Genomic DNA, 222,006 nt, shown 5'->3' with positions numbered 1-222,006 from the left:
GGTAGATGCGCGCCGAACGCATCGGGTGCATGGCCTTGAAGCCGAGGTCTTCGAACTCGATACGAATGGCGTGCATGCCCAGCCGGTTGGCGATGGGCGCGTAGATTTCCAGGGTTTCCTTGGCGATGCGCCGGCGTTTTTCGCCGGACAGCACTTCCAGCGTGCGCATGTTGTGCAGCCGGTCGGCCAGCTTGACCAGGATCACCCGGATGTCCCGGGCCATGGCCATGGCCATTTTCTGGAAGTTTTCCGCCTGGGCTTCGGCCTTGGTCTCGAAGTTCATCTGGGTCAGTTTGCTGACCCCGTCGACCAGTTCGGCCACGGTTTCGCCAAATTGCGCACTGAGCGCTTCCTTGGCAATGCCGGTGTCTTCGATCACGTCATGCAGCATCGCGGCCATCAGGCTCTGATGGTCCATGTGCATGTCGGCCAGGATATTTGCCACCGCAAGGGGGTGGGTGACATACGCCTCACCGCTTCGGCGGCGTTGGCCGTCGTGGGCCTGTTCGGCGTAGAAATACGCTCGGCGGACCAGGTTGACCTGGTCGGGGCCGAGGTAGGCCGATAAGCGATCGGCGAGGGCGTCTATGCTCGGCAAAGTGTGAACTCCTGCCGAAGGCTGTGACCCCGCGCCGTGCTACGTCGACCAGGCATAGGCTTAGACGGCCTCGTTGGACTCGTCCTCGAACGCTGCAAACAGCGGTTCGTCTTCAACGATTTCAGCGTTGGCGATGAACTCGTAGCTCATCAGGCCTTCAGCGATTTCACGCAGGGCTACAACGGTAGGCTTGTCGTTTTCCCACTGGACCAGAGGCTCTTTGCCGCCAGTGGCCAGTTGACGGGCACGCTTGGTAGAGAGCATGACCAGCTCAAAGCGGTTATCCACGTGTTCTAGGCAGTCTTCAACGGTTACGCGGGCCATGGTATTCCTCGGAGCGAATGCAAGATGCGCGCTGCCCGGTTGGGCGAGCGGACTGAGCAGTTTAAAAAATCACCAGCGTTTAGGGAAGCGCTGATTTTTCGCAGGTCCTCGCAAAACCGCTGCAAGCGCCAATGTAAAGCCCTTGCAGCGGTTTTGGGAAGAGCCAATCAGCCGAGCAGTTCGGCGAGTAATTTACCGAAACGCTGCTGTTGACGCTTTTGCTGGAGCTGATTGGTGCGGAAAATCGCCTTCAGGTCATCCAGTGCGTGGGAAAAATCGTCGTTGATGATCAGGTAGTCGTAGTCGACGTAGTGGCTCATTTCGCTGACGGCTTCACGCATGCGGCCTTCGATGATTTCGTCGCTGTCCTGGCCGCGGTTCGTCAGGCGCTGGTGCAAGGCTTCGAGCGACGGCGGCAGGATGAAGATCGAACGTGCCTGAGGCATCAGCTTGCGTACTTGCTCGGCACCCTGCCAGTCGATTTCCAGGATCAGGTCGTGGCCTTCGTCCAGGGTCTGCTGCAGGTGGCTCTGCGAGGTGCCGTAGAGGTTGCCGAACACCTCGGCGCGCTCCAGGAAGTCGCCATGCTCGATCATCTTGACGAACTCGGTGCGCTCGACGAAGTGATAGTGCACGCCGTTCACCTCGCCCGGGCGCATGGCACGGGTGGTGTGGGAGACCGAGATGCGAATCTGCTCGTCAGCGTCGGTCAGGGCCTTGACCAGGCTGCTCTTGCCTGCGCCCGAGGGCGCGGAAATGATGTAAAGGGTGCCGGTGCTATGGGTCATGGAGGGTGCCTTACTCAATATTCTGTACTTGTTCGCGCATCTGCTCGATCAACACCTTGAGGTTGACCGCCGCCGTGGTGCTGCGCGGATCGAAAGCCTTGGAGCCCAGTGTATTGGCTTCGCGGTTGAGTTCCTGCATCAGGAAGTCCAGGCGCCGACCAGCGGCGCCGCCGGACTTGAGCACGCGGCGCACTTCGAGGATGTGGGTGCTCAGGCGATCCAGTTCTTCGGCGACGTCGCTCTTCTGCGCGAGCAGCACCATTTCCTGCTCCAGGCGCACGGGGTCGAGGTCGGCCTTCATGTCGGTGAAGCGGTCGAGGACCTTCTGGCGTTGGGTGGCGAGCATCTGCGGTACCAGCTCGCGCAAGGTGACCACGTCTGCTTCGATCGACGTCAGGCGCTCGTTGATCAGTCGGGCCAGTTCGGCGCCTTCACGCTCGCGGCCAGCCTTGAGTTCCTTCAATCCCTGGGTGAACAGGGCGAGGGCTTCGGCATTGAGGGCTTGCGGATCGGAGGCGTCGGCCACCAGCACACCGGGCCAGGCCAGTACTTCCAGAGGGTTCAGTGCGGCGGGCTGCTTGATCAGGCCGGCGACGGTTTCGGCCGCGGCGACCAGTTGCGCAGCGCGCTCGCGGTCTACCTGCAGCGGCTTGCCGGTGGTTTCTTCGGTAAAACGCAGGGTGCATTCCAGCTTGCCGCGGGAGATGCCCTGGCGCAGTGCCTCACGCACGGCGCCTTCGAGGTCGCGGAAGGATTCCGGCAGGCGCAGGTGCGGTTCCAGGTAACGGCTGTTGACCGAGCGCAGTTCCCAGCTCAGGGTGCCTTGTACGCCGGCTTTTTCGACGCGGGCGAAGGCGGTCATGCTGTGCACCATGGAGGTACCTCGCGATGCAGTCCCGCGAAAGCGGGCTGATGGGTAAATTGAAGCCGACAGGCTGCGAAGGCGCGGGATTGTAGCGCAGTGGGACGAGCGCGCCCAAACCCTGAGCATTCGTAACCAGATTTTTAGCAGTGCCCCGAATCGGCTCGCGGCTCTATAATGCTCGGCAGTTTTTCGTCCTCAGTACAGGTATCCCCTATGAAACGTCCAAGTGGTCGCGTTGCCGATCAGCTCCGCTCGATCCGCATCACCCGCAACTACACCAAACACGCCGAGGGATCCGTACTGGTCGAGTTTGGCGATACCAAGGTTATCTGCACCGTCAGCGTTGAAAATGGCGTGCCGCGCTTCCTCAAGGGCCAGGGTCAGGGTTGGTTGACCGCCGAATACGGCATGCTGCCACGCGCCACCGGCGAGCGTAACCAGCGTGAAGCGAGCCGTGGCAAGCAAGGCGGCCGTACCCTGGAAATCCAGCGCCTGATCGGGCGCTCCCTGCGCGCGGCCCTGGATATGACCAAGCTGGGCGACGTGACCCTCTACGTCGACTGCGACGTGATCCAGGCCGATGGCGGTACGCGCACCGCGTCCATCACCGGCGCCATGGTGGCGCTGGTCGACGCGCTTAAAGTCATCAAGAAGCGCGGCGGCCTGAAAGGCGGCGACCCACTGAAGCAGATGATCGCCGCCGTATCGGTGGGTATGTACCAGGGCGAGCCGGTGCTGGACCTGGATTACCTGGAAGACTCGGCTGCCGAGACCGATCTGAACGTAGTGATGACCAGCACCGGTGGTTTCATCGAAGTGCAGGGCACCGCCGAAGGTGCGCCATTCCAGCCGGCCGAGCTGAACGCCATGCTGGCCCTGGCCCAGAAAGGCATGACTGAGATCTTCGAACTGCAGAACGCCGCACTGGCTGACTGAGTACGCCTCAAGGAGAAGCGCCATGAATGACAGCCAAATGCCGGTGCCTACGCCTTCCTACGAGGTGCGTCAGGGGGCAATGTTGTGCCATCTTGCGGCGTTCCTGGGGTTTGTATTCCCCTTCGGCAGCGTCGTGGGGCCGCTGATCCTGTGGCAGATGAAAAAAGAAGTGGATCCGTTCATTGATGACCAGGGCAAGGAGGCGCTGAATTTCCAGATCACCGTAGCCATCGCCTGGATCATTTGCATCGTGCTGGCCTTCGCGGTCATTGGGTTTTTCCTGATGACGGCCTTGGTCATCGCAAGCGTGGTGCTGACGATCATCGGCGCAATCAAAGCCAACAAAGGGATCGTCTATCGCTATCCCTTGACCTGGCGCCTGGTCAAATAATCGACACCCACAAAAAAACCGACAGCGATGTCGGTTTTTTTGTGCCTGGATAAAGACCCTAGATGGTCAGTGTCCAGTCGTAGTCCACGATCAGCGGCGCGTGCTGCGAGAAGCGCGGCTGGCGCGGCAGGCGTGCACTGCGCACGAACCGGCGCAGACCCGGGGTCAGCAACTGGTAGTCGAAGCGCCAGCCCAGGTTGAGCATCTCAGCCTGTTCATTGTCTGGCCACCAGCTGTACTGGTCGCCTTCGCGGCTGACTTCGCGCAGGGCATCCACATAGCCCATGTTGCCGACAATCTCGTCCATCCAGGCCCGTTCCGGCGCCAGGAAGCCCGGGGATTGCTGGCTGTCGCGCCAGTTCTTGATATCCAGCTTCTGTTGCGCCACGTACAGCGAGCCACAGTAAATGTACTCGCGACGTTTGCGTCGCTGTTTATCCAGGTAACGGGCGAAATCGTCCATTAGCTTGAACTTCTGGTTCAAGTCTTCATCGCCGTTCTGCCCCGAAGGAAGCAGCAAGGTCGCGATGCTGACCTTGTCGAAATCGGCTTGCAGGTAGCGCCCGTAGCGGTCGGCTGTCTCGAAGCCGAGGCCGCTGATGACCGCCTTGGGTTGCAACCGCGAGTACAAAGCCACGCCACCTTGGGTGGGCACTTCGGCATCGCAGGCATAAAGGAAGTAGCCATCCAGTTGGAAGGCTGGGTCGTCCAGTTCAAAGGCGGAGGCGCGGGTGTCCTGCAGGCAGATGACGTCGGCATTCTGAGCTTGCAGCCAACTGAGCAAACCACGCTCGACTGCAGCCTGAATACCATTAACGTTCACACTGATGATCCGCATAAATGGCCCCAAAAATCGCGTGCGTGTATGATACACGCCGTCTACCTAATTAGCTAAATCCGTGGTATCTGAGGCTTTTTTCATGCAGGCGTATCAACGCGATTTCATTCGTTTTGCCATCGATCGCGGGGTTTTGCGCTTCGGTGAGTTCACCCTCAAGTCCGGGCGCACCAGCCCGTATTTCTTCAATGCCGGCTTGTTCAACTCGGGTTCGGCCCTGGCTCAACTGGGGCGTTTCTACGCGGCAGCCATCGTTGAAAGCGGTATTTCCTTCGACGTGCTGTTTGGCCCGGCCTACAAGGGCATCCCCCTGGCGGCTGCAACGGCCGTGGCCCTGGCGGAACACCATGGGCGCGACCTGCCATGGTGCTTCAACCGCAAGGAAGCCAAGGCCCATGGCGAAGGCGGTAGCCTGGTGGGCGCGCCGCTTACCGGCGATGTATTGATCATCGATGACGTGATCACGGCCGGTACGGCTATCCGTGAAGTGATGCAGATCATCGCTTCCCAGGACGGCGCCAAGGCCGCCGGTGTGCTGATCGCGCTGAACCGCCAGGAGCGTGGCAACGGTGAGTTGTCGGCCATCCAGGAAGTGGAGCGTGATTTCGGTATTCCAGTGGTCAGCATCGTGTCGTTGAACCAGGTGTTGCAGTTCCTGGAAGACGACCCGCAGCTCAAGCAGCACTTGCCGGCAGTCAAGGCGTATCGCGAGCAGTTCGGCGTTCAGTAAACAGCCACAATAAAAAGGCCCCGTTCCATTCAATTGATCGGGGCCTTTTTTCGGTTCGGGCTTTTCGGGGTGTGGCTACTCCCGCAGTCGCAAGGCGCGCAATAAAGCGTCAACCTGCCCGAAAGCGTCTTGTTGCCATTGGTCCGGTGTGCGATCTCCGAGTATCTGGCTGTCTTCGACGAATCGCCTTACGGCCGTTGGGCCATAGCCTTCGGCAATATCAAACTTTTCGCCGATGAACTGAAATCCCTGTTCTCCACTCCCGGTTTCCAGTACTGATCGACATTCTCCTGCAAGCGCTTGGATGCCGCCGGGGAAATTACGGACGCAGTAGTAGATGTCATATGCGTCCTTCTGTTTGTGCCTTCCGTTCAGGGCGTATCCCTTCATCGCCAGCAGGGCGGGGATCGAGCACACCGCGACCTCGACACGATTTTTGCCACCCGTAGGCATGGAGCCTTCAATGGCAACCATTTGATAGAAGCGCATCGCCAAGTCGGCACCGTCAGCGCGTTGAACTGCAAAGTCGTTGAGAATGGGAGGTTTGTTCTGGATGATTTCGGCGTCACGCGGCATCAAGAAGTCCACGATCACATCTATCGCTGATCCACCGTCTTGCACGGGAACCTGGCGAACGAGCTGGAATCGCCGCAGTTCTCCTCTTTGTTCGTACCCATTACCCATCAGTGCTTCAATCAACGTCGCGTATTCGCCATCACCGAGAGCCTCTGCGTCCAAGCTCAAATCGACATCGAGGGTTCCAACGTGCTGCATATCGTCGTTCGCCAGCAGGAGCCAAGGCACCGCTCCACCGATCACTGCAAACTTGCCTTTGAAGGAACCAAGGATCTGACCGATCTCGACTAATACCGCCTTCACGGCAGCGGTCGTTCTGTCGTCATAATCTGAGGCGGATTGAGGTTCTTGAGGGATTAACGAGACCATGTCAGTTTTTCCTGTCGTAGATATTCGGCGGCTTCCTTTCCGCGCTCTCCTGCAACAGATAGATCCAAATATGTCTGAACTGGGCTGGTGCACAGGGCGCCCGGTGCGGGTTCAACGGTGTCCAGTAGGAGTCCTTCGTCGTTGGGTAAAGTGATGACAACGTTCTCTCCCTTTGATGCAGGAACCAACTGCAGTGCTTTAACCAGTCTTTCTAGCCCTTCAATGTCGGCATAAAAGTAATTCGTGCTGATGCGGGCATAGGGTGCGAGCCATTGAGCGGCAGAAAAGGAGGAAAAAAGTGCGTGTCCGCCGTTCCTTTCTCCAATAGCGATGCGTGCGGCATTTTCCAATGCGCTGCCATGTAAGGTGGTATAGAAGCCCTTACGCTCTCCTGATGGAGGCTCGTATGCTTCGGTCCATGCATCCAGGAGCGCTTTAGGATCGGATAGACATACGCCGTCGTTTGTCGCTCTTGCCCATTCTCGATTCAGTAGTGCTGTGCGGACATTGCTGACCTGTCCCAGGCTCACCCCGGCGGCTTCGCACAGTTCTACCACCCGCCAGGCTCGGCCCGGATCCCGAAGCATCGTGCGTATGATCTGCGCTGATTTCGGTTTGAAGAAAGACTTAAGCTCCCTGTGCTCCGAGAGCGGCTTGTCAGCTACTTGGTGATCAATGAATACACCATCGAACGAGATCCAGGCATTACCTTCCAGGTCCAGATATCCCACACCCTTTTCCCGACACAGTTGTCTTGCTGCGGGTGAAAGATAGGGTGCTACCACAATAGGCGTAGCCTCTGGCCTTTGCTCGCTCACATAGTCGCGAAGCTGAAGTATGGCCGCGTTTATGAATCGGGGCTGGCCGTTTGCTTTTACCTCGCACACCAGGGGGCGTGATTTGCCTGATGCGTTAATCTCGATAATGAAGTCGGGAGTCCAGCCTTTGGAAGGAGGCATAGTTTTGAGGCTTTTAATCTCGAGAATCGGTACCTTGCTCAGGAGGCTTCGCAGCGCATCTCTGGAGTGAATTTCGAGTTCTTTCATTAATTGAGCCCTTTTCAGCGAATGTTGAAAATAGCTATTACGGTGAAAAAAGTCGAGGCATTTCACCCTTTTTGATGTTTTCAGTGAGTGTTGAAATACCCATTAATACTGAAAAGACTTCAGCGGCGTTTTCGTAATCATCGTTGTAGGCTGCGTTTCCATTGTGCATAAAAAACCGCAGATTCTACTTTGCCTGACGAATATTCCGTACATGGGTACGTATTGTCGTAGGCGCCGTAGGAAACTGCGGTTTTTTGGTGCTTTGTAAATCAGGGACGCTTGCGGTTACTGATCAGCGTGCCCACACCCGTATCGGTGAAGATTTCCAACAAGATTGCATTCGGCACACGGCCATCCAGGATCAGCGAGCTGCCGACGCCGCCTTGCACCGCTTCCAGCGCGCAACGGATCTTCGGCAGCATACCGCCGTAGATGGTGCCGTCGGCAATCAGCTCGTCCACCTGCTGGGTGGTCAGGCCGGTCAGCACCTTGCCTTCCTTGTCCATCAGGCCGGCAATGTTGGTCAGCAGCATCAGCTTTTCAGCCTTCAATGCTTCGGCCACCTTGCCCGCCACCAGGTCGGCGTTGATGTTGTAGGACTCACCGTTGGCACCCACGCCGATCGGCGCGATCACCGGGATGAAGTCGCCCTTGACCAGCAGGTTCAGCAGGTCGGTGTTGATGCCGATCACTTCGCCCACCTGGCCGATGTCGATGATTTCCGGCTGGGTCATTTCCGGCGTCTGACGGGTAACGGTCAGTTTTTTCGCACGGATCAGCTCGGCGTCCTTGCCGGTCAGGCCAATGGCGCTGCCGCCGTGGCGGTTGATCAGGTTGACGATGTCTTTGTTCACCTGGCCGCCGAGGACCATCTCCACCACGTCCATGGTCTGCGCGTCAGTGACGCGCATGCCATCGATGAAGTGACTCTCGATCGACAAGCGCTTGAGCAGGTCGCCGATCTGCGGGCCGCCGCCGTGGACCACCACGGGGTTGATCCCCACGGCTTTCATCAGCACGATGTCGCGGGCAAAGCCGGTTTTCAGCTCGTCGCTTTCCATGGCATTGCCGCCGTACTTGATCACCAGCGTCTTGCCGACGTAGCGTCGAATATAAGGCAACGCTTCGGACAGGACCTTGGCGGTGTTGGCAGCGGCTTCGCGTTCGAGGGTCATTCAGGGCTCCGGTAAAAATCAGAACGGTAATTGGAGATCAGGGGCAACACGTTTCAACTGGGCGTGGAACACGTCCTTGATGCGCTGCAACTCAGCCTCGGTATCCGCCTCGAAACGCAGCACCAGCACCGGTGTGGTGTTGGACGCGCGAACCAGGCCCCAGCCCTTGGCGTAATCGACTCGCACACCATCAATGGTGGTCAGGTGGGCGCCTTCACCCCATTGCGCATCGTGCAGTGCGTCAATGATGCTGAATTTGCTCTCCTCGGTCACATGGATATTGATCTCTGGCGTAGAAATATCATTCGGGAAGGTCTGAAACAGCTCTTCGGCGGTGGATTTTTCCTTGCTGAGGATCTCCAGCAGACGGGCGGCGCTGTAAATGCCGTCGTCAAACCCGAACCAGCGCTCCTTGAAGAACACGTGGCCGCTCATTTCACCGGCCAACAGCGCGCCGGTTTCCTTCATTTTCTTTTTGATCAACGAGTGACCGGTCTTCCACATTAGCGGGCGACCGCCATATTCCTTGATCAACGGGGTGAGGCGGCGGGTGCACTTCACATCGAAAATGATCTCGGCACCCGGGTTGCGTGCCACCACATCGCGGGCGAACAGCATCAGCAGGCGGTCCGGGAATACGATCTCGCCGGTTTCGGTCACCACGCCTACACGGTCGCCGTCGCCGTCAAAGGCCAGGCCGACGTCAGCACCGGTTTCCTTGACCTTGGCGATCAGGTCCACCAGGTTTTCCGGCTTGCCTGGGTCCGGGTGGTGGTTGGGGAAGTTGCCGTCGACCTCGCAGAACAGCGGGATCACTTCGCAGTTCAGGGCTTCGAGCAGCTGCGGGGCGATCACGCCGGCCGCGCCGTTGCCGCAGTCCACCACCACTTTCAGGCGGCGTGCGAGTTTGACGTCGCCGGTGATTTCGTCAGAGTAGCGCTGCAGGATGTCAACTTTGGTGATGCTGCCTTTGCCGCTGGTCAGGTCGTTGGTCTTCAGGCGGGTGTGCAGGGCCTGGATCTGTTCGTTGGCCAGGGTGTCGCCGGCGATGACGATCTTGAAACCGTTGTAGTCCGACGGGTTATGGCTGCCGGTCAGCATTACCCCGGATTTGCCGGCCAGTACATTGGCGGCGTAGTACAGCGCGGGAGTGGGCACCAGGCCCACATCGCTGACATGGCAGCCACTGTCGGCCAGGCCCTGGATCAATTGTTCCACCAGTTCCGGGCCGGACAGGCGACCGTCACGACCGACCGATACGTTGGGCTCGTCCTGGGCCAGGCTCTGGGAACCAATGGCGCGGCCAATCCAGTAGGCGGTTTCGGCGGTCAGGGTCTTGGGGACTACGCCACGAATGTCATAGGCGCGAAAGATGCTGTCGGGGAATGTCGGGGCTACTCGGGCTGCGGTACTCATCGCGGGGGGAAACTCCATCTCAAGGGGGCAAGGCTGGCCTTAATGTGGCTGACCGGCAGGCTCAAACTGAAGGGTATGACGGTGTTTTCGGCAGAGAGTTCGTGGTGCAAAAGTGCCATCGGAGCTTGGCCCCTGTCTTTATTTCTGCGTAATGCATTGATTTCAAATGGGAAATCTCGCTGATAAAGTCCGCGCATTCTTCATCCTGAAAAGCCTTGCGGGGGCATCGAGCCGGGCAAAGGCGCCCGGCCAGGTTCAGCGTAGTCAGTGACTGCCGGAATGCCCAAAACCGCCTGCGCCGCGTTGGGTTTCGTCAAAATCCTGCACCAGTTCGAAGTGCGCCTGCACCACCGGCACCAGTACAAGCTGGGCAATGCGCTCGCCGACAGCGATGTTGAACGCCGTCTGGCCACGATTCCAGCACGACACCATCAACTCGCCTTGGTAGTCCGAGTCGATCAGGCCTACCAGGTTACCCAGCACGATGCCGTGTTTGTGGCCCAGGCCGGAGCGCGGCAGGATCAGCGCGGCGAGGCCCGGGTCGCCGACGTAGATCGACAGGCCGGTGGGAATCAGGACGGTCTGGCCCGGCTCAAGGACGGTGTCTTGCTTGAGCATGGCACGCAGGTCCAGGCCGGCGGAACCTGGGGTGGCGTAGGCCGGCAGCGGGAATTCGGTGCCGATGCGGGGGTCGAGGATCTTGGCTTGCAAAGCGTGCATGGAAATTAAACCTGGTTCAGCCGTTGGGCGATAAAAGAGATCAGTTGGCGGGCAATCTTGCCTTTGCTGGTCTGGGCGAAAAGAGTGGCGTGCAGCTCGCGGTCGATCACGCTGCAGGCGTTTTCCTCGCTGTTGAAGCCGATGCTCGGGTTGGCGACATCATTGGCAACGATCAGGTCGAGGTTTTTGTCTTTCAGTTTGCGTGCGGCGTAGTCGAGCAGGTGCTCGGTCTCGGCGGCAAAACCGACACTGAACGGGCGGTCCGGACGCGTGGCAATGGTGGCCAGGATGTCCGGGTTGCGCACCATTTGCAGGAGCAGGCCGTCGCCGCTCGTAGGGTCTTTCTTGAGCTTTTGCGGGGCGACGACTTCCGGGCGGTAGTCTGCAACCGCTGCCGAAGCGATAAACAGGTCACAGGGAATGGCGGCCTCACAGGCGGCCAGCATGTCCCGGGCGCTGACTACGTCGATTCGCGTGACGCGATCGGGAGTCGGCAAGTGCACCGGACCGGTGATCAGGGTAACGCGTGCGCCTGCCTCGACCGCGGCTTCCGCCAAGGCAAAGCCCATTTTTCCTGAGCTATGGTTGGTGATGTAGCGTACCGGGTCGATGTTTTCCTGGGTCGGGCCTGCCGTAATCAGCACGTGCCGGCCGGTCAGGGCCAGGTGCTGGAAGCATTCGGCGGCGCACAATGCCAGGTCGGTGGCTTCGAGCATGCGGCCCATGCCGACATCGCCGCAGGCCTGGCTGCCGGAGGCCGGGCCGAACACCTTGAGGCCACGACTTTGCAGGAGCTGGGTGTTGGCCTGGGTCGCCGGGTCGCGCCACATGGCTTGGTTCATGGCCGGGGCGATGGCGACGGTGGCGTCGGTGGCCAGTACCAGGGTGGTCAGCAGGTCATCGGCAATGCCCTGCGCCAGGCGCGCGATCAGGTCGGCGGTGGCAGGGGCGATCAGTACCAGGTCGGCCCACTTGGCCAGTTCGATATGACCCATGGCGGCTTCGGCTGCCGGGTCCAGCAGGTCCAGGTGAACCGGGTGTCCGGACAAGGCCTGCATGGTCAGCGGAGTAATGAACTCACTGCCGCCGCGGGTCATGACCACGCGCACTTCAGCGCCCTGGTCGAGAAGCCTGCGGACCAGCTCTGCGCTCTTGTAGGCGGCAATGCCGCCGCCGACGCCGAGAACGATGCGTTTCCGATACAGACGCTGCATTGGTTTGCCTTTCCAGTTCAGTGAAGCCAGTTCAGTGACGCCTGCGATGCCCCCTCCCCAGGTGAAATCGCACGCAAAAAAGAGGGCCTACGATAACACAGCGCCCGCCCCGCAACAGCGGCGCACATGCACAGGGAGGTGGAATGAGTATTCGTGATTGGCCGGCGGCAGAGCGGCCGCGAGAGAAGCTTTTGGAGTGGGGGGCGTCGAGTCTGTCCGATGCTGAATTGCTGGCGATCTTCCTGCGCACCGGCGTAACCGGCAGGAGCGCGGTGGACCTGGCGCGCCATCTGCTAACGCAATTTGGCGGTTTGCGCCCGCTGCTGGAAGCCAGCCAGGCGGTGTTCAGCCAGCAGTTGGGCTTGGGGCCGGCGAAGTTTGCGCAGTTGCAGGCAGTACTGGAAATGTCCCGGCGCCATATGGCCGAGCGCCTGCGCAGCGATTCGGTGCTGGAAAGCCCGGTGGCCGTGCGCAATTACCTCAAGTCGCTGTTGCGCCATGAGCCCCATGAAGTTTTCGGCTGCCTGTTTCTCGATTCAAAGCATCGGGTGCTGGGGTTTGAAGTGTTGTCCGAGGGGACCATCGACGCTGCCGTGGTCTACCCGCGGCAAGTGGTCAAGCGCGCCCTGGCCTATAACGCGGCGGCGTTGATTTTGTGTCACAACCATCCTTCCGGGATCGCGGAGCCCAGCGCAGCTGATCGAAAATTGACCAAGCTGCTGCAAAAGGCCCTGGAAGTGGTGGATGTGCGGGTACTGGATCACATCATCGTGGGGGACGGTGATCCGTTGTCGATGGCGGAATATGGGTGGATGTAGGAGGTAAACAGCTGCAAGCCTCAAACGGGCTTGCAGCTTGCAGCTTAGGGCTTAACGCTGACCTTCGAGAAATCCTGGCGCCCGAACGGGCTCACCTGATAGCCCTCGACGTTCTTGCGCGCCAGGGCGAACGCCGTCGGGTGCGCCAGCGGCAACCACAGCGCCTGTTGTTGGATCTGCGCCTGGGCCTGCTGGTACAGCTTGCTGCGTACACCTTGTTCGCTGGTGGTCTTGCCGGCGCTGATCAGCTTGTCCAGCGCCGGATCGCAATAGCGGGCGAAGTTGGTGCCGGATTTAACCGCCGCACAGGAAAACTGCGGGGTCAGGAAGTTATCCGGGTCGCCGTTGTCGCCGGCCCAGCCCATGAACAGCAGGTCGTGTTCACCCGCTTTGGCGCGGCGAATCAGCTCGCCCCATTCGATCACGCGGATCTCGGCCTGGATGCCCACCTTGGCCAGGTCCGCCTGCAGCAGTTGCGCGCCGAGGTTCGGGTTAGGGTTCAGCAGGCTGCCGGTGGGGCGCGTCCAGAGGGTGGTCTTGAAGCCGTCCTTGAGGCCGGCACGGTCCAGCAAGGCCTTGGCCTTGGCGAGGTCCTGTGGATAACCGGGCAAGTCTTTGGCGTAGCTCCAGGTATTGGGCGGGTAGGGGCCGTTGGCGGCTTCGGCGGTGCCTTCAAACACCGCCTTGAGGTAGCTGCCCTTGTCGAAGGCCAGGTTGATGGCCTGGCGCACCTCGGGCTTGTCCAGCGGCGGGTGCTGGCTGTTGATGGCCACGAATGCGGTCATGAACGCTGCGGTTTTTTCTACCTTGAGTGCGGGGTCCTTTTCGGCCTCGCCCACATCCAGGGGCTTGGGCGACAGGGCGATCTGGCATTCGTTGCGGTGCAGTTTCTGCAGGCGCACGTTGGCGTCCGGGGTAATGGCGAAGATCAAGTTATCCACAGCCGGTTTGCCGGCGAAATAGTCCGGGTTGGCCTTGTAGCGCACCACGGCATCTTTCTGGAAACGGCTGAAGATGAACGGCCCGGTGCCGATCGGCTGGCTGTTGAGCTTCTCCGGCGTGCCGGCCTTGAGCAGTTTGTCGGCGTATTCCGCCGGGTAGATCGAGGCAAAGCCCATGCTCAGGGCCGCGAGGAAGGTGGAGTCGGCGTGATCCAGGGTAAAGCGCACGGTCAGCGGGTCGAGGGCATCGATCTTCTTGACCAGCGTTGGCAATTGCAGGGACTGGGCGTGGGGGAAGCCGCTCTGGGCGATCTTGTGCCACGGGTTGGCCGGGTCGAGCATGCGTTCGAAGCTGAAGCGCACGTCTTCGGCGGTCAGGGTGCGGCTTGGGGTGAAATACTCGGTGCGATGGAATTTCACGTCCGGGTGCAGCTTGAAGGTATAGGTCAGGCCATCCGGCGAGACGTCCCAGCTGTCCGCCAGGCTGGGCACCAGTTTGCCGCTGGCCGCGTCGTAGTCCACCAGGCGGTTCATCAGCACATCGGCCGAGGCGTTGGTGGTGGTCAGCGAGTTGTATTGCACCACATCGAACCCTTCGGGGCTGGCCTCGGTGCAGACGCTCAAGTTGCTGGCGGCAGAGGCCAGCGGCGCGATAAATAGAGGGGCTAGCAATAGCGGTAGGGCAGCGAGGCGCATGTTCGGTTTCCTTTGCAGATCGAAGGCCCATCTGCGAGTGCAGTCTGGAAAAGCCCTACCGTAGTGGTCTGGTTGATAAATGACTAGCCCATTTTTGCCTGTGCTTTTGCTTCAAATACTGTTTTGATGGCACCCCAGCGCGTTTCGCTGTGCGCTTTACTGCGCGTGCGAGCGCTGTAAATCATTCTGTGCGACGAGCGGTCGGCTGTTACAGCGGCCCCTCCTGGCAACGGTTCGGGCGTCTGTCGCCGAGATTTACGCCGGTAAAAATACACGGGCTGTTGTTGCACATGGGTCTTTCTGGTATAAAGCAGCGCTCTTTTCTAGGGGCCCGGTTCCTTCGCTTGTAGGTGTAGCCGGTAAGACCCTAAAGAAACGCGGCGCCTGGCGCCAAATGACTGAGAGATTAAGCGGCCAACCCATGCCGGGTTGGGCATGTGGTTTTAGAGGGCTGAGGCATGTCGAGAGTCTGTCAAGTTACCGGTAAGGGTCCGGTGACTGGGAATAACATTTCCCACGCAAATAACAAAACCCGTCGTCGTTTCCTGCCGAACCTGCAGCATCACCGCTTCTGGGTTGAAGAAGAGAAACGTTTTGTTCGCCTGCGTGTATCTGCCAAAGGCATGCGTATTATCGACAAGCGTGGCATCACTGTCGTGCTGGCCGAAATCCGCGCCGCTGGCAAGATCTAAGGAGCTCTATCATGCGTGAATTGATTCGAATGATCTCTAGCGCCGGTACTGGTCACTTCTACACTACCGACAAGAACAAGCGTACTACCCCGGACAAGCTCGAAAAGAAAATGTTCGACCCGCGCGTTCGCAAGCACGTGATCTACAAAGAAGGCAAAATCAAGTAATTGATTTTCCTCCTTGTGAAAAAGCCCGTATCTCACGATACGGGCTTTTTTTTGCCTGGCGTTTGTTGATCAGGCCTTCTGCTCGAACACCACATAGATCTTGCGGCACGGCTCCAGCACTTCCCAGGTGCCGCTGAAGCCGGCGGGGATCACGAAGCGGTCGCCGGCACGCAAGGTCTTCGCATTGCCCTCAGCGTCGCGCAATACAGAGACGCCCTGCACGATCTCGCAATACTCATGCTCGCTGTAGTTGACCTGCCACTGCCCGACCTCACCTTCCCAGACACCGGCGTTCATCTGGCCGCACGGGCTGTTGTAATGGTTGTACACCGTTTGTTCGGGATCGCCCTTGAGGATTTTTTCCGCGGCAGGGCGGTAGCGGTCTGGGGCGGTGTTGGCCTGGCTGAAGTCGACGATGTCCTGGATGCTCATGTGCGTGTCCCGTCTGGCCTGCGGTTGGAGAGCCCAAAGTCTATGTTTATTAAAATGAACATCGCAAGGGCGTTTACCGCGGTTATGTCAAATATATTGAAACATCCCCGGCCGCTGGTTTAGGGTGGCAGCTGCCTTTGAGCCGAACAGCTGGCTGGCGGGCAAGAATTCTTTGAGGCTGCCGGGGGACATCGCCTGGCCCTTGTATTCAATAAGAGGAGGACACTCGCATGACCACCCTGACCCGTGCCGACTGGGAACAACGCGCCAAGGATCTGAAGATCGAAGGCCGTGCCTACATCAATGGCGAATACACCGCTGCTGTTTCCGGCGACACCTTCGAATGCATCAGCCCGGTCGATGGCCGCCTGCTCACCAGCGTAGCCAGTTGTGACGCCGCCGACGCCCAGCGCGCCGTAGAAAATGCCCGCGCCACCTTCAATTCCGGTGTCTGGTCGCGCCTGGCGCCGGCTAAACGCAAAGCCACCATGATCCGTTTCGCCGCGCTGCTCAAGACCAATGCCGAAGAACTGGCGCTGCTCGAAACCCTGGACATGGGCAAGCCGATCAGTGACTCCCTGAACATTGACGTACCCGGCGCGGCAAATGCCCTGAGCTGGAGCGGCGAGGCAATCGACAAGATCTACGACGAAGTCGCAGCCACCCCGCACGATCAGTTGGGTCTGGTGACCCGCGAGCCGGTCGGCGTGGTGGGTGCCATCGTGCCGTGGAACTTCCCGCTGATGATGGCCTGCTGGAAACTCGGCCCGGCGCTGTCCACCGGTAACTCGGTGATCCTCAAGCCGTCCGAAAAATCCCCACTCACCGCCATCCGCATCGCGGCCCTGGCCGTTGAAGCCGGTATTCCGAAAGGCGTGTTCAACGTGCTGCCGGGCTACGGCCACACCGTCGGCAATGCGCTGGCGCTGCACATGGACGTCGACACACTGGTGTTCACCGGTTCGACCAAGATCGCCAAGCAACTGTTGATCCGCTCCGGCGAATCGAACATGAAGCGCGTCTGGCTGGAGGCCGGCGGCAAGAGCCCGAACATCGTTTTTGCCGATGCTCCGAACCTGCAAGCCGCCGCCGAATCCGCTGCCAGCGCCATCGCCTTCAACCAGGGTGAAGTCTGCACTGCCGGTTCGCGCCTGCTGGTGGAACGTTCGATCAAGGACACCTTCCTGCCGCTGGTGATCGAGGCCCTCAAGGGCTGGAAGCCCGGCAACCCGCTGGACCCGGCGACCAACGTCGGTGCCCTGGTGGACACCCAGCAGATGAACACCGTGCTGTCGTATATCGAAGCCGGCCACACTGACGGCGCCAAGTTGGTGGCGGGTGGCAAGCGCATCCTGGAAGAGACGGGCGGCACCTACGTCGAACCGACGATTTTCGACGGTGTAACCAACGCCATGAGAATCGCCCAGGAAGAGATCTTCGGCCCAGTGCTGTCGGTGATCACCTTTGACGGCGCCGAAGAAGCGATCAAGATCGCCAACGACACCCAATATGGCCTCGCTGCTGCGGTGTGGACATCGGATATTTCCAAGGCGCACCTCACCGCCAAGGCCCTGCGTGCCGGTAGCGTGTGGGTCAACCAATACGATGGCGGCGACATGACCGCACCGTTTGGCGGCTTCAAGCAGTCGGGTAATGGTCGCGACAAGTCGCTGCATGCGTTCGACAAGTACACCGAGCTGAAGGCGACCTGGATCAAGCTCTAAGCAACACCGCAGGCAAATGTGGGAGGGGGCTTGCCCCGATAGCAGTGTGTCAGGCACTAACAGTGCTCAATGATCCACCGCAATCGGGAGCAAGCCCCCTCCCACACTGTTTTGTGTGAACCCATGATTATCCACAGGAGCGTGGCAATGCGTTGGGCGACCTATTTCGCCGTCCTGGCCTCGGTGCTCAGTGTCGGCCTGGCCCTGGGCGTCAGCATGCCGCTGGTCTCCCTGCGCCTGGAGGGCTGGGGCTACGGCAGTTTCGCGATTGGCGTAATGGCCGCCATGCCGGCCTTCGGCGTATTGCTCGGTGCCAAGGTCTCCAGCCGCCTGGCCGCCTGGCTCGGCACCGCGAATCTCATGCGTCTGTGCCTGTGGGCGGGTGCGGTATCCATCGGTTTGCTGGCCATTCTGCCCAGCTACCCGATATGGCTGGTGTTGCGCCTGATGATCGGGGTGATCCTGACCATCGTGTTTATCCTCGGTGAAAGCTGGATCAACCAGTTGGTGGTGGAGCAGTGGCGTGGCCGGCTGGTGGCGCTGTATGGCTGCAGTTATGCCTTGAGCCAGCTCTCGGGCCCGTTGCTGCTGGGCCTGATCGGTACCGGCCATGACTATGGTTTCTGGGTCGGCGTTGGCCTGCTGGTGGTGGCTCCGCTGGCATTGCTGGGTCGCTCTGGTGCGCCCAGTGCCGAATCGTTCAGCGTGACCTTCGCGGACCTGTGGCGCTTCTGCCTGAGCCTGCCGGCGATTGCGTGGGCGGTGGCGCTGTTCGCCGCGTTTGAGGCGATGATCCTGACGCTGCTGCCGGTGTATTGCCTGCAACAGGGCTTCACTGCCGAAATTGCCCTGGCGATGGTCAGCACGGTGGTGGTCGGTGACGCGCTGCTGCAACTGCCCATCGGTGCGCTGGCGGATTATCTGCCACGACGCACGCTGTTTTTGAGTTGCGCACTGCTGTTGCTGGCATCGAGCCTGGCGGTTCCGTTGCTGATGCACACCCTGCTGATCTGGCCAATATGGGTGCTGTTCGGCGCCAGTGCCGGCGGGTTGTTCACGTTGTCGCTGATCCTGATCGGCGAGCGTTATCGTGACGATGCGCTGGTGCGTGCCAATGCCCACATCGCGCAGTTATGGGGCATCGGTTGCCTGATCGGCCCACTGGTGGCCGGCGCCGGCAGCCAATGGATCAGCGGGCACGCGCTGCCGTGGCTGATGGCGGCCGGGGCCTTGGGCTTGGTGGTGCTGTTGCTGCGCCAAGGCGCATTTGGTGCTGCTCAGCCCGCTTGATCCTCGCTGTTCCTAGAGCATGCGTTCCAGGCCGACCGAGGTGGCGAACCAGGCATTGAACCGTCGCCACCAACTGCCCGGCTCACGGGTCAGGGTGTGCAGTTGGCCGTTGTCCTCGGTCACCCATACCACGTTGCCGTCCTGCAGTTTCGCCTCGTAGCTCAGGGCCGGCGCCATGCCTTGCAGGGCGAGATTGCGCACGTGTTCCGCCAGTTCGGGGCTGTCCACCAGCACGCCGACCTCGGTGTTCCACAGCACGGAGCGCGGGTCGAAATTGAAAGAGCCGACAAACGATTTTTGCCGATCAAAGATCATCGCCTTACTGTGCAGGCTCGAGTCCGAGCCGCGGAACGTGCCTCGACGAAACAGGTGCGGGCCGCTGCCGCCGCCGTCACCCGGTTGGCGGCGCAGCTCGTAGAGTTTTACCCCGTGCTCCAGCAACGCCTTGCGGTACGGTGCGTAGCCGCCATGTACGGCAGGCACGTCGGTGGCTTCAAGGGAGTTGGTCAACAAGCTCACCGATACGCCCGCGTCGGCGCGCCCCGTCAGGTACACCAGCCCGGGCTGTCCCGGCACGAAGTACGCCGAGATCATCATCAGTTCATGGTTGACGCCTTCCAGTTCCGGGGCCAGTTGCGTGGTCAGCAGCAGGTGCGGGTCCGGGTCGGCCTTGGACAGCACCTTGCTGGGTGCGTCCCACAGCGCCTGGTTCCAGGCCCAGATCAGTTCGCGGCGCCAGATGTCCATGCGCGGCTGGGTCTGATAGGTGCGCAGGCGCGCGTACAGCGCGTGCTTCTGCTGGCGCGACTCGGCCAGCGACGCCTCCAGGCTCAGGCGCGCGGCGGCCAGGTCACCTTTGGAGGGCGTATTGGAGACAAAATCATCAATGGGTTTGCTCAGGGCGCTGTTCCAGTACTGATCGAAACTGTGCCCGAGTTGCTCGGCCACCGGCCCGACGCTGAGCATGTCGATATCGGTGAAGTTCAGGTTGGGCTCGGCGTCGAAATACTCATCCCCCAGGTTGCGCCCACCGACGATGGCCACGCTGTTGTCCGCCAGCCACAGCTTGTTGTGCATGCGCCGGTGTTGCAGCGACAGGTTGAACAGGCGGCCCATGGCGCGCGTCACACCGGTGCTGCGTCCCAGGTGCAGGGGGTTGAACAGGCGAATCTCGATCTTGGGGTGGGCGGCGAGGGTGGCGATGATCTGGTCGAGGCCGTCGCTGGTAGTGTCATCCAGCAGGATGCGCACGCGCACGCCACGGTCGGCGGCCTTGAGCAGTTCATCCACCAGCATCCGCGTGCTGATGCCGTCGTGGACGATGTAGTACTGCAGGTCAAGGCTGGTCTGGGCATTGCGGATCAGCTCGGCGCGGGCCATGAAGGCTTCGCTGCTGTTGGGCAGCAGGCGAAAACCTGAACGGCCCTGGTAGGGCGCGGCCTGGGCCTGGATCGAGCGGCCGAACGACGACTGGGCGGCCGGCAGGGCGTCGCTGGGTATGCGCGGGGTACTCACCGTGGCGCAGCCGCTCAGGGCCAGGGCTCCCAGCAGGAAAAACGGTAAAAGCCGTCGAATCATCAAGGGAGTCGTGTCCAGGTCAGGGCGGTTGTCGACATATGACGGCGATTTCTCGCGAAAGGTCAGTCCACCGTTTCGGCCAGCATCTTGATCGCGGCAGCGCCGACTTTGCGCACGGCCTCTTCAATCTGTGGGGTGGGCTTGGCAGCGTAGTTCATGCGCAGGCAGTTACGGTACTTGCCCGACGCGGAAAAGATGCTCCCCACAGCCACCTGCACGCCTTGTTCCACCAGCACGCGGTTGAGCTTGAGGGTGTCGAAGCCTTCCGGCAGTTCTACCCACAGCATGAAACTGCCCTGTGGGCGGCTGGCGCGGGTGCCGGCCGGGAAGTAGCGGCTGACCCAGTCGAGCATCAGGTCGCGATTACGCTGATATTGTGTACGCATCCGTCGCAAATGCGGTTCGAAATGACCCCCTTTGAGAAACTCGGCAATTGCGATCTGCGGCTGCGTGGCGGTGGAGCCGGTGCTGATGTACTTCATGTGCAATACCCGCTCCAGGTACCGGCCCGGAGCCACCCAGCCAATGCGCAGGCCTGGCGCCAGGGTCTTGGAGAACGAACTGCACAGCAGAACACGACCGTCTTCGTCGAAGGATTTGATGGTACGCGGGCGTGGGTAGCTGTAGGCCAGTTCGCCATACACATCGTCTTCGATGATCGCGACGTCAAAGCGCTGGGCCAGGGTCAGCAATGCGCGTTTGCGCGCTTCCGGCATGATGTAGCCCAGCGGGTTATTGCAGTTGGGGGTCAGCTGGATGACCTTGATCGGCCACTGTTCCAGTGCCAGTTCCAGGGCTTCGAGGCTGATGCCGGTGATCGGGTCGGTGGGGATTTCCAGGGCTTTCATGCCCAGGCCCTTGAGGGTCTGCATGGCCCCGTGGAAGCTGGGCGAGTCCACCGCAACGATATCGCCCGGTTCGCAGATAGCGTGGATGCTGGCGGACAGCGCCTCGTGGCAGCCGGTGGTAATCACGATGTCCTCGGCCGTCAGTTGGCAGCCGGAATCCAATGACAGCCGGGCGATTTGCTCGCGTAGTTCCATACAGCCGAGAATATTGTCGTAATACAGCCCCGGCAGATCCTGGCGCCGGCTGACGCGGGCCAGGCTGCGCAGCAGGGGTTTGAGGGTGGGTGACAATACATCCGGCATGCCGCGACCCATCTGTATGACGTCTTTGCGCGGGACTGCGCGAATCAATTCCAGCACCTGGTCCCACTGCGATATTTCCACCGGACGCTGGGCCGGGCGGCCGACCTCCGGCAGCGCCGGCAACTCCCGACCTACCGGTACAAAGTAGCCGGACTTGGGCTTGGGCATCGCCAGGCCATTGTCTTCCAGCAATCGATACGCCTGCTGCACGGTGCTCAGGCTGACCCCGTGCTCCACGCTCAAGGCGCGTACGGACGGCAGTCGATCTCCAGGGCGATAGAACCCCTGTTCGATGCGTGTGCCCAGCAATTCGGCGAGGTTGACGTAAAGCGTCATGGCGGTCGCTCCAGGTGACCAGTACAGATAGGGGGAAAATACAGGATTCAGCCGCCCATAGGCAGTGTCTGTATGGATTTAATAAAGGTGGGTTGAATCTGTAATGGTTTTGCCTGCTCGCTCATTCTAGCCACTCATGGCAACAGGCAAATGAGGGGCAGCAAAATGAACGGCATGAGTGATGTGCGGCTGACGTTACACAGTCAGGAATTGCAGGCTGGGCAAGAGCGGGCGACGTCGCCGCGCGAGATCAGCCGCTGGAGCCTGTTCTGGCACCGCCGCCATACACGCAAGGCCTTGCTGCACTTGACCGGCGAGCAATTGCGCGACGTGGGGTTGAGCGCAGAGCAGGCCCGCCAGGAAGGCTTGAAACCCTTTTGGCGCGATTGATCAGACCAACTCTTTGAGGCGGTGCCAGAGCATTCCCAAGGCCAGCAGCGGCGAGCGCAGGTGCTTGCCGCCGGGGAAGGTGATATGCGGCACCTGGGCGAACAGGTCGAAACGTCCCTGCTGCTGGCCACTGATGGCTTCGGCCAGCAGCTTGCCCGCCAGGTGCGTGGCGTTGAGGCCGTGGCCTGCGTAGGCCTGGGCGTAATACACATTGGGCTGGTCCGCCAGGCGGCCGATCTGCGGCAGGCGGTTGGCGCCGATGCCGATCATGCCGCCCCATTGGTAGTCGATCTTCACGTCGGCCAGCTGTGGGAACACCTGCAGCATCTTTGGCCGCATGTAGGCACCGATGTCCTTGGGGTCGCGTCCGGAGTAGTGACAGGCGCCGCCGAATAACAGGCGACGGTCGGCGGACAGCCGGAAGTAATCCACCGTCACGCGCTGGTCACACACGGCCATGTTCTGCGGTAGTAGGTTGGCGGCTTGCGCCTGGCTCAAGGGCTCGGTGGCGATGATGTAGCTGCCGGCGGGCAGCACCTTGCCGCTCAACTGCGGATTCAGTCCATTGAGGTAGGCATTGCAAGCGAGTACCAGGGTCTTGGCGCGCACAGTGCCTTGGGCGGTGTGCACCTTGACCTCGGGGCCGTAGTCGATGCGCGTAACTTGCGACTGTTCGAACAACTGCACACCCCATTGCTGCGCGGCGGCGGCTTCACCGAGAGCCAGGTTCAATGGATGCAGGTGGCCGGAACCCATGTCGATCATGCCGCCCACATAGCGGTCGGAGCCGATGACGCTGCCCATGTCGCTCGCTTGCAGCAGGCGCACTTCGTGGCGATAGCCCAGGCTGCGCAGTTCTTCGGCATCTTCGGCAAGGCCTTGCAGGTCGCGAGGCTTGTTGGCCAGGTCGCAGTAGCCCCAGGTCAGGTCGCATGGGATCTGGTAGCGTTCGACACGTTCACGCACGATCTCCACGGCTTCCAGGCCCATCAGCTTCATCTGGCGCACGCCATCGGTGCCGATCACGTTGGTGAACTGCTCCAGGCCGTGACCGACGCCGCGAATCAACTGGCCGCCATTGCGCCCGCTGGCACCCCAGGCGATCTTGCGCGCCTCCAGCAGCACCACGCTGAAGCCGCGCTCAGCCAGCTCCAGGGCCGTGTTGAGGCCGGAGAAACCGCCGCCGATCACGCACACGTCCGCGCCTACTTCGCCCGTCAACGCCGGGTAATCGGGTTGCGGCACGCTGCTGGCGGCGTAGTAGGAAGCGGTGTGCCGGGCGCTGGCGGTCATGGGGAGCATCCCTGTTTGGAAAATTTGACGCAGGATACAGCGGTCGGACGAAGCTGTCTGCGCAGGGCGTTTTGCTTCAGAATCCACCTCTATTCGCCGTTCGGTACCTGTTTCGATGAGTTGCAACAGTCAGAAAATCAGCGCGCTGCGCCGTCAGATTCCTTCGTTCGAGTGCGTCCCCGGCTGCCACGACTGCTGTGGGCCGGTCACCACTTCGCCCGAGGAGATGTCGCGCCTGCCACGCAAGACCGCTGCCGAGCAGGACGCCGCGATGGACGAGCTGAACTGTGTGCACCTGGGCCCCCACGGCTGCACCGTATATGACGAGCGGCCGCTGATCTGTCGGCTGTTCGGCACCACGAAGACCTTGCCATGCCCCAATGGGCGGGGGCCGGTGGAGCTGATTCATCCACGGGTGGAAAAGCAGATCCATGAATACATGGCGAGCACTCGGCAGGTGCTGGTTTAATCGGGAATAGGCAAGTTGAGGCTCTCCTTGACCTCTTCCATCACGATATAGCTCTTCGATTCCCGCACATGGGGCAACTTGAGCAGGATGTCGCCGAGCAATTTGCGGTACGAGGCCATCTCGGAAATCCGCGCTTTCACCAGGTAGTCGAAGTCCCCCGAGACCAGGTGGCATTCCAGCACATGGGGCAGTTTCAGCACGGCGCGGCGGAACTCCTCAAAGGTGTCGCCGGATTTGTAATCGAGGCTGATCTCGACAAATACCAGCAAACTTCCCTTCAGATGCTGGGGATTGAGCCGTGCGTTGTAACCCATGATGATCCCCTCGCGCTCCAGCCGCCGTACCCGCTCGGTACACGGCGTGGTAGAGAGCCCGACCTTTTCCCCCAGCTCGGTGAACGAAATTCGCCCATCGGTTTGCAGGATGCGCAGGATGTTGCGGTCGATCTTGTCCAGCTCCCGCTTGGTCTGGGTGTTGGTACGCATAGGGGATACGCCTCTGTAAAAAGGGTTTTTGCCGAGAATTGTCGCCAAATATAGGCATTTATATAGTGAAATGCACTGGCGATTGCTTTTTATACTGCGCCCATCATTGCTCGAATAACACACGTCAGCGGCCAAGCCCGCGATGAGGGTATAAAAATGCGCGTTCTGGTCTTGGGTAGCGGCGTCATTGGTGTGACCAGTGCCTACTATTTGGCGCGGGCCGGCTTTGAAGTCGTCGTGGTCGACCGTCAGCCAGCTGCTGCCATGGAAACCAGTTTCGCCAACGCCGGCCAGGTGTCCCCAGGCTACGCTTCGCCATGGGCCGCGCCGGGCGTGCCGCTCAAGGCCATCAAGTGGTTGCTGCAACGCCACGCGCCGTTGGCGATCAAGGCCACGGCGGATATTGACCAATACCTGTGGATGGCGCAGATGCTGCGTAACTGCACCGCCAGCCGTTATGCGGTGAACAAGGAGCGCATGGTGCGCCTGTCCGAGTACAGCCGTGACTGCCTCGACGAATTACGTGCGGAAACTGGTATCGCCTACGAAGGCCGCAGCCTCGGGACTACCCAGTTGTTCCGTACCCAGGCTCAGTTGGATGGCGCCGCCAAGGACATCGCCGTGTTGAAAGAGTCCGGTGTGCCGTTCGAGCTGCTCGACCGCGCCGGTATCGCCCGTGTTGAGCCGGCCCTGGCCAGCGTCACCGATATCCTCGCCGGTGCCCTGCGCCTGCCTAACGACCAGACCGGCGACTGCCAGATGTTCACCACCCGCCTGGCCGACATGTGCAAGCAGTTGGGTGTGGAGTTTCGCTTCGAACAGGACATCCAGCGCCTCGACTACGCCGGCGACCGCATCAACGGCGTGTGGATCGACGGCAAGCTGGAAACCGCCGACCGCTACGTGCTGGCCCTCGGCAGCTACTCGCCGAAGCTGCTCAAGCCGCTGGGGATCAAGGCGCCGGTGTACCCGCTCAAGGGCTACTCGCTGACCGTGCCGATTACCAACCCGGCGATGGCGCCGACGTCGACCATTCTCGACGAGACCTACAAGGTCGCCATCACCCGCTTCGACAACCGCATCCGCGTCGGCGGCATGGCTGAAATAGCCGGTTTTGACCTGTCGCTCAACCCGCGTCGGCGTGAAACCCTGGAGATGATCGTCAACGACCTTTATCCTCAGGGCGGCGATCTGGCCGAAGCCACGTTCTGGACCGGCCTGCGCCCGACCACACCCGACGGCACGCCGATTGTCGGTGCCACGCCGTTCAAGAACCTGTTCCTCAACACCGGCCATGGCACCCTCGGTTGGACCATGGCGTGCGGCTCCGGTCGCCTGTTGGCCGACTTGATGGCGAAGAAAACGCCGCAGATCAGCGCCGAAGGTCTCGATATTTCCCGTTATGGCAACCACCAGGAGTCCGCAAAACATGTCAATCCAGCGCCAGCTCACCAATGAGCGCATGAGCCAGATCGTCGTTCACAGCGGTACCGTGTATCTGGCCGGGCAAGTCGGTGACGACATGAACGCCGGGATCGAACAGCAGACCCGTGAAACCCTGGCCAATATCGAGCGTTTGCTGGACCTGGCCGGCACCGACAAAACCAAGCTGTTGTCGGTGACGATCTACCTGAAAGACATCGACGCCGATTTCGCCGGCATGAACGCGGTGTGGGACAAGTGGCTGCCCAAAGGCGTCGCCCCGGCCCGCGCCACGGTTGAGGCCAAGCTGTGCGAACCGGAAATCCTGGTAGAGCTGTCCGTCGTGGCCGCGCTGCCTTAAACAACGATCCCTCTCCCGGTGCTGACGCTGTTGGTCGGCGCCGGTTTTTTCTCCACTTTGCCGCCTAGAAGCCTGCCGCCATGCGTCCTGCCCGTGCCCTGATCGACCTCCAAGCCCTGCGCCACAACTACCAACTGGCCCGTGAAGTCACGGGGGCCAAGGCCCTCGCCGTGGTCAAGGCCGACGCCTACGGCCATGGTGCCGTACGCGTTGCCCAGGCGCTGGAAGCCGAGGCCGACGGGTTTGCCGTGGCGTGCATCGAGGAGGCGCTGGAGTTGCGCGCCGCTGGTATTCGCGCGCCAGTGCTGCTGCTGGAAGGTTTTTTCGAAGCTGACGAGCTGCCGCTGATCGTCGAGCATGATTTCTGGTGCGTGGTGCATTCGCTGTGGCAACTGGAGGCCATCGAACAGGCCCGGTTGAGCGCTCCGCTGACCATCTGGCTCAAGCTCGATTCGGGGATGCACCGCGTTGGCCTGCATCCCAAGGATTACCACGAGGCTTACCAGCGCCTGCTGGCCAGCGGCAAAGTCGCAAAGATTGTGTTGATGAGCCATTTTGCCCGCGCCGACGAACTGGATTGCGTCAGCAGCAACGAGCAAGTGGCGGTGTTCGATGCGGCGCGCCAGGGACTGGTGGCGGAGGTCAGCCTGCGCAACTCGCCGTCGGTGCTGGGCTGGCCGAGCGTATCCAGCGACTGGGTACGCCCGGGCATCATGCTGTATGGCGCCACACCGTTTGGTGAGGACCAGGCCTTGGCCGCGCGTTTGCAGCCGGTGATGACCCTGGAATCGAAAGTGATCTGTGTGCGTGAACTGCCAGCCGGCGAGCCGGTAGGCTACGGCGCCCGGTTCATCACGCCCAAACCGATGCGTATCGGCGTGGTTGCCATGGGCTATGCCGACGGCTACCCGCGCCATGCGCCCACCGGCACGCCGGTGCTGGTGGCGGGGCAGCGCAGCCAATTGCTGGGTCGCGTGTCCATGGACATGCTGTGCATCGACCTGACGGACGTCCCCGAAGCGGGTCTTGGTTCCACGGTGGAGCTGTGGGGCAAAAATATCCTCGCCAGTGACGTCGCCGCCGCCGCCGAGACCATCCCGTACCAGATCTTCTGCAACCTGCGTCGTGTGCCAAGGCTCTATTCCGGCGCTTGAGCGACAGAGACGAACACAGCTCCCTGGGATTTAGGCCCAAGTGTTGTAAATACTGAACGCTGTCGCCATGATAACGCTCAATTACAACAACGCCTGAATCCTAGGAGGCTCCCGCATTGGACGTCGGCGAACGACTGCAATCCATCCGTAAGCTGAAGGGTCTTTCCCAGCGTGAGCTCGCCAAGCGCGCGGGTGTCACCAACAGCACCATTTCGATGATCGAAAAAAACAGCGTCAGCCCCTCGATCAGTTCCTTGCGCAAGGTGCTGGGCGGCATCCCCATGTCCATGGTCGAGTTCTTTTCCGAGGAGATCCTCCAGGAAATACCGACGCAGATCGTCTATAAAGCCAATGAGCTGATCGACATCTCTGACGGCGCCGTCACCATGAAGCTGGTGGGCCGTGCGCACCCGAGCCGGGCAATTGCGTTTCTCAATGAAATCTACCCGCCTGGCGCCGATACAGGCGAAGAAATGCTCACCCACGAGGGCGAGGAAACCGGGATTCTGGTGGAAGGCCGTTTGGAGTTGGTGGTCGGTCTTGAAACTTTTGTGCTCGAAGCCGGCGATAGCTACTACTTTGAAAGCACCAAGCCCCATCGTTTCCGTAATCCGTTCGATGTGCCGGCGCGACTAATCAGCGCAGCCACACCCGCGAACTTTTAACAAAAGAGGCGTCCTGCCAGCGTTGCAGAGGCTCCCGCAGCTGTATTCCGCGAGGTCTAATCTCCCTTTATTTAATAGGGTTGTTTCGGCCGGACGGGCTAACCGTTATACTTTCGCCGCCTGCGAAACCGTGGCCGCAGGCGTGAATAGCCACCATTGAGGGTGAACGCGTGAATCTAATTATGAAAATGCTGGCTGCACCAGCAACCGTACTGGCCCTATGGGCTGTCAGCGCTCAAGCTGCGACCAATGATGACATTGCCAAGCGCCTGGAGCCTGTGGGCCAAGTCTGCGTCCAGGGCCAGGAGTGCAAGGGCATGGAAGTGGCGGTAGTTGCGGGCGGGGGCGCTGCGAAGACGCCCGACGACATCATCGCCAAGCACTGCAACACATGCCACGGCACCGGGCTGCTGGGCGCGCCGAAAATCGGCGACACCGCCGCCTGGAAAGAACGCGCCGACCACCAGGGCGGCCTTGATGGCATCCTGGCCAAGGCAATCACCGGTATCAACGCCATGCCGCCAAAAGGCACCTGTGCGGATTGCTCGGATGATGACCTGAAGGGCGCGATCAAGAAGATGTCCGGCCTGTAACCGTCGATCTTCGTCAAAAATGCCGCTTACGAGCGGCTTTTTTGTGGATGTAATTTGTGTTTCGAGGCTGTTCTTTGCAGCAAAGACCCGCCACTCTCTGTCCAACCCCTAATCATGGAATGTTCAGGAGGGTCGGATGGTGCAGTTGTGTTCAATCGAGCAAGCAGTTGACGATGTACTCGCGCGGCTACCGGCGCATATCCACATGGGCATGCCCCTGGGGCTGGGCAAGCCCAACCTGTTTGCCAATGCACTGTACCGGCGTATCGCCAAGCTGCCGGAGCGGGCGCTGACGATCTACACCGCGTTGAGCCTGGGCCGCCCCACCTTGGGCGATGGCTTGCAGAAGCGCTTTCTCGAACCCTTTATCGAGCGGGTGTTTGGTGATTACCCAGAGTTGGAGTTTCTCGCCGCGCTGCACTCAGACAGCCTGCCGAAGAATATCCATGTGCAGCAGTTCTTCATGCAGCCCGGCAGCCTGCTCCACAGCACGTCGGCCCAGCAGGACTACGTCAGCAGCAACTACAGCCACGCCGCCCGCGACATCAACGCCGCCGGCCTGAACCTGGTGGCGCAGTTGGTCGCGAGCAGCGCCGAACACCCGGACCGCCTGAGCCTGAGCTGCAACCCCGATATCACCCTCGACCTGCTGCCGATGATCGCCAAGCGTCGTGAAGCGGGCGAAACCGTTTTGATCGTTGGCCAGGTTCACACCGAGTTGCCGTACATGCCGGGCGATTCCGAGTTGGGCATGGACGCGTTCGACTACCTGATCGATGCAAAGGACAGCACCACACTGTTCTCCACACCGAACATGCCGGTGGGGTTCCAGGACCATTTCATCGGCTTGCATGCCAGCACCCTGGTACGCGACGGGGGCACCTTGCAGATCGGCATCGGCTCCATGGGCGATGCGCTGACCGCCGCGTTGCTGGCGCGCCAGGCGGACAACGAAGCCTATCGACTGCTGCTGACGGACATCGATGTATACCAGTGGGCCCCGCTGATCAGCCGTGAAGGCGGTGTCGATCCTTTCGCCCGTGGCCTTTACGGTTGCAGCGAAATGTTCGTCAACGGCCTGCTGGTGCTGGCGGATGCGGGGATTATCCGGCGCAAGGTCTACCCGGATGTGGCCACCCAGGAACAAGCCAACGCCGGTTTGCTGGAAGATGCGGCACAACCCGATGGCGTTTCGATCCACGGCGGGTTCTTCCTCGGGCCGCGCAGTTTTTACCAGCGTTTGCAGGAGATGACCCACGCCAAGCGCCTGGAATTCAACATGACCCGCATCAGCTACATTAACGAGCTGTACGGCCAGGAAGAACTCAAGCGCCTGCAGCGCCAGGAGGCACGGTTTATCAACAGTGCGATCACGGTAACGTTGCTGGGCGCAGGCGTGGCCGACCAGTTGGAGGACGGTCGCGTGCTCAGCGGCGTAGGCGGGCAATACAACTTTGTGGCTCAGGGTCATGCGCTGGAGGGCGCGCGCTCGATCCTGATCCTGCGCAGTTGGCGTGAGTCGGCGGGGGAGGTCAGTTCCAATATCGTCTGGGAGTATGGGCATTGCACCATTCCCCGGCACCTGAGGGACATCGTCATCACGGAGTACGGTATTGCCGACCTGCGTGGGCAGACGGATGCCAAGGTGATCGAGGCGTTGCTCAACATCACCGACTCACGCTTTCAAGCCGACTTGATCGAACAGGCGCAAAAGGCCGGCAAGTTGCCCAAGGATTTCCAGCTGGATCCGCGCTTTGGCGACAACACGCCGGAGCGGCTCCAAGGTATCCAGGCGCGGCATCGGCGTTTGTTCCCGGAATATCCGCTGGGCAGCGACTTCACTGACGAAGAACGGGACCTGTTGCGCGCCTTGAACTGGCTCAAGAGCAAATTCAAGCTGACGGAGATTCTGGAGTTGGGCAAGGCAGCGCTGGATGCACCGGAGCCGCAGGCGTTTCCCGAGCATCTGAAGCGGATGGGGTTGGATTCGCCGGAGGGGTTGAAGGAGGATCTCTATCAGCGCCTATTGCTCGCTGGCTTACAAGCAACCGCACACTAAAAACCAACACAGATCAAAATGTGGGAGGGGACTTGCCCCCGATAGCGGTGTATCAGTCCCAAATGTGTTGGCTGAACCACTGTTATCGGGGGCAAGTCCCCTCCCACATTTTGATCCGTGTTCACCTCGTAGCAAATTACTCGATGAAGGTGACGACGCCACCGGACAGCGACTTCACCCGCGCCAGCGACTCAACCCGATAACCCTGCGCATCCAACTCCGCACGACCACCCTGGAACGACTTCTCGATCACAATCCCCAAGCCCGCAACGGTCGCACCGGCCTGCTTGATGATCGAAATCAGCGCCTGGGATGCCTTGCCGTTGGCCAGGAAGTCATCGATCACCAGTACGCGGTCGCTGCTGGTCAGGTGACGCGGCGAGATCGCGACAGTGCTTTCGACTTTCTTGGTGAAGGAATACACCGTCGCCGACAGCAGGTTTTCGGTCAGGGTCAGGGACTGCTGCTTGCGGGCGAAAATTACCGGCACGCCCAGGTTCAGGCCGGTCATGATCGCCGGTGCGATGCCCGACGCTTCAATGGTGACGATCTTGGTGATGCCCGAATCCTTGAACAGCGCGGCGAATTCGTCGCCGATCAGCTTCATCAGCGCCGGGTCGATCTGGTGATTCAGAAAGGCGTCGACCTTGAGTACCTGATCGGAAAGCACGATGCCTTCTTCGCGAATTTTCTTGTGCAGTGCTTCCACGGAAAGCTTCCTCTAATGGCGGGTTATGCGCCGAAAGTAGATTAAAAAGTAGTCGATTCTAGCGCTTTAACATCGCGCGTATATCCGCCAGGGCGGTGTTGCCGCGAACGGCCTTCACCTCGGTCGGGGTGTCGTCATTGCCTTCCCAGGCCAGGTCATCCGGCGGCAGCTCGTCCAGGAAACGGCTGGGGGCACAATCGATGATTTCGCCGTATTGCTTGCGCTTGGCGGCAAAGGTGAAGGCCAGTGTCTGACGTGCGCGGGTAATGCCCACGTAGGCCAGGCGCCGTTCTTCCTCAATGGTGTCGGCTTCGATGCTGGAGCGGTGCGGGAGGATTTCCTCTTCCATGCCCATGATGAACACGTAGGGAAATTCCAGGCCCTTGGACGCATGCAAGGTCATCATCTGTACACCTTCGGCGCCGTCTTCCTCTTCCTGCTGGCGCTCGAGCATGTCGCGCAGCACCAGCTTGCCGATGGCGTCCTCGACGGTCATTTCGCCGTCTTCGTCTTTTTCCAGGGTGTTCTTCAACGCTTCGATCAGGAACCAGACGTTGCCCATGCGGTAATCCGCGGCCTTGTCGCTGGAACTGTTGGTGCGCAGCCAGTTTTCATAGTCGATGTCCATGACCATGCTGCGCAGGGCGCTGATCGGGTCTTCCCCGGCGCACTGCTCGCGCACCTTGTCCATGAAGCGCTTGAAGCGCGACAGGCGATCGGTGAAGCGCGTGTCCAGGTGTTCGCCCAGGCCGATTTCATCGGTGGCGGCGTACATCGAGATCTTGCGTTCGGTGGCGTAGTTGCCGAGCTTTTCCAGGGTGGTGGAACCAATCTCGCGGCGCGGCACGTTGATCACGCGCAGGAAGGCGTTGTCGTCGTCCGGGTTCACGATCAGGCGGAAGTAGGCCATCAGGTCCTTCACTTCCTGGCGTCCGAAAAAGCTGTTGCCACCTGACAGGCGATACGGGACCTGGTGGTGCTGCAATTTCAGCTCGATCAGCTTGGCCTGGTAGTTGCCGCGATACAGGATCGCGAAGTCGCTGTACGGCCGGTCGGTGCGCAGGTGCAGGCTGAGGATTTCCACCGCCACGCGCTCGGCTTCGGCGTCTTCGTTGCGGCAGCGGATCACGCGGATCTCATCGCCGTGGCCCATCTCACTCCACAGTTGTTTTTCAAACTCGTGGGGGTTGTTTGAGATCAGCACGTTGGCGCAACGCAGGATGCGGCTGGTGGAGCGGTAGTTCTGCTCCAGCATCACCACTTTCAGGGACGGGTAGTCGTCCTTGAGCAGCATCAGGTTTTCCGGGCGGGCGCCCCGCCAGGCGTAGATCGACTGGTCGTCGTCGCCTACCACGGTGAACTGGTTGCGCGTACCGATCAGCAACTTCACCAGCAGGTATTGGCTGGCGTTGGTGTCCTGGTATTCGTCCACCAGCAGGTAGCGCACCTTGTTCTGCCACTTTTCGAGGATGTCGGCGTGTTCCTGGAACAGCTTCACCGGCAGCAGGATCAGGTCGTCGAAGTCCACCGCGTTGAACGCCTTGAGCGTGCGCTGGTAGTGGGTGTAGACGATGGCCGCGGTCTGTTCCTTGGGGTTGCGCGCGTTTTCCAGGGCTTCGGGCGGCAGGATCAGGTCGTTTTTCCAGGCGCCGATCATGTTCTTGATCTCGTCGACGCCGTCGTCGCCTGCGTATTCCTTCTGCATGATGTCGGTCATCAGGGCCTTGACGTCGGTCTCGTCGAAGATCGAGAAGCCCGGCTTGTAGCCCAGCCGCACATGCTCCTTGCGGATGATGTTCAGGCCCAGGTTGTGGAAGGTACACACCGTGAGGCCACGGCCTTCGCCACCCTTGAGCAGGGTGCCGACACGCTCTTTCATTTCCCGCGCGGCCTTGTTGGTAAAGGTCATGGCGACGATGTACTGGGCGCGGATGCCACAGTTCTGGATCAGGTGCGCGATCTTGCGGGTGATCACGCTGGTCTTGCCGGAACCTGCACCGGCGAGCACCAATAGAGGGCCGCCGACGTAGTTCACGGCTTCTTGCTGCCGGGGATTGAGTCGGGACATACGGAATTCAGAGAGTCGTTATTCAAAAGGGCGGGCATTTTAACAGGCTGGCAAGATTCTGCTGCCCTGGATCGACGGTGTGACGTACCACTCGATCTAAATTTGCCGCTTTTGCTACTTTGCCGCAGGATGTCGGGGCTTCTTGTGGTTAAAGCAGCGACAATTGCTTACACCTGCGTATTTGATAACCCCTATCATTGGTGATTATCAGGCCGCGCGTCATAATGCCCGCCGCCAACGAATTTTTGCAGAGTCTAGGGAGCTAGCTTGTCTACGCCTGTCGAACCCTTGCGTTTGCTGCTGCTGGCCGATACGCCTGAGTGGGCAGCGTTGTTGCGTGAGTGCCTGGCGCCGATGGGCGATGGGGCTGTGCTGATCAGCGCGCCAAACTGGGACTCGGTGAGTCGTCTGTTCGATGACGACGACAGCGCCGTGCTGTTGACCATGCCCAGCCTGCAACCCGGTCCTGGCCGTTGCAGCTTGCCGTGCGTGTTGTTGTTGGAGCAGGAACCGTTGGTTTCGCCACTGGGCGTCAGTGACTGGCTGATCCGCAATGCTCTGGACGCCGACACGCTGCGTCGTTGCCTGCGCCATGTGCGTGAGCGGGGTGTGCTGGAAAACACCCTGCAACGCCTGGCCGAGCAGGACCCGCTCACCGGCATCGCCAACCGCCAGGGCTTCCAGACCCTGCTGGCGGCACGGTTGGCCGAGAACGAAGGTCGCGGCCTGGCCCTCGGTCACCTGGACCTCGATAATTTCCGCCATGCCAACGATGCCCTCGGCCACCAGGCCGGCGACCGCCTGATCCTGCAAGTGGTCTCGCGGCTCAAGAGCCAGCTGGAAGCCGGCGATCAACTGGCGCGCCTGGGCAGCGACGAATTCGCCCTGCTGATCGATACGCGCCGCGCGCCCCAGCGTGCGGAGTGGATGGCCGAGCGCATCACCGAAGCCATGGCCGAGCCGTATTGGGTGGATGGCGAAAGCCTGCTGATCGGCTGCAGCCTGGGCGTGGCCCATGCCCGCGCCCGTGCCGGCGCCGACCCGCTGATGTGGCACGCTCATATCGCCATGCAGCAAGCCAAGAGCACCCAGGGCTGCACCTTTCATATCTTCAACGAACGCATCAACCGCAACGCGCGCAGCCTGGCCGACCTGGAAAGCGAGCTGCGCCGTGCCTTGCGCCGTGATGAGCTGGAGCTGCATTACCAGCCGCGCCTCGACCTCGACGACGGGCATATCGTTGGCCTGGAAGCCCTGGTGCGCTGGCGCCACGGCGAGCGCGGCCTGTTGCCGCCGAGTGAGTTCGTGCCCCTGGCCGAACAGAGTGGCCTGATTGTACCGCTGGGTTACTGGGTGATTTCCCGGGCCCTGCGTGACATGCAAGACCTGCGCGAACGCGGCCTACCGCCGCTGCACATGGCGGTCAACCTGTCATTTCGCCAGTTCCAGGACAGCCAGCTGCTTTCTACGCTGAGCCGGCTGATCAGCGAGCGCGGCGTGGAAGCGCAATGGTTGGAATTCGAACTGACCGAAACCGCCGTGATGCGCCGCAGTGACCTGGTCAAGCAGACCATGGACGCCCTTGGTCGCCTGGGTGTGCGGTTTTCCCTGGATGACTTCGGCACCGGTTTCTCTTCGTTCGTGCACCTCAACAGCTTGCCGATTGCGTTGCTGAAAATCGACAAAAGCTTTGTCGGCGGGATGGAAGAGCGCGAGGAAAACCGCAAGCTGGTGCACGCCATGATCAACCTGGCGCACAACCTCAATCTGGAAGTGGTGGCCGAAGGTGTGGAAACCCCCGAGCAACTGGCGCTGTTGCGGCTGTTCGGCTGCGACCAGGCCCAGGGTTACCTGATCAGCAAGCCGCTGCCGTTGCCGGAGCTGGTGGAATACCTGACCTTCGGCGACGGCAAGCACACCCGCGTAAGCGAGGGGCTCTAGTCGGCCTGTGCGGCCTGAAAGCCGGTGTCGGCTTCAGGCTCCGGGCCTTCCCGGCGAATCATCCGCTTCATCTTCGCTTCAAACGCCCAGGTCAGGCTTATCGCGGCGCAGGCCAGTCCCAGTGCCAGGCCCCACCACACGCCGGTTGGCCCCCAGCCCAAGGTGAAAGCCATCAGCCAGGCCGAGGGTGCGCCAATCAACCAGTAGCAGCCTGCACCGATCAGGAACGTGGTCTTGGCGTCCTTGAGCCCGCGAATGCAACCCATGGCGATGGTTTGCACGCCGTCGAACAACTCAAACCACGCGGCGACGGCCAGCAGGCTCACGGCCAGGACGATCACGTCGTGGAACGCCGGGTTGTCGTGGTCGATCAGCAGTCCTATGAGCGGTTCGGAAAACAACCACAGCACCGCCGCGAATCCCAGCATTATCGCCGCGCCAAAGCCTATGCCGACACGCCCGGCCATGCGTGCGTGCAGCAACTGTCCGGCGCCATAATGCTGGCCGATGCGCATGGTCACCGCGTAGGACATCCCCGCCGGCACCATAAAGGCCACCGACACGATTTGCAGGGCGATCTGATGCGCCGCCAACTGCGTGCTGCCCATGGTGCCCATGCACAGGGCTGCAAAGGCAAACAGCCCGACCTCCACCGCATAGGTGCCGCCAATCGGCAGGCCCAGGCGCCACAACTCGCGCAGATACTGGGTGTTGAGGCGCAGCAGCCCGGTACTCAGCGGGTAGGCGGCATAGGCCCGGTTGCTGCGGATGTACCACATCAACGCCAGCGCCATGCTGTTGGCGACAATCGCCGTGACCAGACCGATGCCCATCAAGCCGAGCTTGGGCAGGCCGAACATGCCTTCGATCAGCGCGTGGTTGAGCAGGTAGTTGACCACCGTGCCACCGACGCTGATCACCATCACCGGAGTGGCTTTGCCGATGGCGCTGGTAAAACCGCGCAGGGCCATGAAGCTCAGGTAGCCGGGCAGTGCAAACGGCAGCATGGTCAGAAACTGCCCGGCCGAATGTACGTTGGTCTCGGTCTGGCCGAACATCAGCAGCACCGGCTTGAGGTTCCACAGCAGCAGGGCCGCCGCCAGGGCCATCAGCCAGGCCAGCCACAGCCCGGCCTGGGTCAGGCGGGTGGCGCCTTCGATATCGCCCGCGCCGTGGCGGATCGCAACCAAGGTGCCCACGGCGGCAATCACGCCGATGCAGAAAATCGCGACGAACGAATAGCTCGCCGCACCCAGGCCGCCACCGGCCAGGGCTTCGGGGCTCAGGCGCGCCATCATCAGGGTGTCAGTCAACACCATCAGCATGTGCGCCAACTGTGAGGCAATCAACGGCCCTGACAGCCGCAGAATGGCCCAGAGTTCGGTACGTGCCGGATGCTGCATGATCATCACGCTCAAAAAGTCAGAGGGTTGGGGAAGGGTTGATTCTCGGCGCTCTCAGCCCATTGCACAAAGGGATAAATGCGATCGTTTGCATGATTAAAACTCATGCCTGGTTGATTCTGGTAGGGTTTCAGTATTGCGCTGTCGGAGCTTTCCTCATGTCTCGTCGTCTTCCTCCTCTTTATGCCTTGCGCGCGTTTGAAGCGGCCTCCCGACACAGCTCTTTCACCCGTGCCGCCGAGGAATTGTCCATCACCCAAAGTGCGGTGAGCCGACATATCCGCACGCTTGAAGAGCATTTCGCCTGCCGCCTGTTCCAGCGCAACGGCCGCACCTTGCAGCTCACTGAGGCGGCGCGTCTGTTGTTGCCCGGTGTGCGCGAAGGGTTCGCGGCGCTGGAACGCGCCTGCCATACCTTGAATGCCGAAGATGACATCCTGCGCATGAAGGCCCCTCCACATTGACCATGCGCTGGCTGCTGGCGCGACTCAGCCGCTTCCGGGCGCTGCAGCCTGGCAATGAGGTGCAACTGACCAGCGCCTGGATGAGCGTGGACGAGGTGGACTTCAATCAGGAGCCTTTCGACTGTGCGGTGCTGCTGAGCGATGGGCGTTTTCCAGTGGATTGGGAGGCCAGTTACCTGTTTCCGGAGCTGTTGATTCCTGTCGGTGCGCCGAACCTGCTGGAGGATGGGCCTTGGGACGCCGCGCGCCTGGCCACCGCCGAATTGCTGCACCCCACGCCCGACCGGCGCGACTGGCGCAATTGGCTGGCGCGCATGCAGCTGTCGTCCCAGGTCTCGCTCAAGGGAGGGCAGGTGTTCGACACCCTGGAGCTGGGCATGATCGCCGCTGCGAGGGGTTACGGCGTGTCCATGGGCGATTTGCTGATGGTGGCTGAGGACGTCGCCCAAGGACGATTGAGCTTGCCGTGGCCGACGGCGGTGGCCAGTGGGGAAAATTACTACCTGGTCTGGCCAAAAACCCGCCCTGGCGGCGAGCGCTTGCGACGGCTGGCGGAGTTTCTGCAAGGCGAGGTGCAGGCGATGGTGTTGCCTGCGGTGGAACGTCTCGACTGAATGCTTGGCGACGTTGGTTCGCAACCGTTTGCGTGATACCCCTGTGAAGCGCTCAAGTATTGCTGCGGCCAGCCGAAGTAGGTGTGTTGGAACTATCGTGCACCAACGTTTCCCATCAGATAATTTGCCGAGCAGCGCTATGAGATCAGGATGATCCTGGCCTCGGCCAGGAGCTGTCATGTCTCAACCTCGCGCCCGGATTGCCTCCCAGTTAGGCCTCGCGTTAGCCGTGATTCTGGCTGTCGTTATCAGCGGCAGTACGGTGTTTGCCTTGCGTTCCCTTGACTCCGCCAACCTCGACACCCGCGAGGAGCACCTGGCCAGCGAGGCGCGCCTGCTCGCCGACCAACTCAATACCTTCCACAGCACCTTGCGCGAGAGCACCCAGCGTTTGAGCGGACTGTTTGAAAAACGCTTCGGCGCCGGGTTGAGCGTGCATGTGGACCAACCCGTGAGCGTGGCCGGTGTTCAGACGCCCAGCCTGTACCTGGGCAACGAGGTGTTGAACAACAACTTTGATGAGGTGGACGAGTTCAAGCAAATGTCCGGCGGCGTGGCCACCGTATTTGTGCGCAGTGGCGACGACTTCATCCGTATCAGCACGTCCCTGACCAAGCAGGATGGCAACCGCGCTATCGGCACCGTCCTCGACCGTCAGGGCCCGGCCTATCAACGTGTTGTGGGTGGGCAGACCTACATCGGCAGGGCGGTGTTGTTCGATCGTTCCTACATGACCCAATACAGCCCGGTGCGTGACAGCGGCGGTAAGGTTATCGCCGTGCTGTTCATCGGTTTTGACTACACCGATGCGCAGAATGCCCAATTCGAAAACCTCAAGCGCTTCCGAATTGGCCAGACCGGCTCCCTTGCACTGCTGGATGAGCAAAAGCACTGGCTGGTGGCACCTGCCGGTGTGCAGGCGTTGGATCAATCGGTGCCGGTGATGCTGGACCTGGCCAAGACCCCGGGCAAAGGTCGCTTCTGGAGCGACAAGAACGAAGATTTCTATAGCGTTTCGGTACCGTTCGAAGGCGGCCCGTGGGCCGTGGTTGCAAGTATGCCGAAAGCCGAAATCCGCGCGGTGACCTGGGCCGTGGGTATTCGCCTGGTGATCGGCAGCGTGCTGGCGATGTTGCTGGCAGTAGGCGCCACGGTCTGGCTGCTGCGCAGCAAGTTGCAGCCCCTGAGTGACCTGGTGCGTCAGGCCGAAGCCCTGGGTGCGGGCGATCTGAGCGCACGCTTGAACGTGTCCAGCCATGACGAAATCGGCCAACTGGCACGCAGCTTCAACCAGATGGGCGAAGCGTTGTCGACCATGGTCTCCCATATCCGTAACGCTGCCGAAGAGGTCAACAGCCGCGCCCAGGTCTTGTCCGGTTTGTCCGGCGGTGCCTATGAGGGCATGGAGCAGCAGTCCGGCGAGATCACCAGCATGGCCGGCGCGGTAGAGGAGTTCAGCGCGACGTCGTTGAATATCGCCGACAACATGGGCAATACCGAACGCCTGGCCCAGGAAAACGCCCAGCAGACCCGCATTGGCCGCACTTCGATGCAGGAAGCGTCGTCATCCCTGGAACACATTGCCACCGCCCTGAACAGCACGGCTACGGTGATCAACACCCTCGGCCAGCGCTCCCAGGAAATCGGCGGGATCGTCGGCGTGATCACCTCGATTGCCGAACAGACCAACTTGCTGGCGCTCAACGCCGCCATTGAAGCCGCCCGTGCAGGGGAGCAAGGCCGTGGGTTTGCCGTGGTGGCCGACGAAGTACGTAACCTGGCGTCGCGTACCCGTGAAGCCACCGATGAAATTTCCGGCATGATCCAGAGCATCCAGAAGGAAACCGGCAACGCCATCAGCACCATGGAGCAAGGCAACGCGCTGATGCAGGAAGGCCTGTCGCGCAACGCCGACGTGGCCTCGGCCCTGGCGCGTATCGACGAGCAAAGCCGCTCGGCCGGTCAGCAGTTCGCGGCAATCACCACGGCCACCCAGGAGCAGAGCAGCACCGCGACCCTGCTCAGCAGCAACCTGCAGAGCATTGCACTGGCCAACAGCGAGCAGCGTGAAGTGGTGTCCAACCTGGCGATTACCGCCAGGGAACTGGAGACGTTGGCGGCGAGCCTGCGCCATGAGGTGGATCGCTTTCGCTGAGCCACCGTTTTCCAAGATGTGGGAGGCCTGCCCCCTCCCACATTTGGTGCTGCGCCAAGCTTAAGTGATCGCCGCCGGGCGGTATTGCAGGGCCTCTTTCAGGTGGTCGCGGGTGATGGTCTCTACCTGGTCCAGATCCGCCAGGGTGCGTGCCACCTTGAGCAGTCGATGGGCCGCGCGCAGCGATAGGGTCAGTCGTTCACAGGCCGTTTCCAGCCAGCTTTCATCCACCTTCGCGAGCTTGCAGTGCTCGCGCAGCCCCGGCAGATCAAGAAAGGCATTCGCACAGCCCTGGCGCTTTTGCTGATGCTCGCGAGCCTGGGCGACCCGCGCTGAGGCATGGGCGGTATCCTCGCCCGCCTGTTGGATCGGGTTCAGTGCCGTCGTTTCCCTCGCAACGGTCAGGTGCAAGTCAATCCGGTCCAGCAGCGGCCCCGAGAGCTTGTTGCGATACCGCTGAATCTGCTCCGGCGTACAGCGACAGCGCCCGCTGGGTTCGCCCATATAACCGCAAGGGCAGGGGTTCATCGCCGCGACCAGTTGGAAGCGCGCCGGGAAGCTCACTCGGTCGCGAGCGCGGGAAATCACGATATGCCCCGACTCCAGCGGTTCACGCAGCACTTCCAACACCTTGCGATCAAATTCCGGCAGCTCATCCAGGAACAGCACCCCATGATGAGCCAGGGTGATTTCTCCCGGCTGTGGTTTCGAGCCGCCGCCCACCAGTGCCGGGCCGGATGCCGAGTGATGCGGTTGACGAAACGGTCGATGGGGCCAATGGCTCAGCGGCGCCAGACTTACAACCGATTGAATCGCGGCAACCTCCAGCGCCTCCTGTTCGCTCAACGGCGGTAATAAACCGGGCAGGCGGCTGGCGAGCAAGGTCTTGCCGGTGCCGGGCGGCCCGCTGAACAAAAGGTTATGCGCGCCCGCTGCCGCGATCAGCAACGCTCGTTTGGCCGCGAGCTGGCCCTGGACTTCACTCAGGTCTGGATAGGGCTTGTTCAAGTACAGCAGGCCATCGGACGTGTAAGGCTCGATCGGCACATGTCCATTCAGGTGCGCCACCACTTGCAGCAGGTGGTCCACCGCGATCACCTTCAACCCCGACGCCAGGCACGCCTCTTCGGCATTCGCTCGCGGTACTATCACGGTGCGCCCGGCCTTGCGCGCCGCCAGCGCGGCCGGCAACACGCCTTTTACCGCCCGCACCTCGCCGGACAGCGCCAACTCCCCCAGGCATTCCACATCATCGAGCGTCAACGCCGGCACCTGCACACTGGCCGCCAGGATCCCGAGGGCAATCGCCAGGTCAAAACGCCCGCCGTCCTTGGGCAGGTCGGCGGGCGCGAGATTGAGGGTGATCCGGCGAGCGGGGTATTGCAGCGCAGAGTTGAGAATGGCACTGCGCACCCGGTCCTTGCTTTCCTTGACCGCGGTTTCGGGCAGGCCAACCAGCGTCAGGGACGGCAGACCATTGGCCATATGCACTTCAACGGTGACGGCAGGGGCTTCGACGCCGATCTGGGCGCGGCTGTGGACGATGGCGAGGGACATGCTCGTTCCTTGAAAGGGGAGGCCGCTTCCTGCGGTTTTTCAAGGGTAGACGAGGTAGGGAAGAGCGAGGCGGGGAGGTTTTACAGAACGTATCCAGAGCAAAAGGTAGAGCGAATGTGGGAGGGGGCTTGCTCCCGATAGCGGGGGGCAGTCAGCATTGATACCGGCTGATACACCGCCATCGGGAGCAAGCCCCCTACCACACTGAGCGCATTTATTCGGCAGGAGGGGTCAACCGCGCTTCCAGTTCTGCCACTTTCGCTTCCAGGCTCTCCAGCCGCGCACGGGTGCGGGCGAGAACCACCATCTGGCTATCAAACTCTTCCCGGCTCACCAGGTCGAGCTTGCTGAAACCACTTTGCAGCAAGGCCTTGAACTGGCTTTCGATTTCATTGCGGGGCAGCGGGGTGTCGCCGCTGAACAGGCGAGAGGCGTGGCCGCTCAGGGCGTCGAGGAGGTCTTTGGGCGCGAGCATGGGAAATATTCCGGAAAACTGTTGGCGGGCAGTGTATCACGCAGCGTCTATAGTCTTTTTCACGGCCTGGGTCGCACGCTTTTCGCGCATCGGGCCGGGCGGTGATGCACCGTTTTCGTGCGCATTGCAGGCGCCGGATGGCCCCGATGGTGGGCCTAGGTGAGCAAAGGACTGATTTCAGTGATTTTTACGGAGCTGGCAAGGTTTCTGCTTAGACGATCATGACCCATGCACTGATGCAGTCGCTGTGACGAATGCAGTGCGCCGACGGATCAGGGGTACAGGTTTCGTCACCAGTGGTTCGCTGGCGTCGCAATGGCAACTGCCCTTGCGACGATGCGTTACAAAGCCAGGCACTGCGCTTAGACTTGAGACGGGTTTGTTTTCCTGGGGCAAGTCCACCAATTCGGGAGAGAGTTTTCATGAAGCTAGTCACTGCCATCATCAAGCCGTTCAAGTTGGACGATGTACGCGAGTCGTTGTCCGAGATCGGCGTGCAGGGCATTACCGTTACTGAGGTCAAGGGCTTCGGACGGCAGAAGGGTCACACCGAGCTGTATCGCGGCGCGGAATATGTAGTGGATTTCCTGCCGAAGGTGAAGATTGATGTCGCCATTGACGACAAGGATCTTGACCGGGTTATCGAGGCGATAACCAAGGCCGCCAACACCGGCAAGATCGGTGACGGCAAGATCTTCGTGGTCAATCTGGAACAGGCTATTCGCATCCGTACCGGCGAAACCGATACCGACGCAATCTAAGCCGCCAAACCCCAACGCCCCAGGAGAAAACAATATGACTCTGCGTAAATTCGCAGGGCTCGGAGCCCTGTTGTCCATCGTAATGCCAAGCCTGGCCATGGCGGCAGACGAAGTGGCTGCTCCAGTCCTCAACTCCGGTGACACCGCCTGGATGCTCACATCCACCGCGCTGGTGCTGTTCATGACCATTCCAGGCCTGGCGCTGTTCTACGGCGGCATGGTGCGCTCCAAAAATATTCTGTCGGTGATGATGCAGTGCTTCGCCATCACCGGCCTGATCAGCATCCTGTGGGTTGTCTACGGCTATAGCATCGCGTTCGATACCACCGGTATGGAACAGGGGGTGGTCAACTTCAACTCCTTCTTCGGCGGCATGGGCAAGGCGTTCCTGGCGGGTGTGACCCCGGCCAGCATCACCGGGCCGGCTGCGCTGTTCCCGGAAGCCGTGTTCATCACCTTCCAGATGACCTTCGCCATCATCACCCCGGCGCTGATCGTCGGTGCGTTCGCCGAACGCATGAAGTTCTCCGCCATGCTGATCTTCATGGCTATCTGGTTCACTCTGGTCTATGCGCCAATCGCCCACATGGTGTGGAGCGGCAACGGTGGCCTGCTGTGGGACTGGGGCGTGCTGGACTTCGCCGGCGGCACCGTGGTGCACATCAATGCCGGTGTCGCTGGCCTGGTGGCGTGCATCGTGCTCGGCAAGCGTAAAGGCTTCCCGACCACTCCAATGGCGCCTCACAACCTGGGTTACACCCTGGTGGGTGCGGCCATGCTGTGGGTCGGCTGGTTCGGCTTCAACGCCGGCTCTGCGGCTGCGGCCAACGGCACCGCCGGCATGGCGATGCTGGTGACTCAGATTGCTACCGCTGCTGCAGCCCTGGGCTGGATGTTCGCCGAGTGGATCACTCACGGTAAGCCAAGCGCACTGGGCATCGCCTCGGGTGTAGTGGCTGGCCTGGTCGCCGTTACACCGGCTGCCGGCACTGTTGGCCCGATGGGCGCCCTGGTGATTGGCCTGGTGGCCGGTGTGATCTGCTTCTTCTGCGCCACCAGCCTCAAGCGCAAGCTGGGCTACGACGATTCCCTGGACGCATTCGGCGTGCACGGTATCGGCGGTATCGTCGGTGCGATCCTCACCGGTGTGTTTGCAGCCCCTGCATTGGGCGGCTTCGGCACCGTGACTGACATCGCAGCTCAAGTCTGGATCCAGTGCAAAGGTGTCGGCTTCACCGTGATCTATACCGCCATCGTCACCTTCATCATCCTCAAGGTGCTGGACGCGGTCATGGGCCTGCGGGTTACCGAAGAGGAAGAGGCTGTCGGCCTCGACCTGGCGCAACACAACGAACGCGGCTACAACCTGTAAGTACGCTAAAAAAAGATGCCCGGCTTGCCGGGCATTTTTTTGCCTGGCGTTTGTCAGTCATAACAAGCTGTGTCGGTTTTTGCGCAGAGTTTGTCATGCACTTTCCAGCGTGCGAATGTCTTACAGGCATGTAGGCGTATTCGGCACTTTGTTTTTTCCCAGAGCGCGCTAGAATGCGCGCCGATGGGCGGAGAACTGTATGTGGCAACAGACCCTGATTACCCTGCGGGCCAAGCCCCGGGGCTTTCACCTGGTGACTGACGAGTTGCTTGCCGGCTTGCCTGAGCTGAAGGCCTGCCGCGTGGGCCTGTTGCACCTGTGGCTGCAGCACACCTCGGCCTCGTTGACCGTCAACGAGAATGCCGATCCGGCGGTTCGTCGTGACTTCGAGCGTTTTTTCAACTCGCTGGTGCCACAAGGCCGCGCCGGGTTCGAACACAACGACGAAGGTCCGGATGATCTGCCGGCGCACTTCAAGGCCAGTCTCCTGGGCTGCCAGCTGAGTTTGCCGGTCAAGGCCGGCCGCTTGGCGATAGGGACCTGGCAAGGTGTTTATCTGGGCGAGCACCGTGATCATGGCGGTGCTCGTAAAGTCCTCGCCACCCTGCACGGTGATGGGGCATAAGCCACTGGTTATCCGGTGGATGTTGATTTTTTCCCGGTGACCTCGACAGAGGATGAAGCTGGGCTATAACTAATCTGCTTTTCGCAAGTCATGAGGTAGAACATGAGCGACGATGATCTGGAAAACGACGAACTCGAAGTAGGTGACGAAGACGACACCGAAGAAGGTCTTGAAGCGGCGGCGGAAGACGTTGCTGAGGACGACGGTGGTGATGACGCTCCTGTTCCAGCTGCCAAAGGCAAAGCCAAGGCTGCTGTTTCGGTAGACGAATTGCCGAGCGTTGAGGCCAAGAACAAAGAGCGCGATGCCCTGGCCCGTGCGATGGAAGAGTTTCTTGCCAAAGGCGGCAAAGTGGTCGAAGTCGAGCCCAATGTGGTTGCAGACCCGCCCAAGAAGCCGGATAACAAGTACGGCAGCCGACCTATCTAAGGTCAGCCTCCTGCTTGTAAGAAAAAGCCCGCCGTCGCTGCGGGTTTTTTCATGCCTGTAATAACCGGCTACAAGTCACCCCCAATCAAGTGTGGGAGGGGGCTTGCTCCCGATTACAGTAGGTCAGGCAATACATCTGGAGACTGATACACCGCTATCGGGAGCAAGCTCCCTCCCACATTTTTCTCACCTGTATTACTGCCAGCTACGAAGTAGCGCCGGCAACTCCGTCAGGCTGCGAATCTGTGCATCCGGGAGTTTATCTCCTTCCCACACCTTGCCCGACGGGTTGAACCACACCGCCCGCAGCCCCGCCTGCTGGGCTCCGGCAATGTCGTCCCCGGGGTGGTCGCCAACATGCACCGCCGCACTGGCATCCACACCGCCGCGCTGCAGCGCTTCGTGGAACAGCCTCGCATCCGGCTTGGCGATGCCGATATCTTCAGCGCGTAGCGCAAAGTGAAAGTAGTCCGCCAGGCCAACACGCTGCACATCGGCATTACCATTGGTGATCACACCCAGCAGAAAGTGCTGGCGCAGCGCTTGCAGCATCGGCTCGGCCTCAGGGAAAGGCGTGAGCTGATGGCGGGCGTGAATGAACGCTTCGAAACACACATCGGCCATTTCCGTGGCCTCAGGCTGTGGATAACCGGCCTCTTCAAACGCATGTATCAACACCCGATGGCGCAGGATACTGATGCGGTGTTTGAGTTCGGGATGCCGTTGCAGCACCTGTTGGCGCAGGCTGGCGAAATGCTCCAGGGGCAGGTCGCCCACCTTGGCGGCATGGGTGGCCAGCCATTCGCGCATCGACGCTTCGGCGCTGATGATGACGGGTACGTTGTCCCAGAGCGTGTCGTCCAGGTCGAAGGTGATCAGCTTGATGCTCATGAGTCGCCGTCCTTGATGCGTTTGGCCCGTGGATGGGCGCTGTCGTAGACCGTTGCCAGGTGCTGGAAGTCCAGATGGGTATAGATCTGTGTGGTCTTGATGTCGGAATGGCCAAGCAGTTCCTGCACGGCGCGCAGGTCCTGGGACGATTCCAGCATATGGCTGGCAAAGGAGTGCCGCAGCATATGTGGATGCAGGTTCTGCCCCAGCTCGCGTGCGCCGGCAGCCTTGACCCGTACCTGGATGGCGCGCGGCCCCAGGCGCCGCCCTTGCTGGCTGATAAACACCGCGTCGTCCACCGGGTTGGCCAGGGCGCGCAGCGGCAGCCACAGTTGCAGGGCTTCGCGGGCTTTCCTGCCTACCGGCAGCACCCGGGTCTTGCTGCCTTTGCCGAGTACTTGCACCAGGCCGTCGGCCAGGTCCAGTTGATCGAGGTTCAGGCCTGTCAGCTCCGACAGGCGCAGGCCTGAAGAGTAGAACAGTTCGAGGATCGCCTGGTCGCGATGGGCGAGGAAATCGTCCTCCACGGCGCCATCGAGTAATTGCAGGGCACGGTCGGTGTCCAGGGTCTTGGGCAGGCGTCGTTCGCCTTTCGGCGGGGCCAGGCCATTGGCCGGGTCGTGGTCGCAGAGGCCTTCGCGATTGAGGTAGTGATACAGGCCACGCACCGCCGATAGCAGGCGCGACAGGCTGCGCGAGGACTGGCCCGCCTGGTGCAGCCGTGCGATCAGGCTGCGCAGGCCCTGGATATCCAAGGCCTTCCAGCTGGTGACCTGCTGCTTTTCGCAATACGCCAGGACCTTGTTCAAGTCCCGTCGGTAAGCCTCCAGGGTATGGGGTGACACCTGGCGCTCGTTACGCAGGTGAGCGCAGTAAGCGTCCAGTTGCCGTTCCATGGCTAGCGCACCGCGCGCAGGGCGGTGGTGTGGCGCGGAAGGACGCGGCCCAGTACTTCGGCGATATAGGTGAGGAACAAAGTGCCCACCGAGCTCTTGTAGTGCGCGGGATCGCGGCTGGCGATGGCCAGTACGCCGTGCAGGCCTTGATGGCTGAGGGCGACGACGGCGGTAGAGCCGATCTGCTTGCGCTGTTCGGCGCCGAACAGGAAGTCCAGCTCGTGCTCGCGCAGGGTGCCGCTGATGGTCTTGCCTTCGGAAAGCAGGCCGCCGATCGCGGTTTGCGCGTCGCCGCCACTGACCCAGCGACCCACCGGCATCGGGTTGTCGCTGAACAGGATCAGGCTGACAAACGGCACCTGGAAGTCCTGGCGCAGGCTGTCTTCCACGGCGATGACCGTTTCTTCCAGGCTGGTGGCGTCCATCAGGGTAAGAATCAGGCGGCGGGTTTTCTCGAACAGACGGTCGTTGTCGCGGGCGACATCCATCAGGTGCGAGAGCTTGTGGCGCATTTCGATATTGCGCTCGCGCAGGATCTTCATCTGTCGCTCCACCAACGACACGGTGTCGCCGCGCTGGTGGGGGATGCGCAGGGCCGGGAGCAGTTCTTCGTGTTCGACGAAAAAGTCCGGATTAGCCTCAAGGTACGCCGCGACGGCAGCGGCCTCCAGACTTTCGCTCGGGGTTGCTTGTGCGGGTACTTGAGGCTTATCGGTCATTGGCTTGGCTCACTCATAGACGGACCTGTCCTTCGTATACGCGCGAGGCCGGCCCGGTCATCATCACCGGGTGGCCAGGGCCTGCCCACTCGATGGACAGGCGTCCACCGGGCAGGTCGATCAACAGGGGCGAATCCATCCACCCCTGGCTGATCGCGGCCACGGCAGCGGCGCAAGCACCGGTACCGCAGGCCTGGGTTTCGCCGGCGCCACGTTCCCACACGCGCAATTGCGCACGGGAACGGTCGATCACCTGCAAAAAGCCCACATTGACCCGCGCCGGAAAACGCGGGTGGTGTTCGATTTTCGGCCCCAGTTCATGCACGGGGGCAGTGTTGATGTCGTTGACCCGTAGCACCGCATGGGGGTTGCCCATGGACACGGCAGCGATGTCGACGGTCTGGCCGTCAACGTCCAGCGGGTAGCTGGCGGCCTGCTCGGTCGCCTGGAACGGGATATCCGCCGGCACCAGGCGTGGCGCGCCCATGTTGACGCTGATCTGGCCGTCGCTGCGGATATCCAGCTCGATCACGCCGCTCTTGGTCTCGACGCGAATCTGCCGCTTGGCGGTCAGGCGCTTGTCGAGCACAAAGCGTGCAAAGCAGCGCGCACCGTTGCCGCACTGTTCCACTTCGGAACCGTCGGAGTTGAAGATCCGGTAACGGAAATCCACCTCCGGGTTGCTTGGCGCCTCGACGATCAGCAATTGGTCGAAGCCAATCCCGGTATGCCGGTCGCCCCACTGTTTAGCGTGCTTGGGCAGGATGTGTGCGTGCTGGCTGACCAGGTCGAGGACCATGAAATCATTGCCCAGCCCGTGCATCTTGGTAAAACGCAGCAGCATGGCTTACTCCGGCAGCAGGCTTTCGCCAGCATACAACTCGGCTACCGTCTCGCGGCGACGCACTTCAAACGCTTGATCACCGTCCACCAACACCTCGGCGGTACGTCCGCGGGTGTTGTAGTTGGAACTCATGACAAACCCGTAGGCACCGGCCGAATGCACGGCCAGCAGGTCGCCTTCTTCCAGGGCCAGTTGACGATCCTTGGCCAGGAAGTCGCCGGTCTCACAGATAGGGCCGACAATGTCGTACGCGCGGGCTTGGGTGTCACGAGGCGTCACGGCGGTGACATTCATCCAGGCCTGATACAGCGCCGGGCGGATCAGGTCGTTCATCGCCGCATCGACGATGGCGAAATCCTTGTGCTCGGTGTGCTTGAGGTACTCGACCTGGGTCAGCAGCACGCCGGCGTTGGCGACGATATAGCGCCCCGGCTCGAACATCAGCGTCAGGTCGCGGCCTTCGATACGCTCGCGCACGGCCTGGATATAGTCGGCGATCGCCGGTGGCTCTTCATCGCGATAACGCACGCCCACGCCACCACCGAGATCGATGTGGTGCAGGTAGATGCCGCATTCGCCCAGGCGGTCGATCAATGCCAGCAGGCGGTCGAGGGCATCCAGGAACGGCGGCAGTGTGGTCAGTTGCGAGCCGATATGGCAGTCGACACCCAGCACTTCCAGGTTCGGCAACTGGGCGGCGCGGATGTACACGTCTTCGGCGTCGGCAATGGCGATGCCGAACTTGTTCTCTTTGAGACCGGTGGAAATGTACGGGTGGGTGCCGGCATCGACGTCCGGGTTGACGCGCAGTGAGATCGGCGCACGAACACCCATCTCGGCCGCGACGACTTGCAGGCGTTCCAGCTCGTCGGTGGATTCGACGTTGAAGCAATGTACGCCGACTTCCAGGGCCCGGCGCATGTCCTCGCGGCTCTTGCCGACGCCGGAGAACACGATCTTGTCGGCCTGGCCGCCGGCGGCCAGGACCCGTTCCAGCTCGCCACGGGAGACAATGTCGAAACCGGCGCCCAGACGCGCCAGGACATTCAGTACACCCAGGTTGGAGTTGGCCTTGACTGCGTAGCACACCAGGTGCGGTACGCCCTCGAGAGGGTCGGTGAACGAGCGGTATTGGGCTTCGATATGCGCACGGGAGTACACGTAGGTCGGGGTACCAAAGCGCTGGGCAATCGCGGACAACGCCACGCCTTCCGCGAACAGCTCGCCGTCCCGGTAGTTAAAAGCGTCCATGGAGCTCCCTTATTCGTAGGTGTCGTGCTTATGCGCTTTGGAGGGCTTTTGCGACGATTGCGCCTGTTCATTCGGGTCTTTGCTGTCATCGGGCAGGTACAGCGGGCCTTTTTGACCACAGGCACTAACGAGGCAAGCGACCGCGACGAGCGCAGCAAGGGAAGAGATCAGGCGCTTCATGGCGAAATCCTTGAATATGCATTAATTGCGCCCGAGTATACCGACCACCCGCCAGCTTGCCTATGCGCTGAAATACCCGTCCGGCGGGGGTTTGCCGAGATGGCAGGGAAGCGGACTACGCTGGTTGAGGATATTTCACGCCGTCAATCGCGTTGAAATCGGTATCCTTTGCAATCGGCGGGGCTCGCCCGTATCGTGCGGCGCTTGAGCAAAACCAGACACTTTTGAGGTTGCCACAATGAGTTTGACCGAAGCCCGTTTTCACGACCTGGTGGATGCGACCCAGCAGGCGCTGGAAGATATTTTCGACGACAGCGGCTTGGACGTGGATCTGGAAAACTCGGCCGGGGTGTTGACCGTCAAGTTCGAGAGCGGCCAGCAACTGATCTTCAGCCGTCAGGAACCGCTGCGTCAGCTGTGGCTGGCGGCGCGCTCCGGTGGCGTCCACTTCGACTACGACGAAGAAAGCGGCAAATGGCAGTGCGACAAGAGTGAAGAGTTGCTGGGCGAGATGCTCGCGCGCCTGGTCCACGAATATACCGGCGCCGAGCTGGATTTCGACGAGATTTGACCGTGACCCAGCCTGCACCCGCACGCCCACCCAAGCCGCTGTTCAGTAATGTCAGCCCGGCGGTGCCGTCACCTTGTATCAGTTTGTGTCGCCTGGACGAGCAAAAAGTCTGCCTCGGCTGCTTCCGTCATGTGGAAGACATCCGTGAATGGCGCTCCGCCGATGATCAGCGGCGCCGAGTGATCGTGGCCCAGGCCGAGCAACGCAAGGCCACGCTTTGAGCCGTCTTGTTTATTTACGGTGCTGTGGTAGTGTCCGGATACGCCTCAACTCATCGAGGCCTGTGAGAACCCCGCCTTTTCCTGGCGGGGTTTTGCTTTTTTGTGCAGAAAAAAGGAGTCTGCCTGAATCATGACCGCACCTTCCATCATCCTCACCCGTCTTGATGTGCAGCGTCTTGAGCAATTGATCGACCGTATGGACGAGACGCAGCCGGGCGTTATTGCACTGCAAGCCGAACTCGACCGCGCCGAAGAAGTGGTTGGCCACGATGAAGTGCCTGCAACGGTCGTGACCATGAACTCCAGCGTGCATTGCCGTGAGCAAGGCAGCGGCAAGGACTACCACCTGACCCTGGTCTATCCGAAGGATGCAAATGCCGATGCGGGCAAGATCTCGATCCTGGCCCCGGTGGGCAGTGCCTTGCTCGGCTTGCAGGTGGGTCAACACATTGATTGGCCAGCACCCGGCGGCAAGACCCTCAAGCTTGAACTGCTCAGCGTTGAAGGTCAGCCCAAAGACGGCGGTGCCTTCCCGCTCTAAACCTGATTCAACGCCGCATTGAGTGCCTGTTCCAGCTCGGCCTTGTAGCGCAGGTACAGGTTGCTCGGGCTTTGCACATCACCGAGCAGGCCCGACAGGTCGAGGTCGGTGATGTAGCAGCGATAGCGTTCGGTTTCCCGGCGTTGACCGACGATCTCCTGGGCGACCACGGCAAATAACTGGTCGCCGAATTCCAATTCGGAAAACTCCCGCTGATTGCAGTACAAGGTAATGCCCACCTGGCCCGGTGCCGCCTTGCCGATAATCGCCTGCACGTCATAAAACGGTTTGTCGGCAGGGTTCTGCGGGGCCGGCCGCGACTCCACCCCGCGCGCCCGCGTGTTGCCTGACGGTAACAGTTGGTAGTACAAGATTTGCACCTCACCCAACGGTTGTTGCGTGTCCAGGGGCGACAGCGCTTCCCGGCGGTAGATGATCGACTGCAAAAAACGCTGCAACGGCGCCAACAGGCTCTGCTCATCATGAAACGGCAGGCGTTGCTGCCAGAGCGCGTTGAATTCATCCAGCACATACAGCTCGGCGAAGCCTTCGTTGACCCGGTAGAACACCTGCACGCAATCGGCCATGCCCATGGGCAGCAGCAGCGCCAGGTCGTGGTCTTCCAGGGCCATGGCGTCCAGATGCAGCGGGCTGTAGCTGGCCAGTTCTTCGCTGAGGTAGGCAACCAACGCATCCTGGGTCGCCAGTGATACGTGGGTGGCCTGGCCCGGCATCAACTCCAACACGTGATAGTGCTGCTGCACCTGGAGCACGTAGCGGTGATTGCCTTGTCCCAACAACAGGTGCTGCGCGGTGTTGAAGATTTCTTCCACGCGCTGGGCAATGAACTGCGCACGGTTGTGGCAGAAGCAGCGCACCCGCAGCCGAGGCAGATGATCCGGCGGCAATTGGTTGAGGTAGTCGCGCAGGCAGTCGAGCAGCGCATGGGTGCCGTCGTAGCGGCTCACCATCACCTCGTTCCAACTGTTGAGCGTGACCTGGTCCAGGGTCAGTACCAGGTTGTCGCGCACACCGGCATAACTCAGGGAGTCGGTGCGCTCGGTGGTCATCAGGATATTCAGGTCGCGATGATGCTTGAGTGGGTCGACGCCGACGTTGATCAGCAACAACACTTCCTCGGGCACCGCCGAGCGCAGCAGGCGCGCTTCATCAACGCTGGCCAGGGGCAGGGCGATCGTCTGTTGCAGGCTGCCCAGCAGGTTGAACAGCTCGAATTCGGTCATGTCGCTGGTGCCGGGGTGCAGCGCCAGGCGTGTGCTGCTGTCGATGACGCCGTTGCGGTGGCACCAGGTGAGCATTTCCAACAGGTCGCGGCTGCGCTTGATCGGCGCGAAGTGCTCCCATTCCAGGGCCGTGAGGTTACCGTTGTACAGGCCCCAGTGGTGCTGGCCGGGCTCCTTGCGGTTGGGCGATTGCACCAGGGTCAGGGTGTCTTCGGCCAGGTCCGGGGCGATGCCGGGGTTGATGAATTCAACCTTGCCGGCCTTGCGTTCAAAGGCGGCATACAGGCGCCGTCCCAGCACATTGAGGTCGCGCTTGTTGATCAGGCTGACCGTCTGTTCGGTGCGGGCGAACTGGGTCAGGAAGCGATAGCTGTAGTTCAGCTCGCTGACCAGGGCGCGGCGCTCGGAGGCCACCTGCCGCACTTTCCACTGGCTGCGGCTGTCCAGCAGCGCCAGTTGGCGTTGGTCCCAGCCCCACTCGTGGGCCAGGCGCTCCAGCAGCAGGCGTTGCCAGCCGGTGGCGCGCTGGCCGGTGCTGAGCTTGCAGTTGACCTTCAGGTACAGGGCACGACGCACCAGCTCCAGGCGCTCCGGTTCGTTGCGGGCCTTGAGGTATTCCTCGATACGGCGGTACACCACGATGTACGGGTCCAGCTCATCCAGGTCCATGTGGTTGGCGAACACCGCGCGCTTGAAGCGCAGGCTCAGGCAGTGCACGTTCGGGTGTTCGCTGGCGTAGACCTCGGTCAATAGCAGCTTGAGCACCGACTTGTAGGGCGACTCGATGCCCTTGAACAGTTGCCACAGCCCGGCACCGATGAATTCACCGGGAGGGATACGCGCCAGGTGGCCGAGGTCGAGGGTTTCATCGGCGCGGATAAAACGCTTGGAGATCAGTGTGTGGGTGAATTCCGCATAGCGGGTCTCTTCATACACCGGCACCAGCCACCAGATCGGCGTACGCCCGGCCAGCCAGATCGCTGTGCGGTAGAACTCGTCCAACAACAGGTAGTGCTGGGTCGTGCCGCAGTCGTCGGAGCTGAGTTGGGTATCGCGCTCGCCAAGCACAAAGCGCGTCGGCTCGATCAGGAAGAAGTGCGCTTCTGCGCCCATACCCAGGGCCCAGGCTTCCAGCAGTTGGCATTTTTTGCGCAGCTCGGCGAGCTCGTTTTCGCCCAGGTCGGGAGCGTGGCACACCCACACATCCATGTCGCTCTGGTCGGCTTGGGCGAGGGTGCCGAGGCTGCCCATCAGGAACAGGCCGTGGATCGGTTTGGGTTGATTGACCGGGCGCGGCTTGTAGGAGAACGAGCGGGTCAGGCGCTGGGCTTCGGTGAGTGCCTGGGCGTCGGGCTCGAAGTTCGACAGCCCGGCCGGCGTGCTGCCCGATACATAACCCGGCAACAGCGGATGATTGACGTGAAAAAACAGCGGCAGCAGGGTCAGTACGCTTTGCTGGCGCGGCGTCAGCCCTTCGATGGCACGAGCCATGCGACCTTCATTCAGGGCCATGAAGCGCGCGCGCAATTGGGCCAGCACCTTGCGGTCGATGCCTTCGTCCAGGTCAGGGCGGATTTCATGGGTGCGGGTCATGTCGAACTCGGTGGCTCGCAGGGCCCGACGCGGGCGGCCATGTGGGAGTTTACAGCCAGTCGCGTAGGAGGTTTAGAGGGAAATGGTTTTTGACGTCAAAAACCGGGCCATTCCACAGCAGCGCCCTCGGAATCCGCGAGAGGCGGACTCCATGGGCGGTATACGGTATCAGGCGGCTTCTTTGGTGTTGGCGGTGCTCAGGATGGTCAGCAGGGTTTGGGCCTGCTCTGCAGCGTCCCGGCCAAGGCTGGTCAGGTAGCCTCCGTCCGGTTGGTCGATAAGCCCTTTCGCATGGAGACGCTTGGCAGCGGCGATGGCAGAGGGAGCAGCGGTCTGATGGACTTTCAGACCTTCCTTGGTGCTGTCCAAGGGGAAGAGTACAAGGATTTCCAGTTCGGCAACCAACTCAGGGGTATACGACATAAGGACTCCAGACTTTCTAAAATTTATTAGAGGCTAGCAGGCCATAAGGTGAACGCACTTTGCCGAACTGTCCAGCGTGTTGCGGTGTGCCGGGATTATTCCTTTTCGGGCGGCAGCTCAGGCAGTGCCCGCAGTGCTGTTTCATACCATTCGGTATTGAAGGCGCGGTCCTCATCCAGCATCGCGTCGATTTCGAAAGCCAACACGTGAGCCATGAGATTCAGGATCTCTTCACGCTCATAGCCCACCAGGGTCAGCTTATTGAACGTGGCCTTGGCGGCAGGCGGATTGTCGCTTTCGATCTGGTTTTCGATCGCTTCGATCAAGGTGTTTTCGGTGAACGCTTCTTCGTCGCTGTCGATATCGGTCGGCTCGCTCATGGCAGGCTCCTCAAGGAAAGGGCGCCAGTCTACCCCCATTCAGGCAGGTGATGCTGCTGGTCAGGCTGGCCCCGGGGATCTATAACTCCTGCAGCCAACCCCGCACACGGCCTGGAGGCTTTGCGATGCTCAAGCTTTACGGATTCTCGGTCAGCAACTACTACAACATGGTGAAACTGGCACTGCTGGAGAAGGGCCTGGCTTTTGAGGAGGTGCCCTTTTATGCCGGACAAACCCCTGAGGCCCTGGCGGTCAGCCCCCGTGGCAAGGTGCCGGTGCTGGGCGTGAAGCAGGGGTTTATCAACGAAACCAGCGTGATCCTCGAATACATCGAGCAGACCCAGGAAGGTTCGTCGCTGTTGCCGGCCGACCCATTCCAGCGTGCCCAAGTGCTGGCATTGTGCAGGGAAATCGAGCTGTACATCGAATTGCCCGCCCGCGCGTGTTTTGCGGAGGCGTTTTTCGGTATGCCGGTGCCGGAGGCGATCAAGGAGAAATCCAGGGCTGAGTTGCTGCTGGGGATCGGCTCTTTAGGCCGTCACGGCAAGTTCGCGCCTTATGTGGCGGGGGAGGGCTTTACGATTGCGGATCTGTATTTCATGTACAGCGTGAACCTCGCCTGTGCGGTGGGCGAGAAGCTGTTTGGCCTGGACCTGTTGGCTGAATTGCCGGCGGCCAGAGTGTTGCTGGAGCGACTGCATGCCATGCCTAATGCGCAGAAGGTGGCGGCGGACAGGGAGGCCGCGATGCCGGCGTTCATGGCGATGGTTGCGGCCAAAAAGTGATCAAATGTGGGAGAGGGTTGCCCCCCTCCCACCTTTTTCAGCGGCTGGCGAGCAGGGCCTGGCCGCGAGCGACCGCAGCCTTCACCTGTGCCGGCGCGGTACCGCCCACGTGGTTACGGGCATTCACCGAACCTTCCAGGGTCAACACGGCAAACACGTCCTGTTCGATCTGGTCACTGAACTGGCGCAGCTCTTCCAGGCTCATTTCCGCCAGGTCCTTGCCGGTGTCGACGCCGTATTTCACCGCATGGCCAACGATCTCGTGGCAGTCGCGGAACGGCAGGCCACGGCGTACCAGGTAGTCCGCCAGGTCAGTCGCCGTGGAGAAACCGCGCAGAGCCGCTTCACGCATGATCGCGTGCTTGGGCTTGATCGCCGGGATCATGTCGGCAAACGCGCGCAGCGAGTCGCGCAGGGTGTCGGCGGCGTCGAACAGCGGTTCCTTGTCTTCCTGGTTGTCCTTGTTGTAGGCCAAAGGCTGGCCTTTCATCAGGGTCAGCAGGCCCATCAGTGCGCCGAATACACGGCCGCTCTTGCCACGCACCAGTTCGGGCACGTCGGGGTTTTTCTTTTGCGGCATGATCGAGCTGCCGGTGCAGAAGCGGTCCGGCAGGTCGATGAACTGGAATTGCGCACTGGTCCACAGCACCAGCTCTTCGGAGAAACGCGACAGGTGCATCATCGCGATGCTGGCGGCGGCGCAGAATTCGATGGCGAAGTCGCGGTCCGATACGCCGTCCAGGGAGTTGCCGCCGACGGCGTCGAAACCCAGCAGTTGTGCGGTGTACTCGCGGTCGATCGGGTAGGTGGTGCCGGCCAGGGCTGCGCTGCCGAGCGGCATGCGGTTGGCGCGCTTGCGGCAATCTACCAGGCGCTCGTAGTCGCGGCTGAGCATCTCGAACCAGGCCAGCAGGTGGTGGCCGAAGGTCACGGGTTGTGCGGTTTGCAGGTGGGTGAAGCCGGGCATGATGGTGTCCGCCTCACGCTCGGCCTGCTCCAGCAAGCCTTTCTGCAAGCGGGTGATTTCGGCCAGGATCAGGTCGATTTCATCGCGCAGCCACAGGCGGATGTCGGTGGCCACCTGGTCGTTACGGCTACGACCGGTGTGCAGTTTCTTGCCGGTCACACCGATACGGTCGGTGAGACGGGCCTCGATGTTCATGTGCACGTCTTCCAGATCGACACGCCAGTCGAACGTACCGGCTTCGATCTCACCGCGGATGGTGGTCAGGCCATCGATGATGCTGTCGCGCTCGGCGTCGGTCAGGACGCCGACCTTGGCCAGCATCGTCGCGTGGGCAATGGAGCCCATGATGTCGTGGCGGTACAGGCGCTGGTCAAAGGTGACGGAGGCGGTGAAGCGGGCGACGAAGGCGTCGACGGGTTCACTGAAGCGGCCGCCCCAGGACTGGTTGGTCTTGTCGGTGCTCATGGGTTCGCTCGTGGTCTGCTTATTAAGAGGCATGAAAGTGTGGCGGCGATAATAACAGGGTTGCTCTTGGAGGCGGTGCTGCGGGTCGTCGGCATTTTTATTTGTGCAAAGGATGGCTAAGTGCCTTGCCGCCGACCGCGTCCGGGACGAGACTGGAGGCAGCTGCTTATTGATACGATATTTGACGATTGAGCAATATCGTCTCGGCGAGCGTCTACAGTTGGACTGATAGTGTGTGAATGCACCAAAGTCGGGTAATGCGGTCAGAGCCTGACTATCCATTAAAAAGGGGGGTATTCGGATTGTGTATCAGCAAACCCTACGACGATGCCCGAAGGCAGCAGGTCTTGGGCGCTATTGAACAGGTCCGGGTAAATATGGGTGCCGCTGTCAGGGCACTTTTTGCCGCTCGCGCTAGTCTTAGCGTGGATCGCTGTGACGCAAGTCACCGCACCTGTCTACGCTATCCTTGTGCGAGACTCACGCAGGAATCCAGCGCTATATGAATGTCCTGATCGTTGATGACGAACCCCAAGCCCGCGAGCGACTGAGCCGTTTGGTCAGTGAACTCGAGGGTTATACAGTCCTTGAACCGAGTGCCACCAGCGGCGAGGAGGCGTTGACGTTGATCGACAGCCTCAAGCCGGACGTGGTGTTGCTCGATATCCGCATGCCGGGCCTCGATGGCCTGCAAGTTGCTGCCCGCCTGAGTGAGCGCGAATCGCCACCTGCCGTGGTGCTGTGCGCCGCTCAAGAAGAGTTTGCCGCGCAGGCACTGGAAGCCAGTGGTGTCAGCTTCGTAGTCAAGCCAGTGACTGCCGAGGCCTTGCTCAGGGCCCTGAAGAAAGCCGAACGTCCCAATCGCGCCCAACTCGCTGCCCTGACCCAGCCGGCCGCCCAAAGCGGCAACGGGCCGCGCAGCCATATCAGCGCCCGCACACGCAAAGGCATCGAGCTGATCCCCTTGGACCAGGTGGTCTACTTCATTGCCGATCACAAGTACGTGACTCTGCGGCATGAGGCTGGCGAAGTGTTGCTCGATGAGCCGCTCAAGGCCCTTGAGGATGAATTCGGTGACCGCTTCGTGCGAATCCACCGGAACGCGCTGGTGGCCCGTGAGCGAATCGAGCGCCTGCAGCGCACGCCCCTCGGGCACTTTCAGTTATTCCTCAAAGGGCTTAACGGGGATGCGTTGATCGTCAGCCGTCGCCATGTCGCCGGCGTGCGCAAGATGATGCAGCAGCTTTAGCCCGAGGGTTTTGGCAAGCCTGTAGTCATTATCCCGGTGCGACGTGGCCAGGGAGGCCCCGCACTTGCTGATTCAAATCAAGGCGTATTTGCCTGAGCTGTTATTATCTGCCGTATCTATTCAGTACGGATTGATCCATGTCCTCTCGCGAAATCCGCATCGCCACCCGTAAAAGCGCCCTGGCCTTGTGGCAGGCCGAATACGTCAAAACACGCCTTGAGCAGGCCCATCCCGGCCTCAAGGTGACCCTGGTGCCCATGGTCAGTCGCGGCGACAAGCTGCTCGACTCGCCGCTGTCGAAGATCGGCGGCAAGGGCCTGTTCGTCAAGGAACTGGAAACCGCGCTGCTGGAAAACGAAGCCGACATCGCCGTGCATTCCATGAAAGACGTGCCCATGGATTTCCCCGAAGGCCTGGGCCTGTTTTGCATCTGTGAGCGTGAAGACCCGCGTGACGCCTTCGTTTCCAATACCTTTGCGTCTTTGGATGATTTGCCTCTGGGCAGCATTGTCGGCACCTCCAGCCTGCGTCGCCAGGCACAACTGTTGACCCGTCGTCCGGACCTGCAGATTCGCTTCCTGCGCGGCAACGTCAACACCCGCCTGGCCAAGCTGGATGCCGGTGAGTATGACGCGATCATCCTCGCCGCCGCAGGCCTGATCCGTTTGGGCTTCGAAGACCGTATCACCTCGGCCATCAGCGTCGAAGACAGCCTGCCTGCTGGCGGGCAAGGTGCCGTGGGCATTGAATGCCGCACCGCCGATATTGAAATCCACGCGCTGCTCAAACCCCTGGATCACCATGAGACCGAAGTGCGTGTCACGGCCGAACGCGCCCTGAACAAGCACCTCAACGGTGGCTGCCAGGTGCCGATCGCCTGCTACGCCGTGCTCGAAGGTGAAAACCTGTGGCTGCGTGGCCTGGTTGGGGATCCGGATGGGGGCACTCTGCTGACTGCCGAAGTGCGTGGTCCGCAGCGTGATGCCATCGCCCTGGGTGTCCAGGTGGCTGAAGAGCTGCTGGACAAGGGCGCTGGCGCCATTCTGCAAAAAGTCTACGGCGAGGCCGGCCCGCAGTGACCGATTGGCGCGTGCTGCTGACACGGCCTGCCGAGGAATCGGCGGCCCTGGCGGCGGCGTTGTCCGAAGCCGGTATCTTCAGCAGCAGCTTGCCTTTGCTGGACACTGAACCGTTACCCGTTACCCCTGAACAACAGTCCGTCTTCGGCGATCTTGGTCGCTACTGTGCGGTGATCGTGGTGAGTAAATCGGCCGCGCGGCTTGCCGTGCAGCAGCTGGATCAAGCCTGGCCGCAACTGCCGTGGTTCAGCGTCGGTGCGGCCACCGCGCAGGTCCTGGCTGATCACGGCCTTCCCGTTCACTATCCCCAAACCGGCGACGACAGCGAGGCCTTGCTTCAATTGCCTGCGTTGCGCGAGGCTATCGCACGGCCCGGTGCGCGGGTGTTGATCCTGCGCGGCGAGGGGGGCGGGAGCTGCTGGCTGAGCGTTTGCGCGAGCAAGGTGCTAGTGTCGACTACCTGGAGTTGTATCGCCGTTTCCTACCGGATTACGACACGGGCGTACTGACCCAGCGCATCCAGTTGGAACGCTTGAACGGCCTGGTGGTCAGCAGTGGGCAGGGTTTTTTGCACCTGCAGGCCCTGGCCGGATCCGATTGGCCACAGGTGGCGCAGCTGCCGTTGTTCGTGCCCAGCCCGCGAGTCGCCGAGATGGCGCGGGCCGCTGGCGCAGAAAAAGTTGTGGATTGTCGCGGCGCGAGTGCCGCGGCTTTGTTAGTGGCGTTACGGAGTCATGCCGTTCCCACTCTCTGATACGCAAAGGACGGATACGTGAGCGAAACAGCCTTGCCTAAAGATGAAACCCAACCCGCACTTGATGCGCCGGTTGAGTCACCGGTCACCGCGCCGCGCCGCGGCAATGGCCTGGCAGTTGTCGCCCTGCTGCTTGGCGCTGCGGGTGTTGCGGCCGGCGGTTGGGGTCTCTGGCAGGTTCGTGCCCTGCAAGCCAGCAGCCAGCACCAGCTGGGCCAAGTGCAGACCCTGGATGACCAATCCCAGGCCCTCAAGCAAAGCCAGCAACAACTGGCTGCACGCCTGGCGCAACTGCCGGGTGCGGATGAGCTCGAGGAGCGCCGTCGCCTGGTGGCCCAGTTGCAGGGTGACCAGCAGCGCTTGAGCCAGCGCCTGGAAACCGTGCTGGGTGCCAGCCGCAAGGATTGGCGCCTGGCTGAGGCCGAGCACCTGATTCGCCTGGCGAGTTTGCGCTTGTCTGCCTTGCAGGACATCAACAGCGCCCAGGCGTTGGTCCAGGGCGCCGATGAGATTCTTCGCGAGCAAAGCGATCCGGGCTCCTACGCCGCGCGCGAGCAGTTGGCCAAGAGCCTTGCTGCGTTGCGCAGTACTGAGCAGCCGGATCGCACCGGGCTGTATCTGCAATTGGCAGCCTTGCGTGATCAGGTCGTGCAACTGGCGGCCATCGCCCCTGAGTACCAACTGACTGAACCCGCATCCCAGGGGCGTCCAAGCACAGATACAGACAACCGCTGGAGCCAGTGGTGGGAGCAGATTTCCCGGTACTTCCGCATCGACTTCAACCCCGACGACAACATTCGTCCACTGCTCGCCGGTCAAGGCCTGAACCAGGTACGCCTGGCCCTCAGCCTGGCCCTGGAGCAAGCACAATGGGCGGCACTCAATGGTGAATCGGCGGTGTACAGCCGCTCCCTGGGTGAGGCACGCAGCGTGTTGCAGGACAACTTCAACCAGGACAACCCGCAGAGCAAGGCGATGCTGGCGCGTATCGCCGAGCTTGAGCCCAAGGCTGTCTCGGTGGTGACACCGGACCTGGCGGCGAGCCTGGCTGCGGTGCAGGCGTACCTCGAACGTCGTCATCTGTCTGCCGACGAAGCCAAGGCGGCTGCCACGCCGGCGGCCCCGTCGGCGAAGCAGGAGTAGAGCCGATGAAGCGTTTCTATGTGATCCTGGTGCTGGCGATTGCAATCGCCCTGGCACTGGCTGTGGGCATTTCGAAACACACCGGCTATGTGTTGATTACCTATCCTCATGTGCTGCACTACGAGTCGAGCCTATGGGCTACCGTGGTGGCGGTGTTTGTCTTCGGCCTGGCCATCTACTTGATCCGCGTATTGCTGAGCCTGGTCACCACCTCGGGTGGCGTGGTCAACCCGTGGTCGCGACGTAACCGCAGTCGCCGCGTGCAGATCGCCATCGAACAGGGCCAGATGGACCTCGCCGAAGGCCGTTGGGCCAGTGCCGAACGTCACCTGCATCGTGCCGCCGAAGCCGAGCGCCAGCCATTGCTGTACTACCTGGGCGCGGCCCGGGCGGCGAATGAGCAGGGCCGTTATGAAGAATCGGACGGCTTGCTCGAGCGCGCCCTGGAGCGTCAGCCCCAGGCCGAGCTGGCGGTTGCCTTGAGCCATGCGCAGTTGCAATTGGACCGTGGCGACACTGATGGCGCCCTTACCACCTTGCAGGCCATGCACGAGCGCCATCCCCACAACGGCCAGGTGCTGCGCCAATTACAGCGTCTGCACCAGCAGCGTGGCGACTGGTCGTCGGTGATCCGCCTGTTGCCGGAGCTGCGCAAGGACAAGGTGCTGCCCGCCAGCGAATTGGCCGAACTGGAGCGACGTGCCTGGGGTGAGAACCTGAGCCTGGCGGCCCAACGCGAAGAGCAGGGCGAAGCCGGCTTGCAGTCTCTTGAGCGGGCCTGGCAACAACTGACTTCCGCCCAGCGCCAGGAGCCGCAGCTGGTCCTGGCCTATGCCGAGCAACTGCGTCAACTGGGCGCCGATGCCAAGGCGGAGGAAGCATTGCGCGGTGCCATCAAGCGCGGCTACGACAGCCACCTGATTCGTCTCTACGGCCTGCTGCGCGGCAGTGACCCTGCCCGGCAATTGAAGTTTGCCGAAGGCTGGCTCAAGGATCACCCGGGCGATGCCAGCCTGTTGTTGACATTGGGTCGTCTGTGCCTGCAAAACAGCCTGTGGGGCAAGGCGCGGGATTACCTGGAAAGCAGCCTGCAGGTGCAGCGTAATCCCGAGGCCTGTGCCGAACTGGCGCGGCTGTTGGCCCAGTTGGGTGACACTGAACGCAGCAACCAGCTGTTCCAGGAAGGCCTGGGCTTATTGGATAACCGCTTGCTGGCGTCTCCGCTGCCAGCTCCTGCCCGAGTTTGATGTAAGAAGAAGTCTAGGGTTGGCTCAGATATTTCTGATGGCCAGCCCTTCAATGCTGAGCGTATGCCGGCCCTGAGGGGCTTTGAAGCAAACTCCTACGTTCATGCGCTTCAAGTCTTCCATTCTCTGACGGGATGTCCCTACGTTCTCACGGAATCGTCTGCTCTGGCGCGTATTGAAAGGGGTCAGGCCTTTCCTCTAACGTAACGACCTATCTCTCGCGATGCGGATAAAGCATGTCTTTGGCCCCTTCACGCTCCTTGTTTTTCCTTGCGTTCATGGCGGGTGCGCTGACGTTGGGTGCGTCCTTCTATCTTGAGTTCGGTGCCTCGTTACGCCCTTGTTTTCTGTGCCAGATGCAAAGGGCCTTTCTGGCTGCCTTCACGCTGATCAATCTGGTCGCCGCCATCCACAACCCCAGGCGTTTCACTTTTTACCTATATGGGGTTACGAGCATGGTCTGTGCGTTGCTGGGTGCCATCACCGCAGTACGCCAGGTGCTGCTGCAAAATGCCGCAGCGGATCAGGCCGCAGAATGCTGGCCCAGTCTCAGTCACATGCTCGAGAACCTGTCGCTGTGGCAGGCGTTGCAATTGACGGTCAAAGGCACGGTCGATTGTATGGAAATAAGCTGGACGCTATTTGACCTGAGCCTTCCCGAGTGGAGCCTGTTGTTCTTCCTGAGCATGTTGATCCTCGGTGTCATGCAATTTTCCCGACTGTTTTTGAGCCGTCCATTGCGCTCAGCGAGGCGCTGATCGGAGGCCGCAGTTTGTAGGACGGGATTAAACACTTGTATGAACTTTCTCTCCTGCGTACCTTGAAGCCATAGTCATGGGGGCATAATCTGGCCCGCACGCGTTATTGAAACCGTTTGTCAGACGCGGCCTTGTCCCGCTGCTGTTTTATCCTTGAAGTGTTGCGCGGGCATCAGGCGGCAGCGCCCCTATAGGGAAGAGAGATCATCATGCTGGAAAGTTGTCAGAATGCTCAGGAACGCTGGGGTGGGGTGCACAAGCTGATCGACAGCTGGTTGAAAGCACGTCACGAACTGGTTCGGGCCTTTGATGCTCTTGGCGCCAAGCCCGAGGCCCTGGCTGAGAATCGCAAGCCGTTGCAGGAATTCTGTGAAGTGTTGGTGGACTATGTGTCTGCTGGCCATTTCGGTGTCTACGAGCAGCTGACCAAAGAGGCGGAAGCCTTCGATGATAAGCGTGGTCTGGAACTGGCCGAGACCCTTTACCCGCGTATCGATGTCATCACTGAGAAACTGCTGGCATTCACCGATCTGTGTGACGCCGGCCAGTGCGTTGCTGAGAAATTCAAGGAGTTGGGTGGCCTGCTCCATGAGCGTTTTGAACTGGAAGATTGCCTGATCGAAGTGCTCCACAACGCCCATAAGGAAGAAACGGCCCCCCAGGCCTGACCTTTGCGGGCGAGATAAAAACGGTGCGCATGGCGCACCGTTTTTTATTGGCTCAATGACGGGTACCGAGTAATTCGATCTCGAATACCAGTGGCGTATATGGCGGGATCAGCTCGCCGGCACCGTCGCCTCCATAAGCTTGGGTCGATGGGATCACCAGGCGCCATTTGGCCCCGACCGGCATCTGCTGTAACGCGCTGCTCCAACCGCTGATCACACTGTCCAGGCGAAACCACTGGGGTTGTGTGCTCTGATCGAAAACCGTGCCATCGGGCAATCGCCCAACGTAGTTCACCTGGACCTGATCATTTGCGCCAGGCTTGTTACCCGTGCCGGGTGTCAGTTCAGTGAGCAGGATGCCATCGGCCAACTCACGCACTCCTTTCGCGGCTTTTTCCTTGGCTAAAAACTGCTGCTCGGCGGCAAGTGCCTTTTCACTTTCAGGCGCTTGGGCATCGGCTTCGGTCTGCGCTTCGTGCTCGGCAAGAATCTGTTCGATGCGCGCGTTATCCAACGCCAGCGGCTTGCCTTGATAGGCTTGCTTGAGACCGTCGATCAAGGCCTGGATCTGCAGGTCCGGGACTTCCTGGCGCAGGCGCTCACCGAGGCTGGCGCCCAGGCTGTAGGCGAGGTCGTGCTGATCTTGGGGCGTAGTTTTTGACGGTGATTGCTCGCTCGCATTGGCCGCGGAAATCGCCAGGCACAGCACAAGGAAAAGGTAACGCGACATGGGCATTCTCCTGCCGAAAGTGCGACGGATTATGCCAGTGCGTGTGCGTAAAAAGTGCCGTGTGTTTTCGTTATATCGATAAGAATTTTCGCACGTTGCAACGCAACGCAAACGATACTGTCAACATGCCCTAGCGGCGGTAAGAGCAGAGGGCTAGTATGAGCCGCACCCACGTCAGCCAGGAGGTAAACCATGTCGGCCAAACAGAAGCCTGTAAATACCCCGTTGCATTTACTCCAACAATTGTCGGGCAGCTTGCTCGAACATCTGGAAAGCGCATGTTCCCAAGCGTTGGCCGATGCAGAAAAACTGCTCGCCAAGCTGGAAAAACAACGCGGTAAAGCGCAAGAAAAACTGCACAAATCCCGCACCAAACTGCAAGACGCCGCCACTGCCGGCAAGGCCAAGGCACAGGCCAAAGCCAAAGACGCAGTAAAAGAACTCGAAGACCTGCTGGACGCTCTCAAGGATCGTCAAGCTGAAACCCGCACCTACATTTCCCAACTCAAAAAAGATGCTCAAGAAAGCCTGAAGCTGGCCCAGGGCGTTGGTCGTGTGAAGGAAGCCGTAGCTAAAGTGCTGGGTGCCCGTGCACCGGCTAAAGCGCCAGCCAAGCCAGCGGCTAAAGCCACTGTTGCAAAACCCGCTGTGAAGCCAACTGCCAAAACTGCTGCTGCAAAACCAGCCGCCAAGCCAGTTGCCAAAACTGCTGCTGCAAAACCAGCCGCCAAGCCAGCTGCCAAAACCGCTGCTGCAAAACCAGCCGCCAAGCCAGTTGCTAAAACCGCTGCTGCAAAACCAGCCGCCAAGCCAGTTGCCAAAGCTGCTGCTGCAAAACCGGCTGCCAAGCCAGCTGCTAAAACCGCTGCTGCAAAACCAGCCGCCAAGCCAGCCGCCAAGCCAGCTGCCAAAACCGCTGCTGCAAAACCGGCTGCCAAGCCAGCTGCTAAAACCGCCGCTGCAAAACCAGCCGCCAAGCCAGCTGCCAAAACCGCTGCTGCAAAACCGGCTGCCAAGCCAGCTGCTAAAACCGCCGCTGCAAAACCAGCTGCGAAGCCAGTTGCCAAGACCGCTGCAGCAAAACCAGCCGCCAAGCCAGTTGCCAAAACTGCCGCTGCAAAACCAGCCGCGAAGCCAGCTGCCAAAACCGCAGTTGCAAAACCAGCCGCCAAACCTGCTGCTACAAAGCCAGCCGCCAAGCCTGCCGCTGCGAAACCAGCACCGGCCAAGCCAGCAGCACCTGCTGCTACTCCGGCAGCGACCACCGCTCCAACCGCATCGGCCAGCAGCACCCCTGCACCGGTAGCGCCAAGCACCACCCCAACCAGCGCTTCCTAAGTGCCGGTGATCATGACGCGCAGCTGCTGCAGCGCGTCATGGTCAAGGTCGGCGGCATCCTCAGCCGCCAGTCCTTCCAGCCACCGCGGTTGAGTCATCTCCCCTTTCGGCCATGCCTGTGTCAACGCTTCCAGGCGCGTCAGCAGTTGCCGTTCGGCATCCAGTTCCAGGGCTTTGACTCGCTCGCGCAGCGCCGCCAGTTGCTCATCCTGCTGCACCATGGCGCGCCATTGCACACGCAACTGCCGCAAGGGTTCGATCACCTGCGCCTGCCACGGTCGCGCCAGCTGTTGCAGGATGCGCATGCGCTCCTGCTCGAGTGCCACACCCCGCTGTTCCAGCCATGCGCCGCAGAGCAACAGGCACACGTTCGCCCCTTGCTCCTGCAAGTGCAGGCAGGCAGCTTCGACGCCCGGGCGGGCGTAAGTCGAGAGAGCAAAGCTCCACAGGTCAGCGTTCATATTCACACCCAAGCCAGCAGCCAACGAAGCTGGTAGACTCCGCCGCCATTATGATCCGACTTCAAAGCCTAACATTACAGCGTGGCCCGCAACGTCTTCTCGAAGACGCCGAGCTGACCCTGCACGCCGGTCACAAAGCCGGCCTGATCGGTGCCAACGGCGCCGGCAAATCCACGTTGTTCGCCCTGTTGCTGGGTGAGCTGACCCCGGATTCCGGGGACTGCTTGCTGCCGGCCGACTGGCGCATCGCCCATATGCGCCAGGAGATCGACACCCTGGACCGCATCGCGATCGACTACGTGCTCGATGGCGACCTGCGCCTGCGCCAGGTGCAACACGACCTGGCCGAGGCCGAGAAAGTCCAGGACGGCGCCGCCCAGGCCCGCCTGCACGCGGAACTCGACAGCGCCGATGGCTACACCGCCGACGCCCGCGCCCGCAAGATGCTCGCCGGCCTTGGCTTCACCAACGAACAGATGGATCGTCCAGTCGCCGACTTCTCCGGTGGCTGGCGTATGCGCCTTAATCTGGCCCAGGCGCTGATGTGCCCCTCGGACCTGCTGCTGCTCGACGAACCGACCAACCACTTGGACCTCGATGCGATCCTGTGGCTGGAGGACTTCCTCAAGAGCTATCAGGGCACCTTGCTGCTGATTTCCCACGACCGGGACTTCCTCGACGCCGTGGTCGACAACATTGCCCACGTCGAACAGAAGAAGATCACGCTCTACCGTGGCGGCTACACCGCGTTCGAACGGGCGCGTGCCGAGCGCCTGGCCCAGCAGCAGCAGGCGTTCGAGAAGCAGCAGGCGCAGCGCGCGCACATGGAAAGCTACATCGCCCGGTTCAAGGCCCAGGCCACCAAGGCCCGCCAGGCCCAGAGCCGGATCAAGGCGCTGGAGCGCATGGAGGAACTGTCGGCGGCCCACGTCGATTCGCCGTTCGACTTTGTGTTCCGTGAATCGGTGAAAATCTCCAGCCCGTTGCTGGACCTCTCGGATGCACGCCTGGGGTATGGCGAGAAAACCATCCTGGAGAAGGTCAAGCTGCAGCTCACCCCAGGTGCGCGCATCGGTTTGCTCGGCCCGAACGGCGCGGGCAAGTCGACGCTGATCAAGAACCTCTCGGGCGAGTTGCAACCCCTGGCCGGTCGTTTGACCCGTGGCGAGAACCTGGTGGTGGGCTACTTCGCCCAGCATCAGTTGGACTCCCTCGACGCCAAGGCCAGCCCGCTGCTGCACCTGCAACGCCTGGCGCCGACCGAGCGCGAGCAAACCCTGCGCGACTTCCTCGGTGGCTTTGACTTCCGTGGCGCGCGCATCGATGAGCCGGTGCTGAACTTCTCCGGTGGCGAAAAAGCCCGCCTGGCCCTGGCGTTGATCGCCTGGGACCGCCCGAACCTGCTGCTGCTCGACGAACCGACCAACCACCTCGACCTGGAAATGCGCCTGGCGCTGACCATGGCCTTGCAAGAGTTCAGCGGTGCGGTCCTGGTGGTGTCTCACGATCGCCACTTGCTCAAGAGCACCACCGACAACTTCCTGTTGGTAGCGGATGGCAAGGTCGAAGAGTTCGACGGTGACCTGGACGACTACGCACGCTGGCTCACGGACTACCGCCTGCGCAATGCGCCGGTCAGCAACACCCCGGTCAACCCGGACAAGACCGACAAGAAAGCCCAGCGCCAGGCCGCTGCCGCACTGCGCCAGCAGTTGGCGCCGCACAAGCGCGAAGCCGACAAGCTTGAGGCCGAGTTGGGCAAAGTGCACGAGCGCCTGGCCAAGATCGAAGCCAGCCTGGGCGACAGCGCCGTGTACGAGGCTGCACGCAAGGATGAGCTGCGCGACCTGTTGGCCGAGCAGGCCAAGCTCAAGGTGCGCGAAGGACAATTGGAGGAAACCTGGATGGAAGCCCTCGAACTGCTCGAAACCCTGCAAGCGGAGCTGGAGGCGCTGTCCTGATGGAGGCCTTGCAACTGCCGTTGCCTGCGCAATGGATCGAGCCTGTATGGATCGGTGTGCAAATCCTGCTGATCCTGCTGGCCGGCTACCTCGCCCAGCGGTTTGTCGCCAAGGGCCTGACGCGCCTGGGTGAGCGCTACCCGTTTCCGCCACAACTGCTGATGCCCCTGCGTGGCGGATTGCGTTGGCTGATCATGGGCAGTGCGTTGATATTTGTGCTGGGCCGGCTGGGTGTTTCCGCTACGGTGTTGTGGACCGCGCTGTCGGGGTTTGTCGCAGTGGCGGCAGTGGCGTTTTTCGCCATGTGGTCGGTGTTGTCCAACCTGCTGTGCGCGATCCTGATCTTTACCGTCGGACCGTTTCGCCTCGGTGACATCGTCGAGTTGGTGGATACCGTCGACAAGCCCGGCGTGAAGGGCAGGGTAGTGGCAATCAACTTGCTCTACACCACACTGATCGAAGTGGAAGCGGCAGGCACCGACAGCGCCATCGTACAGGTGCCTAACAGCCTGTTCTTCCAGCGCTCGGTGCGGCGTTGGCCCGGCACCCATGTGTTCCCGGGCGACCGCTAGCGTTTACATCCTGTAAAAATTTATAGCCAGCCTCTGCTCGGCGGAGTTAGCTTAAGGCACAACATTCGCTGACTCATTCCCGAGGTGTGCAATGGCACTCGACACGTGGCTGGCCTTTTTCCTGGCCAGTTGGATCATCTCCCTTTCCCCTGGCGCCGGCGCCATCGCTTCGATGTCCAGCGGTCTGCAATACGGCTTCCTGCGCGGTTACTGGAACGCCATTGGCCTGCAACTGGGCCTGGCCATGCAGATTGCCGTGGTGGCGGGCGGTTTGGGTGCCATTCTGGCGGCGTCGTCGACCGCGTTCTACGCGATCAAGTGGTTTGGCGTGGCGTACCTGGTGTACCTGGCCATCAAGCAATGGCGTGCCTTGCCCATGGACATGGCCGATGACGCGGCGATACGCCCGCTCGGCAAGCCGATGGCGATGATGTTCCGTGGTTTCCTGGTCAACGCCAGCAACCCCAAGGCCCTGGTGTTCATGCTGGCTGTGCTGCCGCAGTTCGTGAATCCCCAGGCGCCGTTGCTGGTGCAGTACCTGATCATCGGTGCAACGATGATCAGCGTCGATATGATCGTGATGGCGGGGTATACGGGGTTGGCGTCCAAAGTGCTGCGCCTGTTGCGCACGCCCAAGCAGCAGAAGCGCGTAAACCGTACTTTTGCCGGGTTGTTCGTGGGGGCTGCGGGTTTCCTGGCCAGCTTGCATCGCGCAACAGCGTAAACCTCGGTACTTGAACGTGTGGGAGGGGGCTTGCCCCCGATGGCGGTGTCTCAGCTACAGCTAGGCTGACTGACACCCTGCTATCGGGGGCAAGCCCCCTCCCACATTGGTTTGTGTTGCCTTGAGGATTACCGTTCAGTGCAAGATCTTCGGCGCTTCATCCCGTGGCAGGTGGTTGCGCGGCACCGGCTGGCCCGGGTCCTGGTACCCACCGCCCAACTGTTCCGCCAACTGCCTGGCGACGTCCTCACCCAGCGCCTTCGACACTTCCTTCACCACCCGCGGCCGGTTCAGGCTCACGCGTATGTCGCGGCTGTTCACCAGCTTGGTGTCCTGGCCTTCGCCCATGGCGGTAAACGCCGAGGTAATTTCGTAGGTGCGCGTATTGATCAGGCTGAAATCCGCCACCAGCGTCAGGCCCAGCACTGCCGAGTAGCTGTTGGTGTGGTCCAGGGCGTTGATGTCCTGGGTGAAGTCGATGTCTGACAGCGTACCGAACAGCACATAGTCCGCGCCCTTGAAGTGACCGGCCTTGATGCGCTTGATCACGTCATAGACGTCACCCTTGGCATCGGCGGTGTAGGGCGTGCCCTGCACCAGCTGGAACTGGCGGGACTTGAGAATCTCGCCCTTGATATCACCGCTGAACTTGCGCAGCTCGATCTGCTCGATGTAGCTGCTACGGCTCTCGTACTCGCTGTAGTTCGATGCACCGCTGGCGTTATAAGCGCTGGCCTGGAAGTTGTTGCTGGCCGAAACCTGGTGGATGTATTCCTCGACCTGCGCCTGGTAGGCCAGGTCGGTCACCGCGATCTTGGGGGCGGCCGAGGCGCCAAAGGCACACAACAGGCCGATCAAACCAATCCATGCACGCATTGCCTAGCGCTCCGTGGTCTTGCGGATTTCTTTTTCGTCCATCCATTCGGCCAGGCCGCTCTCGACGTCGATCAGCTGCAGGCTGAACTTGTAGAACACGTCCTTGTAGTCCGAGCTGCGCTTGACGATGGAGCTGATGGAGCCTTCCAGGCGGTACTTGGCGGCGACCATGTTGCCGGTCTTGCTGACGGTGGACTTCTTGTACAAGCCGCTCTGGTTCTGCAGCTTGAGCTGGTCGACCTGGCTCTGCATGTCGGTGTTGTCGCTGGCGAAGCGGGCGGTGCCCGTCTTCATCAGCTGGGTCTTGATCGACGTGGTGATCTCGCGGGTGTCGATGTACTCGCTGGTCTTGTTCTTCACGTCATACACCTGCACCACCGGGCGGCCTTGCAGGATGCCGGACTGGGCCAGGGAGCGGGTCATGCTTTCGGCGATCATCTGCAGGTCGGTGGAGCCGAACTCGTTGGTCACCAGTTCCACCGCCTTGGTGTCGCCGTAGCTGATGTTTTTACCCCCCAGTACCGGGGAGGTATTCGCGCAACCGCTGGCCAGGACGGCAACCACGGCGAGGATCGAGAAACGTGCAAGCATGGGGAAATCTCTCAGCAGCAAAAAGAATGAACGGCTCAAGGGGTTTTGACTTCAAGGCGGAAGTCCGCGGCCTGGGGCACATTGGCAATGGCGGGCAGGAAGGTCGCCTGGTTGGCGTACAGGTTCAGCACCTTCCAGGTCTCTTCATCGCCCACCGGGAAACCATCGGCGCCCAGCCAGGCGAAGCGGTAATACATCATCTGGTTACTGCTGGTGATGTTGCTCAGTTGCACCTTGGCGGTGAGGAAGCCGTTCTCGCGGGCCACACGAATGGCGCCGACCGCGATGCCCTGGAACTTGCCCATCACCACGATCTTGCTCGCGGCGCTGCCAGGTTCCGGTGGCGGCGGGGTGGCACAGCCGGCAAGCAGGACCAGCGCCAGTGCGCCGAGGATAAAGTGACGCATAGAGTGTTCCTTAAGGTTGTTTGAGGGCGATGGCCTGGGTTGTCGTGCCGGGCAGCACATGGGCGGCGAGGCCACCGGCGAACACTTGGTTGCCGACCATGCGCAGGGTGATCACCTGGTAGCGCTGGTCGGCCTTGATCGTTACCAGCGTGCCACCCAGGGCGTTGGGCAGGCTGACCTGGTGTTCACCGCGCTTCAGGCGCAGGCGCGTGACTTGGGTCATGTCCGGCAGGGTGCGCCAGGTGCGGGTGTCGGCGCCTTCGGTCACGGCCGAGGCGATACCCAGTACCAGGCCTGCCATGGGGTTGGTCTTGTTCAGGTTGTTCTGCGCCACACCACGGCTTACCGCACGCACGGTGGTGCGCAGAATGATCCCCGGCATGTCGTCACGCAGGGCGCGGCGGGACATGGCTGTGGTGCTGTTGAGCACCGTGAGGTTCTGTTGCTGGCCGTCGACACCGATCTGGGCGAAGGTCGCCGTGGAGGTGTCGGCCTTGATCACCGGGAACGACAGTGGGGTGATCACCAGGTTGCCATTGATCGGGATCGGCAGCGGCAGGCGTATCGAGTCGCGGGCGGGTGCGAGGCCGCTCTGCACCACGATCAGCACGTCGGTTTCATCACTGCCGACCTTGGATTTGTCCAGGTCGAGCAGCGCTTTTTCCAGCAATGGCGTGTTAGGACGCAGCTCGATAGCCTTGCGATAACCGGGGGCGGCCAGGTCTTTTTCGCCCAGGGCTTCGTAGACGAAGCCGGCCAGGTAATGGCTGAATGCACTCTGGTAGCTGTTCTTCAGGCCGACCACCTCCGGCGCGTCGAGCGCTTGCACGGGGTAGCCGTGCAGGTCCTTGATCTGGGTGGTCACGCCCTGGCGCTCGGCTTCGTCTTCGCGCTTGAGGTATTCCTTGTCGCGCAGGTCGGCGATCACCGCTTCGCGTTCGTGGGTCTTCTTGATTTCGGTGCGTGCGCCGTCGAAGTCGTTCAAGGCCAGCAGGTTCAGGGCCATCTGCGTGGTCAGCATGACTTTTTCGTAGTCATAGCCTTCGTAGCGACGCACCTTGTCATTGGCCAGGAAGCTGCCGAACTGGGACAGGTATTTTGCGCTGTCGAACTTGACCGACTCTTCCCACTTGTAGACTTGCAGGTCGGCGCTGCGCCAGGCGGTCTGGCTGCCTGTCAGGTCGCCCTTGGCCCGCAGCAACTCGCCCTTTTCGAAGAAATACAGCAGGTCTTTGTCTTCGCCGGTGTTGTTCTTTTCCAACAAGGTCAGGGCAGCGTCGACATTGCCGGTGGCCAGTTGCTGGTTGGTGGCTTGCAGCTCGGCGTCGTAGCTGCGGAACATTGAACAGCCGCTGAGCAAAGTGACTGCCGCGAGCGCGAGCGGAGGTAAGGCGCGAAAAGCCATGTCACTTCTTCCCTGAGAGTAGTCAACCAATATGGTGATTCCTCATAAAGCAGAGGAACGAAATTCCCTTTCGCACTAACAGGGCGCGGCATTATAAGCATCGTTAATGGCAAAACAATGGCTTTTTGCCTCATCTGAGCTGGCCAAGATGCCACTAACGCATCTCTCAAATACCCGTTCTCCCAAACGACAAATCACTAACGCCTTGAGTCAAACCCTTTAACGCTTAACAATGTGTTACTTCGTATTTCCACTTGAGATTCGTTCATGATTGCGCCCTTCCGTTTTCTCGCCTGGCTGCTGTTGCCGGCATTGATGTCGTGCAGCTTCAACCTGCTGGCCGCGACGGCCGAGGGCGCGCCACAAGCCCTGCATCTGCTGGACTACATTGGTGCCGACTACCCACCGACGGTGGCGGCGGGCAAGGTGGTGGATGATTCGGAATACCGTGAGCAGGTAGAGTTTCTCGGGGTATTGCAGGGGTTGGTGGCGGATTTGCCGCAAAAGCCCGAGCGCGCGGAACTGGTGAAGGGGGTCGAGGAACTGCTGACGGCTGTCACCGCCCATGCAGACGGCGCGACCGTCGCTCGCCAGGCCCGCCAGTTGGGCGCCAAGCTGGCAGTCGCGTATGAAGTCAGCCAAGCCCCGGCCATCACGCCCGACCCGACGCGCGGCGCACCGCTCTACGCCCAGCACTGTTCGGTGTGCCACGGCACTGCCGGTGCCGGCGATGGTCCGGCCGGCGTGGGGATGACGCCGCCTCCGGCCAATTTGACGGATGCTGCGCGCCTGGATCGCCTGAGCCTCTACGCGATCTACAACACCCTGGGTCTGGGTGTCGAAGGCACTGACATGCCGTCCTTCGCCGACCAACTGGACGACCGCCAGCGTTGGGACCTGGCCACCTACATCGCGGGCTTCACCGCCGACCCGGCTGCGGCGAAAAGCGATCAACCCTTCAACCTCGCCGACCTGGCCCGCCAGACGCCTAATGAAGTGCTGGCCGCAAGCGGCCCAACTGCTGCCGCGACCTTCCGCGCCCAGCGTGCGCAACCGCCGCAGGTCAAGCGCGGCCCGGCGCAGTTGCTCGATTACACCGCGACCACCCTGGACAAAAGCCTCGCGGCGTTCCGTAACGGAGACCACGAACAAGCCTATGACTTGTCGGTAGCGGCCTACCTGGAAGGCTTCGAGCTGGTGGAAAGCTCACTGGATAACGTCGACGCCAACGTACGCAAGGACACCGAGAAGGCCCTGATGGCTTACCGGCAGTCGTTACAGGACGGTCTGCCGATCGAGCAGGTGCAGCAACGCCTGGACGTGGCCAAGGGCAAGCTCACCGAGTCCGCAGGCTTGCTGGGCAGCGATGGCTTGAGCTGGTCGTTGAGCTACATTTCCGGTCTGCTGATCCTGCTGCGTGAAGGCCTGGAAGCGATCCTGGTGCTGGCGGCGATCCTTGCGTTTCTGCGCAACACCGGCCAGCAATCGGCGGTGCGCAGCGTCAACGTCGGCTGGGGCCTGGCGCTCTTGGCCGGCTTGGCCACCTGGGCGCTGGCGGCGTATGTGATTGATGTCAGCGGCGCCCAGCGCGAATTGCTCGAAGGCTGCACGGCGCTGTTTGCCAGTGTGATGGTGCTGTGGCTTGGCGTGTGGATGCACGACCGCCGCCATGCTGCGGCGTGGCAGGACTACATCAAGAGCAGCCTGGTGGGCGGTGGTGGGCGTTTCGGTTTTGCGATATTGGCGTTCTTCTCGGTCTACCGCGAGCTGTTCGAAGTGATCCTGTTCTACGAAACCCTGTGGCTGCAAGCGGGCCCGGCCGGGCACAACGCGGTGCTGGCGGGTGGTGCCACGGCGTTGGTGCTGCTGGTGGGCCTGGCCTGGGTGATCCTGCGCGGTTCGGCGAAACTGCCGCTGGCGCTGTTTTTCGGCATCAATGCGGGGCTGCTGTGCGCGTTGTCGGTGGTGTTCGCCGGGCATGGCGTCAAGGCGTTGCAGGAAGCCGGCATCTTCGGCACGCGGCCGGTGGCGTTCTTTGACTTCGACTGGCTGGGCATTCACGCCGATGCGTACTCGTTGAGCGCACAGGCCGTGGCGATCCTGGCCATTGTGGTGCTCTACGGCCGCAGCCGGCTGGCAGAAAAGCAGCGAGTGGCGGCATAACATGCGCGTATGGATCGATGCGGACGCCTGCCCCCGGGCCGCCAAGGACCAGGTGGTGAAGTTCGCCCTCAAGCGCCAGTTCGAAGTTGTATTGGTGGCGGGGCAGAGCCAGATCAAGCCGAGCTTCTCGTGCGTGAAGTTGATCGTGGTGCCCAGCGGCCCGGACGCAGCAGATGACTATTTGGTGGAGCACGCCGTGCCCGGTGAACTGGTGATCTGCAGCGATGTGCCCCTGGCCGACCGTCTGGTGAAGAAGGGCGTCACGGCCCTCGACCCTCGGGGCAAGGAGTTCAGCCCGGCAAACATGAGTGAGCGGTTGGCGGTGCGCAACCTGTTTACCGACCTGCGCGAGCAGGGCCAGATGGGCGGTGGACCACCGCCCCATGGGGAGAAGGACAAGCAGGCGTTTGCCAACGCACTCGACAGGATACTGACGCGGTTAATGCGCCAGTCCTGATCCGGTGGAGAGGGAGCCCGGCATCCCCACTAATCGTTCTCGTGGGTCAGCTCCAGCACACGGTCCACTAGCTTGTTGATGCCTGAAGCCACTTCACTGATGTTTTTGCCGAGCATATAGGCGGGCGTACTGACCAACTTGCGTGCGGTGTCCTCGACAATGTCTTCCACGCTGCATTCCTGATGGGTGGCGCCCATCTTGTCCAGGGCTGCGGCAGTGTCGGTGTCATTGCCGATGGTGCAGGTCACGCCCGGGCCGTAGATCTTCGCGGCCAGGGCCGGCGAGATGCAGATCAGCCCCACCGGCTTGCCCGCTTCGGCAAAGGCTTCGGCCAGTTCCAGTACTTGCGGGTTGACGCTGCAACCGGCGCCCTCGACGGCAAAGTTCGACAAGTTCTTCGCCGCACCAAACCCACCGGGTACGATCAGCGCATCGAACTCGTCGGCGTTGGCGTCTCGAATATCCTTGACCTCGCCCCGGGCAATGCGGGCCGACTCCACCAGCACATTGCGCGACTCGGGCATCTCCTCGCCGGTCAGGTGGTTGATCACATGCAACTGGGCGATATTGGGTGCAAAACACTGGACCTGAGCACCGCGCTGATCCAGGCGCAGCAGGGTGATCACGCTTTCGTGGATCTCTGCGCCGTCGTACACGCCGCAGCCGGAAAGGATCACTGCAATCTTTTTGCTCATGGGCATTTCTCCTGGAGTCTTGGCGTTAAATGTCTACTAATTTGTCACCTGTTGCCAATGGGATCTCGCGCCGCTGCACCTAATCTTGATGTAACAAAAATAGACCGGACCAGACCATGGACTTCGTGCCTTACGCGGTGCCGTTTTTCATTGCCTTGATTGTGGTGGAGCTGCTCGCCGACCGTTGGCGTGGCCAGCGCAACTACCGGGTGGCGGACGCCATCAACAGCCTCAGCACCGGCGTGCTGTCCACCACCACCGGGCTGTTGACCAAGGGGGTGGGGCTGCTGACCTACGCGTTCGCCCTCAAGCACCTGGCGTTGATCGAGCTGCCTGCCCACAGCGCCTGGACCTGGGTATTCGCCTTTGTGTTCTACGACTTCTGCTACTACTGGCTGCACCGGATGGGGCACGAGCGCAATATCCTGTGGGCCGCGCACTCGGTGCATCACCAGAGCGAGGACTACAACCTCAGCACTGCCCTGCGCCAGACCAGCACCGGCTTCCTGCTGAGCTGGATCTTCTACCTGCCCCTGGCCGTGCTTGGCGTGCCGCTGGTGGTGTTTATCAGCGTGGCGTCCCTCAACCTGTTGTATCAATTCTGGGTGCATACCCGGCACGTGCCCAAGCTTGGCTGGTTCGAGTGGTTTTTCGTCACGCCCTCCAATCATCGGGCCCACCATGCACAGAACGCTCTCTACATGGATCGCAACTATGGCGGTGTGTTCATTCTTTGGGATCGGCTGTTCGGCACCTTCCAGGAAGAAGACGACAACGAGCCGGTGATTTTCGGCGTGACCACACCCTTGGCCAGCTGGAACCCGCTGTGGGCCAACCTGCAGTTTTATGCACAGCTCTGGAGTGATGCACGGCGTACCGAGAGTCGGTGGGACAAGCTGCGCATCTGGTTTATGCGCACCGGTTGGCGCCCGGCGGACGTGAAGGCCAAGTATCCATTGGCCAAGCCCGACTTGAGCCAGTTCCGCAAATTCGACGTGCCGCTGGACACGCGCCAACAGGTCTATATCGCCCTGCAGTTCGCGGCGTATGTGGGGTTTGGCAGCTACTTGATGAATTTCGGCGAGGGCCTGCCCAGTACAGCGCTGATTGTCGGCTGGAGTGCGATGGCGCTTGGGTTGTTTACCCTCGGCGTGGCCCTGGAGAATCGCTCATGGGCCTTAAAGGCCGAGCTGATGCGCCTGGCGCTGAATGTGCCGTTGGTGTGGCTGGCGCCGCTGGTCGGGCTGTGGCCGGCCAGCAACCTGGGCTGGCTGGGGCTGGCGAGCTACAGCCTGCTCAGCGGGATTGGCCTCTACTGCTGCAGAGGCCGGCTTACTCGACTGGTGTCTTAGGTGGTTCTGCCGGGGCCGGCTCGGCGGCTGCGAGCCGTGCCTTGGCATCGGCACAGGCCTGGCGGGCGATGCGTGCGTTCTTGAAGCGGCGGCGCAGCCACAGGCCAAAGCCCAGCAGCAGCAAGGCGCCCAGTACCCACAACTCGTATTTCTTGACGCTGCCAAGCATGCCTTCCAGCACCGCGCCAAAGTGATAAGCCGCAGCCCCCAACGCGGCAGCCCAGATCGCGGCGCCGATACCGTTGAGGATCAGATAGCGCATCGGTGGGTAACCGGAAAGACCAATGGCCACCGGCATCACCGTGCGCAATCCATAGACAAAGCGGAAGCTCAGCACCCAGATATCCGGGTGCCTGCGGATATGTTCCAGGGCCTTGTCGCCCATCAATTGCCAGCGCGGCTTGCGCGCCAACAGTTTGCGGCCGTGCTTGCGCCCCATGTAATACCAAAGCTGGTCGCCGGCGTAGCTGCCGAAGAAGGCAACGACCACCACCAGGTTGATATCCATGTACCCACGGAACGCCAGGAAGCCTGCGAGAACCAGGATGGTTTCGCCTTCGAAGAACGTGCCTAGGAAGAGGGCAAAGTAGCCGAAGTCATGCAGAAATTGTTGAAGCATGGTCTGGGTGCTGGCGAAATGAACGCGCAGCCTACGCCTTCGTGAACATTCATGAAAGTATCGAGATGTGTCACGAAGTGAACAATTCCTACATTGGGCGACGAATGCGGCTACAGGTCGCATCGTTAAGCACAACTGTCATACCTTCGTCATAATGCCCGCTTATAACTGCAACGCTCGCCCGTGAACCCGGGCTCAGGAGTCTGTCGTGAGCTTTACCCCTGCCAATCGCCTGTTCCCTGCTACCCGCCTGCGCCGTAATCGTCGTGATGATTTTTCTCGCCGCCTGGTTCGTGAAAACGTACTGACCACGGATGATCTGATCCTGCCGGTGTTTGTGCTCGACGGCGAAAATCGCCGGGAAGCGGTGGCGTCGATGCCGGGTGTAGAGCGTCTGACCATTGATCTGCTGCTTGAAGAGGCGGCTGGCTGGGTCGACCTGGGGATTCCGGCGTTGGCGTTGTTTCCGGTCACGCCGTCTGAACTCAAGTCCCTTGATGCTGCCGAAGCCTGGAACCCGGACGGTATCGCCCAGCGCGCCACCCGCGCCCTGCGCGAGCGTTTCCCGGAGCTGGGGGTGATCACCGACGTGGCGTTGGACCCGTTCACTACCCACGGGCAGGATGGCATTCTTGACGAAGACGGCTATGTTCAGAACGACATTACCGTCGACGCGCTGGTCAAGCAGGCCTTGTCCCATGCGGCAGCAGGCGCCCAGGTGGTTGCGCCGTCGGACATGATGGACGGCCGCATCCAGGCGATTCGCGAAGCCCTGGAACTGGCCGGCCACGTCAATGTGCGGATCATGGCCTACTCGGCCAAGTACGCCAGCGCCTACTACGGCCCGTTTCGCGATGCGGTGGGCTCGGCGCTGAACCTGGGCAAGGCCAACAAGGCTTCGTACCAGATGGACCCGGCTAACAGCCATGAAGCCTTGCACGAAGTGGCGGCCGATTTGGCCGAAGGTGCCGACATGGTGATGGTCAAGCCGGGGATGCCGTACCTGGACATCCTTTACCGGGTCAAAGAGGAATTCAAAGTGCCGACCTTTGTGTATCAGGTCAGTGGCGAATACGCCATGCACATGGCTGCAATACAAAATGGCTGGTTGAGTGAAGGGGTAATCCTAGAATCCTTGACGGCCTTTAAACGTGCCGGGGCTGATGGCATCCTGACCTATTTCGCCGCCCGCGCCGCCCAATTGCTTAGAGAGCAACAATAGCCCTCACAGGAACATTCGATGAATACCGAAGGACTCTCCGAAGTTGCCGTAAAAGACGCTCACCCGGTGGTGGAACAAGTCACCGAGACCCCGCCGGAGCACGAGCCGGCCGCGCCTGTGGTGGTCGCCGAAGCGCCAGCCCCGGCCCCGGTGGCCGCCGTAGTGACCAACCTGGATGACAGCAGCCTGTACATCCACCGCGAGCTGTCACAACTGCAATTCAACATCCGCGTGCTTGAACAGGCACTGGATGAGTCCTACCCGTTGCTGGAACGCCTGAAATTCCTGCTGATTTTCTCCAGCAACCTGGATGAGTTCTTCGAGATCCGCGTCGCCGGCCTCAAGAAACAGATCACCTTCGCCCGTGAACAAGCTGGCGCGGACGGCCTGCAGCCGCACCAGGCGTTGGCGCGCATCAGCGAGCTGGTGCACGGTCATGTGGACCGCCAGTACGCGATCCTCAATGACATCCTGCTGCCGGAGCTGGAAAAACATCAGGTTCGCTTCATCCGTCGCCGCCACTGGACCACCAAGATCAAGACCTGGGTGCGTCGCTACTTCCGCGACGAAATCGCGCCGATCATCACGCCGATCGGCCTGGACCCTACACACCCGTTCCCGCTGCTGGTGAACAAGAGCCTGAACTTCATCGTCGAGCTGGAAGGGATCGACGCCTTCGGTCGCGATTCGGGCCTGGCGATCATCCCGGCGCCGCGCTTGCTGCCACGGATCATCAAGGTACCCGAAGAGGTGGGGGGCGCTGGCGACAACTATGTATTCCTGTCGTCGATGATCCACGCCCACGCCGATGATCTGTTCCAAGGCATGAAGGTCAAGGGCTGCTACCAGTTCCGCCTGACCCGTAACGCCGACCTGGCGCTGGATTCCGAAGACGTCGAAGACTTGGCCCGCGCCCTGCGCGGCGAGCTGTTCTCGCGGCGCTACGGGGATGCGGTGCGCCTGGAAGTGGCCGACACCTGCCCGAAACATCTGTCGGACTACCTGCTCAAGCAGTTCAACCTGGGCGAGACCGAGCTGTACCAGGTCAATGGCCCGGTGAACCTCACGCGCCTGTTCAGCATCACCGGCCTGGACAGCCATCCGGAGCTGCAATACACGCCGTTCACGCCGCAGATCCCGAAACTGCTGCAAAACAGCGAGAACATCTTCAGCGTCGTGAGCAAGCAGGACATCCTGCTGCTGCACCCGTTCGAGTCCTTCACCCCGGTGGTCGACCTGCTGCGCCAGGCTGCCAAGGACCCGCACGTGTTGGCCGTGCGCCAGACCCTGTACCGTTCCGGTGCCAACTCGGAAATCGTCGACGCGCTGGTAGATGCCGCGCGCAACGGCAAGGAAGTCACTGCGGTGATCGAGTTGCGCGCACGCTTTGATGAAGAGTCGAACCTGCAACTGGCCAGCCGCCTGCAAGCGGCCGGCGCGGTAGTGATCTATGGTGTGGTTGGCTTCAAGACCCACGCCAAGATGATGCTGATCCTGCGCCGCGAAGCCGGTGAGATCGTGCGTTACGCCCACCTGGGTACCGGCAACTACCACGCCGGCAACGCCAAGCTCTATACCGACTACAGCCTGCTGACTTCCGATGACGCCTTGTGTGAAGACGTCGGCAAGTTGTTCAGCCAATTGATCGGCATGGGCAAGACCTTGCGCATGAAGAAGCTGCTGCACGCGCCGTTCACCCTGAAGAAGGGCATGCTCGACATGATTGCCCGCGAGACCCAGTTCGCCATCGAGGGCAAACCGGCGCACATCATCGCCAAGTTCAACTCGCTGACCGACCCGAAGATCATCCGCGCGCTGTACAAGGCCAGCCAGTCCGGCGTGCGTATCGACCTGGTGGTGCGCGGCATGTGCTGCCTGCGTCCGGGCATTGTCGGCGTGTCGCATAACATCCATGTGCGCTCGATCATCGGCCGCTTCCTGGAACACACGCGGGTGTTCTACTTCCTTAACGGCGGCGAGGAGCAGATGTTCCTCTCCAGTGCCGACTGGATGGAGCGCAACCTCGACAAGCGTGTGGAGACCTGCTTCCCGGTCGAGGGCAAGAAGCTGATCATGCGGGTCAAGAAGGAGCTGGAAAGCTACCTCACCGATAACACCCACAGCTGGAGTCTGCAGTCGGATGGCCGTTACGTGCGTAACACGCCGACCGGCAACCAGAACCCGCGCAGCGCCCAGGCGACGTTGCTGGAAAAGTTGGGTAGCCCGATTCTGTCGGTGAACTAACAGACAACACGCTCTGAAAATGTGAGAGGGGGCTTGCTCCCGATTGCGGTGGTTCAGTCAAAGTATTCGCGACTGACACACCGTAATCGGGGGCAAGCCCCCTCCCACATTTGTTTTTGCAGTGTTCATGAGATCGGGTTAGCGCAGGTTCAGGCTGAACCCCACCCGCGTCAGCCACTCCGCTTCCTGGGCGAAGTCCGCCTGGGTCAGCTGGTTCTCATCCAGCCAGCCTTTGGGGAATACGACATCCAGGCTGTCGCCATTGGCACGCAGGGTCACCTGGGGCATCTGCTGGGTGCCGCGAATATGGTGGAACAGGATCGCAAAGCGCAGCAGCACGCACAGGCGGATCAGCTTGATGCCTTCATCGCCGAACTCGGCAAACTTGTCCTTGGGAATATTGCGACGATGGCCGCGCACCAGCAGTGCGAGCATCTGCTGGTCTTCCCGGGAGAAACCCGCCAGGTCGGAGTGCTCGATCAGGTAGGCGCCGTGCTTGTGGTAGTGGTAGTGGGCGATATCCAGGCCCACTTCATGCACCTTGGCCGCCCAGCCGAGCAGTTCGCGCCATACGCCGTCTTCCAGGTCCCAGTCTTCGGCGACCTGGTCGAACGCATGCAGGGCTTTACGCTCCACGCGGGCTGCCTGCTCCTGGTCGACGTGATAGCGCTCCATCAGCGAGGTGAGCGTGCGCTCTCGTACGTCTTCATGATGATGGCGGCCCAGCAGGTCATACAGCACGCCTTCGCGCAGGGCGCCGTCACAGTGGTCCATGCGTTGCAGTTCGAGGGCGTCGAAGATCGCCTCGAGAATCGCCAGGCCGGCCGGGAAGATGGTGCGACGGTCGGGCTTGATGCCGTCGAAGTCGATCTTCTCGGCATCCCCCAGCTTGAACAGCTTGCGCTTGAGCCAGGCCAGGCCTTCGGCGTTGACTTCACCGGTGCCATGGCCGCCGGCCTTGAGCGCCAGGCCGATGGCACGGATGGTGCCGGACGAGCCGATGGCCTCATCCCAGGTCAGGCGGTGCAGGGCGTGCTCGATGCTCATGATCTCCAGTCGCGCTGCCGTGTAGGCCTGGGCGTAGCGCGCCGGGGTGATCTTGCCGTCCTTGAAATAGCGTTGGGTATAGCTGACACAGCCCATCTGCAGGCTTTCGCGCAGCAGCGGCTCGAAGCGCTGGCCGATGATGAACTCGGTACTGCCGCCGCCGATGTCCGCCACCAGGCGCTTGCCAGGGGTATCGGCCAGGGTATGCGACACGCCGAGGTAGATAAGGCGTGCTTCTTCACGGCCGGAAATGACTTCCACCGGGTGACCGAGGATCTCCTCGGCGCGACGGATGAATTCGCCCCGGTTACGGGCTTCGCGCAGGGCGTTGGTGCCGACGATTCGCACGGCGCCGAGGGGCATGCCGTTGATCAGCTGTGCAAAACGTTTGAGGCAGTCGAGGCCGCGTTGCATGGATTCTTCATTGAGCTGGCGCTCGTCGTCGATCCCGGCAGCCAGCTGCACTTTTTCGCCGAGCCGCTCAAGGATGCGGATTTCGCCGTTCTGGGCCTTGGCCACGACCATGTGAAAGCTGTTGGAGCCCAGGTCGATGGCGGCGATCAGGGACAGATTCTTGGCTTGGGATTGCGGCATGGTTAGGGGGTCTCGGTCGATAACCTTACCATCGTGCCACGATCGACCGCTGACGCCAACGCGTAGTGCTCCGTGAATTTCTCTGCGCTCGTCTGTAGGGGATTTTTGTGGAAAGTGTAGGGTGTCTTTCCATGGTTCTGTTGGCGCATACGCGTAGTTCTGTAGGGGAATATAACTTCGGATTTTTATAAGACGATATTTGATTTCGCCTACAACTTTTGAGACGGAGCGCTATTGGTTTTTATGTTCAGGACTACTGCCGTGGTGGGTTGTGCCGACAATTTGTTTTTATCGCTCCCACACTAAACACGGTATTGCCTTATTCTTTATCCGGGCCTTGAGGCGACAGACTGTCATTCGGCAATCGTGCCGTGGTGTTATTTATTTATGGCTTGTGTCTTCAAGGCAGAAATAAGTACGCCTGACAACTTTAAGTGACAGGTCGACTATGAAAAAAATTGTTGGATTGACTCTCGGTATTGCTTGGCTGGCCGCCGCCCTCAACGTCCATGCATCCACCAGTGCCGAGCTGATCGTCAGGGGGACGATCAAACCAGCCGCCTGCAACCTCAGCATGACCGGTGGTGGCATCATCAACTACGGCGACATTCCCTCTGGCCAACTGCTGCCAACCGCGTTCAACCCACTGGCGGAAAGAACCGCCCCGTTGACCGTCACTTGCGGCACCACGCCTGCCACGTTCGGACTGAAATTCGTCGACCTGCAGGCGGCCAGCAAGGTCCCGGGCATCCTCAATGTGCTCGGCGCAGGCTATACCGAGGTGCACAACTATGGCCTGGGCACTGCGAACGGCCGGCGAACCGGCGGCTTTGCGGTCACCCTCAGGGACCTCAGGTCGTCGAGTACAGCACTGTCTCCCATCATGCGTATCGGTAGCGGTGCCTGGCAGAACAGCGACGGTAAGGTCGCCCAATCGCCCACTCAGTATTCATGGCGCAGCGGCACAACCATCATCCCGGCCTCAATCGCTCAATTGACCGGAACCATCGCGGTGCGGGCGGTTATCAACAGGGGGCAGGATCTGGACCTGAGTCGTGACATTACCCTGGATGGGCGCGCGACACTTGAGTTGAGTTACATCTAAGCGCTCGAACTACAGCCGATAAAGAAGCCGAGTGCTTCTTGTCGGCTGTTTTTATGTGGATGTCTGGATAAAAACAACTTAAAGGTCGTGGGGAACGCTGAGTGCTTAGTCTTTCATTAATAAATAATGCACGGTTGTTTTGTGTGGGCGCGTGTCTGTGTTTTACCGGTATTGCATTCGCCGACGGTATGTTGCCCGAAACTACGGTAGTTGTGCTTTATGAAGCCCAGGGCGAAGCCACGCTGAACATCAAGAATACCGACGCGGCGCCAGCGCTGCTTCACTCGGTCGTAGAGAATGTGCCCGAGGATGTGGAGTCGCTGTTAATTGTGACGCCACCCATTACCCGCGTGGAGGCGGGGGAAACCCAATTGGTGCGTTTCATCAGCACCTTGAAGGAGCCACTGAAGACCCAGCGGTTGAAGCGCGTGTCTTTCGAAGGCATCCCCCAGGCGCGCGCCGCAGGCGGTGCGACTATCGGCATCACGCTGCGACAGAATTTGCCGTTGATCCTTCACCCGAAAGATCTGCCGGTTCATCACACGCCCTGGGAACTGCTGAAGTGGACGCGCGCAGGGGCGGGGCTGACGGTTCACAACGACAGTGCCTATGTAGTGCGCCTGGTTCCGGAGGTGCGGCTGTTGCCACAAGGCGCCCTGGCAACCTTGCCGCGCACTTACGTGTTGCCGGGGGAAACGCTGACGCTGAAGGTGGATGGCGTGATGGAAGGGGTAACAGGCGTCGAGATCCAGCCGGCTACGCTTTACGGCTTTTCGGCGGACAGCTTCCGGGCCCCGATCAATGCCGACAGGGGGTGATCGACCCATGGCCAACCTGTCGAATAACAAACGAGTGGCCCCTTTGTGGCCGTGTCGGCCCACTCTGCTGATGGGGGTGGCGACACTGTGGGGCTTGCCTTGCCTGGCCCCCGCGATTGAGCTGGGGGAGGGTTTCGACCTGGCGGCCCTGACTACCCACGGCATTGATCCGAAGGTCTCCGATTACTTTCGCAGTGCGGCGCGCTTTCGCGAAGGTGTCCATGTGGTGGGGTTGCGGGTCAATGGCAACCCGCTCGGGTTGGTCGATGCCCGGTTCGACTCACAAGGGCAGCTGTGTTTCACCCCGGGGCTGCTTGATAAAGCCGGATTGGTAAAGCCCGAAGGCATTATCCGCAAGGGGGCTACTGCAGACCAGGCCTGCCATGACTTCCTGGGGGCTTTCCCGGCCACGATGGTGCGGCTGCGCCCAGGCAATGACGAAGTGGCGCTGGTAGTGCCGACCGGATCACTGCGTGAACCGCAGTGGGAGGCTGGCCAGTTTGCCCGGGGCGGGGCGGCGGCTTTGTTCAACTATGACGTGCAGGGATTCGACAGTTACTCGAACAGTGGAAGCAATCGTTTTGTTTCGGCTTACACCGAGGCGGGGTTCAACATGGGCGATTGGATTGTCCGCAGTCGCCAGTTTTATGTGTCCGACAACGGCGTGACCCGCAACGAGCATCTTTATGCTTATGCGCAGCGGGATATTGCCGCGTTGCAATCGACCTTTCAGGTAGGCCAGCTCTCCAGCAACAACCCACTGTTTGGCGGTGTTCAGCTGTCCGGTGTGCAGTTTTTTCCTGACGGTCAGTCGCGCACGCCGGCGGGCAGTAACAATGCTGTGGTGGAGGGGCTGGCGCAGAGTCAGTCGCGGATTGAAGTCCGTCAATCGGGAGTGTTGATCCACAGCACACTGGTGCCCGAGGGACCGTTCCGGCTGACGGGCCTGCCATTGCTCAACGGCACCAGCGACCTGGAGGTCAGCGTCATCGATGTGCGAGGTGCCAAGCGCAGCTTCGTGGTACCTGCGGCTTCATTTGCCGGGAGCGCGCCGGCGGAGCCTGGCTACTATTTCTCCCTGGGCAAGGTGCGTAGAAATGCGCATGAGGAAGGCCCGAGTCCGGTCGTTGCCATGGGCAGCGGCACCTGGGGCTTGGGACGAGACTCCTCGGTGGGCTTCGGCTTGTTGAGCGCCGATGAGTATGGGGCGGCAGGAGGCACCCTGGGCAGCGTGTTTTTCCAACGGGTGTCTGTTGGCGCACGTCACAACGTGTCCCGGGACAGCCGTAATGCGGTGTCCGGATCACGCAGCAGCGTGTCCGCAAGCAGCCCGGTGTACGCCAATATCGATCTTAACCTCAGTGCCACTACGCAAAGCCGTGGTTATCGCGAGGTCCTTGAAGCGGGCCGATCGACCAGGGCCGACGAGTGGGACGCACGCTTCAAGAGTCAGTACACGGCGGGTGTGAGCTGGGTCGACAACACACTGGGTGCATTTTCCGTGGGGTATACCCGCAGTTCCCAGTTTGATGGGCAATCGGCCGAGCATGTGTTTGCGGCATGGAACAAGTCGTTCCGCTATGCGGACGTCGCATTGGTCGCTGACTCTCAGGTAGGCGGTACTTCGGCACGCCGCGACGCCCTGTATGAGGGCCGTCGGCGCGATACGGTCGATGACAGCGATCTGTCCGTGCGGCTGCAGGTCAGCGTACCCCTGGGCAGCGATCGGCGGGTGAACAGCTACGTCAGCCGGCGTGGCAATCAATCCCGAGCCGGTACGGCGCTCAGTGAGCGGGTCAATGAATATGTGAATTACGAGGTCGGTGTCGAGCGCGACCTCAGCGCTCGGGAGCAGTCGATACGCGGCCAGGTGGACCTGGTGCCACGCTACACCCGCGTGGGCCTGGGGGTCAGTCGCGACCCATCGGGCACCAGTTACACGGGGCAACTGCAAGGTGGCGTAGTGGCCCACACGGGTGGCGTGACCTTCTCGCCGTATGCCATCCAGGACACCTTTGGCATCGCCTCGGTAGGGAATATCGGCTCTGCAAAACTCGACACGCCCTACGGTCCGGTGTGGACCGACTTCAGCGGGCAGGCCGTGATCCCAGGCTTGCCCGCCTACACGAACAGTCGCATCGAAGTGCAGACCCAGTCCTTGCCCAAGCGCGTTGACCTGAAGAACGGCACCCGAGTGCTTGCCCCAGGGCGAGGGTCCGTCAATACCGTCGCATTCGATGTGGTGACAGTGCGTCGTGTGTTAGTCACGGCCACTGATCAACAAGGGCGAACACTGCCTCAGGGCGCTTCGGTGTTCGATAAAAACAATCGCTTCCTGACCAGCGTGGTGGGTGACGGCATGATCTTTCTGAACGACCTCAATGATTCGCAGCACCTGCGCGTTGCGTTGCCGGACGCTTCCTCTTGCCTGCTCAACCTTGCTCCCGAGACTGAGGCCGACCATGACAAGTTCTATGAGACTACATCGGCGGTGTGCCATGGTCGTTAAACTGAAAATCGCGGGTTTTTTCGCATTGCTCTGCACCCTGTCGATGGCCGGTGGAGTACGTGCCGAAAACTGCCAACTGTCCGTCAGCCAGCCGTATATCGACTATGGCGTCATTCGCCGGGAGGCGCTTGTCGAGAGCCGTTCAATCGCACTGGGTACGCGCAGGGTGCACCTGAACGTACTGTGCGCAGAGCCGGCAGCCGTCGCATTGCGATTTACCGGCGTGGCCGACGGGCAAGGTTTTCGGTTTGGGCATCATGGGCGGTTCAGCCTGACTCTCAAGCACGCCCAGGTGGATGGGCGTGCCGTCGAATGGGCGCAGGCCCACCTTCCGGGTAAGGCCTTCGACGGGCAGTTGTTGCCGGGCCAGGTCCTGGTCGCTCGGGCGGTGGGAAAGCGATTGACTGCCCAGGTTGAAGTCGACACCGACCTGCCCGCCAACGCCCTGCAAGTCACCAATCAAGTGGTGCTGGAGGGGCGTGGCAGTTTCGAACTGGTCAGTCCGGCTGTTCCACCGAGCCGATGAAGTTGGCGAACTCAGGGGTTTGCGGGTTGGCGAACAGTACCTTGGGATCGCCGACTTCGTGCACCTTGCCTTGGTGCATAAACACCAGCTTGTCGCCCACTTCCCGGGCGAAGCGCATTTCGTGGGTGACCATGATCAGGGTCATGCCGTCCTTGGCCAGTTGGCGCACCACGCTGAGTACTTCATTGACCAGTTCCGGGTCCAGGGCCGAGGTGATTTCATCGCACAGCAGCACCTTGGGCGACATGGCCAGGGCGCGGGCGATGGCAACGCGTTGCTGCTGGCCGCCGGACAGGCGATCGGGGAATGCGTCGAATTTTTCACCCAGGCCCACGCGTTCCAGCATTTGCCTGGCCAATTGGGCGGCCTTGGCCTTGGGCACTTTCTGCACCACTTGCGGTGCAAGCATGACGTTCTCACCCACTGTCAGGTGCGGGAACAGGTTGAACTGTTGGAACACCATGCCGACTTTCTGCCGCAGGCTGCGCAGGTCGGCGCGGGCAGCGTCGAGGTATTCGCCATCCACCTCGATCACGCCGTCGTTGATCGATTCCAGGCCGTTGAGGGTGCGCAGCAGGGTGGACTTGCCCGAGCCGCTGCGGCCGATGATTGCCACGACCTGGCCTTCTTCAACGGTCAGGTCGATGCCCTTGAGGACGTGGTGATCGCCGTAATACTTATGCAGGGCGGAAATTCTAAGCAGAGGCATGCAGTCTCCTTTCCAGGTAGCGCGCACTGAGGGACAAGGGGTAGCAGAGCAGGAAGTAACCGAGGGCCACCAGGCCGTAGACCATGAAGGGCTCGAAGGTGGCGTTGGCGAGCATGCCGCCGGTCTTGGTCAGTTCAGTAAAGCCGATGATTGAAGTGACGGCGGTGCCTTTGACCACTTGCACCGAGAACCCGACGGTGGGCGCCACGGCAATGCGCAGCGCTTGGGGCAGGATCACGTAGCGCAGTTGTTCAAGCGGATTCAACGCCAGGCTGGCCGATGCTTCCCACTGGCCATGGGCGATGGAGTCGACGCAGCCGCGCCAGATTTCGGCGAGGTAGGCGCTGGTGAACAGCGTCAAGGCGATTGCGGCCGCCAGCCAGGGCGAAATATCCACGCCGAGCAGGGCAATGCCGAAAAACACCAGGAACAGCTGCATCAACAACGGGGTGCCCTGGAACAGTTCGATATAGGTGCGCGCAACATTGCGCGCGAATGCCTTGCGGCTGATGCGCAGGGTCATCACCAGCAAGCCGATCAGGCCGCCGCCGATAAACGCCACGAGCGACAGCAACAGCGTCCACTGCAGGCCCGTAAGCAGGTTGCGCACGATGTCCCAGAAGGAAAAATCACTCATCGGCTATTCCTCATCACAAAGCGGCGGCCGATCCAGTTGAGTAACTGGCGAATCATCAACGCCATGCACAGGTACACCAGGGTGGTCAGGGCATAGGTTTCGAACGCGCGGAAGTTGCGTGACTGGATAAAGTTGGCGGCAAAACTCAGCTCCTCGGTGGCGATCTGCGAACACACCGCCGAACCGAGCATCACGATGATGATCTGGCTGCTCAGCGCCGGCCACACCTTGCCTAGCGCCGGCAGCAGCACCACATGGCGAAACGTTTCGAAACGCGTCATCGCCAGCGCGGCGGCGGCTTCCAGTTGCCCGCGCGGGATGGCCTGGATACCGGCGCGGATGATCTCCGTGGAGTAGGCCCCCAGGTTGATCACCATCGCCAATACGGCTGCTTGCCACTCGGTGATTTTCAATCCCAGGGAGGGCAGGCCGAAGAAGATGAAGAACAACTGCACCAGAAACGGCGTGTTGCGGATCAACTCGACATACACACCGAAGAACCAGGCAAAGGGCTGGATCTTCCACGCCCGCACCACGGCGCCGACAGTACCCAGGGCGACGCCCAGGATTGCGCCGATAGCCGTCAGCTCAAGGGTGAACAGCGCGCCGCGCAACAGCAGATCGGTATTGGCCAGCACCGGCACAAAGTCGAATTGATAGGCCATCAATCAGCTCCGCTTCAGAGATCAGCAGGCAATGGCTCTTTGAGCCACTGCATCGCGTTCTTTTCCAGGCTGCCATCAGCCTTGGCCGCGACCAGGATCTGGTTGACCTTCTCCAGAAGCGCCGGCTCGTTCTTGTTCACGCCCACGTACACCGGCGAGTCCTTGAGCTTCACTTTCAGCGCCGGCACGCGTTTCGGGCTGCGTTCGCTGATCGCCACCATGACCACGTTGCCGCTGGCGATCAGGTCGACCTGGCCGGCCAGGTAGGCAGCGATGGTGGAGTTGTTGTCTTCGAAGCGCTTGATGGTAGCTTCTTTGGGCGCTACGGCGGTCAGCTCGATGTCCTCGATGGCGCCACGGGTCACGCTGATGGTCTTGCCCTTGAGGTCGTCGGTGCTGCTGATGGCGGCGTCAGGCGGGCCGAATACGGCCAGGTAGAACGGTGCGTAGGCCTTGGAGAAGTCGATGACCTTTTCGCGCTCGGGGTTCTTGCCCAGGCTGGAGATCACCAGGTCGACCTTGCCGGTGGTGAGAAACGGGATGCGGTTGGTGCTGTTGACCGGGGTCAGCTCCAGCTTGACCTTGAGTTGGTCGGCCAGCAGTTTGGCGGTGTCGATGTCCAGGCCGCGGGGTTTCATGTCGGGGCCGACCGAGCCGAACGGTGGGAAGTCCTGGGGCACGGCGACCTTGAGGGTGCCACGGGCGACGATATCGTCCAGACCGTTGGCCTGGGCGGGTGCCTGGCTCAGCATCAGGCTGGCAAACAGGGCAGTGAGCAGGGCGCTGTAGCGCTTGGTCATGGCAACTCTCCGAGAAGGGCGAAGGAATTTTCTGGATTTGCTCAGTGCACAGCCCATGCCAGTACTGCGCGGATCGTCTGCGAGGTGCGAGTTTGTTGAGCTTTGGTGGTCTTACTGGTCTGAACAGTTGTGCGCGTTTTCGCACCCTTTTCGAGCGTCGGTAAAACTGCGCGAGCCCCTTTGGGGCGTGGCTTGCCGTGGCTCCTGAATAGCTTTACAACTAGCCGCTCTGTTGACGCAAATCTTGAGTTTTTTATGAATTCCATCGCCCAAGCCGTACCGGAAGCGGCCCTGCAGGCCATCCGCAAACTGATCAAGGAGCAAGGCTTCGGGCCGGGCGCTGCACTGCCGTCCCAGCGCGACCTGGCGGTGCAGTTGGGCGTCAGCCGGGCGTCGCTGCGCGAGGCGCTGTCGTCCTTGAGCGCCTTGGGTGTGGTCAGTGTGCAGCCGGGCAAAGGTGTGTTCGTGCAGGCGGTGGAGGATGCGCCAGGCTTTGTCTGGCCTTTTGCGGCCCAGGCCACGCCGCTCGATATCTTCCAGTTGCGCTATGCGCTGGAGGGGTTTGCGGCGGGTTTGGCGGCGGTCACGCTGACGATCGATGAGCTGGACAGCCTGGAAGACAACGTCGAGACCATGCGCAAGGTGCTCAAGGCCGGCGACTTCGAAGCGGCCGCACGGCTGGACTTCGAATTCCACCAGCGCATCCTGCTGGCCAGCGGCAACCAGGCGATGGTGAGCATCCTGAGTGCCCGTGCCGAGGTGTTTCTGGAAAGCCAGAAACTACCGTTCATCCGCCCGGAGCGGGCCATGGAAACCTGGCAGGAACATCGCAAGATCCTGCGTGCCCTGGCCCGGCGGGCCAGTGTGTCGGCGCAGAAAACCATGCAGGAGCACGTACGCAATGCGGCGTTGCGCACGGGGATTGCCTTCGTGACTCCTGTTGCGCCCTGAGTTGGGCTATATCCAAACTCATGCACCATCATAGGAAGACTCAATCAGAGGCGGCTTCCTGAACGGGGGAAGGGCGGCTATGATGGGCAACGTTTTTTTTGCTTACAATCCGGAGACATCCATGAGCAACGATCTTATCAAGCACGTCACCGACGCGACCTTTGAGGCCGAAGTACTCAAGGCTGCTGGCCCGGTGCTGGTTGACTACTGGGCTGAATGGTGCGGCCCTTGCAAAATGATCGCTCCGGTCCTGGACGACATTGCAACCACCTACGAAGGCAAGCTGACCATTGCCAAGCTGAACATCGACGACAACCAGGAAACCCCGGCCAAGCATGGCGTGCGCGGTATTCCTACGCTGATGCTGTTCAAGAACGGCAACGTCGAAGCCACCAAGGTGGGCGCGCTGTCGAAGTCCCAGCTGCAAGCTTTCCTCGACGCCAACATCTAAGCGTCGTCAAAAAGCCCCGCAAATAGCGGGGCTTTTTCGTGAAACAGGGCTAGACGCTCCGAAACTCAGGTGGTACATTCGGCCCCGCACTGGTTTCTCCACTGCCCCCTGCAAGCCGTCGCCGACGCATTCCTTTTCGATTAGTACGCGATCCTGTCGCCTTCTCCGCGGCGCGGCCTCATTAAGCCAAAAGCTTAATTTCCCCCCCTCCATAAATGATTACGTCATTCCTATATGAATCTGACTGAACTCAAGCAAAAGCCGATTACCGACCTGCTCCAACTGGCCGAAGAAATGGGCATAGAAAATATGGCCCGTTCGCGCAAGCAGGACGTGATTTTCTCCCTGCTGAAAAAGCACGCGAAAAGCGGCGAGGAAATCTCCGGTGATGGCGTGCTGGAGATTCTCCAGGACGGCTTCGGCTTCCTCCGCTCTGCAGACGCCTCCTATCTCGCCGGCCCAGACGACATCTATGTCTCGCCGAGCCAGATCCGTCGTTTCAACTTGCGCACCGGTGACACCATCGTTGGCAAGATCCGCCCACCGAAGGAAGGCGAGCGTTACTTCGCCCTGCTCAAGGTCGACACGATCAACTTCGATCGTCCCGAGAACGCGAAAAACAAGATTCTCTTCGAGAACCTGACGCCGCTGTTCCCGACCGTGCGCATGAAGATGGAAGCCGGTAACGGTTCCACCGAAGACCTGACCGGTCGCGTGATCGACCTGTGCGCCCCGATCGGCAAAGGCCAGCGTGGCCTGATCGTCGCACCGCCGAAAGCCGGTAAGACCATCATGCTGCAGAACATTGCAGCGAACATCGCACGTAACAATCCTGAAGTTCACCTGATCGTATTGCTGATCGATGAGCGTCCGGAAGAAGTCACCGAAATGCAGCGCACCGTGCGCGGCGAAGTGGTTGCCTCGACGTTCGATGAGCCGCCAACCCGCCACGTGCAGGTTGCCGAAATGGTGATCGAGAAGGCCAAGCGCCTGGTCGAACACAAGAAGGACGTGGTGATCCTGCTCGACTCCATCACCCGTCTGGCCCGTGCCTACAACACCGTGATCCCGAGCTCCGGCAAGGTCCTCACCGGTGGTGTCGATGCCCACGCCCTGGAGAAACCGAAGCGTTTCTTCGGCGCCGCGCGGAACATCGAAGAAGGCGGCTCGCTGACCATTATCGCCACCGCACTGGTTGAAACCGGTTCGAAGATGGACGAAGTGATCTACGAAGAGTTCAAGGGTACCGGCAACATGGAACTGCCCCTGGACCGTCGCATCGCGGAAAAACGCGTGTTCCCGGCGATCAACATCAACCGCTCCGGCACCCGCCGCGAAGAGTTGCTGACCGCCGACGACGAACTGCAGCGCATGTGGATCCTGCGCAAGCTGCTGCACCCGATGGACGAAGTGGCAGCCATCGAGTTCCTGATCGACAAGCTGAAAACCACCAAGACCAACGACGAGTTCTTCCTGTCGATGAAACGTAAGTAATCACGACGTTTCAGGTCCGAAAAAATGGCGCCCCCAGGGGCGCCATTTTTTTTGTGTCGGTTTTTCGGTCCCTGCAACGGCCAAATGCACCTCGATAAGCTGCCAGCAGCCCTCAGAGCAGGTAGGATGTACGCCTATTTTACGGGTGGCATGGTTAATGAAATTCAAGGATCTTCGGGATTTCGTGCAGCAACTTGAGCAGCGCGGAGAGTTGAAACGTATCCAGATGCCGATTTCACCGGTGCTGGAAATGACTGAGATTTGCGACCGCACCTTGCGTAACAAGGGCCCGGCGCTGCTGTTCGAGAACCCGACCGGTTTTGACATACCGGTGCTCGGCAACCTGTTCGGTACTCCCGAGCGCGTGGCCTTTGGCATGGGCGCCGAGTCGGTCAGCGAGTTGCGCGAGATCGGCAAGCTGCTGGCGTTCCTCAAGGAACCCGAGCCGCCCAAGGGCTTGAAGGATGCCTGGTCGAAGCTGCCGATCTTCCGCAAGATCATTGCCATGGCACCCAAGGTGGTCAAGGACGCGGTATGCCAGGAAGTGGTCATCGAAGGCGATGATGTCGATCTGGCCATGCTGCCGGTGCAAACCTGCTGGCCCGGCGACGTCGGCCCGCTGATCACCTGGGGCCTGACCGTCACCAAGGGCCCGAACAAGGACCGCCAGAACCTGGGTATCTATCGCCAGCAAGTGATCGGCCGCAACAAGGTGATCATGCGTTGGCTGAGCCACCGTGGCGGTGCCTTGGACTTCCGTGAATGGTGCGAGAAGCACCCCGGCAAGCCGTTCCCGGTCTCCGTGGCCCTGGGCGCCGACCCTGCGACCATCCTCGGCGCCGTGACCCCGGTGCCCGACAGCCTGTCCGAATACGCCTTCGCCGGGTTGTTGCGTGGCAACCGTACCGAACTGGTGAAGTGCCGTGGCAACGACCTGCAGGTACCGGCCACCGCCGAAATCATCCTGGAAGGCGTGATTCACCCCGGCGAGATGGCCGATGAAGGCCCGTACGGCGACCACACCGGCTATTACAACGAAGTCGACAGCTTCCCTGTGTTCACCGTGGAGCGCATCACCCATCGGATCAAACCGATCTACCACAGCACCTACACCGGCCGTCCGCCGGATGAGCCAGCGATTCTGGGGGTGGCGCTGAACGAAGTGTTCGTGCCGATCCTGCAGAAGCAATTCCCGGAAATCACCGACTTCTACCTGCCGCCGGAAGGCTGTTCGTATCGCATGGCCATCGTGACCATGAAGAAGTCGTATCCCGGCCATGCCAAGCGGGTCATGCTGGGTGTGTGGTCGTTTTTGCGACAGTTCATGTACACCAAGTTCGTTATCGTCACCGACGACGACATCAATGCCCGGGACTGGAACGATGTGATCTGGGCCATCACCACGCGCATGGACCCCAAGCGCGACACGGTGATGATCGACAACACGCCGATCGACTACCTCGACTTCGCGTCGCCGGTGTCGGGGCTGGGCTCGAAGATGGGCCTGGACGCTACCCACAAATGGCCGGGTGAAACGACCCGCGAGTGGGGCCGGGTGATCGTCAAGGATGAGGCCGTCACGGCACGTGTCGATGCGATTTGGAAAGAATTGGGAATAGATTGATGCGTGTAACCCTGCAACCTTCCGGCGCCGTGCTGGAGCTGGTCCCCGGCGAGCGAATCCTCGAAGGCGCGCGACGCCTGGGCTACGAATGCCCCCAGGCGTGTCGCAATGGCGTGTGCCACGTGTGCGCCGCACTGCTGGTGGAGGGCCGGGTGCAGCAAGCCGGTGAAGTGCGCGACCATGGTGAGTTCTACACCTGCATCGCCGAGCCGCTGGAAGATTGCATTGTGTTGTGGGATGGCGTGCTGGCGCCGGGAGAGTTGCCGTTGCGCAAGGTGTCGTGCCAATTGAGCGAGTGCGTGGAAGTGGGTGGCGATGTGTGGCGTGTGCGCCTGCGGGCCCCGGCCGGCAAGGCGGTGCGTTATCACGCCGGGCAATACCTGATGATCGAGCGGGAGAATGGCGAGAAGTCGGCATTTTCCCTGGCCTCTGCGCCCCATGCCGGTCGCGAGCTGGAACTGCATGTACTGGCCCGCGAGGACAGCGCGCGTAACTTGCTGGAGCAATTGCAGCGCAACCAGATGGCGCGCATCGAGCTGCCCTTTGGCGACACCCACCTGGCCGAGCTGCCGGACGGGCCATTGGTGCTGATCGCCGCCGGTACCGGCATGGCGCAGATGCACAGCCTGATCGAGCATTGCCGCGCGTCCGGCTTCAAGCACCCGGTGCACCTGTACTGGGGCGTGCGTCGCCCGGAAGATTTCTACGAGATCGAGCACTGGGACCAATGGTTGCAACTGCCCAACCTGTTCCTGCACAAGGTGGTCAGCGACCTGTGTGGCTGGGAAGGGCGCTGCGGTCTGCTGCATGAAGCGGTGTGCGAAGACATTGCCGACCTCAAGGCGGTGCATGTCTACGCCAGCGGTTCACCGGCGATGATCTACGGCACGCTGGATGCATTGGTCGATGCCGGCATGGATGCGCACCAGATGCGCGCCGACGTATTCGCCTACGCCCCGCGGCCATGACGCAACGGAACGGTGGAACGGGGCATGCGCACGCTCAGAAACGTACTCCGGTCGTCACCATCGCCGCATTGAACCCCAGCAGCACCAGTTCCGCTGCCACCGGCCCGTAATGGGTGCCTACCGACGGGATGATCACCGGCGCCACACCGAAACGGTTGAGGGGGATCTTGTCGCGGTATTTGCCGCGATAGCCCTGGATCGCCCCGCCTGTGACCTTCAGGTATACCGCAGAGTCGGCCATCTCATAGCGCTTGCCTGCATAGGCGTAGTAAGAGCGCTGGCTGAACGAGTTGCGAAACGTCGCACCGCCATACACCAATCCTGATGCCTCATTGCGCTCCAGGCCGATCAGGTCCTGGTTGTTGTTGTGGTCTTTGTCCGGCGCGAAGTGCCGGGTATAGACGCTGGTCTGCGCGTACCAGAAGCCTTTGTCATCCTCGGCAGGCGATGTTTCGCCAGCCAGTGCGGTGGTGGCCTGGGCCAGGAACAGCAGGCCAGGCAGTCGAAATTTCTTCATGGGTGCGACCTCGATAGGCGGTTTGATGGGCGGCTAGGTGGGTCGTGATGTGCGCGCCAGTTTGACGGTTTGGCGTGCTCCCAGGCTGAACCGGGCCTGAAAGTAGCGGGATTGCCCTGTGTAATCCTGACGAAAGGGGCATCGGGCTTATGCATTCGCTTATGCTTTAAAGGTATTTAATTTGTTACATAAATATCTTTAAGCTATATCTCAACGGACTACCGATTTTCTTCCAATAACCATTAACTGACCGCCACCGCCCGCCAGCCGGATCGATCTTGCGAACTCAGAACACTGACGTTCTGATTCTTGATTCAAAGGGGAGCGGTATGGGGAGCTACACGCAACACGCGCTGTACACAGCGATTTTGTCGGCTAATTTGCTGGCCGCTGTGGGCTTCAATCCTGTCCTGGCGGCCGAAGCGCCCGCCACCGATGCACCCAAACTCGACACCGTGATCGTCACCGGCACCCGCGCCCAGGAGCGTACCGCCAGTGCTTCGCTGTCTCCGATCGATGTGATTTCCGGCGATAGCCTGCGCAGCACGGGCTCTGATGAGTTGGGGGCGGTGCTGGCGCGCCTGATTCCGTCGATCAACTTCCCGCGCCCAAGCCTGGTGGATGGCGCCGAGCTGGTGCGCCCCGCGCAGTTGCGCGGCCTGTCGCCCGATCAGGTGTTGGTGCTGGTCAACGGCAAGCGCCGCCACACCAGTGCCTTCGTCAACCTGGGCGGCGCGGTGGGCCGTGGGTCGGCACCGGCGGACCTGAATGCGATCCCGCTGTCGGCGGTGGACCATATCGAAGTGCTGCGTGACGGTGCTTCCGCGCGCTACGGCTCGGATGCGATTGCCGGGGTGATCAACGTGATCCTCAAGCACGCCGACCATGGCGGTTCGATCTCCACCAAATTCGGCGAATACAAGAAGGGCGATGGTATCCAGCGCAATGTCAGCGGCAATACCGGCCTGGTACTGGGCGACAACGGTTTTATCAACCTGTCGGCCGAGGGTGCCGATAACGATTACACCAACCGTGCCGGTAAAGACTTCCGGCCTGGCAGCGTTGGCTCTACCACTTACGGCCAGCAGGTGTTCCGCCAGGGTGAGCCGGCCACCAATGAAGGCAAGTTCCAGTTCAACTCCGAATACGCCTTCAACGATGCGGCTGAGCTCTACACCTTCGGCGGCTACAGCAAGCGGCGCGGCGAGACGGCGGCGTTCTACCGGGCGAGCAATGCGTCCAACAACATCCCGGCGCTCAACCCCAACGGTTACCTGCCTCTGATCAAGGGCAACCTTGAAGACACCTCGTTGGTGGTGGGCTTGCGCGGTTTGCTGGCCTACGACTGGCATTACGACCTGTCGGCCAACTATGGCAAGAACCAGTACGCACTCAGCACCGAAACCATCAACACCTCCCTGGGCCTGGCCACGCCGCGCAAATTCGACAATGGCACCCTGAGCAACGACCAGAAGCAAGTCAGCCTGGACCTGTCCCGCGAGTTCGACGTGGGCTGGCTGCCTTACCCGGTGTCCGTGGCGTTTGGCGGTGAATACCTGCACCAGGGTTATGAAATCGAGGCGGGCGAGCCGGCCTCCTACTTCCAGACCGGCAGTTCCGGACTGGGTGGTTTCCGTGATGCCGACGCGGGCACCAGCACGCGCCACAACTGGGCCCAGTACCTGGACCTGGAAACCAACTTCACCGAAAAACTCAGTGCTTCGGCGGCGGTGCGCCACGAGGACTACAGCGATTTTGGCTCGAATGTCAGTGGCTCGCTGTCGGCCCGTTATGACTTCACCCCGCAGGTGGCCGTGCGCGGCAGTGTTTCCAACGGTTTCCGCGCGCCATCCCTGGCCCAGCAGAACTTCGCCTACACCTCATCGCAGCTGATCGGCAGCACCATCCAGGAAGCCGGTACGTTCCCGGCCAACAGCCAGGTGGCGCGTTTGCTCGGCGCCGAAGACCTCAAGGCCGAGAAGTCGCGCAACTACAGCCTTGGGCTGGTGCTGGAGCCGGCCGATGACCTGACGGTGACGGTGGATGTGTACCGCATCGACATCCGTGACCGTATCAGCCTGTCGTCCAACCTCGGTATAAACGCGGCGACGCGCGCCTATTTGCAGGCCAACGGTGTTGGCAATATCGACTACACCACCGCCCGCTACTTCACTAACGCCACCGACACCAGCACCGACGGCGTCGACCTGGTCGCCAACTATCGTTACCAGTTCGACAGCGGCATCCGCTGGAACAGCACCGTGGGCTACAACTACAACCACACCAAGGTGACGGACGTGAAGGCCAACCCGGCCATCCTCGACAGCCTGGGCGCGAACCTGGTGCGTGTGGACCGCCGCGAGCGCATCGGTTTGCTGGGGGATACCACGCCGCAGCACAAGCTGAGCCTGGGTAACGACTTCACTTACGGCCGTTGGGCCCTGCACAGCAACCTGGTGCGCTATGGTGAATTCACCAGCTACCAGGCGGACAAGGTCAACGACCAGACCTTCAAGGCCGCCTGGGTGCTGGACCTGTCGGCGGACTACAGGCTGAAGAACTGGACCTTCACTCTGGGCGGCGACAACGTCACCGATAAATACCCGGAGAAGGTCAACGCCTTCGCCAGCAGTGGGGGCAATCTGGCCTATAGCACTTTTTCGCCGTACGGTTACAGCGGCGCGTTTTATTACGGTAAAGTTGCTTACAACTGGTAACACACAGGAGGCGCACCGCTTTTCGCCATGACCGCCATTGAATCCGATCTTTTGCAATTGGCTTACCCTCCGCGGCTCGATCTGGGGCCGCAACTCACTCACGAACAGTTAATGAGCTCGATGCAGGCCACCATGGGCCGGCACAAGGGTGGCCCGGTCTGGCTATTTGCGTATGGTTCGCTGATCTGGCGCCCGGAATGTTCGTCGACTGAGCGGGTGCGGGCACGGGTCCACGGTTATCACCGGGGCCTGTACCTGTGGTCCCACGAGCATCGGGGCACGCCTGAGTTGCCGGGCCTGGTCTTTGGCCTGGATCGCGGAGGCTCGTGCAGCGGCTTTGCCTACCGCTTGCCGGAAGATCAACTGGAGGCTTCGCTTTACGCCTTGTGGCAGCGCGAGATGCCTTACCCGTCCTACCGGCCGCACTGGCTCAGTTGCCGCCTTGAAGATGGCAGCCAGGTGCAGGCGTTGGGGTTTGTGTTGGAGCGGCACTTGCCCAGCTACGCCGGTAACCTGCCCGATATCGTGCTGAACCACGTGCTGCAAAGCGCTTGCGGGCGTTACGGCACCACTCGCGATTATGTCGAGCAGACCGTCAACGCCCTGCGTAGCCACGCCATGCCAGATAAAAACCTGGAGGCGCGGCTCAAGCGTTGTGCCAAGGATTGCTCAGGCGATTAACGCGCCGAGCTGACGCTGTTGGTGTGCCACAGCGTTGGGATCAGGAACGCGATGGCCAGCAGGCACGCGCCGATCAGCAGCACGAAACCACCGTCCCAGCCAAAATGGTCCACGGTGTAGCCCATGGCCGCACTCGCTGCCACCGAACCGCCCAGGTAGCCGAACAGACCGGTGAAGCCCGCAGCCGTACCGGCGGCTTTCTTCGGTGCCAGTTCCAGCGCCTGCAGGCCGATCAGCATCACCGGGCCGTAGATCAAAAAGCCGATCGAGATCAGCGCGATCATGTCGACCATCGGGTTGCCCGGCGGGTTGAGCCAGTACACCAGGGTCGCCACGGTCACCAGCGCCATGAACACGATGCCGGTCAGGCCACGGTTGCCACGGAAGATCTTGTCCGACATCCAGCCGCACAGCAGCGTGCCCGGAATACCTGCCCACTCGTAGAAGAAGTACGCCCAGGACGATTTATCCACCGTGAAGTGCTTGGCTTCCTTGAGGTAGGTCGGTGCCCAGTCCAGTACGCCGTAGCGCAGCAGGTAGACGAACACGTTGGCGAAGGCGATGTACCAGAGCATTTTGTTGCGCAGCACGTACTTGACGAAGATTTCCTTGGCGCTGAATTCGTCTTCGTGGCTGGCGTCGTAGCCTTCCGGGTAATCATTCTTGTACTGCTCGATCGGCGGCAGGCCCACCGATTGCGGGGTGTCGCGCATGGTGATGAAGGCAAATGCCGCCACCGCCAAGGCCACCGTGGCCGGTACGTAGAACGCCGCATGCCAGTCGTTGAACCAGGCCATGCCCAGCAGGAACAGCGGGCCGATCAGGCCGCCGCCGACGTTGTGCGCCACGTTCCACACCGACACCACGCCGCCGCGTTCTTTCTGCGACCACCAGTGCACCATGGTCCGGCCACTGGGCGGCCAGCCCATGCCCTGGGCCCAGCCGTTGATGAACAGCAAAATGAACATCATGGTCACGCTGGACGTCGCCCAAGGCGCGAAACCGAAAATGAACATCACCCCGGCTGAAACCAGCAGGCCGAAGGGCAGGAAGTAACGCGGGTTGGAGCGGTCGGACACCAGACCCATGAGGAACTTGGACAGGCCATAGGCGATCGCGATGGCCGACATCGCCAGGCCCAGCTCACCCCGGGTGTAACCCTCGTCGATCAGGTAGGGCATGGCCAGGGAGAAGTTTTTGCGCAGCAGGTAATACCCTGCATAACCGAAGAAAATACCGGCGAAGATCTGCCAGCGCAGCCGTCGGTAGGTACTGTCGATTTTTTCTTCAGGCAGAGACGCCTGGTGTGCGGCAGGACGAAAGAAAGCAAACATTCAAGAGCTCCAAATTTCTTGTTTTGACTGCGGATGCGAATGTTACAGTTTCGTTACCGAAAATAGCATTGCCTCTTATGCGCAAACACAGGAAATGAGAGCAATTGCATGTTCTCTTATGAACATGTCGCTAATAGATAAATGGTGGTCGCTCAGCGTTTATCAGACCAATGGAGAACAAATGTGGGAGGGGGCTTGCCCCCGATAGCGGTAGGTCAGTCAGCTTATCTGTAGCTGACCCACTGCCATCGGGGGCAAGCCCCCTCCCACATTTGATTGCATTTCAGGTCGGTCAGCGGGTTCGAACGACCACCTTGCCCACCGCCTTGCGTTGGCCCAGGTCATTAATCGCCTGGGCAGCCTGCTCCAGCGGATACACCTGCGACACCAACGGCTTGAGCTTGCCCTCACCGTACCAAGTGAACAGTTGCTGGAAGTTCGCCGCATTGTCCTGGGGCTGGCGCTGGGCAAACGAACCCCAGAACACCCCGACCACCGCCGCACCCTTGAGCAGTGCCAGGTTCACCGGCAGCTCCGGGATGCGCCCGCTGGCAAAACCCACCACCAGCAGGCGGCCGTTCCAGGCAATCGCGCGGATGGCCTGGTCAAACAGGTCGCCTCCCACCGGGTCGTAGATCACATCGGCGCCGTTACCGTCGGTCAGGCGCTTGATTTCATCCTTGAGGCTGGCTTCGCTGTAGTTGATCAGTTCATCGGCGCCGGCGGCCTTGGCCACGGCGAGTTTGTCGGCACTGCTCGCGGCGGCGATCACCCGCGCCCCCATGGCCTTGCCGATTTCCACGGCGGCCAGGCCCACGCCGCCGGAAGCGCCGAGCACCAGCAGGGTTTCGCCGGGTTGCAGGTTGGCGCGTTGTTTCAGCGCGTGCATGGAGGTGCCGTAGGTCATGCTGAAGGCGGCGGCGGTGTTGAAGTCCATGGTCGGCGGGATCGGCAACACGTTGTAGCCCGGCACCGCGACCTGCTCGGCAAAGCTGCCCCAGCCGGTCAGTGCCATGACCCGGTCGCCGACCTTCAGGTGGCTGACCTTTTCCCCCACTTCGCTGACCACCCCCGATGCCTCGCCACCCGGCGAGAACGGGAAGGGCGGCTTGAACTGGTATTTGCCCTCGATGATCAGGGTATCGGGGAAGTTGACCCCGGCGGCATGCACTTCCAGCAGGATTTCGTTCTTCTTGATCGTGGGGCTTGCGACGTCTTCCAGCACCAGGGTTTCGGCGGGGCCGAAGGCTTTGCACAGCACAGCTTTCATCGGGCTATTCCTTTTGGTGTCGTGGCCGATAAGTGTAGGAGGGTAGGCCTGCGGGTCAACGAGCATGCTCGGCCCTGATAAGTCGCCATAAGCTTGTGCTCTGCCTTGCTAGCGTTATGCTACCCGGCAACCGAATGTGAGGAATGAACTGTGAAAGCGTGGATCCTATTGATGCTGGCCCTGACCTTGCCGATGGCAGCCCAGGCCGAAGAAGCCAAAGAAGGCGAGGCGCCGAAGGTCAGTTACATCAGCCTGAGCCCACCGTTCGTGGGTAACTACGGCCTGGATGGCACAGCCAAGCTCAAAGTGTTCAAGGCCGACATCGCCCTGCGCGTGACCGGCGAAGAAGCCGCCAAAGCGGTCAAGGCCAACGACGCATTGATTCGTAACCAGTTGGTCGCGTTGTTCACCCAGCAGACCAACGAGACCATGAGCACGGTCGACGGCAAGGAAAAGCTGCGCCAGGAAGCCCTCAAGCAAACCCAGCAAGTGATGAACGACGAGACGGGCAAGCCCATGGTGGAAGACCTGCTGTTCAATAACCTGATCATTCAGTAATCAGCCTGGCTTGCGGTTCAGGAAGCCAGGCTCTTCCTGAACCGCGCCAACGCCACCGCAAAAAACAACAGCCCGATCCCCGCCAGCGCCAGCAAGTCCGGCCACACCACACTCACCCCCGCATCGCGAAACAAAATCGCTGCGCTCAGGCTCACAAAGTGCGTCGACGGCGAGCCCTGCATCACCCACTGCAACCACTCGGGCATGCTGTCCAGCGGCGTGCTGCCGCCTGACAACAGCAGCATCGGGATAATCACCGGGATCGCCAGCAAGCCGAACTGCGGCGTGGAGCGGGCGAGGGTGGCGAGGAAGATCCCCAGTGCCGTACTGGCAAACAGATACAGGGCGGTTACAAACAGGAACAACCCCAGCGACCCGGCCAGCGGCACGCCGAGCAGCCCTTTGACCACCACCTCCAGCGATAGCCAGGTGCACAGCACCACCACCAGCATATTGCTCCAGATTTTCGCCAGCATGATTTCCAGTGCGGTCAGCGGCAGTACCAGCAAGTGGTCGAGGGTGCCGTGCTCGCGCTCGCGCAACAGCGCGGTGCCGGTGAGCACGATGGCCAGGATGGTGATGTTGTTGACGATCTGGATCACGGCCAGGAACCAGCCGCCCTCCAGGTTGGTGTTGAACAGTGCTCGGGTCGTGAGCAGCGCGGGCGCCTGGCGGGTGGCGCCGGTTTGCCCGCTGTAGCTGAGCAATTCGCGTTGGAAGATCCGCCCGATATAGCCCGCGCCCATGAACGCCTGGCTCATCGCCGTGGCGTCGACGTTCACCTGCACGCCAGGCTGGCGACCGGCCAACAGGTCGGCCTGGAAGTTGGCCGGTACGTTGATCACGAAGGTGTACTGGCCGCTGTCCATCACCTTGTCCAACTGGTCATAGGCCAACGGTGCCGGTGGTTGGAATTCGGGCGGTTGCAGCGCCTCGGCCATCTGCCGGGAGAGCGCGCTGTGGTCTTCATCGACAAACGCCACGCTGGCGTTGTGCACGCCGATCACCGAGCCGGCGGCGGGCATGTAGATGGCGACGGTGAAGGCGTAGAACAGAAACAGCAGCAAGACGCTGTCGTGGCGCAGGCTGGTGAGTTCCTTGATGCCCAGCCGGAAGATGTGTGCGAGCTTGTGCATCAGGCCTCCTGCTTCTTGAGCATGACCAGGCTCAACCCGGTGAACCCGATAAAGAAGCCGAACAGCGCCAGGCATTGCGGCCACAACTGGCGCAGATCCAGGGCCTTGGTGAAGGTGCCCACGGCAATATCCAGAAAGTGCCCGGCCGGAAACAGTGCGCCCATCAAGGCGGCGGCGCCCTCCAGGGACGAGCGCGGCACGATCAGCCCGGAAAACTGGATGGTTGGCAGGCTGGTGATGATCATGGTGCCGAGGATCGCCGCGATCTGGGTGCGGGTGAACGCGGAAATCAGCAGGCCCATGCTGGTGGTGGCCAGCACATACAGCAGCCCGCCAAACGCCAGCGTCAGGCCGCTGCCCTTGAACGGCACGCCGAACAGCCAGCGATTCATCGCCACCAGCAGCGCCAGGTTGACCAGGCTCACGGCCAGGTAAGGCGCCTGTTTACCGAGCAGGAATTCCAGGCGCGTCAGGGGTGTGGCGTAGAAGTTGGTGATCGACCCCAGTTCTTTCTCGCGCACGATGCCCAGGGCGGTGAGCATCGCCGGGATAAACGCCAGGATCAGTGCCATCACGCCGGGGCCGATGGCATTCACGCTGACCACGTCCTGGTTATAGCGAAAACGGGTTTCCAGTTTGGCGGCTGCCTGGGTGCTGCGCGGTAGGCTGCTCAGTTCGGCCAGTTGCTGCAGGTTGCCTTGGTGCACGGCTTCGACATAGTTGCGGCTGGTTTCCGCACGAAACGGCATGCCGCCATCGAGCCACGCGGCCACGGTGGGTTGGCGCCCGGCATAGAGATCGCGACCAAAGCCGGGCGGGATCTCCAGGGCCAGTTTGATTTCCGAGCGTTGCAGGCGTCGGTGCAATTCGGGGGCGTCCTGGATCGGCGCCTGCTCGGCGAAGTAGCGCGAGCTGCGGAAGGCTTCCAGATAGGCGCGGCTTTGCGGCGTCTGGTCCTGGTCGTAGACGGCGAAGGCGAGGTTTTCCACATCCAGGGAAATGCCGTAGCCGAAGATCACCATCATGAACATCGCACCGAGCAGGGCGAAGGCCATGCGTACTTTGTCGCGCAGCAGTTCCTTGCCTTCGCGGCTGGCCACGGCCAGCAGGCGAGACAGGCTGAAACCACGCTTGCTGATGGGCGGCGCATGGGTTTCGCTGACGGTTTTGGCCGACGTGGCGGGTTCGGCATCGCCTTGGGCTTGCTCAAGGCAGGTGACGAACGCGGCTTCCAGGGTGTCGCCGTTGAATTGCCGTTGCAGTGCGTCCGGTGTATCGCAGGCCAGTACCTTGCCGGCATGCATCAAGGAGATGCGGTCGCAGCGCTGGGCTTCATTCATGAAGTGGGTAGACAGGAAAATCGTCACCCCTTGTTCGCGGGACAACTCGATCAACAGCCGCCAGAAATCATCCCGGGCTGCCGGGTCGACGCCCGAGGTGGGCTCATCGAGGATCAATACTTCCGGGCGATGCAGCACCGCCACGGCCAATGACAAGCGTTGGCGCAGGCCGAGGGGCAGTTCCCCGGACGGCTGCTCGGCCACTTCACCGAGGTCGAAACGCTGGATCAGCTCATCGATGCGCGGGCCGCTGTCGGCCTTGGGCAAATCGAACAGTTGCGCGTGCAACACCAGGTTCTGGCGCACGCTCAGCTCGCCATACAGCGAGAAGCTTTGCGACATGAACCCTACGCGCTTGCGGGTGGCCAGGTCCTTGGCGTTCACCGGGTTGCCCAGCAGCGTGGCGCTGCCTTCGGTGGCCGGCATCAGCCCGGTGAGGACTTTCATGGTGGTGGTCTTGCCACAGCCGTTGGAGCCGAGGAAGCCGAAGATCTCGCCACGGCCGATGGCAAAGCTGACCTTGTTCACCGCCGTGAAGTCGCCGAAGCGCAGGGTCAGGTCGTGGGCTTCGATGGCGATATCGGTGTTGGCGTTTTCCCTTGGCGGGATCACCAGTGGTTGGTTGCCGTGGGCGCTGTCGCCCTGGAAGTGGGTGAAGGCCTCATCCAGTTTGCCGCTGGGGGTCGCTGCCGCCAGTTCGCTGCTGAGCCCGTCGGCGATCAGCTTGCCACGGTCGAGCATCAGGCAATGTTCGAATTGCTCGGCTTCCTCCATATAGGCCGTGGCTACCAGCAGCGTCAGTTGCGGACGCTCGCTGCGTACGGTCTCGACCAGTTCCCAGAAGCGCCGCCGCGACAGCGGGTCGACGCCGGTGGTGGGTTCGTCGAGGATCAACAGGTCCGGGTCGTGGATCAGCGCGCAGCACAGGCCGAGCTTCTGCTTCATGCCACCGGAGAGCTTGCCGGCCGGGCGCTCGGCGAAGCGCGCGAGGTCGGTGGCCAACAGCAGGTTGTGCATGCGCTGGTCGCAGTCGGCGTTGGACAGGCCGAACAGCGTGGCGAAGAAGCGGATGTTTTCGCTGATGGACAGTTCGGGGTACAGGTTGCCGCCCAGGCCCTGGGGCATGAAGGCGATGCGCGGGTACAGGCTGTTGCGGTGGCGGCGGTCCTGGATGGAGCCGCCGAGCACCTCCAGTTGGCCGTCCTGGAGCTTTTTAACCCCGGCGATCAACCCCAACAGGCTCGACTTGCCTGCACCATCCGGGCCGATCAGTCCGCAGCGCGTGCCGGTGGGCAGGCTGAAGGCGATGTCGATCAAGGCCTGCTGCTTGCCGTAACGGTGGTTGATGGCAGTGGCGTGCAGCGCCAGGCCGGTCATTGCAGGTTGGCCGGCCAGTCGATGTCAGCCATGCGCACGTAGCCGGCGCCGGGCATGCCCGGTTTGGCCTGGGGCACGGCGCTGGGTTGGGTCAGGCGCAGCTTGACGCGAAACACCAGTTTCTGGCGTTCGTCGCGGGTTTCCACTTCCTTGGGGGTGAACTGCGACTTGGCGGCAACAAAACTGATTTTCGCCGGCAGCGGTTGCTGGGGCAGGGCATCGAGCAGGATGCGTGCGTCACTGCCCACCGTCAGGCGCCCGGTGACGGAGGCGGGCAGGTAGAGGTTCATGTACTGATCCTCGGGGTCGATCAACAACAGCACGCGCCCGCCTGCACCGAGGACCTCGCCGGGCTCGGCCAGGCGCAGTTGGATAATGCCGTCGATGGGCGCGCGCAGGCTGCTGTCATCGATTTCGCTGGTCAACTGGGCGACCTGGGCCTGGGCGGCACCGATGGCGGCCTTGACCGAATTGACCTGGGCTTGCGCGGCGATCACGGCGGCGTTGCCGGTGTTCTGGCGGGCTTGCTGCTGGTCGATCAACTGGCTGCTGGCAAAGCCGCGCTTGTACAGTTCCTGGGTACGCTTGAGTTCCTGGTTGGCCAGCAGTTGCTCGCTTTGGCGCAGTTGCACATTGGCCTCGGCGGCGGCGAAGTTTTCCCTGGCGCGCAGCACTTCGGCTTCGGCCTGGGCGCGCTGGGCTTCCAGGGTGCGGGTGTCCATGCGCGCCAGCAACTGGCCCTTGAGCACCTTGTCACCTTCATCCACCCGCACCTCGGCCAGGCGGCCGGGGATCTTGGCGGCGATCTGCACTTCAGTGGATTCCAGGCGGCCGTTGCCCATGCCCAAGCCTTCGGGCAGGCGATCCTGGGTGGACTTCCAGTAACCGAAGCCGCCGGCGGCGAGCAACAAGGCAATCAACAAAGCGGCAAACAAGTGGGAGGAGCGGGGCGTGATCGACATGGGTGCATCCTGCGGCGTTAGCGTCCTAGTTTGACCGAGGCAGCCCGAGGGGCGTTGATGCCGGTCAAATGAAGCGCAAGCCTAACCCGGTTCAGGTGCAGATGCATGCGCCGGGAGCGTGACCGCAGGGTTCTGGTCAGCGCAATGCCAGCACCGCCGCCCATTGTTCTGCCGTGACCGGCATCACGGACAAGCGACTGCCTTTTTGTACCAGGGGCAATTCGGCGAGGGCGGTTTGTTGTTTCAGGTAGCCCAGGCCCAGCACCTTGGGAAAGGTCTGGACGTGCGCGACGTTGATCGCACTCCACGGGTTTTTCTCCGGGGTGGCCTTGGCGTCGAAGTAGTGGCTGTCCGGCTCCAGCGCGGTAGGGTCCGGATAGGCGGCCGCGATGATCTTGCCGATGCCGGCAATGCCGGGCTCGGGGCAACTGGAGTGGTAGAAGAAAAATTGGTCACCCACCGCCATGGCGCGCAGGAAGTTGCGTGCCTGGTAGTTGCGTACCCCGTCCCAGCGCGCTTCGCCCAGCGTTTCCAGGCCGTTGATGGAGAGTTCGTCGGGCTCGGATTTCATCAGCCAGTAGGCCATTTTTGCGCTCCTGAAAAAGCAGTGGGCAAGTTGTCAGGCAATTTGATGACAAACCGACAGTCGGTTGGCGTCAAGGTTTGCGTGTTGGTTCACGTTATCGCAGAATGCCGGGATTTTAAGCTTGACGCAGCTGCAACGGACTACTTTGGAACGTTGTTGTCATCGTGTACGAGATGCCTGAAGGGGGGCAATCGATGCAACGTAAACCGGATTTACTATGGATATTGGTGATTTTGTTTGGTCTGGGCGTCGTGACCACCGGGTATGCGCAAAGCTTGTGGTCGAACAAGACCGATGCGCCAGTTGAACTGACTCAGCAGCAGCCGCAACCCTTCAAGCGCTGACCCTTCTTCAAGACGCCGTAGCTTCCTGCGGCGTTTCTGCGACATACCACTGCCTGTCGGTAACGGTGCCAGCCAACGGCACATCCCAGCTGGCCTGTGCCAATCGATCGACCTTCTGACATTCATGGGCCAGGCCCAGCAGCGCCGGCTTGCGCCAGCTTTTGCGGCGTGCCAGATAGGCGAGGCTGCGGTCGTAGAAACCGCCGCCCATGCCCAGGCGGCCACCGGCATCATCGAACCCCACCAACGGCAGCAACACCAGATCCAGCGCCCATACCTTGCGCTGGCGCCTGGCGTTGACCCGTGGCTCCAGAATGCGAAAGCGATTGGGCAGCAACGTTTCTCCAGGCTTCACGCGCTGGAACACCATCTTGGTCCGTGGCCAGGCGCTGAGCACCGGCAGGTAAGTGGCCTTGCCCCGGCGCTGTGCCGCACGCAGCAGCAGGCGCGGATCGATTTCACCGTCCGTCGGTAGATACAGGGAAATATGTTTGGCCCGGCGAAACAGCGGGTGCTGTGCCAGTTGCCGATACAGGCCATGGGCGGCCTGGCGCTGCTCGCTCGGCGTGAGGGCGCGACGGGCTTTGCGCAACATGCGTCGAAGGTGCGGACGGGAAAGCGGCGCAGGTTCGTTCATGGTTTTTCGGCTCATAAAACAATGCCAGTCCGGGGACTGGCATTGAGTTCTGGAATTCAGGCTCCCCGACAGAGCCGCTGTCGACTCAGCCCTTGAACCCGAAAGTTCAAGGTGGAAGAAGCAGTAGGCTTTAAGGCTTTCCGTCTAGCGGACATGCACACCAGCCCAACGTGCAACTTCCAGGGTAGTGCGAATCGGCTCCGGGACATCGCCGACTGGCAAGCACGCCAGGGAGTGGGGCGAGTATACCTTAAACAGTCGCGGCAATCAGCTCTTGGGTTGCTCTGTGTCGCTGGAAAGCACCAGGTCGACGCGTTCGAGCAGGTCGCGCACCTGCTCGCGCGTCGAGCCGCTGGCCTGTACGTCAGGGCGCTCCTGCTTATGCAGCAGGTCGTGGGTAATGTTCAGGGCGGCCATTACGGCGATGCGGTCGGCACCGATGACTTTGCCGCTGCTGCGGATTTCACGCATCTTGCCGTCCAGGTAGCGGGCGGCGCTCACCAGGTTGTTGCGCTCTTCCTGGGGGCAGATGATCGAATATTCTTTGTCGAGGATCTGCACGGTGACGCTATTGCTTGAACTCATGAGTCTTGCTCCAGGGCCTTCAGGCGCGAAATCATCGATTCGACCTTACGCCGGGCGATTTCGTTTTTTTCAATGAGGTGAGCGCGTTCCTCGCGCCAGGTCTTTTCCTGAGCTAATAGGAGTCCGTTTTGACTCTTAAGTTGCTCGACCCGAGTAATTAGCAATTCGAGTCTGGCCATCAGCGCTTGCAGGTCGGTGTCTTCCATTGGGTTCCACTGGATTTGTCTGATGAATGGCAACTGCAGGATAAACGATCTGACGCCCTCGATAGTCTTGGTACGTCTGCCGGTGCTAGGATACAGCGCTCCATTCTAGACATTGCGCCGTCTGGCGCCTAGCTCACCATGCCCATTCAGAACTCCCCGTACGATGCTTTTTCCAAACTGCTGAGCACCAGCGGCCATCCTTGCTCGCCCGCCGAGCTGCATGGCGTGCTGCTCGGCCGCAGTTGCACCGGTGTTGGCTTTGATGCCGACAACTGGCTGGCCGATGTGGCCGAGCTGCTGGAAACCGAACCGACCGACAACGTGCGTAACGCGCTGATCGGCCTGCAAGAGATGGTCAAGGGCGAACTGACCGGTGACGACGTCACCGTGGTCCTGCTGCTGCCGACTGACGATGCACCGCTCACCGAACGCGCCGCCGCACTGGGCCAATGGTGCCAGGGCTTCCTCCACGGTTTCGGCGTGAACGCCGGCGGCCTGGAACTGAGCACCGACGCCAAGGAAGTGCTGCAGGACCTGGCGGCCATCTCCCAGGTGCAAGATGCCCTGGAAGAGTCCGAAGACGGCGAAGGCGACTACATGGAAGTCATGGAATACCTGCGCGTCGCGCCATTGCTGCTGTTCACCGAGACCAGGAAGTCCGCTGAGCCTGCTGCACCCAAGCCTTCGCTGCACTAAGAAAAGGAAGCCCATCTGCCCATGATCCATATCCCCAAAGCGGAATACACCCGGCGCCGCAAGGCGCTCATGGCGCAGATGGAACCCAACAGCATCGCGATCCTGCCGGCTGCCGCCGTGGCGATCCGCAATCGCGATGTGGAGCACGTCTATCGTCAGGACAGCGACTTCCAGTACCTGAGCGGTTTCCCCGAGCCGGAAGCGGTGATCGTGCTGATGCCCGGTCGCCAGCATGGCGAGTACGTGCTGTTCTGCCGCGAACGCAATGCCGAGCGCGAATTGTGGGACGGCCTGCGTGCCGGTACCGAAGGCGCCATCCGTGACTTTGGCGCCGACGATGCCTTCCCCATCACCGATATCGACGACATCCTGCCCGGCCTGATCGAAGGCCGCGACCGGGTGTATTCGGCCATGGGCAGCAACGCCGAATTCGATCGGCACCTGATGGAGTGGATCAACGTCATCCGCTCCAAAGCGCATCTTGGCGCCCAGCCACCGAACGAGTTTGTTGCCCTGGATCATCTGCTCCACGACATGCGCCTGTATAAATCGGCGGCAGAAGTGAAGGTGATGCGCGAGGCAGCGCGAATTTCCTGCGCGGCCCATGTGAAGGCCATGCAGGCCAGCCGCGCCGGCTTGCATGAGTTCAGCCTGGAAGCCGAACTGGATTACGAATTCCGCAAGGGCGGCGCGAAGATGCCGGCCTATGGCTCCATCGTCGCCACCGGGCGCAACAGCTGCATCCTGCATTACCAGCAGAATGACGCCGTGCTCAAGGACGGCGACCTGGTGCTGATCGATGCCGGTTGCGAAATCGACTGCTACGCCAGCGACATCACGCGCACCTGGCCGGTCAATGGCAAATTTTCGCCGGAACAGAAGGCGATCTATGAAATCGTGCTGGCTTCCCAGGTAGCCGCCTTTGCCGAGATCGCGCCGAACAAGCATTGGAACCAGGCCCACGAGGCGACGGTGCAGGTCATCACTGCCGGGCTGGTGAAGCTGGGGTTGCTGAAGGGCGACGTCGACGAACTGATCGCCAGTGAAGCCTACAAACCCTTCTATATGCACCGCGCCGGCCATTGGCTGGGAATGGATGTGCATGACGTCGGCGAGTACAAGGTGGGTGGCGAGTGGCGTGTGCTGGAAGTTGGCATGGCGCTGACGGTGGAACCGGGCATTTATATCTCGCCGGATAACCACACCGTCGCAAAAAAATGGCGTGGCATTGGTGTACGTATCGAGGACGACGTGGTGGTGACCAAGCAAGGCTGTGAAATCCTGACCGGCGGCGCCCCCAAGGGCGTCGCCGAAATCGAAGCCCTGATGGCGGCCGCCCGATGAGCCGGGTCAACCTGGCGATTATTGGTGGCGGCCTGGTGGGCGCGAGCCTGGCGCTGGCGTTGCAGGCCGGGGCCAAGGCGCGTGGCTGGAAGATCGTGCTGATCGAACCCTTCGCGCCCGGCGACAGCTACCAGCCGAGCTACGATGCGCGCTCTTCGGCGCTGTCCTACGGCGCCCGGCAGATTTATCAGCGCCTGGGCCTGTGGCAGCAGATCTCGCGCCGCGCCGAGCCGATCAAGCAGATCCATGTGTCGGACCGCGGGCGCTTCTCCACCGCGCGGCTTTCCGCCATGGAAGAGGGCGTGCCGGCCCTCGGTTACGTGGTGGAAAACGCCTGGCTCGGCCAATGCCTGTGGCAAGGCCTGGACAAGGACGTGGTGAGTTGGCGCTGCCCGGCGGAAGTCACACGCATGGAGCCGCTGCCTGACGGTTACCGCCTGACTCTCAACGATGAAACCGTGCTGGAGTGCGACCTCGCGGTGCTCGCCGACGGCGGCCGCTCCGGCCTGCGCGAGCAACTGGGCATTGGCGTGAAAACCCGCCCGTACAACCAGAGCGCACTGATCGCCAACATCACCCCGAGCGAAGCCCACAACGGCGAAGCGTTCGAGCGTTTCACCGATGAAGGCCCGATGGCCCTGCTGCCGCTGCCGGACAACCGTTGCGCACTGGTATGGACCCGTATCGGCATGGACGCGCAGCGCCTGGCCAATCTCGATGAACGCAGCTTCCTGAGCGAGTTGCAGGGCGTGTTCGGCTACCGCCTGGGCACCCTCAAGCAAGTCGGCGCCCGTCATCTGTATCCGTTGACCCTGGTGGAAGCCGAAGAGCAAGTGCGCTCGCACCTGGCGATCCTCGGCAATGCCGCCCACAGCCTGCACCCGATTGCCGGGCAGGGGTTCAACCTGTCCCTGCGTGATGCGCACGCCTTGGCCGAGGCCTTGCTGGCCGGGCCGGCGGTGCCGGGTGACCTGGCGACGTTGCAGGCTTATCGCGAGCGTCAGCGCATGGATCAGAAGTTGACCGTGGGTTTCTCCGACCAGGTCACGCGGCTGTTTGGCAGCGCGCAACCGCTGGTCGCCCTGGGCCGCAATATGGGCCTGCTGGGCCTGGACCTGTTGCCGCCGGCCAAGCGTTGGTTCGCCCGTCAGGCCATGGGCCTGGGGACGCGTCCCGATGCGTGAGACTCATCAACCCTTTTACGTGCGGTGCAAGCCGCCAGCGAGACAGGCTTAAGGCATGGACATGCGCGCAGATGTGCTGATTGTCGGGGCCGGAATGGTCGGAAGCGCCCTGGCGCTGGCATTGCAAGGCAGCGGCCTGCAAGTGCTGCTGCTCGACGGCAGCCCGCTGAGCGTCAAGCCGTTCGACCGCGAGGCGGCCTTCGAACCCCGTGTGAGTGCCTTGTCGGCGGCCAGCCAGCGTATCCTCGAGCGCCTCGGTGTGTGGGGTGGCATCGTTGAACGACGCGCCAGCCCGTACGGCGAGATGCAGGTGTGGGACGGCAGCGGCACCGGGCAGATCCACTTTTCGGCGGCCAGTGTGCATGCCGAAGTGCTTGGGCATATCGTCGAGAACCGCGTGGTCCAGGATGCCTTGCTCGAGCGTCTGCACGACTGCGACCTGGGCCTGCTGGCGAATGCGCGCCTGGAGCAGATGCGCCGTTCCGGCGATGACTGGCTGCTGACCCTGGCTGATGGCCGCACATTGCGCGCGCCGCTGGTGGTGGCCGCCGATGGCGCCAACTCCGCCGTGCGCCGCCTGACCGGCACCGCGACCCGTGAATGGGACTACCTGCATAACGCCATCGTTACCAGCGTGCGCAGCAGCCAGCCGCACCAGCGCACGGCCTGGCAACGCTTTACCGACACCGGCCCGCTGGCGTTTTTGCCGCTGGAACGGGACGGGCAGCAAGATTGGTGCTCGATCGTCTGGTCAACTACGCCGGCCGAATCCGAACGCCTGATGGCGCTGGATGATGAAAGTTTCTGCCGTGAACTGGAGCGCGCCTTTGAAGGGCGCCTCGGTAGTGTGGTCAGCGCCGATCCGCGTGTGTGCGTGCCCTTGCGTCAGCGCCACGCCAAACGCTATGTGGCCGAGGGCCTGGCATTGATCGGTGACGCCGCCCATGTCATCCACCCATTGGCCGGGCAGGGCGTCAACCTGGGGTTCCTCGACGCGGCGGTGCTGGCTGAAGTGTTGTTGTCGGCCACCGAACGCGGTGAACGTCTGGCCGATGTGAAGGTGCTCAGCCGTTACGAGCGCCGACGCATGCCCCATAACCTGGCCCTGATGGCGGCGATGGAGGGCTTTGAGCGCTTGTTCCAGGCCGATCAACTGCCGCTGCGCTGGTTGCGTAATGCCGGGTTGAAGATGGTCGACCAGATGCCCGAAGCCAAGGCCGTGTTTGTGCGCCAGGCCCTCGGGTTGAGCGGGGATCTGCCGGACCTGGCCAAGCCCTGACAGGTTTGTGCAACATTTGGTAACGGCTCCGCCGAGCGTTACCAAATGTGAGTCCCTATCATTTGCGCTTATTTTGCAAATGAGAGACCGCACCCATGTTGGCACCCAAGCGCCTCCTGACTGCCCTGGCACTCACCCTGATCGGCAGCACCACCGTGCAGGCAGCCGACGAAGTGGTGGTCTACTCCTCGCGTATCGACGAACTGATCAAACCGGTGTTCGATGCCTACACCCAAAAGACCGGTGTTCAGGTGAAGTTCATCACCGACAAGGAAGCGCCGCTGATGCAGCGCATCAAGGCCGAGGGCGAAAACGCCACCGCCGACCTGCTGCTCACCGTAGATGCCGGCAACCTCTGGCAGGCCGAGCAAATGGGCATTCTGCAACCGTTCACCTCGCCGGTAATCGACAAGAACATTCCCCTGCAATACCGCTCTTCGGCGCATGCCTGGACCGGTTTGAGCCTGCGCGCGCGGACCATCGCGTACTCCACCGACCGGGTCAAACCGGGTGACCTGACCACCTACGAAGCCCTGGCCGACAAACAGTGGGAAGGCCGCCTGTGCCTGCGCACGGCGAAAAAGGTCTACAACCAGTCGCTGACGGCCACCCTGATCGAAACCCACGGCGCGGCGAAGACCGAAGAAATCGTCAAGGGCTGGGTGAATAACCTGTCTACCGACGTGTTCTCGGATGACATTGCGGTGCTGGAGGCGATCAACGCCGGGCAATGCGACGTGGGTATCGTCAATACCTACTACTACGGCCGTCTGCACAAGCAGAAGCCTGACCTGGCGGTGAAGCTGTTCTGGCCGAACCAGGGCGACCGTGGCGTGCATGTGAACCTGTCGGGCATCGGCTTGACCAAACACGCGCCACACCCGGAAGCCGCCAAGGCATTGGTGGAGTGGATGACCACGCCTGAGGCGCAGAAGATCTTTGCCGACGTGAACCAGGAGTTCCCGGCCAACCCGGCGGTGCCACCGTCGGCTGAAGTGGCGACCTGGGGCAAGTTCGTGGCGGATACATTGCCGGTGGAAGTGGCGGGCAAGCGCCAGGCTGAAGCCATTCGCCTGATGGATCGGGCGGGCTGGAACTAAGTACAATTTGTAGGACGCCGCAGATCCAAATGTGGAGGGGGCTTGCCCCCGATGTCGGAGTGTCAGTCTACTCATCGTGGACTGATCCACCGCCATCGGGGGCAAGCCCCCTCCCACATTGGATTGTGGTGATTTGAAGATTTCATTATTGAGAACCCACCCTTGGCCCACCCCGCCCAACGCCGCTGGTACCTGCCGGTCTTCAGCGTCGCCGCCCTGGTGCTGCTGCCCCTGAGCGTGCTGTTGCTGTCCTGGCAAAGCATCGACGCGCAAATCTGGTCCCATCTGTGGGAAACCCAGATGCCGCGGTTGCTGGGCAACACCCTGACCCTGGTGCTGGGGGTCGGCGTCGGCGTAACCCTGTTGGGCGTCAGCCTCGCCTGGCTCACCAGCCTCTGCGAATTCCCCGGCCGGCGTTGGCTCGACTGGGCGTTGATGCTGCCCTTTGCCATTCCCGCCTATGTGCTGGCCTTCGTGTTTGTCGGCTTGCTGGATTTTTCAGGCCCCGTGCAGACCCTGCTGCGCGAATGGCTCGGCACCGGCTTGCGCCTGCCACGGGTGCGTTCCACCAGCGGTGTGATCATCGTGCTGGTGCTGGTGTTCTATCCCTACGTGTACCTGTTGGCGCGCAGCGCATTCCTGGCCCAGGGCAAGGGCCTGATGGAGGCGGCGCGGGTGCTGGGACAATCGCCCTTGCGGGCATTCTGGCATGTGGCCCTGCCCATGGCACGACCGGCGATAGGGGCCGGGGTGGCGTTGGCACTGATGGAGACCCTGGCGGATTTCGGTGCGGTGTCGGTGTTCAACTTCGATACGTTCACGACCGCGATCTACAAGACCTGGTACGGCTTTTTCAGCCTGTCCAGCGCGGCCCAACTGGCCAGCCTGTTGCTGTTGGTGGTGATGCTGGTGCTGTATGGCGAACGGCGTGCCCGGGGCGCCAGTCGATCCAGCAATGAACGGCCACGGGGCAAGGCGCTGTACCACTTGCGCGGGTTCAAGGCGGCGGCTGCCAGTGCCTGGTGTGGATTGGTGTTTGCCTGTGCTTTTGTCATCCCGATGCTGCAATTGGTCGCCTGGTTCTGGCAGCGCGGCCGGTTCGACCTGGATGAGCGCTATTCGGGGCTGATCGTCCACACCCTTTACCTGGGCGGCATTGCCGCGCTGATCACGGTCAGCGTGGCGCTGGTACTGGCCTTCGCCAACCGCCTGGCGCCGACCCGGGGGATTCGCTCCGGTATCAGCCTGGCCAATGTCGGCTATGCCTTGCCGGGCTCGGTGCTGGCGGTGTCGATCATGCTGGCGTTCAGTTACCTGGACCGTGAGCTGGTGGTACCGCTGTCCGGCTGGCTTGGAGGGGCGGGCAAGCCATTGTTGCTGGGCAGTCTGTCGGCGCTGGTGCTGGCGTATCTGGTGCGCTTTCTGGCCGTGGCCTACGGGCCGCTGGAAAACAGCCTGGCGCGCATCCGGCCCTCGTTGCCGGAAGCTGCACGCAGTTTGGGCGTGGGTGGGCCGCGACTGTTTTGCAAAGTGTATCTGCCGCTGTTGCTGCCCGGCACCCTGAGTGCAGCACTGCTGGTGTTCGTCGACGTGCTCAAGGAAATGCCCGCAACCCTGCTGATGCGCCCGTTCGGCTGGGACACCCTGGCGGTGCGGATCTTTGAAATGACCAGCGAAGGCGAGTGGGCGCGGGCTTCTCTGCCAGCCTTGACGCTGGTGCTGGTGGGGCTGCTGCCGGTCATCGGGCTGATCCGACGCTCCGCCCGACCAATCGGTTAGGTGCCAGTCCTACGGCTTGCGGCTACAATGCGCGGCATTCGGTGCGGTCCGTCCTTCGGATCGAGTCGCTGTACGTGGCTGCAGGCCTTGTCATTCAAGGTGTCTGGCACGGGCAACGGCGCTGCGCACCTTCGCCAAGCCCGGAAGGAGAAACCCATGGGACAGCGTACGCCTCTGTATGACCTGCATCTCGCCCTCGGCGCGAAAATGGTCGATTTTGGCGGTTGGGATATGCCTTTGCACTACGGCTCGCAAGTTGAGGAGCACCATCAGGTGCGGCGCGACTGCGGGGTGTTCGATGTATCTCATATGACCGTGATCGATATCACCGGCCCCCAGGCCAAGGAATGGCTCCAGCACCTGCTGGCCAATGATGTCGAGCGTTTGCATGGCTGTGGCCGTGCGTTGTACAGCGCCATGCTCAATGAGCAGGGTGGCGTGGTGGACGATATGATTGTCTATCGCACCGAGACCGGATACCGGCTGGTGGTCAACGCCGCCACCCGAGACCAGGACATGGCCTGGATCCAGGCGCAACTTGGCAGCTATCAGGTGCACCTGCATGAGCGGCCCGAGTTGGCCATGCTCGCCATTCAAGGTCCCCATGCCCGGCAGAAGATTGCCGAGCTGGTCACCCAGTCTCGCGGTACCCTGATCCACCAGCTCAAGCCCTTTGAAGGGCATGCCGACGGCGATTGGTTTATCGCCCGCACGGGTTACACCGGCGAAGACGGCCTGGAAATTGTCCTGCCTGCCGATCAGGCGCCGGGGTTTTTCAACGATCTGGTCGGTGCGGGGATTTCCCCCATAGGCCTCGGCGCGCGGGACACCCTGCGGCTGGAAGCCGGCATGAACCTGTACGGCCAGGATATTCACCAGGACGTTTCGCCCCTGGCGGCCAACATGGCCTGGAGCATTGCCTGGGAACCTGCCGAGCGCAATTTCATCGGGCGAGCGGCGCTGGAAGCAGAGTTGGCCGCCGGTGTGCAGTTCAAACTGGTCGGGCTGGTACTGGAAGAGCGTGGGGTTTTACGCGCTCACCAGGTGGTTCGCATCGCCAATGTTGGCGAAGGGGAGATCACCAGTGGTAGTTTCTCACCTACGCTGAGCAAATCCATTGCCCTGGCGCGTGTACCGACGGCGACTGCCGATCGGGCCGAAGTGGAAATCCGCGGCAAGTGGTACCCGGTTCGAGTGGTCAAACCGACCTTCGTGCGCCATGGCAAAACCTTGATCTAACTATTTCCGGCAGGCCAATGGCTGCTGACATTTCTTCTTGAGGACACAGACTATGAGCGATATCCCTGCCGACCTGCGTTTTGCCGAAAGTCACGAATGGGCCCGTCTGGAAGCTGACGGTACGGTGACCGTCGGGATCTCCGACCATGCTCAGGAAGCTTTGGGTGATGTGGTGTTTGTTGAGTTGGCCGAAGTCGGCGCTACGTTTGAAGCCGAAGGCCAGGCGGGTGTGGTTGAGTCGGTGAAGGCTGCTTCGGATATCTATGCCCCGGTTGCCGGTGAAGTGATTGCCGTCAACGAGGAGCTGAGTGCTAGCCCTGAGCTGCTGAACTCCGACCCTTACGGCGCGTGGATCTTCAAGCTCAAGCCAAGCAACCCGGCTGATCTGGAAAAACTGCTGGATGCGGCTGGCTACAAAGCAGTCATCGGCGAGTAAGCGCGAGCCCCCTGTGGGAGGGGCCTTGCTCCCTCCCACATTCAATCGTGCTGGGCCGTGAGTGTTCAGTCCGCCTTCAGGACCGCCTTTACCGCCGCCACCGACCGCTCCACATCTGCCTCTGTCATCGCCGTGAACATCGGCAACGACACGATCAAACGTCCAACCTTTTCCGCAACCGGAAACATACCTTCCTTGAACCCCTGTGCCCGATAAAGGCTCAGCAGGTGAATCGGTGGGTAGTGATAGCCAATGCCAACACCCTGTGCCTGCATTTTCTCCATGAAGGTGGCGCGGGCGGGCAGCCCGTCTTGGCGCTCCGGCAGCACCAACTGGAACAGGTGCCAGTTGCTGTTTTCGAAGTCGGCCGGCGGTAGTTGCGCGCCGTACTTTTCCTCGAAGTCACTGCCAAAACACTTGAAGTAGTGCCGGGCCAGGTGCTGGCGATGGGCGGTGATCTTCTCGATGTGGGCAAACTGCCCCAGGCCGATGGCTGCAGCGATGTCGGTCATGTTGAACTTGCCGCCCAGTACATCCACGTCCAGGCCGTCGAAGCCGGTGCGGGTGACGCCCTGCAGGCGGTATTTTTCCGCCAGGCGGGCTTCTTCGGCGTTGTTCAACACCAGGCAACCGCCCTCGGAAGAGGTGATGTTCTTGTTGGCCTGGAAGCTGAACGATACAAAGTCCCCGGTGGAGCCGATGCGTTCGCCATCCCAACTGGAACCCAGGGCCTGGGCGGCGTCTTCGACGATGCGCAGGTTGTACTTGTTGGCCAGTGCGTACAGCATCGGCATGTCCAGGGGCAGGCCGGCCAGGTACACCGGGATGATCGCCTTGGTGCGCGGGGTGATTGCGGCTTCCACCTGGGCCAGGTCGATATTGCGCGTGACCGGGTCGATGTCGGCGAATACCGGCGTGGCGCCTACTTCCAAGATCACGTTGGCTGTTGCGACCCAGGAGATCGGTGTGGTGATGACTTCATCGCCGGGCCCGATACCGGCGATGCGCAAGGCGATCTCCATGGTACAAGTGCCCGAGTTGAAGGTGCGCACCGGCCGACCGCCAAAGTATTCCGATAACTGCGCCTCGAACGCCTGCACTTTCGGCCCGCTGGTGATCCAGCCCGAGCGCAGTACATCGCCGACCGCCGAGATGGTGGCTTCATCGATGGTAGGTTTGGAGAACGGCAGAAAGGGCTGTTGGCTCATGACGACGAAGGCATCCGTTTCAGATTGGCGATGAGTAAGCGAGGGTTCAGTCCCGGCATGGTGGCACGGTTAGACTGAATATAGCCTGTCGCCTGTGAATGAATCGTCATGCCACGGACACGGACATGCCGCTTGAACGGTGGCATGCCCTGTTACCGGTCAGAAGGAAACGCGGGTTTCAAAGAATACGTTCTGCTCCCTGAGCTTGCCCTTGAGCTGTTCATCACGAGCGTTTATCCGGTTGGAGAAGGTGTTGTAGCCGGTCTCGATACGGCCCATGTCCACGTAACGCCAACCTGTGCCAAAGGTGATGCGGTCGTTGACCTTGGCATCCAGGCCCAAGCCTACGCTGTAGGTAAAATTATATTGGCGGTGGCTGGCAAAGCGGCGGGTGTCATTGCTCTGATAACCCTCGGCATCAATTTGCGCGACGCCCACCCCCGCCATGCCGTAGAACGACAGCCAATGAGTGAGCGGTATGTTTTTATAGCCGTTGACCATCAAGCGCTGGCTGTCCACTTCAAGACGGTTGACGTTGGCATTGAAAGGCGACCAGAAGGAGTCGAAGGTCGAGTTGCCGGAGCGGGTGTATTCCCCTTCTGCGCGCCAGCCATCGGTGAAGGCATAACCTACCGAGTAGGATCCGGTGAATGTTTTAGTGCTATCAGGCGCCTCCACTCGTTCGGTGACGCGCGGGCTGGTCAACAGTGCGCTGGATAGATTCTGGCGTGCACTGTTGAACTTTGCCGAGCCGTACCAGGCATCTGCCTGTGCATAAGGCGTTGCAATAGCGGTGAGGAACACAAAGGAAGAGAGTTTTCGCATGGTTATCGATTCATTCACTGAGGGAAGGATGGAATCGATAGCTTGTCGTCGGTGGAGAGCAGTGAAGTAGAGGATTTCTCCTGTTCAATCGTCAACTCAACAGTCTTTGCTGTAGGAAGAAAAGTGGCACAAAAAAGCCGCTCCCAGGGAGCGGCTGTTTTAACCGGCGGTTTTACTCGGCGGCGATAGCGTTTTTCGCCAGGATAGCGTTGGCCAGCTCCATATCCGTGGCCTGCAGGCCAGGGTTGTCGGCGCGGACTTTCTGCATGGCGGCTTCCAGGTACGGGCCGCGGATACCGCCGTCGCTGGCAACGAAGCTGCCTGCGTCGTCTTGTGCGGCAACCACCAGCTTGTGGTCCTTGAAGGTCAGGTAGGTCGAGCCGGTAGTGGCGCCCGACGAGATGACATTGCGCCAGAAACTGTCGGCCATGGCTGAACCGACAGGGAGGGAAAGCACAGCGAGGGTAGCGACAGCATATTTAAGACGCATGATGGGTGACTCCGGGTGGGTGATCTGTACCGTTTGATTGTAGTTAGCCCAACCGAGTTCCATCACTGACTAAACAGTTTCTACCTTCAAGATCACGCCATCCAGGCCCACCACACGCACTTGAGCGCCTACAGGGCTGTCAGGACCGGTCACCATCCATACGCCATCACCGACTTTCACCTTGCCCCGACCCTCTACAATCGCCTGATGCACCACGAACACGCGACCGACCAACTCCGAGCCACGCTCGTTGAGCCCCGGCTGGTCACTGGCTTTGGCACTGCTGCGCTGGCGTTTCCACCAGTACACCGCTGTCAATATCGACAGCACAGCGAACAGCAACAGTTGCCACTCCAGCCCGAGCGGCGGCACCAGAAACTTGATCACGCCCACGGCTGCCGCAGCTATGCCCATCCACAGCAGGTAGCCACCGGCGCCGAAGACCTCAAGAATCAATAGCACCGTACCCAGTGCGAGCCAATCCCAGAACGAAAGATGCTGAAGGAAATCCCACATGGCGATCGCCTCAGGCTTTCTTGTTATCGAAGGTTGCTTTGACGATTTCGCCGATGCCGCCGACAGCGCCGATCACCTGGCTGGCTTCCAGCGGCATCAGGATCACTTTGCTGTTATTGGCCGACGCCAATTTGCCAAGGGCATCGATGTATTTCTGCGCGACGAAGTAGTTGATGGCCTGCACGTTACCGGTGGCGATTGCTTCGGACACGACCTGGGTCGCGCGGGCCTCAGCCTCTGCCTGACGCTCACGGGCTTCAGACTCCAGGAACGCGGCCTGGCGCCCACCTTCGGCTTCAAGAATCTGTGCCTGCTTCTTGCCTTCGGCCGTCAGGATCGCCGATGCCCGCAGGCCTTCGGCTTCCAGGATCTGTGCGCGCTTGATCCGCTCGGCTTTCATCTGGCCGGACATGGCGGCCATCAGGTCGGCGGGCGGGCTGATGTCCTTGATTTCGATCCGGGTGATCTTGATGCCCCACGGCGCCGTGGCTTCATCGACGGTGCGCAGCAGTTTTTCGTTGATGCCGTCGCGCTGGCTGAGCATGGCATCCAGCTCCATGGAGCCGAGCACGGTACGGATATTGGTTTGCAGCAGGTTGCGGATAGCGTGTTCGAGGTTGTTGACCTCGTAGGCGGCCTGGGCGGTATTGACCACCTGGAAGAAGCACACGGCGTCGATCTGCACGGTGGCGTTGTCGGCGGTGATGACTTCCTGGGGCGGAATATCCAGCACGCTTTCCATCACGTTGATCTTGCGGCCAATGCGGTCCATGACCGGGATGATGATGTTCAGGCCCGGCTTGAGGGTGTTGGTGTATCGGCCGAAGCGCTCGACGGTCCACTGATAGCCCTGGGGTACCACCTTGAAGCCCATGAACAGGATGGCGATGGCCAAGCCCACGAAAAGAAGCAGTACGGTTCCGATCTGCATAGCGATTCCCTATCTGGTGGTGTCAGTTAAACGACGTTCGGCCGATTGTAACGGTCCTGTCACCGATAAGAACGGTTTCAGCCCGGGGTAATCAAAGCATTTGTTACCGAATCCCCAGGCGTCACTCGCAACACCTCGGCCATCGTGGTCAGCCCCGCCTTTACTTTACCCACGCCGGCCATGCGCAGGCTGCTCATGCCTTGTGCAGCCGCCTCCCTGCGCAGGGACTGCACGTCGGCGCCTGGCGTGATCAGCGCCTTGAGCGAGTCATTCAGCACCATGAGCTCGTACACCCCGGCGCGCCCGCGAAACCCGCTGTTTCGACATTCAGCACACCCTACCGCTTCGTGAGCATCGCCCGCCACCCGCTTGCAATGAGGGCACAGCAAGCGCACCAAGCGCTGCGCCATTACGCCCAATAAGGTGGCTTTGATCAAATAATGAGCAATGCCCAGTTCCTGCAAGCGGCTGATGGCGCTGGGCGCATCGTTGGTGTGCAGCGTCGAGAGCACCAAATGCCCGGTCAATGCAGCTTGGATCGCCATCTCGGCGGTTTCCCGGTCGCGGATCTCGCCGATCATGATGATGTCCGGGTCCTGGCGGAGCAGGGCTCGGATGCCGCTGGCGAAGGTCAGGTCGATATTGGGCTGTACCTGCATTTGGTTAAACGCCGGCTCGACCATCTCGATCGGGTCTTCCACGGTGCAAAGATTGACCTCCCGGGTCGCCAAGTGTTTGAGCGTGGTGTAGAGGGTGCTGGTCTTGCCTGAGCCGGTAGGCCCCGTGACCAGGATGATGCCGTTGGTGTGGCGCGTCATGTCGTGCCATCGCTGCTGGTCCTCGGCCGACAAGCCCAGCTCGTCAAAGTCCTTGAGCAGCACCTGCGGATCGAAAATCCGCATCACCAGCTTTTCGCCAAAGGCGGTGGGCAGGGTCGACAGCCGCAACTCGACTTCTGTGCCGGCAGGGCTTTTGGTTTTGACCCGACCGTCCTGGGGTTTGCGTTTTTCCGCCACGTTCATCCGCCCGAGGCTTTTCAGGCGGCTGACCACTGCCATCGTCACTTGGGGTGGAAATTGATAGACGTCGTGCAGCAGCCCATCAATGCGAAAGCGCACGCGGCCTTGTTCACGGCACGGCTCGATGTGAATATCACTGGCCCGCTGGGCGAACGCGTATTGCAATAGCCAGTCGACGATATTGACGATATGCGCGTCGTTGGCGTCCGGCTCCTGGTCGCTGGCGCCGAGGTTGAGCAACTCGACGTTGCCAGTCCCCGCCACCTTTTGATCCGCACCGCTGACGGACTTCGCCAGCCGGTAGAATTCGCTGATACAACGCTGAATGTCCTGGGGGTTGGCAACCACGCGCCTGATCGAGCGCTGGAGCACTTGTGCCAGTCCCGATTCCCAGCTGGTGACATGGGGCTGGGCGCTGGCAACGGTGACGGTCTGCGCGTCCACGGCTACCGCGAGGATGGCGTGGCGTTGGGCAAACGCGTGGGACATCAGCGGCACCACCGTTGCGACATCGATCTTCAGCGGGTCGATACGCCAATAAGGTTGCCCCACATGTTGGGCAAGCCACTGGGTCAGGGTTTCCAGGGAAGGCCCATGGGCGGCGATGCACTCCAACGGATGTTGGGCATTGCCGGCGGGCAGCGCTGATAAGCGCTGCGCGATGTCGGGAGCAATCAGCCCTCCCTCGACCAGCGCCGGGAGCAACTGATGCAGTTCCAATCGGTGATCAGCAGACATGAAGGTGTTCCTGGGTAGCCTCGGACGACATTTCAGGCTAGCCAGCCGCCGGATATCTTCCTCCCAGCGTATGTTGCAGGCCTTTACCTAGCTGCTGCCGCCACGGCCGCAGGCCCCACGGAATCAGCGCGCCATACATGCAGCGTGCACACGCTGATCAGGTTTCGAATCTTTTCGGCGATCACTTGGGCGCGATGCCAGCTCAGGCTATCCATCACGATATCGATGTTCAGCAGGTCTTCCTGGCGGCTCACGTTGACCTGGCTCGGTGTCAGGAACTGCAACGCAAAATAGTTGAGGACCCGACACAACACATCGGGCTCCGCCTCGGCGACGATCCGGTAATGCGCCTGGCAATGGGCGCTGCTGGCAGCCCACGCATCGACGCGGGTCATGGGGTAGGTGGTTTCGACGGCATGCATGCTGACTCTCCAGATTCGAATGGAGAAATTTTTACATTCGTTTCGGGAGATTTCTTATCTAAGATGGGCATTATTTGCGATTAATCGAATCAGTCAATTCAGAAAAGACAGCCTTCAAGGTATTTTTATGCACAGCGAATTGGACGCCTACGACCGCCGCATCCTGGCCCTGCTGCAAGAGGACGCCTCGCTGTCCAGCGCGCAGATCGCCGAACAGGTCGGCCTGTCCCAGTCGCCGTGCTGGCGACGCATCCAGCGGCTCAAGGAGGAAGGAGTGATTCGCGGCCAGGTCACTCTGCTGGATCGCAAGAAGATCGGCCTGAATACGCAGATCTTTGCCGAGGTCAAACTCAACGCCCACGGCCGATCCAACTTCACCGAGTTCACCGACGCGATTCGTGGGTTTCCGGAAGTGCTGGAGTGCTATGTGCTGATGGGGGCGGTGGATTTTCTGCTACGCATCGTGACGTCGGACATTGAGGCGTACGAGCGGTTTTTCTTCGAGAAGTTATCGATGGTGCCAGGGATTCAGGAGGTCAACTCGATCGTGGCGCTGTCCGAGATCAAGTCGACCACCAGCCTGCCAGTATTGCGCTGACAGGATCGGCCTCATCGGGGGCTAGGCCCCCGATGGCGATATTACAGGCGCAGCAGGGTCTTCCAGGCACGGTTCTGATACACCGCGATCGCCTGATGCATGCGCGCATCCAGCGACTCGTCGGTGATCGGCTGGTTGGCCAGTTGCGCCAGCTTGTTCAGCTCGCCGTACAAACGATCCAGTTCCGCAATGTCCACCACGTTACGCGCGTGGTGCAGCCAGGCCTGGATGCGTTCGATGCGCGGCAGTTGCTCGGCCAGGTCTTCCGGTTGCTGCTGGTAGCGCGGCAGTTGCAGGGCGACGGCATCGTCGGCCAGCAGGCGCGGCAGCCAGTTGGTGATTTGCGCGGCGCCCTGGCGGTTGCCGCGCACGTTGCGGTCGGCAGTCCAGGTGCGGGCCATCAGCCAGCGTGACATGCTCAGCGAGAACAAGCCCCAGCGCACGTCGTCCAATTCTTCGGCAAACTGCTCGGGTGCGGCTTTGCGGATGTCTTCGTCGTCGTCACCGGCCTGGACCAGCGGGCGCCAGTCTTCCAGCAGTGCATCGAGTGCGCTGCGCAGTTCGCTGGTGGATTGACGCGGTGCGGCCTGGCCGAGGCTGCCGATCAGGGCGCGCAGTTCGCCGAGGTTGTCGACCCAGTCCTGCAGCAGACGCCAGTGGCCATTGAAGCGGTATTGCTCGGCCAGGCGCTGGCTGCTGCCGAGCAGGTGCCACATGATTGCGGCGAAGGCGTCGTCCAGCGGCATTTCGGCGTGGATCTGCGGCGCCGGCAGGCTCAGGGAGTAGCTGCTGGCGTCGTACAGGCGGTAGCCGCGCTCGGCCTTGCTGATGTCACACGGCATCAGCGCGAGGGTGGCGGCCAGTTCGGCGGCCAACTCCAGCAGGGCAGCCGGTTCGCCTTCGCGCAGTTCGAGTTCCAGCTCGCAAATTTCCTCTTTCTGCTTACCCACGACCACATGGCCCAGGTCCAGGGCGGCTTCGATCACCACCTTGGCCTTGCCACGGCCCCAGGCGATTTCGGCGCGCTCGCGCACGAAGTCGGTGGTGAAGATCGGCTTGAGGGTCTTTTTGTCCAGCTCGGCCAGTTGCTCGGGCCAGCAATCGCCGTCGAGTTTCTTCACGTCGAGCTTGGCCTTGGGCAGGTCCCAGTTGTACTCATTGCGTTCCGACAGGCCGGCGACGCTTTGGCCACGGGTCTTGAGGGTCTGGATAATCTCGTCACCGTCCTTGCGCAGGCGCAGGGCGACTTTGGCCTGGGCCAGGTCACGCTCGGGGGTGTCGAAGTACTGGTTCATCAACTCACGGCGTTCCCAGCCACTTTTGTTGCGTTTTTTCAGTAGCGGGTGCTCACGCAGCGCGGCGAGTGTTTCGCGGCTGACGCGGAGCTTGATTTCGGTTTCTTTCTGCATGGCCGGAAAATCCAGGATCGGGAGCGCAGCCGGGGAAAAGAGTGGCTGCCAAGGTCGTGCAGTGTACAGGACTGAGCCCGGCAACGCGCCGCAACGGTTTATTGTCTCGTGCAGATGCCTCTATAGTGGGGCTCATCCGGGAAGTAGGGAGACCGCGTATGCCGTTACCGTCCATGAAAGAGCAGTTCGCCGCGCTGATTGCCGCGCCTTCGGTGAGTTGCACCCAGGCGTCTCTCGACCAGACCAACCGCCCGGTGATCGATTTGCTCGCCGGTTGGTTGGGTGACCTGGGGTTCTCCATCGACATCCAACCGGTCAGCCCCGGCAAATTCAACCTGCTGGCCAGCTTTGGCACCGGCCCCGGCGGTCTGGTATTGGCCGGCCATAGCGACACCGTTCCTTATGACGCTGCGTTGTGGAAGACCGATCCGCTCAAGCTGACGGAAGTCGACGGCCGCTGGGTAGGATTGGGCAGTTGCGACATGAAGGGTTTTTTCGCTCTGGCGATTGAGGCGGTGTTGCCGCTGCTGGACCAACCGTTCAAGCAGCCGTTGCTGATCCTCGCCACCTGCGATGAAGAAAGCTCCATGTCCGGTGCCCGGGCATTGGCCGAAGCCGGGCGCCCGCTGGGCCGCGCGGCGGTGATCGGTGAACCGACCGGCCTCAAGCCGATCCGCCTGCACAAAGGCGTGATGATGGAGCGCATCGACATTCTCGGCCAAAGCGGCCATTCGTCGGACCCAAGCCTGGGCCACAGCGCCCTGGAAGCCATGCATGACGCCATCGGCGAGCTGCGCGGCCTGCGCCTTGCCTGGCAGCGCGAGTACCGCAACCCGCAATTCAGCGTGCCGCAACCGACCATGAACTTCGGCTGTATCCATGGTGGCGACAACCCCAACCGCATCTGTGGCCAGTGCTCCCTGGAATTCGACCTGCGGCCCTTGCCGGGCATGGATCCCGAAGTGCTGCGTGCGGCTATCCGGCAAAAGCTCGACCCCCTGGCCGAGCGCCATAAAGTCAAGATCGACTACGCGCCGTTATTCCCCGCAGTGCCGCCGTTCGAACAGGCCGAAGACGCCGAGTTGGTGCGGGTCGCGGAACGATTGACCGGGCATCGTGCCGAAGCAGTAGCGTTCGGCACCGAAGCGCCTTATCTTCAGCGCCTTGGTTGTGAAACCCTGGTGCTCGGCCCTGGCGACATCGCCTGTGCCCATCAACCGGGCGAGTACCTCGAAATGTCACGCTTGACGCCTACAGTGCGTCTATTGCGGGAACTGATCGAACATTACTGCCTGAAACCTGCGTAAATTAACCCCCGTCCATTCGTACATAAGGAGAGCGAGCGTGTCGCCAAGCCTGTTCCGACGATAACCATCAGCCCGCTGTGCGTTTTCACGACTCATCCTTTTTTGGCTGCTTTTTATTACAGGCCCAGGTTCCATGCCCGACTACGTTAATTGGCTTCGTCACGCTTCGCCCTACATCAACGCCCACCGCGACTGCACCTTTGTGGTCATGTTGCCCGGCGACGGCGTGGATCATCCGAACTTCGGCAATATCGTCCACGACCTGGTGCTGCTCCACAGCCTGGGCGTGCGTCTGGTGCTGGTGCATGGTTCGCGCCCACAGATCGAAGCGCGCCTTGAAGCGCGCGGCCTGGTCCCGACTTACCATGAAGGCATGCGCATCACCGATGCCGCGACGCTGGAGTGTGTGATCGACGCGGTCGGCCACCTGCGTATCGCCATCGAAGCGCGCCTGTCGATGGACATGGCCTCGTCGCCGATGCAGGGCTCGCGCCTGCGGGTGGCCAGCGGCAACCTGGTGACGGCGCGGCCTATCGGCGTGCTTGAAGGCGTGGATTACCACCACACCGGCGAAGTGCGTCGGGTCGACCGCAAGGGCATCAATCGCCTGCTGGATGAGCGCTCCATTGTGCTGCTGTCGCCCCTGGGCTATTCGCCGACGGGGGAGATCTTCAACCTGGCCTGCGAAGACGTCGCCACCCGCGCCGCCATCGACTTGGGGGCGGACAAGCTGCTGCTGTTCGGCGCTGATCTCGGCCTGATCGATGAAAATGGCCGCCTGGTCCGCGAATTGCGCCCGCAACAAGTACCGGCACACCTGCAGCGCCTGGGCAGCAGCAACTACCAGTCCGAATTGCTTGATGCAGCGGCCGAGGCTTGCCGGGGCGGGGTAGGGCGCAGCCACATCGTCAGCTACGCCGAAGACGGCGCCTTGCTCACCGAACTGTTCACCCGCGATGGCGGCGGCACGCTGGTGGCCCAGGAGCAATTCGAACGGGTGCGCGAGGCGGCGATTGAAGACGTCGGCGGCTTGCTCGACCTGATCAGCCCCCTGGAAGAACAGGGCATCCTGGTGCGCCGTTCGCGGGAAGTGCTCGAGCGTGAAATCGAACAGTTCAGCGTGGTGGAGCGCGAAGGCATGATCATCGCCTGTGCGGCGTTGTATCAGATCGCCGATTCGGACGCGGGTGAGCTGGCATGCCTGGCGGTGAACCCGGAGTACCGCCACGGCGGGCGGGGTGATGAGCTGCTGGAGCGTATCGAAACCCGTGCCCGGGCCCAGGGGTTGAAGACGCTGTTCGTGCTTACCACGCGGACTGCCCACTGGTTCCGTGAGCGCGGCTTTGTGCCGAGCAGCGTGGATCGCCTGCCATCGGCACGGGCCTCGCTGTACAACTACCAGCGTAACTCGAAGATTTTCGAAAAGGCCTTGTAGAACCCTACCCCAAGTCACCGGGCAGGCTCGTGCAAGAGCCTGCCGTCACGCACGACTAAAGTTTAAGCATTCTTGATCTGACGCCGATAACAGGTGGGCGGCTATGGATAGAGTGTGGAAGCTCGCTAATACCTGAATCGTCGAATGGGCGGCTTGGACAGCAAAAGAAACGATTAGTGACACAAAAACTGTAACAAATTGACGGGAGGATGTGCCTTTGGCCATGATGGCGTCGCCTTTTTGATCGTGGGTGACGTATGCAACAGCGCGGCCACACTAATCGATCTAAAAAAGCGCTAATAAATACCCTTTAGGAATTAGCTTATGTGGCGGGTGGTCTATGCTGGCCTGTCCGCGTCACGGAAAGTCTTATTCCTGAATCGTATGAAAAAGAATGAAATAATTCTTTTTGGGTGTATGAAAAACTCATTACCCTGCAGGGACCAAATCAACGGTGGTTAGACGAAGGTAGTAGACACACAAGGTTACGATTGACTTGTCAGTCACTATCCGGTGCTAATCGCGCATCTGTGGATCGAGGGCGTCAGACCCGAGACCAAAGAAATACAAAAATTAGAAACGAGAGGAGCGGTACATGAAGAAGTCCACCTTGGCACTGTCTGTAGCTTTGGGCGTAATCGCTCAGCAAGCAGGCGCTGCCGGTTTCATCGATGACAGTAAAGTAACACTGGGTCTGCGTAACTTTTACATCAACACCGACAACCGTGACTCGGCCGCCGGCACGGCAGCCAACAAGCGCGCTGGTGTTCAGAGCAAGCAAGAAGAATGGGGCCAAGGCTTTGACCTGCGCTTCATCTCCGGTTACACCCAAGGCACTGTAGGCTTCGGTCTTGACGCTATTGGCCTGCTGGGCGTTCGTCTGGATTCCGGCGGCGGCACCAACGGCGCTACTGCCTCGTCCTACGGCGGCACTGTGTTCCCGAGCAAGTCCAATGGCGAAGCTGTTGATAACTACTCGAGCCTGGGCCTGACTGCCAAAGCCAAGATCTCCCAGACCGAACTGAAGCTGGGTACCCTTCAGCCTAAGCTGCCGGTTATCGTAACCAACGACGGTCGTCTGCTGCCGCAGACTTTCCAAGGTGGCCAGATCACTACCAACGACATCAAAGACCTGACGCTGGTTGCCGGTCAGATTGAAAAAGCCAAGGGTCGTAACTCCAGCAACGTCGACAACCTGTCGATCTCGGGTGCCAACTCCCGTGGCGCCAACTGGCGTGACAGCAACAAGTTCTACTACGCCGGTGGTGACTACAAGATCACCAAGGACCTGACTGCCCAGTACTACTACGGCAACCTGGAAGACTTCTACAAGCAGCACTTCCTGGGTCTGACCCACAACTGGGCCATCGGTCCAGGCGTATTGAAGTCTGACCTGCGTTATTTCCACAGCACCGATGACGGTAAGAACGGCAACGAATCGGCTTACTTCTCCTCGGGCAACTACAGCGGCGTCAACTCTGGTCGCGGCAAGGTGGATAACAACCTGTACAGCGGCCTGTTCCTGTACACCTTGGGCGGCCACACCTTCGGTGGTGGTTACCAGGTCAGCAACGGTAGCAGCGACTTCCCTTGGTTGAACCAGGGCGACGGTTCGTCGGCTTACCTGACCACTGACATGCAGATCGCTAAGTTCGCCCGTGCCGGCGAACGTACCTGGCAAGCTCGCTACGCTTATGACTTCGCCAAGGTTGGCGTGCCTGGCTTGACCGCTGGTGTTGTGTACCTCAAGGGTACTGACATCGACACCGTCAACAGTAGCCGTGCCGAGTTCACCGGCCAGTCCGAGTGGGAACGCGATATCACTGTTGCCTACGTAGTGCCAGAAGGCCCGTTCAAAAACGTCGGCGTCGCCTGGAAAAATGCTATGTGGCGCAACGATGTCGCTGCCGCACGCGATCAAGACGAAAACCGCGTAATCGTCAGCTACACCTACGCGTTTAAGTAACTGCCTAAAACCTTGCCCGGCGCACGCCGGGCAAGGTGTCTTGCTTTTCAAGTCGGGCTAAACCCCCGCAAGCCCTTCCTGAACCCCTCTTTGTACAGCGTCTCAAGGCCTTCTCGAACCTTGGAAACGATGTTGCGCCTCGCCCTTTCCCGCGTCCAATGAACAGATTTTTAATATTCCTTTATCGTCTAGATAAATCGATATTTATTCTTTTTAAATAATCCGTAATCCATGCACAGTGGGCTCCATAAGCACTCACCAGGAGCCACACCATGAGCCTAAGACTGGGCGATATCGCCCCCGACTTCGAACAGGATTCCAGCGCCGGCAAGATTCGTTTCCACGAATGGCTGGGCGACAGCTGGGGTGTGTTGTTTTCCCACCCGGCGGACTTCACCCCGGTGTGCACCACGGAGCTGGGCTTCACCGCCAAGCTCAAGGACGAGTTCGCCAAGCGCGGCGTCAAGGCCATCGCCCTGTCGGTGGACCCGGTGGATTCGCACCACAAGTGGATCGAAGACATCAACGAAACCCAGGCCACCGTCGTCAACTTCCCGATCCTGGCTGACGCCGACCGCAAGGTTTCGGACCTCTACGACCTGATCCACCCGAATGCCAGTGACACCCTCACCGTGCGTTCCTTGTTCGTGATCGACCCGAACAAGAAGATCCGCCTGACCATCACCTACCCGGCCAGCACCGGCCGTAACTTCCACGAAATCCTGCGGGTCATCGACTCGCTGCAACTGACCGACAACTACAAAGTCGCCACCCCCGCCAACTGGCAGGACGGTGATGAAGTGGTGATCGTGCCGTCGCTCAAGGATGAGGAAGAAATCAAGAAGCGCTTTCCGAAGGGTTATCGGGCGGTGAAGCCGTATTTGCGGCTTACTCCACAGCCCAATCGTTGAAACTGAATCACAGCAGGGGTTTTCAGGCCGTTTCTACGGCCTTTTTTTTCGCCTGGCGACCTACAAACCTCATATGCATTTAAAGAATAAACAAATGAAAAAATAAGATTTATAGATATATGAATCTGCTGATAAGGTCTGTTCCATCTTGGCGCCATCGCCACACAGCGAACCGCCGGCACTTGCTCAAGGAATTCCTGCATGTTGGTCGTAACACTTGGAGGCAGTCCCAGCCAGCGTTCCCGCTCCGGGGTCTTGCTGGAAAAAACCCGTCAGTGGTTGCAAGACAAAGGCGTCGAAGTGGTGAGTTACCAGATACGGGACTTCCCGGCTGAAGACTTGCTGCATGCACGCTTCGACAGCCCCAAGGTCATCGACCTGCTGCAACAGGTGGCTAACGCGGATGGCCTGGTGATCGCCACGCCGGTGTACAAGGCGTCGTTCTCCGGTGCGTTGAAAACCGTGCTCGACCTGCTCCCCGAGCGCGCCCTGGCCCACAAGGTTGTGTTGCCGATGGCGACCGGCGGCAGCATCGCTCACATGCTGGCGGTGGATTACGCCTTGAAGCCGGTATTGTCGGCCCTCAAAGCCCAGGAGCTGCTCCACGGCATCTTTGCCGAAGACAGCCAGATCGCCTACGGCGAAGGCAGTGTCCAGGCGCAACTGGTGCCGGTCCTCGAACACCGTTTGCACGAGGCCCTGGAGACGCTTTATGGCGCCATGGCCCGTCGCCCGAAACCGTTGGACCCGCATGTGTTGAATGAACGTTTGTTGAGTGCTCGCTGGAGCATTTAAGTCAGCCTCACCGCTATATAGATGTACTCACCTTACTCAGCCGCCAACGGCCAAGCAGGTGCAGCCAACCCCCTCATCGCACTATTTGGAGAGAGCGCCATGCGCACTGTCATCTTGCGTCGTGGTCTGGTCGCACTGTTTGCTGCGGCTGTGTCCTTCGGCGCCATTGTTCAGGCTCAAGCCGCCGAGACCCTGCGGATCGGTTACCAGAAATACGGCACCCTGGTGCTGCTCAAGGCCAAGGGCACCCTGGAAAAACGCCTGGCGGCCCAAGGCGTCAACGTCCAATGGACCGAGTTTCCCGGCGGTCCGCAACTGCTCGAAGGCCTGAACGTGGGTTCCATCGACTTCGGTGTCACCGGCGAAACCCCGCCGGTCTTCGCCCAGGCTGCTGGTGCCGACCTGCTCTACGTGGCCTACGAGCCGCCAGCGCCAACCAGTGAAGCGATCCTGGTGCCGAAAGACTCGACGATCAAATCGGTGGCCGAGCTCAAGGGCAAGAAAGTCGTGCTCAACAAAGGCTCCAACGTGCACTACCTGCTGGTGCGTGCCCTGGAAGACGCCGGCCTGAAATACACCGACGTGCAGACCGTGTTCCTGCCGCCCGCCGATGCCCGTGCCGCCTTCGAGCGTGGCAGCGTGGATGCGTGGGTGATCTGGGACCCGTACCAGGCCGCCGCCGAGAAACAACTGCAAGCGCGCACCCTGCGTGACGGCACCGGCATCGCCGACAACCACCAGTTCTACCTGGCCACCAAGCCGTACGCCGAAAAGCATCCGGAAGTGGTTAAGGCGCTGATCGAAGAAGTGCGCGCGGTGGGCGAGTGGTCCAAGGCCAACCCCCAGGAAGTGACCGAACAAGTCGCGCCGCTGCTGGGCCTGCCGGCAGATATCACCCTGACCTCGGTAAAACGCCAGGGCTACGGCGCGCTGTTCCTGACCCCGGAAGTGGTGGCGGCCCAGCAGAAAATCGCCGACAGCTTCTATCAACTCAAATTGATCCCCAAGCCCTTGAGCATCAAGGACGTGATCTGGACGCCACCGGCTGCCGTGGCTAAAGCGCCGTAATCCGATTTCTTCAGGAGACAACTCCATGAGCCTCACTATTTTCTGGTTCCTGCCCACCCACGGCGACGGCCATTACCTTGGCACCGCCGAAGGCGCTCGCGCCGTCGACCACGGTTATCTGCAGCAAGTGGCCCAGGCCGCTGACCGCCTGGGATTCGGCGGGGTGCTGATCCCCACCGGTCGCTCCTGCGAAGACTCGTGGCTGGTGGCCGCCTCGCTGATCCCGGTGACCCAGCGTTTGAAATTCCTTGTCGCGCTGCGCCCCGGGATCATTTCCCCGACGGTGGCGGCGCGCCAGGCCGCGACCCTGGATCGCCTGTCCGGCGGCCGTGCGTTGTTCAACCTGGTGACCGGTGGTGACCCGGAAGAGCTGGCCGGCGATGGCTTGTTCCTCAGTCACGAAGAGCGCTACCAGGCTTCGGTGGAGTTCACCCGCATCTGGCGCCGCGTGCTGGAAGGCGAAACCGTGGATTACGACGGCGAGCACATCAGCGTCAAAGGCGCCAAGTTGCTCTACCCGCCGATCCAGCAACCGCGCCCGCCGCTGTACTTCGGCGGATCCTCCGAAGCGGCCCAGGACCTCGCCGCCGAACAGGTGGAGATGGTGCTGACCTGGGGCGAGCCACCGGCCGCCGTCGCCGAGAAGATCGAGCAGGTGCGGGCCAAGGCGGCGAAACTCGGGCGCACCGTGCGCTTCGGCATTCGTCTGCATGTGATCGTGCGCGAAACCAACGAGGAGGCCTGGAAAGCCGCCGACAAACTGATCTCCCATCTGGACGACGACACCATCGCCCGTGCCCAGGCTTCCCTGGCGCGCTTCGATTCTGTCGGCCAGCAGCGCATGGCGGCCTTGCATGGCGGCAACCGCGACAACCTGGAAGTCAGCCCCAACCTGTGGGCCGGCGTCGGCCTGGTGCGTGGCGGTGCGGGCACCGCGCTGGTGGGCGATGGCCCGACGGTTGCGGAGCGGGTCAAGGAGTACGCAGCGCTGGGCATCGACACCTTTATCTTCTCCGGTTATCCACACCTGGAAGAATCGTATCGGGTCGCCGAACTGCTGTTCCCGCACCTGGATATCGAACGTCCCGAGCTGCCGAAAAGCGCCGGTTACGTAAGCCCGTTCGGCGAAATGGTCGCCAACGACATCCTTCCCAAAGCTGCGTCACAGAGCTGAGGCGGCGCCATGAACCTGGAAAAATTGAGCCATCGCGTGGCGCCCTGGGTGCTGCCGATTCTATTGCTGGCGGTGTGGCAGTTGTCGGTGTCGGCGGGTTGGTTGTCGACACGCATCCTGCCGGCGCCCAGCGCGGTGATTGAGGCTGGGGTCAACCTGGTGCGCAGCGGCGAAATCTGGACGCACCTGGCTATCAGTGGCTGGCGTGCCGGCCTGGGCTTTGTGATCGGTGGCAGCATCGGCCTGGCGCTGGGGTTTATCACCGGCCTGTCGACGTGGGGCGAACGCCTGCTGGACAGCTCGGTGCAGATGATCCGCAACGTGCCGCACCTGGCGCTGATTCCGCTGGTGATCCTGTGGTTCGGCATCGACGAGACCGCGAAGATTTTCCTCGTGGCCCTCGGCACGCTGTTTCCGATCTACCTGAACACCTACCACGGCATCCGCAACGTCGACCCGGCGCTGGTGGAAATGTCGCGCAGCTACGGTTTGTCCGGTTTCAGCCTGTTCTGGCAAGTGATCCTGCCGGGTGCACTGCCGTCGATCCTGGTGGGCGTGCGCTTTGCCCTGGGCTTTATGTGGCTGACGCTGATCGTGGCGGAAACCATCTCTGCCAGCTCCGGCATTGGTTACCTGGCGATGAACGCCCGCGAATTCCTGCAAACCGACGTGGTGGTGTTGGCCATCGTGATGTACGCCATCCTCGGCAAGCTGGCCGACCTGGCCGCTCGCGGTCTGGAGCGTGTATGGCTGCGCTGGCACCCGGCTTACCAAGTGAATAAAGGAGGTGCGGCATGACGGCTCAACAACCTCCGCGCCTGCTGAAGGGGATTCCCCTGGCGGTGCGCAAATTGCGCAAGGCCTTCGGCGCACGGGAAGTACTCAAGGAAATCGATCTGCACATTCCAGCGGGCCAGTTCGTGGCCGTGGTCGGTCGCAGTGGCTGCGGTAAAAGTACCTTGCTGCGCCTGTTGGCCGGCCTCGATAAAGCCAGCGGCGGCGAGCTGCTGGCCGGTTCGGCGCCGCTGAGCGAGGCGATTGAAGACACGCGCTTGATGTTCCAGGAAGCGCGCCTGCTGCCGTGGAAAAAAATCATCGACAACGTCGGTTTGGGCCTCAAAGGCAACTGGCGCCCTAAAGCCTTGGAAGCCCTGGAAGCGGTCGGCCTGGCCGAGCGTGCCAATGAGTGGCCGGCGGCCTTGTCCGGTGGCCAGAAGCAGCGTGTGGCCCTGGCCCGCGCCTTGATTCACCAGCCACGCCTGCTGCTGCTAGACGAACCGCTGGGCGCCCTGGACGCCCTGACCCGTATCGAGATGCAGCAACTGATCGAAAACCTCTGGCAAAAACACGGCTTCACCGTGTTGCTGGTAACTCATGATGTCAGCGAAGCCGTGGCCATTGCCGACCGGGTGATCCTGATCGAAGACGGTGAAATTGGCCTCGACCTGATCGTCGATCTGCCGCGCCCACGGGCCCGAGGCTCACATCGCCTGGCTGCACTGGAAGCACAAGTACTTAACCGCGTGCTGTCGTTGCCCGGCACACCGCCGGAACCCGAACCTGTTTCACCGCTGCCTACGCAATTGCGTTGGGCTCAATAACTCACTTGTCCTACGAAGGAAGTACACCATGACTATTAAAGCCATCAACGTGCGTAACCAGTTCAAAGGCACCATCAAGGAAATCGTCGTCGGCGACGTGCTGTCGGAAATCGACGTGCAGACCGCGTCCGGTATTGTCACTTCCGTGATTACCACCCGCTCGGTCAAAGAGCTGGAGCTGGTGATTGGCAGTGAAGTGATTGCCTTTGTGAAGTCGACTGAGGTGTCGATCGCCAAGTTGTGATTTGCGTCGCTCTTGAGGCCGTCATCGGGGGCTTGCCCCCGATGAGGCCAGTCCGGCCAGCACAAAACTCAGCGCTTGGGTAGGTAAGCCGGCAAATACAGCCCCACATACGCATCAAACACCCGCATCCCTTCCTCCGCCATACGCGGCGTAATCAGCCCATGCTGATGCACCGAACGCGCATACACGCGATCACTCAATTCCAACGCCAGCGCAAACACATCCACATCGGTTGGCAAGCTCGGCACTTCAAAATGGCGGTCGAACACTTCCAGCATCAAATCCCCCAGCTCCAGATCATGCTGGCGGTCCGCCTGGGTCACTTCGGTCAGCCCGTGCTGGGCCAGGATCAACTGGCGCGCGGCGGCGTCGTTGCTGTAGATGGTCAGCATGCGCTGTTCGACGATGTAGGACAGGTCGCGCCAATGCTTGAGTGAATCATGCTCGATGGGGGCCTGGATGGCGCAGCGGAAGGCTGCATGTATATCGGCGGTCAGTGCCTCCAGCAGCGCCGGCACACTGGCGAAAAAGTGATACACCGACGACGGCGGGATCTGCGCGCGCTCGGCCACGCTGTAGATCGACAAACTCGCCACGCCTTCGGCGGCCAGCAAGGTGCGGGCGGCATCGAGAATCGCGTCGATCCGTGCCTGGCTGCGGGCGCGGGGTTTGCGAGGGGCGGCGGGGTGGGTGGGCATGGAAGTCTCCTACAAGGCAGCGGGCATTGTACGCAGAGCCTGAGGATGATCCATACCGCTTGTTGTGGTGAGCGGGCTTGCCCCGCGCTGGGCTGCGAAGCGGCCCCCATAAAAAACGCCGAGTTCCTTCAGAAAGAACTCGGCGCCTGTGTTGGGGGCTGCTACGCAGCCCAGCGCGGGGCAAGCCCGCACCACAGTCAATGCAGCCGTCGTTTAGACGGTATGCAGGTACCAGTTGTACTCAAGGTCGGAGATGGAGTGTTCGAACTCTTCCAGCTCACTTTCCTTACAGGCGACGAAGATATCGATGTATTTAGGATCGATGTACTTGGCCATCACCTCGCTGTCGTCCAACTCGCGCAGGGCATCGCGCAGGTTGTTCGGCAGGCTCTGTTCGTTCTGCTCGTAGCTGTTGCCTTCCACGGGGGCGCCCGGCTCGATCTTGTTGGTCAGACCGTGGTGCACGCCTGCCAGGACCGAAGCCATCAGCAGGTAAGGGTTGGCGTCGGCACCGGCCACACGGTGTTCGATACGTACGGCGTCGGACGAGCCGGTCGGTACGCGAATCGCCACGGTGCGGTTGTCCAGGCCCCAGCACGGCGAGTTCGGCACGTAGAACTGTGCGCCGAAACGACGGTAGGAGTTGACGTTAGGGCACAGGAACGCCATTTGGGCGGGTAGGGTCTCGAGCACACCGCCGATCGCGTGACGCAATGCGGCGTTCTGCTCGGGATCCTCGCTGGCAAAGATGTTCTTGCCGTCCTTGTCCAGGATCGAGATGTGTACGTGCAAACCGTTGCCTGCCTGGCCTGGGTAAGGCTTGGCCATGAAGGTGGTATCCATCTCATGGTCGTAGGCGATGTTCTTGATCAGGCGCTTGAGCAGCACTGCGTAGTCGCAGGCCTTGATCGGGTCGGCCACGTGGTGCAGGTTCACTTCGAACTGCGCCGGGGCACTTTCCTTGACGATGGCGTCGGCCGGGATGCCTTGCTCTTTGGCACCTTCCAGGATGTCCTGGAGGCAATCGACGTATTCGTCGAGGTCGTCGATCAGGTAGACCTGTGTCGAGTGCGGGCGTTTGCCGGAGATCGGCGAGCGGGGCGGTTGTGGGCGGCCGTTCACGTTCTCCTGGTCGATCAGGTAGAACTCAAGCTCGAAGGCGGCGCAGATGGTCAGACCAAGGTCGTCAAACTTGCTTACAACTTGGCGGAGCACTTCGCGCGGATCGGCGAAGAAAGGTTCACCTTCAAGTTCGTGCATGGTCATCAGCAGTTGCGCGGTAGGGCGCTTTTGCCAGGGTTCATTGCACAGGGTGTCAGGGATCGGATAACAGATTCGGTCAGCATCACCGATGTCCAGGCCCAGGCCGGTGCTTTCCACCGTCGAGCCATTGATATCCAGGGCAAATAAAGAGGCAGGCAGGTTAATGCCCTTCTCGTAAACCTTGTGGAGGCTGGTGCGTTCGATGCGCTTACCGCGCACCACACCATTCATATCCGCAATTAGAAGGTCTACGTACAGAACCTCAGGATGATCCTTAAGGAACGCGTTCGCTTCGTTAAGCTGAACGGCACGCGGGGGTACCGACATGATGCAACACCTTTGTTGTTAAAAATATCAATCATTGATCTTTTCTGGTTTCAGTCAACCCGAACGGCATGCCGAAGTCAAGCGAGGCCTTTTTTGCCCTAAAAAAGCGCCGTGACCGCACTTTTGGGGCTTTTTGGGGCGGTTTTTTCGGTTTGACCGGCTTGGGACTCGCAGGCTTGAGCGGGCCGTGTTGTATTTTTTACGGGGGTGTTGTGTAAAAAAATGAACAAGGCTAAGCTCGATTCAAACCCATAACAGCAATAATACCGGGGTGCTTCATGTCTCGCCTGCCGCCAATCGGCGTCTCAGCCTGCTTCAGCCAGGCTTTGTCCGCAGTCCGTTCGTCCCGCGTGAATGCCCACGCACCGGCCAATATTCTTGACGGCCCATCCGCTCTCTTTTTTGCCTCCTCGACTGCCACTGACCGGCTGCCATCCGCGCGGCCGCTCATGATTCTGCACGACTTTGGCTTGAGGAATGCAACGCTGCAGCAAATGGCAGGTAAGCTCCTACCCTGAACGAAAAAACGACGCGGATGCTGCGTCAACCAACGCCTGGCCTTTAATGGATGCCAGGAAACCCAGCCCAGAGGCATTTATGAGTAACAACCTCGACCAGCTCACCGATTGGTTGAAAGACCACAAGATCACAGAAGTCGAATGCATGATTGGCGACCTGACCGGTATCACCCGGGGCAAGATCTCGCCGACCAACAAGTTCATCGCCGAAAAAGGCATGCGCCTGCCCGAGAGCGTTCTGTTGCAGACCGTGACCGGCGACTATGTCGAAGACGACATCTATTACGAATTGCTCGACCCGGCAGACATCGACATGATCTGCCGCCCCGACCAGAACGCGGTGTTCCTGGTGCCTTGGGCCATCGAGCCGACCGCCCAGGTGATCCACGACACCTACGACAAGCAAGGCAACCCGATCGAGCTGTCGCCGCGCAACGTGCTCAAGAAAGTCCTCAAGCTCTACGCCGACAAAGGCTGGCAGCCCATCGTGGCGCCGGAGATGGAGTTCTACCTGACCAAGCGCTGCGAAGACCCGGACTTCCCGCTGCAACCGCCGATCGGTCGGTCCGGGCGCCCGGAGACCGGCCGCCAATCCTTCTCTATAGAAGCCGCCAACGAATTCGACCCGCTGTTTGAAGACGTCTACGACTGGTGCGAGCTGCAGGAGCTGGACCTCGACACCCTGATCCATGAAGACGGCACGGCGCAGATGGAAATCAACTTCCGTCACGGCGATGCCCTGTCCCTGGCGGACCAGATCCTGGTGTTCAAGCGCACCATGCGTGAAGCCGCGCTCAAGCACGACGTGGCGGCCACCTTCATGGCCAAGCCGATGACCGGCGAGCCCGGCAGCGCCATGCACCTGCACCAGAGCATCATCGACATCGCCACCGGCAAGAACGTCTTCTCCAATGAAGACGGGACCATGAGCCAACTGTTCCTCAACCACATTGGCGGCCTGCAGAAGTTCATCCCTGAATTGCTGCCGCTGTTTGCCCCCAACGTGAACTCGTTCCGCCGCTTCCTGCCCGACACCTCGGCGCCGGTGAACGTGGAGTGGGGCGAAGAAAACCGCACCGTCGGCCTGCGCGTGCCGGATGCCGGCCCGCAGAACCGTCGCGTCGAAAACCGCCTGCCGGGCGCCGACGCCAACCCGTACCTGGCGATTGCCGCCAGCCTGCTGTGTGGCTACATCGGCATGGTCGAAGGCCATAACCCGAGCGCCCCGGTGGTGGGGCGTGGTTACGAGCGCCGCAACCTGCGCCTGCCGTTGACCATCGAAGACGCCCTGGAACGCATGGAAAACAGCAAGACCATCGAGAAATACCTGGGTCAGAAATTCATCACAGGCTACGTCGCGGTCAAGCGGGCCGAGCATGAAAACTTCAAGCGCGTGATCAGTTCGTGGGAGCGGGAATTCCTGCTCTTCGCCGTCTGATGCGCCGGGCGCACGGGGCAACCCGTGCGCCCTTCACTGAAAAGTCTAGGAGATTGGTATGTCCAGCAACAACCCGCAAACCCGTGAATGGCAAGCCTTGAGCAGTGATCACCACCTGGCGCCGTTCAGCGACTTCAAGCAATTGAAAGAGAAAGGCCCACGGATCATCACCAAAGCCCACGGCGTGTACCTGTGGGACAGCGAAGGCAACAAGATCCTCGACGGCATGGCCGGCCTGTGGTGCGTGGCGATCGGTTACGGTCGCGATGAACTGGCCGACGCCGCCGCCAGGCAGATGAAAGAACTGCCGTACTACAACCTGTTCTTCCAGACCGCTCACCCGCCGGTGCTGGAGCTGGCCAAGGCGATTTCCGACATCGCGCCTGCCGGCATGAACCACGTGTTCTTCACCGGCTCCGGCTCCGAAGGCAACGACACTATGTTGCGCATGGTCCGCCACTATTGGGCGATCAAGGGCCAGCCGAACAAGAAAACCATCATCAGCCGCAAGAATGGCTACCACGGCTCCACCGTGGCTGGCGCCAGCCTGGGCGGCATGACCTATATGCATGAACAGGGCGACTTGCCGATCCCGGGCATCGTCCATATCGCCCAGCCGTACTGGTTCGGCGAAGGCGGCGACATGAGCCCCGAAGAGTTCGGGGTCTGGGCCGCCAACCAACTGGAAGAGAAGATCCTCGAGCTGGGCGTGGACAACGTCGGTGCCTTTATTGCCGAGCCGATCCAGGGCGCCGGTGGCGTGATCGTGCCGCCGGACAGCTACTGGCCGCGCATCAAGGAAATCCTCGCCAAGTACGACATCCTGTTTGTGGCCGACGAAGTGATTTGCGGTTTCGGCCGTACCGGTGAGTGGTTCGGTAGCGATTTCTACGACCTCAAGCCCCACATGATGACCATCGCCAAGGGCCTGACCTCGGGCTACATCCCCATGGGCGGCCTGATCGTGCGCGACGACGTGGTGGCCGTGCTCAACGAAGGCGGTGATTTCAACCACGGTTTCACCTACTCCGGTCACCCGGTGGCTGCGGCCGTGGCCCTGGAAAACATCCGCATCATGCGCGATGAAACAATCGTTAACCGCGTTCACGACGAAACGGCACCGTATTTGCAGAAACGTCTGCGGGAGCTGGCGGATCACCCGTTGGTGGGTGAAGTGCGCGGTGTCGGCATGCTTGGTGCAATTGAGCTGGTTCAGGACAAGGCGACGCGCAAGCGTTACGAGGGCCGGGGTGTCGGCATGATCTGCCGAACCTTCTGCTTCGAGAATGGCCTGATCATGCGCGCCGTGGGCGACACCATGATCATTTCGCCGCCTCTGGTGATCAGCAAGGCTGAAATCGACGAGCTGGTGACCAAGGCTCGTCAGTGCCTGGACCTGACTTTGGCGGCATTGCAGGGCTAAGTGCTAGGCTCAGTGCGCAGCGCACCGGGCAGTTATAAATGCAGGGGCTTTGGTTGAAAGCCGGCCCCTGAACTTGCCAGACTGTCGCCCTGTTTTGCTGCCCTCTGGAAGGGTCGCTGAACATAAAAGAACGTGGCCCAAAAAAGAAAAATTGGAGCATCACCAAATGAAGGCATTAGGTTTGAAGAACGCTGGCAAGACCCTCCTCGCCTTGTCCCTGATGGGCGCAATGGCGGGCGCGGTCCAGGCCGACGATAAAGTGCTGCACGTCTACAACTGGTCCGACTACATTGCACCGGACACCATCGCCAACTTTGAAAAAGAGTCGGGCATTAAAGTGGTGTACGACGTTTTTGACAGCAACGAGACACTCGAAGCCAAGTTGCTGGCAGGCAAGTCCGGCTACGACATCGTCGTACCGTCGAACAACTTCCTCGCCAAGCAGATCAAGGCCGGTGTCTACCAGGAGCTGGACAAGTCCAAGCTGCCCAACTACGGCAACCTGAACACCTCCCTGCTTAAAGCCGTGTCGGTCAGCGACCCGGACAACAAGCACGCTTTCCCGTACATGTGGGGTTCGATCGGCATCGGCTACAACACGGACAAGGTCAAGGCCGCGCTGGGCGTGGACAAGATCGATTCGTGGGACGTGCTGCTCAAGCCTGAAAACATCGCCAAGCTCAAAAGCTGCGGCGTGAGCTTCCTCGACTCGCCGACCGAAATGCTGCCGGTCGCGCTGCATTACCTGGGCCTGCCAACCGACAGCCAGAAGAAGGCCGACCTCAAGCAAGCCGAAGACCTGTTCCTGAAAATCCGCCCTTCGATTGGCTACTTCCACTCGTCCAAGTACATCTCCGACCTGGCCAACGGCAACATCTGCGTAGCCGTGGGTTACTCGGGTGACATCCAGCAGGCCAAGTCCCGTGCGGCTGAAGCCGGTGGCAAGGTCAAGGTGGCCTACGACATTCCGAAAGAAGGTGCCGGTAGCTTCTTCGACATGGTCGCTATCCCTAAAGATGCCGAAAACGTCGACGCCGCCTATAAGTTCATGAACTACCTGCTCAAGCCGGAAGTCATGGCTTCGATCACCAACAGCGTGCGTTTCCCGAACGGTAACGAGAAGGCCACCGCACTGGTCGACAAAGACATCACCAGCGACCCGGGCATCTACCCGCCAGCGGATGTGCAAGCCAAGCTCTACGCCATTGCGGACTTGCCGGCTGCCACCCAGCGTGAAATGACACGCAGCTGGACCAAGATCAAATCCGGTAAATAAACCGGCCTTCATTAACCACCGCGCAGCTCGCGGTGGTTAATGAAACAAATAAATGACAGAAAGTTTTGCCGGATCGGTTTATCGAGGGTAAGTTGCGCGCCGGTTTTGTTGCCGGGCAACAACTTTGGGCCCAACTATTTAAGAGGACCTCCACTTGCCAATTTCTTTGTTTCGCCAAGCCTTGCTGGTAGGTGCAGGTCTCACGCTGGCTGTCAGCGTGCAGGCCGCACCGACCGTGCATATTTATAACTGGTCGGATTACATCGGTCCCGACACCCTGGCCAACTTCGAAAAGGCCACCGGCATCAAGCCCGTGTATGACGTGTTTGATTCCAACGAAACCCTGGAAGGCAAGTTACTGGCCGGGCGTACCGGCTATGACGTGGTAGTGCCGTCCAACCACTTCCTTGGCAAGCAGATCAAGGCCGGGGCGTTCCAGAAACTCGATAAGTCGCTGCTGACTCATTACGCCAACCTGGACCCTGTGCTGCTCAAGCGCCTGGAGAAGAACGACCCGGGCAACCAGTACGCCGTGCCCTACCTGTGGGGTACCAACGGCATCGGTTACAACGTCGACAAAGTGAAGGAAGTGCTGGGTGTCGACAAGATCGACTCCTGGGCCGTGCTGTTCGAACCGGAAAACATGAAGAAGCTGGCCACCTGCGGTGTGTCGTTCATGGACTCGGCGGATGAGATGCTGCCGGCGGTGCTCAACTACATGGGCCTGGACCCTAACAGCACCAACCCTGAAGACTACAAGAAGGCCGAGGAAAAGCTGCTCAAAGTGCGGCCCTACGTGACCTACTTCCATTCTTCCAAATACATCTCGGACCTGGCCAACGGCAACATCTGCGTGGCCGCCGGGTTCTCCGGCGATGTGTTCCAGGCCAAGGCTCGCGCAAGCGAAGCGGGCAAAGGCGTGAACATCGCCTACGCAATTCCGAAGGAAGGCGGCAACCTGTGGTTTGACGTGCTGGCGATCCCCAAGGACGCCACCAACATCAAGGAAGCCCACGCCTTCATCAACTATTTACTGCAATCTGAGGTGATCGCCCAGGTCAGTGACACCGTCGGTTACGCCAACCCTAACCCAGGGGCGGACAAACTGATGGAGCAATCGATACGCACCGACGAAGCGGTTTACCCACCGCAGGCGGTTCTCGACCGGACATTCGTCAACTTCGAGCTACCCCCGAAAGTGCAACGTTTAATGACCCGTAGCTGGACCAAGGTCAAGACGGGCAAGTAAGGCTCAAACTATCCAAGGTTCGCCCGCCTCGGGCGAACTGCACTCTTTTTTTTGGGAGTTTCGTAAATGGCAGTTGCCTCCGGCGCCTATAAGAAAGCCCTCGAGGGCGACCAGACACCGAAAAAGGTGCTGGTCAAAATCGACCGGGTCACGAAGAAGTTCGACGAGACGATTGCCGTGGACGATGTGTCCCTGGAAATCAAGAAAGGCGAGATCTTCGCCTTGCTCGGCGGTTCGGGTTCGGGCAAGTCCACCCTGCTGCGCATGCTCGCAGGCTTCGAGCGCCCGACAGAAGGTCGGATTTACCTCGACGGCGTGGATATCACCGATATGCCGCCCTACGAGCGGCCGATCAACATGATGTTCCAGTCCTACGCCTTGTTCCCCCACATGACCGTGGCGCAGAACATCGCGTTCGGCCTGCAACAGGACAAGATCCCCAAGGCCGAAGTCGATGCCCGCGTGGCTGAAATGCTCAAGCTGGTCCAGATGAGCCAGTACGCCAAGCGCAAGCCGCACCAGTTGTCCGGTGGCCAGCGTCAGCGGGTGGCGTTGGCCCGCTCACTGGCCAAGCGCCCGAAACTGCTGCTGCTCGATGAGCCTATGGGCGCCCTCGACAAGAAGCTGCGCTCGCAGATGCAACTGGAACTGGTGGAGATCATCGAGCGCGTCGGCGTGACCTGCGTGATGGTGACGCACGACCAGGAAGAGGCCATGACCATGGCCGAGCGCATCGCGATCATGCACCTGGGCTGGATCGCCCAGATCGGCAGCCCGATCGACATCTACGAGACGCCGACCAGCCGCCTGGTGTGCGAATTCATCGGTAACGTCAACATCTTCGACACCCAGGTGGTGGATGACGCCGAAGGTCACGCGGTGCTCAAGTGCCCGGACCTGGACCGCGACATCTACGTAGGCTACGGCATCGCCACCTCGGTGGAAGACAAGTCGGTGACCTATGCCATCCGCCCGGAAAAACTGTTGGTCACCACCGAAATGCCGACCTGCGAGCACAACTGGTCCAGCGGCAAGGTGCACGACATCGCTTACCTGGGCGGCCACTCGGTGTTCTACGTCGAGCTGCCCAGCGGCAAGCTGGTGCAGTCCTTCGTCGCCAACGCCGAACGCCGTGGCCAGCGCCCAACCTGGGGTGACCAGGTCTACGTGTGGTGGGAAGACGATAGCGGCGTGGTACTGCGCACATGAACATGAAGAAGCTCAAGCGGCGCTTGCACCGCATCGTCCCCAGCGGCAAGCAGGTGGTCATCGGGATTCCGTTCCTGTGGCTGTTCCTGTTTTTCGCCCTGCCGTTTTTCATCGTCCTGAAAATCAGCTTCGCCGAAGCCGACGTGGCGATCCCGCCGTACACCGAGATCTACACCTACGTCGAGCAGAAGCTGCAGGTGGTGCTGAACCTGGCCAACTACAGTCTGCTGGCAGGTGATGAGCTGTACATCGCGGCGTACCTGGGCTCGCTGAAGATGGCGTTCTTCAGCACGCTGCTGTGCCTGCTGATCGGCTACCCGATGGCCTATGCCATTGCCACCGCGCGCAAAGAGATGCAGACCGTGCTGGTGCTGCTGATCATGATGCCGACCTGGACCGCGATCCTGATCCGCGTGTATGCGTGGATGGGCATCCTCAGCAACAACGGCCTGCTCAATGGCTTCCTGATGTCCATGGGGTTGATCAACGAACCGCTGCAGATCCTCAACACCAACATCGCGGTGTATATCGGCGTGGTCTATTCGTACCTGCCGTTCATGATCCTGCCGCTGTACGCCAACCTGGTGAAGCATGACCAGAGCCTGCTGGAAGCCGCATCGGACCTGGGTTCGAGCACCTTCAACAGCTTCTGGAAAATCACCGTGCCGCTGTCCAAGAACGGCATCATCGCCGGCTGCATGCTGGTGTTTATCCCGGTGGTGGGCGAGTTCGTGATCCCGGAACTGCTCGGCGGCCCGGAAACCCTGATGATCGGTAAAGTGTTGTGGCAAGAATTCTTCAACAACCGTGACTGGCCGGTGGCGTCTGCCCTGGCGGTGGTGATGCTGGCGATCCTGATCGTGCCCATCATTCTGTTTAACCGCAGCCAAGCCAAAGAGATGGAGGGCAAGATATGAAGCGCGTCAGTTTCTCAAGCTTCATGCTGGTGGCGGGGTTGTTGTTCATCTACCTGCCGATGCTGATCCTGGTGATCTACTCGTTCAACGAATCCAAGCTGGTGACGGTGTGGGGCGGTTGGTCGATCAAGTGGTACGTGGGCCTGTTGGACAACACCCAGTTGATGGGCTCGGTGGCACGTTCCCTGGAAATCGCCTGCTACACGGCGGTGGCCGCCGTGGCGTTGGGTACGTTGGCGGCGTTTGTGCTGACGCGCATCAGCCAGTTCAAGGGCCGCACGCTGTTCGGCGGCCTGGTGACCGCGCCGTTGGTGATGCCGGAAGTGATCACCGGTCTGTCGCTGCTGCTGCTGTTCGTGGCCATGGCGCAGATGATCGGCTGGCCCCAGGAGCGTGGCATCGTCACCATCTGGATCGCCCACACCACGTTCTGTGCCGCCTATGTGGCGGTGGTGGTATCGGCGCGCCTGCGTGAGCTGGACCTGTCGATCGAAGAAGCGGCGATGGACCTGGGGGCGCGGCCGTGGAAGGTGTTCTTCCTGATCACCATCCCGATGATCGCGCCATCGTTGGCGGCGGGCGGCATGATGTCGTTCGCACTGTCCCTGGATGACCTGGTACTGGCCAGCTTCGTGTCGGGGCCGGGTTCGACGACGTTGCCGATGGAAGTGTTCTCGGCCGTGCGCCTTGGGGTTAAACCCGAGATCAACGCCGTGGCCAGCCTGATTCTGCTGGCGGTGTCGCTGGTGACCTTCCTGGTGTGGTTCTTCAGCCGGCGTGCCGAAGAGATGCGCAAGAAAGCGATCCAGCAGGCGATTGAAGAAGCCGCCGCCGATGGCTGGCAGCAGCCGGACAAGCGTCGGGCTCCAGCGCCGGTCTAAAGGCCTGCAGGGTCCAAATGTGGGAGGGGGCTTGCTCCCGATGGCGGTGGGTCAGTCAATAGATGCAGTGACTGACACTCAGCAATCGGGGGCAAGCCCCACAGTTTTGACCGCATTCCAGATTGGCTATGCAGCCCACGGCGACTTGCGAATCACCTCGACAAAATTCATCGGCTTGAACCCCGGTTCCTGATCCACCAGCACATCGGTCTTCACGTTGCCGAACGTGGTCTGCGGGCGATGGCGCAAGCCGTCGGCAAACGCGCAGATGATGCACTCCTTGAATCCTTCACCGCGTGGATGCGCATGCACCACGGCTTCGCGCTGCACGCTGCTGAACGCGGCGTAGTCCATGCCCAGCACGTCCATTTCCACACCGGCGGTCACCAATGCCACGGTCGGGCGCAGGTGCTGCGGCACGCCCGGCGTGGTGTGCAGGGCGATAGACAGCCACACCTGTTCGATATCGTCGTCGCTCAGCCCGTAAGGCTTGAGGAAGGCTGCGGCGGCGTTGGCGCCGTCCACTTCGAAGCGTTGGTCATCACTGCGATGGCCTGCCACCAGGCCCAGGTCATGGAACATGGCGCCGACGTAGAGCAGCTCCGGGTTGTAGGCCAGTTGCTTGCGTTCACCGCTCAATGCGCCGAACAGGAACACCCGGCGGGAATGGTGGTAGAGCAGGTCGGACTCAATGTCGCGGATGTAGTCGGTGGTGGCCCTGGCCAGGGCGCTGTCCGGGATCTTGATACCGGCGATGGTGGTGGTCATGGTGGTTCTCCTCTGGAAAGCCTCCAGTCTGGTCGCGTGTCCGCTAAGCGGCCATGGTCACGAGGGTGCGATCCCGGCCAATCTGCCGCGACATCGTGCCAAGGCAAAATCAGCTAGGGTGTAGCCGGCGATATCACTCTCCAAGCCTGGGAAAATCCCACAGGGTTTGCATTTTATTCAGCTGAAAAAGGTGTCTGTGAGCATGCACAAAACCGTCGCCATCCTGATCTTCCCCGGCGTCCAGTCACTGGATGTGAGCGGCCCCATGGATGTGTTTTGCGAAGCCAACCGCTTTCTGCCGCCCCAGGATCACTACCGGATAGAGGTCATCGGGCTGGGCAACGGCACCCTGGTTGCCTCCAACGGTTTGGCATTGCAGGCCCACCGGCATTACAGCGAAGCCCTGCAAGCCTATGACCTGCTGCTGGTTGCCGGCGGCCCGCAATTGCCCTTCGAAGATTTCGGCGCGCCGTTCGATGATTGGCTGCGTGGCGCAACCGCCCGGGCGCAGCGCTTTGGTTCGATCTGCAACGGCGCCTTCATGCTGGCGCGCGCCGGGTTGCTGGATGGAAAAACCGTCACGACCCATTGGAATGATGCGGCAGGCCTGGCGCGTTTGTGCCCGCGCGCGCAGGTCGAAGCCGACCGCCTCTACGTACAGGATGGCAATCTCTACACCTCGGCGGGCGTCACCGCAGGCATCGATCTGTCGCTGTACCTGCTGGCCCAGGACCACGGCCCGGAAGTGGCGTTGAGCGTGGCCAAGCGCCTGGTGGTGTTCACCCAGCGCTCGGGCGGGCAGTCGCAGTTCAGCCCGTTCCTCACGCCCCACGCCGAAACCACCTCGGCGGTGGCGTTGGTGCAGTTATACGTATTGGCGAACCTGACGGGCGACCTGACCATCGCCGACCTGGCCAAGGCCGCCAACATGAGCGCGCGCAACTTCTCCCGGGTGTTTGCCCGTGAGGCGCGGATTACGCCAGCGGAGTTTGTCGAACGGGCGCGGGTGGATGCCGCGCGGGTGATGCTCGAAAGCACGCATGCGCCGCTGAAAACCGTGGCCTATCAATGCGGGTTTCGCGATGCCCAGCACATGCGCAGCGTGTTCAACCGCCGGCTGGGTGTGACGCCGCAACAGTTCCGGCTCAATTTTGCGGCACCGGTCTAAGCCCCTTCCACAGGTTGACCGATTTCCAAGGGGCTATCGCGCCGGCAGCAGTTTCAGCGTGCCGCGGGTATTGGCCGTGACTTCCTCATCACTGAAATGCGCCTGCTCGTAACCCCCTTCGATATAGGTCTCGGCCTGGTCGCCATAGTGCTTGTCGAACGGCACGCCGCTTTGCCCCACCGGGTTGATGGTGAGGGCGTGGGCCACGTCGGCAAAGTCGATCAGGCGCCGGGTGGACGGGCCGTAGGTCACCGGCCAGGGCGCGGGGCCGATGACGGCCGACTGGTTGTTCGGCACTTCGTGGGTGCCGGGGGCCGGGAACGGGCCGACGTTGACAATCAGGTCCAAGGGTTTCTGAGAGCCCAGCGGATGGCCGTGGGTCAGGGTATGGGCCTTGCCCCACTGCCATTGCGTCGGGTCATCGCCGAAGGTGGCCTTGAGGTGCGCGAGGCTGTTGTCCCAGGCCCGTTTGACGGTGTCGGCGCGCTTGCCGTCCCACCAGGGCGAGGCCGGGTCGGCAGCCAGGCGGGGCAGGGCGGCGTCGATCACGCGGGTGGTGAGCAGGGTCTTGAACATCCCGTCACCCAGCTTCGGGTGGAAGGCCGCGTCGGCGAGGTTGAACAGGAACTGGTTGAACAGCGTGGCGCTGGTGGAATCCAGCGGGTAGTCACCCTTCCAGCTGGCGAGTTGTTCCACCAGCTTCAACTGCGCCGGGTCCGTGACCACTTCGCGCAGCACCGGCAACAGCGGCGCCAGCAGGCGCGGGCCGAAGGCGGTGGTGGTGCCCAGTTGCAGGGCCTGGCTGTTGGTCACATCCCACTTCACGCTCTTGTCGCTCAACTGCGCGTTCAACTGCTGGCCCCTGTCGGCGAGGTTGTAATAACCGGGGATTTGCATGCCGGTGGGCGACCCCGGCTGGGCATTGGCCGAGACCACATAGCCACGCGCCGGGTTTTCTTCCTGGGGGTTGGCGCTGAAGGGGTAGAAGCCCAGCTTGTCGGCCTCGGCGGTGCTGCCGTCGAGGATAAACCCAGGGTTGGCACCTGCCGGGCGAATCGGCAACTGGGCCGCCGCCCACCAGCCGATATCGCCCCTGGCATTGGCCCACACGATATTCAGCCCCGGTGCGGACACCTTTGACGCCGCCGTACGGGCCTTGGCCAACGTGTCGGCGCGGTTGAGCTGGTAGAAACCTTCGAGGATCGGGTTCTGGGTGTCGAGGAACGCCCACCACATGGCAATCGGCGTTTTGCCGCCGTTGTCGCCGAGCACGTCATTGACGATCGGGCCGTGGGGCGATTGGCGCAGGGTGAGGCTGACCGGTGCCTGGCCTTTGACGGCGATCTGTTGCTCGCTGCGGGTCATGTCGACCCACTGGCCGTGGTACCAGACCTGGTTGGGGTTGTCCGGGTTGACCTTCTCGGCGATCAGGTCGAGGTCGTCGTTCTGGAACATGGTCAGGCTCCAGCCGAAATCCAGGTTGTGCCCCAGGAACGCTACGGGTACCAGCGCGTTGTGATAGCCATACAGCTCGAAGCCCGGCGCCGACAGCTGCGCCTCGTACCACACCGACGGCACCGAGAAGCGAATATGCGGGTCACCCGCCAGCAGCGGTTTGCCGCTCTTGGTGCGACTGCCACTGATGGCCCAGGCGTTGCTGCCCTCGAACTGCGGCAAGCCGTTGTCGGCCAGGGCCTGCTCACTCAGCGCGGCGAGGGCGCCGAGGGTTTTCCAGTCACTGTCGGCGAGGTTGAGGGCGCCCTTGGGTTGCCAGTCGAGGTCGAAGACGTTCAGGTAGTCGCTGCCCAGTTGGTCGCGGACGTAAGTCAGCAAGGGCTCGGTACGAAACGCAGCGGCAAAGCTGTAGGCCATGTACCCGGCGACACTGATGGTGTCCTCGGCGGTAAACGCGCGCCTGGGGATGCCCAGCACGTCGAACTCCATCGGGCGGGCGTGGCTGTCCTGATACTGGTTGATCCCGTCCAGATAGGCTTGCAGGGCCTTCCAGTGCGCCGACTCATGGTCCTGCTGCGCCACGTAGGTGGCGGCGCGGTCGCGAATGCGCAGGCTGCGGAACAACTTGTCGGTCTCCAGCAGCTTCGGCCCGAGTACCTCGGCCAACTCGCCACGGGCCAGGCGGCGCATGATCTCCATCTGGAACAGGCGGTCCTGGGCATGCACGTAGCCCAGGGCGCGATACAGGTCGGTCTCGTTCTCGGCGCGAATATGCGGCACGCCACGGTCGTCGTAGCGCACGGTGACCGAGCCTTGCAGGTTGGCCAGTTCAGCCGTGCCCTGGCGGGTGGGTTGCTTGCTGTAGACGTACCAGCCCGCACCGAGGCCGATCAGTACCAGCAGAACCGCAAGAACCTGCAGGACGCGCTTCATGAACATTCCTTACCAAGAGTGGGGTGGCGGGCTACTCATCTTTCGACCACGAACAATAGCAGCCCACCGCCAGGGTGTGCGTGGCGTTCACGTCTCGGCCGGCTTCAAGGGCTTTCAGGATCGGCTCGATAAAACTGTTACTGGCGTTGCACGTCAGCCCTTCGCTGTAGGGCCCGAAATACGCGAGCTTGCCGGTGCGGTCCCAGATGCCCACGGCGGGGCTGGCCGGCACCTGGTCGGCGCCGGGCAGGGCGGTGAGGGTTTTCATCTTGCGCAGGTTATCGGGCAACTGGCCGTGGCTGCCGGCTTTTTGCAGGGCATAGAACTCGACGCCCTGGGGCGCGTATTGCTCGATCAACTCGCCCAGGTGCTGCTGGTTGCCGACGTTGCACGGGCACGCCGGATCCCAGAAATGCACCAGGCGGATCGGCCCGGGGCCGCTGAGTTCGGCGGGCAGGCGCAGAGGGTCGCCGGAGAATACCGCGGTGTGTTCGCTGAAGGCACGCAGGTAGCGGCCCTGGAACCAGTCATACGCTGTCCACAGCACGCCGGCGCAGATGATCAGGATCAGGCTGGCGAACAGGGCGTTACGGTAAGGCTGTCGCATTCGGATCTATCCTCGCAGGTCGCGTAGCTTGCCATGCTTGTCCGGACAGATGAATATCGCAGCTCGATATTCATCTTCGCCGCAAGTCTGGAACCCTTTATGCCTGTGACCTTTGACCCTGATCACCTTCGCGAAAGCCTGCGGCCCCTGGTGGATGCGCAACCGCTTTCAGCCGAAGCGCGGGTCTACCAGCGTTTCTATGGGCTGGACCTGAGTGCACGCAAAGTGCCGGCGGTGAGTCGGCTGGGGCGTTTCGAGGTGGCTGGGTTCGAGGTGGTCGCCCAGGTGTGGTGGCCGCCCGTGCCGGTGGCGACGATGTTTATGTTCCACGGCTTCTACGACCATATGGGCCTGTATCGCCACGTGGTGGACTGGGCCCTGGACCAGGGCTTTGTGGTGATCGCCTGCGATTTGCCGGGCCATGGCTTGTCCAGCGGCGCGCGCGCCAGCATCGAGGATTTTGCCGTGTACCAGGATGTGGTGCAGGCACTGTTCGGCCAGGCCCAAGCGCTGCAATTGCCGCAGCCCTGGCACTTGTTCGGGCAAAGCACCGGCGGCGCGGTGGTGGTGGATCACTTGCTCAACCATGGCGCTACCAGTCCGGCGCAAGGCAAGACCTTCCTGCTCTCACCGCTGGTGCGGCCGCGTGCGTGGGGATGGTCGCAGGTCAGCTATTACCTGTTGCGCCCGTTCGTCAAAGGCATCGCCCGGCGCTTCAGCGAGAACACTCACGACCCGGCGTTCAAGCCGTTCCTGGAGGCCGACCCGCTGCAACCCCGGCAACTGCCCACCGCCTGGGTAGGCGCCCTGGCGCGCTGGATCAAACGCATCGAAGCCGCGCCACGCAGCCCTCGGCGGCCGGTGATTGTGCAGGGTGAGGAAGACATGACGGTGGATTGGCAGCACAACTTGCAGGTGCTGCGGAGCAAGTTCGACCAGCCCGAGGTGTTGATGCTGCCGCGCGGCCGGCATCACTTGGCGAATGAGATTCCGCAGATTCGCGAAGAGTACTTCCGGTATTTGACGGACCATCTGAAATAACGCAGTCCACATATGGGAGGGGGCAAGCCCTCCCACATTTTATTACTGCGTCAGGCTTGAAGTGCTCTGGCCGACTGCCAGACCTGCGCGAATCGCCGCCAGCGCTGCCTGGTAATACGCCTTACCTTCCGGTGACTCCGCAAACGTCGCGAACTCCTCCAGCTCCGGGTCGGACAGATCCCGATAGACGTACAGCAGAGTGTTGTTCAGGTCATTGCCAATCTGTTGCATCAGCCGCTCACGCTGGCCATTCAACATGCCTTGGGCCTGGCCGCCACCCAGCAGGCCGGGGATCATCTGGCTCAAGCTGTCGGCGGCCACGCCGGCGATCGCCAGGCTGACCTCCGCCCCGGCTTCGCGGGCGGGCAGGGCCTGGGCCAGGTGGCCGATGATCAGGCTGCGGGTGGCGTCAGCCTCGATGTGCGGCAGGCCTTGGGCGTTTTTTGCCAACTGGTCGCGGCGCGTGGCCAGTAACTCGGCCGCAACGACCTTGCGGCCCAGAGGCGATTGGAAAAACGCCAGGGCCGGCGCAGGGTCCGCCAGGTGCTTGCGTAACTGGGCTTCGGCGCGCTGGTCCATGGCCTGGGCGGCAAAGCGCTTGTTGCTGTTGTCCACCAGCGCCTGGTACACCGCCGGCGGCAGGCTGTTACGGTAGCGTTGCTGGGCAGCACTGAGGGCGTCATTGAAATGCGCACGTTGTTCGGCCCAGCCGGCGACCTTGTACAACTGGTCATGGCCGTCTGCCCAGGCGGGCAAAACGCAGAACATCAGCAAGGAAAAAAACAAACGACGCATATGGACTCCTGTCAGTCGGCCACTATTGTCCGTGTCGGGCGTAGGATTTGTCGAGAAGTCCTATCAGTCAGCTGACTAAAGTGTATTCAGACGCTCGGCGGCTCTGTCGGATTCACAGGCGTATGGATACTATGCGCGCCATGCAAATACCCCTTGATCACCCCCTGCTGCAACGCATCGTCGATGACCTGGCCGAAAAAGGCTGGTCGCAGCAGAACGGCTTCCTGCCCCAGGCTCTGACCCTGGAACTGGCGGCTGAGTGCCGTAAACGTGCGGCCGAGGGTGAACTGGCCCCGGCGGCAGTGGGGCGCGGGCCGGCCCAGGAGATTCGCGAGGGTATTCGCGGCGACCATATCCAGTGGCTGGAGGAGGGCGACGCGGCGGTCTGCGACAGCTATATGGCGTTGATGGACACGCTGCGCCTGGCGATGAACCGTGGTTTGTTCCTCGGCCTTGAGGATTTCGAAAGCCACTTCGCGATGTATCCCCCCGGCGCGTTTTACCTCAGGCACCTGGACCGGTTCCGTGACGATGATCGGCGCATGGTCTCGGCGGTGATCTACTTGAACGACGCCTGGTTGCCCGAGCACGGTGGCCAGTTGCGCATGTACCTCAAGGACGGCGTCGAATACGACGTGGTGCCCAGCGGTGGATGCCTGGTGGTGTTCCTGTCGGGCGAGGTGCCCCACGAAGTCATGCCGGCTACGCGCGAGCGGTTGTCCCTCACCGGGTGGTTCCGTCGGCGCGGTAACGAGCCGTTCTAACCATGCAGAAGATTCTGATCAGCCGCTGCCTGCTTGGCCACAAGGTGCGCTACGACGGTGGGGCCAGCGGCCCGTTCGATCAACTGGCGGCGTGGCAGGCTGAAGGGCGCGTGGTTGCGATCTGCCCGGAAGTGTCGGGCGGTCTGCCGACGCCCAGGCCCTCCGCCGAGATTCCAGGTGGGCAGGGCATCGATGTCTGGGAAGGCCGCGCCCAGGTGCTGACGGCCGAGGGCGAAGACTTCAGCGCCGCCTTCCTCGACGGCGCTCGGCAAGCCTTGGCGTTGGTGCAGCGCCATCACATCCGCATCGCCATTCTCAAGGCCAATAGCCCGTCCTGCGGCAACCTGCTGACCTATGACGGCACTTTCACCGGTGTAAAGGTCAGTGGCGAGGGCGTAACGGCGGCGCTGCTCAAGCGCCATGGCGTGCAGGTGTTCAGTGAGCTGGAGTTGCCTGCGGCGGCACAGGCGTTGGCGCGCCTGTAGGGGCCTGGTCCTCTAACCACTTATGGGACAGTGCCTTTAATCGGCCATCGTCCTTCACCCGCTTCAGCGCCCCGTCCAGGCTGGTCTTGAAGGCCGGGTTGCCCTTCTGGAACGGGATCGCCAGCTCAGGCTTGTCGTGATAAGCCTCGCTGAAATCGAACTGATCCTTAAGCTCGGCAGTCATAGCGACATGGTTGATGGCTACATCGTATTTGCCGGTTGAGACCCCCGGCAGCATGTCGGCGTCGTCGGTGGTGATAAACGAAGGGCGCACGTCCATTTCCTTGGCCAGCAATTCACCCAGCTCGACTTCAAAGCCGGTGAGTTTGTCGCCTTCCTTGAAATTGTACGGTGGTGTGTTGGCTTCAAGGGCGATGCGGAGTTCGCCGCGATCGTTTACATCGTCGATCAGTTCGGCATGAGCCAGGGGGCTCAGCAGGGGCAGCAACAGTAACAGGCCAGGCGAAAAGCGCATGGTCACTCCTAAAGAATTCGAATGTGCGAGGCGCCGTTCAGCATCGCTTTGCTATGGTGGTGAGTGCCTTGGACAGCAATTTGTCGCGAAGTTGTCAGAACCCTACAGATTTCATGGAAAAACTGGAGAAGCGAATGAAAGCCCTATTGTCCCGCGCAACCATTGCCAGCCTGCTGCTGGGTGCCTCGATGTTGGCGAATGCCGCCGATGTTCCGCGTACCTCCGCGCCCAAGGGAGCTGAGGTGTATATCGTCTCGCCCAAGGATGGCGCGACCGTCGACAAAACCTTCACCGTCAAATTCGGCGTCAAGGGCCTGGACCTTGAGCCGATCGACAAGCAAGTACCTAACGCCGGCCACCATCATCTGCTGGTAGACCAGGATGTACAGTCGCTGAAGGCTGATGAGGCCATTCCAGCCACCGCCACGTCGATTCACTTCGGTAAGGCGCAGACTGAAACCGAACTGACCCTGGCTCCAGGCAAGCACACCCTGCAACTGGTCGCAGGTGACAATGTGCATCGCCAATTCGAGCCCACTGTCGCCTCGAAAGTGATCACGGTTAACGTCAAGTAAGATGTGTTCATGCAAAAAAAATGGGAGGCCCCTGCGGGTCTCCCATTTTTTTTGCAGCGTTAGAACAACACGCGGCTACGGATAGTGCCGTTGATGTGCTGCAACTTCTCTTGCGCCAGGTCCGAGTACTCGGCGTCGACGTCGATCACCACGTAGCCGACCTTCTCGTTGGTCTGCAGGAACTGACCGGAGATGTTGATGCCGTTTTCCGCGAAGACCTTGTTGATCTCCATCATCACGCCCGGGATGTTCTGGTGGATGTGCAGCAGACGGTGCTTGCCAGGGTGAGCCGGCAGGGCCACTTCCGGGAAGTTGACGGACGAGACCGAGGTACCGTTGTCGCTGTACTTGACCAGCTTCTCCGACACTTCCAGGCCGATGTTGGCCTGGGCTTCAGCGGTGGAGCCGCCGATGTGCGGGGTCAGGATCACGTTGTCCAGGCCACGCAGCGGGCTTTCGAAGATGTCGTCGTTGGAGCGAGGCTCCACCGGGAACACGTCGATTGCGGCGCCGATCAGGTGCTTGTCCTTGATCGCGTCGGCCAGGGCGTCCAGCTCGACCACGGTGCCCCGTGCAGCGTTGATCAGGATGCCGCCTTTCTTGATGGCGCGGATTTCCTTCTCGCCGATCATCCACTGGGTCTCGGCGGTTTCCGGAACGTGCAGGGTGACGATGTCGGACATGCCCAGCAGTTCGGTCAGGCTCGACACCTGGGTGGCGTTGCCCAATGGCAGCTTGGTCAGGGTGTCGTAGAAGAACACCTGCATGCCGAGGCCTTCGGCCAGTACCGACAGTTGCGTGCCGATCGAACCGTAACCGACGATACCCAGCTTCTTGCCTCGGATTTCGAAGGAGTTGGCCGCGCTCTTGATCCAGCCGCCACGGTGGCAGGAAGCGTTCTTCTCAGGGATACCGCGCAGCAGCAGGATGGCCTCGGCCAGCACCAGCTCCGCCACGGAACGGGTGTTGGAGTACGGGGCGTTGAACACTGCAATGCCGCGCTCGCGCGCGGCGTCGAGGTCGACCTGGTTGGTGCCGATGCAGAAACAGCCGACCGCCACGAGTTTCTTGGCGTGATCGAAGATCTCTTCGGTCAGCTGAGTACGGGAGCGAATGCCGATAAAGTGCGCGTCGGCGATCTTTTCCTTGAGCTGGGCTTCCGGCAGAGAACTGGTGATGTACTCAATGCTGGAGTACCCGGCGGCCTTCAGTACGTCGACGGCCGATGGGTGGACGCCTTCCAGAAGAAGGAACTTGATCTTGCTCTTATCGAGAGAAGTCTTGCTCATCTGCGTAAACCTGTATCCCGGAGAAAAATGGCAGGGAATCGGATCGCTTAAGCTGACCCGGACGGCAGGAAAGCCGTCACCGCAGAAACGCCCTTGGGCTCTGTCCTGCGGGGGCGGTATGCTAGCATACGCGCCCCGCTAAACACCTATTCCTGCGACGTGAAGCGTTCTCAGGATGACCATGAATTGTTCGAGAGTTCTGTCGATGACCCATCCTGCCCTGATTGATGAGCTAAAGACCCTGGTTGAGCCCGGCAAAGTGCTGACCGACGCCGACTCCCTGGAGGCTTACGGCAAGGATTGGACCAAGCACTTCGCGCCCGCGCCGACCGCCATCGTGTTCCCCAAGACCACCGAGCAGGTGCAGGCCATCGTCCGTTGGGCCAATGCGCACAAGGTGGCGCTGGTGCCATCCGGTGGTCGTACAGGCCTGTCGGCTGCTGCCGTGGCGGCCAATGGCGAAGTGGTCGTCTCGTTCGACTATATGAACCAGATCCTCGACGTGAACCTCACCGACCGCACCGCGGTGTGCCAGCCGGGCGTCGTCACCAAGCAATTGCAGAACGTCGCCGAAGAAAATGGCCTGTACTACCCGGTGGACTTCGCGTCGTCCGGTTCCAGCCAGATTGGCGGCAATATCGGCACCAATGCCGGCGGGATCAAGGTCATTCGCTACGGCATGACTCGCAACTGGGTGGCCGGCATGAAAGTCGTCACCGGCAAGGGCGATGTGCTGGAGCTGAACCGCGACCTGATCAAGAACGCCACCGGCTACGACATGCGCCAACTGTTTATCGGCGCCGAAGGCACCCTGGGCTTTGTGGTCGAAGCCACCATGCGCCTGGACCGTGCGCCAAAAAACCTCACCGCGATGGTGCTCGGCACCACCGATTTCGACTCGATCATGCCGGTGCTGCACGCCTTTCAGGGCAAGCTGGACCTGACCGCCTTCGAGTTCTTCTCTGACAAGGCCCTGGCCAAAGTCCTCGGCCGTGGTGATGTGCCGGCGCCGTTCGAAACCGAGTGCCCGTTCTACGCGCTGCTGGAATTCGAAGCCACCACCGAAGAAGTCGCCAACCACGCGCTGGAAACCTTCGAGCACTGCGTCGAGCAGGGTTGGGTGCTGGACGGCGTGATGAGCCAGAGCGAAACCCAGTTGCACAACCTGTGGAAACTGCGCGAGTACATCTCCGAGACCATTTCCCACTGGACGCCGTACAAGAACGACATATCGGTCACCGTCTCCAAAGTACCAGGGTTCTTGAAGGAAATTGATGCGATCGTCGGCGAACACTACCCGGACTTCGAAATCGTCTGGTTCGGCCATATCGGCGACGGCAACCTGCACCTGAACATCCTCAAGCCGGAAAACCTGAGCAAGGATGAGTTCTTCGCCAAGTGCGCCACGGTGAACAAGTGGGTGTTCGAAACCGTTCAGAAGTACAACGGTTCGATCTCCGCCGAACACGGCGTGGGCATGACCAAGCGTGATTACCTGACCTACAGCCGTTCGCCGGTTGAGATCGAATATATGAAAGCAGTGAAGGCGGTGTTCGACCCGAACGGGATCATGAACCCTGGCAAGATCTTCGCTGTTTAACCGCCCCCCGAAGGAGTCGTTTCATGAGCTACCAGCACAAATATGTCGACGGCACCAACATCCACTTTCCTGTCGGTAAAGTGGTGTGTATTGGGCGTAACTACGCCGAACATGCCAAGGAACTGGATAACCCGGTGCCGACCGAGCCGTTGCTGTTTATCAAGCCGGGCAGTTGCGTCGTCCCGCTGGAAGGCGGTTTCAGCATTCCGACCGAGCGCGGTTCGGTGCACTACGAGGCGGAAATCGCGGTGCTGATCGGCAAGCCGCTGTCGAACAAGCCTAGCCGTGAAGAAGTGCTGGACGCCATCTCCGGCTTCGCCCCGGCCCTGGATCTGACCCTGCGCGACAAGCAATCCGAGCTGAAGGCCAAGGGCCTGCCGTGGGAAATCGCCAAGTCCTTCGACGGCGCGGCGGTGATTGCGCCGTTCGTGGTCGGCAGCACCTTCGCGGACGTGACCGATATTGGCATTCGCCTGACCATCAATGGCGAAGTGCGCCAGGACGGCAACAGCGCGAGCATGCTCAACCCGATCGTGCCGATGATCCAGTACATGGCCGGCTGCTTCTCGCTGCAGGCTGGCGATGTGATCCTCACCGGCACCCCAGCCGGCGTGGGCCCGTTGAATGTGGGTGATGACCTGGTGTTGGAATTGACCGGCGTGAATCGTTTCGAAAGCAGCGTTCGATAAGCACCTGATGTGTGAGGGGGCTTGCCCCCTTCCACATTGGGTCCGAGTCCATCTCGTGCATCGGCTTTTGCATTTTTTTCACACCCCATCCGGATAATCCTCAGCCTCCTGCGCGCGGGTCCATTGATCCTGTGCTATCACCTACCGCTGACTTTCCGGAAAAGCACCCCATGGCCGTGTCCCTGCCTTCCGCCACACCCAAGCCGCGCTCTCGCTTTGCCTTGCGCTGGTATTCCTGGCTATTTCTGGCGGGTGCCATCGTGTATGGCATTTCCTGGGCCATGCATTGGGACGATCGCGGCGTGCTGTGGCTGTTGGAGGGCTTTGAAACGCCCGCCGAACGCAGCGAAAGTGTGTGGTTGCCTGACTATCACGTTGTCATCGACGCCAAGGTTTTGCCGGGCATGGAGAAAGACGAAGCCTCGGACGTCTCCTATAACCCGCAGACCAAAACCCTGTTTTCCGTCATGGGTAAAAACCCGTTCCTGGTCGAGCTGAGCCTGCAAGGCGACGTATTGCGCAAGATGCCGCTCAATGGCTGGGACAACCCGGAAGGCGTGACCGTGATGGAAAATGGCCTGATGGCCGTGGTCGACGAACGCCAGCACAACCTGACCATCGTCAAGATCGACGCTGCCACCCAGCAATTGAACAAGGCCGACTTCCCGAGCTATGACCTGGGCCCGTCCAAGGACCAGAACAAAGCGTTCGAGGGGCTTACCTGGGACAAGCGCAATCAGCAATTTGTGCTGGGTGAAGAGCGGCCACCGGCGTTGTTCACCTGGAAAAGCGACGGCAGCCAGACCCTGGTCGGCGATAAACAGAAACTGGCCAGCAAAGAGCTGGACATGCGCAACCTTTCGGCCCTGGCCATCGACCCGCGCACCGGCCATCTGCTGGTGTTATCGGCCGACTCCCACTTGTTGCTGGAGTTGGATGAGAAGGGTGAACAAGTCAGCTTCATGACCCTGCTTGGTGGCTTCAACGGCCTCAAGAACACCATCCCCCGCGCAGAAGGGGTCACCATGGATGAGGATGGCACGCTCTATATGGTCAGTGAGCCAAACCTGTTCTATCGTTTCGAAAAGCAGAAATAACAGACGAATCACGTCGGATATTTCTCTATTAGCGGCATTCGCCAGACACCAGGGTGCGTTTAAGTTTAAATTCAGACAGGCGTGATATTCATTCGCCACTTTTGACTTTGAGCACCGCCTGATGCGTAGATTTGCCCGCCCCAAACCCATTCTCTTGATGCTCGCGTTGATCGCCCTGGTCAGCGCCGGGGCTGTTGCGCAGCACTTTCGCCTGTTCGAGCGCGCCTGGTTCAACTGGCAGGCCTGGCGCCAGCCGGCGGACGAGCGCTCCATCGGCCTGGCGGATTACCAAGTGACCCTTGAGGCCCAGGTTATCGAAGGGCTCGACGACGATGTCTCGGCCCTCACCTACGACCCGGTACGCAAGAGCCTGTTTACCGTCACCAATAAAAATGCCGAGCTGATCGAGCTGTCCCTTGAGGGCAAGATCCTGCGACGCATCCCGTTGGTGGGGTTTGGTGATGCCGAGGCGGTGGAATTTATCAGCGACAACATCTATGTCATAACCGACGAGCGCCAGCAGCGGCTGATCAAGGTGCATGTGGACGACGATACCCAATTCCTCGACGCCGCCGATGCGGAACAGATGACCCTGGGCCTGCATGTCGGGGGCAACAAGGGGTTTGAGGGGTTGGCCTATGACTCGGTGGGCAAGCGCCTGTTCGTGGCCAAGGAGCGCGACCCGATGCTGATCTACGAGGTCCACGGTTTTCCCCATTTCAAACCGGAAAAAACCTACTCGGTGCACGTGATCAACAACCCCAAGCGCGATGCCGGGTTGTTTGTGCGCGACCTGTCGAGCCTGCAATACGACGAGCGCAGCGGTCATCTGCTGGCGCTGTCGGATGAGTCGTTCCTGGTGCTGGAGCTGGATATCGACGGTCGCCCATTGAGCAGCCTATCTCTGCTCAATGGGCGCCATGGCCTGAAAAAACGGGTGCCCCAGGCCGAAGGAATCGCCATGGATGACGAGGGTACGTTGTACCTGGTCAGCGAGCCGAACCTGTTCTACGTGTTCAAGAAACCCAATCCCTGAGACACATTTGGTTTTGCATCAGGCTTTAAGGGTTTTCACGCCTTCGGAAGTGCCCAGCAGCAGCACATCCGCCGGACGCGCCGCGAACAGGCCGTTGGTGACCACGCCGACGATGGCGTTGATCTGGGTCTCAAGCTCCACCGGGTTGGTTATCTGCATATTGAACACGTCGAGGATGATGTTGCCGTTGTCGGTCAACACGCCTTCGCGGTACACCGGATCGCCACCCAGCTTCACCAGCTCGCGAGCCACGTGGCTGCGGGCCATCGGGATGACTTCCACCGGCAGCGGGAACGCGCCGAGCACCGGTACCAGCTTGCTGGCGTCGGCGATGCAGATAAAGGTCTTGGCCACCGCCGCGACGATTTTCTCGCGGGTCAGGGCTGCACCGCCGCCCTTGATCAGGTTCAGGTGTTCGTCGCTTTCATCGGCGCCGTCGACGTAGAACTCCAGGTCGCTCACGGTGTTGAGCTCGTACACCGGAATGCCATGGCCCTTGAGGCGCGCGGCGGTGGCTTCGGAGCTGGCCACGGCGCCGTCGAACGCGCCTTTGTGCCGGGCCAGCGCATCGATAAAGCAGTTGGCGGTGGAGCCGGTGCCGACACCGACGATGCTCTTGTCGTCGAGTTTGGGAAGGATTAAATCGACGGCGGCCTGGGCCACTGCCTGTTTGAGTTGATCCTGGGTCATGCGGGCTCCGGAACGGGCGGGGAGTAAAGAGGGGCGCGAGTATAACCCAACAAAACCTCCGGATTCGTGTGGTCGCCCGGCCAAACGCTGGGTTAGACTCCTTGGCCCTGCCCAACCCGCCCAGTGATTTCCGCCGATGCTTGAACAGTACGTCAAAAAGATCCTCACCTCGCGCGTCTATGACGTTGCCGTAGAAACCCCGTTGCAGACCGCCCGCCAGCTCTCCGAGCGGTTGGGCAACAAGGTCTGGCTCAAGCGTGAAGACCTGCAGCCGGTGTTCTCGTTCAAGATTCGCGGCGCGTACAACAAGCTGACTCAATTGACGGCTGAAGAGCGTGCGCGCGGCGTGGTCACGGCCTCGGCGGGCAACCATGCCCAGGGCCTGGCCCTGGCGGCCAAAGTGCTGGGGGTCAAGGCCACGATCGTGATGCCCAAGACCACTCCGGATATCAAGGTCGAAGGTGTGCGCTCCCGTGGCGGCAAAGTGGTGCTGCACGGCGATTCCTTCCCGGAAGCCCTGGCCTACTCGCTGAAACTGGTCGACGAAAAAGGCTACGTCTACATTCACCCCTACGACGATCCGCACACCATTGCCGGGCAGGGCACCGTGGCGATGGAGATCCTGCGCCAGCACCCGGGGCCCCTGGACGCGATTTTCGTACCTGTGGGCGGCGGCGGGCTGATCGCGGGCATTGCGGCGTACGTGAAATACCTGCGCCCGGAGATCAGGATCATCGGCGTCGAACCGGACGACTCCAACTGCCTGCAAGCTGCCATGGCTGCCGGCGAGCGTGTGGTGCTGCCCACCGTGGGCATTTTTGCCGATGGCGTGGCGGTGGCGCAGATCGGCCAGCACACCTTCGACATCTGCAAACACTATGTGGATGAAGTGATCACCGTCAGCACCGATGAAATCTGTGCGGCGATCAAGGACATCTACGACGACACCCGCTCCATCACCGAGCCGGCCGGCGCGCTGGGTGTGGCGGGGATCAAGAAATACGTGGAGACCCGTGGCATCAGCGGGCAAACCCTGGTGGCCATCGACTCCGGCGCCAACGTCAACTTCGACCGCCTGCGCCATGTGGCCGAGCGCGCCGAGCTGGGTGAAGGCCGCGAAGCCATCATCGCCGTGACCATCCCCGAGAAGCCGGGCAGCTTCAAGGCGTTCTGCGAGGCGGTGGGCAAGCGCCAGATCACCGAATTCAACTACCGCTACCACTCCGGCAGCGAAGCGCACATCTTTGTCGGCGTGCAGACCCACCCGGAAAACGACCCGCGCAGTGCGCTGATCGCCAGCCTCACCGGCCAGGGTTTCCCGGTGCTGGACCTGACCGAGAACGAACTGGCCAAGTTGCACATCCGCCATATGGTCGGCGGGCATGCGGCCAAGGTCAGTGATGAAGTGGTGTTCCGTTTCGAATTTCCGGAACGTCCGGGGGCGCTGTTCAACTTTCTTAACAAATTGGGCGGGCGCTGGAACATCTCGATGTTCCACTATCGCAACCACGGTGCCGCTGACGGCCGTGTGGTTGCTGGCCTGCAAGTGCCGGCGAGCGAGCGTCACCTGGTCCCGGCAGCCCTAGAGGCTATTGGCTACCCGTATTGGGATGAAAGCGATAACCCGGCCTACAAACTGTTTCTCGGTTGAGCGACTACGCTGATTGGGGCGGCCTTTAAGGAAAACGACATATGGAAACCCTGACCACCCTCAAAGTTATCCACATCGCCGCCACGGTGTTGCTGCTGCTCAGCGGCCTCGGCCTGGCGCTGCTGGCCTGGCGCAAGCGCAGCGCCGGCCCGGCCGTGACCGTGCAGCGCCCGTGGGCGTTCGTGTGGTTGCTGATGGGCGTTTGCATGGTCAGCATGCCGTTTACCGGCTGGTGGCTGGTGCACCTGGTCGGCTGGCCGCTGGGGCAGACCTGGATCCTCGGTTCCAGCATCCTCTATACCGTGGCCGCGCTGGCCTGGTTCTGGCTGGTGGCACGGCTTAACCGGCTGCGCAAAGGCGAGGGCGGCAGCCTGAATTTCACCCTGGTGCTGGCGGTGGTGAGCCTGGTGGGGTTTGTGGCGATTGCCGGGCTCATGGGCGCCAAGCCGTTGTGGTGAGCGGGCTTGCCCCGCGCTGGGCTGCGAAGCAGCCCCGACAAGGGCCCGTATTTTTCCTGATGAGACCGGTTGGCAGGTTTTGGGGCTGCTTCGCAGCCCAGCGCGGGGCAAGCCCGCTCACCACGGTTACTCGCTGCGCAGGGTAATCACCGGCCAACCCCGCTTCTCGGCTTCAGCGCGCAGATTCGGATCCGGATCCACCGCCACCGGATGCGTCACCTGCTCCAACAGCGGCAGGTCATTCATCGAGTCGCTGTAGAAGTAACTGTCTTCCAGGCTGTGCCCGGTTTCTTCCAACCACCGATTCAAGCGCGTCACCTTGCCTTCACGGAAGCACGGCACATCAGTGCTGCGCCCGGTGTAGCGGCCATTTTCCATCTCGCACTCGGTGGCGATCAGCGTATCGACGCCCAGGCGTGCGGCAATTGGCGCGGTGACGAAACGGTTGGTGGCGGTGATGATCACCAGCTTGTCGCCAGCGGCGCGGTGCTTGGCCAGCAGTTCAGCAGCCAGGGGCAGCATGATCGGCTCGATGCAGTCGCGCATATAGTCGTTATGCCATTCGTCCAACTGGGCCATCTCGGTGCGGCCGAGGATTTCCAGGCAGAAGTTCAGGTAGGCGGCGTTGTCCAGCTTGCCGGCCAGGTAGTCCTGGTAGAACTCGTCGTTGCGGGCTTTGTAGGCGACCGCGTCGAGAATCCCCCGCTCGCAGAGGTAATCGCCCCAAGCGTGGTCGCTGTCACCGCCGAGAAGGGTGTTGTCCAAGTCGAATAAAGCCAGGCGCATTGCAGTTACTCGCTGAAAAGTCTGTAAAAAGGCGTCCAGAATACGGTCTTTTCACAAGAGTGCACATAAGGTAAGAAGCCTCGTTGCCGCTGGAACAACCTTTGTGGAACAATGCGGCGACATGCGTTTGCGAGGTTGTTGCCGTGATCGACCCCGATGGTTTCCGTCCTAATGTCGGGATTATTCTTACGAATGATGCCGGACAGGTGCTATGGGCTCGCCGAATCAACCAAGATGCCTGGCAGTTTCCTCAAGGCGGAATCAACCCCGACGAAACCCCTGAAGACGCCTTGTACCGTGAGTTGAACGAAGAAGTCGGCCTTGAGCGTGAAGATGTGCAGATTTTGGCCTGTACCCGGGGCTGGTTGCGCTATCGTTTGCCGCAACGCCTGGTGCGTACCCACAGCCAACCGCTGTGCATCGGCCAGAAGCAGAAATGGTTTCTCCTGCGCCTGATCTCCAACGAGCAGCGGGTGCGGATGGATTTGACCGGTAAACCGGAGTTCGATGGCTGGCGTTGGGTCAGTTATTGGTACCCGCTGGGCCAGGTGGTGACATTCAAGCGCGAGGTTTATCGTCGCGCTCTCAAAGAGCTTGCCCCGCGCCTTTTAGCGCGCGACTGACGACGGAGTTCGACCCCGAGCCATGCTCAATACGCTGCGCAAGATCGTCCAGGAAGTTAACTCCGCCAAGGATCTCAAGGCGGCGTTGGGGATTATTGTGTTGCGCGTCAAGGAAGCCATGGGCAGCCAGGTCTGCTCGGTTTACCTGCTGGACCCAGAGACCAACCGTTTTGTGCTGATGGCCACCGAGGGCTTGAACAAGCGCTCCATCGGCAAGGTCAGCATGGCGCCCAATGAAGGTCTGGTGGGCTTGGTGGGGACGCGTGAAGAACCCCTGAACCTTGAAAACGCGGCCGATCACCCGCGTTATCGCTACTTTGCCGAAACCGGCGAAGAGCGCTACGCCTCGTTCCTCGGCGCACCGATCATTCACCACCGCCGCGTCGTCGGCGTATTGGTCATCCAGCAAAAAGAACGTCGCCAGTTCGACGAGGGCGAAGAAGCCTTCCTCGTGACCATGAGCGCGCAGCTCGCCGGGGTTATCGCCCACGCCGAAGCCACCGGCTCGATTCGCGGCCTGGGGCGCCAGGGCAAGGGGATCCAGGAAGCCAAGTTCGTCGGCGTACCGGGTTCACCGGGGGCGGCGGTCGGTACTGCCGTGGTCATGTTGCCGCCGGCCGACCTCGATGTGGTGCCGGACAAGCACGTCGACGACATCGACGCTGAAATCAAACTGTTCAAGACGGCCCTGGAAGGCGTGCGCGCCGACATGCGCAACCTGTCGACCAAGCTGGCCACCCAGCTGCGCCCCGAAGAGCGCGCGTTGTTCGACGTGTACCAGATGATGCTCGACGACGCGTCCCTGGGTAATGAAGTCAAGACCGTGATCAAGACCGGCCAGTGGGCCCAGGGCGCGCTGCGCCAGGTGGTCACCGATCACGTCAACCGTTTCGAATTGATGGACGACGCCTACCTGCGCGAACGGGCCTCGGATGTGCGTGACCTCGGTCGCCGTCTGCTGGCCTATCTGCAGGAAGACCGCACCACCAACCTGGTCTACCCCGACAACACCATCCTGATCAGTGAAGAACTGACCGCCACCATGCTCGGCGAAGTGCCCGAAGGCAAGTTGGTGGGCCTGGTCTCGGTCCTCGGTTCGGGTAACTCCCACGTCGCGATCCTGGCCCGGGCCATGGGCATTCCGACGGTGATGGGCCTGGTGGACCTGCCGTACTCCAAGGTCGATGGCATCGACATGATCGTCGATGGGCATCGCGGCGAGGTGTTTACCAACCCCAGCGAAGTCCTGCGCAAGCAATACGCCGAGGTGGTGGAAGAAGAGAAGCAACTGGCGCTCGGGCTCGATTCCTTGCGCGAACTGCCGTGCGTGACCCTCGACGGTCACCGTGTACCGCTGCTGGTCAACACCGGCCTGCTGGCCGATGTGGCCCGCGCGCAACAGCGCGGCGCCGAAGGCGTGGGGCTGTACCGCACCGAAGTGCCGTTCATGATCAACCAGCGTTTTCCGAGTGAGAAGGAGCAGCTGGCGATTTATCGCGAGCAACTGTCCGCCTTCCACCCGTTACCGGTGACCATGCGCAGCCTGGACATCGGCGGCGACAAGTCACTGTCGTATTTTCCGATCAAGGAAGACAACCCCTTCCTCGGCTGGCGCGGTATTCGCGTCACCCTCGACCACCCTGAAATCTTCCTCGTACAGACCCGTGCCATGCTCAAGGCCAGCGAAGGCCTGAACAACCTGCGCATCCTGCTGCCGATGATCTCCGGTACCCATGAGCTGGAAGAAGCCTTGCACCTGATCCACCGCGCCTGGGGCGAAGTGCGCGACGAAGGCGCCGACGTACCGATGCCGCCGATTGGCGTGATGATCGAAATCCCGGCGGCGGTGTACCAGGCCAAGGAACTGGCGCGGCAGGTGGACTTCCTGTCCGTGGGCTCCAACGACCTGACCCAGTACCTGCTGGCCGTGGACCGTAACAACCCACGGGTGGCCGATCTTTACGACTACCTGCACCCGGCGGTGCTGCAAGCCTTGCAACACGTGGTGCGCGACGCCCATGCCGAGGGCAAGCCGGTGAGCATCTGCGGTGAAATGGCCGGTGACCCCGCGGCGGCGGTGCTGTTGATGGCGATGGGCTTTGACAGCCTGTCGATGAACGCCACCAACCTGCCGAAGGTAAAGTGGATGCTGCGCCAGGTTGAACTGAGCATGGCCAAGGATCTGCTGGCGGAGTTGATGACCATCGACAACCCGCAGGTTATCCACAGCTCGCTGCAATTGGCGCTGAAGAACCTGGGGCTGACGCGGATGATCAACCCGGCTTCCGCCAAAACCTTGTAGGAGCCAGGGGGACGCCTAGTTCCTACAGGTTGATGTCCACCTCGCCTAACCGTCCACCATGTGGTCCAAAGCTGCGCTCCACCATCCGCCGCGTGCCATCGGCGTTCACAATCAACGCCGTGCTCGCCCGTGTCCCATAACTGGGGCTGGCGATAAACACACTCGACAGCAAACTCTCGGTCGCTAACCCCACGCCGGTATCGGGCAAGTCAGCAAACGGCGCCGTCTGCGGATCGCTCAGAATCTCCAGTAGCGCTTCGGGCTGGGGATCGTTCAGCAACTCACTCAGCGCGGCTTTGGCCTTAAGCAGTTTTGGCCAAGGTGTATCCAGCCCTGCATTGGATAACCCATACACGCCCGCTTTCAACTGCGTCGGCTCGGTGTGATTGGCGTTGTAATGCCACAACTCTTCCCGCGTCCCCACCAGCAGGTTAAACCCGGCATATTCAATCGATCGGCCGTTAACGTCGGCCAAATACTGGTCAATCGGCAGCGAACCACTGAGAAACCGTGCCACCAGTTCCCCGCGGGACTTGCGTGCCGGCGGCTGGTGGGGATCACGGATATTGGTCAGGGCCGCAAACCGCCCATCGGCATTCACGCCCAGCCAGGTGCCGCCCGCTTCCTGATCGCGGCCGGCGTAGACTTCGGGCACATCCGGCCACTGGGCCAGCGGCAGGCTGGGGCGGGCGTAGAACTCATCACGGTTGGCCGCGACGATCAGCGGCTGGGCATGGCCCGGCCGCCAGGCAAAAACAATCAGGCACATCAGGCGATTCCCGTTTGTGTTTTTTGCCACTCTACCCACACCGGCAGCGGCGTTCCATCGTATCCAGTTGGGTCGCATGCCTTCCATCCGTTAACATGCCGGACCTGGTTTGGGGGCTCCCATGGAATTTCTGCTGTATTTGCTGCTGGGCGCGTGCGCGGGCGTGCTCGCCGGGCTGTTTGGCGTGGGCGGCGGGATCATTATCGTGCCGGTGCTGGTGTTCAGCTTCACCCTGCAGGGCTTCGACCCGCAGGTGCTGACCCACCTGGCCGTGGGCACCTCCCTGGCGACGATCATCTTTACCTCGGTCAATGCCGTGCGTGAGCACCACCGACGTGGCGCGGTGCGTTGGCCGATCTTTGTCTGGATGACCGTGGGCATCCTGATCGGGGCCGGCTTTGGTGCGCTGACCGCCGAGGCGATTTCCGGCCCCCACTTGCAGAAGATCATCGGCGTATTCGCCCTGATCATCGCCGTGCAACTGGCCCTGGAGGTCAAGCCCAAGGCCAGCCGCACGGTGCCGGGCAAGCTCGGCCTGACGTTGGCCGGTACCGTGATCGGCTGGGCTTCGGCGATTTTCGGCATCGGCGGCGGCTCGCTGACCGTGCCGTTTTTGACTTGGCGCAGCGTGCCGATGCAACAGGCGGTGGCCACCTCGTCCGCCTGTGGCTTGCCGATTGCCCTGGCCAGTGCGTTAAGTTTCATGATTCTGGGCTGGCATGACCCGCTGTTGCCCGCTCATAGTCTAGGGTTCGTGTATTTGCCGGCGCTGCTGGGCATTGCCCTGACCAGCATGGTGTTTGCCCGTTTCGGCGCACGCCTGGCGCACCGGTTGTCGCCGCGCTTGCTCAAGCGGTTGTTCGCCGGCTTGCTGTTTTGTGTCGGTTTGAATTTTTTGCTGTAACGCAGGCTTAATCGCGCCCGGGCATGGTCCGGTCGCCATAACGAATGATTTAACGAGGAGTCGCAATGCTGCCTTACCCGCAGATCGACCCGGTGGCCCTGGCCATCGGTCCGCTGAAAATCCACTGGTACGGGTTGATGTACCTGATCGGCATCGGCGGTGCATGGCTGCTGGCCTCCCGGCGCCTGAACCGTTTCGACCCGACCTGGACCAAGGAGAAGCTCTCCGACATGGTGTTCTGGTTGTCGATGGGGGTGATCGTCGGCGGGCGCCTGGGGTATGTGCTGTTTTACGATCTCTCGGCCTACATCGCCAACCCGACGCTGATCTTCGAAGTGTGGAAAGGCGGCATGGCATTCCACGGTGGCTTTATCGGCGTAATGATCGCGGCCTGGTGGTTTGGCCGGCGCAACGGCAAGTCGTTCTTCCAACTGATGGACTTTGTCGCGCCGCTGGTACCGATTGGCCTGGGCGCCGGGCGTATCGGCAACTTCATCAACGCCGAGTTGTGGGGCAAGCCGACCGACGTGCCGTGGGCCATGGTGTTTCCGCCGTTCAGCGACCCGGCGCAACTGCCGCGCCATCCGTCGCAGCTGTACCAGTTCGCGTTGGAAGGCGTGGCACTGTTCCTTATCCTGTACCTCTTTTCGCGCAAACCGCGCCCGACCATGGCCGTTTCCGGCATGTTCGCGCTGTTCTACGGGATCTTCCGTTTCATCGTCGAGTTCGTGCGCGTGCCGGATGCCCAACTGGGGTACCTGGCGTGGGGCTGGCTGACCATGGGACAAGTGCTCAGCCTTCCGATGATCCTGGTCGGCCTGGGCCTGCTGTGGTGGGCGTACAATCGCCCGCAACCGCTGAAGCACACCGCGCTTTAAATTCGAATGCCGAGGCCCGCGAGGTCTCGGCTTCAACGATACGGGTAATGACATGAAGCAATATCTCGAACTACTGAACGACGTCGTGACCAATGGCCTGACCAAAGGCGACCGTACCGGCACCGGCACCAAGGCCGTGTTCGCCCGTCAGTATCGGCATAACTTGGCCGACGGCTTCCCGCTGCTGACCACCAAGAAGCTTCACTTCAAAAGCATCGCCAACGAGCTGATCTGGATGTTGAGCGGCAACACCAACATCAAGTGGCTGAACGAAAACGGTGTGAAAATCTGGGACGAGTGGGCCACCGAAGACGGTGACCTGGGCCCGGTGTATGGCGAGCAGTGGACTGCCTGGCCGACCAAGGATGGCGGCACGATCAACCAGATCGACTACATGGTGCACACGCTCAAGACCAACCCCAATAGCCGTCGCATCCTGTTCCACGGCTGGAACGTCGAATACCTGCCGGACGAAACCAAAAGCCCCCAGGAAAACGCGCGCAACGGCAAGCAAGCCCTGCCACCGTGCCACCTGTTGTACCAGGCGTTCGTGCATGACGGCCATCTGTCGATGCAGTTGTACATCCGCAGCTCCGACGTATTCCTCGGCCTGCCGTACAATACCGCCGCCCTGGCGCTGCTGACCCATATGCTGGCCCAGCAGTGCGACCTGATCCCCCACGAGATCATCGTCACCACCGGCGATACCCACGCCTACAGCAACCACATGGAGCAGATCCGCACCCAGCTGGCGCGTACGCCGAAGAAGCTGCCGGAACTGGTGATCAAGCGTAAGCCGGCGTCGATCTACGATTACAAGTTCGAAGACTTTGAAATCGTGGGTTATGACGCCGATCCAAGCATCAAGGCCGATGTCGCCATCTAGAGCCTGACGCTGTCCAATGTGGGAGGGGGCTTGCCCCCGATAGCGGTGGATCAGTTAAGTGAAAAATGACTGACACACCGCCATCGGGGGCAAGCCCCCTCCCACATTTGAACCGTGTTCGCATTGAGTTAATGCCCGTGGCTTCTGCCTACGTGTGAGGGCTCGGCCTCGCTGGCGGCCACACCGCCGTTGACCTCCAGTCGCTGCAAAATCCCGCAGTGGTCCCCACCGCCACAGCGTTGGCGCAGGTCCAGCAACTGCTCCTGCAACGCCAGCAGCCCGTCAATCCGCGCTTTCACATGGTGGATATGCTCGTCGATCAACGCATTCACGTTTTCACACTGGTCCTGGGGGCTGTCCCGTAGCCCGAGCAGGCTGCGGATTTCTTCCAGGGTCATGTCGAGGCTGCGGCAGTTGCGGATAAAGATCAGCCGCTCGGTGTGCGCCTGGGTGTACACGCGGTAGTTGGCTTCGGTGCGTGCCGGGGGTGGCAGCAGGCCTTCCTTCTCGTAATAACGGATGGTTTCCACCGGACAGTCGGTCAGTTTGGCCAGTTCGCCGATCTTCATTACAGCAATCTCCAAATGGGTGCTTGACCCTATAGTGGCTACAGGGTCTTTACTTGGCAACAGGCACCTTACGGACGCGACCTGATGAGCGACTCCATTCACACCCCGCACAAACACGACCATGACCACGATCATGGGCCGAAGAAACTCACCCCCGTGCACGATCACGGCCATGGCGGTTCCTGCTGTTCCGGCACGCCCGCGCCTGCGCTGGTGCAGTTGAGCGAGGCGCCCACCGCCGGCTCGCGCCTGAGTACCTTCCGCATCGAAGCCATGGACTGCCCCACCGAGCAGACGCTGATCCAGAACAAACTTGGCAAGCTGGCCGGTGTGCAGCAGCTGGAATTCAACCTGATCAACCGCATCCTCGGCGTTACCCATGACCTGCCGAGTACCGCGCCGATCATCGATGCGATCAAATCCCTGGGTATGCAGGCCGATCCTATCGTGGAGGGCACCCCGGCCGCCGAGCCGCCCGCCAAGAAGCATTGGTGGCCGCTGGCGTTGTCCGGTGTGGGCGCGTTGGGCGCCGAAGTACTGCACTTCACCAATGCCGCGCCCACTTGGGTGATTGCGCTGGTAGCGCTGGTGTCGATCCTCAGCGGCGGCCTCACCACTTACAAGAAGGGCTGGATCGCCCTGAAAAACCTCAACCTGAACATCAACGCCTTGATGAGCATCGCGGTCACTGGCGCGGTCCTGATCGGCCAGTGGCCGGAAGCGGCCATGGTGATGTTCCTGTTTACCGTGGCCGAGCTGATCGAAGCCAAGTCCCTGGACCGTGCGCGCAATGCCATCAGTGGCTTGATGCAGATGACACCGGAACAGGCCACGGTTCGGCAGGCTGATGGAAGCTGGGTTGAAAGGGAGGTCAAAAGCATTGAGCTGGACGCAATCGTGCGGGTAAAACCCGGCGAGCGTATCGGCCTTGACGGTGAAGTCATCGCCGGCCAGTCCACCATCGACCAGGCGCCGATCACCGGTGAAAGCCTGCCGATTGAAAAGACCGTCGGCGATAAGGTCTTCGCCGGCACCATCAACCAGGCCGGTTCCCTGGAGTACAAGGTCACGGCGGCTGCCAACAACTCCACCCTGGCCCGCATCATCCATGCGGTGGAGCAGGCCCAGGGCGCACGGGCACCGACCCAGCGGTTCGTCGACAGCTTCTCGAAAATCTACACCCCGGCCGTGTTCCTGTTCGCCTTGGGTGTGGCCGTAATCCCGCCGCTGTTCATGGCCGGCGCCTGGTTCGACTGGATCTACCGCGCCCTGGTGCTGCTGGTAGTGGCGTGCCCGTGCGCGCTGGTGATCTCCACCCCGGTGACCATTGTCAGCGGCCTGGCGGCTGCGGCGCGCAAAGGCATCCTGATCAAGGGCGGTGTGTACCTGGAGGGCGGCTACAAGCTTGACTACCTGGCCCTCGACAAGACCGGCACCATCACCCACGGCAAGCCGGTGCAAACCGATTACCTGGCGCTGTTCCCCACTGTCGAAGACAGCGCGCCGGCCCTGGCCGCCAGTTTGGCCGGGCGCTCCGATCACCCGGTGTCCCTGGCGATTGCCAATGCGGCTGTGGATAAAAACCTGCCGGTGCACGTTGTGGATAACTTCGAAGCCCTGGCCGGTCGCGGTGTGCGCGGCGATATCAATGGCCAGACCTACCACTTGGGCAACCACCGCCTGGTGGAAGACCTTGGCCTGTGTTCGCCGGAGCTGGAGGAAAAACTGTTCGCCCTGGAAAAACAGGGCAAGTCCGTGGTGCTGTTGCTCGACAAGTCCGGCCCGCTGGCGCTGTTCGCCGTGGCTGACACGGTCAAGGACAGCAGCCGCGAAGCCATCCAGCAACTGCATGAGCTGGGCATCAAGACCTTGATGCTCACCGGCGACAACACCCACACCGCCCAGGCGATTGCGGCCCAGGTCGGCATCGATCAGGCCCAGGGCGACCTGTTGCCCACCGACAAGCTGCACGCCATCGAAACCCTCTACGGCCAAGGCCACCGGGTGGGCATGGTCGGCGACGGCATCAACGACGCCCCGGCCCTGGCGCGCGCCGAGATTGGCTTTGCCATGGCCGCGGCAGGCACCGACACCGCTATCGAGACGGCCGACGTGGCCTTGATGGACGATGATTTGCGCAAGATTCCGGCATTCATTCGTTTGTCGCGGCAAACGTCGAGTATCCTCAAGCAGAACATCACCCTGGCCCTGGTGATCAAGGCGATCTTCCTGGTGGTCACGTTCCTGGGCATGGCGACCATGTGGATGGCAGTGTTCGCCGACATGGGCGTGGCCCTGCTGGTGGTGTTCAATGGCCTGCGCCTGTTGCGCAAATAGAGGATGAGAGGGTGGTGTGCTGAGTGCCGAGTTGAAGGCGTTTTTTATGGTCGCCCGCCTGGGCAGCATCACCCAGGCGGCGAAAAAACTCGGCCTGAGCCAGCCCACTGTAACCACCCAGATTCGCAACCTGGAAAGCCAGTACGGCGTCGAGCTGTTCTACCGTGGCGGGCGCCGCCTCACCGTCAGCGACGAGGGCGCGCGCCTGCTGCCGATGGTCAAGACGCTGCTGCAGCAGGAAGCGGACATCGAGTTTTTCCTGCGCAACAGCGGCCAGGTCCAGGGTGCGCTGAGGATTGCCGCCACGGCGCCGTACTACATCCTCGACCTGGTCAAAGCCTTTCGCGAACGCCTGCCGCAGGTGGAGGTGTCGGTGGAAATCGGCAACTCCCAGCAGGTGCTTGAAGCCTTGGATGACTACCGCGTCGATGTCGCTGCGTCCTCGCAGTTGCTCGAAGACCCGCGCCTGATCCGTCGTGTACTGGGCACCGACCCGTTGGTGCTGGCGGTGCACCGCAATCACCCACTGGCCAAGCTCGATCACGTGCCGCTCAGCGCGTTGGCCGGGCATACGTTGTTGATGCGTGAAGCGGGCTCCACCACGCGGCGGCTCACGGAAGAGATGCTGCAAGGTGCCGGCGTGAGTTACGGGCCGCTGCTGGAAATCGGCAGCCGTGAATCGATCCGCGAAGCGGTGTTGCGCAATATCGGCATCAGCATCATCGCCCGCCAGGAAGTGCCCCATGACCCGCAGCTGAAGGTGCTGACCCTCGAGCATGCGCCGCAGATCCCGGAGTACCTGTACTGCCTCAAGGAAAGAAAAGGCGCTCGTCTGCCGGCGGCGTTTCTGGGGTTGGCGCAGGAAATGTCGCCGATCTAAAGCCTTGTAGTGGCTTTGGGGACCAATCGGGAGCAAGCCCCCTCCCACAGGTGACCGCATTTCCATGTTGGAACTCGGTCAAGTGTGGGAGGGGGCTTGCTCCCGATTGCGGTAGACCAGGCAGCTCACCGCTAAGCGTCCTACACAAATCTGCGAATACCACTATCGCCGCCTTTTGCCTTTCTGCCACAAGAGGGACGCATTGCCTGCCTAGCATGGCCTTCATCAGTTTGATGAGGTGCCACCATGAACACAGCCCTGACCCAACCCGGCGCGCCGATGAACGTGCGCGGTATCCAGAAACGCTTCGGCGCCTTTACGGCGTTGGACAATGTGTCACTGGACGTGGCCGCCGGCGAGCTGGTGTGCCTGCTCGGCCCTTCCGGCTGCGGCAAGACCACGTTGCTGCGCTGCATTGCCGGCCTGGAACGCCAGGACAGCGGCGAGCTTTACCTGGGTGACCGCGATGTTTCCCTGCTGCCGCCCCAGGCGCGGGACTACGGCATTCTGTTCCAGTCCTACGCGCTGTTTCCCAATCTCACCGTCGAAGCCAATATCGGCTACGGCCTCACCGGCAGCGGTCGCGATGAAGTGCGCCAGCGCGTCGGACAGATGCTTGAACTGGTGGGGCTGCTTGGCAGTGAAAAGAAGTACCCCGGCCAACTCTCCGGCGGCCAACAGCAGCGGGTCGCCCTGGCCCGTGCGCTGGCACCGGCGCCGTCATTGCTGTTGCTGGATGAGCCGATGTCGGCCCTCGACGCCCGCGTGCGCGAGCATCTGTGCACTGAGCTGCGCCAGCTGCAACGGCGCCTGGGTATCACCACCCTGATGGTCACCCACAACCAGGACGAAGCCATGTTGATGGCCGACCGCATTGCCGTGATGAACAACGGCAAGGTCGAGCAATACGCCACGCCCCAGGAAATCTACGACCGCCCGGCCACGCCGTTTGTGGCGGAGTTTGTCGGCCAGGGCAACTGGCTGCCGTTCAGTCGCAACAGTGCCAGCCATGCCCAGGTCGGCGGGATGAACATGCGCCTGGCCGAGGATGCCGGCGTGGCCCGGTCCGGCCGGCTGTTCTGCCGCCCGGAAGCGATCAGCGTCAACCCGGCGGTGCATGAGGAGAACCTGTTCCCGGCCAAGGTCCGCGAGATCACCTTCCTCGGCAACCGCTGCCGCATGAGCTTTGAGCTGGAGCAGCTGCCCGGCCATCCGCTGCTTGCCGAGCTGGCACCGGAAGCCATGCCGCGCCTGGGCGCCCAGGATATCTGGGTGGCCTTGCCGCCGCGCAGCCTGCAGGTGTTTGCCTGAGATGGCCGCGGTCATGACTCTGGCGCGTCAAGCGTCACGCGCCGAAACCGGCGACCGTATTTTCGTGGTCGGCGGCAAACTGCTCTGGCTGGTGCTGCTGGGCATCGCCGTATTGCTGCCACTGCTGGCGATCTTCTGGCGCGGTTTCAGCAGCGAGGCCGGGCAGGGCGGTGGCCTGGTGGCCGCACGGGCGTTGCTCACCAGCGCCAACTTCCACTGGCTGCTGGGCAATAGCCTGAAAGTCTCCCTCAGCGTGGCGGCCATCGTCGTACCGCTGGCCTACCTGTTTGCCTACGCCCTGCAACGCACGTTGATACCCGGCAAGGCCCTCTGGCGCGGTATGTCGCTGCTGCCGTTGATGGCGCCGTCGATGCTGCCGGGGATTGCACTGGTCTACCTGTTCGGTAACCAGGGCCTGTTGCGCGGGCTGTTCTCGGACAACATCTACGGCTTCTGGGGCATTGTCCTCGGTGAAGTGATCTACACCTTCCCACATGCCCTGATGATTTTGCTGTCGGCGCTGTCCCTGGCCGATGCGCGTTTGTTCGATGCGGCCTCAAGCATGGGCGCCAGTCCTGCCCGGGCGTTTCGCAGCATCACCTGGCCGGCCACGCGCCAGGCGGTGTTTGCCGCGTTCTGCCTGGTGTTCACCTTGACCATCACGGATTTCGGCGTGCCCGTGGTGGTGGGTGGGGATTACCAGGTGCTGGCGCTGGAAGCCTACAAGGCGGTGGTCGGCCAGCAACAGTTCGGTCGCGGTGCGTTGATCGGCATGGTGTTGCTGCTGCCGGCGCTGTTCAGCTTTGGCGTCGACGCCTGGTTGCGCCGTCGCCACGGCGATGCCATGAGTGGCCGCGCCCAAGTCTTCCAGCCGGCGCCGTCGCGCCTGAGGGATAGCGCCTATCTGCTTATCGTGCTGCTCATCAGTGCCGTGTTGCTGCTGGTGTTCGGCATGGCGGTGTACTCCTCGCTGGTGAAGTTCTGGCCGTACAACCTGTCGCTGTCGCTCAGCCACTACCAGTTCGAAGACACGGCCGGCGGCGGTTGGCTGGCCTATCGCAACAGCTTGACCCTGGCGTTGTGCACGGCATTGATCGGCAGCGTATTGATCTTCACCGGTGCCTATCTGATGGAAAAGACCAAGGGCCAGAAGGGCCTGAACCTGGCGCTGCGCATGCTCAGCTTTGTGCCGATGGCCGTGCCGGGGTTGGTGCTGGGCCTGGGCTACGTGTTCTTTTTCAACCTGAGTGGCAACCCGCTGCATGTGTTCTACGGCACCATGACCCTGCTGGTGGTGTGCACCATTGCTCACTATTTGACCACCGCACAGATGACCGCCACCACCGCGCTGCGCCAGCTGGACGCCGAGTTCGAAGCGGCGGCGCTGTCGCTCAAGGCGCCGCTGTATCGCCATTACTTGAAAGTCACGGTGCCGATCTGCCTGCCGGCGCTGCTGGACATCGTGCGCTACCTGTTTGTGTCGGCGATGACCACCGTGTCCGCCGCGATCTTCCTCTACAGCCCCGACACCATCCTCGCCGCCGTCGCCGTGTTGAACATGGACGACGCCGGCAATGTGGGCGGCGCGGCGGCCATGTCGACCCTGATCCTGTTCACCTCAGGCAGCGTTTCGCTGCTGCTGGCGTGGGCTTCACGTGGCGCCTTGCGCCGCTCCCAAGCCTGGCGCCAGACCGCGCCCGGCCAATAACCATCCCTGAAGGAGGTGCTCCATGTTCAAGCCCCTGGCGCTGGTCGCTGCTGTACTCACTGCATTCAGCCTGAATGCCTTCGCCAAGACCGAGTTGACCGTGTACACGGCCCTTGAAGCCGAGCAGTTGAAGACCTACAAAAAAGCCTTCGAGCAGGCCAACCCCGACGTCGAGATCAAATGGGTGCGCGACTCTACCGGCATCATCACCGCCAAGCTGCTGGCCGAAAAAGACCGCCCGCAGGCCGATGTGGTCTGGGGCCTGGCCGCATCGAGCCTGGCGATCCTCGATCAGCAGGGCATGCTGGACAATTACGCCCCCAAGGACCTGGACAAGATCGGCAAGAACTACCGTGACGCCGCCAACCCACCGGCCTGGGTCGGCATGGATGTGTGGGCGGCAACCATTTGCTTCAACACGGTCGAAGCCGAAAAGCAGGGCCTGACCAAGCCGGTGAGCTGGCAAGACCTGACCAAGCCCGAGTACAAGGGCAAGATCGTGATGCCCAACCCGGCCTCGTCCGGCACCGGCTTCCTGGATGTGAGCGCGTGGCTGCAAACCTTCGGCGAGAAGCAGGGCTGGCAGTACATGGACGACTTGCACCAGAACATCGGCCAGTACGTTCACTCCGGTTCCAAACCGTGCAAGCTGGCGGCTTCCGGTGAGTTCCCGATTGGTATTTCCTTTGAGTATCCGGCCGTGCAGCTGAAGCGCCAGGGCGCGCCGCTGGACATCATCCTGCCGAAGGAAGGCCTGGGCTGGGATATCGAAGCCACCGCCGTGATCAAGGGCACCGCCCATGCGGACGCCGCCAGAAAGCTCGCGGATTTCTCCGCCAGTACAGCGGCAATGGACCTGTACAAGGACAACTTCGCCGTGCTCGCCCAGCCGGGGATCGCCAAGCCGCAGACCGAATTGCCGGCTGACTATGAGCAGCGGTTGATCAAGAACGACTTCGGCTGGGCCTCGAAAAACCGCGACAGCATCCTGGCTGAGTGGCGCAAGCGCTATGACGGCAAGTCGGAGAAGGTGGCGGGGCAGTAAGGTTTTCGTTAGGGCTACTGGCCTCATCGGGAGCAAGCCCCCTCTCACACTTGACTGCATTCACAAATCGAAATGTGGGAGGGGGCTTGCCCCCGATAGCGGTCTTGAAAACAGGACATCACTAAATGACACACCACAGCGACCTGCTCATCATCGGCGCCGGCATCCTCGGCCTGTCCCACGCCTACGCCGCGGCCAAGCGCGGCCTCAAGGTCAAGGTCTTCGAGCGCAGCGCCACGCCCCTGGGCGCCTCGGTACGCAACTTCGGCCAGGCCCTGGTCACCGGGCAGCCGCCGGGGCCGATGCTCGACCTGGCGCGGCAAAGCCGTGAAATCTGGGGGCATTGGGCACAGGAGGCGGGCCTTAAATTGAAGCGCAACGGCTCGTATCTATTCGCCCGTACCGAAGCCGAAGAGCATCTGCTGGAAGCCTTCTGCGCCGGCCGCGCGCGTGAACACGGCTATAACGTCGACCTGTTGCAAGGCGCGGCGTTGAAGGATCTGTATGGCGGCCAGTTCCGCCATCACCGCGCCGCGCTGCATGGCAGGGACGACCAGCAACTGTATTCGCGCGAGGCGATACCGGCGCTGACCCACTACCTGAGCCAGCAACTGGGTGTGGAATTTTACTTCTCCACCCTGGTGCGCGATGTCGAACCGGGCCAGGTGCACAGCACGGCAGGCAGTTTTCGTGGCGAGCAGGTCATCGTCTGTTCCGGCCACGATTATCAAACCCTGTTGGCCGAGGCGATCGCCGAACTCAACCCGCAGATCTGCCGCCTGCAAATGCTGCGCGCCCGGCCTGCACTCAACCTCAACCTGCAACACGCCTTGCTCACCGGCCTCAGTTGCGTGCACTACGGCGCTTTTGCCGACCTGCCTGAAGCCGCGCCGGTACAGGCACAAATCCTGCGCGAGACGCCACACCTGCATGCACACGGGATTCACCTGCTGATCAGCCCGACGCCCCATGGCGAACTGATCATCGGCGACTCCCACGACTACGGCAGCGATGCCTCGCCGTTCAATGCCGAGCAGGTGGATGACTGGATGATCGAGTTGGCCGAGCAGACCTTGGGTTGCAAGATCCAGGTGGTGGAACGCTGGCAGGGCGTCTACGGTGCCAGGGGTCCGGCGCCGTTTTCATTTGTGCAGGCCGCACCTGGCGTGAGCGCCGCCTTGATGCACACCGGCGTAGGCATGAGCGTGGGGCCGGCGATGGCCGAGCGCAATATCACAACCCTGTGGGGAGACGCGTGATGAACCCGGAACGGGCGATTGCCGAAGTCTTTGCTTTGTACGAGCAGCACGGCACGGCGGATTACATCGGCGAGCCGGTGTCGCAGATCGAGCACATGTCCCAGGCCGCGCAGTTGGCCATGGCCGAAGGCTTCGATGATGAAGTGGTGCTGGCGGCGTTTTTCCACGATATCGGCCATCTGTGCGGCCAGGGTGGCGAGAACATGGGCGGTTATGGCGTGGTCGGCCATGAGCGGTTGGGCGCGGATTATTTGCGCCGTGCAGGCTTCAGTGAGCGCCTGGCCAGGCTGGTGGAGTACCACGTCCAGGCCAAGCGCTACCTGACGTTCAGCCAGCCGGACTACTACGCACGCTTGAGCGAAGCCAGCCGCCGCACCCTGGGTTACCAGGGCGGCGTGATGACGGCCGAGGAGGCCTGCGCCTTTGAACAAGACCCGCTGTACCAGGTCAGCCTGCGTCTGCGCCACTGGGACGAACAGGCCAAGCAAATGCACGTGCCGGTGCTCGACCTGAGCGTACTCAAGGCCAAGGCCCGGCAACTGCTGGCGGCTTAAGTCTCGTCGAGGCGCTGGGCCAGGGCTTCGACCTGTTCCTGGCGTTCGGCCTGGCTCAGTCTGGCCTGGGGGTTGAGGGACGACCATTGCGGGTGGGCGCGGGCCTTGTGCAACGCGTCCGGCAATTTGCCTTCGCGCCAGGTCTTGTCCTGGGGCGTATCGACCTTGATGCTGTGCATCGCCGCATGGCCGCGCAGGTTCAGGGCCTTGAGCAACTGGCGCTGGCGCAGGGCGAGCAGGCGCAGCACGCTGTCATCCACGGTCAGCTCGCGTTGGCCCTTGATCTTGCCCAGCAGGCGGCTGCCGTAGCTGCGCGCGGTCTGCAACGCGCCACCGGCGATGGCGCCCGCCAGGGCGGCGGCGCCGAGGGTCAGCCCGCCGACCAGCAGATCCACCCCGGCTCCGGCCGCTGCGCCTGCAGCGATGCCTCCGCCGACGCGCACGCCGAGTTGCTTGAGGGTTTCCGGGTTGAACAGGTCATCCCCCCAGCGGCCGTCGAGCAACGGCAAGTCGCTGGCGGCGGCGTCCTGCGGGCGGAAGCCGAACAGCTTGAGCAGGGCCTCCACGCATTTTTGTTCGCGCTGACGCACCGCCTTGCGCAAATCGCTGATGGCTTGTTGCTCATCTTCAGTCACCACGCTGCGTCGGCACGCGGCGCAGTCGATCAGCAATTCGGCAATCAACCGCGCGGCACTCTGTTGACGGGCCTGGCGTTGGGCTTCCTGGTCGAGGATCAGTCGCTGCAACTGCGGCCGGGCGTTTTCCAGCAGCAGGGCGAGGCTTTCATACAGTCGGCGTTCGCCGTCTTCCGGCGGTGCGACGCTGTCGAAACGCACCAGCGCATGCAGGCCCAGGCGTGCCAGCGCTTCGCGCCAGTCCGGTTCGCGGTGGTCGCTGCTGCTGACGAAGTTGAGCACCGGCAGCAACGGTTTGCCACAACTGGCCAGCACTTGCAGCTCATCACGGTACTTGGCCAGCACCGGTTCGCGAGCGTCGATCACATACAGGCCGGCGTCCGAGGCCAGCAGTTGGCGCAGCACCTTGGCTTCCTGTTCGAAACGCTGGCGGGCTTCGCTGCCTTCCAGGAACCGCGCCAGGCGGGCTGGGCCGTCCAAGCGTTCGCCGGGGCGATCCAGGCGCTCCAGGTAGTCGAGCAGGGCGATGGCATCTTCCAGGCCGGGGGTGTCATAGAGATCGAGCAAGGCTTCGCCGTCGACCGACAAGCGCGCGCCTTCGACATGCCGCGTGGTGCTGGGGCGATGGGAGACTTCACCGAACCCGACGTCACGGGTGAGGGTACGCAGCAACGAGGTCTTGCCGACGTTGGTGTGGCCGACCACGGCGAGTTTCAGTGGCTTAGTCATGACCGGTCTCCAGCCAGTTCAACGGCGCGCAATCGGCGAACGGCAGCTCCAGTTGTTGCAGCGCGCTGTGCCAGTCGCCCAGGCGCTCGGCATCCAGCGCCTGGCCGGGCGGGGCTTGCAACAGCCATACGCGAGTGGCGGCGGCGCTGCGTGCGAGTTCGGCGATCAGCGCCAGGCTGCCGCGGTCCGGCGAGCGGCGCGGGTCGCAGGCGATGGCCAGGCGCGCGGGCGGGAAGCGGCTGAGTTGCTCCAGGAGCTTGTTGCGCGATTCGCGGCTGTCGAGGATGCCGGCGTTCTTAACCTTCGCCGGCAACTTGGGCGGCCAGGGATGTTGATCGTCCAATTCGATGGCGACGAGCAAGGCGCCGTCGCTTTCCAGCGCACTGACGCCGCCGGTGACGGGGTGCAGTTGTTCCGGCGCGGCGTCGTTGACGCCAAGGCGCTCGCTGCTGGGCATCAGGCGTTCGCGCAGTGGGCTGTAGCCGGGCAGGTTGAGGTCCAGGTGCAGGGCGGCGCGCCCGCGTTTCCAGCGCCACAGGCACAGCAGGGCGAGGATCAAGCGGGGCAGCAGGCCGTAGACCAGCAATACCCCGACCAGCCAGGCGGCCCACGCCTGGCGGGCGCTTTCGATATTCAGTGCGGAGTCGCCGCTGGCGCGGATCATCTCGACGGTCGGCACATTGAAGCCCAGCAGGGCGGGCAGGGTGCCGAGGGCCTGGGTCACGGCGACGAAGGTGTCGGCGCCGAGGATGGTGGTTTCCCACACAAAGCCGTAACGGCGGGTGGCGAGCAGCGTCAGCAGAATCACCAGCGCGCTGAGCAGCGCCAGCAACCACAGGCTGTTGACCAGCACCCCTACCGCCCAGCGATTGAGTTTTTGTCGTTGCAGCAACAGCAGCAACGCCGGGGCCAACTGGGCAGCCTTGGCGTCGCGCGCAAGCTTTTCACTGAGCCACAGCCACAGCCGCCCGAGACTGGCGCCGTGCTCGCCGGCAAACAGCAGCCCCAACGCCCAGCTCAACAGCAGGATCAGGTTCAGGCCGAGCAGGCTGCCCAGGGCCCAGAACACATTCACCGGGGTCAAGCCGTTGCCCAGCGCAGCAAAGGCCAGTCCCGCGCCGCTGATGACGGCCACCACCGCCAGCAGCACCAGGGCCAGGCGTGCGCCTTGCAGCCAGCGCGTGAGGGCGGCGGTCAGGCCATCGCGCCCGGCCAGGTGCAGGGCGCGCTGTTGAATGCGCGTCGGCAGATCGCCGCCCGCCGTGCGGGCGAGGCGATTGGCTTCCTGGTCTTCCAGGGGGCCGGCGTGTTCTTCACGCAGGCGCACGGTTTCCGTCAGCCAGAGTTTGTGCAGGGGGTCAGTGCGGTCACGCGTCTTCCTGTCGTGCAAGTGAGCTTGGAGCATAACCGCTGGTTCGTGGCTCTGGTATTCTCGTCGCCATGAAAAAAACTCTCCCTTTAAGCCTGATCGCAGCCCTCGGTGAAAACCGCGTGATCGGCGTCGACAACAGCATGCCCTGGCATTTGCCGGGGGATTTCAAATATTTCAAGGCCACCACGCTCGGCAAGCCGATCATCATGGGGCGCAAGACCTGGGATTCCCTGGGCCGACCGCTGCCGGGGCGCTTGAACCTGGTGGTCAGTCGTCAGACCGATCTGGTGCTTGAAGGTGCGGAAGTTTTTCCGTCACTCGATGCCGCCGTCGCGCGGGCTGAAGCCTGGGCGCTGGAGCAGGGCGTGGATGAGCTGATGCTCATCGGCGGCGCGCAGTTATATGCGCAGGGGCTGGAACAGGCGGATCGCCTGTACCTGACGCGCGTGGCGCTGAGCCCGGAAGGGGATGCTTGGTTTCCGGCGTTTGATGCGAGCCAGTGGAAGTTGGTGTCGAACGTCGAGAATCCGGCGGAAGGGGACAAGCCGGCGTACAGCTTTGAGGTTTGGGAAAAGGCCTGCCAAGCATGGGAGACAGACGAAGTAAAAAAGCGCTTGGCTGATCCTCTGCGGGTTAAAGTTTCACTGGATGATTTGTAGGCATGAGCTTCTTGTTGTGTTGAGCGAGCTTGTCGCGCGCGTGGCGAACCGGCTCACTACACCTATCGGTGTAACTTAGGCCTGCACTAACTCCGCATACTCATCAGCATCCAGCAAGGTTTTATACGTCTGCCCCATGATCTGGCTGAATCGCCCCAGCCATCATCGAACCATTCAGGTTCAACTTCGTGTGGCCCATGTCGATCAGCGGCTCCATGGTAATCCGTGGTTTCCGGCGTTTGATATGAACCAGTGGATATTGGTGTCGAATGCCGAGAGTACGGCGCAAGGGGTAAGCCCACGTACAACTTCGATGTGTGGGAGCACGGTTAAGATCATCTGCATGTGGAGCGGGGGAGCGATAAAAAACGCGCTTGGTGTGGAGTCAGGCGTGGTTAATCGCGGCCCATCTCAACCAACGTGAACGCTAAACCACATACTGATTTATCTGGTAAATACTGGGCAGCGACCCTCGTGTTCGAGTGAAACTCCAAACTGAGACGAAAGGAATCCCATCCTCCTGTAGCCCCAATCGGCAACGGTAACTTCACTGGCCCTTTGGACTCGTTTGGCTTTCCAAGTGTGTTTTGAATACTCTCTTGATTCATCGAGAGGGCGAATGGTGCAGGTAGCTCACCCACGTACTTTGGCTCTCCATCCGCCAGTGCTATCAGGCAAAAAACGATTCGCTCTAATCGCATGGTTTCAGCCCAAAACCAAAGCTCAATGCCTGGCTCTGGCTTATCGATGAAATGGGTGTTCTGGCTATTTGAAAATAGTGGTTTTATCGATCCTGCACAAAGTAAACCCTCGACAAGAAACTCGTCGTAAGTGCGACCCAAACCTCTTACCAAGTGATTAATTTTCACGGCATCCATACTAGTACCACCCTTGATTCTCGTTGATCTTATGCATTTGGGTACGCGCCGTCTCAAGATCAGACTCGGCGAAGCCGTGATCTAGAAGATATGGCTTGATAGCATTGAAATTGCTGTCTACTGCGTGACGAAGATCGTCAGCATCTAACGCCTGTTTTTCCTCCGTATTTCGCCAGCCGTAGGTCTCACTAAACTTCTGATGGATGTAAGACGGAATCGCAATGCTTGCAGCGTTGTTTAATGCATCCTTAAGCTGCCTCTCTGTGAAGCTTATTGCATAGCTTTCGAGATGACGTCTTATCGACGCCTGCGAGGGCATGTGATCCACATGTAACCCGTTGCGCAGTCGTCCATTGAACGCGCCATAAATATCAACCTCTAAGGGCTTGACCGCAGGCTTGGCAAACACCAAATACAGCGGCGGTACACCCGAATCAGCGGGAAACGAAATGATCGTATCCTGCCAGGTAACATCCTCAGCTTCCTGGCCCGGATAGTGACTTAATGCCGAATCTTGCCCCACTGCAACCGGATGAACGAACAAATTATCCAGGCGTTCCGGTGTGCCGGGATACGGGCTCGGCACACTCACCACCGGCCCATGATTTGGCGTCCAAGTGATGCTGATGCCATCGAGCACCGCCACCATCGCGCTTTTGTCAGCATTCCATCTGGCTTGTGCGACAGGCACACGATCTGCGCCACTTCCAGGCCTGGTATGTATGCCGTAAACGCGCAGTTCACCGGACTCATCCTGGCGAAACTGGAAACGCACCCGTGTACTGGCTGAACGCATCCCCTCCAACTGCTTCGGGGTGTACAGCGTTGAATCACCGATATCCCGAGGCCAGAATGCCAGCAGCACGAGGTTGAGGGCGGAACTGGCTCCGGCCAACGCTCGTACAGCCCATGCACCGAGGTCGCTGCCGAGTGTGCCTGCTACCCTGCCGACAGCGCCCGTCGTACCGGTTGAGGCCATGACGGCCGTGGTGCCGAAGTTCCTGGCGTTTTCCGGGCCGGCTCCCGCAGCCGTAGAACCGGCCGGCACCGAGACGCATGATTTGGCGAACACGCACGCGTCAGCGGCACGATTCACCGCGCCGGGGACGGAGAAGTTGGCAACAGGCGGGTTAGGTGTGTTTGGCCCTGTCCAAGTGAAGGTGTCACGCTGGGGTTGTGTTTCGAACACCTGAGACTTGAAGCGCTGGCAGGCGATCAGCTCAGGGGGTGGATCGCATTTACATATACAAAGATCCCCCTCAAGCGCCGCTTGTTTGCCGCCCCACTCTTCGTGCAGATGAGGGCCGACGAGCGCTATGAAGCCTTCGGTGCCGCATGCCGGACAAGCGACGCGGTCACCTTCTCTGGCGATCATTTGTCCGTTGAAGCTGGTGCGCGCCAAACCGCTGATCACTTCACCGCCTGCCGTGGTCTTCGCGCCAGTGGTGATGTTGTAGCGCTTCACATCTGGCTTTCCACACGATATCCGGGCTGTAGAAGGCCTGGGATGCCATCGTCGTCCGCGTACTCCACCACCTGAGCCAGTTCTTGCAAGCTGCTCGTCACAATGTCGCCGTTGTCTGTAGCACTGCCGACAATTGCGATTGGCAGGCCTTTGTAGGTTGCTGCGAAACCTGCTCCCGAGACAATTTCACTCTCTTTACCATCGGGGTAGCGCACTCGGTCGCCTACACGCGCGATGCGCAGGTTATCAATCTCGAGGCTGGTGCTTGCTGTAACGATTTCGCCGCCCATGTGCGTTTTGGAGCCGAGTGTCGCGTAGTCATAGATGGCTTTGACTGGGCGAGTTGATTGCTGAATTTCAGTATCAGTGTCTTTCATGTCCGTTCCTTTTTTGGACGCGCAACGGGGCTCAAATACCGTCGTGGTGTCGAGTCGTGCTAAGGGGGGCCGCAGTGGCGCCAGAAGATGCTGCTGGACGCTGGAAAACCAAACAACTGACCGTTCGGCTAGGTATTCGTAGAAACAGAAATTTCTCACAAGTTATCGGGGTTGCCCTTAGGAAGCCGGCTCCCTAGTCTCCGTACACCGCTGCAAACGCAGCAGTCGGGCGTCGCGGCCCAGTCTACCAATGCGCAGAAGCGCCATTGTCCGCTTTCAGTTGGTGATCTTTTATCGTCTACTGTGCGGCTGTATGGTGGCTGTGCGCGGGATACCTTCGGGTATGCCGGGTTCTTTGGTAACCGGTCCGCGAACCTGCGTACAGCTGCCACCCTCCATCGCGTCGCGGCGATCAGTAGCAGCTCCACTTACCAAAGGAGCTTCACAATGTTCAAACCCGTCCCAAACCCCCCACTCGATTCTCCATCCTATTACGTCCCCGTCGTGCTATTGCGCGTGAAAGACGGTATCCCCACCGAAGACCTGCTGGTCAACCTCTCCGAGACACTGGCGTCAGCACACGCCCTGACCTGCAACTTTGCATTTGAGCTGGAAAGCTCGCGGCGGGAAGGCGCGTTGGGTATTGCGCAGTTGATTGAAGTGGCTCAGTTGCTGGCCGAGCGGGTGCTGGAGGGTCTTGAGCCGTCATCCGAGACAGAATTAGGCTACTAGCAAGTCAGCTATTTGATCGCCCTATGCTTTGGGCTCATCGTTCTACACAAATATCGAAAAGCCTAAAAGCATCGGGGGCAAGCCCCCTCCCACATTCGACCGCATTCTCATGTTGGAACTCGATCAACTGTGGGAGGGGCTTGCCCCTGATGGCGGTCTGTCAGGCCTGCGCCAACTCCCCATGCTCATCCGCATCCAACAACGCTTTATCCGTCTGCCCCATGATCTGGCTGGTAATTGCCCCCGCCGTCATCGAACCATTCACGTTCAGCGCCGTACGGCCCATGTCGATCAGCGGCTCCACGGAAATCAGCAGCGCCACCAGTGACACCGGCAACCCCATGGCCGGGAGCACGATCAACGCGGCAAAGGTCGCGCCGCCGCCCACGCCCGCCACACCGGCCGAACTCAGGGTCACAATCGCTACCAGAGTCGCGATCCACAGCGGGTCCAGCGGGTTGATGCCCACGGTCGGCGCCACCATCACCGCCAACATGGCCGGGTAGAGGCCGGCGCAGCCGTTCTGGCCGATGGTCGCGCCAAATGAGGCGGCGAAGCCGGCGATGGAGTGCGGGATGCCCAGGCGGCGGGTCTGCGCTTCAATGCTCAGCGGGATCGCCGCCGCGCTGGAGCGGCTGGTGAAGGCAAAGGTCAGCACTGGCCAGACCTTGCGGAAGAAGCGCAGCGGGTTGATCCCGGCCAGGGACAGCAGCAGGCCGTGCACCACGAACATCAGACCCAGCGCCAGGTACGACACCACCACAAAACTGCCGAGCTTGATGATGTCCTGCAGGTTGGAACCGGCGACAACCTTGGTCATCAGCGCCAGCACACCGTACGGGGTCAGCTTCATCACCAGGCGCACCAGGCGCATCACCCAGGCTTGCAGGGTGTCAATGGCGTTGATGACTTTCTGGCCTTTTTCCACGTCATCCTTGAGCAGTTGCAGTGCGGCAACCCCGAGGAATGCCGCGAAAATCACCACGCTGATGATCGACGTCGGCTTGGCCCGGGCCAGGTCGGCGAACGGGTTGGCCGGCACGAACGAGAGCAGCAACTGCGGGATATTCAGGTCGGCGACCTTGCCGGCGTAATCGCTCTGGATCACTTGCAGGCGTGCCATTTCCTGGGTGCCGGCCACCAGGCCTTCGGCGGTGAGGCCGAACAGGTTGGTCAGGCCGATACCGATCAGCGCTGCAATTGCGGTGGTGAACAGCAGCGTACCAATGGTCAGGAAGCTGATCTTGCCCAGGGACGAGGCGTTATGCAGGCGCGCCACGGCACTGAGGATCGAGGCGAATACCAGCGGGATCACGATCATTTGCAACAGTTGCACGTAGCCGTTGCCGACCAGGTCGAACCAGCCAATGGAGGCTTTGAGCACGGGGTTGCCGTCGCCGTAAATGGCGTGCAAGGCCGTACCGAACGCTACGCCGAGGACCAGGGCGAACAGAACCTTCTTGGCGAGGCTCCAGTGGGTGCGACGGGTTTGTGCCAGGCCCAGCAACAGGGCCACGAACACCAGCAAGTTGAGAATCAGGGGCAGATTCATTGAAGCTCCGTTGAGAAGGCAGCCAATCGCGTGAGCCTGCGATTGCGAACCGGAAATCCTAACAGCTTGAAATATATTGATTTAATACCAATATGGAATGGCGACTGTCGTTTTTGGAATAAGCTGCTGACGCTCCAACGTATGCCCGTGACGGAATCAGGACGCACACCGTCGTGCTCGCGTTGGGAACTGTCACAGGGATTTGTTAGCGTCCATGTCTTTCACTCAGGGAGACAACGCCTATGAAGCTCGCGCCGAAATTACTAGCCGCCGCATTCTGCCTCGGACTCGCCAGCCAGGCGTTCGCCGCCACCGAGTTGAAACACTGGCCGGCACCCGCCGCCAAACAACTGAACGAGATGATCGCCGCCAACGCCAACAAGGGTAACTTCGCGGTGTTCGACATGGACAACACCAGCTACCGCTACGACCTCGAAGAGTCCCTGCTGCCCTACATGGAAAACAAGGGCCTGATCACCCGCGACAGCCTCGACCCGTCGCTCAAGCTTATGCCGTTCAAAGACACCGCCGACCATAAGGAAAGTCTGTTCAGTTACTACTACCGCCTTTGCGAAGTCGACGACATGGTCTGCTACCCGTGGGTTGCGCAGGTGTTTTCCGGCTTCACCCTCAAGGAACTCAAGGTCCAGGTGGATGAACTGATGGCCTCCGGCAAACCGGTGCCGGTCAGCTATTTCGAAGGCGACGTGGTCAAGCAGTCCGAGGTACAGCCGCCGAAGGTCTTCACTGGCCAGGCCGAGCTGTACAACAAGCTGATGGAAAACGGCATCGAGGTGTACGTAATGACCGCCGCGTCGGAAGAGCTGGTGCGCATGGTCGCCGCCGATCCGAAGTACGGCTACAACGTCAAACCCGAGAATGTCATCGGCGTGACCACCCTGCTCAAGGACCGCAACACCGGCGAACTGACCACCGCACGTAAACAGATCGCCGCCGGCAAATACGACGAAAAAGCCAACCTTGGCCTGGAGCTGACCCCCTACCTGTGGACCCCGGCGACCTGGATGGCCGGCAAGCACGCGGCGATCCTGACCTACATCGATGAATGGAAAAAACCGGTGATCGTCGGCGGCGATACGCCGACCAGCGACGGTTACATGCTGTTCCACGATGTGGACGTGGCCAAGGGCGGCATCCACCTGTGGATCAACCGCAAGGACAAATACATGACCCAACTCAACGGCATGATCGCCAAGCATGCCGCGGCGCAAGCCAAGGAAGGGTTGCCGGTGACGGCTGACAAGAACTGGGTGATCGTCAAGCCTGACGAGATTCAGTAACACCGAGGCGCCTGCATCCCAGGCTGGCCAGCTCCCGCATTTCAAGGTGTTCACAACTCGAAATGTGGGAGGAGGCTTGCCTCGATGGCGGCCTTGAGAGCATCACAAAGCCCCGCCTAAATATAGATATCATTGCGCCGATTTCAGATCCCAGTTCCACACGCCAAGCATTGTGTTCTCCTGCACCTGAGCGAACAGCCCATAGTCGGCCAGGTACCATGATTTGAAGGTCCAGTCCTGCTTGGGCATTTTCATTGTGATGCACTCCAGCATTCTGGCCGAACCGTGGAAGGCTGGATTCAAGCTGCTTGCGGGTTGCTCACGGACAACGCGGCAGGTCACCGTCCTTGGCTCGCTGGTTTCGAGCGAAGGGCTGCCGTCCGGGTTGACGGATTTTGACCAGGTTCGTGTGTAACTGACGTGGCTGTCGAGGGGCAAGTTGCGCCAGTCGCCTTGAAAGCTCAACGCCACCAAGGCACGTGATTCTGTCTTTTTCTCAGCGGTTTTGCTGTCGATCTTGTTGCTTGCCAACTCAAACAGGCCTCTGAACGTCAGGTCTAGAGAAAACCCAAGTGCGGAGTCCTCGGTTTGCACGAGGGTCTGAGCGGACGCGGCATCAGTGCTGATGAGTGTCTGTTTTGTCTCATCACCGATGCGCGCGCCGTTGAAGAGCACGGCCTCATAGTCGTAGTCCAATCGGCCCAGGCTGCTTGGAGGCACCGGCAGTTCCAGGGCTCGGATGGCCGCTAACACTGCCGGATTGGCAACCGGTGTGCTGATGACCGGCGCCAGTGGCTGGCGCGGCTTGGCCTCAGGTAGCCGGCCCAGCGCTGCGGGTGATTGGCAAGCAGCCTTGAATACCTCTTGGTGGTCGGCAGAAGCCTGCTTCAGCGGCGTTGGATCGAGCTGGACCTGGACACTGCCGTTGGCGACCTGCCGAGCGTCGTCGAGATTGAATTGGCTCAGGCGTGTGATCGTTTGCTTTGTGCAATCAAGGGCCAGTCGCTCTTGGTTTTGCGCCACCAACAACGAGTTCTTGATGATCTGGTAGTGCTGATAACGGTGCGCGGCCCATACGTACAAGAGCCCACCGTTTTGTTCCAGGCTATTGCGGTCCAGAAGCAACCAATCCTGATCAACCGCTGCCGTCAAGGCTCGCCAATCGGGTGCGGGCCGTGCTTTGCAGACGTTCTGCAGTTGCGCGCTGTGCTGCAATTGCTGAGCTTGCGGGGCAGGTAAATCGGTGCCCGTTCCATCCAAGTTGGCAAATGGTCTGAAACTGGTCCGAGTCGGGTAGGACATTCTTCCTGGACCTTGGGTGCACGATGCGTCGAACCGAACAATTGCCGGGCTTTGTTTCAACTCGACCATGTAGGTGATCCGATCACCTTCGCGCACGATGGAGTGGTCCATCGCCGGTAGCGTCAGTGCTTCATTAAACAGTGCCAAGGCCGGATGCACTTGAGGTGCTTGAGAGGTCGGAGGGGTACTGCAACCGGTCAGGATGAGGGTCAGTAACGAAGCACACCCTGCGGTCGGGTATAGAAAGGTCAAACGTGCGTCCATGCGGGAGCCATCCATGAGAATTCTGGCGCGCACTTTATCGCGCCCAGGGTAAAAGGCAAAAACCGGTTGAACGGACAGGCAAAAAAAGCCCCGCACCAGGCGGGGCTTTTTTATGCGCGAGGCTTACAGGCCGTCGAGCATCGCCTTGTTACGCACAGCACCCTTATCGGCGCTGGTGGCCAGCAGGGCATAAGCCTTCAGTGCGGTGGTCACTTTACGTGGACGTTTTTCAACCGGCTTCCAGCCCTTCTTGTCCTGCTCGACTCGGCGCGCTGCCAGCTCTTCATCGCTGATCAACAGGTTGATCGAGCGGTTCGGAATGTCGATCAGGACCTTGTCGCCGTCCTGCACCAGGCCAATCGCACCGCCGGCAGCGGCTTCAGGTGACGCGTGGCCGATGGACAGGCCCGAGGTGCCGCCGGAGAAACGGCCGTCGGTGAGCAGGGCGCAGGCTTTGCCCAGGCCCTTGGACTTCAGGTACGACGTCGGGTAGAGCATCTCTTGCATACCCGGACCGCCTTTCGGGCCTTCGTAGCGGATGATCACGATGTCGCCTTCTTTGACTTCGTCGGCGAGGATGCCGCGTACCGAGCTGTCCTGGCTTTCGTAGATCTTGGCGCGGCCTTCGAAGACGTGGATGGATTCATCCACGCCGGCGGTTTTCACCACGCAGCCGTCAAGGGCGATGTTGCCGTACAGCACGGCCAGGCCGCCTTCCTTGGAGTAGGCGTGCTCGACACTGCGGATGCAGCCGTTTTCACGGTCGGCGTCCAGGGTGTCCCAGCGGGTCGACTGGCTGAACGCGGTCTGGGTCGGGATACCGGCCGGGCCAGCCTTGAAGAAGGTGTGCACGGCTTCGTCGTCAGTCAGGGTGATGTCCCACTTGGCGATGCCTTCGGCCAGGGATTTGCTGTGCACGGTCGGCAGGTCGGTGTGCAGCAGGCCGCCACGGGCCAGGGAGCCTAAGATCGAGAAGATCCCGCCGGCGCGGTGCACGTCTTCCATATGGTACTTCTGGATGTTCGGCGCGACCTTGCACAGTTGCGGCACATGACGGGACAGGCGGTCGATGTCGCGCAGGTCGAAATCGATCTCGGCTTCCTGGGCCGCAGCCAGCAAGTGCAGGATGGTGTTGGTGGAGCCGCCCATGGCGATGTCCAGGGTCATGGCGTTTTCGAACGCCTTGAAGTTGGCGATATTGCGCGGCAACACCGACTCATCGTTCTCGCCGTAGTAGCGCTTGCACAGCTCGACGATGGTGCGGCCGGCCTGCAGGAACAGCTGCTCACGGTCGCTGTGGGTGGCCAGGGTCGAACCGTTGCCCGGTAATGCCAGGCCGAGGGCTTCGACCAGGCAGTTCATCGAGTTGGCGGTGAACATGCCGGAGCACGACCCGCAGGTCGGGCAGGCGCTGCGCTCGTATTCCGCGACCTTCTCGTCAGAAGCGCTGGAATCGGCGGCGATGACCATGGCGTCGACCAGGTCCAGGCCATGGGAGGCGAGTTTGGTCTTGCCGGCTTCCATCGGGCCGCCGGAGACGAAGATCACCGGGATGTTCAGGCGCAGGGCGGCCATCAGCATGCCGGGGGTGATCTTGTCGCAGTTCGAGATGCAGACGATGGCGTCGGCGCAGTGGGCGTTGACCATGTACTCCACGGAGTCGGCGATGATCTCGCGGCTCGGCAGCGAGTACAGCATGCCGTCATGGCCCATGGCGATGCCGTCGTCCACGGCGATGGTGTTGAATTCTTTTGCCACGCCGCCAGCGCGTTCGATCTCGCGGGCGACCAGTTGGCCCAGGTCCTTGAGGTGCACGTGGCCCGGTACGAACTGGGTAAAGGAGTTGGCAATGGCGATGATCGGCTTCTTGAAGTCGTCATCTTTCATCCCCGTGGCACGCCACAGTGCGCGGGCGCCGGCCATGTTGCGGCCGTGGGTGGATGTTTTCGAGCGGTAATCTGGCATGGAGCACTCCGGGCGGCTAATCAGGTACTAAACAGGGGAGTGAGCTTCTATTGACGTCTGGAGCACTCAGAAATAGCCGTGTGTCCGGAGGTTGCCTCAAACGCTGCGGGATCGCCGCACGCAGTGGCCTTGAGCTCATAAACCCGCCGGGGGATGACTGGCGATGAATAGGGCCGATTCTACACCGCTGGCGGCTGGAGGGAACGGGATACTCAGGGCCGCTGGCTTTGTTTAGACTGGCGGCCCTTTGCCCCGACCCCTCTCCAAAGGAATTGGAATGCCCGGTATCCATCGTTTTCTTGGGTTCTACCTGCTGATCGGTCTGATCCAGGGAATCGTCTTCTATTACTCCGATCAGCTCTATCGCTTGAGCGAAACCGTGTTTTTTGTCACCTACACCGTGGTGTTGGTGGGCGGTACCACCTTGCAACTGCTGGGGGAAAAAGCCCGACAGTGGCGGTCGTTGCTGCCTACGCTGGCATTCACCCTGTTGATGGGTGGCATGACGCTGTGGGTCTGCTACGGCCTCGACCATGTCGGCAATAACCGCTGGGCGATCAATTCCTGGTTTATCAGCGTGGTGGTGTTGAGCTATGTCTGTGCCACGTTTCTGTTCGCCTGGCCCGCCGAAAAAGGGCAACGCTGGCGTTATGAAGACCTGTTCCAGCAGGCCTGGAACAGCGTATTCATCGTGCTGTATGCCCTGATCCTGGTGGGGGTGTTCATGTTGCTGCTCAAGCTATGGGGCCGACTGTTCCTGATGCTGGGCATAGAATTTTTTGAACGCCACTTCTGGAGCCAGCTATTCCTGTGCATCAGCTTGCCGTTGGTGTTCGCCTTGGGCATGTACCTGGCGGCGCGCAGCGAGAAAGTCATCGGCCAGATGCGCGGCATGCTGTTCAGCGCCTGTGGCTTGTTGTTGCCGTTGATCGCCCTGATCAGCCTGCTGTTTACCCTGACCTTGCCGTTCACCGGGCTCGGGCGGATTTGGGCGACGGGTTATTCCACGCCGATTCTGCTGGTGCTGGCGGGGGCCCAGCTGTTCTTGCTCAATGGTGTTTTTCAGGAGGGCGTTCAACCTCCACCGTACCCCAAATGGTTAACGCGGTTTATCGAATTGAGCCTGCTGTGCCTGCCGGTTCTCGCCGTCCTGGCGTTTTATTCGAGCTGGTTGCGGGTCGAGCAATATGCCTTATCGCCACAGCGCTTCATTGCATTGGCGGCGGCGTTACTCTGTGGTTTGTATGGCCTGGCGGCCGTGTGGGCGGTGGTGTTGCGTTCGCCGGTCTGGCTGGCCAACCTGCGTGTTACCAACCCGGCCTTGGCGCTGCTGTTTTGTGGGCTGGTGGTGTTGGTCAACACGCCGATCCTCGATCCGGTGCGCCTGAGCGTCGACGATCAGGTCCGGCGTTTGCTCGACGGGCGTACCAAGGCTGAAGCGTTTGACGCGCACTACCTGCGTTTTGGCCTGGAGAAGGCTGGGGAGGCGGCGTATGCCAAGTTGCAGGTCGACCTGGATCAGGAGCGCATTCTGGACCCGGAATCGCGCCGTGCCTTGCGTGAGCGGATGGAAGACACCTCGCTGAGTTTCAGTGAACAGTATGAAAAAGAGCGTGCCCGCCGGCCCAAGCCCGAGCTGGAATGGATCGGCCCTGAGCCCAAGGGCAGCGAGCAGTTTGCCGAGCTCAGCCTGAACACTGACTCTGGGTGCGAGCCCGGCTGTGTGTTGTGGGCGGTGGACTTCGATCAGGATGGGCAGCCCGAAGTGCTTGCGATACCGCGCACCAGTTATCGCCATGACTTCAAGCCGCCGCGCATTTTTGTCCTGGACGATAAGGGCGAATGGGACGATCGCGGCCCTCTCGTATGGACGCAACTGCCCGACGGCTATGTGGACACCGAGACCCTGATCCACGATATCCGTGAGGGCAAGATCTCGTTGGTCAAGCCTCGTTACCGGCAGTTGCAGTCCAGTGACATGTTGCTCACGCCGGTGGTTCGTGAGCCGTAGTCCGCCGATTGGTCACCAGCCCCCAGAGGCTGAATCCGATAAAACTGAGGGCGATGCTCATCAATAGATGATCGCCGGCCTGGGCCAGTGCCGCGCTGACGACAGCGGCAGTGAGAAACATGATGCTATTGCCCGCCGACGCCGCCGTGCCCGCGCTGCTGGAGAACAACAGCATTGCTGCGGAAATCGCGGCGGGCCTGACCAGGGTGACGGCCAGGGCGCTGATCAGCATTGGGATCAACAAGGTCACGGTGGTCATGGCTTCAATGCTGACGATCAGCGTTAACAGCGCGCCTGCGACGAGCAGCAAGCCAAGACCGATATTGATTTGCCGGGACAGCGCCATGCGTTTTTGCAGGTACGAGGCAGCAACGCCGCCGAGCAGGTAGGCCAGGCCGTACACCATCAGCACCAGCGCATATTGGTATTCGGACAGCTTCAGCGCATCCATGAAAATCAGCGGCGTCACGCTGATCAAGGCGAAGTAGCAGGCAAATACCAGGGCGGCGATCCACCAATAGCGCAGAAAGTCCCGATTGTGCGCCACGGCCTTGAGTGTGCCGATGATGGATACCGGTTCGCGGTGTGGGCTGGAGGACTTCGACGGCAGGATACAGAGCGCATGGATCAACATGCCCGATGCCATCAGCGCAAACCCATAGAAGCTCCCTTGCCAGTCGAAGGTGGTTTGCAGCCAGGAGCCGATCAGCGGCGACAGCGCGACAAACGAACCGCTCAGGGTCATGTAATAGAGGCGCACCCGGGCTCGGTCCTGTTCGTCGAACAGGTCTTCCACCAGCGCATGGCCCAGTACGAAGAAGCCGCAGCCCATGGCCTGGACCGTGCGGAATAGCAGGAAGGTCAGGTAATCCGGCGCCATGGCGCAACCTATCGCCCCGAGGATCGACAGCGTGATACAGCCGAGCAGGACTTCCTTGCGCCCCCATTTATCCGAAAGCGGACCGGCGAGCAGTTGGGAAATGGAAAAGACCAGGGTGAACAGGCTGATGGACAGTGCGATGTCTGCGCTGGGCGTGTCGAACCGGGCGGACAGGGCGGGGAACGACGGGAGCAGGATATTGATCGGGAAAAAGCTGATCAGTGAAATGCAGGTGATGAGGATGAAGCGGGAGAGGGTGGGCCCAGACATTGTTTTTGTTTTCCGGAGTAAAACCAGAAACCGATACTAGTCTGCGAAAAATGGAATTCAATCAAAAGTGTTGAGAGAAACTTCCTGAATGGACGTGGCTTGCCTGGGTAGGAAAAGTTTTCACGGCAACCGCAAAACAAATGTGGGAGGGGGCAAGCCCACTCCCACATTTTTATCTGTGCTTGGCTTTAGCTGTTTGGCAACAACCGGCACGTAATGCTCTTGATATACCGCGTCTCGACAATCGCCGGATGCACCGGATGATCCGGGCCCTGGCCGCCACGTTCCAGCATCTGGATATTGCGGTCCAGGTGGCGGGCGCTGGTCAGCAGGATGTTCTGCAGGTCATCTTCCGGCAGGTGCATGGAGCACGAGGCGCTGACCAGGATGCCGTCCTTGCTGAGCAAACGCATGGCTTGCTCGTTCAGGCGTCGGTAGGCGCCTTCGCCGTTTTTCATGTCTTTCTTGCGTTTGATGAAGGCCGGTGGGTCGGCGACGATCACGTCGAAGCGTTCTTCGCTGGCTTTCAATTCCTTGAGGGCTTCGAAGACGTCGCCTTCGATGCAGGTCATCTTCTCGGCAACGCCATTCAGCGCGGCGTTGCGCTCCACGCCATCGAGGGCGAAGGCCGAGGCGTCGACGCAGAACACTTCACTGGCGCCGAAGGCCGCGGCTTGCACGCCCCAGCCGCCGATGTAGCTGTACAGGTCGAGTACGCGTTTGCCTTTGGCATACGGGGCCAGGCGCGCGCGGTTCATGCGGTGGTCGTAGAACCAACCGGTTTTCTGGCCCTGGATCACCGGGGCTTCGAATTTCACGCCGTTTTCTTCCAGCGCGACCCACTCCGGCACCAGGCCGAACACGGTTTCGACGTAGCGGTTGAGGCCTTCGGCGTCGCGCGCGGCGGAGTCGTTCTTGAACAGGATGCCGCTCGGCTTGAGCACTTGGGTCAGGGCGGCGATCACGTCGTCTTTATGGGCTTCCATGGTCGCCGAGGCGATCTGAACTACCAGGATATCGCCGAAACGGTCGACCACCAGGCCTGGCAACAGGTCGGAATCGCCGTAGACCAGGCGGTAGAACGGCTTGTCGAACAGGCGATCACGCAGGGACAGGGCGACGTTCAGGCGGTGCACCAGCAGCGACTTGTCCAGCGGCAACTTGATATCGCGCGACAGCAGGCGTGCGCAGATCAGGTTGTTCGGGCTCATGGCCACGATGCCGAGGGTCTTGCCGCCGGCCGCTTCCAGGATGGCCTGGTCGCCCGCCTGGAAGCCGTGCAGAGGGGTGGCGGCCACGTCGATTTCGTTGCTGTAGACCCACAGGTGGCCGTTGCGCAAACGACGATCGGCGTTGGCTTTGAGACGCAGGCTTGGCAGGGACATGACGTCGCTCCGGAAAAAAGAGCGGGAGTATACCTTGTTATGTAGGAAATGGCCGGGCTGCCGGATGTGCGGGGAGGTGTCAGCCGAGGGTTGATAAGGGTTAGAATCCCCACCTAGCCCAGAGTGTGTACTTATGTCCCAAGAGCTTTCCGCCGAACAGATCCAGCAGGCCCTCCAAGGCATCAGCGTGCCGCCTCAGCCGCAAATCATGGTGGATTTGCAGATGGAGCAGTACATGCCCGACCCGGACCTGGAAGTGATCGCGCGGTTGATCTCGCAGGACCCGGGCCTGTCCGGCGCGCTGCTGAAGATCGTCAACTCGTCCTATTACGGCCTGAGCAACAAGATCGCCTCGATCCAGCGCGCGGTGAACCTGCTGGGCAGCCGCTCGATCATCAACCTGATCAACGCCCTGTCGATCAGGGGCGAGATGAGCGACGACACCATCGTCACCCTCAACCGCTTCTGGGACACCGCCCAGGACGTGGCCATGACCTGCCTCACCCTGGCCAAGCGCACCGGCGCCCAGGCGGTGGACGAGGCCTATGCCCTGGGGCTGTTCCACGACTGCGGCGTGCCGCTGATGCTCAAGCGTTTCCCCAACTACATGACGGTGCTCGAAGAGGCCTACGCCAACGCCGGCCCCGACTGCCGCGTGGTCGACACCGAAAACAATGCGTTCAACACCAACCATGCCGTGGTCGGCTACTACACCGCCAAGTCCTGGCGCCTGCCGGAGCATGTGACCGACGCCATCGCCAACCACCACAATGCCCTGGCGATCTTCAGCGATGAGACGTCGCGCAATCCGCAGCTGAAAAACCTGCTGGCGATCCTGAAGATGGCCGAGCACATCTGCTCGTCCTATCGCGTGCTGGGCAACCAGTCGGTGGACCATGAGTGGAATGCCATCGGCCACTTGGTGCTGGACTACGTGGGCCTGTCGGACTACGACTTCGAAAGCATGAAGTTGTCGATCCGCGAACTGGGCGCGCACTGATCCCCCCTTCACGAGGTACACATGCCCGAGTTACCAGAAGTCGAAACCACCCGGCGTGGGATTGCGCCGCACTTGGAAGGCCAGCGGGTCAGCCGCGTGGTGGTGCGTGAGCGGCGCCTGCGCTGGCCGATCCCGGAAGATCTGGATGTGCGCCTGTCCGGCCAGCGCATCGTGTTGGTGGAGCGGCGGGCCAAGTACCTGTTGATCAATGCCGAAGTGGGCACCTTGATCAGCCACCTGGGCATGTCGGGCAACTTGCGCCTGGTCGAAGTCGGCATGCCGGCGGCCAAGCATGAACATGTGGATATCGAGTTGGAATCCGGCCTGGCCCTGCGCTACACCGACCCTCGGCGTTTCGGCGCGATGCTCTGGAGCCAGGACCCGCACAACCATGAACTGCTGATTCGCCTGGGGCCGGAGCCGTTGACCGAGCTGTTTGACGGTGAGCGGTTGTTCCAGCTGTCCCGCGGCAAGTCGATGGCGGTGAAACCGTTCATCATGGACAACGCGGTGGTGGTGGGCGTAGGCAACATCTATGCGACTGAGGCGTTGTTTGCGGCGGGGATTGATCCGCGTCGCGCGGCCGGCGGCATTTCACGCGGGCGTTATTTGAAGCTGGCGATCGAGATCAAGCGCATTCTGGCGGCGGCAATCGAGCGTGGCGGCACCACGTTGCGGGACTTTATCGGTGGCGATGGGCAGCCGGGGTATTTCCAGCAGGAATTGTTCGTCTACGGCCGCGGTGGCGAGGCGTGCAAGGTCTGCGGGACTGAGCTGCGCAATGTGGTGCTGGGGCAGCGGGCGAGCGTGTTTTGCCCCAGGTGCCAGCGCTGATTGCTGTGTAGTGGCTGATATCGCTATCGGGGGCTTGCCCCCGATGAGGCCCTTATAGGCGCTGAAGAACCTCAGGCCTTACCGGTAATCTTCCGGTACTTCTCCATCAACTGCTCTTCCGTCTCCGGATGGGCTTCATCCAGCGGAATGCAATCCACCGGACACACCTGCTGGCACTGCGGCTCGTCGTAATGACCGACGCACTGGGTGCACAGGTTGGGGTCGATCACGTAGATCTCTTCGCCCTGGGAGATGGCGGCGTTCGGGCACTCGGGTTCGCAGACGTCGCAGTTGATGCAATCGTCGGTGATGATCAGGGACATGGAAACTCCTGCCAGGGCTGTCAGCCAAGGCATCTGAAAACTAATGCGCGCAATTGTGCCGCATTGGCGCCCGCAGTGCGAGCTGTGGTGAGCGGGCTTGCCCCGCGTTGGGCAGCGAAGCGGCCCCAAACCAGACGACCGGTTATTCACCTGAGGCGACGCGAGTCTTTATTAGGGCTGCTACGCAGCCCAACGCGGGGCAAGCCCGCTCACCACATTACTTCTTGAAGCGCAGCGTCAGCGCATCAGCCACGGCCGGATGCACGAACTTGGTGATATCCCCGCCCAAAGCGGCAATTTCACGGACCAACGTCGAGGAAATGAACGAGTAACGTTCCGACGGCGTGAGGAACAGGCTTTCCACGTCCGGCGCCAGTTGGCGGTTCATGTTGGCCAGCTGGAATTCGTATTCGAAGTCCGACACCGCGCGCAGGCCACGCAGGAATACATTGGCGTTCTGCTCTTTGGCGAAATGCGCGAGCAACGTGGAAAAGCCCACCACTTCCACGTTAGGCAGGTGCTTGGTGACCTCACGCGCCAGCTCCACGCGCTGTTCCAGGGGAAACAGCGGGTTTTTCTTGGGGCTGGCCGCGACTGCGATGATCACATGGTCGAACAAACGAGAGGCGCGTTCGACCAGATCGCCATGGCCTTTGGTAATCGGGTCGAAGGTACCTGGGTACAACACTCGGTTCATCGCGTCGTCCTGGCGGAGTCCGTTGGGGAACCGGATGGTATCGCAGCCATCCCGGTCGGCCAAGTCAACTTATGCATAAGAAAGCCGTATAGACACCGTGAATAGCGTGTTTTTTCACGCTGTTTTCAGACGTTCGGCCAAGGCTGTCGCCAGTTGAGCGGTTAATCCGTACACCGATAATTGCGGGTTGGCCCCAATACTGGTGGGGAATAAAGAACCATCGTGGATCGACAGGTTGCGCAATTGGTGATGCCGGCCAAGGCTGTCAGCCACCGCATTTTTGGGATCTTCGCCCATGGCACAGCCGCCCATCACATGGGCGCTGCCCAGGGTTGTCCGGTGCAATTCCAGATTCAAACCCTCAATGACGCTGCGTGCCTCGGCCAAGGTGTTCACGAACCGTGCGTCATGGTGCATGGGCTTGACCGACTTGGCGCCCGCCGCGAACTGGATTTCGGCCATGCTGTGGAAGGCCCGGCGCAGGCCATCCCAGGCGTAGGGCGAAACCTGATAGTCGAGCACCGGCGTACCGTCACCGCGTAAATCCACGTTGCCGCCCTGGCTGTCGGGGTGAAAGCCGTCACGCAACAGCGCGAGCATGGCGTGGGTATGCGGCAATTGGCCCATGTCCAGGGCGTTCTGCGTGCCATAGCCGCCGAACAAGGTGCTGGCCAATGCTGGATGCAAGGGCGGCGCCTCAAGCTTGTAGGACATTTTGCCGGTGGTGCCGTCCTGCCATTGGAAATGGTCGGAGTAGATCGACTGCGGCGCGCCGTAGAACGGGTTGATCACCTCGTCGAACAATGCGGCGGAGAAGTTCACCAAGTGCAAAAAGGTCCGCTTGCCCAGCCGCGAATGCGGGTCGGGCGCATCCGAGCGCATCAGCAACGCCGGGCTATTGATGCCGCCGCCCGACAGCACGTAATGCTTGGCCTTCACTGTGATCTTGCGCCCGGTGGGCGCCACGCAGCGCGCGTCCATCGCTACGCATTCCAGGCTGCTGATGGTGTCGCCGCTGTATTTGAGCTGCTCGGCGCGGGCCAGGTACAGCAGCTCGCCGCCTTTTTCCAGGGTGGACGGGATGGTGGTCACCAGCATCGATTGCTTGGCGTTGACCGGGCAGCCCATGCCGCAATAACCCAGGTTGAAGCAGCCACGGACGTTGCGCGGGATCACATGCCAGCTGTAGCCGAGCTTTTCGCAGCCTTTGCGGATTACATCATTGTTGGCATTCGGGGGGATGGCCCACGGTGCGATGCCCAGGCGCTGCTCCATCTTTTCGAACCACGGTGCCATCTCTGCACTGCTGTGGCCTTTTACCGCGTACTCGCTGGCCCAATGGCTGAGGGTGGCGTCCGGGGTGCGGAAGCTGGAGGTCCAGTTGATCAGCGTGGTACCGCCCACCGCGCGGCCCTGCAGGATGGTGATTGCGCCGTCCTTGCTCATGCGACCGATGCCTTCCTGATACAGGCTGGCGTAGGCCTCGTCCTCCAGCAGCTTGAAGTCGCTGCTGGTCTTGAGCGGGCCTTCTTCGATCAACAGCACTTTGTAGCCGGCGGCGCTGAGGATCTCGGCAGTGGTGCCGCCACCGGCGCCGCTGCCGATGATGGCCACGTCGGCTTCCAGGGTCAGGTCGCTGTCGAGAGCGGCGCCATTGTGGGTTTTCCAGCCGCGGGCCAGGCCATCGCGGAACAGATCGGGTACGGGCATCAGGGTCGTCTCTTGTTTTTATTGTGAGGGATGCGAATCAGATCTTCGGCGGGCCGGGGTAGCCGCAATGCGCCCAGGCGGCGGGCCGGAAGTACCAGGCCATGATCACCAGCTTGAGCAGCGAGCCCTGGCCCATGCGCAGCAGGTTCAGGTAGCTGTTTTCCCAGCGGTGCAGGAAGTTGCGGATCTGCTCCGCGCTGGCGTTTTCCCAGCTGCCCCAGATGCCGGTCAACGGGCCGCGTGTAATACCCATGCCGAGCACATCGAACAGCTGCTGGGTGAGCTTGAACATCTCCGGCGACAGGTGCTGCAGGCTGTAGTCGAGTTTTTTCAACGTGTCTTCAATCCCGGCGACCACATCCTGGGCGCTGGCCACGCCTTCGAGCAGCACCGGGATCACCGCGCGCAGAAACGGCAGGTCACTGCTGCGCAACATGGCAAAGCCGCTTGCCGGGGTGCTGCTGGAACAGCCGCTGAGGCTGGCGCCCAGCCCGGCCGTGGCCAGGAAAGCGCTGGCACACAGGCCGATTTTCAAGACGCCGCGCCGCGACAGCGCGGGTGAATCCGTGAGGCTAGGGTTCATTGTTATTGTTATCCCGTGGGTGGCGGTGTCAGCGGACAAACAGCTTCTGGATCAGTTTTTGGATCGATTTGCCGTAGGGCGGGTAGATCAATTTCGCCGCGTTCAGGCGCTGTTTCACCAGCACACCCTTGGCCTTGCTGAACGTCAGGAACCCTTCATGGCCGTGGTAGTGGCCCATGCCCGAGGGGCCGATGCCGCCAAAGGGCATGTCGTCCTGGGCCACGTGCAGGAGGGTGTCGTTCAGGCAGACACCGCCGGAATGGGTCTCGTGGAGGACCCGGTCCTGCTCGCGCTTGTTGTAGCCGAAGTAATACAGGGCCAGCGGGCGAGGGCGCTGGTTGATGTAGGTAAAGGCTTGGTCGATGCCGCGATAAGGCACGATCGGCAGCACCGGGCCGAAGATTTCGTCCTGCATCACGGTCATGTCATCGCTGACATTCAGCAGCAGGCTATGGGCCATGCGCCGTGCCTGGCCCTGGTCGTACAGCGGGATCAGGGTGGCGCCCTTGTCGGTGGCGTCCTTGAGGTAGGCATTGAGCCGGGCCAATTGACGCTCATTGATGATGGCGGTGTAGTCCGGGTTGTCGGCCAGCGTCGGATAAAACCCGCGAACCGCCTTGCTGTAGGCCTCGACGAAACCCTCCACGCGGTCCTCCGGCACCAGTACGTAGTCCGGGGCCACGCAGGTTTGCCCGGCGTTCAAGGCTTTACCGAAGGCGATGCGTTCGGCGGCGTCCTTGAGCGGTACGTCGGCGGAGACAATGGCCGGCGACTTGCCGCCCAGTTCCAGGGTGACCGGCGTGAGGTGTTCGGCGGCGGCGCGCATCACGTGCTTGCCGATACTGGTCGCGCCGGTAAACAGCAGGTGATCGAAGCGCAGCTTGGAAAACGCCATGCCCACCTCGGCCTCGCCGAGCACCACGCACACCAGGTCCTCGGGGAAAATCCTCGCCAGCAACGCCTTGAGCAGTTCGCCGGTAGCGGGCGTGGATTCGCTGAGCTTGAGCATTACCCGGTTGCCTGCCGCCAACGCACCGACCAGTGGGCCGATGGCCAGGTACAGCGGGTAGTTCCACGGCACGATCACGCCAACCACGCCCAGGGGTTGGTAAATGACTTTGGCTGACGCGGGTTGGAAGGCCAGGCCTACAGCGCGGCGGGAAGGTTTCATCCAGCCCTTGAGGTGTTTACTGGCGTAGTGAATGCCATGCAGGCTGGGCATCAGTTCGGCGAACAGGGTTTCGTCGGCGCTGCGCTGGCTGAAATCCTGGCTGATGGCATGGATCAGTGCCTGGCGCTCGTCACTGAGCACATCCCGCAAGGCCTTCAGCCACTGTTGGCGCTGTGCAGCTGGCGGCATCGGGTTGGCTGCGTAGGCGCGGCGTTGGGCGTCGAACAGGTCCTGGAGTTGATCCAGCGCCTGGGCATCTTGCAGGTAGGCAACGTTGGCAGACATGGCGCAGCACCGATTGTTATTGGTCTGCGTGGATTTTTAGAGTCATTACTCTAAATTGTCAAATAACATTGCAGCAACATGCAGATTTATCCTGGCAAGGATAGGCCGTAAGATGCCCTATCACGTGTACAGAAGCTGATTCCCCTATGGCACCACGAGTAAAGACCAGCGAGCGTATTGTGCAAACCAGCCTGGAGCTTTTTAACCAGCAGGGCGAGCGCAGTATCAGCACCAACCATATCGCCGCCCATATGGAAATTTCGCCGGGCAACCTGTACTACCACTTCCCCAACAAGCAAGCGATCATCTCCGTGCTGTTTCGCGAATATGAAGCGTTGGTGGACAGTTTCCTGCGTCCGCCCCAGGGGCGGGCCATGTTGGTGGAAGACAAGCGCTTTTATCTCCAGGCCGTACTGGCCGGTATGTGGCGCTACCGTTTTCTGCACCGCGACCTTGAACACCTGCTGGAGAGCGACCCGGAGCTGGCCACCGGCTATCGGCGTTTTTCCCAGCGTTGCCTGATCCAGGGCGGCGCCATCTACCAGGGGTTTGTCGATGCGGGCATCCTGAACATGGACCCGGTGCAAACCGAAGCCCTGACCCTCAATGCCTGGATCATCCTCACCTCCTGGGTGCGTTTCCTGTGCACCACCAATGAAAACTCCGCCCACCTGAGCGCCGAAGCCATCAAACGCGGGGTGTATCAGGTGCTGGTGTTGGAGGCGGGCTTTGTCACGCCTCAGGCAAAAGAAGCGGTGGATGCACTGTTCAAAGAGTTTTACGTGCCGTTGAACCAGGCACTGGAAGAAGTGAAGTAGGACCTTTCCCTAATCTGATCACAGGAGTCCGTCATGCCGCTTGCCCAACTGATCAGCCCCCAGCAATTGGCCGAGCGCCAGACGTCGGCGGGGCTGGTGATCCTGGATTGCCGTTTTGCCCTGGAAGACCCGGATTACGGGCGTTGCAGCTACGCCGAAGGGCATATCGAGGGTGCGCAATATGCCGACCTGGAGCGCCATCTCAGCGGGCCAGTGATCAAAGGTGTGACCGGGCGTCACCCGTTGCCGGCGGCGGGCACCTTCGCTGAGCAACTGCGGGCCTGGGGCATCCATGCTGACACCGATATCGTGCTGTATGACGACGGCCCTGGCGCCTATGCAGCTCGTGCCTGGTGGCTGCTGGCCTGGCTGGGCAAGCGTGACGGTGTGTTTATCCTGGACGGCGGCCTCAAGGCCTGGCATGCCGCGGGTTTCCCGTTGAGCCTGGACGCGCCGGTAACCGAGCGTGGGACTTTCGATGGCGCGCCGGACAATCACCTGCTGCTGGATGCCGAACATCTGCAAAAACGCCTGGGCCAACCCGGCCTGACCCTGATCGATGCCCGCGCCCAGGCGCGTTTTCGCGGTGAAGTTGAGCCCATTGATCCGATTGCCGGGCATATCCCCGGTGCGCAATGTGCGGCGTTCAACGAAAACCTGGGCAGTGACGGGCGTTTCCTGCCGGCCGAGCAACTCAAGCAGCGCTTCGCCGCGCAGTTGCAGGGGCGCTCGCCGGAGGAACTGGTGGCGTATTGCGGCTCGGGCGTGACGGCCTGTCACAACCTGTTCGCCCTGAGCCTGGCGGGTTACCCGTTGGGCAAGTTGTATGCGGGGTCGTGGAGCGAGTGGATTACCGATCCGACGCGGAAAATCGCTACGGGTGACTGAGTTCCCGGCCGTGTAAACCCAATCCTAATATGGGAGGGGCTTATCCCTCCCACATGTTTAACCGTGTCGTGCCAATAACCATTGTGGGATGCGCCGCTCCAGGTAGTAGCCTGGGCGTTTCAGCGAGCCATCGACGAAGCCCACGTGCCCGCCCTTGGCCGTCAGCTCAAACTCGGTGCACGCCGTCAGCTCGCTGGCCTCGGGCAAGCTGTGGGCAAACACGAACGGGTCGTCGGCCGCCTGGATAATCAGCGTCGGTGTGCGGATCGCACCCAGGTAGTAGCGACTCGACGCGCGACGGTAATAGTCCTCGGCACTCAAGAACCCATGCAGCGGCGCGGTGACCCGGCCATCGAAGTCCCAGAAGGTGCGCATCTTCTCCAGCGAGCCAAGCGCTTCCAGGGTTTTCAGCCCATCCGCGTGGCCATCCTGTAAAAAACGGCTTTGTTTGACGCGGATATACGCGAGCATTTCACGCATGAAGTGCTTTTGATAAACCCGCGAGAAGCCCAGCCCGATGCGGTCTGCACACTGGTCCAGGCGAAACGGCACCGACACCGCCGCTGCGCCTTGCAGCCCGGACGCCTCGCCGGTTTCCCCCAGGTGCTTGAGCAGCACATTGCCCCCCAGCGAATAACCCACCGCATACAGCGGCGCCAACGGCCGCTTGGCGCGCAGGTGCGCAATCGCGGCGGCGAGGTCTTCGCTGGCGCCTGAGTGATAGCTGCGTGCCAACAGGTTGGGCTCGCCCGAACAGCCGCGCCAGTTCAAGGCCGCACTGGCCCAGCCTTGGGCGCCGAGGACTTTTTGCAGGCCGGCCACATAGGGGGAATTGGATGAGCCGGTCAGCCCATGCAGCACCAGCACCAACGGCGTCTGCGCGTCATGGGGGCCATGCCAGTCGAGGTCGAGAAAGTCGCCGTCTTCCAGCCACAGGCGTTCGCGTTGGCGTTCGATATGGGTAGTCGGCCGCCACAGCGGCCCCCACAGGGTTTGCAGGTGAGGGTTGCCGAGGCCGAAGGCGGGGGTGAACAGGTCGGAGGACGGTGTCATGACACTCCCAGTTTTGAGCTGACTCACTGTCTGTGGTGAGCGGGCTTGCTCACCACAGATTTTAAGCGACGCTTTCGACCAATCGATGCCACAACGCGTAATACACACGACCGGATTTCTGCTCCCGGTGCAGGCGCCACGCGCCCGGCAAGCCCAGGGTAGACGGCGCGGTCTCGCTTTCAGTGTAGATCCACGCGTCCGGTGCCAGCCATTGGCGCTCTTCGAGCAAGGCGCACACGGTCGGCAACAGGTTCTGGTTGAACGGTGGGTCGAGGAACACCACGTCGTAGGCGCTGGGCGCCTGGGTTTCCAGGTAGCGCAGGGCGTCGGCGGTCTGCACCTGGCCATTGGTGCAGCGCAGGGTGCCCAGGTGTTCCTTGAGGCTGGACACCGCGACATTGCTGGCATCCAGCGCCTGGGCCTGGGCTGCGCCACGGGACAGCGCCTCCAGGAACAGCGCGCCACTGCCGGCGAACGGGTCCAGCACCTTGGCGCCGGCAATGTACGGTGCCAGCCAGTTGAACAGGGTTTCACGTACGCGGTCCGGCGTCGGGCGCAGGCCCACGACGTCGGGGAAGCTCAGCTTGCGGCTGCCCCATTCGCCGCCAATGATGCGCAGTTGGCCCACACCGTTATGCACGTTGTGGACAGGTTTTTTCGGGCGAGATGAACTGGCCATTAATGCTCCGGAACCCCGAGCGGCTGCTCGGCAGGTTTATCAGTGGGGGGCGGTAGTGGCTTTTGCGCAGTCGTTGGGCCGGCGGTCACGATGACCATCTTGTCGGCGCTCAAGTGTTTGTTCAAGGCCGCCTTGACCTGCTCTACGGTCAGGGCCTGGGATTGTTTCATGAAATCTTCCAGATAGCTCAGCGGCAGGTTGTAGAAACCCATGGCGCCCAGTTGTCCGACGATATCGGCGTTGCTCGCGGTGGACAGCGGGAAGCTGCCGGCCAGCTCGCGCTTGGCGTCATCCAGTTCCTTTTGCGTCGGGCCGGTCTTGAGGTAGTCGGCCAGCACGTCTTCGACCAGGCGCAGGGTGCCGCCGCTCATTTCGGCGCGGGTCTGCAGGTTGATCATGAACGGGCCACGCACTTGCATCGGCGAGAAGCCCGAGTAAACACCGTAGGTCAGGCCGCGTTTCTCGCGCACTTCGCTCATCAAGCGGGTGCCGAAGCCACCGCCGCCGAGGATCTGGTTGCCCAGGGACAGGGCGGCGTAGTCCGGGTCGGCGCGGTCGATGCCCAATTGGGCGAACAGCAGGTGAGTCTGTTTGGACGGGAACTCGATATGGCTCAGGCCGGCCTTGGGCTCGGTCGGCTGGGCGATCTTCGCCATGGCCGGGCCCTTGGGCAGCGCGGCCGACACCTTGGCGGTCATCGCTTCGGCTTCGGCGCGGGTCAAGTCGCCGACCACGGCAATCACTGCATTACCCGCCGCATAAGCCTTGGCGTGGAACGCCTGCAACTGCGCGAGGGTAATCTTCGGAACGCTTTGCGGCGTGCCTTCACTCGGGTGAGCGTAAGGGTGATCGCCGTACAGGCGCTTGAACAGCTCCAGGCTCGCCAGCTTACCGGGGTTCTGCTTCTGGTATTCAAAGCCGGCGAGGATCTGGTTCTTGATCCGCGCCAGGGAGTCGGCGGGGAAGGTCGGCTTGCCGATCACCTCGTCAAACAGCGCCAGGGCGGCGTCGCGTTTAGCGCTGTCGCTCAGGCTGCGCAGGGACACCAGCGCCATATCGCGATAAGCGCCATTGCCAAAGTCGGCGCCCAGGCCTTCAAAACCACTGGCAATCTGGCTCACATCCTTGCCCGGCACGCCTTCGTTGAGCATGGCGTTGGTCATCAGCGCCAGGCCCGGCACGTTGCCGTCCTGGCTGCTGCCGGCGGCGAACAGGATGCGCATGTCGAACATCGGCAACTCATGGGCTTCGACGAACAGCACCTTGGCGCCTTCGGCGGTGGTCCAGGTTTGCACGTCGAGCTTGCGGTTGGTCGGCGCCTTGCCGTCCAGCTCCGCCAGGGATTGCAGTTTGTTGGTCGATTGAGCCTTGTCCAATGCCTGGCTGGCGACGGAGTCACTCGGGCGCAGGAAGTACACGGCGCTCGCCGCGATCAGGGTGACGACGATCAGGCCCGGCAGGATCAGGCGGCTGCTTTTGCGATCACTCATGAGCGGTCTCCTCAGGCAAAACATGGGCGATGCTCAGACGTTCGCGGGTGAAATAGGTGCGCGCGGCCTTCTGGATATCTTCCGGGGTCACGCTTTGCAGGTCGGCCAGTTCGGTGTCCATGAGTTTCCAGGACAGGCCCACGGTTTCCAGGGAGCCAATGGCCGTGGCCTGGCTGGTGATGGAATCGCGTTGGTACACCAGGCCGGCGATGACCTGGGCACGGATGCGTTCCAGTTCTTCGGCGGTCGGTGGCTTGGCCTTCAGCTCTTCCAGCAGGCGCCACAGGCCGGATTCGGCTTGGGCAACGGTCTTTTTCTTCTGCTGGTTCGGGGTGGCCGAGAGGGTGAACAGGCTGTCGCCCCGGGTGTAGGCGTCGTAGTTGGTGGACGCGGCGGATACCAGCTCTTCGCCACGCTCCAGTTGCTCGGAGATCCGTGCACTGTAGCCGCCGTCCAGCAGGGCCGAGATCAGGCGCAGGGCCTGGACCGAACGCTTGTCTTCGGCGGTGGCCAGGCCAGGTACGTTGAAGCCCAGGATCACGCTCGGCAATTGGGTCTGCACATGCATGGTCAGCAGGCGCTCGCCGGGCTCGGCCAGCTCCATCGGAACCTTGGCGGGCGGTACGTCACGCTTGGGGATCGGGCCGAAGTAGCGCTGGGCCAGGTTTTTTACCTCGTCCGGGGTGACGTCGCCGACCACCACCAACGTGGCGTTGTTCGGTACATACCAGGACTGGTACCAGTGGCGCAGTTCCTCGACCTTCATGCGGTCGAGGTCGGCCATCCAGCCGATGGTCGGGGTGTGATAGCCGCTGGCCGGGAAGGCCATCGCCTTGAAACGCTCGAAGGCCTTGGACATCGGGTTGTCGTCGGTGCGCAGGCGGCGTTCTTCCTTGATCACCTCGATTTCGCGGCTGAACTCGTCGGCCGGCAGGCGCAGGCTGGCCATGCGGTCGGCTTCCAGCTCAAAGGCAACGCCCAGGCGGTCACGGGCCAGCACCTGGTAGTAGGCGGTGTAGTCATCGCTGGTGAAGGCGTTTTCTTCGGCGCCCAGGTCACGCAGGATCAGCGAGGCTTCGCCGGGGCCGACCTTGGCGCTGCCCTTGAACATCATGTGCTCCAGGGCGTGGGACAAACCGGTCTGGCCCGGGGTTTCGTAGCTCGAACCGACCTTGTACCAGACCTGGGAAACCACCACCGGCGCGCGATGGTCTTCGCGCACGACCACCTTGAGGCCGTTATCCAGGGTGAATTCATGGGTGGGTTGTGGGTCGGCAGCCAAGGCTGAAAGGGGCAGACAAACTGTGCTGAACAGCAGGCCTGCGGCGTGGCGGGCTAGAGCATTCATTCGTTTTTAAACCTGTTGGGCTGCCCGCTTGGTCTTAGCGTCGGCGGGCGAGGAGGTGCTAGGATACTGATCCGACCTAGGGACGGCCACTATGGCTGTCTTGTTAAGGCCCTATTTAGGCCTTACAAAATGTTGCGCATGAACGAGCTGGCTAAAAAACAGTCTGTTACGCATCGAATTTTATTTACCGATGTGCCCCTTGGCGCGTCGCTACCTTGAGATAGCCGTCTCCATGTTTGGTTCCAACGACGACAAGAAGACCCCAGCTGCGGCTGGCGAGAAGAAAGGCCTGTTCGGATGGCTGCGCAAAAAGCCGCAGGAAACCGTCGCTGAACAGCCACAGGTTCAAGCTGAGCCGATCCCCGAGCCTATAGTAGAAGCCGAGCCCGTTGCCGAAGCACCGGCGCCGGTGGTGTTGCCGATGGCGGAGCCGGTGTTGCAGCCGGTGGCCGAGGTGGAGCCTGAGCCCGAACACAAGCCGTGGCCTGAGCTGCCGGTGCCCGAAGAGCCTGTGGCGCTGGTTGAAGATGTGCAGGCCGAGCATGTGGTGCCGCCGATTCCGGTGACCGTTGAGCCACAGCCGGTCGTTGTCGAAGCGCCCGCCCCCGTGCCTGCGCTAGTGGAGCCGGTGGTTGCCGCTCCCGCCGTCATCGAAGCGCCCGTCGCCCCCACCGAAACCAGCAAGACCGGTTTCTTCGCCCGCCTCAAGCAAGGCCTGAGCAAGACCAGCGCCAGCATCGGCGAAGGCATGGCCAGCCTGTTCCTCGGCAAGAAAGTCATCGACGATGAGCTGCTGGAAGACATCGAAACCCGCCTGCTGACTGCCGACGTGGGCGTCGAAGCCACCGCCGTGATCATCCAGAGCCTGACCCAGAAGGTCGCGCGCAAGCAGTTGACCGATGCCGACGCCCTCTACAAATCCTTGCAGGCCGAGCTGGCTGCGATGCTCAAGCCCGTTGAGGCGCCGCTGGTGATCACCCCGAACAAGCCGTTCGTGATCCTGGTCGTGGGTGTCAACGGCGCCGGCAAGACCACCACCATCGGCAAACTGGCCAAGAAGCTGCAGTCGGAAGGCAAGAAAGTCATGCTCGCCGCTGGCGACACCTTCCGCGCCGCTGCCGTCGAGCAATTGCAGGTCTGGGGGGAGCGCAACAAGATCCCGGTCATCGCCCAGCACACCGGTGCCGATTCCGCTTCGGTGATCTTTGACGCTGTACAAGCCGCCAAGGCTCGTAACATCGACGTGCTGATCGCGGATACCGCCGGTCGCCTGCACACCAAAGACAACCTGATGGAAGAGCTGAAGAAAGTCCGCCGCGTGATCGGCAAGCTCGACGCAGACGCCCCGCACGAAGTGCTGCTGGTGCTCGACGCCGGTACCGGGCAGAACGCCATAAGCCAGGCCAAGCAATTCAACCAGACGGTCCAGCTGACCGGCCTGGCCTTGACTAAGCTCGACGGCACGGCCAAAGGTGGCGTGATCTTCGCCCTGGCCAAGCAGTTCGGGTTGCCGATTCGTTATATCGGCGTCGGTGAAGGCATCGACGACCTGCGCACCTTTGAAGCCGAACCCTTTGTCCAGGCACTGTTTGCCGAGCGGGAGCGTTCATGATTCGATTCGAACAGGTCGGTAAACGCTATGCCAACGGGCATGTGGGCTTGCATGAGCTGAGCTTTCGAGTGCGTCGCGGCGAGTTCTTGTTTGTCACCGGTCACTCGGGGGCTGGCAAAAGTACGCTGTTGCGCCTGCTGCTGGCCATGGAACGCCCGACCACGGGCAAGTTGCTGCTGGCGGGCCAGGACCTGGCCACCATCAGCAATGCGCAGATCCCGTTCCTGCGCCGCCAGATCGGCGTGGTGTTCCAGAACCACCAGTTGCTGTTCGATCGCACGGTGTTCAACAACATTGCCCTGCCGTTGCAGATTCTTGGGCTGTCCAAGGCCGAAATCGTCAAGCGTGTGGATTCGGCCCTGGAGCGCGTGGCGCTGTCGGACAAGACCGACCTCTACCCCGGCGACCTGTCCACCGGCCAGCAACAGCGCGTCGGCATTGCCCGCGCCATCGTTCACCGCCCGGCCTTGCTGCTGGCGGACGAACCCACCGGTAACCTCGACCCGCGCCTGGCGGCCGAGATCATGGGCGTATTCGAAGACATCAACCGTCTGGGCACCAGCGTACTGATCGCCAGTCATGACCTGGCGCTGATCGCCCGCATGCGCCATCGCATGCTGACCCTGCAACGCGGTCGCCTGATCGGTGACGGGGAGGCTGGCGTATGAGTGCAACACGTAGCCCCAAGGTTTCCGAGCGCGTGGCGCCAAAACCGGCCGACCCGCAACCGAAAAAGAAAAAACACGACGATGACGATGGCCCGGACTTCAGCACCCTGCTGCGCGCCTGGATCGAAAGCCATCGCGCCAGCCTGCTGGACAGCCTGCGTCGCCTGGGCAAGCAGCCGATCGGCAGCTTTTTTACCTGCCTGGTGATGGCCGTGGCCCTGAGCCTGCCGATGGGCTTGTCGTTGCTGCTTAATAATGTCGAGCGCCTGGGCGGTTCCTGGCAGCGTGCGGCACAGATTTCCCTGTACCTGAACCTGGATGCCAGCACCAAGGAGGGCGAAGCACTACGGGACGATATCAAGAACATGCCGGGCGTCGCGGACGCCGAGTACGTCAGCCGCGACCAGGCACTCGAGGAGTTCCAGCAGCAGTCCGGCCTGGGCGAGGCGTTGAAAGAGCTGCCGCAGAACCCGTTGCCGGGCGTGGTGCTGGTGACGCCGAATGAAGTCGACAAGGCGGGCCTTGAAGCCCTGCGACAAAAACTCGCAGAGATGCCGAAGGTGCAACAGGCGCAACTTGATCTAGTCTGGGTGGAGCGCCTGGCGGCGATCCTCAAGCTGGGCGACCGGTTTGTGTTCGGCCTGACGGTGCTGTTGGTGTCTGCATTACTTTTGGTGATAGGTAATACCATTCGTCTTCATATTGAAAACCGTCGCACCGAGATAGAAGTGATTAAACTGGTCGGCGGCACGGACAGCTATGTGCGTCGGCCTTTTCTGTACATGGGCGCGCTTTATGGCCTGGGTGCGGGGATTTTGTCCTGGGGCGTGCTGGCGTTCGGCCTGAACTGGCTGAACGACGCGGTCGTCGGGCTTGCCGGCTTGTACGGCAGCGATTTTGCCCTGGCCGGGGTGCCGGTTGCCGATGGTCTGTCGCTCTTGCTTGGCGCGGTATTGTTGGGTTATATCGGTGCCTGGATTGCGGTCGCACGGCATTTACGCGAGCTGGCACCGAAGTAGTTAATGTCAGGGTAATGTGGTTTCGTTTGTATTGACCGTATCAGTGGTTTAGGGAACTTGTCCTACGGTTCCCGGTCAATTTTCGCAGTGCTGAACTGCACGAGTTATGTGAGTCGGAGGTTTTTTCGTATGACCACTTCTTTGCAACCTGCTTATGCCTTGGTCCCGGGTGCGAACCTGGAAGCCTATGTGCACACGGTCAACAGCATTCCATTGCTGACACCCGAGCAGGAGCGTGAACTGGCCGAGAGTCTCTACTATGAGCAGGATTTGGGGGCGGCTCGGCAGATGGTGCTCGCCCACCTGCGTTTTGTCGTACATATCGCCCGTAGCTATAGCGGCTACGGCCTGGCCCAGGCTGACCTGATCCAGGAAGGCAACGTCGGCCTGATGAAGGCTGTAAAGCGCTTCAACCCTGAGATGGGCGTGCGCCTGGTGTCGTTTGCCGTGCACTGGATCAAGGCGGAAATCCACGAGTTCATCCTGCGCAACTGGCGCATCGTGAAAGTCGCGACCACCAAGGCCCAGCGCAAGCTGTTCTTCAACCTGCGCAGCCAGAAAAAACGCCTGGCGTGGCTGAACAACGAGGAAGTCCACCGTGTGGCCGAAAGCCTCGGCGTGGAGCCCCGTGAAGTGCGCGAGATGGAAAGCCGCCTGACCGGCCATGACATGGCCTTCGATCCGGCCGCCGAAGCGGACGACGACAGTGCTTTCCAATCGCCGGCCAACTACCTGGAAGACCACCGGTACGACCCGGCGCGTCAACTGGAAGACGCCGACTGGAGCGACAACTCCAACCACAACCTGCACGAAGCGCTGGAAGTGCTGGACGACCGCAGCCGTGACATCCTCTACCAGCGCTGGCTGGCGGAAGAAAAAGCCACGCTGCACGACCTGGCGCAGAAGTACAACGTGTCGGCCGAGCGCATTCGTCAGCTTGAGAAAAGCGCGATGAACAAGCTGAAGTTGTCGATCGCCGCCTGAACATGTGGGAGGGGTAAGCCCCTCCCACATTTGTTTTGTGTTGTATCAGTCGGACCAAGGCGCTTTGCGGGAATTGTTCAGTTCCACCAGGTAACCCTCTCCGCCCAGCTGGCTCATCTGCTGGCGAATCCAGGCTGCCCGTCGCGCCACATACGCGGTCGGATGGCTGGCACTCCACACCCGTGGATTAGGCAACACCGCCGCCAGGTAGCTGGCCTGCTGCCGGGACAGTCCCTTGGCACTCACCCCAAAGTGATGTCGCGCCGCCGCTTCCGCGCCAAACACGCCTTCATCCCATTCCACGCTGTTGAGGTACACCTCAAGAATCCGCTGCTTGGGCCACAACACCTCGATCAGCCCGGTAAACCAGGCCTCCAGGCCTTTGCGCAAATAACTGCGACCCGCCCACAGGAACAGGTTTTTCGACACCTGCTGGCTCAGCGTGCTCGCGCCCCGGATCGAACCGCCGCGCTCGTTGTGCAGGAGCGCCGCCTGGATCGCGCCGAAATCAAAGCCCCAATGCTGCGGGAAGCGCTGGTCTTCACCGGCCATCACCGCCACTTTCAGGTCGTCGGAGATCTCGTCCCACGGCACCCAGGTGCGTTGCAGGTCAATGGGTTCGCCGTCGAACCAGGATTCGACCTTGCGCTCCACCATCAGCGCGGTGAAGGGCGGCGGGACGACACGGAACAGCAGCACCAGCAGAACACTGCCGATGGCAAACCATTTCACGACGTTGAGAAGGCGTTTGAAGAGGACACGCAGCATAGAGATGGCTTGGCCGAACCCGTTGAGCGGGCCATTATACAGACCCTGTTCAATGAGTCTGACTGGAGTTCCTCATGCTGCGTAGCTTTCTGATGCTGGCTGCCTTTTTTGGCTTCACCGGTGTCGCCCTCGGTGCGTTCGCCGCCCATGGCCTGAAAAGCCGTCTGAGCGCCGAGTACCTGGCGATCTTTCACACCGGCGTGACCTATCAGTTGGTGCACACCTTGGCGCTGTTCGGCGTGGCGCTGCTGCTGGCGCATATTCCGGGGCGCCTGGTGACGTGGGCGGGCGTGTCCTTTGTCGTCGGTATCTTGCTGTTCTCCGGCAGCCTGTACGTGCTGACCACCACGGGGATCAGCAAACTCGGCATCATCACGCCCTTCGGCGGGTTGGCGTTCCTGCTGGGTTGGTTCTTCCTGGGCCTGGCTGCCTGGCGCATGCAACTGACCGCTTGACGCTTGGAGCTGACCTTCAGGTGCCAATCGAGCTAGAATGCTGGCCCCTAAAAACGATGGCGGCCCGTGGCATGCGCATTCAGTTGAACGGCGAATCCCTTGAACTGCCCGACGGTGAAACCGTTGCGGCCCTGCTGACCCGCCTGGACCTGACCGGGCGTCGCGTCGCAGTGGAGCTCAACCTGGATATCGTCCCGCGTAGCCAGCACGCCGAGACCACGCTCACCGAGGGTGACCAGGTCGAGGTGGTCCACGCCATCGGCGGTGGCTAGTCCCACGCGTGTATGTAGCCCCGGATTCTGCAGAACCTCACCCCATTTCGAGGATTTCCCATGAGCATCGTTCGTAGCGACAAGCCCTTCGTTCTGGCCGGTCGTACCTACCAGTCCCGTCTGCTGGTCGGCACCGGCAAGTACCGCGACATGGAAGAAACCCGCCAGGCCATCGAAGCCTCGGGCGCCGAGATCGTGACCTTCGCCGTGCGCCGCACCAACCTCGGCCAGATCGAAGGCGAACCGAACCTGCTCGACGTGCTGTCGCCGGATCGCTACACCTTCCTGCCGAACACCGCAGGGTGCTACGACGCCATCGAAGCCGTGCGCACCTGCCGCCTGGCCCGTGAACTGCTCGACGGCCACAACCTGGTCAAGCTGGAAGTGCTGGCCGACCAGAAAACCCTGTTCCCCAACGTGATCGAAACCCTCAAGGCCGCAGAAACCCTGGTCAAGGAAGGTTTTGACGTGATGGTCTACACCAGCGATGACCCGATCATCGCCCGCCAACTGGCCGAAATCGGCTGTATCGCCGTGATGCCGCTGGCCGGCCTGATCGGTTCCGGGCTGGGTATCTGCAATCCGTACAACCTGCAGATCATCCTCGAAGAAGCCAAGATCCCGGTCTTGGTGGACGCCGGTGTCGGTACCGCCTCCGACGCCACCATCGCCATGGAACTGGGCTGTGAAGCGGTGCTGATGAACTCGGCCATCGCTCACGCGCAGCAACCGGTGCTGATGGCCGAAGCCATGAAACACGCCATCGTCGCCGGCCGCCTGGCCTACCTCGCCGGGCGCATGCAAAAAAAACTCTACGCCAGCGCCTCTTCGCCGCTGGATGGTCTGATCAAGTAAGAGCCATTGATGACTGAATCAAACGAAACGCCGAACACCGTGGAAGAAGGCGACGAGTCCAAGCACCGCCGCATCAAGAGTTTTGTGATGCGCGCCGGCCGCATGACCGAGGGCCAGCAAAAGGGCCTGGAGCAAGGTACGCCGCTGTTCGTCCTGCCCCTGGCCGATGCGCCGGTGGACTATGACCAGGTGTTCGGCCGTTCGGCCCCGCGTTCCCTGGAAATCGGTTTCGGCATGGGCCACTCCCTGCTGGAAATGGCCGCAGCCTCGCCGGAACAGGATTTCATCGGCGTGGAAGTCCACCGCCC

General features: G+C 61.2%; 213 protein-coding genes, 1 other RNA gene and 5 pseudogenes (2 of these 219 running past the window's edge). 123 read left to right on the top strand and 96 right to left on the bottom strand.

Going from position 1 to position 222,006, the window contains the following annotated elements; genetic code table 11:
• The 4 genes from spoT to NIBR502773_RS14555 all read right to left on the bottom strand — a co-directional run.
• Nucleotides 1–598, bottom strand: partial view of a bifunctional GTP diphosphokinase/guanosine-3',5'-bis pyrophosphate 3'-pyrophosphohydrolase gene (spoT, locus tag NIBR502773_RS14570; protein WP_005792489.1) — the start only. The gene continues 1,508 nt to the left of window position 1, outside the view; 598 of the gene's 2,106 nt are visible here — the first part of the coding sequence; the start codon lies at nt 596–598; its stop codon lies beyond the left edge, outside the window.
• A gap of 60 nt (nt 599–658) precedes the next feature.
• Nucleotides 659–922: a DNA-directed RNA polymerase subunit omega gene (gene rpoZ, locus NIBR502773_RS14565; RefSeq protein ID WP_003176920.1), complete on the bottom strand. Its 264-nt coding sequence runs from the start codon at nt 920–922 to the stop codon at nt 659–661.
• A gap of 167 nt (nt 923–1,089) precedes the next feature.
• On the bottom strand, nt 1,090–1,710 hold the full coding sequence (gmk, locus tag NIBR502773_RS14560) for a guanylate kinase (RefSeq protein WP_092355860.1): 621 nt from the start codon (nt 1,708–1,710) through the stop codon (nt 1,090–1,092).
• Between the two features lie 10 nt (nt 1,711–1,720).
• A complete protein-coding gene (locus tag NIBR502773_RS14555) occupies nt 1,721–2,584 on the bottom strand; it encodes a YicC/YloC family endoribonuclease (protein WP_141156304.1) in 864 nt (287 codons plus the stop codon).
• Nucleotides 2,585–2,788: 204 nt separating this feature from the next.
• Between NIBR502773_RS14555 and rph the strand changes: the two genes are divergently transcribed.
• Nucleotides 2,789–3,511: a ribonuclease PH gene (gene rph / locus NIBR502773_RS14550; RefSeq protein ID WP_027608286.1), complete on the top strand. Its 723-nt coding sequence runs from the start codon at nt 2,789–2,791 to the stop codon at nt 3,509–3,511.
• Nucleotides 3,512–3,533: 22 nt separating this feature from the next.
• The gene (locus NIBR502773_RS14545; RefSeq protein ID WP_115485474.1) at nt 3,534–3,902 is read left to right on the top strand and encodes a DUF4870 domain-containing protein; all 369 of its coding nucleotides are present in this window, start codon (nt 3,534–3,536) and stop codon (nt 3,900–3,902) included.
• A 58-nt stretch (nt 3,903–3,960) separates the two neighbouring features.
• Here the strand turns inward: NIBR502773_RS14545 and NIBR502773_RS14540 are convergent, their stop codons facing one another.
• Nucleotides 3,961–4,740: an exodeoxyribonuclease III gene (locus tag NIBR502773_RS14540; RefSeq protein WP_003195493.1), complete on the bottom strand. Its 780-nt coding sequence runs from the start codon at nt 4,738–4,740 to the stop codon at nt 3,961–3,963.
• Nucleotides 4,741–4,822: 82 nt separating this feature from the next.
• On the opposite strand from NIBR502773_RS14540, the gene pyrE reads away from it, so the two are divergent.
• The gene (gene pyrE / locus NIBR502773_RS14535; protein WP_027608288.1) at nt 4,823–5,470 is read left to right on the top strand and encodes an orotate phosphoribosyltransferase; all 648 of its coding nucleotides are present in this window, start codon (nt 4,823–4,825) and stop codon (nt 5,468–5,470) included.
• A gap of 75 nt (nt 5,471–5,545) precedes the next feature.
• On the opposite strand, the gene NIBR502773_RS14530 is transcribed toward pyrE, so the two are convergent.
• From NIBR502773_RS14530 to coaBC, 6 genes and pseudogenes are all read right to left on the bottom strand, one after another.
• A complete protein-coding gene (locus NIBR502773_RS14530) occupies nt 5,546–6,415 on the bottom strand; it encodes a hypothetical protein (RefSeq protein WP_115485476.1) in 870 nt (289 codons plus the stop codon).
• The gene (locus NIBR502773_RS14525; RefSeq protein ID WP_115485477.1) at nt 6,403–7,461 is read right to left on the bottom strand and encodes a type IV toxin-antitoxin system AbiEi family antitoxin; all 1,059 of its coding nucleotides are present in this window, start codon (nt 7,459–7,461) and stop codon (nt 6,403–6,405) included. The genes NIBR502773_RS14530 and NIBR502773_RS14525 overlap by 13 nt, the downstream gene beginning before the upstream one ends.
• Nucleotides 7,462–7,730: 269 nt before the next feature.
• Nucleotides 7,731–8,636 (bottom strand): acetylglutamate kinase, encoded by a 906-nt coding sequence (gene argB, locus NIBR502773_RS14520; RefSeq protein ID WP_015886532.1) that lies wholly within the window; start codon nt 8,634–8,636, stop codon nt 7,731–7,733.
• An 18-nt stretch (nt 8,637–8,654) separates the two neighbouring features.
• Nucleotides 8,655–10,076: pseudogene (locus NIBR502773_RS14515) on the bottom strand (phosphomannomutase/phosphoglucomutase); the annotation flags it as partial.
• Nucleotides 10,077–10,316: 240 nt separating this feature from the next.
• Nucleotides 10,317–10,772 (bottom strand): dUTP diphosphatase, encoded by a 456-nt coding sequence (gene dut, locus NIBR502773_RS14505; protein ID WP_027608290.1) that lies wholly within the window; start codon nt 10,770–10,772, stop codon nt 10,317–10,319.
• 5 nt (nt 10,773–10,777) lie between these two features.
• Nucleotides 10,778–11,986 carry a bifunctional phosphopantothenoylcysteine decarboxylase/phosphopantothenate--cysteine ligase CoaBC gene (coaBC, locus tag NIBR502773_RS14500; RefSeq protein ID WP_027608291.1) on the bottom strand — a complete coding sequence of 403 codons (1,209 nt, stop codon included), beginning with the start codon at nt 11,984–11,986 and terminating at the stop codon, nt 10,778–10,780.
• 143 nt (nt 11,987–12,129) lie between these two features.
• Here coaBC and radC point away from each other — a divergent pair, with 143 nt between their 5' ends.
• The gene (radC, locus tag NIBR502773_RS14495) at nt 12,130–12,804 is read left to right on the top strand and encodes a DNA repair protein RadC (RefSeq protein WP_141156303.1); all 675 of its coding nucleotides are present in this window, start codon (nt 12,130–12,132) and stop codon (nt 12,802–12,804) included.
• 44 nt (nt 12,805–12,848) lie between these two features.
• Here radC and NIBR502773_RS14490 read toward each other — a convergent pair whose 3' ends face one another.
• Nucleotides 12,849–14,441 (bottom strand): ABC transporter substrate-binding protein, encoded by a 1,593-nt coding sequence (locus tag NIBR502773_RS14490; protein WP_098480718.1) that lies wholly within the window; start codon nt 14,439–14,441, stop codon nt 12,849–12,851.
• Nucleotides 14,442–14,899: 458 nt separating this feature from the next.
• On the opposite strand from NIBR502773_RS14490, the gene rpmB reads away from it, so the two are divergent.
• Nucleotides 14,900–15,133, top strand: a complete 234-nt coding sequence (gene rpmB / locus NIBR502773_RS14485; protein WP_003176907.1) for a 50S ribosomal protein L28 — start codon at nt 14,900–14,902, stop codon at nt 15,131–15,133.
• Between the two features lie 11 nt (nt 15,134–15,144).
• Nucleotides 15,145–15,300 (top strand): 50S ribosomal protein L33, encoded by a 156-nt coding sequence (gene rpmG, locus NIBR502773_RS14480; RefSeq protein WP_003176906.1) that lies wholly within the window; start codon nt 15,145–15,147, stop codon nt 15,298–15,300.
• Between the two features lie 69 nt (nt 15,301–15,369).
• Here rpmG and NIBR502773_RS14475 read toward each other — a convergent pair whose 3' ends face one another.
• Nucleotides 15,370–15,732, bottom strand: coding sequence for a cupin domain-containing protein (locus NIBR502773_RS14475; RefSeq protein ID WP_027608294.1), 363 nt, complete (start codon nt 15,730–15,732; stop codon nt 15,370–15,372).
• A 230-nt stretch (nt 15,733–15,962) separates the two neighbouring features.
• Here NIBR502773_RS14475 and NIBR502773_RS14470 point away from each other — a divergent pair, with 230 nt between their 5' ends.
• Both NIBR502773_RS14470 and NIBR502773_RS14465 read left to right on the top strand, forming a co-directional pair.
• Nucleotides 15,963–17,456, top strand: a complete 1,494-nt coding sequence (locus tag NIBR502773_RS14470; protein ID WP_141156302.1) for an aldehyde dehydrogenase — start codon at nt 15,963–15,965, stop codon at nt 17,454–17,456.
• 147 nt (nt 17,457–17,603) lie between these two features.
• Nucleotides 17,604–18,746 carry an MFS transporter gene (locus tag NIBR502773_RS14465; protein WP_115485480.1) on the top strand — a complete coding sequence of 381 codons (1,143 nt, stop codon included), beginning with the start codon at nt 17,604–17,606 and terminating at the stop codon, nt 18,744–18,746.
• A gap of 12 nt (nt 18,747–18,758) precedes the next feature.
• Here the strand turns inward: NIBR502773_RS14465 and NIBR502773_RS14460 are convergent, their stop codons facing one another.
• Together NIBR502773_RS14460 and NIBR502773_RS14455 are read right to left on the bottom strand one after the other, a co-directional pair.
• Nucleotides 18,759–20,324 (bottom strand): phospholipase D family protein, encoded by a 1,566-nt coding sequence (locus tag NIBR502773_RS14460; RefSeq protein WP_065926708.1) that lies wholly within the window; start codon nt 20,322–20,324, stop codon nt 18,759–18,761.
• 62 nt (nt 20,325–20,386) lie between these two features.
• Nucleotides 20,387–21,811 (bottom strand): PLP-dependent aminotransferase family protein, encoded by a 1,425-nt coding sequence (locus NIBR502773_RS14455; RefSeq protein ID WP_141156301.1) that lies wholly within the window; start codon nt 21,809–21,811, stop codon nt 20,387–20,389.
• Nucleotides 21,812–21,976: 165 nt separating this feature from the next.
• Between NIBR502773_RS14455 and NIBR502773_RS14450 the strand changes: the two genes are divergently transcribed.
• Entirely contained in the window at nt 21,977–22,201 is a 225-nt protein-coding gene (locus tag NIBR502773_RS14450; RefSeq protein WP_092488214.1) for a DUF1127 domain-containing protein, read from the top strand.
• On the opposite strand, the gene NIBR502773_RS14445 is transcribed toward NIBR502773_RS14450, so the two are convergent.
• Nucleotides 22,202–23,494: an FAD-binding oxidoreductase gene (locus NIBR502773_RS14445; protein ID WP_115485484.1), complete on the bottom strand. Its 1,293-nt coding sequence runs from the start codon at nt 23,492–23,494 to the stop codon at nt 22,202–22,204.
• Nucleotides 23,495–23,609: 115 nt separating this feature from the next.
• Between NIBR502773_RS14445 and NIBR502773_RS14440 the strand changes: the two genes are divergently transcribed.
• Complete coding sequence (locus tag NIBR502773_RS14440; RefSeq protein WP_065926704.1) at nt 23,610–23,963, top strand: YkgJ family cysteine cluster protein; 354 nt, start codon at nt 23,610–23,612, stop codon at nt 23,961–23,963.
• On the opposite strand, the gene NIBR502773_RS14435 is transcribed toward NIBR502773_RS14440, so the two are convergent.
• Nucleotides 23,960–24,448 (bottom strand): Lrp/AsnC ligand binding domain-containing protein, encoded by a 489-nt coding sequence (locus NIBR502773_RS14435; RefSeq protein ID WP_003176896.1) that lies wholly within the window; start codon nt 24,446–24,448, stop codon nt 23,960–23,962. The genes NIBR502773_RS14440 and NIBR502773_RS14435 overlap by 4 nt on opposite strands.
• 156 nt (nt 24,449–24,604) lie before the next feature.
• Between NIBR502773_RS14435 and dadA the strand changes: the two genes are divergently transcribed.
• From dadA to NIBR502773_RS14405, 6 genes are all read left to right on the top strand, one after another.
• Nucleotides 24,605–25,906, top strand: coding sequence for a D-amino acid dehydrogenase (gene dadA, locus NIBR502773_RS14430; RefSeq protein ID WP_115485485.1), 1,302 nt, complete (start codon nt 24,605–24,607; stop codon nt 25,904–25,906).
• Nucleotides 25,878–26,231, top strand: coding sequence for a RidA family protein (locus NIBR502773_RS14425; RefSeq protein ID WP_017135862.1), 354 nt, complete (start codon nt 25,878–25,880; stop codon nt 26,229–26,231). The genes dadA and NIBR502773_RS14425 overlap by 29 nt, the downstream gene beginning before the upstream one ends.
• A gap of 80 nt (nt 26,232–26,311) precedes the next feature.
• Nucleotides 26,312–27,385, top strand: a complete 1,074-nt coding sequence (gene alr / locus NIBR502773_RS14420) for an alanine racemase (RefSeq protein WP_065926701.1) — start codon at nt 26,312–26,314, stop codon at nt 27,383–27,385.
• Between the two features lie 116 nt (nt 27,386–27,501).
• A complete protein-coding gene (locus NIBR502773_RS14415; RefSeq protein WP_003176893.1) occupies nt 27,502–28,050 on the top strand; it encodes a cupin domain-containing protein in 549 nt (182 codons plus the stop codon).
• Nucleotides 28,051–28,232: 182 nt separating this feature from the next.
• Nucleotides 28,233–28,643, top strand: coding sequence for a cytochrome c5 family protein (locus tag NIBR502773_RS14410; protein WP_141157845.1), 411 nt, complete (start codon nt 28,233–28,235; stop codon nt 28,641–28,643).
• Between the two features lie 136 nt (nt 28,644–28,779).
• Nucleotides 28,780–30,702 (top strand): acetyl-CoA hydrolase/transferase C-terminal domain-containing protein, encoded by a 1,923-nt coding sequence (locus NIBR502773_RS14405; protein WP_141156300.1) that lies wholly within the window; start codon nt 28,780–28,782, stop codon nt 30,700–30,702.
• 136 nt (nt 30,703–30,838) lie between these two features.
• Here the strand turns inward: NIBR502773_RS14405 and NIBR502773_RS14400 are convergent, their stop codons facing one another.
• Nucleotides 30,839–31,411 (bottom strand): xanthine phosphoribosyltransferase, encoded by a 573-nt coding sequence (locus NIBR502773_RS14400; protein ID WP_141156299.1) that lies wholly within the window; start codon nt 31,409–31,411, stop codon nt 30,839–30,841.
• 58 nt (nt 31,412–31,469) lie between these two features.
• Entirely contained in the window at nt 31,470–33,479 is a 2,010-nt protein-coding gene (gene rep, locus NIBR502773_RS14395) for a DNA helicase Rep (protein WP_027608306.1), read from the bottom strand.
• Between the two features lie 267 nt (nt 33,480–33,746).
• On the opposite strand from rep, the gene NIBR502773_RS14390 reads away from it, so the two are divergent.
• The gene (locus NIBR502773_RS14390; RefSeq protein ID WP_027608307.1) at nt 33,747–35,420 is read left to right on the top strand and encodes a bifunctional diguanylate cyclase/phosphodiesterase; all 1,674 of its coding nucleotides are present in this window, start codon (nt 33,747–33,749) and stop codon (nt 35,418–35,420) included.
• On the opposite strand, the gene NIBR502773_RS14385 is transcribed toward NIBR502773_RS14390, so the two are convergent.
• Nucleotides 35,417–36,829, bottom strand: a complete 1,413-nt coding sequence (locus NIBR502773_RS14385) for a NorM family multidrug efflux MATE transporter (RefSeq protein ID WP_141156298.1) — start codon at nt 36,827–36,829, stop codon at nt 35,417–35,419. The two genes, NIBR502773_RS14390 and NIBR502773_RS14385, sit on opposite strands and share 4 nt — an antisense overlap.
• 152 nt (nt 36,830–36,981) lie before the next feature.
• Here NIBR502773_RS14385 and NIBR502773_RS14380 point away from each other — a divergent pair.
• Both NIBR502773_RS14380 and NIBR502773_RS14375 read left to right on the top strand, forming a co-directional pair.
• Nucleotides 36,982–37,901 (top strand): annotated as a pseudogene (locus tag NIBR502773_RS14380) (LysR substrate-binding domain-containing protein).
• Between the two features lie 178 nt (nt 37,902–38,079).
• Nucleotides 38,080–40,056: a methyl-accepting chemotaxis protein gene (locus NIBR502773_RS14375; protein ID WP_141156297.1), complete on the top strand. Its 1,977-nt coding sequence runs from the start codon at nt 38,080–38,082 to the stop codon at nt 40,054–40,056.
• Between the two features lie 60 nt (nt 40,057–40,116).
• On the opposite strand, the gene NIBR502773_RS14370 is transcribed toward NIBR502773_RS14375, so the two are convergent.
• A complete protein-coding gene (locus tag NIBR502773_RS14370; RefSeq protein WP_027608311.1) occupies nt 40,117–41,613 on the bottom strand; it encodes a YifB family Mg chelatase-like AAA ATPase in 1,497 nt (498 codons plus the stop codon).
• 214 nt (nt 41,614–41,827) lie between these two features.
• Nucleotides 41,828–42,088: an accessory factor UbiK family protein gene (locus NIBR502773_RS14365; RefSeq protein WP_027608312.1), complete on the bottom strand. Its 261-nt coding sequence runs from the start codon at nt 42,086–42,088 to the stop codon at nt 41,828–41,830.
• A gap of 422 nt (nt 42,089–42,510) precedes the next feature.
• Between NIBR502773_RS14365 and glnK the strand changes: the two genes are divergently transcribed.
• From glnK to sutA, 4 genes are all read left to right on the top strand, one after another.
• On the top strand, nt 42,511–42,849 hold the full coding sequence (gene glnK / locus NIBR502773_RS14360) for a P-II family nitrogen regulator (RefSeq protein WP_002555808.1): 339 nt from the start codon (nt 42,511–42,513) through the stop codon (nt 42,847–42,849).
• A gap of 34 nt (nt 42,850–42,883) precedes the next feature.
• Complete coding sequence (locus tag NIBR502773_RS14355) at nt 42,884–44,221, top strand: ammonium transporter (RefSeq protein WP_027608313.1); 1,338 nt, start codon at nt 42,884–42,886, stop codon at nt 44,219–44,221.
• A gap of 199 nt (nt 44,222–44,420) precedes the next feature.
• Complete coding sequence (locus NIBR502773_RS14350; protein WP_065938004.1) at nt 44,421–44,846, top strand: secondary thiamine-phosphate synthase enzyme YjbQ; 426 nt, start codon at nt 44,421–44,423, stop codon at nt 44,844–44,846.
• A gap of 102 nt (nt 44,847–44,948) precedes the next feature.
• The gene (sutA, locus tag NIBR502773_RS14345; protein ID WP_027608315.1) at nt 44,949–45,275 is read left to right on the top strand and encodes a transcriptional regulator SutA; all 327 of its coding nucleotides are present in this window, start codon (nt 44,949–44,951) and stop codon (nt 45,273–45,275) included.
• 195 nt (nt 45,276–45,470) lie between these two features.
• Here the strand turns inward: sutA and NIBR502773_RS14340 are convergent, their stop codons facing one another.
• From NIBR502773_RS14340 to NIBR502773_RS14315, 6 genes are read right to left on the bottom strand one after another with little or no spacing between them, the layout of a single operon-like run.
• Nucleotides 45,471–46,166, bottom strand: coding sequence for an HAD family hydrolase (locus NIBR502773_RS14340; protein ID WP_065938005.1), 696 nt, complete (start codon nt 46,164–46,166; stop codon nt 45,471–45,473).
• Nucleotides 46,163–47,062: a tyrosine recombinase XerC gene (gene xerC / locus NIBR502773_RS14335; protein WP_141156296.1), complete on the bottom strand. Its 900-nt coding sequence runs from the start codon at nt 47,060–47,062 to the stop codon at nt 46,163–46,165. Before xerC ends, NIBR502773_RS14340 begins: the two co-directional genes overlap by 4 nt.
• Nucleotides 47,063–47,064: 2 nt before the next feature.
• On the bottom strand, nt 47,065–47,781 hold the full coding sequence (locus NIBR502773_RS14330) for a DUF484 family protein (RefSeq protein ID WP_065938007.1): 717 nt from the start codon (nt 47,779–47,781) through the stop codon (nt 47,065–47,067).
• 13 nt (nt 47,782–47,794) lie between these two features.
• Nucleotides 47,795–48,625, bottom strand: coding sequence for a diaminopimelate epimerase (gene dapF / locus NIBR502773_RS14325; protein ID WP_065926685.1), 831 nt, complete (start codon nt 48,623–48,625; stop codon nt 47,795–47,797).
• A gap of 3 nt (nt 48,626–48,628) precedes the next feature.
• A complete protein-coding gene (gene lysA / locus NIBR502773_RS14320) occupies nt 48,629–49,876 on the bottom strand; it encodes a diaminopimelate decarboxylase (protein WP_141156295.1) in 1,248 nt (415 codons plus the stop codon).
• 9 nt (nt 49,877–49,885) lie between these two features.
• Nucleotides 49,886–50,056: a lipoprotein gene (locus NIBR502773_RS14315; protein ID WP_010207449.1), complete on the bottom strand. Its 171-nt coding sequence runs from the start codon at nt 50,054–50,056 to the stop codon at nt 49,886–49,888.
• A 238-nt stretch (nt 50,057–50,294) separates the two neighbouring features.
• Between NIBR502773_RS14315 and cyaY the strand changes: the two genes are divergently transcribed.
• The 3 genes from cyaY (at nt 50,295) to rnk (ending at nt 51,389) form a co-directional block, all read left to right on the top strand.
• A complete protein-coding gene (cyaY, locus tag NIBR502773_RS14310) occupies nt 50,295–50,627 on the top strand; it encodes an iron donor protein CyaY (protein WP_027608321.1) in 333 nt (110 codons plus the stop codon).
• Between the two features lie 2 nt (nt 50,628–50,629).
• Nucleotides 50,630–50,848 carry a DUF1289 domain-containing protein gene (locus tag NIBR502773_RS14305; protein ID WP_141156294.1) on the top strand — a complete coding sequence of 73 codons (219 nt, stop codon included), beginning with the start codon at nt 50,630–50,632 and terminating at the stop codon, nt 50,846–50,848.
• A 130-nt stretch (nt 50,849–50,978) separates the two neighbouring features.
• Entirely contained in the window at nt 50,979–51,389 is a 411-nt protein-coding gene (gene rnk, locus NIBR502773_RS14300; protein WP_141156293.1) for a nucleoside diphosphate kinase regulator, read from the top strand.
• On the opposite strand, the gene NIBR502773_RS14295 is transcribed toward rnk, so the two are convergent.
• The 3 genes from NIBR502773_RS14295 to NIBR502773_RS14285 all read right to left on the bottom strand — a co-directional run bounded on the left by NIBR502773_RS14295 (nt 51,386) and on the right by NIBR502773_RS14285 (nt 55,029).
• On the bottom strand, nt 51,386–54,226 hold the full coding sequence (locus NIBR502773_RS14295; RefSeq protein ID WP_141156292.1) for a class I adenylate cyclase: 2,841 nt from the start codon (nt 54,224–54,226) through the stop codon (nt 51,386–51,388). The two genes, rnk and NIBR502773_RS14295, sit on opposite strands and share 4 nt — an antisense overlap.
• Before the next feature lie 168 nt (nt 54,227–54,394).
• Nucleotides 54,395–54,649 (bottom strand): TIGR02647 family protein, encoded by a 255-nt coding sequence (locus NIBR502773_RS14290; RefSeq protein ID WP_027608325.1) that lies wholly within the window; start codon nt 54,647–54,649, stop codon nt 54,395–54,397.
• 95 nt (nt 54,650–54,744) lie between these two features.
• On the bottom strand, nt 54,745–55,029 hold the full coding sequence (locus NIBR502773_RS14285; RefSeq protein ID WP_027608326.1) for a hypothetical protein: 285 nt from the start codon (nt 55,027–55,029) through the stop codon (nt 54,745–54,747).
• A 125-nt stretch (nt 55,030–55,154) separates the two neighbouring features.
• Here NIBR502773_RS14285 and NIBR502773_RS14280 point away from each other — a divergent pair, with 125 nt between their 5' ends.
• Nucleotides 55,155–55,814, top strand: coding sequence for a glutathione S-transferase family protein (locus NIBR502773_RS14280; RefSeq protein WP_141156291.1), 660 nt, complete (start codon nt 55,155–55,157; stop codon nt 55,812–55,814).
• A gap of 37 nt (nt 55,815–55,851) precedes the next feature.
• On the opposite strand, the gene argH is transcribed toward NIBR502773_RS14280, so the two are convergent.
• Nucleotides 55,852–57,246, bottom strand: a complete 1,395-nt coding sequence (argH, locus tag NIBR502773_RS14275; protein ID WP_065926679.1) for an argininosuccinate lyase — start codon at nt 57,244–57,246, stop codon at nt 55,852–55,854.
• Between the two features lie 389 nt (nt 57,247–57,635).
• Here argH and NIBR502773_RS31310 point away from each other — a divergent pair.
• The 8 genes and pseudogenes from NIBR502773_RS31310 to rsd all read left to right on the top strand — a co-directional run.
• Nucleotides 57,636–57,752: pseudogene (locus tag NIBR502773_RS31310) on the top strand (sensor histidine kinase); the annotation flags it as partial.
• Entirely contained in the window at nt 57,749–58,495 is a 747-nt protein-coding gene (locus tag NIBR502773_RS14270) for a LytTR family DNA-binding domain-containing protein (RefSeq protein WP_027608329.1), read from the top strand. The pseudogene NIBR502773_RS31310 and the gene NIBR502773_RS14270, both read left to right, overlap by 4 nt.
• Nucleotides 58,496–58,632: 137 nt before the next feature.
• The gene (gene hemC, locus NIBR502773_RS14265; protein ID WP_141156290.1) at nt 58,633–59,574 is read left to right on the top strand and encodes a hydroxymethylbilane synthase; all 942 of its coding nucleotides are present in this window, start codon (nt 58,633–58,635) and stop codon (nt 59,572–59,574) included.
• Nucleotides 59,571–60,328, top strand: a pseudogene (locus tag NIBR502773_RS14260) (uroporphyrinogen-III synthase). Before hemC ends, NIBR502773_RS14260 begins: the two are co-directional and overlap by 4 nt.
• A gap of 18 nt (nt 60,329–60,346) precedes the next feature.
• A complete protein-coding gene (locus NIBR502773_RS14255) occupies nt 60,347–61,471 on the top strand; it encodes a uroporphyrinogen-III C-methyltransferase (RefSeq protein WP_141156289.1) in 1,125 nt (374 codons plus the stop codon).
• 5 nt (nt 61,472–61,476) lie between these two features.
• Nucleotides 61,477–62,718, top strand: coding sequence for a heme biosynthesis protein HemY (locus NIBR502773_RS14250; RefSeq protein WP_115485501.1), 1,242 nt, complete (start codon nt 61,477–61,479; stop codon nt 62,716–62,718).
• Nucleotides 62,719–62,954: 236 nt separating this feature from the next.
• Nucleotides 62,955–63,476, top strand: a complete 522-nt coding sequence (locus tag NIBR502773_RS14245) for a disulfide bond formation protein B (protein WP_141156288.1) — start codon at nt 62,955–62,957, stop codon at nt 63,474–63,476.
• 209 nt (nt 63,477–63,685) lie between these two features.
• A complete protein-coding gene (gene rsd, locus NIBR502773_RS14240) occupies nt 63,686–64,144 on the top strand; it encodes a sigma D regulator (RefSeq protein ID WP_141156287.1) in 459 nt (152 codons plus the stop codon).
• Between the two features lie 52 nt (nt 64,145–64,196).
• On the opposite strand, the gene NIBR502773_RS14235 is transcribed toward rsd, so the two are convergent.
• On the bottom strand, nt 64,197–64,874 hold the full coding sequence (locus tag NIBR502773_RS14235; protein ID WP_141156286.1) for an FKBP-type peptidyl-prolyl cis-trans isomerase: 678 nt from the start codon (nt 64,872–64,874) through the stop codon (nt 64,197–64,199).
• A gap of 192 nt (nt 64,875–65,066) precedes the next feature.
• On the opposite strand from NIBR502773_RS14235, the gene NIBR502773_RS14230 reads away from it, so the two are divergent.
• The gene (locus NIBR502773_RS14230) at nt 65,067–66,212 is read left to right on the top strand and encodes an AlgP family protein (RefSeq protein WP_141156285.1); all 1,146 of its coding nucleotides are present in this window, start codon (nt 65,067–65,069) and stop codon (nt 66,210–66,212) included.
• On the opposite strand, the gene NIBR502773_RS14225 is transcribed toward NIBR502773_RS14230, so the two are convergent.
• On the bottom strand, nt 66,209–66,673 hold the full coding sequence (locus NIBR502773_RS14225; protein ID WP_141156284.1) for a TIGR02444 family protein: 465 nt from the start codon (nt 66,671–66,673) through the stop codon (nt 66,209–66,211). The genes NIBR502773_RS14230 and NIBR502773_RS14225 overlap by 4 nt on opposite strands.
• Nucleotides 66,674–66,723: 50 nt before the next feature.
• Here NIBR502773_RS14225 and NIBR502773_RS14220 point away from each other — a divergent pair, with 50 nt between their 5' ends.
• The 3 genes from NIBR502773_RS14220 to NIBR502773_RS14210 all read left to right on the top strand — a co-directional run bounded on the left by NIBR502773_RS14220 (nt 66,724) and on the right by NIBR502773_RS14210 (nt 69,930).
• The gene (locus tag NIBR502773_RS14220; RefSeq protein ID WP_115485506.1) at nt 66,724–68,634 is read left to right on the top strand and encodes an ATP-binding cassette domain-containing protein; all 1,911 of its coding nucleotides are present in this window, start codon (nt 66,724–66,726) and stop codon (nt 68,632–68,634) included.
• Nucleotides 68,634–69,206, top strand: a complete 573-nt coding sequence (locus NIBR502773_RS14215; protein WP_003176850.1) for a mechanosensitive ion channel family protein — start codon at nt 68,634–68,636, stop codon at nt 69,204–69,206. Before NIBR502773_RS14220 ends, NIBR502773_RS14215 begins: the two co-directional genes overlap by 1 nt.
• 91 nt (nt 69,207–69,297) lie before the next feature.
• Entirely contained in the window at nt 69,298–69,930 is a 633-nt protein-coding gene (locus NIBR502773_RS14210) for a LysE family transporter (protein WP_141156283.1), read from the top strand.
• Nucleotides 69,931–70,065: 135 nt separating this feature from the next.
• Here NIBR502773_RS14210 and NIBR502773_RS14205 read toward each other — a convergent pair whose 3' ends face one another.
• From NIBR502773_RS14205 to NIBR502773_RS14190, 4 genes are read right to left on the bottom strand one after another with little or no spacing between them, the layout of a single operon-like run.
• Complete coding sequence (locus NIBR502773_RS14205; protein ID WP_065938020.1) at nt 70,066–70,806, bottom strand: penicillin-binding protein activator LpoB; 741 nt, start codon at nt 70,804–70,806, stop codon at nt 70,066–70,068.
• Nucleotides 70,807–70,809: 3 nt separating this feature from the next.
• Nucleotides 70,810–71,397 carry a penicillin-binding protein activator LpoB gene (lpoB, locus tag NIBR502773_RS14200; RefSeq protein ID WP_053127752.1) on the bottom strand — a complete coding sequence of 196 codons (588 nt, stop codon included), beginning with the start codon at nt 71,395–71,397 and terminating at the stop codon, nt 70,810–70,812.
• A gap of 35 nt (nt 71,398–71,432) precedes the next feature.
• The gene (locus NIBR502773_RS14195) at nt 71,433–71,804 is read right to left on the bottom strand and encodes a YcfL family protein (RefSeq protein ID WP_141156282.1); all 372 of its coding nucleotides are present in this window, start codon (nt 71,802–71,804) and stop codon (nt 71,433–71,435) included.
• Between the two features lie 10 nt (nt 71,805–71,814).
• A complete protein-coding gene (locus tag NIBR502773_RS14190) occupies nt 71,815–73,209 on the bottom strand; it encodes a COG3014 family protein (RefSeq protein WP_141156281.1) in 1,395 nt (464 codons plus the stop codon).
• Nucleotides 73,210–73,476: 267 nt separating this feature from the next.
• Between NIBR502773_RS14190 and NIBR502773_RS14185 the strand changes: the two genes are divergently transcribed.
• Nucleotides 73,477–75,372, top strand: coding sequence for a cytochrome c/FTR1 family iron permease (locus NIBR502773_RS14185; RefSeq protein ID WP_141156280.1), 1,896 nt, complete (start codon nt 73,477–73,479; stop codon nt 75,370–75,372).
• Nucleotide 75,373: 1 nt separating this feature from the next.
• The gene (locus NIBR502773_RS14180) at nt 75,374–75,829 is read left to right on the top strand and encodes a YaiI/YqxD family protein (RefSeq protein WP_115485510.1); all 456 of its coding nucleotides are present in this window, start codon (nt 75,374–75,376) and stop codon (nt 75,827–75,829) included.
• Nucleotides 75,830–75,858: 29 nt separating this feature from the next.
• On the opposite strand, the gene elbB is transcribed toward NIBR502773_RS14180, so the two are convergent.
• On the bottom strand, nt 75,859–76,524 hold the full coding sequence (gene elbB / locus NIBR502773_RS14175; RefSeq protein WP_141156279.1) for an isoprenoid biosynthesis glyoxalase ElbB: 666 nt from the start codon (nt 76,522–76,524) through the stop codon (nt 75,859–75,861).
• A 116-nt stretch (nt 76,525–76,640) separates the two neighbouring features.
• Here elbB and NIBR502773_RS14170 point away from each other — a divergent pair, with 116 nt between their 5' ends.
• Nucleotides 76,641–77,876, top strand: a complete 1,236-nt coding sequence (locus NIBR502773_RS14170) for a sterol desaturase family protein (RefSeq protein WP_141156278.1) — start codon at nt 76,641–76,643, stop codon at nt 77,874–77,876.
• Here NIBR502773_RS14170 and NIBR502773_RS14165 read toward each other — a convergent pair.
• A complete protein-coding gene (locus NIBR502773_RS14165; RefSeq protein WP_115485513.1) occupies nt 77,857–78,495 on the bottom strand; it encodes a DedA family protein in 639 nt (212 codons plus the stop codon). The two genes, NIBR502773_RS14170 and NIBR502773_RS14165, sit on opposite strands and share 20 nt — an antisense overlap.
• A gap of 208 nt (nt 78,496–78,703) precedes the next feature.
• Here NIBR502773_RS14165 and hemB point away from each other — a divergent pair, with 208 nt between their 5' ends.
• Nucleotides 78,704–79,717 carry a porphobilinogen synthase gene (gene hemB / locus NIBR502773_RS14160; protein WP_065938027.1) on the top strand — a complete coding sequence of 338 codons (1,014 nt, stop codon included), beginning with the start codon at nt 78,704–78,706 and terminating at the stop codon, nt 79,715–79,717.
• An 18-nt stretch (nt 79,718–79,735) separates the two neighbouring features.
• Nucleotides 79,736–81,961, top strand: a complete 2,226-nt coding sequence (gene ppk1, locus NIBR502773_RS14155) for a polyphosphate kinase 1 (protein WP_115485514.1) — start codon at nt 79,736–79,738, stop codon at nt 81,959–81,961.
• A 138-nt stretch (nt 81,962–82,099) separates the two neighbouring features.
• On the opposite strand, the gene ppx is transcribed toward ppk1, so the two are convergent.
• Nucleotides 82,100–83,602, bottom strand: a complete 1,503-nt coding sequence (gene ppx, locus NIBR502773_RS14150) for an exopolyphosphatase (RefSeq protein WP_027608352.1) — start codon at nt 83,600–83,602, stop codon at nt 82,100–82,102.
• A 448-nt stretch (nt 83,603–84,050) separates the two neighbouring features.
• Here ppx and NIBR502773_RS14145 point away from each other — a divergent pair, with 448 nt between their 5' ends.
• The 4 genes from NIBR502773_RS14145 (at nt 84,051) to NIBR502773_RS14130 (ending at nt 88,560) form a co-directional block, all read left to right on the top strand.
• Nucleotides 84,051–84,707 (top strand): DUF1120 domain-containing protein, encoded by a 657-nt coding sequence (locus tag NIBR502773_RS14145; protein WP_141156277.1) that lies wholly within the window; start codon nt 84,051–84,053, stop codon nt 84,705–84,707.
• A 101-nt stretch (nt 84,708–84,808) separates the two neighbouring features.
• Nucleotides 84,809–85,525, top strand: a complete 717-nt coding sequence (locus NIBR502773_RS14140) for a fimbria/pilus chaperone family protein (protein ID WP_115485516.1) — start codon at nt 84,809–84,811, stop codon at nt 85,523–85,525.
• A gap of 7 nt (nt 85,526–85,532) precedes the next feature.
• Nucleotides 85,533–88,034 (top strand): fimbria/pilus outer membrane usher protein, encoded by a 2,502-nt coding sequence (locus NIBR502773_RS14135; protein ID WP_141156276.1) that lies wholly within the window; start codon nt 85,533–85,535, stop codon nt 88,032–88,034.
• Nucleotides 88,024–88,560: a hypothetical protein gene (locus tag NIBR502773_RS14130; RefSeq protein WP_115485518.1), complete on the top strand. Its 537-nt coding sequence runs from the start codon at nt 88,024–88,026 to the stop codon at nt 88,558–88,560. The genes NIBR502773_RS14135 and NIBR502773_RS14130 overlap by 11 nt, the downstream gene beginning before the upstream one ends.
• Here NIBR502773_RS14130 and NIBR502773_RS14125 read toward each other — a convergent pair.
• From NIBR502773_RS14125 to NIBR502773_RS14110, 4 genes are read right to left on the bottom strand one after another with little or no spacing between them, the layout of a single operon-like run.
• Nucleotides 88,532–89,269, bottom strand: a complete 738-nt coding sequence (locus NIBR502773_RS14125) for an amino acid ABC transporter ATP-binding protein (RefSeq protein WP_065938032.1) — start codon at nt 89,267–89,269, stop codon at nt 88,532–88,534. The two genes, NIBR502773_RS14130 and NIBR502773_RS14125, sit on opposite strands and share 29 nt — an antisense overlap.
• A complete protein-coding gene (locus NIBR502773_RS14120; protein WP_115485519.1) occupies nt 89,256–89,906 on the bottom strand; it encodes an amino acid ABC transporter permease in 651 nt (216 codons plus the stop codon). Before NIBR502773_RS14120 ends, NIBR502773_RS14125 begins: the two co-directional genes overlap by 14 nt.
• Nucleotides 89,903–90,571, bottom strand: coding sequence for an amino acid ABC transporter permease (locus tag NIBR502773_RS14115; RefSeq protein WP_141156275.1), 669 nt, complete (start codon nt 90,569–90,571; stop codon nt 89,903–89,905). The genes NIBR502773_RS14120 and NIBR502773_RS14115 overlap by 4 nt, the downstream gene beginning before the upstream one ends.
• Nucleotides 90,572–90,585: 14 nt before the next feature.
• Complete coding sequence (locus NIBR502773_RS14110; RefSeq protein ID WP_046381688.1) at nt 90,586–91,371, bottom strand: transporter substrate-binding domain-containing protein; 786 nt, start codon at nt 91,369–91,371, stop codon at nt 90,586–90,588.
• Between the two features lie 255 nt (nt 91,372–91,626).
• Here NIBR502773_RS14110 and NIBR502773_RS14105 point away from each other — a divergent pair, with 255 nt between their 5' ends.
• From NIBR502773_RS14105 to NIBR502773_RS14085, 5 genes are all read left to right on the top strand, one after another.
• Complete coding sequence (locus tag NIBR502773_RS14105; RefSeq protein ID WP_141156274.1) at nt 91,627–92,322, top strand: FadR/GntR family transcriptional regulator; 696 nt, start codon at nt 91,627–91,629, stop codon at nt 92,320–92,322.
• A gap of 121 nt (nt 92,323–92,443) precedes the next feature.
• Nucleotides 92,444–92,773, top strand: a complete 330-nt coding sequence (gene trxA, locus NIBR502773_RS14100; protein ID WP_015886460.1) for a thioredoxin TrxA — start codon at nt 92,444–92,446, stop codon at nt 92,771–92,773.
• 234 nt (nt 92,774–93,007) lie between these two features.
• Nucleotides 93,008–94,267 (top strand): transcription termination factor Rho, encoded by a 1,260-nt coding sequence (gene rho, locus NIBR502773_RS14095; protein ID WP_003176825.1) that lies wholly within the window; start codon nt 93,008–93,010, stop codon nt 94,265–94,267.
• Nucleotides 94,268–94,424: 157 nt separating this feature from the next.
• Nucleotides 94,425–95,891 carry a 4-hydroxy-3-polyprenylbenzoate decarboxylase gene (gene ubiD / locus NIBR502773_RS14090; RefSeq protein WP_003176824.1) on the top strand — a complete coding sequence of 489 codons (1,467 nt, stop codon included), beginning with the start codon at nt 94,425–94,427 and terminating at the stop codon, nt 95,889–95,891.
• Nucleotides 95,891–96,859 (top strand): CDP-6-deoxy-delta-3,4-glucoseen reductase, encoded by a 969-nt coding sequence (locus NIBR502773_RS14085; RefSeq protein WP_115485521.1) that lies wholly within the window; start codon nt 95,891–95,893, stop codon nt 96,857–96,859. The genes ubiD and NIBR502773_RS14085 overlap by 1 nt, the downstream gene beginning before the upstream one ends.
• A 34-nt stretch (nt 96,860–96,893) precedes the next feature.
• Here NIBR502773_RS14085 and NIBR502773_RS14080 read toward each other — a convergent pair whose 3' ends face one another.
• Nucleotides 96,894–97,376 carry a sn-glycerol-3-phosphate transporter gene (locus tag NIBR502773_RS14080; RefSeq protein WP_141156273.1) on the bottom strand — a complete coding sequence of 161 codons (483 nt, stop codon included), beginning with the start codon at nt 97,374–97,376 and terminating at the stop codon, nt 96,894–96,896.
• A gap of 329 nt (nt 97,377–97,705) precedes the next feature.
• Between NIBR502773_RS14080 and NIBR502773_RS14075 the strand changes: the two genes are divergently transcribed.
• Nucleotides 97,706–100,093, top strand: a complete 2,388-nt coding sequence (locus tag NIBR502773_RS14075) for a TonB-dependent siderophore receptor (RefSeq protein ID WP_141156272.1) — start codon at nt 97,706–97,708, stop codon at nt 100,091–100,093.
• 27 nt (nt 100,094–100,120) lie between these two features.
• Nucleotides 100,121–100,774, top strand: coding sequence for a gamma-glutamylcyclotransferase (locus NIBR502773_RS14070; protein WP_065926652.1), 654 nt, complete (start codon nt 100,121–100,123; stop codon nt 100,772–100,774).
• Here NIBR502773_RS14070 and glpT read toward each other — a convergent pair.
• Complete coding sequence (gene glpT / locus NIBR502773_RS14065) at nt 100,771–102,108, bottom strand: glycerol-3-phosphate transporter (protein WP_141156271.1); 1,338 nt, start codon at nt 102,106–102,108, stop codon at nt 100,771–100,773. The genes NIBR502773_RS14070 and glpT overlap by 4 nt on opposite strands.
• Nucleotides 102,109–102,400: 292 nt before the next feature.
• Nucleotides 102,401–103,378 carry an NADPH:quinone oxidoreductase family protein gene (locus NIBR502773_RS14060; protein ID WP_141156270.1) on the bottom strand — a complete coding sequence of 326 codons (978 nt, stop codon included), beginning with the start codon at nt 103,376–103,378 and terminating at the stop codon, nt 102,401–102,403.
• Between the two features lie 150 nt (nt 103,379–103,528).
• Between NIBR502773_RS14060 and NIBR502773_RS14055 the strand changes: the two genes are divergently transcribed.
• Nucleotides 103,529–103,936, top strand: a complete 408-nt coding sequence (locus NIBR502773_RS14055; protein ID WP_141156269.1) for a flagellar basal body-associated protein FliL — start codon at nt 103,529–103,531, stop codon at nt 103,934–103,936.
• 17 nt (nt 103,937–103,953) lie between these two features.
• Here the strand turns inward: NIBR502773_RS14055 and NIBR502773_RS14050 are convergent, their stop codons facing one another.
• The 4 genes from NIBR502773_RS14050 to NIBR502773_RS14035 form a co-directional block, all read right to left on the bottom strand.
• Nucleotides 103,954–105,072 carry an ABC transporter permease gene (locus NIBR502773_RS14050; protein WP_115485525.1) on the bottom strand — a complete coding sequence of 373 codons (1,119 nt, stop codon included), beginning with the start codon at nt 105,070–105,072 and terminating at the stop codon, nt 103,954–103,956.
• The gene (rbbA, locus tag NIBR502773_RS14045) at nt 105,072–107,789 is read right to left on the bottom strand and encodes a ribosome-associated ATPase/putative transporter RbbA (protein ID WP_141156268.1); all 2,718 of its coding nucleotides are present in this window, start codon (nt 107,787–107,789) and stop codon (nt 105,072–105,074) included. The genes NIBR502773_RS14050 and rbbA overlap by 1 nt, the downstream gene beginning before the upstream one ends.
• Nucleotides 107,786–108,751, bottom strand: coding sequence for an HlyD family secretion protein (locus NIBR502773_RS14040; RefSeq protein WP_027608372.1), 966 nt, complete (start codon nt 108,749–108,751; stop codon nt 107,786–107,788). Before NIBR502773_RS14040 ends, rbbA begins: the two co-directional genes overlap by 4 nt.
• Before the next feature lie 136 nt (nt 108,752–108,887).
• Complete coding sequence (locus tag NIBR502773_RS14035; protein ID WP_027608373.1) at nt 108,888–109,337, bottom strand: EVE domain-containing protein; 450 nt, start codon at nt 109,335–109,337, stop codon at nt 108,888–108,890.
• A gap of 194 nt (nt 109,338–109,531) precedes the next feature.
• On the opposite strand from NIBR502773_RS14035, the gene NIBR502773_RS14030 reads away from it, so the two are divergent.
• A complete protein-coding gene (locus NIBR502773_RS14030) occupies nt 109,532–109,681 on the top strand; it encodes a hypothetical protein (RefSeq protein WP_092355790.1) in 150 nt (49 codons plus the stop codon).
• Between the two features lie 7 nt (nt 109,682–109,688).
• On the opposite strand, the gene NIBR502773_RS14025 is transcribed toward NIBR502773_RS14030, so the two are convergent.
• From NIBR502773_RS14025 to NIBR502773_RS14010, 4 genes are all read right to left on the bottom strand, one after another.
• Nucleotides 109,689–110,318 (bottom strand): 5-formyltetrahydrofolate cyclo-ligase, encoded by a 630-nt coding sequence (locus NIBR502773_RS14025; RefSeq protein ID WP_092489829.1) that lies wholly within the window; start codon nt 110,316–110,318, stop codon nt 109,689–109,691.
• 58 nt (nt 110,319–110,376) lie between these two features.
• Nucleotides 110,377–110,555: non-coding RNA, 6S RNA (gene ssrS, locus NIBR502773_RS14020), on the bottom strand.
• A 30-nt stretch (nt 110,556–110,585) separates the two neighbouring features.
• Nucleotides 110,586–110,903 carry a cell division protein ZapA gene (locus tag NIBR502773_RS14015; RefSeq protein WP_141156267.1) on the bottom strand — a complete coding sequence of 106 codons (318 nt, stop codon included), beginning with the start codon at nt 110,901–110,903 and terminating at the stop codon, nt 110,586–110,588.
• Nucleotides 110,900–111,109: a TIGR02449 family protein gene (locus tag NIBR502773_RS14010; RefSeq protein ID WP_007982902.1), complete on the bottom strand. Its 210-nt coding sequence runs from the start codon at nt 111,107–111,109 to the stop codon at nt 110,900–110,902. The genes NIBR502773_RS14015 and NIBR502773_RS14010 overlap by 4 nt, the downstream gene beginning before the upstream one ends.
• 138 nt (nt 111,110–111,247) lie before the next feature.
• Here NIBR502773_RS14010 and NIBR502773_RS14005 point away from each other — a divergent pair, with 138 nt between their 5' ends.
• The 8 genes from NIBR502773_RS14005 (at nt 111,248) to gcvH (ending at nt 120,166) form a co-directional block, all read left to right on the top strand.
• Nucleotides 111,248–111,805 carry a YecA family protein gene (locus NIBR502773_RS14005; RefSeq protein ID WP_003176809.1) on the top strand — a complete coding sequence of 186 codons (558 nt, stop codon included), beginning with the start codon at nt 111,248–111,250 and terminating at the stop codon, nt 111,803–111,805.
• A 21-nt stretch (nt 111,806–111,826) separates the two neighbouring features.
• A complete protein-coding gene (gene pepP, locus NIBR502773_RS14000; RefSeq protein ID WP_141156266.1) occupies nt 111,827–113,149 on the top strand; it encodes a Xaa-Pro aminopeptidase in 1,323 nt (440 codons plus the stop codon).
• Nucleotides 113,146–114,333, top strand: coding sequence for a 2-octaprenyl-6-methoxyphenyl hydroxylase (ubiH, locus tag NIBR502773_RS13995; protein ID WP_131697574.1), 1,188 nt, complete (start codon nt 113,146–113,148; stop codon nt 114,331–114,333). Before pepP ends, ubiH begins: the two co-directional genes overlap by 4 nt.
• A 61-nt stretch (nt 114,334–114,394) precedes the next feature.
• Nucleotides 114,395–115,612, top strand: coding sequence for a 2-octaprenyl-3-methyl-6-methoxy-1,4-benzoquinol hydroxylase (locus tag NIBR502773_RS13990; RefSeq protein ID WP_168209039.1), 1,218 nt, complete (start codon nt 114,395–114,397; stop codon nt 115,610–115,612).
• A gap of 95 nt (nt 115,613–115,707) precedes the next feature.
• Nucleotides 115,708–116,712, top strand: coding sequence for an extracellular solute-binding protein (locus NIBR502773_RS13985; RefSeq protein ID WP_053127831.1), 1,005 nt, complete (start codon nt 115,708–115,710; stop codon nt 116,710–116,712).
• Between the two features lie 162 nt (nt 116,713–116,874).
• Nucleotides 116,875–118,491: an iron ABC transporter permease gene (locus tag NIBR502773_RS13980; protein ID WP_141156264.1), complete on the top strand. Its 1,617-nt coding sequence runs from the start codon at nt 116,875–116,877 to the stop codon at nt 118,489–118,491.
• Between the two features lie 156 nt (nt 118,492–118,647).
• Entirely contained in the window at nt 118,648–119,730 is a 1,083-nt protein-coding gene (gene gcvT / locus NIBR502773_RS13975; RefSeq protein WP_092355773.1) for a glycine cleavage system aminomethyltransferase GcvT, read from the top strand.
• 52 nt (nt 119,731–119,782) lie between these two features.
• Nucleotides 119,783–120,166, top strand: coding sequence for a glycine cleavage system protein GcvH (gene gcvH / locus NIBR502773_RS13970; RefSeq protein ID WP_141156263.1), 384 nt, complete (start codon nt 119,783–119,785; stop codon nt 120,164–120,166).
• 65 nt (nt 120,167–120,231) lie between these two features.
• On the opposite strand, the gene NIBR502773_RS13965 is transcribed toward gcvH, so the two are convergent.
• From NIBR502773_RS13965 to NIBR502773_RS13935, 7 genes are all read right to left on the bottom strand, one after another.
• Nucleotides 120,232–121,374, bottom strand: a complete 1,143-nt coding sequence (locus NIBR502773_RS13965; RefSeq protein WP_027608384.1) for a DegT/DnrJ/EryC1/StrS aminotransferase family protein — start codon at nt 121,372–121,374, stop codon at nt 120,232–120,234.
• A gap of 159 nt (nt 121,375–121,533) precedes the next feature.
• Nucleotides 121,534–122,199 carry an outer membrane protein gene (locus NIBR502773_RS13960; protein WP_168209002.1) on the bottom strand — a complete coding sequence of 222 codons (666 nt, stop codon included), beginning with the start codon at nt 122,197–122,199 and terminating at the stop codon, nt 121,534–121,536.
• Between the two features lie 172 nt (nt 122,200–122,371).
• Nucleotides 122,372–122,689, bottom strand: coding sequence for a DUF2388 domain-containing protein (locus tag NIBR502773_RS13955; RefSeq protein ID WP_027608386.1), 318 nt, complete (start codon nt 122,687–122,689; stop codon nt 122,372–122,374).
• A gap of 69 nt (nt 122,690–122,758) precedes the next feature.
• Nucleotides 122,759–123,205 carry an NfeD family protein gene (locus NIBR502773_RS13950; protein WP_141156262.1) on the bottom strand — a complete coding sequence of 149 codons (447 nt, stop codon included), beginning with the start codon at nt 123,203–123,205 and terminating at the stop codon, nt 122,759–122,761.
• Nucleotides 123,206–123,215: 10 nt separating this feature from the next.
• Nucleotides 123,216–124,136, bottom strand: coding sequence for an SPFH domain-containing protein (locus NIBR502773_RS13945; protein ID WP_027608388.1), 921 nt, complete (start codon nt 124,134–124,136; stop codon nt 123,216–123,218).
• 77 nt (nt 124,137–124,213) lie between these two features.
• Nucleotides 124,214–125,893: a GspE/PulE family protein gene (locus NIBR502773_RS13940; protein WP_141156261.1), complete on the bottom strand. Its 1,680-nt coding sequence runs from the start codon at nt 125,891–125,893 to the stop codon at nt 124,214–124,216.
• Nucleotides 125,894–125,976: 83 nt separating this feature from the next.
• Complete coding sequence (locus NIBR502773_RS13935; RefSeq protein ID WP_115485533.1) at nt 125,977–126,315, bottom strand: hypothetical protein; 339 nt, start codon at nt 126,313–126,315, stop codon at nt 125,977–125,979.
• Nucleotides 126,316–126,442: 127 nt separating this feature from the next.
• Here NIBR502773_RS13935 and NIBR502773_RS13930 point away from each other — a divergent pair, with 127 nt between their 5' ends.
• Nucleotides 126,443–126,913 carry an Lrp/AsnC family transcriptional regulator gene (locus tag NIBR502773_RS13930; protein ID WP_010207358.1) on the top strand — a complete coding sequence of 157 codons (471 nt, stop codon included), beginning with the start codon at nt 126,443–126,445 and terminating at the stop codon, nt 126,911–126,913.
• Between the two features lie 41 nt (nt 126,914–126,954).
• Here the strand turns inward: NIBR502773_RS13930 and NIBR502773_RS13925 are convergent, their stop codons facing one another.
• Nucleotides 126,955–128,322 carry an inorganic triphosphatase gene (locus NIBR502773_RS13925; protein ID WP_115485534.1) on the bottom strand — a complete coding sequence of 456 codons (1,368 nt, stop codon included), beginning with the start codon at nt 128,320–128,322 and terminating at the stop codon, nt 126,955–126,957.
• 158 nt (nt 128,323–128,480) lie between these two features.
• Here NIBR502773_RS13925 and argE point away from each other — a divergent pair, with 158 nt between their 5' ends.
• The 10 genes from argE (at nt 128,481) to NIBR502773_RS13870 (ending at nt 138,823) form a co-directional block, all read left to right on the top strand.
• Nucleotides 128,481–129,629, top strand: coding sequence for an acetylornithine deacetylase (gene argE, locus NIBR502773_RS13920; RefSeq protein WP_141156260.1), 1,149 nt, complete (start codon nt 128,481–128,483; stop codon nt 129,627–129,629).
• A 133-nt stretch (nt 129,630–129,762) separates the two neighbouring features.
• Complete coding sequence (argA, locus tag NIBR502773_RS13915; protein ID WP_027608393.1) at nt 129,763–131,064, top strand: amino-acid N-acetyltransferase; 1,302 nt, start codon at nt 129,763–129,765, stop codon at nt 131,062–131,064.
• A gap of 595 nt (nt 131,065–131,659) precedes the next feature.
• On the top strand, nt 131,660–133,030 hold the full coding sequence (locus NIBR502773_RS13905; RefSeq protein ID WP_027608394.1) for an OprD family porin: 1,371 nt from the start codon (nt 131,660–131,662) through the stop codon (nt 133,028–133,030).
• A gap of 272 nt (nt 133,031–133,302) precedes the next feature.
• Complete coding sequence (locus tag NIBR502773_RS13900; RefSeq protein ID WP_027608395.1) at nt 133,303–133,941, top strand: peroxiredoxin; 639 nt, start codon at nt 133,303–133,305, stop codon at nt 133,939–133,941.
• A gap of 201 nt (nt 133,942–134,142) precedes the next feature.
• Entirely contained in the window at nt 134,143–134,736 is a 594-nt protein-coding gene (ssuE, locus tag NIBR502773_RS13895; RefSeq protein ID WP_053127859.1) for an NADPH-dependent FMN reductase, read from the top strand.
• Between the two features lie 99 nt (nt 134,737–134,835).
• Nucleotides 134,836–135,804 carry a sulfonate ABC transporter substrate-binding protein gene (locus NIBR502773_RS13890; protein WP_053127861.1) on the top strand — a complete coding sequence of 323 codons (969 nt, stop codon included), beginning with the start codon at nt 134,836–134,838 and terminating at the stop codon, nt 135,802–135,804.
• Between the two features lie 25 nt (nt 135,805–135,829).
• Entirely contained in the window at nt 135,830–136,978 is a 1,149-nt protein-coding gene (ssuD, locus tag NIBR502773_RS13885; protein ID WP_027608398.1) for an FMNH2-dependent alkanesulfonate monooxygenase, read from the top strand.
• A gap of 9 nt (nt 136,979–136,987) precedes the next feature.
• Nucleotides 136,988–137,776 (top strand): aliphatic sulfonate ABC transporter permease SsuC, encoded by a 789-nt coding sequence (ssuC, locus tag NIBR502773_RS13880; protein ID WP_027608399.1) that lies wholly within the window; start codon nt 136,988–136,990, stop codon nt 137,774–137,776.
• On the top strand, nt 137,773–138,579 hold the full coding sequence (gene ssuB, locus NIBR502773_RS13875; protein ID WP_027608400.1) for an aliphatic sulfonates ABC transporter ATP-binding protein: 807 nt from the start codon (nt 137,773–137,775) through the stop codon (nt 138,577–138,579). The genes ssuC and ssuB overlap by 4 nt, the downstream gene beginning before the upstream one ends.
• Before the next feature lie 28 nt (nt 138,580–138,607).
• Nucleotides 138,608–138,823, top strand: coding sequence for a molybdopterin-binding protein (locus NIBR502773_RS13870; protein ID WP_003176783.1), 216 nt, complete (start codon nt 138,608–138,610; stop codon nt 138,821–138,823).
• A 68-nt stretch (nt 138,824–138,891) separates the two neighbouring features.
• Here NIBR502773_RS13870 and NIBR502773_RS13865 read toward each other — a convergent pair whose 3' ends face one another.
• Both NIBR502773_RS13865 and NIBR502773_RS13860 read right to left on the bottom strand, forming a co-directional pair.
• Nucleotides 138,892–139,521 (bottom strand): TetR/AcrR family transcriptional regulator, encoded by a 630-nt coding sequence (locus tag NIBR502773_RS13865; protein WP_141156258.1) that lies wholly within the window; start codon nt 139,519–139,521, stop codon nt 138,892–138,894.
• Nucleotides 139,522–139,734: 213 nt separating this feature from the next.
• Nucleotides 139,735–141,111, bottom strand: coding sequence for a glutamine synthetase family protein (locus NIBR502773_RS13860; protein WP_003213894.1), 1,377 nt, complete (start codon nt 141,109–141,111; stop codon nt 139,735–139,737).
• A gap of 597 nt (nt 141,112–141,708) precedes the next feature.
• Between NIBR502773_RS13860 and NIBR502773_RS13850 the strand changes: the two genes are divergently transcribed.
• From NIBR502773_RS13850 to NIBR502773_RS13820, 7 genes are all read left to right on the top strand, one after another.
• Nucleotides 141,709–143,067 carry a glutamine synthetase family protein gene (locus tag NIBR502773_RS13850; protein WP_003176780.1) on the top strand — a complete coding sequence of 453 codons (1,359 nt, stop codon included), beginning with the start codon at nt 141,709–141,711 and terminating at the stop codon, nt 143,065–143,067.
• 58 nt (nt 143,068–143,125) lie between these two features.
• Nucleotides 143,126–144,490 (top strand): aspartate aminotransferase family protein, encoded by a 1,365-nt coding sequence (locus NIBR502773_RS13845; protein ID WP_141156257.1) that lies wholly within the window; start codon nt 143,126–143,128, stop codon nt 144,488–144,490.
• A 181-nt stretch (nt 144,491–144,671) separates the two neighbouring features.
• On the top strand, nt 144,672–145,766 hold the full coding sequence (locus tag NIBR502773_RS13840) for a polyamine ABC transporter substrate-binding protein (RefSeq protein WP_141157843.1): 1,095 nt from the start codon (nt 144,672–144,674) through the stop codon (nt 145,764–145,766).
• A gap of 154 nt (nt 145,767–145,920) precedes the next feature.
• Entirely contained in the window at nt 145,921–147,015 is a 1,095-nt protein-coding gene (locus tag NIBR502773_RS13835) for a polyamine ABC transporter substrate-binding protein (RefSeq protein WP_027608404.1), read from the top strand.
• 66 nt (nt 147,016–147,081) lie between these two features.
• Entirely contained in the window at nt 147,082–148,224 is a 1,143-nt protein-coding gene (locus tag NIBR502773_RS13830) for an ABC transporter ATP-binding protein (RefSeq protein WP_027608405.1), read from the top strand.
• A complete protein-coding gene (locus tag NIBR502773_RS13825; RefSeq protein ID WP_027608406.1) occupies nt 148,221–149,141 on the top strand; it encodes an ABC transporter permease subunit in 921 nt (306 codons plus the stop codon). Before NIBR502773_RS13830 ends, NIBR502773_RS13825 begins: the two co-directional genes overlap by 4 nt.
• On the top strand, nt 149,138–150,022 hold the full coding sequence (locus tag NIBR502773_RS13820; RefSeq protein ID WP_015886412.1) for an ABC transporter permease subunit: 885 nt from the start codon (nt 149,138–149,140) through the stop codon (nt 150,020–150,022). Before NIBR502773_RS13825 ends, NIBR502773_RS13820 begins: the two co-directional genes overlap by 4 nt.
• Before the next feature lie 126 nt (nt 150,023–150,148).
• Here the strand turns inward: NIBR502773_RS13820 and NIBR502773_RS13815 are convergent, their stop codons facing one another.
• Nucleotides 150,149–150,790: an HD domain-containing protein gene (locus NIBR502773_RS13815; protein WP_141156256.1), complete on the bottom strand. Its 642-nt coding sequence runs from the start codon at nt 150,788–150,790 to the stop codon at nt 150,149–150,151.
• A 202-nt stretch (nt 150,791–150,992) separates the two neighbouring features.
• Here NIBR502773_RS13815 and NIBR502773_RS13810 point away from each other — a divergent pair, with 202 nt between their 5' ends.
• Entirely contained in the window at nt 150,993–151,958 is a 966-nt protein-coding gene (locus NIBR502773_RS13810) for a GlxA family transcriptional regulator (RefSeq protein ID WP_141156255.1), read from the top strand.
• Between the two features lie 33 nt (nt 151,959–151,991).
• Here the strand turns inward: NIBR502773_RS13810 and NIBR502773_RS13805 are convergent, their stop codons facing one another.
• Complete coding sequence (locus NIBR502773_RS13805) at nt 151,992–154,346, bottom strand: penicillin acylase family protein (protein ID WP_141156254.1); 2,355 nt, start codon at nt 154,344–154,346, stop codon at nt 151,992–151,994.
• A gap of 31 nt (nt 154,347–154,377) precedes the next feature.
• Complete coding sequence (locus tag NIBR502773_RS13800) at nt 154,378–154,953, bottom strand: DUF6436 domain-containing protein (RefSeq protein ID WP_065938071.1); 576 nt, start codon at nt 154,951–154,953, stop codon at nt 154,378–154,380.
• A gap of 99 nt (nt 154,954–155,052) precedes the next feature.
• Here NIBR502773_RS13800 and NIBR502773_RS13795 point away from each other — a divergent pair, with 99 nt between their 5' ends.
• Nucleotides 155,053–155,994: an alpha/beta hydrolase gene (locus NIBR502773_RS13795; protein ID WP_141156253.1), complete on the top strand. Its 942-nt coding sequence runs from the start codon at nt 155,053–155,055 to the stop codon at nt 155,992–155,994.
• 42 nt (nt 155,995–156,036) lie between these two features.
• On the opposite strand, the gene NIBR502773_RS13790 is transcribed toward NIBR502773_RS13795, so the two are convergent.
• Nucleotides 156,037–156,789, bottom strand: coding sequence for a DUF2059 domain-containing protein (locus NIBR502773_RS13790; protein ID WP_027608412.1), 753 nt, complete (start codon nt 156,787–156,789; stop codon nt 156,037–156,039).
• Nucleotides 156,790–156,920: 131 nt separating this feature from the next.
• Here NIBR502773_RS13790 and NIBR502773_RS13785 point away from each other — a divergent pair, with 131 nt between their 5' ends.
• Complete coding sequence (locus NIBR502773_RS13785) at nt 156,921–157,553, top strand: 2OG-Fe(II) oxygenase (RefSeq protein WP_065924356.1); 633 nt, start codon at nt 156,921–156,923, stop codon at nt 157,551–157,553.
• Between the two features lie 2 nt (nt 157,554–157,555).
• Entirely contained in the window at nt 157,556–158,038 is a 483-nt protein-coding gene (locus NIBR502773_RS13780; protein WP_065924355.1) for a DUF523 domain-containing protein, read from the top strand.
• On the opposite strand, the gene NIBR502773_RS13775 is transcribed toward NIBR502773_RS13780, so the two are convergent.
• Nucleotides 157,989–158,513: a transporter substrate-binding domain-containing protein gene (locus NIBR502773_RS13775; RefSeq protein WP_141156252.1), complete on the bottom strand. Its 525-nt coding sequence runs from the start codon at nt 158,511–158,513 to the stop codon at nt 157,989–157,991. The genes NIBR502773_RS13780 and NIBR502773_RS13775 overlap by 50 nt on opposite strands.
• A gap of 134 nt (nt 158,514–158,647) precedes the next feature.
• Between NIBR502773_RS13775 and NIBR502773_RS13770 the strand changes: the two genes are divergently transcribed.
• Complete coding sequence (locus tag NIBR502773_RS13770) at nt 158,648–159,088, top strand: DUF4399 domain-containing protein (protein WP_141156251.1); 441 nt, start codon at nt 158,648–158,650, stop codon at nt 159,086–159,088.
• A gap of 59 nt (nt 159,089–159,147) precedes the next feature.
• Here the strand turns inward: NIBR502773_RS13770 and serA are convergent, their stop codons facing one another.
• Nucleotides 159,148–160,377, bottom strand: a complete 1,230-nt coding sequence (gene serA, locus NIBR502773_RS13765; RefSeq protein ID WP_027608416.1) for a phosphoglycerate dehydrogenase — start codon at nt 160,375–160,377, stop codon at nt 159,148–159,150.
• A gap of 205 nt (nt 160,378–160,582) precedes the next feature.
• Between serA and NIBR502773_RS13755 the strand changes: the two genes are divergently transcribed.
• The 4 genes from NIBR502773_RS13755 (at nt 160,583) to NIBR502773_RS13740 (ending at nt 164,799) form a co-directional block, all read left to right on the top strand.
• On the top strand, nt 160,583–161,977 hold the full coding sequence (locus tag NIBR502773_RS13755; RefSeq protein ID WP_092355745.1) for an FAD-binding oxidoreductase: 1,395 nt from the start codon (nt 160,583–160,585) through the stop codon (nt 161,975–161,977).
• Between the two features lie 23 nt (nt 161,978–162,000).
• Entirely contained in the window at nt 162,001–162,666 is a 666-nt protein-coding gene (locus tag NIBR502773_RS13750; RefSeq protein ID WP_027608418.1) for a fumarylacetoacetate hydrolase family protein, read from the top strand.
• A 170-nt stretch (nt 162,667–162,836) separates the two neighbouring features.
• Nucleotides 162,837–163,763, top strand: coding sequence for an SdiA-regulated domain-containing protein (locus NIBR502773_RS13745; protein WP_065938078.1), 927 nt, complete (start codon nt 162,837–162,839; stop codon nt 163,761–163,763).
• 121 nt (nt 163,764–163,884) lie between these two features.
• On the top strand, nt 163,885–164,799 hold the full coding sequence (locus tag NIBR502773_RS13740; RefSeq protein ID WP_141156250.1) for an SdiA-regulated domain-containing protein: 915 nt from the start codon (nt 163,885–163,887) through the stop codon (nt 164,797–164,799).
• Nucleotides 164,800–164,817: 18 nt separating this feature from the next.
• On the opposite strand, the gene rpiA is transcribed toward NIBR502773_RS13740, so the two are convergent.
• A complete protein-coding gene (gene rpiA, locus NIBR502773_RS13735; RefSeq protein WP_027608421.1) occupies nt 164,818–165,489 on the bottom strand; it encodes a ribose-5-phosphate isomerase RpiA in 672 nt (223 codons plus the stop codon).
• A 136-nt stretch (nt 165,490–165,625) separates the two neighbouring features.
• Between rpiA and ilvA the strand changes: the two genes are divergently transcribed.
• Complete coding sequence (ilvA, locus tag NIBR502773_RS13730; protein ID WP_141156249.1) at nt 165,626–167,140, top strand: threonine ammonia-lyase, biosynthetic; 1,515 nt, start codon at nt 165,626–165,628, stop codon at nt 167,138–167,140.
• Between the two features lie 41 nt (nt 167,141–167,181).
• Entirely contained in the window at nt 167,182–167,598 is a 417-nt protein-coding gene (locus NIBR502773_RS13725; RefSeq protein WP_115485548.1) for a DUF2269 family protein, read from the top strand.
• Nucleotides 167,599–167,724: 126 nt separating this feature from the next.
• On the opposite strand, the gene NIBR502773_RS13720 is transcribed toward NIBR502773_RS13725, so the two are convergent.
• Nucleotides 167,725–168,384, bottom strand: a complete 660-nt coding sequence (locus NIBR502773_RS13720; RefSeq protein WP_141156248.1) for an HAD family phosphatase — start codon at nt 168,382–168,384, stop codon at nt 167,725–167,727.
• A 143-nt stretch (nt 168,385–168,527) separates the two neighbouring features.
• On the opposite strand from NIBR502773_RS13720, the gene NIBR502773_RS13715 reads away from it, so the two are divergent.
• Both NIBR502773_RS13715 and ptsP read left to right on the top strand, forming a co-directional pair.
• Nucleotides 168,528–169,007, top strand: a complete 480-nt coding sequence (locus NIBR502773_RS13715; RefSeq protein WP_003176750.1) for an RNA pyrophosphohydrolase — start codon at nt 168,528–168,530, stop codon at nt 169,005–169,007.
• 22 nt (nt 169,008–169,029) lie between these two features.
• On the top strand, nt 169,030–171,309 hold the full coding sequence (ptsP, locus tag NIBR502773_RS13710) for a phosphoenolpyruvate--protein phosphotransferase (protein WP_065938083.1): 2,280 nt from the start codon (nt 169,030–169,032) through the stop codon (nt 171,307–171,309).
• A gap of 22 nt (nt 171,310–171,331) precedes the next feature.
• Here the strand turns inward: ptsP and NIBR502773_RS13705 are convergent, their stop codons facing one another.
• The gene (locus NIBR502773_RS13705; protein ID WP_141156247.1) at nt 171,332–172,078 is read right to left on the bottom strand and encodes an NRDE family protein; all 747 of its coding nucleotides are present in this window, start codon (nt 172,076–172,078) and stop codon (nt 171,332–171,334) included.
• A gap of 121 nt (nt 172,079–172,199) precedes the next feature.
• On the opposite strand from NIBR502773_RS13705, the gene NIBR502773_RS13700 reads away from it, so the two are divergent.
• From NIBR502773_RS13700 to NIBR502773_RS13690, 3 genes are all read left to right on the top strand, one after another.
• A complete protein-coding gene (locus tag NIBR502773_RS13700) occupies nt 172,200–172,982 on the top strand; it encodes a sulfite exporter TauE/SafE family protein (protein ID WP_115485551.1) in 783 nt (260 codons plus the stop codon).
• A gap of 65 nt (nt 172,983–173,047) precedes the next feature.
• Complete coding sequence (lgt, locus tag NIBR502773_RS13695; RefSeq protein ID WP_027608428.1) at nt 173,048–173,860, top strand: prolipoprotein diacylglyceryl transferase; 813 nt, start codon at nt 173,048–173,050, stop codon at nt 173,858–173,860.
• 52 nt (nt 173,861–173,912) lie between these two features.
• Nucleotides 173,913–174,746 carry a thymidylate synthase gene (locus NIBR502773_RS13690; protein WP_015886389.1) on the top strand — a complete coding sequence of 278 codons (834 nt, stop codon included), beginning with the start codon at nt 173,913–173,915 and terminating at the stop codon, nt 174,744–174,746.
• Between the two features lie 128 nt (nt 174,747–174,874).
• Here the strand turns inward: NIBR502773_RS13690 and cadR are convergent, their stop codons facing one another.
• Nucleotides 174,875–175,315, bottom strand: a complete 441-nt coding sequence (cadR, locus tag NIBR502773_RS13685; RefSeq protein ID WP_027606134.1) for a Cd(II)/Pb(II)-responsive transcriptional regulator — start codon at nt 175,313–175,315, stop codon at nt 174,875–174,877.
• Between the two features lie 84 nt (nt 175,316–175,399).
• On the opposite strand from cadR, the gene NIBR502773_RS13680 reads away from it, so the two are divergent.
• The 7 genes from NIBR502773_RS13680 (at nt 175,400) to NIBR502773_RS13650 (ending at nt 184,409) form a co-directional block, all read left to right on the top strand.
• The gene (locus NIBR502773_RS13680; protein WP_115485552.1) at nt 175,400–177,652 is read left to right on the top strand and encodes a heavy metal translocating P-type ATPase; all 2,253 of its coding nucleotides are present in this window, start codon (nt 175,400–175,402) and stop codon (nt 177,650–177,652) included.
• A 16-nt stretch (nt 177,653–177,668) separates the two neighbouring features.
• Nucleotides 177,669–178,532, top strand: a complete 864-nt coding sequence (locus tag NIBR502773_RS13675; protein ID WP_027606132.1) for a LysR family transcriptional regulator — start codon at nt 177,669–177,671, stop codon at nt 178,530–178,532.
• Between the two features lie 246 nt (nt 178,533–178,778).
• Nucleotides 178,779–179,843 (top strand): putative 2-aminoethylphosphonate ABC transporter ATP-binding protein, encoded by a 1,065-nt coding sequence (locus NIBR502773_RS13670; protein ID WP_065938088.1) that lies wholly within the window; start codon nt 178,779–178,781, stop codon nt 179,841–179,843.
• A gap of 1 nt (nt 179,844) precedes the next feature.
• Entirely contained in the window at nt 179,845–181,551 is a 1,707-nt protein-coding gene (locus NIBR502773_RS13665) for a putative 2-aminoethylphosphonate ABC transporter permease subunit (protein ID WP_141156246.1), read from the top strand.
• 22 nt (nt 181,552–181,573) lie between these two features.
• Nucleotides 181,574–182,596 carry a putative 2-aminoethylphosphonate ABC transporter substrate-binding protein gene (locus tag NIBR502773_RS13660; protein ID WP_065938090.1) on the top strand — a complete coding sequence of 341 codons (1,023 nt, stop codon included), beginning with the start codon at nt 181,574–181,576 and terminating at the stop codon, nt 182,594–182,596.
• A 125-nt stretch (nt 182,597–182,721) separates the two neighbouring features.
• A complete protein-coding gene (locus tag NIBR502773_RS13655; RefSeq protein WP_141156245.1) occupies nt 182,722–183,855 on the top strand; it encodes a TIGR03364 family FAD-dependent oxidoreductase in 1,134 nt (377 codons plus the stop codon).
• On the top strand, nt 183,855–184,409 hold the full coding sequence (locus NIBR502773_RS13650) for a phosphonate degradation HD-domain oxygenase (protein WP_115485556.1): 555 nt from the start codon (nt 183,855–183,857) through the stop codon (nt 184,407–184,409). The genes NIBR502773_RS13655 and NIBR502773_RS13650 overlap by 1 nt, the downstream gene beginning before the upstream one ends.
• Here NIBR502773_RS13650 and NIBR502773_RS13645 read toward each other — a convergent pair.
• Together NIBR502773_RS13645 and NIBR502773_RS13640 are read right to left on the bottom strand one after the other, a co-directional pair.
• Nucleotides 184,406–185,773, bottom strand: coding sequence for a DUF3482 domain-containing protein (locus NIBR502773_RS13645; RefSeq protein WP_027606126.1), 1,368 nt, complete (start codon nt 185,771–185,773; stop codon nt 184,406–184,408). The genes NIBR502773_RS13650 and NIBR502773_RS13645 overlap by 4 nt on opposite strands.
• Nucleotides 185,766–187,178: a DUF2868 domain-containing protein gene (locus NIBR502773_RS13640; RefSeq protein ID WP_141156244.1), complete on the bottom strand. Its 1,413-nt coding sequence runs from the start codon at nt 187,176–187,178 to the stop codon at nt 185,766–185,768. The genes NIBR502773_RS13645 and NIBR502773_RS13640 overlap by 8 nt, the downstream gene beginning before the upstream one ends.
• A 35-nt stretch (nt 187,179–187,213) precedes the next feature.
• Between NIBR502773_RS13640 and NIBR502773_RS13635 the strand changes: the two genes are divergently transcribed.
• The gene (locus tag NIBR502773_RS13635; protein ID WP_257228271.1) at nt 187,214–187,804 is read left to right on the top strand and encodes a dihydrofolate reductase; all 591 of its coding nucleotides are present in this window, start codon (nt 187,214–187,216) and stop codon (nt 187,802–187,804) included.
• Between the two features lie 217 nt (nt 187,805–188,021).
• A pseudogene (locus NIBR502773_RS30935) lies at nt 188,022–188,137 on the top strand (dihydrofolate reductase); the annotation flags it as partial.
• Between the two features lie 62 nt (nt 188,138–188,199).
• Here NIBR502773_RS30935 and NIBR502773_RS13625 read toward each other — a convergent pair.
• From NIBR502773_RS13625 to NIBR502773_RS13615, 3 genes are read right to left on the bottom strand one after another with little or no spacing between them, the layout of a single operon-like run.
• Nucleotides 188,200–188,682, bottom strand: coding sequence for a DUF6392 family protein (locus tag NIBR502773_RS13625; protein WP_141156243.1), 483 nt, complete (start codon nt 188,680–188,682; stop codon nt 188,200–188,202).
• A gap of 1 nt (nt 188,683) precedes the next feature.
• Nucleotides 188,684–190,147, bottom strand: coding sequence for an S-type pyocin domain-containing protein (locus NIBR502773_RS13620; RefSeq protein ID WP_141156242.1), 1,464 nt, complete (start codon nt 190,145–190,147; stop codon nt 188,684–188,686).
• Nucleotides 190,144–190,524, bottom strand: a complete 381-nt coding sequence (locus NIBR502773_RS13615; protein ID WP_141156241.1) for a PAAR domain-containing protein — start codon at nt 190,522–190,524, stop codon at nt 190,144–190,146. The genes NIBR502773_RS13620 and NIBR502773_RS13615 overlap by 4 nt, the downstream gene beginning before the upstream one ends.
• A 447-nt stretch (nt 190,525–190,971) precedes the next feature.
• Here NIBR502773_RS13615 and NIBR502773_RS13610 point away from each other — a divergent pair, with 447 nt between their 5' ends.
• Complete coding sequence (locus NIBR502773_RS13610; protein WP_141156240.1) at nt 190,972–191,256, top strand: DUF6124 family protein; 285 nt, start codon at nt 190,972–190,974, stop codon at nt 191,254–191,256.
• 160 nt (nt 191,257–191,416) lie between these two features.
• On the opposite strand, the gene NIBR502773_RS13605 is transcribed toward NIBR502773_RS13610, so the two are convergent.
• Nucleotides 191,417–192,808, bottom strand: coding sequence for an L-cystine transporter (locus NIBR502773_RS13605; RefSeq protein WP_141156239.1), 1,392 nt, complete (start codon nt 192,806–192,808; stop codon nt 191,417–191,419).
• A 242-nt stretch (nt 192,809–193,050) separates the two neighbouring features.
• On the opposite strand from NIBR502773_RS13605, the gene NIBR502773_RS13600 reads away from it, so the two are divergent.
• A complete protein-coding gene (locus NIBR502773_RS13600; RefSeq protein WP_027606122.1) occupies nt 193,051–194,109 on the top strand; it encodes a hypothetical protein in 1,059 nt (352 codons plus the stop codon).
• Between the two features lie 129 nt (nt 194,110–194,238).
• Here the strand turns inward: NIBR502773_RS13600 and NIBR502773_RS13595 are convergent, their stop codons facing one another.
• Nucleotides 194,239–195,675: a hypothetical protein gene (locus NIBR502773_RS13595; RefSeq protein ID WP_141156238.1), complete on the bottom strand. Its 1,437-nt coding sequence runs from the start codon at nt 195,673–195,675 to the stop codon at nt 194,239–194,241.
• Between the two features lie 123 nt (nt 195,676–195,798).
• Complete coding sequence (gene ilvD, locus NIBR502773_RS13590; RefSeq protein WP_027606118.1) at nt 195,799–197,640, bottom strand: dihydroxy-acid dehydratase; 1,842 nt, start codon at nt 197,638–197,640, stop codon at nt 195,799–195,801.
• Between the two features lie 277 nt (nt 197,641–197,917).
• Here ilvD and NIBR502773_RS13585 point away from each other — a divergent pair, with 277 nt between their 5' ends.
• Nucleotides 197,918–199,651 (top strand): DUF4153 domain-containing protein, encoded by a 1,734-nt coding sequence (locus NIBR502773_RS13585; RefSeq protein WP_141156237.1) that lies wholly within the window; start codon nt 197,918–197,920, stop codon nt 199,649–199,651.
• Here the strand turns inward: NIBR502773_RS13585 and NIBR502773_RS13580 are convergent.
• Both NIBR502773_RS13580 and NIBR502773_RS13575 read right to left on the bottom strand, forming a co-directional pair.
• A complete protein-coding gene (locus NIBR502773_RS13580) occupies nt 199,626–200,801 on the bottom strand; it encodes an MFS transporter (RefSeq protein WP_115485563.1) in 1,176 nt (391 codons plus the stop codon). The genes NIBR502773_RS13585 and NIBR502773_RS13580 overlap by 26 nt on opposite strands.
• 188 nt (nt 200,802–200,989) lie before the next feature.
• Entirely contained in the window at nt 200,990–202,186 is a 1,197-nt protein-coding gene (locus NIBR502773_RS13575) for a class I SAM-dependent rRNA methyltransferase (RefSeq protein ID WP_015373227.1), read from the bottom strand.
• A gap of 187 nt (nt 202,187–202,373) precedes the next feature.
• Between NIBR502773_RS13575 and NIBR502773_RS13570 the strand changes: the two genes are divergently transcribed.
• Together NIBR502773_RS13570 and mutM are read left to right on the top strand one after the other, a co-directional pair.
• Entirely contained in the window at nt 202,374–203,186 is an 813-nt protein-coding gene (locus NIBR502773_RS13570; protein ID WP_177414170.1) for an HDOD domain-containing protein, read from the top strand.
• A gap of 21 nt (nt 203,187–203,207) precedes the next feature.
• Nucleotides 203,208–204,020, top strand: a complete 813-nt coding sequence (mutM, locus tag NIBR502773_RS13565) for a bifunctional DNA-formamidopyrimidine glycosylase/DNA-(apurinic or apyrimidinic site) lyase (RefSeq protein ID WP_141156236.1) — start codon at nt 203,208–203,210, stop codon at nt 204,018–204,020.
• A 71-nt stretch (nt 204,021–204,091) separates the two neighbouring features.
• On the opposite strand, the gene NIBR502773_RS13560 is transcribed toward mutM, so the two are convergent.
• From NIBR502773_RS13560 to NIBR502773_RS13540, 5 genes are all read right to left on the bottom strand, one after another.
• Nucleotides 204,092–204,343: a YfhL family 4Fe-4S dicluster ferredoxin gene (locus NIBR502773_RS13560; protein ID WP_003195146.1), complete on the bottom strand. Its 252-nt coding sequence runs from the start codon at nt 204,341–204,343 to the stop codon at nt 204,092–204,094.
• A gap of 217 nt (nt 204,344–204,560) precedes the next feature.
• Nucleotides 204,561–205,040 carry a pantetheine-phosphate adenylyltransferase gene (gene coaD / locus NIBR502773_RS13555; RefSeq protein WP_003176711.1) on the bottom strand — a complete coding sequence of 160 codons (480 nt, stop codon included), beginning with the start codon at nt 205,038–205,040 and terminating at the stop codon, nt 204,561–204,563.
• Between the two features lie 114 nt (nt 205,041–205,154).
• Nucleotides 205,155–206,750: a GMC family oxidoreductase gene (locus tag NIBR502773_RS13550; RefSeq protein WP_141156235.1), complete on the bottom strand. Its 1,596-nt coding sequence runs from the start codon at nt 206,748–206,750 to the stop codon at nt 205,155–205,157.
• A gap of 37 nt (nt 206,751–206,787) precedes the next feature.
• Nucleotides 206,788–207,333: a twin-arginine translocation pathway signal protein gene (locus tag NIBR502773_RS13545; RefSeq protein ID WP_065923864.1), complete on the bottom strand. Its 546-nt coding sequence runs from the start codon at nt 207,331–207,333 to the stop codon at nt 206,788–206,790.
• A 28-nt stretch (nt 207,334–207,361) separates the two neighbouring features.
• A complete protein-coding gene (locus tag NIBR502773_RS13540) occupies nt 207,362–208,789 on the bottom strand; it encodes a coniferyl aldehyde dehydrogenase (protein WP_141156234.1) in 1,428 nt (475 codons plus the stop codon).
• A 146-nt stretch (nt 208,790–208,935) separates the two neighbouring features.
• On the opposite strand from NIBR502773_RS13540, the gene NIBR502773_RS13535 reads away from it, so the two are divergent.
• Both NIBR502773_RS13535 and NIBR502773_RS13530 read left to right on the top strand, forming a co-directional pair.
• A complete protein-coding gene (locus tag NIBR502773_RS13535; RefSeq protein WP_141156233.1) occupies nt 208,936–209,607 on the top strand; it encodes a TetR/AcrR family transcriptional regulator in 672 nt (223 codons plus the stop codon).
• 33 nt (nt 209,608–209,640) lie between these two features.
• Complete coding sequence (locus tag NIBR502773_RS13530) at nt 209,641–210,495, top strand: sulfurtransferase (RefSeq protein WP_141156232.1); 855 nt, start codon at nt 209,641–209,643, stop codon at nt 210,493–210,495.
• A gap of 57 nt (nt 210,496–210,552) precedes the next feature.
• Here the strand turns inward: NIBR502773_RS13530 and NIBR502773_RS13525 are convergent, their stop codons facing one another.
• The 4 genes from NIBR502773_RS13525 to NIBR502773_RS13510 form a co-directional block, all read right to left on the bottom strand.
• A complete protein-coding gene (locus tag NIBR502773_RS13525; RefSeq protein WP_141156231.1) occupies nt 210,553–211,548 on the bottom strand; it encodes a hydrolase in 996 nt (331 codons plus the stop codon).
• 61 nt (nt 211,549–211,609) lie between these two features.
• Nucleotides 211,610–212,227: a 16S rRNA (guanine(966)-N(2))-methyltransferase RsmD gene (gene rsmD, locus NIBR502773_RS13520; RefSeq protein ID WP_027606107.1), complete on the bottom strand. Its 618-nt coding sequence runs from the start codon at nt 212,225–212,227 to the stop codon at nt 211,610–211,612.
• Entirely contained in the window at nt 212,227–213,717 is a 1,491-nt protein-coding gene (locus tag NIBR502773_RS13515) for a pitrilysin family protein (RefSeq protein ID WP_027606106.1), read from the bottom strand. The genes rsmD and NIBR502773_RS13515 overlap by 1 nt, the downstream gene beginning before the upstream one ends.
• On the bottom strand, nt 213,710–215,065 hold the full coding sequence (locus NIBR502773_RS13510) for a pitrilysin family protein (RefSeq protein ID WP_141156230.1): 1,356 nt from the start codon (nt 215,063–215,065) through the stop codon (nt 213,710–213,712). The genes NIBR502773_RS13515 and NIBR502773_RS13510 overlap by 8 nt, the downstream gene beginning before the upstream one ends.
• 232 nt (nt 215,066–215,297) lie before the next feature.
• Between NIBR502773_RS13510 and ftsY the strand changes: the two genes are divergently transcribed.
• The 4 genes from ftsY (at nt 215,298) to rpoH (ending at nt 219,348) form a co-directional block, all read left to right on the top strand.
• Nucleotides 215,298–216,677: a signal recognition particle-docking protein FtsY gene (gene ftsY, locus NIBR502773_RS13505; RefSeq protein WP_141156229.1), complete on the top strand. Its 1,380-nt coding sequence runs from the start codon at nt 215,298–215,300 to the stop codon at nt 216,675–216,677.
• Nucleotides 216,674–217,345, top strand: coding sequence for a cell division ATP-binding protein FtsE (gene ftsE / locus NIBR502773_RS13500; RefSeq protein ID WP_003213784.1), 672 nt, complete (start codon nt 216,674–216,676; stop codon nt 217,343–217,345). The genes ftsY and ftsE overlap by 4 nt, the downstream gene beginning before the upstream one ends.
• Nucleotides 217,342–218,364: a permease-like cell division protein FtsX gene (ftsX, locus tag NIBR502773_RS13495; protein WP_065923857.1), complete on the top strand. Its 1,023-nt coding sequence runs from the start codon at nt 217,342–217,344 to the stop codon at nt 218,362–218,364. The genes ftsE and ftsX overlap by 4 nt, the downstream gene beginning before the upstream one ends.
• A 129-nt stretch (nt 218,365–218,493) precedes the next feature.
• Nucleotides 218,494–219,348, top strand: a complete 855-nt coding sequence (gene rpoH, locus NIBR502773_RS13490; protein ID WP_003176698.1) for an RNA polymerase sigma factor RpoH — start codon at nt 218,494–218,496, stop codon at nt 219,346–219,348.
• Nucleotides 219,349–219,393: 45 nt separating this feature from the next.
• On the opposite strand, the gene mtgA is transcribed toward rpoH, so the two are convergent.
• A complete protein-coding gene (mtgA, locus tag NIBR502773_RS13485; RefSeq protein ID WP_141156228.1) occupies nt 219,394–220,116 on the bottom strand; it encodes a monofunctional biosynthetic peptidoglycan transglycosylase in 723 nt (240 codons plus the stop codon).
• A gap of 74 nt (nt 220,117–220,190) precedes the next feature.
• Between mtgA and NIBR502773_RS13480 the strand changes: the two genes are divergently transcribed.
• From NIBR502773_RS13480 to trmB, 4 genes are all read left to right on the top strand, one after another.
• Complete coding sequence (locus tag NIBR502773_RS13480) at nt 220,191–220,571, top strand: DUF423 domain-containing protein (RefSeq protein WP_065938111.1); 381 nt, start codon at nt 220,191–220,193, stop codon at nt 220,569–220,571.
• A 71-nt stretch (nt 220,572–220,642) separates the two neighbouring features.
• Nucleotides 220,643–220,843, top strand: a complete 201-nt coding sequence (thiS, locus tag NIBR502773_RS13475; RefSeq protein ID WP_049711100.1) for a sulfur carrier protein ThiS — start codon at nt 220,643–220,645, stop codon at nt 220,841–220,843.
• 60 nt (nt 220,844–220,903) lie between these two features.
• Complete coding sequence (locus NIBR502773_RS13470; protein WP_065938113.1) at nt 220,904–221,698, top strand: thiazole synthase; 795 nt, start codon at nt 220,904–220,906, stop codon at nt 221,696–221,698.
• A 9-nt stretch (nt 221,699–221,707) separates the two neighbouring features.
• Nucleotides 221,708–222,006 carry the 5' end (the start) of a tRNA (guanosine(46)-N7)-methyltransferase TrmB gene (gene trmB, locus NIBR502773_RS13465; RefSeq protein ID WP_027606098.1) on the top strand. Its footprint extends 427 nt past the window's final position, so only the first 299 of its 726 coding nucleotides appear in the window; its start codon is at nt 221,708–221,710; its stop codon lies beyond the right edge, outside the window.

Origin of the sequence: Pseudomonas sp. NIBRBAC000502773 (assembly GCF_006517195.1) — a bacterium.
In the GTDB taxonomy this organism is placed as follows: Bacteria; Pseudomonadota; Gammaproteobacteria; order Pseudomonadales; family Pseudomonadaceae; genus Aquipseudomonas; species Aquipseudomonas marginalis.
Note: the sequence above shows the minus strand (reverse complement) of the source record. Positions and strands in the feature narration are given on the sequence as shown.

What these genes read in the sequence shown, in the direction of transcription:
- NIBR502773_RS14375 (WP_141156297.1), top strand. Translation starts at nt 38,080, where the DNA reads ATGTCTCAACCTCGCGCCCGGATTGCCTCCCAGTTAGGCCTCGCGTTA.
- NIBR502773_RS14120 (WP_115485519.1), bottom strand. Translation starts at nt 89,906, where the DNA reads ATGAGTGATTTTTCCTTCTGGGACATCGTGCGCAACCTGCTTACGGGC.
- rsd (WP_141156287.1), top strand. Translation starts at nt 63,686, where the DNA reads ATGCTGGAAAGTTGTCAGAATGCTCAGGAACGCTGGGGTGGGGTGCAC.
- NIBR502773_RS13780 (WP_065924355.1), top strand. Translation starts at nt 157,556, where the DNA reads ATGCAGAAGATTCTGATCAGCCGCTGCCTGCTTGGCCACAAGGTGCGC.
- NIBR502773_RS13990 (WP_168209039.1), top strand. Translation starts at nt 114,395, where the DNA reads ATGCGCGCAGATGTGCTGATTGTCGGGGCCGGAATGGTCGGAAGCGCC.
- NIBR502773_RS13790 (WP_027608412.1), bottom strand. Translation starts at nt 156,789, where the DNA reads ATGCGTCGTTTGTTTTTTTCCTTGCTGATGTTCTGCGTTTTGCCCGCC.
- NIBR502773_RS13605 (WP_141156239.1), bottom strand. Translation starts at nt 192,808, where the DNA reads ATGAATCTGCCCCTGATTCTCAACTTGCTGGTGTTCGTGGCCCTGTTG.
- argE (WP_141156260.1), top strand. Translation starts at nt 128,481, where the DNA reads ATGCCGTTACCGTCCATGAAAGAGCAGTTCGCCGCGCTGATTGCCGCG.
- NIBR502773_RS14060 (WP_141156270.1), bottom strand. Translation starts at nt 103,378, where the DNA reads ATGAAAGCTGTGCTGTGCAAAGCCTTCGGCCCCGCCGAAACCCTGGTG.
- rpoH (WP_003176698.1), top strand. Translation starts at nt 218,494, where the DNA reads ATGACCACTTCTTTGCAACCTGCTTATGCCTTGGTCCCGGGTGCGAAC.
- NIBR502773_RS14540 (WP_003195493.1), bottom strand. Translation starts at nt 4,740, where the DNA reads ATGCGGATCATCAGTGTGAACGTTAATGGTATTCAGGCTGCAGTCGAG.
- NIBR502773_RS14455 (WP_141156301.1), bottom strand. Translation starts at nt 21,811, where the DNA reads ATGACGCTTTACGTCAACCTCGCCGAATTGCTGGGCACACGCATCGAA.
- NIBR502773_RS14290 (WP_027608325.1), bottom strand. Translation starts at nt 54,649, where the DNA reads ATGTCGTATACCCCTGAGTTGGTTGCCGAACTGGAAATCCTTGTACTC.
- NIBR502773_RS14245 (WP_141156288.1), top strand. Translation starts at nt 62,955, where the DNA reads ATGTCTTTGGCCCCTTCACGCTCCTTGTTTTTCCTTGCGTTCATGGCG.
- coaBC (WP_027608291.1), bottom strand. Translation starts at nt 11,986, where the DNA reads ATGCAGCGTCTGTATCGGAAACGCATCGTTCTCGGCGTCGGCGGCGGC.
- NIBR502773_RS13665 (WP_141156246.1), top strand. Translation starts at nt 179,845, where the DNA reads ATGGCCGCGGTCATGACTCTGGCGCGTCAAGCGTCACGCGCCGAAACC.
- rnk (WP_141156293.1), top strand. Translation starts at nt 50,979, where the DNA reads ATGACCGCACCTTCCATCATCCTCACCCGTCTTGATGTGCAGCGTCTT.
- ppk1 (WP_115485514.1), top strand. Translation starts at nt 79,736, where the DNA reads ATGAATACCGAAGGACTCTCCGAAGTTGCCGTAAAAGACGCTCACCCG.
- NIBR502773_RS13825 (WP_027608406.1), top strand. Translation starts at nt 148,221, where the DNA reads ATGAACATGAAGAAGCTCAAGCGGCGCTTGCACCGCATCGTCCCCAGC.
- NIBR502773_RS13775 (WP_141156252.1), bottom strand. Translation starts at nt 158,513, where the DNA reads ATGCGCTTTTCGCCTGGCCTGTTACTGTTGCTGCCCCTGCTGAGCCCC.
- NIBR502773_RS14005 (WP_003176809.1), top strand. Translation starts at nt 111,248, where the DNA reads ATGCCCATTCAGAACTCCCCGTACGATGCTTTTTCCAAACTGCTGAGC.
- NIBR502773_RS13585 (WP_141156237.1), top strand. Translation starts at nt 197,918, where the DNA reads ATGCCCGGTATCCATCGTTTTCTTGGGTTCTACCTGCTGATCGGTCTG.
- NIBR502773_RS14270 (WP_027608329.1), top strand. Translation starts at nt 57,749, where the DNA reads ATGAATGTCCTGATCGTTGATGACGAACCCCAAGCCCGCGAGCGACTG.
- trxA (WP_015886460.1), top strand. Translation starts at nt 92,444, where the DNA reads ATGAGCAACGATCTTATCAAGCACGTCACCGACGCGACCTTTGAGGCC.
- NIBR502773_RS13670 (WP_065938088.1), top strand. Translation starts at nt 178,779, where the DNA reads ATGAACACAGCCCTGACCCAACCCGGCGCGCCGATGAACGTGCGCGGT.
- NIBR502773_RS14135 (WP_141156276.1), top strand. Translation starts at nt 85,533, where the DNA reads ATGGCCAACCTGTCGAATAACAAACGAGTGGCCCCTTTGTGGCCGTGT.
- NIBR502773_RS13810 (WP_141156255.1), top strand. Translation starts at nt 150,993, where the DNA reads ATGCACAAAACCGTCGCCATCCTGATCTTCCCCGGCGTCCAGTCACTG.
- NIBR502773_RS14040 (WP_027608372.1), bottom strand. Translation starts at nt 108,751, where the DNA reads ATGTCGATCACGCCCCGCTCCTCCCACTTGTTTGCCGCTTTGTTGATT.
- NIBR502773_RS13600 (WP_027606122.1), top strand. Translation starts at nt 193,051, where the DNA reads ATGAAGCTCGCGCCGAAATTACTAGCCGCCGCATTCTGCCTCGGACTC.
- gcvH (WP_141156263.1), top strand. Translation starts at nt 119,783, where the DNA reads ATGAGCGATATCCCTGCCGACCTGCGTTTTGCCGAAAGTCACGAATGG.
- NIBR502773_RS13690 (WP_015886389.1), top strand. Translation starts at nt 173,913, where the DNA reads ATGAAGCAATATCTCGAACTACTGAACGACGTCGTGACCAATGGCCTG.
- NIBR502773_RS13725 (WP_115485548.1), top strand. Translation starts at nt 167,182, where the DNA reads ATGGAAACCCTGACCACCCTCAAAGTTATCCACATCGCCGCCACGGTG.
- NIBR502773_RS14555 (WP_141156304.1), bottom strand. Translation starts at nt 2,584, where the DNA reads ATGGTGCACAGCATGACCGCCTTCGCCCGCGTCGAAAAAGCCGGCGTA.
- NIBR502773_RS14025 (WP_092489829.1), bottom strand. Translation starts at nt 110,318, where the DNA reads ATGAACGAACCTGCGCCGCTTTCCCGTCCGCACCTTCGACGCATGTTG.
- cyaY (WP_027608321.1), top strand. Translation starts at nt 50,295, where the DNA reads ATGAGTTTGACCGAAGCCCGTTTTCACGACCTGGTGGATGCGACCCAG.
- ilvA (WP_141156249.1), top strand. Translation starts at nt 165,626, where the DNA reads ATGCTTGAACAGTACGTCAAAAAGATCCTCACCTCGCGCGTCTATGAC.
- NIBR502773_RS14475 (WP_027608294.1), bottom strand. Translation starts at nt 15,732, where the DNA reads ATGAGCATCCAGGACATCGTCGACTTCAGCCAGGCCAACACCGCCCCA.
- NIBR502773_RS14355 (WP_027608313.1), top strand. Translation starts at nt 42,884, where the DNA reads ATGACTCTGCGTAAATTCGCAGGGCTCGGAGCCCTGTTGTCCATCGTA.
- NIBR502773_RS13785 (WP_065924356.1), top strand. Translation starts at nt 156,921, where the DNA reads ATGCGCGCCATGCAAATACCCCTTGATCACCCCCTGCTGCAACGCATC.
- NIBR502773_RS14385 (WP_141156298.1), bottom strand. Translation starts at nt 36,829, where the DNA reads ATGATCATGCAGCATCCGGCACGTACCGAACTCTGGGCCATTCTGCGG.
- NIBR502773_RS14085 (WP_115485521.1), top strand. Translation starts at nt 95,891, where the DNA reads ATGCGTGTAACCCTGCAACCTTCCGGCGCCGTGCTGGAGCTGGTCCCC.
- NIBR502773_RS13700 (WP_115485551.1), top strand. Translation starts at nt 172,200, where the DNA reads ATGGAATTTCTGCTGTATTTGCTGCTGGGCGCGTGCGCGGGCGTGCTC.
- thiS (WP_049711100.1), top strand. Translation starts at nt 220,643, where the DNA reads ATGCGCATTCAGTTGAACGGCGAATCCCTTGAACTGCCCGACGGTGAA.
- NIBR502773_RS13705 (WP_141156247.1), bottom strand. Translation starts at nt 172,078, where the DNA reads ATGTGCCTGATTGTTTTTGCCTGGCGGCCGGGCCATGCCCAGCCGCTG.
- NIBR502773_RS14215 (WP_003176850.1), top strand. Translation starts at nt 68,634, where the DNA reads ATGGAGGCCTTGCAACTGCCGTTGCCTGCGCAATGGATCGAGCCTGTA.
- rph (WP_027608286.1), top strand. Translation starts at nt 2,789, where the DNA reads ATGAAACGTCCAAGTGGTCGCGTTGCCGATCAGCTCCGCTCGATCCGC.
- NIBR502773_RS14330 (WP_065938007.1), bottom strand. Translation starts at nt 47,781, where the DNA reads ATGACCGATAAGCCTCAAGTACCCGCACAAGCAACCCCGAGCGAAAGT.
- NIBR502773_RS13660 (WP_065938090.1), top strand. Translation starts at nt 181,574, where the DNA reads ATGTTCAAGCCCCTGGCGCTGGTCGCTGCTGTACTCACTGCATTCAGC.
- NIBR502773_RS13480 (WP_065938111.1), top strand. Translation starts at nt 220,191, where the DNA reads ATGCTGCGTAGCTTTCTGATGCTGGCTGCCTTTTTTGGCTTCACCGGT.
- NIBR502773_RS13870 (WP_003176783.1), top strand. Translation starts at nt 138,608, where the DNA reads ATGACTATTAAAGCCATCAACGTGCGTAACCAGTTCAAAGGCACCATC.
- NIBR502773_RS14165 (WP_115485513.1), bottom strand. Translation starts at nt 78,495, where the DNA reads ATGCTTCAACAATTTCTGCATGACTTCGGCTACTTTGCCCTCTTCCTA.
- NIBR502773_RS14280 (WP_141156291.1), top strand. Translation starts at nt 55,155, where the DNA reads ATGCTCAAGCTTTACGGATTCTCGGTCAGCAACTACTACAACATGGTG.
- NIBR502773_RS14035 (WP_027608373.1), bottom strand. Translation starts at nt 109,337, where the DNA reads ATGGCCTACTGGCTGATGAAATCCGAGCCCGACGAACTCTCCATCAAC.
- NIBR502773_RS13650 (WP_115485556.1), top strand. Translation starts at nt 183,855, where the DNA reads ATGAACCCGGAACGGGCGATTGCCGAAGTCTTTGCTTTGTACGAGCAG.
- NIBR502773_RS14220 (WP_115485506.1), top strand. Translation starts at nt 66,724, where the DNA reads ATGATCCGACTTCAAAGCCTAACATTACAGCGTGGCCCGCAACGTCTT.
- ssuE (WP_053127859.1), top strand. Translation starts at nt 134,143, where the DNA reads ATGTTGGTCGTAACACTTGGAGGCAGTCCCAGCCAGCGTTCCCGCTCC.
- NIBR502773_RS14525 (WP_115485477.1), bottom strand. Translation starts at nt 7,461, where the DNA reads ATGAAAGAACTCGAAATTCACTCCAGAGATGCGCTGCGAAGCCTCCTG.
- NIBR502773_RS14465 (WP_115485480.1), top strand. Translation starts at nt 17,604, where the DNA reads ATGCGTTGGGCGACCTATTTCGCCGTCCTGGCCTCGGTGCTCAGTGTC.
- NIBR502773_RS13925 (WP_115485534.1), bottom strand. Translation starts at nt 128,322, where the DNA reads ATGCAGAAAGAAACCGAAATCAAGCTCCGCGTCAGCCGCGAAACACTC.
- xerC (WP_141156296.1), bottom strand. Translation starts at nt 47,062, where the DNA reads ATGGAACGGCAACTGGACGCTTACTGCGCTCACCTGCGTAACGAGCGC.
- NIBR502773_RS14470 (WP_141156302.1), top strand. Translation starts at nt 15,963, where the DNA reads ATGACCACCCTGACCCGTGCCGACTGGGAACAACGCGCCAAGGATCTG.
- NIBR502773_RS13470 (WP_065938113.1), top strand. Translation starts at nt 220,904, where the DNA reads ATGAGCATCGTTCGTAGCGACAAGCCCTTCGTTCTGGCCGGTCGTACC.
- NIBR502773_RS14450 (WP_092488214.1), top strand. Translation starts at nt 21,977, where the DNA reads ATGAACGGCATGAGTGATGTGCGGCTGACGTTACACAGTCAGGAATTG.
- pyrE (WP_027608288.1), top strand. Translation starts at nt 4,823, where the DNA reads ATGCAGGCGTATCAACGCGATTTCATTCGTTTTGCCATCGATCGCGGG.
- NIBR502773_RS13680 (WP_115485552.1), top strand. Translation starts at nt 175,400, where the DNA reads ATGAGCGACTCCATTCACACCCCGCACAAACACGACCATGACCACGAT.
- NIBR502773_RS14435 (WP_003176896.1), bottom strand. Translation starts at nt 24,448, where the DNA reads ATGCGTACCAACACCCAGACCAAGCGGGAGCTGGACAAGATCGACCGC.
- rbbA (WP_141156268.1), bottom strand. Translation starts at nt 107,789, where the DNA reads ATGACCGGCCTGGCGCTGCACGCCACTGCCATCAACCACCGTTACGGC.
- NIBR502773_RS13625 (WP_141156243.1), bottom strand. Translation starts at nt 188,682, where the DNA reads ATGGATGCCGTGAAAATTAATCACTTGGTAAGAGGTTTGGGTCGCACT.
- NIBR502773_RS14250 (WP_115485501.1), top strand. Translation starts at nt 61,477, where the DNA reads ATGAAGCGTTTCTATGTGATCCTGGTGCTGGCGATTGCAATCGCCCTG.
- dut (WP_027608290.1), bottom strand. Translation starts at nt 10,772, where the DNA reads ATGCACGCTTTGCAAGCCAAGATCCTCGACCCCCGCATCGGCACCGAA.
- NIBR502773_RS13750 (WP_027608418.1), top strand. Translation starts at nt 162,001, where the DNA reads ATGAGCTACCAGCACAAATATGTCGACGGCACCAACATCCACTTTCCT.
- gmk (WP_092355860.1), bottom strand. Translation starts at nt 1,710, where the DNA reads ATGACCCATAGCACCGGCACCCTTTACATCATTTCCGCGCCCTCGGGC.
- NIBR502773_RS14110 (WP_046381688.1), bottom strand. Translation starts at nt 91,371, where the DNA reads ATGACCAAGCGCTACAGCGCCCTGCTCACTGCCCTGTTTGCCAGCCTG.
- rpoZ (WP_003176920.1), bottom strand. Translation starts at nt 922, where the DNA reads ATGGCCCGCGTAACCGTTGAAGACTGCCTAGAACACGTGGATAACCGC.
- pepP (WP_141156266.1), top strand. Translation starts at nt 111,827, where the DNA reads ATGATCCATATCCCCAAAGCGGAATACACCCGGCGCCGCAAGGCGCTC.
- rho (WP_003176825.1), top strand. Translation starts at nt 93,008, where the DNA reads ATGAATCTGACTGAACTCAAGCAAAAGCCGATTACCGACCTGCTCCAA.
- NIBR502773_RS13905 (WP_027608394.1), top strand. Translation starts at nt 131,660, where the DNA reads ATGAAGAAGTCCACCTTGGCACTGTCTGTAGCTTTGGGCGTAATCGCT.
- NIBR502773_RS13510 (WP_141156230.1), bottom strand. Translation starts at nt 215,065, where the DNA reads ATGAATGCTCTAGCCCGCCACGCCGCAGGCCTGCTGTTCAGCACAGTT.
- rpiA (WP_027608421.1), bottom strand. Translation starts at nt 165,489, where the DNA reads ATGACCCAGGATCAACTCAAACAGGCAGTGGCCCAGGCCGCCGTCGAT.
- NIBR502773_RS13940 (WP_141156261.1), bottom strand. Translation starts at nt 125,893, where the DNA reads ATGTCTGCTGATCACCGATTGGAACTGCATCAGTTGCTCCCGGCGCTG.
- NIBR502773_RS14340 (WP_065938005.1), bottom strand. Translation starts at nt 46,166, where the DNA reads ATGAGCATCAAGCTGATCACCTTCGACCTGGACGACACGCTCTGGGAC.
- rpmB (WP_003176907.1), top strand. Translation starts at nt 14,900, where the DNA reads ATGTCGAGAGTCTGTCAAGTTACCGGTAAGGGTCCGGTGACTGGGAAT.
- rep (WP_027608306.1), bottom strand. Translation starts at nt 33,479, where the DNA reads ATGTCCCGACTCAATCCCCGGCAGCAAGAAGCCGTGAACTACGTCGGC.
- NIBR502773_RS13950 (WP_141156262.1), bottom strand. Translation starts at nt 123,205, where the DNA reads ATGTGGGATTTCCTTCAGCATCTTTCGTTCTGGGATTGGCTCGCACTG.
- ubiH (WP_131697574.1), top strand. Translation starts at nt 113,146, where the DNA reads ATGAGCCGGGTCAACCTGGCGATTATTGGTGGCGGCCTGGTGGGCGCG.
- NIBR502773_RS14010 (WP_007982902.1), bottom strand. Translation starts at nt 111,109, where the DNA reads ATGGAAGACACCGACCTGCAAGCGCTGATGGCCAGACTCGAATTGCTA.
- NIBR502773_RS13985 (WP_053127831.1), top strand. Translation starts at nt 115,708, where the DNA reads ATGTTGGCACCCAAGCGCCTCCTGACTGCCCTGGCACTCACCCTGATC.
- NIBR502773_RS14145 (WP_141156277.1), top strand. Translation starts at nt 84,051, where the DNA reads ATGAAAAAAATTGTTGGATTGACTCTCGGTATTGCTTGGCTGGCCGCC.
- NIBR502773_RS14225 (WP_141156284.1), bottom strand. Translation starts at nt 66,673, where the DNA reads ATGAACGCTGACCTGTGGAGCTTTGCTCTCTCGACTTACGCCCGCCCG.
- NIBR502773_RS14350 (WP_065938004.1), top strand. Translation starts at nt 44,421, where the DNA reads ATGTGGCAACAGACCCTGATTACCCTGCGGGCCAAGCCCCGGGGCTTT.
- ubiD (WP_003176824.1), top strand. Translation starts at nt 94,425, where the DNA reads ATGAAATTCAAGGATCTTCGGGATTTCGTGCAGCAACTTGAGCAGCGC.
- ftsE (WP_003213784.1), top strand. Translation starts at nt 216,674, where the DNA reads ATGATTCGATTCGAACAGGTCGGTAAACGCTATGCCAACGGGCATGTG.
- ptsP (WP_065938083.1), top strand. Translation starts at nt 169,030, where the DNA reads ATGCTCAATACGCTGCGCAAGATCGTCCAGGAAGTTAACTCCGCCAAG.
- NIBR502773_RS13900 (WP_027608395.1), top strand. Translation starts at nt 133,303, where the DNA reads ATGAGCCTAAGACTGGGCGATATCGCCCCCGACTTCGAACAGGATTCC.
- NIBR502773_RS13795 (WP_141156253.1), top strand. Translation starts at nt 155,053, where the DNA reads ATGCCTGTGACCTTTGACCCTGATCACCTTCGCGAAAGCCTGCGGCCC.
- ftsX (WP_065923857.1), top strand. Translation starts at nt 217,342, where the DNA reads ATGAGTGCAACACGTAGCCCCAAGGTTTCCGAGCGCGTGGCGCCAAAA.
- NIBR502773_RS13640 (WP_141156244.1), bottom strand. Translation starts at nt 187,178, where the DNA reads ATGCTCCAAGCTCACTTGCACGACAGGAAGACGCGTGACCGCACTGAC.
- NIBR502773_RS14115 (WP_141156275.1), bottom strand. Translation starts at nt 90,571, where the DNA reads ATGGCCTATCAATTCGACTTTGTGCCGGTGCTGGCCAATACCGATCTG.
- NIBR502773_RS14315 (WP_010207449.1), bottom strand. Translation starts at nt 50,056, where the DNA reads ATGAAGCGCCTGATCTCTTCCCTTGCTGCGCTCGTCGCGGTCGCTTGC.
- ilvD (WP_027606118.1), bottom strand. Translation starts at nt 197,640, where the DNA reads ATGCCAGATTACCGCTCGAAAACATCCACCCACGGCCGCAACATGGCC.
- NIBR502773_RS13610 (WP_141156240.1), top strand. Translation starts at nt 190,972, where the DNA reads ATGTTCAAACCCGTCCCAAACCCCCCACTCGATTCTCCATCCTATTAC.
- glpT (WP_141156271.1), bottom strand. Translation starts at nt 102,108, where the DNA reads ATGTTTGCTTTCTTTCGTCCTGCCGCACACCAGGCGTCTCTGCCTGAA.
- NIBR502773_RS14190 (WP_141156281.1), bottom strand. Translation starts at nt 73,209, where the DNA reads ATGGCTTTTCGCGCCTTACCTCCGCTCGCGCTCGCGGCAGTCACTTTG.
- argH (WP_065926679.1), bottom strand. Translation starts at nt 57,246, where the DNA reads ATGAGCACCGACAAGACCAACCAGTCCTGGGGCGGCCGCTTCAGTGAA.
- glnK (WP_002555808.1), top strand. Translation starts at nt 42,511, where the DNA reads ATGAAGCTAGTCACTGCCATCATCAAGCCGTTCAAGTTGGACGATGTA.
- NIBR502773_RS14545 (WP_115485474.1), top strand. Translation starts at nt 3,534, where the DNA reads ATGAATGACAGCCAAATGCCGGTGCCTACGCCTTCCTACGAGGTGCGT.
- NIBR502773_RS13530 (WP_141156232.1), top strand. Translation starts at nt 209,641, where the DNA reads ATGCCGCTTGCCCAACTGATCAGCCCCCAGCAATTGGCCGAGCGCCAG.
- NIBR502773_RS13955 (WP_027608386.1), bottom strand. Translation starts at nt 122,689, where the DNA reads ATGCGTCTTAAATATGCTGTCGCTACCCTCGCTGTGCTTTCCCTCCCT.
- lpoB (WP_053127752.1), bottom strand. Translation starts at nt 71,397, where the DNA reads ATGCTTGCACGTTTCTCGATCCTCGCCGTGGTTGCCGTCCTGGCCAGC.
- NIBR502773_RS13720 (WP_141156248.1), bottom strand. Translation starts at nt 168,384, where the DNA reads ATGCGCCTGGCTTTATTCGACTTGGACAACACCCTTCTCGGCGGTGAC.
- NIBR502773_RS13960 (WP_168209002.1), bottom strand. Translation starts at nt 122,199, where the DNA reads ATGCGAAAACTCTCTTCCTTTGTGTTCCTCACCGCTATTGCAACGCCT.
- NIBR502773_RS13560 (WP_003195146.1), bottom strand. Translation starts at nt 204,343, where the DNA reads ATGTCCCTGATCATCACCGACGATTGCATCAACTGCGACGTCTGCGAA.
- NIBR502773_RS14445 (WP_115485484.1), bottom strand. Translation starts at nt 23,494, where the DNA reads ATGACCGCCAGCGCCCGGCACACCGCTTCCTACTACGCCGCCAGCAGC.
- NIBR502773_RS14205 (WP_065938020.1), bottom strand. Translation starts at nt 70,806, where the DNA reads ATGCGTGCATGGATTGGTTTGATCGGCCTGTTGTGTGCCTTTGGCGCC.
- NIBR502773_RS14425 (WP_017135862.1), top strand. Translation starts at nt 25,878, where the DNA reads ATGTCAATCCAGCGCCAGCTCACCAATGAGCGCATGAGCCAGATCGTC.
- serA (WP_027608416.1), bottom strand. Translation starts at nt 160,377, where the DNA reads ATGAGCAAGACTTCTCTCGATAAGAGCAAGATCAAGTTCCTTCTTCTG.
- NIBR502773_RS14015 (WP_141156267.1), bottom strand. Translation starts at nt 110,903, where the DNA reads ATGAGTTCAAGCAATAGCGTCACCGTGCAGATCCTCGACAAAGAATAT.
- rpmG (WP_003176906.1), top strand. Translation starts at nt 15,145, where the DNA reads ATGCGTGAATTGATTCGAATGATCTCTAGCGCCGGTACTGGTCACTTC.
- argB (WP_015886532.1), bottom strand. Translation starts at nt 8,636, where the DNA reads ATGACCCTCGAACGCGAAGCCGCTGCCAACACCGCCAAGGTCCTGTCC.
- NIBR502773_RS13575 (WP_015373227.1), bottom strand. Translation starts at nt 202,186, where the DNA reads ATGTCCCTGCCAAGCCTGCGTCTCAAAGCCAACGCCGATCGTCGTTTG.
- NIBR502773_RS13545 (WP_065923864.1), bottom strand. Translation starts at nt 207,333, where the DNA reads ATGAACCCTAGCCTCACGGATTCACCCGCGCTGTCGCGGCGCGGCGTC.
- NIBR502773_RS13815 (WP_141156256.1), bottom strand. Translation starts at nt 150,790, where the DNA reads ATGACCACCACCATCGCCGGTATCAAGATCCCGGACAGCGCCCTGGCC.
- NIBR502773_RS14285 (WP_027608326.1), bottom strand. Translation starts at nt 55,029, where the DNA reads ATGAGCGAGCCGACCGATATCGACAGCGACGAAGAAGCGTTCACCGAA.
- ssuB (WP_027608400.1), top strand. Translation starts at nt 137,773, where the DNA reads ATGACGGCTCAACAACCTCCGCGCCTGCTGAAGGGGATTCCCCTGGCG.
- NIBR502773_RS14410 (WP_141157845.1), top strand. Translation starts at nt 28,233, where the DNA reads ATGAAAATGCTGGCTGCACCAGCAACCGTACTGGCCCTATGGGCTGTC.
- gcvT (WP_092355773.1), top strand. Translation starts at nt 118,648, where the DNA reads ATGGGACAGCGTACGCCTCTGTATGACCTGCATCTCGCCCTCGGCGCG.
- NIBR502773_RS13850 (WP_003176780.1), top strand. Translation starts at nt 141,709, where the DNA reads ATGAGTAACAACCTCGACCAGCTCACCGATTGGTTGAAAGACCACAAG.
- NIBR502773_RS14365 (WP_027608312.1), bottom strand. Translation starts at nt 42,088, where the DNA reads ATGCTCGCGCCCAAAGACCTCCTCGACGCCCTGAGCGGCCACGCCTCT.
- NIBR502773_RS14210 (WP_141156283.1), top strand. Translation starts at nt 69,298, where the DNA reads ATGGCACTCGACACGTGGCTGGCCTTTTTCCTGGCCAGTTGGATCATC.
- argA (WP_027608393.1), top strand. Translation starts at nt 129,763, where the DNA reads ATGCCCGACTACGTTAATTGGCTTCGTCACGCTTCGCCCTACATCAAC.
- NIBR502773_RS13550 (WP_141156235.1), bottom strand. Translation starts at nt 206,750, where the DNA reads ATGCCCGTACCCGATCTGTTCCGCGATGGCCTGGCCCGCGGCTGGAAA.
- rsmD (WP_027606107.1), bottom strand. Translation starts at nt 212,227, where the DNA reads ATGGCCAGTTCATCTCGCCCGAAAAAACCTGTCCACAACGTGCATAAC.
- NIBR502773_RS13515 (WP_027606106.1), bottom strand. Translation starts at nt 213,717, where the DNA reads ATGAGTGATCGCAAAAGCAGCCGCCTGATCCTGCCGGGCCTGATCGTC.
- ssuC (WP_027608399.1), top strand. Translation starts at nt 136,988, where the DNA reads ATGAACCTGGAAAAATTGAGCCATCGCGTGGCGCCCTGGGTGCTGCCG.
- NIBR502773_RS13645 (WP_027606126.1), bottom strand. Translation starts at nt 185,773, where the DNA reads ATGACTAAGCCACTGAAACTCGCCGTGGTCGGCCACACCAACGTCGGC.
- dapF (WP_065926685.1), bottom strand. Translation starts at nt 48,625, where the DNA reads ATGCTGCTGCGTTTTACCAAGATGCACGGGCTGGGCAATGATTTCATG.
- NIBR502773_RS14130 (WP_115485518.1), top strand. Translation starts at nt 88,024, where the DNA reads ATGGTCGTTAAACTGAAAATCGCGGGTTTTTTCGCATTGCTCTGCACC.
- NIBR502773_RS13635 (WP_257228271.1), top strand. Translation starts at nt 187,214, where the DNA reads ATGAAAAAAACTCTCCCTTTAAGCCTGATCGCAGCCCTCGGTGAAAAC.
- NIBR502773_RS13755 (WP_092355745.1), top strand. Translation starts at nt 160,583, where the DNA reads ATGACCCATCCTGCCCTGATTGATGAGCTAAAGACCCTGGTTGAGCCC.
- NIBR502773_RS13935 (WP_115485533.1), bottom strand. Translation starts at nt 126,315, where the DNA reads ATGCATGCCGTCGAAACCACCTACCCCATGACCCGCGTCGATGCGTGG.
- NIBR502773_RS14105 (WP_141156274.1), top strand. Translation starts at nt 91,627, where the DNA reads ATGAATTCCATCGCCCAAGCCGTACCGGAAGCGGCCCTGCAGGCCATC.
- NIBR502773_RS13965 (WP_027608384.1), bottom strand. Translation starts at nt 121,374, where the DNA reads ATGAGCCAACAGCCCTTTCTGCCGTTCTCCAAACCTACCATCGATGAA.
- NIBR502773_RS13535 (WP_141156233.1), top strand. Translation starts at nt 208,936, where the DNA reads ATGGCACCACGAGTAAAGACCAGCGAGCGTATTGTGCAAACCAGCCTG.
- NIBR502773_RS13580 (WP_115485563.1), bottom strand. Translation starts at nt 200,801, where the DNA reads ATGTCTGGGCCCACCCTCTCCCGCTTCATCCTCATCACCTGCATTTCA.
- NIBR502773_RS13890 (WP_053127861.1), top strand. Translation starts at nt 134,836, where the DNA reads ATGCGCACTGTCATCTTGCGTCGTGGTCTGGTCGCACTGTTTGCTGCG.
- lysA (WP_141156295.1), bottom strand. Translation starts at nt 49,876, where the DNA reads ATGGACGCTTTTAACTACCGGGACGGCGAGCTGTTCGCGGAAGGCGTG.
- NIBR502773_RS13595 (WP_141156238.1), bottom strand. Translation starts at nt 195,675, where the DNA reads ATGGACGCACGTTTGACCTTTCTATACCCGACCGCAGGGTGTGCTTCG.
- NIBR502773_RS13740 (WP_141156250.1), top strand. Translation starts at nt 163,885, where the DNA reads ATGCGTAGATTTGCCCGCCCCAAACCCATTCTCTTGATGCTCGCGTTG.
- NIBR502773_RS14405 (WP_141156300.1), top strand. Translation starts at nt 28,780, where the DNA reads ATGGTGCAGTTGTGTTCAATCGAGCAAGCAGTTGACGATGTACTCGCG.
- NIBR502773_RS13860 (WP_003213894.1), bottom strand. Translation starts at nt 141,111, where the DNA reads ATGTCGGTACCCCCGCGTGCCGTTCAGCTTAACGAAGCGAACGCGTTC.
- NIBR502773_RS14170 (WP_141156278.1), top strand. Translation starts at nt 76,641, where the DNA reads ATGGACTTCGTGCCTTACGCGGTGCCGTTTTTCATTGCCTTGATTGTG.
- NIBR502773_RS14235 (WP_141156286.1), bottom strand. Translation starts at nt 64,874, where the DNA reads ATGTCGCGTTACCTTTTCCTTGTGCTGTGCCTGGCGATTTCCGCGGCC.
- NIBR502773_RS14070 (WP_065926652.1), top strand. Translation starts at nt 100,121, where the DNA reads ATGACCGCCATTGAATCCGATCTTTTGCAATTGGCTTACCCTCCGCGG.
- NIBR502773_RS13540 (WP_141156234.1), bottom strand. Translation starts at nt 208,789, where the DNA reads ATGTCTGCCAACGTTGCCTACCTGCAAGATGCCCAGGCGCTGGATCAA.
- NIBR502773_RS13745 (WP_065938078.1), top strand. Translation starts at nt 162,837, where the DNA reads ATGGCCGTGTCCCTGCCTTCCGCCACACCCAAGCCGCGCTCTCGCTTT.
- cadR (WP_027606134.1), bottom strand. Translation starts at nt 175,315, where the DNA reads ATGAAGATCGGCGAACTGGCCAAACTGACCGACTGTCCGGTGGAAACC.
- NIBR502773_RS14030 (WP_092355790.1), top strand. Translation starts at nt 109,532, where the DNA reads ATGCAACGTAAACCGGATTTACTATGGATATTGGTGATTTTGTTTGGT.
- NIBR502773_RS14180 (WP_115485510.1), top strand. Translation starts at nt 75,374, where the DNA reads ATGCGCGTATGGATCGATGCGGACGCCTGCCCCCGGGCCGCCAAGGAC.
- NIBR502773_RS13845 (WP_141156257.1), top strand. Translation starts at nt 143,126, where the DNA reads ATGTCCAGCAACAACCCGCAAACCCGTGAATGGCAAGCCTTGAGCAGT.
- NIBR502773_RS13525 (WP_141156231.1), bottom strand. Translation starts at nt 211,548, where the DNA reads ATGACACCGTCCTCCGACCTGTTCACCCCCGCCTTCGGCCTCGGCAAC.
- NIBR502773_RS13800 (WP_065938071.1), bottom strand. Translation starts at nt 154,953, where the DNA reads ATGCGACAGCCTTACCGTAACGCCCTGTTCGCCAGCCTGATCCTGATC.
- dadA (WP_115485485.1), top strand. Translation starts at nt 24,605, where the DNA reads ATGCGCGTTCTGGTCTTGGGTAGCGGCGTCATTGGTGTGACCAGTGCC.
- NIBR502773_RS14530 (WP_115485476.1), bottom strand. Translation starts at nt 6,415, where the DNA reads ATGGTCTCGTTAATCCCTCAAGAACCTCAATCCGCCTCAGATTATGAC.
- NIBR502773_RS13805 (WP_141156254.1), bottom strand. Translation starts at nt 154,346, where the DNA reads ATGAAGCGCGTCCTGCAGGTTCTTGCGGTTCTGCTGGTACTGATCGGC.
- mutM (WP_141156236.1), top strand. Translation starts at nt 203,208, where the DNA reads ATGCCCGAGTTACCAGAAGTCGAAACCACCCGGCGTGGGATTGCGCCG.
- ppx (WP_027608352.1), bottom strand. Translation starts at nt 83,602, where the DNA reads ATGCCGCAATCCCAAGCCAAGAATCTGTCCCTGATCGCCGCCATCGAC.
- NIBR502773_RS14295 (WP_141156292.1), bottom strand. Translation starts at nt 54,226, where the DNA reads ATGACCCGCACCCATGAAATCCGCCCTGACCTGGACGAAGGCATCGAC.
- ftsY (WP_141156229.1), top strand. Translation starts at nt 215,298, where the DNA reads ATGTTTGGTTCCAACGACGACAAGAAGACCCCAGCTGCGGCTGGCGAG.
- NIBR502773_RS14050 (WP_115485525.1), bottom strand. Translation starts at nt 105,072, where the DNA reads ATGCACAAGCTCGCACACATCTTCCGGCTGGGCATCAAGGAACTCACC.
- NIBR502773_RS14075 (WP_141156272.1), top strand. Translation starts at nt 97,706, where the DNA reads ATGGGGAGCTACACGCAACACGCGCTGTACACAGCGATTTTGTCGGCT.
- NIBR502773_RS13820 (WP_015886412.1), top strand. Translation starts at nt 149,138, where the DNA reads ATGAAGCGCGTCAGTTTCTCAAGCTTCATGCTGGTGGCGGGGTTGTTG.
- NIBR502773_RS14460 (WP_065926708.1), bottom strand. Translation starts at nt 20,324, where the DNA reads ATGATTCGACGGCTTTTACCGTTTTTCCTGCTGGGAGCCCTGGCCCTG.
- NIBR502773_RS13830 (WP_027608405.1), top strand. Translation starts at nt 147,082, where the DNA reads ATGGCAGTTGCCTCCGGCGCCTATAAGAAAGCCCTCGAGGGCGACCAG.
- lgt (WP_027608428.1), top strand. Translation starts at nt 173,048, where the DNA reads ATGCTGCCTTACCCGCAGATCGACCCGGTGGCCCTGGCCATCGGTCCG.
- sutA (WP_027608315.1), top strand. Translation starts at nt 44,949, where the DNA reads ATGAGCGACGATGATCTGGAAAACGACGAACTCGAAGTAGGTGACGAA.
- NIBR502773_RS14080 (WP_141156273.1), bottom strand. Translation starts at nt 97,376, where the DNA reads ATGAAGAAATTTCGACTGCCTGGCCTGCTGTTCCTGGCCCAGGCCACC.
- NIBR502773_RS14440 (WP_065926704.1), top strand. Translation starts at nt 23,610, where the DNA reads ATGAGTTGCAACAGTCAGAAAATCAGCGCGCTGCGCCGTCAGATTCCT.
- radC (WP_141156303.1), top strand. Translation starts at nt 12,130, where the DNA reads ATGAGTATTCGTGATTGGCCGGCGGCAGAGCGGCCGCGAGAGAAGCTT.
- alr (WP_065926701.1), top strand. Translation starts at nt 26,312, where the DNA reads ATGCGTCCTGCCCGTGCCCTGATCGACCTCCAAGCCCTGCGCCACAAC.
- NIBR502773_RS13770 (WP_141156251.1), top strand. Translation starts at nt 158,648, where the DNA reads ATGAAAGCCCTATTGTCCCGCGCAACCATTGCCAGCCTGCTGCTGGGT.
- NIBR502773_RS13945 (WP_027608388.1), bottom strand. Translation starts at nt 124,136, where the DNA reads ATGCAGATCGGAACCGTACTGCTTCTTTTCGTGGGCTTGGCCATCGCC.
- NIBR502773_RS13930 (WP_010207358.1), top strand. Translation starts at nt 126,443, where the DNA reads ATGCACAGCGAATTGGACGCCTACGACCGCCGCATCCTGGCCCTGCTG.
- ssuD (WP_027608398.1), top strand. Translation starts at nt 135,830, where the DNA reads ATGAGCCTCACTATTTTCTGGTTCCTGCCCACCCACGGCGACGGCCAT.
- elbB (WP_141156279.1), bottom strand. Translation starts at nt 76,524, where the DNA reads ATGAGCAAAAAGATTGCAGTGATCCTTTCCGGCTGCGGCGTGTACGAC.
- NIBR502773_RS14185 (WP_141156280.1), top strand. Translation starts at nt 73,477, where the DNA reads ATGATTGCGCCCTTCCGTTTTCTCGCCTGGCTGCTGTTGCCGGCATTG.
- NIBR502773_RS14370 (WP_027608311.1), bottom strand. Translation starts at nt 41,613, where the DNA reads ATGTCCCTCGCCATCGTCCACAGCCGCGCCCAGATCGGCGTCGAAGCC.
- coaD (WP_003176711.1), bottom strand. Translation starts at nt 205,040, where the DNA reads ATGAACCGAGTGTTGTACCCAGGTACCTTCGACCCGATTACCAAAGGC.
- hemC (WP_141156290.1), top strand. Translation starts at nt 58,633, where the DNA reads ATGTCCTCTCGCGAAATCCGCATCGCCACCCGTAAAAGCGCCCTGGCC.
- NIBR502773_RS13655 (WP_141156245.1), top strand. Translation starts at nt 182,722, where the DNA reads ATGACACACCACAGCGACCTGCTCATCATCGGCGCCGGCATCCTCGGC.
- NIBR502773_RS13865 (WP_141156258.1), bottom strand. Translation starts at nt 139,521, where the DNA reads ATGCCCACCCACCCCGCCGCCCCTCGCAAACCCCGCGCCCGCAGCCAG.
- NIBR502773_RS14195 (WP_141156282.1), bottom strand. Translation starts at nt 71,804, where the DNA reads ATGCGTCACTTTATCCTCGGCGCACTGGCGCTGGTCCTGCTTGCCGGC.
- NIBR502773_RS14230 (WP_141156285.1), top strand. Translation starts at nt 65,067, where the DNA reads ATGTCGGCCAAACAGAAGCCTGTAAATACCCCGTTGCATTTACTCCAA.
- NIBR502773_RS14490 (WP_098480718.1), bottom strand. Translation starts at nt 14,441, where the DNA reads ATGCGCCTCGCTGCCCTACCGCTATTGCTAGCCCCTCTATTTATCGCG.
- mtgA (WP_141156228.1), bottom strand. Translation starts at nt 220,116, where the DNA reads ATGCTGCGTGTCCTCTTCAAACGCCTTCTCAACGTCGTGAAATGGTTT.
- NIBR502773_RS13615 (WP_141156241.1), bottom strand. Translation starts at nt 190,524, where the DNA reads ATGAAAGACACTGATACTGAAATTCAGCAATCAACTCGCCCAGTCAAA.
- NIBR502773_RS14125 (WP_065938032.1), bottom strand. Translation starts at nt 89,269, where the DNA reads ATGCCTCTGCTTAGAATTTCCGCCCTGCATAAGTATTACGGCGATCAC.